This is a genomic window from Sphingobacterium spiritivorum ATCC 33861, from assembly GCF_000143765.1.
Classification (GTDB): domain Bacteria; phylum Bacteroidota; class Bacteroidia; order Sphingobacteriales; family Sphingobacteriaceae; genus Sphingobacterium; species Sphingobacterium spiritivorum.
The window spans coordinates 1,183,260-1,413,945 of the sequence record NZ_GL379770.1 but is presented as its reverse complement, the minus strand read 5'-3'; the positions used below and the strand labels follow the sequence as shown (position 1 = coordinate 1,413,945).

The window sequence follows — 230,686 nt, the reverse complement described above, 5'->3', positions numbered from 1 at the left end:
TGAGCATTACACCAAGGTCGAGCAACTTATACCTATGCGGGATGGTGTAAAACTGTTTACGGCCATCTATATTCCTAAAGATACAAATAACAAATATCCTTTTCTGATAAACCGTACCCCCTATACTGTTTCTCCATACGGAGCAGATCAGTACAAAAAAACGCTTGGCAATTTTCCCGCTATGATGCGTAAGGGTTACATATTTGTCTATCAGGATGTAAGAGGTAAATGGATGAGTGAAGGAACTTTTGAAGACGTCAGACCTCAGCAAAGTAAATATACGTCCAGGAAAGACATCGACGAGAGCACGGATACCTACGACACTATTGACTGGCTGATTAAAAACATCAAAAATAATAACGGAAAAGCAGGTGTATACGGCATTTCCTATCCGGGATTTTACTCTACAGCCTCACTTGTGAATGCACATCCTGCACTGAAAGCGGTTTCGCCGCAAGCGCCTGTGACAGACTGGTATATCGGAGATGACTTTCATCACGGGGGCGCTTTATTTCTGATGGATGCATTCCGTTTTATGTCCACTTTTGGCGTACCTCGTCCGCACCCGATCACACCGGATAAAGGGCCAAAAGGATTTGAGTTTCCAATCAAAGACCAGTACCGCTTCTATCTGAATGCCGGAACGGTCAAAAATCTGAAAGAGACTTATTTTGCGGACAGCATCAAATTCTGGAATGATCTGTTTGCACATCCCGATTACGATCAATTCTGGAAGAGCAGGCTGATTACGCCTCATCTGACCAATGTACAACCGGCAGTAATGGTGGTAGGTGGTTTTTTTGATGCAGAGGATGCTTACGGAGCATTCAAAACATACCAATCTATAGAACAGCAAAACAAGAAGAATAACAATATACTGGTCATGGGACCCTGGTTTCACGGCGGCTGGGTCAGAGGTGATGGCAGCTCCTTTGGAGATATTCAGTTTAATCAAAAGACCAGCATCCATTATCAGGAAGAACTGGAATTGCCATTTTTCGAATACTATTTAAAAGGTCAGGGTAATTTCAATGCAGCTGAAGCCAACATCTTCCTTTCGGGAAGCAATGAATGGAAAAAATTCAGTTCATGGCCTCCAAAAGAAACGCAGCAACGGAATCTCTATCTGCATCCGAATGGCAAATTATCCTTTGATAAAGTACAGCGCACAGATAGCTGGGACGAATATGTAAGTGATCCGAATAATCCGGTACCTTTTCAGGCTGGTGTATGGGATAGCCGTTCACGTGAATATATGGTAGATGATCAGCGATTTGCCTCTACGCGACCGGATGTCATGACCTATCAGACGGATGCTCTTTCTGAAGATATGACGTTGACCGGACCGGTAATCGCCAATCTGGTTGTATCCACTACCGGAACTGATGCCGATTATGTGGTAAAACTTATTGATGTATATCCGGAAAATAGTCCGAATAATAAAAATACAATGATGGCCGGATATCAGATGCTGGTCAGAGGTGAGATTCTGAGAGGTAAATACCGCAATGACTTCTCCAAGCCGGAAGCTTTCGTTCCAAATCAGATTACTAAAGTCAATTATACGTTGCCGGATGTAGGGCATACATTCAAAAAAGGACATCGCATCATGATACAGATCCAAAATTCATGGTTTCCTCTCGCGGACAGAAATCCGCAGAAATTCATGAATATCTATGAGGCCGAACCTCAGGATTTTCAGAAGGCAACCCAACGTATTTTTCATGATGTACACAACAGTTCTTATATCACATTACCGGTGCTGAATAATTGACGGCACCGGCATCAGCATATACAGGATTATAAATGGACATATTAGCTCTGTAAGCGTTATTAAATCAGTATTAGAATAAAAAGACATCCGCATAATATTCTTAACATAATTTTAATGTCAGAATTTTATTCATAATTATATACAATATTTTGAATATTATTCAATAATACTTACCTTTGCACCAGAATGGCAAAAGTAGAATATAATTTAGATCAGATTGACCTTCAGATCCTGCGTATTATGCAGGACAATGCACGTACAAACAATGCAGATATTGCGCGAGAACTGGGCATGGCTCCTTCCGCGATTCTGGAACGTGTCAAGAAGCTGGAACAAAAGAATATTATCTTACAATACAATGCTAAGATCAATCCGGCTGCTGTAGATCAAAAATTGTTGTCTTTTATCTTTATCAAGGCAAATGACATTATCGGTGAACAAGGTGTAGGCATATTACTTGCCGAGATTCCTGAAGTACAGGAAGTACATGATATCGCCGGAGATGACGGATACCTGATTAAGGTAAGAACAAATGATTCTTCTGGTCTTGTCGATTTAATGCGTAATACTTTTTCGAAGATCGACGGAATTATTTCTACCCGCACGACGATCGTTTTACAAACGGTCAAAGAAGAACAAAAAGTGGTGATTCCTGAATAACAGGAGTAAATAAAGGAGGTATTTATCATGCAGGCAAATGCAACATTAAAAAAATCGAACCATGGTGCCATGGTTATCGCAGCTTATGCAGTCGTATATATTGTATGGGGATCTACATTTTTCTTCATTGAAAAGGCACTTCAAAGCTTCCCTCCCTTTGTATTAGGTTCATTGCGTTTTATAACAGCCAGTGTTATTTTAATGAGCTATTGCAAAATCAAGGGATACAAACTCTTTCAAAAGAAAGCTGTTCGTGACGCATTGGTTGTCGGATTTTTACTATTATTTATTGATATGGCTGCTGTTATCTGGGCAGAACAGCATATATCCAGTGGAATAGTAGCAATTATGTCTGCTGCTGCAGCTATATGGTTTGTACTGTTAGACAGATCCAAATGGAAAGAGAATTTTACCAGTGTTCCTACTATTGTCGGTCTTTTTTTAGGCTTTCTGGGCGTGGTGATGTTATTTGGTGAACAATTGATGATATCCGATGGCTCTTCTCAGAAAACAGTCCGTGTACTGGCGATGATCGCTATGGTCGTCGGATCTATATCCTGGACTGCAGGATCATTGTATTCTAAATATAGTGCAAAAAAGGAAAGCAAACCAGCAGAGCAAGCTGCTGATCAGAAAGAAGACCTTCATGTCATGGTCAAGACTGCATGGCAAATGGTAATCGCCGGTGTTATGTTTACGATCGTAGGATTGAGCAATGGGGAATATGCCAACTTTGATTATACAACTGTAACTACCGCCAACTGGTGGGCATTAGCTTACCTGATTGTATTTGGATCTATTCTGGCATTCAGCTCTTATATCTGGTTGCTACAGGTCAGACCGGCTACTGAAGTGAGTACATATGCGTATGTCAATCCGATTGTGGCGGTCATACTCACCTACTTTTTCTCAGATCATGTTGTGACCAGCTTGCAGATTTCCGGATTGGTGGTCGTATTGATCAGTGTATTATTAATGAACTGGAATCTGTATAAAGATAATACGACGGTAGTGGCTATACGCAACAAAGGTTTTAGAAGAAAATCTGTTATCACCCCAAAAGAAAGTCTTCGCATACAGGATGTAGAATCCGACAAAAGAACTTCAGAAGCAATTCTTTAGATATAAAATAAGTGATGTTATTTTATAGTATAATAACAAAGCCATTGCAGATCTGCAATGGCTTTGTTGTCTATCATGCTTTCGGATCGCACTTCGGATCCTGTCGGTATTATTTTACAAAATAACGATGCTCGATTACAGTGACATCCTGTTCACCTGTAGCTTTCGCTATCGTATCTTTCACTACGCATTTACCTGTTACCCCTCTCCAAACCAGAGCACCGCCCAAAGTTAATGTAGAAAATCCGGTCAACGGACTTTTGAAAATATTACGAATACCGATGCCAAGAATAAACCCTCCTGCTACCACAGACAGTACACGCTCTGAATTGCCGACATTTCCATCAACACAACCTGTGTCTAATTTATCCTTGACTTTTTCTAAAGCTAAATTCAATATATTGCTCATAATTTGCTCCTTTATTATAACTTTATAACAAATAGTCCTATTTTATGTTTTGAGGAGAATCCTAAAATTTAGTTAAATTTTTCAAACCATATCGCTCAGGACTTTAATGATCCTGGCGATCAGTATACAACAGAACAATTTATGCAGGTAAAAAAACATTCGGGAGAGTTAGTTCCCTTCGAACCAAATAGTCTGAAACAGTCTCTTTCCAGATCAGGTGCAAGTGACCAGGATGTAGAAAAGGTATTTCAATCCATACAGCAAAATCTTTATGACGGCATATCAACTAAAGAATTGTATAAGCTTGCTTTTGATCTGCTCAAAAATCAAAGAGATTCTTATGCTGCACGATATAGTCTCAAAAAAGCATTGCGTGAATTAGGTCCTGAAGGTTTTTATTTTGAAAAATGGATCGCCCGTCTCTTTGCAGATGAAGGATACAAAAGTATTAACGGTCAGACCGTACAGGGACATGCGGTGTCACACGAAATAGATGTAGTAGCACTCAAGGGCGACAAAATGCTGGCTGTAGAATGCAAATTCAGAAATGATATCGAAGCCAAAATTTCGGTGACTACGCCTATGTATTTTATGTCAAGGGTCAAAGATATCAGTAATCTTCCTTTTAATTTCTTTGGCGGTGAATATACTTTTACTGAAGGATGGCTTGTCACAAATGCGTATTTTACATCAGATTCTACGGATTTCGGAGAATACTACAAGATGAATCTGCTTTCATGGAATTATCCTAAAAACAGCAGCATCAAAGTCCGTGTAGATGACAACGGACTCTATCCGGTGACCTGCCTAACCTGTCTGAGCGATACTGAAAAAGGGATGTTACTCAAAAATCAATGTATACTGGTAAAAGAATTACTTGATAATCCCAGTATTCTGCAAAGTATACATGTAAATCCTGACAAAGCTCAAAAAATCCTGAAAGAAGCAAACGAACTTGTGAACAGTCCAGTAGAAACTGAGCATTAATGCCGTATATGAAGAATATATTTTTAAAAGAAGAACAGAAGTTTATGGAAGGAGCCCGCAGCAGGTGGCGGGAACTTAAATATGTAGGCGGAGTTGTGTATCAGTTTATTAAAGGATTCCGTGCCCTTCATTTTATCGGGCCTTGCATTACTGTATTCGGATCTGCCCGGTTCAAGGAAGATCATCCCTATTATGCTTTAGCAAGAAAGGTATCTGCAGAGGTTTCCAGACTGGGTTTTACGATTATGACAGGTGGCGGGCCCGGAATAATGGAGGCCGCCAACCGGGGAGCAAGAGATGCGGGAGGACCTTCTGTAGGTTGCAATATTGTACTTCCGCACGAGCAACATCCCAATCCTTACCTGGATAAGTATATCAATATTGAATATTTTTTTGTCCGCAAAGAGCTTCTTCGCAAATATTCATTTGGTATTATCACACTACCGGGAGGATTTGGCACTCTGGATGAACTTTTTGAAACTATTACCCTGATCCAAACGGGTAAAATAAAAAAGTTCCCCATCGTAATTATGGGACTGGAATATCACCGGCATATTCAGGAACACATTGCTATAATGGCAGAAGCAGGCACAATCAGTCCGGATGATCAGGAATTAATCTTATTTACGGACGATATCGATGAGGCTATAGGTCATATCAGAAGACATGCAGAAGAAAGTCGTATCCTGAAATTACAGCCTCCTAAAAAAGCAAGCTGGGTGCTTGGCGAAAAGACATTGAAGAAACAGGCTTAATCAAAAGCATGTTATATGGTATGAGCGTAATGCCCGTACCTTGTATGAATATTCTATAATTCATTTTTCAACCTCTATCCTATTTTATCGGGAACTCTCCTTAAAAGGAGAGAAAAACGGCGTTCAATATCATACACTTTCTTAGTTGGCAAGAATATGCCATTGTATAAGTTGATAATACCAACTTCTATTGAATTTCGTAGTTTACAAATATTTTTACTCCTAAATAGGCATTATCAGCTATTCGTATTCCATTTAAAAGCTATAAAGAACTCTTTCATCGTATCACCCTCATTTTCAGGAAAAATTTCATAATTATAACCTGAGGTTATAAGATATTTGTCGATATTTTTTTTATTTCAATTTAATAAAGATACATTTGATGATAACTATTAAAAACCTGTTTAATTATGAAAACTAAATTAGTACTCATTTTTAGTTTCCTGGCCTGTCTGTATGGGTGTAGACAAGATCAGCAACTGGAATTAAATCCTCAAACAGAAAACTCACAATCTCTTAAACTGGATTTTGAACAAAAAACCGGATACAATGAAAAGGATATCTACTTTCTGAATCCAAACTTTAGAACTTCTATTAAATGGAGCAGGATTATATGGAAAAGTACGGATACGGCTTACATCAAGGTAAATGTATTGGATGAGCTTTCATATCCACTCGGGGACACCGTGATTTCACTACAGGATCAGGTATGGATCAAAGCATTCAAAAACAGTAGCAAAGAATGGAGATATTTGCTGCTGACTTTTATTCCTGTAGAAACAAAGAAAGCCTTTTCAGGAACGATTATCTCTTCATCTATTCTGTCAAACAGCACAAAAATAGCTACCTTTAGTAAGGGTGAAAATATTAGAAATTTGGATCAGAAGCATGTAACTGCTATTGAAAAGTATAATAGGAATATGGGCTCTTTAGTCAAAATGGCAGCAGGAAAGAAATGTGTATATGCTTATGTGAACGGACAGCTCAATCAGATCTCCTGTACAGATACGGATGAAATTGATGACGGAGACGGTGGAATTTATGATGATCCACCACCCAATCCGGGTGACTATTACCCGACAAATCCACCAATAGGCGGTGGTGTTGATACAGGCGAACAAAAGGAAGAAGATAAAGTCACAGACGACTTAGATGATTATCCATGTGCAAAAAATATATTAAAGCTTCTGCCAAATTTGAAAACCGATATTGCAGCAAGAATGAATCAACTATTTGACGGTGATAAATATAATGTCAATTTCAATGCATACGATTTTAAAAATCCTAACATAGATGGAAAAGCTTACATTGGAAACCGAAGAGCTACGCAACAGCAATATACTGTAAGTTTGGACTCTACATTATTAAGGAATGCAACACAGGAATATATTCTAGCCACTATGTACCACGAAATGATTCACGCTTTCTTTTTTGCAGAAGAAAAAGCTGATCCGCAAAATTTTGGTCTTCGTTATCCCACTATTCATCCTTATAATGTAGCGGGAGTTACAAAGTATAAAGCAGTTCAAAATCATTCTGATATGATTAATATTATGTATACAATTAAACAGGCAATTTTGAGCTTTAATCCGAGCTTCCCTCCAGAAAAAGCTGAAGCTTTGGCAAAACTAGGAATATAGGAATAGTGGAAATAAATAATACAGAATTACAAATTAATCAAAATGAGAAAAATGCAACACAAAACAGAAGTGGTCAAAAATGTCCTGATTAGTATCTTTATAAGTTTATTCTCCGTTACAGCACTGGCTCAACAGACCAACTTTTTAATAGACCTTGATTCAATAGCAGAAGAGTACTCCGTAAGCCGTTTTTCTTTATCTACTCGTGACATTTATGGCACTAATGATTCTGTCTATCTTTTTAATATAATGCCAAAATATATAGAAAATCCCAGAGAGAATCCTGAATTTGCAAAGGATAGAATAAAATATCTCTTCTTGTTTGCTGTCTTCCCAACATTAAATTCGGATGAACAATGGACAACATATGAAAAATTCCCTCATAATATTAATATTCTAAGTTTTAATCAGCTTTTAGCAGATGGACCATCAAATATTGAATTAAAAAATGAGCCAAAAATGCCTGATCGGTATGGAATACTTATAAAGAAAGGCCAGAAATATTACAAATCAAACATATCTTATATGCAGACATTTTATCTGAATAATTATCCAAGTGCTTTTAATGTTCCTGCAAACGTAATTAATATTAATCAACAACCAATATCGATAAAAGATATGGAGAAAATATATGAAACAAATTATAAAGGGAGAGATTTACCGATAATTCCAAATGTTTACCCAGAAGACTTTGATAATATGGGATTAGAGCGTTTTTATCTGTCAAGGAAATTTAGGATTAAGAATATGGATGCGTATCAGTTTTGGACCTTCAAGCCCAGATATGGAGTAAGTCACGGAGAAAGTTGGGAGCAGGGAATTGATCGGTTTATCTATATACCTGACAAGGGAATTGTAGGAGGTTCTTTTGACTTTTACTTCTACTATCATCGACAAAAACTGGGTATGACAACCTTAGATTTTAAAAACAATATTAAACAGGAAAAAGTAATGCTTGCTGAACAATATAAGTAATAGCGTTTCATCATATATCTTAACATCATTAATAGGCCGATCCTGTCAAGAAATAGACCTATTTTTTGGCTTAGCACTAATTGTAAGAAATAGCAATATTATAAAGAAAAAAAATGAAAAAAGCAATCATATTCTTACTTGCAATGACCCTTCTAATAGATTATGCAGTTTCTCAACAAAAGGACCCTAATCCTGGTTTTGCTGAGTTTAATCGCAGTTTTTCTAAAAATTTTAAATATCCTTTTCAATTAGAAGATAGATGTATTTCAACTGTAACTTTGATGATGGTTACATTTCGTAGTGATGGAAGTGTTGACTTAATTGAGTTTTCAGATAGTGTACTTGACCAATTTAAGAATGAGTTTTTTAAAGTAAAAGATAAAATAGACTTTAAAAGTGTATTTAATGATATTATTAATATAAATCAAGAGAATAAAGTAGTTGTTATTCCCATATTTATAGAATCTGAAAAAACCGGTCCTTTAGGATGTGAATCTAATATCATAGCTTCGGATCTTAAAAATCTCTATAATTTCTCAGGAAAGCCTATATCAGGAAATTATTACTTATACTCTAGTCTTTATATTATCAATGCAGTTGTATTAAACTAAGGAAAACAAAAGTATTTATTTCAACAACTCTATTCTTTATGAAAAATATAATCTTACTATTCTTTACACTTACTTTTTTAAACACTTTTGTTTCAGCTCAAAAAAATAATGATTACAAAGGTTACGAAGCATTTTACAAGAGCTTTAACACCTATTTTAAATATCCTCAACAGTTGTCCAAGAGGTGTATTCCAGTATATACCATAATGATGATCAAGTTTGGAAAAAAAGGAAATATAGATTCAATACAATTTTCAGATAGTGCATTTCCACAATTTGTAAGTGAAGTTATTAGAATAAAAAATAATTTGAACTTTAAAAGCATTTATAATGATCTGGTTGATAGAAACAGAAATAATGATGTTGTATTAATTCCTATACATATTGATATTGAACAGATAGGAGGATGCAAATCTACTATCATACCGCAGGACATAGTAGATTTATTTAAGTTTTCAGGAGAAAGATTAACGGGTAATTATTTTATGTATCCGGGAATTTATTTCAAAAATTTTGTTGGGATACCCAACTATTAATATAGTAACCGTTGAGTTTATGAAAGGAATTATTCTATCATTATTTGCTATTCTCCTATTTTTAGAAGGAAGCTATGCCCAACAACAGAATAAAGATTCAAATTTTGCAGAATTTAAACGGAGCTTTGTTCTAAATTTCAAATATCCGTCAGAACTGGATAACAAATGTATCCCCACATTGACACTTATGTTTATTCATTTTTCAACTGATGGCAATGTAACAGCCATAAAATTTTCGGATAGTGCTCTCCCTCCATTTGTGAACGAAATGCTCAGAATAAAAGATAAGCTAGATTTTAAAAGTATATATAAAGCCGTAAGTAATAACAATAAGGAAAACAGAAATATTTTGATACCTATACAGATTGATGCAGACCAGAAAGGTGATAACGGGTGTTTATCAATTGTGAATGAAGAATCACTAAAAAAGCTTTATCTTTTTCAAGGACAGCCAATTTCAGGCAATTATTATCTATACAAAACCTTATATCTGATTGATCCTGCAAATTCTTTCTAAACAGTTTAAATTACTTGCATGAAACACATTTTAATTTTTAACATAAAAAGTATCATTACAACAGTAATGATATTTATATATACTAATACATCTGCTCAAAATATTACGAAACATGAGGGATTCGACAGTTTTTATAACAGTCTTAACACAAATTTCAAATATCCCAACCAGTTAGCTAAACGTTGCATCCCTATTTTTACAATGATGTTTGTCCAGTTTAAAAATAATGGAGATATAGATCATATTAAATTTTCAGATAGTGCATTTCCACAATTTGTAAATGAAATATTTAGAATAAAAGACAAATTAGATTTTAAAAGTGTATATAAGGACATCGTTAAAATTGATACCAATAACGAATCTGTACTCATCCCTATACATATTGACATACAATATATTAACGGCTGCAAATCTGTTATTCTTCCAAACGACCGGTTAAATCTTTTACATTTTTCCGGAGAAGAATTAGAGGGAAATATTAATATATATCCGGAAGTTTATATTAAAAATTATGTGGGACGAGTTCACTACGATTAATCAGTAAATATGGTAAGAATACTCTAATTTTTCTTCCTATAAAATCTGAGTATTCTTACATAAAAGTATTTTTAAGGAGTAAAAAAATGCAACACAAAACAGTAGTAGTCAAAAATGTCCTGATTAGTATCTTTATAAGTTTATTCTCCGTTACGGCACTGGCTCAACAGACCAACTTTTTAATAGACCTTGATTCAGTAGCAGAAGAGTACTCCGTAAGCCGTTTTTCTTTATCTACTCATGATCTCTATGGAACTAATGATTCTGTCTATCTATTTAATGTAATACCGAAGTATATAGAAGACTCCAAAGAAAATCCTGAGCTTATAAGAAACAGAACTAACTACGTATTCTTATTTACCGTCTTTCCTACATTAAATTCAAGTGAACAATGGGTTTCATTTGACAAATTCCCAGACCACTTTAATTTACTAAGTTTTGACAAACTTTTAACAATTGGAGGGAGATTTCTTTATTATGAAAATCGACTAAAAACACCTGAAAACTATGGTATTATTCTAAAAAAAGGAGATAAGTATTTTAAATCTGCAATTGGAACTCTACAGATATTTTATATTACAGATTTTCCTAATGAGTTTAATATCCCCAAAAGTGTGATTGACATTAATCAGGCATTAATTACAGTAAAAGATATGCAAAATGTATACAAAAACTTTTATAATTATACTGACCTGCCAATTGGCCCACGTTCAAATCCTAAACATTTAATTAATAATAATATTGAACGTTTTTATCTATCAAAGAAATCACATATTAAAGGAAGAGATGCATACCAGTTTTGGACTTTTCAACCCTGGAATGAAATCAGTGATAATATAAATTGGGAACAGGGAATTGATCGGTTTATCTATATACCTGGCAAGGGAATTGTAGGAGGTTCTTTTGACTTTTACTTCTACTATCATCGACAAAAACTGGGTATGACAACCTTAGATTTTAAAAACAATATTAAACAGGAAAAAGTAATGCTTGCTGAACAATATAAGTAATAACACTCTGAAATTCAGAAAAATAAGACAATAAAAAAATCAATTCTTACAGGAGCTGCAGACTTTATTATTTACGTCTGCAGCTCCTGGACGATAAAACCCTTATCCTGATGAAGTTTATATAAATATCTTTGCAGCAGAAATTTTAATTTCAAGCGTTGATATTACAATATGGTCGGGTAATACACCTTTCCGAATTGCTGCAGATGATCTACATTAACCTTCTCTTTGAAAATTGCATATACCGCTGACCCTGAACCGGACATAGAGGCATAGATTGCTCCCGACTCATAACACGCTTCTTTCAGGGATTTTATTAACGGGTATCTTTCAAACAGACCGTCTTCAAAATCGTTTCCGATCAAAAATTTCCATTCCTGCACCGGAAGTCGTACCGCTTCTTTGAGATTGATATCGGATACCTGCGGAGAAACATTAGCATAAGCCTCAGCAGTGGAAATATGGATATCAGGCTTTATCATGACGATATAATACGAACTCAGATCCAGTTCTACCGGTTCAAAGGAAGTCCCGGTATCATAAGCGTAGACGGGCTTGTTTTCGATAAAAAACGGACAGTCTGCCCCTAACCTGGCTGCATACGCACACAACTGTTCCGTTGTTAACTTTAGTTGAAAGCTATCATTTACAGATTTGAGGAAAAAAGCAGCATCTGCAGATCCACCACCCAATCCGGCTCCGATCGGAATATGCTTATGTAAATAAATATCAAGCTCCGGAAGTTGAAAATTCTCCTTCAGAAGATCCAGTGCTTTCAGACAAAGATTTGTACCTCCTTCCGGGATATGAATTCCTGAAGCATGCAATGCTGTTTTCTCTTTTGCTTCCACAAACTCCAGAACATCATATACGGGCAAAGGGTAAAATACGGTTTCCAGATTATGATACCCATCAGCACGTTTTTCTACGATGTGCAAACCTATATTGATCTTCGCATTAGGAAATGTAATCATACAACGAAATTAGGAAATATTTTAAATGTTTTGAAGGCGGTTACTATATTAAAAAGGCAAACAATAAAAAATAAAATTTTACTGAATTAAAATCAAAATTTATTGTTTATCAATAATTATTTATTACATTTATCCTATTATTATAAACTTAAAGGTTATGTCAAAAGCAAACAACTTCGTATTTAAAGCCTTGTACATTGTTACATGGATAATTTTTATCGGCTTGTTCATTGAAATGATAGGCTTATTTGTAAATTTTCTTTTCAGCATTTTCAAGCCCGAATTTGTCCCCAAACTTTATCAAAAGCTGGACTTAACGATGATGTATAAAGAGAATAAATTCGGTTTCTATGGAATCTACGGCTTTATTTTAACTATTTGTTACTTAAAGACAAGTCTGTTTTATATACTCCTGGAACTCATGCATAAGATAGATTTAACAAAACCATTCAACAGTTTAGTTTCCCGCCAGATTCTATTGATTAGTTATTATACGCTTTCCACAGGACTAGTGATCTACATTGGCGGACAAATCACCAAAAGATTAGTGCAGCATGATAGTATTGCCGGCAACTTAAATCAATTCTGGACGGATGGCGAAGCCTTTATTCTGATGGGAGCTGTAGTCTATATTATCGGGACGATTTTTAAAAAAGGAGTTGATTTACAAACCGAAAACGATCTTACGATATAACTATGCCGATCATTGTAAACTTAGATGTTATGATGGCCAAGCGGAAAATGTCGCTCAACGAGCTTTCAGATAAAGTAGAATTAACGCTTTCTAACCTTTCCATTCTCAAAACAGGAAAAGCCAAAGCCATACGTTTCAGCACATTAGAGGCCATCTGCAAAGCACTCAATTGCCAGCCTGCAGACATTCTTGAATACATAGAAGATGCGGAGTGATCAAATTATAAATGGAATATCTGCGGATCAGACTTTCGGATATATCTGATTCTTATGCCCCCTGTTTCCTACAGCCGGCCCTGTAAACAAAAAAAAGAGCCCGTTAGTACTTACTAACGGACTCCTGTATTGTGTACGGTTTGTTCTATTAATTATAGCCTTGATTCTGAGGAAAGACAGCATCAGAGTTCGCATCAATTACTTCCTGAGGAATTGGCCATAGCTCATTTCCTTCTTTAATTGCTGCTTTTGACTGTGTATTTAATTCTTTCACTCTTCTCAAAAAGACTTCTCTTCCAAATCTGGAAAGTGTAATTCTTCTCATTTCTTCACCTAACAGTTCTCTTGCTCTTTCATCCAGAAGGTAGTCTATGTTAACCTGTGCAGCGGAGGCCGGTGTAGCTTTTGCTCTTGCTCTGACCACATTGATGGCATCAGCAGCTAATCCCGGATTACTCTTCTGCAGATACGCTTCAGCCAGTAAAAGGTATGTCTCTGCAAGGCGCACTTTTACACGGTCTTTCATATTACCTTCAAATGCCGGATTCTCTGCAGTCTTTCCATAGAAGAACTTGGTTGTTGTGGCAAAGACGTTACCTGATTCTTTGATTTCTTGTGTAATATTGAGTTTAGTACCAAACAACGGGCTTTTCGGATCGTTGTGATACCAGTCTCTTTTGATATTATACTTAGAATTACGAACATCCTGCGCTTCATAACCATTCAGCCACCAGTCAAACGGACGAATATGTCCCAGACCACGACCGCCTAATGAATCAGCTAATACAAAACCTGTCTGTTGCGAGTAAAACGGTACCCAGGCACGTTTGCTCCAGTCTGTATACAGATCTCCACCTCCCTGGCTATTGTATTCTAACTGCATAGCCCAGATGGTTTCCTGATTTCCTGATTTACGGTTTTGATTTTTTTCGATAAACATATCATGAAAATAATCTCCGGCATTATCTTTTTCTACTCCGAATCGTTGATCATTCAGTTTAAAGTAACCTGAGTTGATAACGGCATTGGCCGCAATAATAGCAGAGTCCGGTTTATTTGCCCATAAATATGCTTCAGCAAGGTAATGAAGAGCTGCCCATTTCGTCAGTTTACCGTCTGCGACTGTATTCGGATTGTCCGGAAGATTTTCAGATGCATAGCGCAGATCCGTAATCATGTGCTGCAGTACCTCCGCTTTCGGAGTTCTTGTAAAATCTGTTCTCGGTGTTTCTGATACTTTATCCACCCATGGCACGTCTCCGTACAGACTTACCAGATAACGGTATCCGTAAGCTCTGAAGAAATCTGCAGTAGCACGCACTCTCTTCGGATCATTGACCGGATCTGTCCATTTGATATCCGGGTTGTCCAGTGCAGACAGGATCAGATTAGAATTTCCGATCAGTCCGTAGCTGAATCTCCAGTAATTACGTACATAACTGGAAGCCGGATTGAGGGTATAGTTGGAAAACGGAGCCAGGGTAGCGTCTGTACCTGTCGTCTTAATAGCGACAATATCTGTACCTACCTGCAGGGATTCCTGAGGTGTAGCACCCTGGGTAAAGAAATCATTAGTCCAGGTCTGAAACTCCAGTCTGGCAAAAGCATATAAACCCGTCAGACCGGTTTCAAAACCATTTGTGGTGGTATATGTATTGTCAGGAGCCTGAAACCCGCTCGTATCTTCATCCAAAAAATCTTTACTACAACCTGAAAGTGTTGCTGTAGCTAATAGTAAATATGTTATATTCTTAATTGCTTTCATGATCTAAACCGTTAAAATTGTACATTGACACCCAGTGAGAAAGTTCTCGCAGATGGATATGGAGACAGGATATTGGTATTGGTCGGATTTCCTGTAACGGTGCTCACATTTAATGCTTCCGGATTGAATCCTTTCACATTGGTGAAGGTATACAGATTGCGTCCATTGATAAATGCTCTTATCGATCCGATATTAAGTCTCTCCAAACGCTCACCGCTAAAGGTATATCCTAAGGATACATCACGGATTCTCCAGTATGAAGCATTCAGATAGTAGCTGTGGTTATTCACCGGTGTGTATCCCGGAGAAGGAATATCATTACTCGGACGCTCAGGAGTCCAGTACGCCATATCTGCCAGGTAGTTAGCCCCGTTATTAGGCAGGAAACGCTCGATATTTTTGAAATTGTCTTCTTTCGTTACATCAAATGCACCGTTCATAAATACGGAAAGAGAGAATTTTTTATACGTAAATTCATTTCCAAAGCCCAGTGTGTATACCGGTACTTTATTACCCATTACCGTACGGTCAGCAGCTGTGATCTTACCATCGCCGTTGATATCCGCCAGTTTCGCATCTCCCGGTTTTGCAGCCGGCTGATGTGAATTCGCAATATCATCTTCTTTCTGCCATACCCCTATCACTTTATAATCGTAGAATACACGAATAGGCTGACCGATCAGCCACGCATTCGTCAGATCATCTTTACCATCGCCTCGTAACTCTACAATCTTATTTTTGTTATAGGCAAAATTAATACTGGATGACCATGTAAAATCATCTTTTACAATGTTTTTAGTATTCAGACCTACCTCTATACCCACATTTTCAGTCTGTCCGATATTACTCATAATGGTATTGTATCCATTCATGACGGGTACCTGACGACTCATCAGCAAATCTGAAGTCTTAGCCTTGTAGAAGTCTATATTACCACTGATACGATCATTCCAGACACCAAAATCCACACCTACATTTAAAGAGTTGGTCGTCTCCCATTTCAGGTTTGTACTTCCTCTTCCGTTGTAATTCATAATAAGTCCATTTGATACAGTAGCTCCATCACCAAACAGATAATCTATTTTGGATAAGCGATTGTATGTTTGGTAAGGACTTACAGCCTGATTACCGTTTTTACCGTAGGAAGCTCTCAGTTTTAAGGTATTGATCAGTTCTGAGGTAAAGAAATCTTCTTTGGAGATTACCCAGGCACCTGCTACAGACGGGAAAAACGCATATTTATCATTTTTAGAAAATGCAGAATAACCATCCGAACGGCCTGTCAATGTCAATAGATAACGCTCTTTATAGCCATAATTGATCCTTCCCATATACGATATAAGTGCTGTATTAGTCAGACCAGAAGTTATCTTCTGGTTTTTGGCAGCTGATCCCAGATTGTTATAACCTACATCTGCTACAAAATCTTCCCCATACAGACGGGACCATTTTTCCTGAGACTCTGATGCAGAATATAATCCTACGATATTCAGTTTATGATCTCCAAAAGACCGGTCATAAGTCAGGAGATTTTCCCAGGTCCAGTCATACTTATTGTTGTTATAGATTTCACCTTTACCTCTTACTCCCATGCCGTTCAGTGTATTAGAGCCATAGTAGTAGGATTGTTCCAGATTTTGATAATTGGTTCCGAAAGTAGTTTTGAAACTCAGACCTTTGACCGGCAGTCTGATATCCAGAAAGGTATTGGCATATACAGTTCTTTTGATGTCATCATTAATACCGTTTTCGTCTGCAAAAGGATGCGGATACAACGTTTGCGCATACATCGGATAGGTCACGATATTGCCATTCTCATCTCTGTTGATTCCGTAAGGACTCATTTTTACGGCATTATCGATAGAAGGCTGTACACCGTTACGTTTACCCTGTGAAGCCTGTACTGCAAGTCCCAGTTTCAACCATGATGTCAGGTGCTGATTCAGGTTAAGGTTAAGATTAAATCGCTCAAACGGTGTGTTCTTTACCAATCCGTCCTGATTCAGATAAGCAACTGACGCATAATAGTCTGACTTATCACTGCCTCCGGAGAAACTCAACTGATGTTCGTGAACCGCAGCATTATCATTAAAGATCACATTCTGCCAATCCACTTCTTCTCCTTTTCTGTATTGCTGCAATACATTGGCAAACAGATAGTTTTCAGGATTCAACTGATCCCCTGTTTTACCTTTCGAAATCTGATAATCACGCATAAACTGAATGTATTCAGCTCCGTTCATCAGATCAAGTCTGCGCTCTACATTTTGTACACCGAAATATCCGTTGTAGCTCATGCGCGGTTTACCGGCCATACCTTTTTTAGACGTAATCAGGATAACCCCGTTTGCGGCACGGGATCCGTATATGGCAGTAGAAGAAGCGTCTTTCAATACCGATATGTTTTCGATAGTATTGGAAGCAATATCTCCCAGTGAACCACTGAAAGGAATTCCGTCTAATATAATCAACGGATCATTTGATGCCGAAATCGAATTTTCACCACGGATAGAAAGCGATGCTGTCGTACCGGGACGTGCATTACCGGTATTGATATTCAATCCGGATACTTTACCCTGCAGTTTGTCCACGATATTAGGTGAATTGATATTTTCTAATGATTTGGAAGATACCGTGGCAATACTACCTGTTAGATCAGATTTCTTCTGCGCACCGTATCCCACGATTACGACTTCTTCCAATGCTTCATTAGCTGATTTCATGACTACAGAAGCTACTGCCGAAGCAGGTAGTTCTATAGTCTCGTATCCGATAAAGGTGAAGACCAGTATCGCACTACCGGATGTAACCTTTAACTCAAATTTACCCTCATTATTTGTCGAGGCAGAATTTTGCGTCCCCTTCTCTGTCACCGTCACACCTGATAAGGGATTACCACCTTCATCTTTTACTGTTCCGGAAAGAGTAGATTGAGATGCTACGGAATAAAAATTAGTTTCAGTCTTTACCTTCGACGCAAAGGACTGATTCGGGAGGGCGAAAATGAGTGTCGGGCTCAACATTAAAAGCTTCCAGTAAAGCCTGTGCTGGTACCGCTCTGATAGCAACCTACTTTTCATAAAAATTTGATAATTTGTTTATAATATATTCACAGTTTATTCAACGTAAATGTAGGCATAGCAACAGAGCTAACCAATGCACAACCGATTGCGCAGTTCACGAAAACGATTTAGTGCACAGCAATAGCACAATACCTGCAACATTCCCCCTATCCGCAAAAGGAAATACAGCAGGTGTTGAAAATCAGGTTGAGACATCAAAAAAGATTTATTAAAATTTCCGCCAAGAACTGCATACTGGGGAAATTCATTTTTGTCACATCCAAACCAAAGCATTAATGTTATATTTATACCAAATGAGTATTATGAACATACTTCCTTCTATTCTTGTCTTGTCGGTACTCCACATACTCTGTTCCTGTAGTCCCTCTTCAACGGGCAAAACGGAAACAACGCAGCAGCACAGCATGATCAGGGACAGCGCAGACAGTCCTACAGTAAAGCCTGCTGCAGAGCTCATCCCGGATACAGCAACCAGGATCCGGTTCAGCGAATTCTCCCTTACGGTCAACCGGCTGGTCGTCTACGAAGAAGATGCTACAACAGCTATCCGAAACACGGATTCTTTGCAAATCGGAGCTGAAATGGGTGAAACAATAGAGGGGCAGCTTATCAGCATATCGGATAATCAACTCAAAGGAATCAAAATTGAACAGCGGTATGAAACGAGTATCACGATTATGAATGAGGGGCCTCACTGTGACCTGACGGAATGGAAACATTTCTATTCCGAATGGAAGCCATTAAAGCAAAATGAAGAAGGACAGTTTATATGTGACAGCTATACGGAAGCAGATTATACAAAATTTCCGGATGTAGCTATAGAAGATCTGAAACGGGCTGCAAAAGAATATTGCGGCAAGGATTGGTATGCATTGATTGAAAATATAAAATCTCCGAATGAGTATCCGAGTGCTGTAGGGATCAGCCAATATCAATTGCGTATAAGCGGACAACGCAAAGATAACGGCAAACCTGTCACCAAGCTCATTTATATAAGTGTCCCGATGGGATGTTAAGCGTGCTAATGAATATGAAGAAAATAATTTTAGATCTGGCAGTTACATTGGACGGATTTATTGAAGGTCCCAACGGAGAAGTCGATTGGTGCATAATGGATGAAGACATGGACTTTGCCGGATTTATGTCTGGTATAGATACCATATTTTATGGTCGTGTCAGTTATGATGCATGGGGCAATTATCAACCGGAAACAAGTGCAGATCCTGTAGAAAAGCAGTTATGGAATGATATCCATAGCAAACAAAAGTTTGTGTTCAGCAGCCAGACCAGAGCGGATGAGCATGCTACTTTTATTCCTTCCGATGTTGCACAAAGGGTCTCTGAGATCAAAGCGCAGGGTGGAAAAGATATCTGGCTGTATGGCGGAGCCAGCCTGATACGGTCGTTTATACAACTGGGACTGATCGATATCTATAGGATTTCTGTACATCCGGTGGCACTGGGAAGCGGCAAGCCTTTGTTTGAAAATTTAAAAGATCGTGTACAACTGAATCTTATCCGGACCAATACATTCAAATCTGGTGTTGTACAACTGATTTATGAACAGAAATAAGATATTAATGACATATGCAGCATCATATGGATAAACTCCGCTATCCGATCGGGAAGTTTGTCCCGCCTTTAGATATAAACCGGCAAATTATAGATGGCTGGCTAAAAATATTGGAATCCTTTCCTCAAAAATTAAAGGAAGAAGTCGTTGATTTGTCGGAACAGGAACTGGAGCAAAGCTACCGGCCCGGGGGCTGGACAATAAGACAATTGGTGCATCATTGTGCAGATAGTCATATGAATAGTCTGATCAGATTTAAACTGGCACTAACAGAAGATACACCCACTATCAAGCCTTATGCGGAAGACCTGTGGGCCGAATTGCCGGATTCAGGCAAAGTGGATATTATGTGCTCCGTCAGGATTCTGGAAGGACTTCATGAAAGATGGACAGTCCTGATAAAGAATATGGCACCTGAAGAATTGGAAAAACAATTCAGACATCCGGAATCCAATGCGCTGATTTCATTAAAAACCAATATTGGCATATATGCCTGGCACGCTGAACATCATCTGGCACATATACGTCTTGCAAAAGGAACGTTTACAGAAACAAATACCCTCTGAAAAAACGGACAAAACAACACCCCATATTCACAGCGGATGACGTCTTAGTAAACAACTGTAAATAAGCAACATATAATCATCAGGAAAGCGCTACATCCAGCATCATCATAATCACAAATCCGATGACGAATCCCAGTATCGGAATATCCGAATGTTGCTCCTGCTGTGTCTCCGGTATCACTTCCTCGATCACGACAAAGATCATAGCTCCTGCTGCGAATGACAGTGCATAGGGCAGTACAGGCATAAAAAAACCTACAGCCATAGCGCCCAATACCGCAAATACAGGCTCAACAATGGCCGACAGCTGTCCGTATGTAAAACTTTTCCAACGGGACAGTCCCATTCTTCTCAGTGGCATAGAGACGGCTATTCCTTCCGGAAAATTCTGCAAACCAATCCCCATAGCCAATAACACAGCTCCGCCTATACTGGCTTCAGGTACGCCTGCAGCTACTCCTCCGAAAAGCACACCCACGGCTAATCCTTCCGGAATATTGTGCAATGCGATAGCGATTGTCAGCAAAGTGGTACGCTGAAGAGAGGACTTGGGTCCTTCAGATTGCTTAAAGTTAATGTGTAAATGAGGCATCAGCTTGTCCAGTCCGAATATAAATAATGCTCCCAATACAAAACCTATCGCTGCCGGAGCGACTTTAGAAAATCCGCTCCCTTCGCTCATCTCTATAGCCGGGCTGAGCAGGCTCCAGAAACTTGCGGCCACCATTACTCCGCCTGTAAATCCCAGCATACCATTGAGCAACTTCTTGTTGACATCTTTAAAAAGATATACCAGTGCGGCTCCTGCGGCTGTGACTCCCCAGGTGAACAATCCGGCGTACAAAGCCGCCAATACCGGATCTATACCGGATAAATAACTTACTAATTCGTCCATTGTATGACTTATATTTTTTTATTTCTTTTTTTATAGCTGATCCAACCGCTTCATCACCATATGATAATATCCCTGTGCCCGTCTTAACTCCAGTCCCGCGACGAGCTGATCAGTTGTTTCATTTTGCCTGATATAGAGCAGGTAATCCACTACACGCTTCAGCAATTCCTTACACTTCAGATACTCTCCCAGCTCTTCATATGTGTGCACCAGATTGTTAATGGAAATAATATAGATCTGAATATATGGAATTTCAGCAAAACTACATGATTTCTCTTCATTCGTCAATTGTACTGCTTTATCGAGTGCCAACTGATAACTCCTTAATGCCTCTTTAAACGCTCCGCTCTGGAAATTTGTATTGGCATATCCGGTCAAATGCTGCCATTCGGCCTCTATTTTCAAACAAATAGTCGTATTCATAGTGCCGTCAGTTTTTTGATTTATGCTTCAGCAACTTGATGGCAATCTCCAGATCTCTGATATTTTTCATTGCAAAAGTAGCTTTTTTCATATTTCTTCTCATCAGATCTTCTTCGTACAGTATTTTTCGAAGTTGTTTTCTTTCATTTTCCAACACGTGCAGTACATATTCCATTGTATTACGATTAGTTTATTTCTACAGATTTTTCTAATATTTTATTCAGTTCCGAAGGCGCTAATAAACCCTGATACCTGAAAATAATATCGTATTTATTATTCAATACAATCCAGCAGGGATAAGACAAACGTCCCTTCTCATCCCGACCTAAGTATTCTGCCAGTTCGTGCACATGTTCCTGAGCTTTATAGCGATAACGCTGTTTATTAAACAGTATATTCTCTTTTGTTCCGGCATCTAAAGTGGCATAATTAAACTTCGTCATTAACTGTAGGATGTCCGGACTGTTCTGCAATTGTTTTTGTTGCATATAGCAATATCCGCAGTCCGCAGTGCTGATCAACACGACAACTGGTTTTCCATTTATCTGCACACTATCCGTTATATCCTGAACAGGTACAGGCTTCAACTGCGCTTCCACGCTCAATGAAAGCATCACATAAGCACACACAACTACTTTATACAGAGAACCGTTATTCATTTATCTATATCTATTTAAATATATTATAACGTATTCCCAGAAAACCACGTATCCCCTGCATGGAAGCATAGTTATATTCTGTATCAAAGGTATACCCATATGGATTATTCACCGGATCATCTACTGTCTTATCAAACGGATCAAAAGGTCGCATCAGCGGATATTTCGGAACAAAATTGAACAGATTCTTTATTCCGCCATAGATTTCCACACCATTCTTCAGCAGCTTTGTTGCCTGAATATTAGCAATACAAAACCACGGCGAATACTCAGGCCGATAATCATCAGGCTGTATCGGTAAGCGCATAGGCCCGGTCCAGTTGGCTGTAAGATCTACAACGTAGCCTTTAGGTAGAGAATAAGTGCCTATAAAATTACCGGACCATTTCGGGGCATGCAATTGCTGTACGCGTTGCATTTGTCCGGCTTCATTTTTTTGTTGATAGACATCCATCAGCGTTACACCAGCCATGATTTTTAAAGGAAAATTGAATTTGAGGTCTGTATTGACAGAAATACCATTGGAAATTGCATGTCCGCGCAGATTCTGGTAAATAATCTTATTCGGATCCGTATCAAAATCACCTGTAATTTTGTTTGTAAAGTAAGAGTAGAATCCGGTAATATCCAGCCCCATAAAAAAGTTTTCATCCGCCACACGCAGGTTATAGTTCAGATTACTGTTATAAGACCGTTCCGGATTCAACTGTTCAGCGATTACCACATCGCGGGCGCCTGTAAGAGCGGCATGATCTTCTGTAAAAAGATTGACCACTCGGAATCCTGTTCCGAAACTGGCACGTATAGTCTGCTTGCTATCCGGTGATAGTTTGTAGGCTATCCGCGGAGAATGTACACTTCCGTGATGCTGATCATGATCAAAGCGGTATCCCAGCAAAACGGTATGCTTATCGTTGACTTTCCACTCATCCTGAATAAATAACCCCGGCAATGGTGTAGTCGCTGGCTGATTATGCTCTCCGTCTTTGGATGCGGTAGCTGGTGTATTATCATCATACCAGGTATAACGGTAAGAAGCACCTAACAGAAAGTTATGATCAGGTATAATCTCTTTATCCCAATAGGTCTGTACAAATCCGACCTTCTGTGTGGCCATATAGGGAGAATCACCGTACCAGGAATTCTGATCATGCCAGTTGTACGAAAATTGTGTAGTGATCTTCTCCGCCACAGGCAACTCATATACTCCGATTACTTCTGCCCGACGGGTATATATACTTTCTCCATAGACTTCACTGCTTCCTCTGTAGGATTTATTCCAGTTCATCTCCCCTCCCCACCGGTCTTCGTAGACATATCGGGCAGCTATGCTGGTCAGTTTATTATCCTTTCTGTCAAACTTCCATTTGTTGAAAACCGAGACTCTGTTTTGTAAGGTCATATCTGTGAAATTGTCCTTATTATGATCTGTTTTTTGCTGAAAATTGTAATAATTAACCCCTAGCATTGAAGTAGCTTTCCCTGCTCTGAAAGAAGTTCCTCCGTCAAAGCTTCCCTCTCCCCAGGTTGTACCGAAAAGATCCAGCGTAAAGCGGGGTGCATGCGAAGGATTTTTCGTAATGACATTGATAATACCGCCCATCGCTTCAGAACCATATAAAGAAGAAGCTGGTCCTTTCACTACTTCCAGACGTTCGACGAGACTATTCGGTATACCGCTAAGACCGTAGACAGTGGATAAGGCACTCACAATAGGCATCCCGTCGATCAGAATCATAGTATAGGGTCCTTCCATACCATTGATGTGGATATCACCGGTATTACATACATTACAGTTCAGCTGAGGTTTGACCCCGTTAATCATACCCACTGCATCAAAAAGACTGGGCGTTGGATTTTTTTTAAAATAAGCCGGAGTAAATACTTCTACCGGAACAGGGCTGTCCAATCGTCTTACAGTGCGCATGGTGCCGGTCACGACGACTTCTTCCAGTGTGGCATCTGTCTGGCCAAGTACAAATTGAATATCGGCGTCAGGATGATCCTTATTCAATGTCAGTTTTTCCAGTTGAGGTTTAAATCCGGTAGATGTAACCTGCAGTTGCCAGTTACCGAAGGGAATATTTTTGAGATGGAAATTTCCTGATGAATCTGTTAATGTTCCTCCCTCCTGTTTGAGAATACGCACACTTGCTGCATCCATTGGATTTCCCTGCTGATCCCTGACTGTACCCCTTACAGTTCCGCTCTGCCCGAATGAGAGCTGAACAACACTCCATAAGCCAAGCATAAGATTTATTTTAATTGTTTTCATTTGCACTTTCATAAATATTAGTTATTGCAAATATACAAAGTTAGTGTAAACTAACAAATATTTTATCAAAAACTAACAATGATGATATTCGGTATATTTATATTTTTTGTATTTTTGGATATGTATTCAGCTGCAGAAGAGAATTATCTCAAATCCATGTTATCCCTTGAAAATAGTCACGGAGAGGTCAGTATCAATGAACTGAGCAAGCGACTCAATCTGAAGATGCCTACTGTCAATGGTATGATCAAGAAATTTGCAGAAAAGGGTCTTGTACATTATGAAAGCTACAAACCGATTCGTCTGACAGATCCGGGTAAAAAAGAGGCTTCCATGATCCTGCGTAAACATAGGCTGACCGAGATGTTCCTTGCCAGAATGATGGGCTTCGGATGGGAAGAAGTACATGAGATTGCGGAACAGATCGAACATATACAATCGACCAAGTTTTTTGATAAAATGGATGAATTACTGGGATTTCCCAAATTTGATCCGCACGGCTCTCCCATACCGGACATCAATGGAAAAGTCGTAAGCCCCAAATATAAATCACTTACAGAGATTGCTTCCGGCTCTGTAGTCAGACTAATGGCAATCGGAGATTCCTCTCAGGAGTTTTTACAATACCTCAATTCTAAAAATATCCATCTCACAGCCGAAATAAATGTGCTGAGTAAAGAAGCATTTGATGGCAACATGACAGTGCGTATTCAGGAAGGCAAACCTGTTGTCTTAAGCAAGATTGCAACAGACAAACTATTGGTTTCCTGATAAGCGACTCATCAATTACATTTTCTTAAGATAATCTTTTTAAGCTCTATCCGATTATTTAAAAATGTTCATCTTTTCATCGAATACAGGACTTTGTATGTTTAAAAAACTTAGCACACTGTGAAATACATGATGCTGAGTCAACATATTATTAGGTTTAAGTTGTCTTGATCCGTCAGTCCAGACGATAAAGGGAATTTCATACTGTTCTTTTGGGGCCATGCTCATGGGTAATCCATGCATGTAAAGATTCTTTTCACCTAAGGATTCACCATGATCAGATACAAAGATCATAGCGCTCTTATACTCTTTCAATTGTTTCAAATCCTCAATGATTTTAGATAAAATGTAGTCGGTATAAACAATTGTATTATCATAAGCATTAATAAGTTCTGTCTGCGAACATTTCCCCAACTCAACGCTATTGCAGACCGGCTTAAAAACCTCAAACTGCACTGGATATTTTTTGCTGTACGATGGACCGTGACTTGTACTTGTATGCAGGATAATCAGATTTTTGTTCTTTTTGCTGGCTAGTATCTGTTCTTTTAGATCTGTTATAAGGATCTCATCATAATTACAACCTTCACCTTTACATGTTTTCGCTAAAAAGTTTCCATCCTGATAATTTTTAATATGTACGGGAGGTTCACCCCAGTTAGTTGTTCTCCAGATCACTTCGACATTATTCCGGTCCAGATAATTGGGTAAAATTTCATACAAATCACCAACATCTTTATACTCCAGAATACTTTTGACACCAGCCGTTGTGTATGTAGCACTGGAATTCGCATTGAAATGCATTACATCAGGTATTTTGGAAAGCAATGGATTTGTATCCTTTTTGTATCCGTAGAGAGAAAAATTTGCGCTTCTTGCTGATTCTCCGATCACCAGTATGACAACAGATTTAACATTATCCTTTATTGTAGCATCTGGCAGCCTGATTTCCTTTTTATTCTTTTGACTTTTATGAATATAAAAAAGAGAAATATTTACCGAGTAAGACCAGGGCATGGCAAGACCGCCTAATGTTTTTGAATTTTTGTCAATCCACAGCCAGTTACTTGCATTTAAAAATATCACAACAAGGATAAATGAAAGAGCAGCTAAAACGGTGATAGAAAATCTTTTTAAAGTCTCCTTTACAATTTTGGCTTTGATGATGTAAATACTTGGAAGGACTCCCAGCAAAAGAATATATAATACCAATTTAAACGAAAAGAAGCTACTGGATTCCGAATAGTTGGTATTGAGGATATTCCCTACCATACTTTCATCCATAATAACATTGTAGGTGTTAATAAAATAAACAGCGACAGCGTTAATAAGAAAGGTAATAACCAATAATAATTTTCCGAAAATATGCGATAAAAAGCAAAAAAGGTAAAAAACAAAAGCGTTGGCCACGAGCATCAGAATGACCAGACTTACAATCATTAAAATGCTGCTGAAGCTAGTATAATCAACATTATTAAAAACAAAAGTGAAAAACGGATAATGAAAGAACAGAAAATTGAGAAGGCTTATTAATAAAACAAAATGAGTAAGTTTTATATCATTTTTGAACATATATCCTAACGGTTTTATATAATGAAAATACTAAGCTAAAGAATGCAAAATAAAAAATTATCAAATTTTCATGAATTATTTTGTTGAATATGGAAATACAACATGCAATAAATAGTATGATAAAAACAGGATAATATTTTTTGCAATTGATCCAGTTACAGACTTTATATTTTCTTGTAATAAAAATTCCGGTAAGCCCTGCAATATATCCGATAATACCGCCAACAATTACATCAATCGGATAGTGTGCCCCCACTCCCACTCTGGTAAAAATTAACACTAATCCAACGGTTACTATAGAAAAAATCCACAGGATTTTATGCCAGAATTTCTGAGGAATAAAAGCAAACAATAAAACGGTGAGCGTAGAGAAAACAGTAACGGAGTGCCCGGAAGGCAGACTATTATGACCTGTCAATGTTTTTCCGATAATCACAAAGCTCGTAACATCAAAAACCGCTGCAGGTCTGGGAACTGCAAATATCTTTTTTAAAATTCCGGAATACAGGCATGATATAAGAGAAGTTACTATCAATGCCTCCCATAATTTTGGAGCAAGTACAACAAAAACAGTTAAGAATGATAAAAATATAAGAGCATCACCAAATTGAGTCAGATTATATTCAATGGCTGGAAATTGGGATAATTTAGAATTAATTAAAAAAAAACTATTTTTTTGAATAGCTATATACTTAGCAACAGACAAGGAATCCTGGCTGTAAAGGTAAAATACAATGCTCCAATTGTGAATGATAAGTGGATTCAATATAACAAAACAGCCAAAGCTTACAAAGGGGAAAAATTGGTACATCATCATCATAGTCAGGGAAGATTTGCATATGCCATACCTAATAAAGTCCATCTAAAATGGAACAGAGTGCTTCATGTGTTTCGTAATGGCGGTAAACTTTCCGGCCTCAAAAACAGAATGAATACTTTAGCTTCAGGTGTGATGGTTCTTCAGGGTTTAGTTGATATATTTACAGGTAATCCTGATTCGTGGATTACCTGGTTTCAGGGTGCTGATAAAACAGGCGTATTGTATTATCACCCGATTAATAAGTTTTATTTTGAAATGTACAGGATAGAAAAAATAAAGGATGCTTCCGGAAATGTAGTACGGGCGATTGTAGAATATGACGCCTATGCGGGATCGGTATGGGATGAAGATGAAAGGCGATATATGGGTGTGTTGAAAGTTGGAACATTTTGGGAAGAAATTGATGTTATCAATAAAAGAACAATAGGACATCAGGAATTAAAATTATTATAGTATGACAGCAAAGGAATTTGTAAAAAATATTAACGAAACCCAAATTTCACAAGACTATCTAAAAAAGAATTATAGTGAAGGTTTTGTAAGAGATGTAATCATTGAGAGTAATATACCGACACTCTCTAAACCATTTGTAGAACATGGAAACGAAATCTTAAATTTAGTTCTTAATTATGATCTAAGTAAGTTTAGGGTCGTTAATTTGAATTTTGATAAGGATCTTTTTAAAGATAATAATTCAATATTTTTTGGTTGGAATGTAGTTAACGATCGCTTAGGATTTTATACAGATAATGGTGAAGTATTTACTTATTATATTTATGGAGACTCTATTACTCATTATTGCGCTCCTAATGATAGTATATTTTTAGACCTTCTTTTTGAGTTGCATAAATTTCATAATAATAGGATTTATGATATAGATAACCAACAGGCAGAATCTTTAAAAAAAACTTTTATGATCTATATTAATGCCTACTTCGGAAACAACAAGAAGTATGTTGATTTTTATGCTTCAGTCATTGGATACGAAGAAGAAGATGAATTATAAATAATTTGAGTAGTTCTCATAACTTTTTTAAATGTCTATTCGATATGACAGCAAAGGAATTTGTAAAAAATATCAACGAAACCCAAATTTCGATTGATTATCTTAGAGAAAATTACAGTGAGGGGTATGTAAAAGATATGTTGAAAGAGACTATTATACCCGAACTTTCCAAGGAATATGTGGAGCATGGTAATGAAATCTTAAACTTAGTTCTAAACTATGATCTGGAATTATTTCGTGTAGTAGAAATTCATTTTGATAAGGATCTTTTTGAAGATGATAATTCAATATTTTTTGGTTGGGATGGAGTTGGAGATCGTTTAGGTTTTGATATGGATACCAAAGAGGTATTTACTTATTATGTATATGGAGATTCGATTACATTTTATTGCGCTCCTAATGATAAAATATTTTTGGATCTTCTTTTTGAAGTACATAAATTCCAAAATAATAGAATTCATGCTTTAGATAATCAACAAAAAAGATCTCTGGAGAAAACTTTCATGATCTATATTAATGCCTACTTCGGAAACAATAAGAAGTATGTTGATTTTTATGCTTCAACAATAGGCTATGATGATGATTTGTAAATAATTTGAGTAGTCCCTACAACTTTTTTTTAAATGTCTATTCGATATGACATCAATAGAATCTGTAGAAAAAAATAACAGTACGCAGTTATCATTGAACTCCAACATTTTATAAGTATCAAAAAATGTTGCGTAAGTTGGCGCCACGCCAGCTGTTTTCAATAGCCGGATACCAGATTTTGCAGATGCTGAATTGCTGATGCGGACTTCCGCAGACGTTTTGTGTTATTATGGTCGTAAATTGCACCTGCCCTATCCGCCGGTATCTATCTTACTTATGTCCTTACCCATAATATTTCTACAGGCCTATGGTAGCCTCTCACAGAAATATTCATTTTTCATACGAATATACGTCCAATTGCTGCAAATTTTAATCCGCTATATTTCCTGATTATTTGTTCACTATATTTGACATTATAAACAACTGAAAGCTAATACACTATGAAAACAAAATCTATTTTTCCGGCTTTATTTATTACCGCTGTAGGCGCTGTATGGTTATCTTCCTGCAATGGTTCTTCAGTAGACACCGTAAAATCACTGGAGTCTAATTACGAAAATCAAAATAAGAAAATAGAACTGACAGGTGAATTTGATGCACCTTCATTCACTTTTGCTTCCAGCAGATCCAAGACATTAGGAATGCACTTTGTCGTGAAACCACACGCTATAAGCTCTGAAAAATTTATTGTGACAGATGTTGTTTTACCTATCGGTACAGACAAAAATACTGTTGTGATGGATATTGCTGATGATCAGAAAAACTATACACTCAAAGATTTCTATATATACGACAAGGACGGTAATAAGTATAATCTGGATGAGCATACACAGTTTAAGATCAGCGGTACGGTATCGTATAATGAGCTTGAAAAAGAAGAAAGCGAACGCCGTACAGACAACTTTGCTTATAAACTGACAGATGTCACGATAGAGAAAGACTAAAAGAGCTAACCTTAAATTGTATATCATGCATATAGAACTTGGAAGCGGATTTAATTTTGGATGGGTTATCATTGCTATAGCGGTGATTATGGCCGGAGGTATTTACATAAGTTACAGAAAGAATTATCCGATTAAGATAAAGTATATTATAGCTGTTATTATAATGCTAATTGTTGGTGTGAAGTTTATTTTAGAAAAATGATTTTCTGAAATTATGTGTCGCAATTGTTCACAGTCGAAAGATTGTGGACTGTTGTATTACATAATCCGAAATGAACGATTCAGGATAAATCAGGACACTTTAAAGCACTAGTATTTCCGATACAGCCTCTCCTTTCATAAATCCGTAATTTCATTATATTTAGGTTTCCAAATGCACATAGTATGCAAATAGAAAGAATAAAGACTAAACTTCAGCAATTAAAGGAATCAGATACTGACCTGGAACTTTTCGGAGCGGAAAGTCACATGTATACTTTGCATGCTCCCCTCTCTATAGAGGAGATCAGAGTGTTTGAGTCAGAAAATGAGGTAAAGTTACCTGAGGATTATGTGTTGTTTCTGACACAGATGGGCAATGGCGGAGCAGGTCCGTTCTACGGTATATTCCCTTTGTCGGAAAGTCTTATAAATCTTTCGGATAATGCCGGTAATGTTACTTATTTTAATCTCTCAAAGCCCTTCCCACATACAGAAGCCTGGAATGTGGAAGAAGAATTAGCGGAGCTGTACGACCGCATAGAAGAGGCATATGAGGCCGGAGATGAAGAACTGGAAGAAAAACTGTTTGATGAAAAGTGGGATCTTATCGGTGCTGAAGAACACGATTACGGACGATTATATATTGCGGACTATGGCTGCGGAGTCTATATCAGCCTTATTGTAAACGGAGATGAAAAAGGCAATATCTGGACGGATGACCGGACTAATGATGCAGGCCTCTACCCTTCTGTAGAATTGGGCAATACAGAACGGATCCGGTTTCTGGACTGGTATGAGCGTTGGTTAGACAATTCACTGGAAGAACTAAACAGCTCTGCAAACAAAAACTGATTATGGTGTTCTCTCCGTTATACGGGAGAATGGAACAAAAATCAAAACAGGATCAACAATACTATTCAACATGGATAATTCAAGAGTATATAAAATGTCATTTGCAGGTGTATATCCGCACTATATTCAGAAAGCAGAAAAAAAAGGCCGTACCAAAGCTGAAGTGGATGAAATCATTTGCTGGCTTACAGGATATACTGCTGAAAGCCTGCAAAAGCAGATCGATAATAAAACCAATTTTGAAATTTTCTTTGCTGAAGCACCGCAGATCAATCCTAATGTTTCGAAAATATCAGGAGTAATATGTGGATATCGGGTCGAAGAGATAGAAGACAAGCTTATGCAGCAGGTCCGTTATCTGGATAAACTCATAGATGAACTGGCAAAGGGTAAAGCGATGGAAAAAATTCTACGCAAGTAAATGTATTGATCATGATGAAACAGCTCCTGCTTTTCTTTTTTGTGTGTACCAGTCTTTCCCTGACTGCCCAAACTACTCTGCCCCTATCTGTTGCAGACAGTCTCTATGAAGAAAAGGAATTCACAAAAGCGCTGCAGGCTTATGAAAAGCTTTTGCTGCAGGATGAAAACAACAGCTATATATTATGCAAAGCAGGTTTATGCCAGTATGAACTAAAGGACTTTCAGAAAGCTAAAGAAAAATTCCGCCTGGCGGCCTTGTACTGTGCTCCTGAAGACAAAGAAAATATAGCTTTATATTACACCAATCTATCTGCCTGCTTCTCTAATCTTCAGGATAATGAAAAAGCATACGAATATGCGATAAAAGCATATTCCATAATGGAAGATTCCGGCATCCAACTATGGAATGCTGCATCTATGGCTCAGAATCTGGGAAAATATGATGAATGTCTGAAAATAATGGATAACGCAAAGGTCGAAAAAAACAATGCTTTTCTAACCCTGTACGGAAGATGCTATATGGCCAAAAAGCTATATCAGCAATGTATAGAAAGCTACGAACAGTTTTTGGCTAATTATGATGCTAATGATGATTTCGTCACATTAGATGCCGAAGATGAAAAGGGACGACTTGTAATTGCTTATGCATTCAGACTTACTTCTCCGGATTTAAGTGAGCAAGAAATTGATGCATGTATTGCCAGATTAAAAGAATTGTGGATTAGTCAGTCAGCTGATGAAATGGCAAGGACTAATATGCTGAATTCTTTTTTTAAGGATGAAAATATCTGCAGTATCTATAGCTATTCTGCCATAATATGTCACAAATTGTTCAACGCATTGGTAACAGATGCAAGCCCTGTAGAAAAAATGCAGTTTGCGTATTATACCCAAAAAAATTACTCCGATGCGTTGGAGATAGCACGGGGTCTTATGAACAATACAGCTCATCTTAGTGGGGAGGAACTTCAGAAGGTTAAAGCAATCCGGTATTTTGCTTCTCTCCGGCTTTTTATAGCGGATTATCTCCGTAAGGGTAAACAAGTGGATCAGGAACAGCTCCGCGCATTGGCTGTCGGATTTAATGATCTTTTTGAAAAGGGAAAAATGTATAGTGATGAGGAATTTCAACAGGGTACAACAGAATTCGGGTATATGCAGGAAACATTCACCTGCTTTCAAAACTCGTTCAAAACAAAAGAAGAACAAAGAGAAGCTGCTCCTATATTGTTACAAATCATAAAAGATCTGCCAAATGTGAATGCACGAAAAGAATTAACGGAAATTCTCAGTAAGGGATATATTCAAAATTAGAAGGATAAAACAGAATAAGAATTAAATCAGACTAAAATATCCGGGACTTAATTTCCTTAAATGTGTTAAATACATCTTCTTTTTCCAGAAACCACATACCCAGTTTTGTTTTGTCGACGCCTTCTGTCAGTTGATACGTAAAGGAGATATTTGTACCATTCTGCATCGTTGTTTTTAAATATTTGAAAGTTACACGGTCATTATTCTTTAATTCCTGTTCCAGTTCTGTAATATGACTCGAAATTATGAAAATACTATCTTCCAGTTTACTGATGCTTTCAATCAGTTTTCTGGTTGCTTCATAAGAATCTTCATAATTGGTTCCCTTAAACAATTCATCAAACATAACGATCATTTTCCCTTCGTCTCTGATAGATTCTGCTATACGTTTCACACGATAGACCTCATTAAAAAAATGACTGTATCCGGAAGCCAGATTATCCCCTAAATTAATCGTAGTCATTAATCCCCTGAACAGTTGAATCTGCATGCTTTTTGCCGGAACCGGAAATCCCATATGAGCCAGATAGATGGAAGCGCCCATGCTCTTTAATAATGTTGATTTTCCTGTCATATTTGCACCTGTCAAAAACCAGATATTTCTACAGTTTTCTACAGTAATATTATTTTTTACAGGATTTTCAAGCGCCAGATTATACAGGTCTTTTATTTGGAGAAGTATGTTTTGTGACTGATCGGTTGAAAAATCAGGAAAAGACATATTTGTCTTGTCAAAAGATTTGGCCACACTTCTCAAGGCATCAATATTATAATATATAGTGAATATTTCCTTTACTTCAAGTCTCTTCAGATTCCGGAATAAATAATCATATTTAATAAGAAGGAGAATAGGATTCTTCCCTTTCGAAAGGACCTTTAATTCTTCCATGTCCAGATCAGCAGATAAATTCTTAAAATTATCGCTATAAGTCTTTAATACCCCGGCAGGATTTGCGGAGGTCACCGCTTTTTCCAGCCATGCTCCCACATTTAGGATAATCATTGCAATCTCTGCTACCGATTGTTTGATCAGAATCCGTTCTTTTTTAGAAGATTTCGACATGAAATTGGAAGAAAATTTCTCCAGATAAAACAGAAACGGATTGTCTGAATGTAATTCATTAGGAAGACCGAGGTATCGTTCCAGATCAATCATCATGTATTTATCAAATAAAGAATCTATATCCCAGTCTGCCAATTGAGTTATTGCCTCCTGTCTTTGTCTGATCTCCTCAACATTATCAAGCGGATGGAGAAAGTAACTGTACAACATATCACTCCCGCCTACAGTAAGGGTATGATTGAAAAATCTTAAAAGACTCCGTGAATTCCAATCCAGAGCATTTAAATCCGAAAGTGTCTGTTTATCAATTCTGAACATATCATTTAGCAATAACACTAATATAATTAAAGGATTGCACACTTTCTAATATCTGCTCTGTAAGATCTTTAGCAAACTACTTTATGAAGATGCTTAGTCTTGAAAGACTGCGCGGATAAACCATAAAATATTTATAAATTGCATACCATAATCCTATGTTATGAAAGCAATTTTAGCCCTTATATTGTGGTCTGTCCTTGTACCCGCCTTTGGTCAGTCCCTCCTGCCTGTTTTTTTAAAAGGTACGTGGAAAGTAAATAATGCGGAAATCTATGAACACTGGGATCAGTTGAATGATAAAACGCTGAAAGGATTTTCTTATCGGATCAAAAACGGTCAAATAAACGTAACAGAATACCTGAATCTGACACAGTCAAAAGATCGCATCGTCTACACTGCTACCGTGGTCAATCAGAATCTGGGGAAACCTGTTCCCTTTACGATGAAAGAAAAGGAAGGAGCATTCATCTTTGAAAATCTCAAACACGATTTTCCGAAACAGATTATCTACAAGAAAATATCTGATATGGAAATTGAAGTCCAAATCTCAGACCTGAAACAGAAAGAGCACAGATTTAATATGCGTAAACTGTCCTCCAATACTCAACAAGACACAGCTACATCCAATAGCAACTATGATGCTCTACTGGCAGAAAAACTGGGCGGAGATGCGTACGGAATGAAGAAGTATATACTTGTTATATTGAAAACAGGTACCAACAACACAACTGACAAGACTTTTATCAATGAAAGCTTTAGCGGACATCTCCAAAACATCAATCGGCTGGTCGAACAGGGTAAACTGATTGTAGCTGGCCCCTTAGGCAAAAACCAGAACAACTACAGAGGTATTTTTATCTTAAACAATATCAATACCCTGGAAGAAGCAAAAGAAATCCTGCAAACAGATCCTGCTGTAAAAGCCGGTCTGTTGGATATTGAACTATTCAACTGGTACGGATCAGCGGCCTTACCCGAATATCTGCCTGCCTCAGATAAAATCTGGAAACAAAAACCTTAGGTGGGTTGTAAACTTAATATGGTATAGACCTGGCGCAAGCATGAGCGTAGCGGTGCTTGTGTTTCTGTCATGCTGCAGGTGGGAACACCTGCAAACGCATGGTGTGCGTTAGTTGGCGTCCCTGCCAACTGTAGAACACAGCAGCGTGTTATATATGTTTCTTAATCTCTCTCCCGGTAAACGGGATCTCTCCTCGAAAAGGAGAGAAAAACGATCACATAAGTTCCAGATCTCAGTCATAACTATTACATTTATCTGTAATTTACCTTGCTATTTAATAATCTTATGAAAACAGATAATCAAACAACAAGTGGATCTGACAGACAAGAATTTTACCACGGCACAAAAGCTGATCTTAAAAAAGGAGATCTTATTGAAGTCGGTTTTCATTCTAATTACGGAACCGGAAAACAGGCCCGTTATGTCTATTTGACGGAGACTTTAGATGCTGCGATCTGGGGTGCTGAGTTGGCAGCAGGAGAACTTAAAGGAAGAATCTATACCGTAGAACCAACCGGTCCGATTGAAGATGACCCTAACTTAACAGACAAAAAGTTCCCCGGAAACCCCACAAAATCATATCGTACAAAAAGTCCGCTGCGCATAACCGGTGAAATAGAAAACTGGACGGGACATGCTCCTGAACAACTTCAGGCAATGAGGGATCATTTGGCCAAGCTCAAAGATCAGGGCATCGAAGCAATAGAAGATTAATCCTTTTGCCGGTTTCCTATAATCCTTTAATCTGCAGATTGTACGCATCCATCTTTTTGGTTTGTGCTACAATAAAATTCAACGGCTCCCTATCCGTTTGGTCGGTCTTTAGTTTAGCAACAAATACATTCAGGCTGTTGTAAGCACTCCAGCTCTTGCCGACATCTTTTGCTGCAATAGCTTGCTCCAGTTCTTTAATAAGTTGTTCATATTCTTGCTTTGCTTCGGCTCCAAATACAGCAGGAAAAACGACAGGTACATCTCCGGAGGCTACTACAGAATTATCAACAGATTGTGGTGATACAGGTGCATTTATTGCAGAAACAGCTTCATGCTTATTTCCGACAGTTATAATCAGTGTTACGATTGATAAGATTAATATGGATATAATAAAGATCCAGGATATCGTTTTGCCTAAGTTTTTCTTCCACAGAGAGTAGCTCCACAACAGCAGTATCAATCCCAGTATTGTCATACTGACGGCTAGTCCAACAGGACCCAGTAACTTATATACGGGTATTAATATACGTGGGATATCATAGCTAAGCTGCGGCGTAAAGTAGGTAAACCCTTTGACTGTCATTCCGGTTCCGACCAACGCTACAGCTATACTTTTGATTTTTTCAATGACAGTTAAGCTTGTATTTGTTTGTGTTGACATACTGCTGATATTTAATTTAAACAAATCTATTAGTGCGTAAGCATATTTCATTGTCGCTTTTCAGATTCGCCAGGAGCGGATTTAAATCTGTCGTCCGACAGCTTAAATCCGTAATTGAATCACTCCTTTATTTTGATTTTACTAAGCAATCCGGCTATAAAGAAGCCATTAAAAACAGATCCGCCGCAAAGGAAATTATTTGCGCATAACGTAACCTGTTTTCTAAGTTAATATTCTTTTATAAATTAAAAAACATCTGTTTAATGATGTAATTTAATTAGTTTAGCACGATACTTGTTAGCAAAATTGATATAATTTGAACTTTTTTCTGGCTTGATTGCCCTTTTTATGAAGACACTATTACAGATTACATTTTCGGCACTATTACTATCTGCCTCAGGCTGTGGCAATAGCCCCAAAACAAATGACAAGATCCTGCAGGACACAACAGTCAGAGACAGCCTGATACAGGAAAGTAATGAAGAAGGTATACCTATTGATTTTGATAAAACAAAAGTTCTCAAAACAACTACTGTGACTGACAGAAACGGTGCCGAGTTAAAACAGCAGCCGGATGAACAGTCCAAAAAACTGGGTAGATATACCTACGGAACAAGACTTGAAGTCATCGAAGAAACAGATAAATGGTATGGAATACGGGACAGAATTACAAGAAATTACACTGAAAACGGACAGGAAACTGAAACGACGAGATGGGAGAAGGTATATGTGCTGAAAAGCAAAACCGGATCTATGAAAGAAATAACATTGGTGCCTGCAGATCTGGATATTATTTCATTACTGGAGAAAAATGGAAAGGCGGAGTATTTTGAGAAAGGCAAACAATTAAAAGAATATCTTAAGATCGAATTGATTGACAAATCTCTTTTTGAGAGTAAAAAGCAATCTGCAGTCGATTTCTTTCTGGCTGATACTACGAAAATCGAAAAGAAAAACGGGGTGATTGAACTGAAAACCCCAGGCAAGACGGTGCGGTTCACAGATAAACCTGATGCAGAAGAAGATATGCAGATATTCAAATATGAGGGTCAGATCGAATTCTTAAATAGCTATCTGATTAGCGGATCGTATTATGAAAGTATGGATTACCGCCTGATTGATAAAACATCAGGAGAAGAAAAACAGGTATTCGGAGAATTCCCGTACCTATCCCCGGATAAAAAAAATATTATATGCATATATGCTAATCCATATGAATCAACAGGTGATTTTGAACTTTATACGATTACTGACAAACGTATAAAACGGACCATGAGTGTAAGTTTCAAAAACTGGATGCCGGCTGTAAATCCTGGAGAAATGTTCTGGAGTACAGACGGATATCTGTATCTTACAGCCAATCACATCAATTCCTTCTGGATGGAAGATGGTCAACTGAATACTTCATTTCAGTATTTACGTATTAAAGTGTTATAGAGGATATTACGCTCAATACCAAATGACTGATTGACCTTCATTAATGCTTTGATTCTTTAAATTTTCAAAGCATTAATGAAAAATCTATAACCTACAGTTTCTAATGAGGCTTTATAAATTTGTCTTTCTTATGAAGTTCTGATTTCACTTTTTTAGGATCAAAAAAAATCCATTCGGGATGGCAGCTCTTTTATCAAAACATTCACCTCTTTACGATTGTTTATATCTTTTTTCTATCCAAAATCGTTGATTAAATTTTGTCTTAATGATAGTTATACGGATTCTTACATTCTTATCTGTTTTTTCACTTTATAATCTTCGATTACTTTCTTACGACAACCTTAAAAGTTACATACCATTCTGCTCAATAATGGCACAGGTAGGTTAAAAAGGCCTTAATATGTTAAAATATCTTAAATCGGTAATTATTCTGTCAAAATAATTTATTTTATAGGTTCCAACACAACTAATAATTCTATTTTTACAATTTAAAACAAAGAATGTTGAGAGAGAGATTTGTAATTCCCCCATTATCCAGAAAAACCAATACGTTCCAAACGCTTGCTACTCCGGATACTACAGCAAAAACTGTAGTTTTCGGAAAAGGTTTTATGGCTTCTGATTTGCGTCTTCTCTATTCGTGGCCCACTGCTTCACCAACGAGGAGCAGCATTTTATTAGAGTATCCAATTATATGAATAACAGTTTACCAACAAGACTATTTGCTTCAATAACAGCTATCGGGGGCTATGTACCTCAAAATAGAAGAACGAATTATGACTTAGAGAAAGTATGCAATACTTCTGATGAATGGATTGTAAAACGCACAGGAATCAAAGAGCGTCGGATATTGGAAGAAAATCTGGCGACCTCGGATATGGCTGTCCGTGCAATACACGATCTTGTTGAAAAGTTTAATAAAAACATCTACGATGTAGATGCTATTCTGGTAGCAACTTCCACTCCGGATATGCCTATGCCTGCTACTGCAAATATCATTGCGGAGAAATTAGGTTTGGCAAATATCTGGGCATTTGATATCAATGCGGCATGTTCAGGTTTTCTTTATGCACTCGATATGGGTGCATCACTGATTGAAACCAATCGGTATAAAAATATTCTTGTCATAGGCGCTGACAACATCAGCACTTTTGTAAATGTAGAAGATCGATCTACTAATATCCTGTTTGGAGACGGAGCCGGAGTAGTCTGGCTGGAACCTTCTACAGTCGGCGGCATTATGGATGCTTATCTGAGAAGCAATGGTACAGGGCGTGAGTTTCTCAATATAGAGGCCGGAGGCTCTCTTTATCCTCATAAAAACGAACCTACTGAAAGCGAACGTAAATATCTGAAACAAGACGGCAAGACGGTATTCAAGCAAGCCGTACAATCCATGAGTGACGCCTGTAACAATGTGCTTCAAAAAAATAATCTCACCATAGATGATGTCAGATGGCTGGTACCTCATCAGGCTAATCAGCGTATTATAGATGCCGTAGGTCGCTCTATTAATATTGCAGAAGGAAAGACGTTGAGCAATATCGAGTACCTGGGCAACACAATTGCTGCCACTATACCACTGTGTATCTGGGAGAATCTCAAACAGATCAACAGAGGAGACCTGGTGATGCTCACTGCATTTGGTGCAGGATTCTCCTGGGGAGCCAGCTTGTTACGTTGGATGATTTAAAAATATATGCAAAAACACCTCAACCGAATAGATTGAGGTGTTTTTGTATAATCGACCAGCCTTTTAAAAGGCCGGCAATCATGGATTTTTTAATTACAGCTTCATACAAATCTCTTATATTCAGGATTTGGCAGCCTGCAGGAGTACCTTTGCCAGATTACCGACTTGCTTTAGTTTAAATTTGAGCTCCTCTGACCAGGGCAATCCGATACACAATCGCATGCAATTATCAAACTGATCCTGCAATGTAAACATTCTTCCGGGCGCTATACTGATCTGTTGTTTGATTGCCAGATCATAAAGCAGGGCTGTATCGATGCCTTTCGGAAATTCAATCCATAGAGCCAATCCGCCCTGAGGTCTGCTGGTCTTTGTTCCTTCCGGAAAATAAGCGGCTATAGCCTGAATATATTTCTGATAATTATCCTGCAAAGTACGGCGCAGATTGCGCAGGTGATTTTCATAACGGCCTGTTTTGAGAAAATTACCAACAGCCTCCTGTACTACAGAGGTGGACGAGATGGAATGTACAAGTTTCAGCTTCAGCAACTTTTCCTTGTATTTACCGGGAGCGATCCATCCCACTCTGTATCCGGGAGCCAGGGTCTTGGATATAGAGCTGCACCACAACACATTACCTTCCGTATCAAAGGATTTGCAGCATTTCGGACGTTGAGCTCCGAAGTACAGATCACCATATACATCATCTTCAATAAGCGGTATCTGATGTTTAGCCAGCAGTCTGACAACTTCTCTTTTATTTTCATCTGACATACAGCTGCCTAAAGGTGTATTGAAGTTAGGGATCAGCAGGCAGATATCAATTTTAGGAATAGCCTCTTTCAATGCTTCTATTTCTATACCTGTAATCGGATGAGTAGGTAGTTCTAAGACCTTATACCCCAGCTCTACGGCCAGTTGCAATATACCGGGATAACAGGGACTTTCTATAGCTATCGTATCGCCGGGTTTTCCAAGCGCCATCAGACAAAAAGAAAGCGAATTCATCCCTCCGTTTGTAGTGATAAGGTCGTTTTCATTTAAGTTTCCTCCCCATGTCAGACTGCGTACAGCAATCATCCTTCTGAGTTTTATATTTCCCTGCAGCACTTCATATTCTGTCCCTCCGCCCTGTAGTTCACGCGAAGCATGGATAATCTCTTTTTTGAGTTTGGCCAAAGGGAGTAATGCCCGGTCAGGAACAGCTATAGAAAGTAAAGTGAGCTCGTCATTACCCATACTGCTGTAAACTTTGCTGATGAGTTGATCCGGTTCGTTACTGTTGGCTATTGCTAAAGGCTGACTTACCTCCGGAATAGGAAGTCTCAAAAAAGGAATATGACTTACAAAATAACCTGACTGCGGTCTGGAATCTATAAGCGACTGCCCTTCCAGTTCCAGATATACCCTTTTGGCGGTATTCATACTGATATCATGCTCTGCACACAGTCTCCTCACAGAAGGCAAGCGGTCGCCGGATTTCAAAACACCGTTTTTGATCTGCTGCGCCAGTGCAGAGGCAATCTCGTTATATAAAAATTCTTTAGCCATTATACAAATATAACTGTGTCCATTAAAAAACTCAAAACTGATACTGTTATAATATTCGGAGCTAAACTATTTTTACAAAAAAGTAATGTTATGAACAGCCAACCTTTAACAGGAGATGTATTATCCAAAACCAATAACGGATGGGTCAACGGATTTATCGGAGTCCTGATCTTCAGCGGATCCATGCCGGCCACTAAAGCTGCAGTACTGGATTTTGACCCTATATTCCTTACTGTAACCCGTGCGGGAACAGCCGGCATACTTGCGCTCTGTGTGTTATTATTCTTTAAAGAAAAAAGACCACAAAAGAATCAGCTAGTCCCTTTATTTATAGTTTCTATCGGAGTAGTTATTGGTTTTCCATTACTATCTGCCATGGCTCTGCAATATATGACTTCAGCCTATTCCATTGTCTTTGTAGGCATGCTTCCCCTTTCAACAGCACTATTTGCGGTACTTCGGGGAGGTGAACGGCCACGTCCGGCATTCTGGATTTTTTCTGTAATGGGTAGTCTGCTGGTTGTAGGTTTTGCAGTTGTTCAGGAGCATACCTCCTCCTTCACGGGAGATCTGCTGATGATACTAGCCATCATATTATGCGGATGCGGATATGCAGAAGGGGCTAAACTTTCTAAAACATTAGGCGGCTGGCAGGTCATATCCTGGGCGCTGGTATTGTCTCTACCTGTCATGATTCCTTTGATGTGGTACTTCTTCCCTTCTGCTCTGAGTGCTATCCATACTCCGGCATGGATTGGACTTGCTTATGTATCTCTGTTCAGTATGTTTATTGGATTTATATTTTGGTACAAGGGACTGGTGCAGGGCGGGATCGCAGCAGTAGGTCAGTTACAATTATTACAGCCATTTTTTGGATTGGCACTTGCAGCATCTTTACTCCATGAGCAGGTAAGTATAGCTATGGTCGGAATCACTATAGGCGTGATTTATGTGTAGCCGGTTCAAAACGATTTGCGTGATAATCCTGTAAATAATGAGCATATGGATTCATCCGAAAACAATAATTAACTTTATCTTATAGCTAATAGCATAAAAGAGAGCGCCGGCAATATTGCAAACCAGACGCTCTCTAATGAACAATTATAACTACTTATTCGATTACTCAAAAGCATTTAATTCTCCAAATCCAGCTGCATAATCTCCATACCCTGTAATGGTAAAACGGAAGTAGCGTGCCTGTACAGGTGTATAAAAACTAACATTTCTTAGCTCCGGATTTGTTGCCGTACCTTTAGGCATACTACCAGCGTATGATCCCTGAGAAGTCCAGTTAATACCATCATTGCTGCTCGCCAATTGCATCTCTGTCACGGCTGAAATAAAATCTGAACCAAAATAATTCCAATACCTCGGTGTAAATGTAAATCCCCTGATGCTCTTCTGATTATGCATATCTATGGTAAAGAGTACAGCAGGTTGAGTTCCAAAGGTCAATTCAGAATGCCATCCGGTGGCGGCATCATTATCAAAAACCATCCCAGGATTGCCAGTAGTAAAGGTAGCATCCGTTGAACTGGCAATTGCTGTCCACACCGACCGATCCCCCCTGGTACCTGATGGAGTCGGATTATCGGGATTGATATTCTGTATCTGTACATCCACCTTAAAATAAGCTAGTCCCTGCGTGTCATGAGGTGGAACAGGTCCTTCATCCACAATTCCGGCTGGTAACAAATAACTCTTTCCCGGCTCAAAAGCAGTGGTATTGTTCAACACCAAACTTATTGGAGTTGTCGCCTTAAGACTAGCACTGTTAATAGAAACACTTGCGGGCTTAAATGTAAAAGAATTAGCAGGAAAAGCCAGATATTGTGTTTGATTAGTCTGGTTATACCCCGTAAGCAAATCTGGTCTGGCTTGTAATGCAACAGACAGATCTTGTGAAAAAGCAGTATTAACTCCCGCAGATATATTCAAATTACCATTGATAATATCTCCGTTAGGTGTACGGATAATGGTAATAGGTATCAACCGGTTGGCGGGCAAATCATTAAGCTGTGTCATAATCCGGCTGAAAGTAATCCGCATATACATAACCTGCCGGTTTGTACTGAGTGGTACATTAGCATTTGTACTTATCAGACGTACAGGCACAACATATTGTTTAGTAAAATCCAGATTTGCTGCCCCCTCTCCAAAACTTAATTGTACAGAGTCCGCAGAGCGTTCCTGTCCTGCCGGTATACGGATCTGACCATTGTTTTTAAGCAAAAAAGCTCCGGCGGGAATCACGGGCGATTTGGTCTTGTTTACACGATCATACTCCGCCAAAAGGGAAGTGTCAATTGTCGCTGTTACCTGCACATCCTGGCCAAAAGCCCTAGTCAGTAAAACAGGAAAGGCTATTCCTGTTCCTTCAAATATTTTACCACGTGCAATTGCATAGCTTACTGTACTACTATTGTAACTCAACGATCCGGAAGGAACATACAAGAACAATTCAGAAGGATTATCTAGCTCTTTTTTACATGCAGTCATTAATATGGTGCATGAAAAGCTCAAAGCAAAGAGCAGTATATTAATATTTATTTTCATGATTCGTATCTCTTTAGTTTAATAGACTGCCGGATTCATTATCTGAATGGCTCTACGTGTATATTTGTAGTCGGGATTATTAGGATATTCATATTCTGTATGATAACTCCCAACGCCACCTTTTCGTCCCTCCAATGGTTGCCAATAGGCAAATCCCAGCATAGAAGGCATAATACCTCTTTGTGGATCATTAAAATTTACACCTCCTGTTTTCCATAAATCTTCAAAATTTTCACAAGGCACAAACTTATGTGCAGGAAATTCGGGACCACCAAAATCCCGCATTCTTCGTTGCAATACCGATCCGGATGCCGATCCGTATGATTGCTGCATAAAATAATCAATATAGGGAATGATGCCCAAATCAGACTGTCCGTCTATAATCAGTAATTTCCCTGTCCCGGATTGAGGTCCTAAATATTTTGAAAGTGACTTGAATAAGCGCTGCGTATGTGGATCATCAGTTGCATATGCACCTCCGCTATCCCCAAAAATGCTACGGTCGCCATAGCCCGGCTCATAGTCGAGATCAAAACCATCAATCTGGTATTTATCAACAGTATCTGCGATAGCCTTTGCTACATTATCGATCGCAAGCATCACATCTTTGACAAATAAAGCAGCATCATTTCTTTTCATTAATCCTTCCACACCGCTTCCAAACATAGTCACTACGAATCGGGTTCCTTTTAATTCACGGTTTTTTTGCATCGACTTAAAAGCTGGAGATCCAATAGGAGGTACACCTCCCCAAAGGGCAACAATATCAACACTATCCGGAATCTGATCCATGAGCCCTGCAATACCCTCTGTACCCGGACTACCTGTACCGCCAAACCATCCGAAATAAATCTCATGATCCGATTTTTTATATGCACGCAGATTCGCATAGTATTTATCTGAACGCTGCAAAACAGTTTTAACCTCCTTTGCTATATATTCATTTTGTTTTTCGCAGGCGACCATACTTATACATATAATCGCCGCGATAATTATAATAATCCTGTTCATAATTGATAACATATTTTTATTACACATTATTTATTCGGGACAACGGATACCACTTACCCAACTATTATTAGTTGAAAGGCCTCCGGTATGTCCTTTTCCTGTTGCATCTTCAGCAATTTTGCCACTCCCTTCATTAAATTTCCAGTATCCATACAAACCCTCGGACTTAGGGTTGACTGAACACATTCCGGAGCGTATCTCGGTTTGTGATAAAGCCTTTGTCCAAAAGCGCACTTCCTGCGCTGTTGCAGACAACCCATTACCGCTACTGGCAAACCACATCGTATTAAGAGAAAATGTAGTACCTGCCGGTACAGGGATAGAAAAATCCTGTATACCATCGACATACATTGTGAAGCGATTTTTATTTCCATCGAATACAATAGCCACATGATACCAGGTATTGGGTGCAAAATGCGTATTAGAAAAAGGTTGTAAACCCGCAAATTTTACTTGCAGCTGGTTCGGGTCTGAGATTACATCTCCAAAGCGTACAAATATTTCATCAGGATATGCACCCATTACCGCATTATTCCCAAATTTGGGCATCTTGATCCTGAATTCCGCAGTCCATGTATTTATTTTCACCAATGGATCATGGATTTTAAAATTCACATAGGTTCCACCCGGAAAATGTAAAGCCGGATTGACAAATACCCGGGCAATGATTACATAAGCTACTTTGGAGGATTCTAATAAAGGAATTTCACCAGATGCAGATGCTATCTTCACGGGTATCATATACTGGTCGCCTTCCGTAAGTGTATTATCAAATGGTAATATCTTTAACTTAACAGAGGATGATAAACTACTACCTGTGTTGATTGTGCTATTAGCAGATGTTGAATTATTAGTATCATTATCAGATACTGATGATAAAGAATAAAATCGTTTTGGCAACGCTTTATATTTCGTCCCGTTCCTGAGATTATAATCTGTTATCTGATTACTATCTGTTTCAAATACGAGATTTATATCAGATTTTACCGGTTGGGACGAGCTGGCAGAGAGTGTTAAAGCACCTCCTGTATTATCTACAGGTACCATTCGCTCTGCAAGTCCTTTACGTTCCGGATCTGTAATGAAAATCCCAGAGTTTTCAACATTACTTTTTTTGCAGCTGTAAAACGAAAAAGTTACAAAAAACAAAAAACTATAATAATATATTTTACACATGATTATCTAATATTTGATTGTTAAACCATCTTGTTTTACTGCTTGTTTATTGCTTTGGGATATTTGCCTTTTTATCCCACCACAATCGTGTAGCACCATTATCAGGACCTCCTAATAATGTTATAGCCTTACTGGTTTGTTCTGCATTTTTGTTATACTGTGCTGCGGGATAAGGCAGACGACGTACCTGAAATGTACTGGAAACAACTCCTCCGCTTCTGTTTAAAGAAATTGGCAGTAAACGTGGATATCCTGTTCTCCTGTATTCTGCCCAGGCCTCCGGTCCGTTCAGATAAAGTGCAATCCATTTTTGCATGACAATACGGTGCAGTTTTGTTTCAAAGTTTGCTGCATCATCCCATTTTATCGTCCATTTATTTACAGTTGTTGTAGCTTGTGAAGTTGCATAGTCCATGCTGCTATTATTACTGCTCGTGACATAATCGATATAATTTTTGGGAACAGATACATCATCTGAAAGATAATCGGAAGGCAAGGTTGCTCCTTTTTCTGAAAAAGAAGTACTTATACCGATTTCATAAAGATCTTTTGCAGTCCCCCCCATACTCCATCCCCGAATGGCTCCTTCAGCACGCAAAAAATAAATCTCCGAGGCCAGCATCCAGGGCATAGGTGTAGTCGTAGTAATATTAAGGGATGAAAAAGGCTCATAGAGTACTCTTGTGATATTGATACCACTACGTATACCTACGTACTCAGATTTGCGACCTTCTAAATTGGATAATTTATAATATACGGAAATACGAGGATCTTTATAACCGGTCAAAACGCATTGCATTGAGGCATTAGCCCGTGCCTCCTGATAGCCGACAAGAGTGACCAGCGGATTATAGTAGTTGAACGTACCATTCCCAGGTTTTAAACTTTGTAAGGCATTATCAGCTGGATTTGTCAACAATCCGGCCGGATTACTTACCGCTTCTTCAGCAATTTGTTTGGCTTTCGCAGGGTCTGCGTAAACAATCCGCATGGCATAACGTAATAATAAGGAATTAGCCAATTTAGCCCATTTCAGGTAATCTCCGGCATATATCAAGTCATAAGGTCTTAGCGGACTACCTGCTGAAGCACCATTCTTGTACAATATATTTCTTGCTTTAACAAGATCCTGGAAAGCAGAAGTATAAATACTCTCCTGACTATCATACGCGGGAGCTGAACTCTCGGTAAGAATGCTACTGTAAGGTATCGGACCGTAGCTATCTGTAGTCTTTATAATACCAATAACTTTAATAATCTGAGCAACAGAAAACTGTAAGGAATCACCCGAGGCATCGGTGATATCTTTTATATTTTTCCAGCCAGCCATTAGTTTACCTGTAAGCGCAAACTGTTCATTTACCCATCCCAGATTAAATCCATAAGTAAGATTATTGGTATTTCCGTTCCAGTCCCCGGCCTGAGCCATAAAACCAGAATAGCAATCTGCAGCCAGATTAAATGCGACCTGATAACTGTTGGCATATTCATTACCACCACCTCCTGGCGGATCGCCGGCAGGCAATACAGCGTTAATCATTGCAGGGAAATTTTTACCACTGATGTATTTATCTGCATTTTGCTGTTCAAGTGTAGCAAGAGCAGGATTCGTATTATAATCCGCATAATTTTTAGTACATGAAAATGCGGCAACGATAACAAACAACAGCAAACAGCAAACTTTGTAATCTGATTTTATATTTTTCATAATTTATTCTTTAGTCAAAAAAATTATCTTCTTTAGCAATAATTTAGAATTGAGCTTTTAAACTAAAACCAAAACTTCTATAACTGGGCTGACGGAAATAGTCTATTCCCTGATAATATGTACCTGTGGACGAAGTAGATTCGGGATCAAAAGGAGATTTATTATAAAACATAAACAAGTTACGTCCGGTTAGAGTCAGTTGAATATTACGAATCCTTGCGCCCAACCACTTTATTGGTATTGTATAGCCTAATGAGGCTTCTCTCAGACGCACGTTGCTTGCGCTATATACATAGTATGCGGCCATACCAACTTCTCCACCTGAAGCCCCTCCTATAGTATTGTAGAATTGCTTTACATCTGAAAATTTACTGCCATATATTGACACACCACCATTGTCTCTATCCATTGCAGATTGCTGAGACACACCATAGGCATCCATAACGGCTTGCGTATAGGAGATGCCCACCCCACCTATTCTGGCATCTATCAAAAAGGAGAGTGCAAAATTTCTGTAATTCAAACTATTACTCCAACCTATAGTATAATCAGGGACTGTATGTCCAATATAACGGGCAGGAATTTTCATTTTATTAATCATCCCGTTATCCACCCATAGATTACCCTGATTATCTTCACGCAGAACTTGGGTCACATATAAATCTGACATGCCCCCTCCTACTGTAAGCATATTTATCAGATCATTACCCACAGTCCCGAAGCGTAAGCTATCCCGGCCAAATACCTCTCCTGTAACCGGATTTACATATCCTTCTGCCAGGCGTTTTACTTCATTTCTGTTTAACGTGAATACAGCATTCGTATTCCACCCAAATCCCTTAAAATCAAACTGATAACCTAAATTTGCTTCTATACCTTTATTTTGAATATCTCCAGCATTAAAATAGTCAGTGGTATATAATGAGCCTTCTGGATTAGGAACAGACAAGAGCTGATTGAATGTATTGGATTTATAAGCAGTAACATTTAACCGGAGTTTATTGTGGAGGAATTTGAGTTCTGCACCCGCTTCAAGCGACCGGGTCCGCTCAGGCATATAATTTGTAAAAGGACGTGGACGGAAAGCGTCAGGATTTGTCAGAGAATATGACGGATTGGCAATACCTGCACTCGGAGGAGCACCTACCTCCGCATAAGAAAAACGTAACTTGGCAAAGGATAATATGCTTTCAGGAATTTGCATTACATCAGTGAGTATTGCGGAAATACCTATTGAGGGATAAAAATAAGATGATTTGGCTGCAAATTTCTTTGGTAACTGAGAAGGCCATTCATAGCGGCCGGTTGCATTCAGATATAGCCATTTATTATAATCCAACTCTGTAGTCATAAAAACTGACTGCAGTTGTGAACGTCCCAATGATTGAACAGGAATATTTGCCGTATTTTCTCCAATAGAGTAAAAATTGGCTAATCTGACTAATGGCCCCCCGGCAGTCATTCCCTGAAAGCGACCATCTGCATAACTTCCTCCAATATTTCCACTAAAATTTAAATTATCATTAATGGCGAGTTTTGATGAAGCGATCAGGTCTAAGTATATATTTTTTGAAACCCCGTTATTTACTCTGTATAGTCCGAAGTTTAGTGCTGAAATGTACAACGGATCGGTACCAGCCGGATATTTAGATTCAGCAATACTGTTACTGTTGTCCATTCGTGCTCTTCCGGTCAGGTCCAGCCAGTCGGTAAATTTATATTTTGCCACAGCACTAAGCATATAACGGTCAGTTTTGTTGGTATTGGTTTGAGCATTGATAGTCCAGTAAGGGTTCTCCATACCAAGTCCCTGATTTTTATATGGCCAGAATTGCAATGGAATCTGCCTGTCCGGATCATATCTTTCGTAGACCTGATACTTACGAATATCATCCCCCGGAGGAAATAAATAAATTGGTAACAGAGGATTGTGATATTGTCCCTGAGCAAACATATTTTTGTCATCCAGTCTCACATACATTGCATTGAAGTCCATCGTTAGCCGGTCTGAAAGATTGGCCGTGTGACGCAAATAAAAATTATAACGATTAAATGTATTATTGGAAATAATACCTTCAGCATTGTTTGTACCTGCGGAGATCATTGTCTGACTTTTTTCGGTACCCCCCGAAATACTTACAGTATTAAATATATTACGACCAGTCTGGAAGAAGTCTCCGGGCTGATAAGTAGATGGGCTAGACAGTTTTGAACCCCAGCTTGCCATTTCCAGCGAATTTTCCTGTCCATACGTGTTCTGAAATTTAGGAAGTACAAAGGGATTAAAGAAGTCAGAACTATGGGAAAAACTAATACTCATTTTACCCGCTGTTCCCTTTTTGGTAGTAATCAACAATACTCCATTAGCTCCCTGGTTACCATACAATGCAGTAGCAGAAGGGCCGGTAAGTGCTGTGACAGTCTCAATATCTTCAGGATTAAAACTGGAAATACCTTCTCCACTTACAACGGCTGAAAAAGCACCTGTAGAACCGGCACCTCCACTCGCATTCGGTATTGGGATACCATCCACTACATATAATACATTATTATTTCCTGATATGGACTTTGTACCACGCATCACTACCCGGGTAGCTCCTCCGATACCTGAAGAGCTGGGGTTGATCGTCACACCAGCTATTTTACCGGTTAAAGCATTCACAAAGTTCGCATCCTTATTACGTGTCAGTTCTTCTCCCTTTAGTTCCTGTACATTGTAGGTTAATGACTTAGTTGATTTTTTAATACCCAAGGCGGTTACCACTACCTGATCCAGCTGACTTTCCATTTGTCTCATAATGACGCTGAGCTGAGTCTGATTACCTATGCGGATTTCCTGCCGGATATAGCCTATGGAAGAAAAAACCAGTATATCGCCTTCTTTCGCATCTATGGTGAATGTACCATCTGCATCCGTGGAAGTAGCTGAACCATTGGTTTTATTCGCTACAGATACCCCTTGTATGCGGATACCGATAGAATCAGTTACAGTACCGGTAATTTTGACAAGGTCATCTCTTTTTATTTCAGGAACAATTTTTCGAAGACGAAGCACTACCGAACGGTTTTCTATCTTGTATTCTACAGGAAGTCCTTTGAGTGTTACTTCCAGTGCCTCATCTACTGTAGAACCTGTCAATGCGACATCTACCTTATAATTTTTAGGGATAATCTTTCCGTCATAAAAAAAATCGTAGCCACTCTGTTTACGTATTTCTTTAAGTACGGATTCAAGAGACGCGTTTCGTTTGTACATCGAGATACGCTGTGCCAATGTCTCCGCATTTACCTGCATAAGGGAAACGATAAGCAGCAAAATGGTGAGTCTCATAAGAAGCAATAGTCTATGGTATCGCCGGATGGCCATACCTATTTTATTGGTATATTTTTTATACATTTGTTACGTTTGGTTAATAAGCGGCATGCCTTTACTTTCCACAGAGCGGGCAGCTGCCAGGTTTAACAATTTTTAAAAGATTGGGCCAAATGTCAGCCAGAGGTGTATCCAGCACTTCTGGTTCTGTTTCTTTTCTCAGATTTTTATGTAACGTCTATTTTCATATCATAATTTGTTTTAGGTTTATATTATTATTCAGGTCTTACAGATAAATAACAGTATCTGTAAATTTATTTTGAAACGTATACTTTACGGCCTTCAACTTTAAAATGAACGAGTCCCGATGACTCAATTAATTTTAGAATAGCAGACAAATTCTTTTTTCTGGAAATCCATCCACCAGTTTCTATATCTGCCGGGACATTCGGATCATATATCACCTCTACATCATACCACCTTGCAATTTTTCGCATAGCTGACTTAAAATCCACATGATTCAGGACAAAGTCTCCATCTTTCCAGTCTACAGCAATTTCCGTATCTACTGTTTGCACTGTCATAGCAGTACCTGTATTGACAGCTTGTTGCCCGGGTTTTAATATTCGTTTTCTTTCACCTTCTTCTACACGTACGGATCCTTCTATCAAAGTGGTGCTTATTGCTTCTTCATCCGCATAGCTGTTAATATTGAAATGCGTACCCAGTACCTCTACTGACTGGCTCCCTGATTTTACAATAAATGGATGTTTGGGATCTTTAGCTACTTCAAAATATGCTTCCCCCTGAAGTTGTACCTGTCGCTTGCCTTCGCTGTAAAGGGTTGTATTATAAGTAAGACTGGATGCTGCATTAAGCCATATCTTTGTCTGATCAGGCAAGGTCAGTACATAGGTTTGTCCATTGGCAGTGGATAAGGTATTGGTCTTATCAGATGTGGCTTCTGCTTCAAGAATCTCATACATGATCTGACCATCCGCTGTTTTAGTTACCCGCATTCCTGCTTCCTCTGCAATCTGACCTGCTCCAGCAGCGGAGAGTATAATCTTACGGCCATCTGCGAGTGTGAGTGTTGCACCTGTATGCCCCGGAGAGATATCAGACTCATGTGTCAGCGCATGAGTCTGATCGATTTGAAAAGCACTTTTATAATAAAAAATCCCTGCAGTGATTATCAAAAGAACAGAAACAGCAACCACAATACGCGGCCACAACGTTACTTGCTGTACTTTATATCCCGGAAGTTGCTGTCTGATTGTATCAAGCTGTTGCTGTTTTTCCAGATCGGTAAACCCTGAATTATCTGGCACTTCAAGATCAGCATACCATTTTTCAACGATAATCTGTTGTGGGGAGGTAGCTTTCCCTTCTATATACTTAAACAGCAGTTTTTCTGATTCTTTCATTGGTTAATTGAAGAAATATAATTAGACTTCTCTATCTATGACAAATAAACAGCGAGGAACAAGTATTGAAAAACTGAAAAAAATAAAAATAAATACAACTATCAGATAATCAGAAATATAATAAAATAAAATGGGCCTAGTTTTTTTCTAAGTACTTTGAGTACATTGGTCATCTGCTTGGCAATGGTATGTTCAGAAGTTCCCAGACGCAAAGCTATTTGCTTGTGAGAAAGTCCTTCTTCACGGCTCAGCCTGAATACCTCCTGCATTCGGGGAGGGAGATTATCTATTTCCTTTTCAATTAACTCTCTGAATTCCCTTTCCCGCACCTGCAGGTCAATCAGATAATTACCTTCCCGTATAAATTCTTCCAGAGAATCCAGATAAGGTGCTTCTTTACGTCTTTTATAAATCTGATTCAGGGAACGGTTTCGAACAGCTGTAAACAGATAGTTGGATAACCCTGTCGTTAATTGCAGAGCTTCTCTTTTGATCCACAATTCAGTAAACATATCCTGAATGACATCCTGTACATCCTGCGCATGTCCCAGTTTTTTCCAGGCATGCTGTTGCAAAGGCGTCTTATACCGGTCATAAATCTCCAGATAAGCATGATGATCTCCCGAAATCATTAAAGCCATCAGTTCTGATTCAGTATGTTTGGAATAAGGTCGCATAATTTAATACAGCAATAAATCTTCAAACAAATATTGCTCTTCTTATAATTAGTTAGTGTTTAATGGAATAAGATAGTTGAAATTTGTAGAAATCAAGATATAGCTTAAGTGTGATCGCTCTAAATCTTGTTATTCAAGACATACAATTGTCTTCTTAAACGAAAACAAATACATTCCGCTACTTATTGTCACAAATATATTATCTTTTATAGAGTATACAACAAAAAAATACAGACATATCCTGTAACAGACGATATCTGTATTTACCAGAAAAGATAACACATTGAAAAAATATTACTGTTATAAGCATTCGCATTTTTTTGTATTTTCACCGAAGATTTATAACATTTACCAGCTGTTGATAAATTGAATCCTGTAACCATATTTATTTGCCTGTATTGGATACAGTTTCAATATTATATAACGGAGAGTTCGTATTACTAATCCTAAATTTTGATCAATAAAATAAACGAATGAAGACATTTTTAAAAATCATCAAGTACACACTTATCACTATTCTCAGTATTTGTTTAATCTTATTTTTTTACTTTTTTATCAGTAATAAATTATTCCTGGGATCTAAAAATGAGGACAACATCAGTTATCTGACGAAAAACAAATCGCAGATTACAGATTCCATCAACAGCGAATTATTTGATCAGGACTTCTACAAATCGAACGTTTTTCTTTTAGGGGAGATTCATGGCTACGCAGATAACCAAAAATTAGATAAAGAATTGTTATTCTTTCTGAATAAAAGACTTGGAGTCAGGTATTACATAGCAGAAATGGATAGCCTGACCGCTAAAAAATTAACCGCTTTTCTGAAGGACAGTTCCAAAAATGAAAACAACCTCAAAGAAGTTGTCACTGCTATAAAAAAACGCATTCCTCAACAATCAAGTCAGGAGTTATTTGACAAATGGAGTGATATCTACGATTATAATCAAAAACTGGCTGATTCTTTAAAAATCACTGTAATCGGAATTGACAAGGGATTTGATGATGCATCAAAAGTATCGAGAGATTCGGTCATGTTTGTCAATTTCAAAAATGCGGTCAAAGAAATGAAACTGGAGAATGAAAAGTTTTATGGCCTTTTCGGATTCTTCCATGCGCTACAAAATAAAGTCCAGGGAGGCAATGAGACATTTGCATCCGAATTAAAGAAATCCGGCATAAAGGTCAGCAGCTTTGTCAGTTACACGCTGGACAGCGAGATGTATCTTCCGAAAAATGCTCAATTTCCAACACCAAAAGATGAAAAAATTGATTGGGTCAATGCAGATGGTCCTTTACAATTGGTTAAGGGAATAAATGATCTGAAAGATTTGAGCAGTCCTAATACCATTACACTGTTTAGAATCAATGCTCAGCACTCACCGTACTTTAAATCCCAGAATCTGATAACCGTAAAATCGAGGGTTTTCGGAGAAAATATCGTTCCTGAAAAAGACAGCTTTGCTACAGATTATTTTCAATACATCTTTTTGTTGAGAAACGCTAAAGCATTGACAAAATTAAAATAAAAGACTACTTACTGATTTTCATACAGTATTCAAAAGAAACAGGCGTACTCCAATGGAGTACGCCTGTCTGTTTAGTGGTTATTACACCATTTAGAACAATGTAATATCGCAGCCGTGTGTCAGTATAGGAGCTGAAGCAGCATTCCCTGTTCCTAAAGATGGGAAAGCTCCCAGATTAGATCCCGCAATACAGATACTTTTGTTATTCTCTTTACGGATCAGGGAGAAATTAAATCCTAACAGGACTTCTTTTGCTCCGCTTACTCCTGAGATCTTAGTAATTTCATTCACAGATTCTTCATCTGTCGAGCTTTTATTGATCTTACCTGTTCCCAGTTCGCCATAAGTATTTGTACCCCAGCCATACAGATCACCATTCTTTTTAACAGCCAATACACTTAAATTAAAGATAGATACATCTTCCCAATCGTTGTCTTTACCTACCTGTACCCAGTTTTCCTGTGCCGTAGAGTTCCCTTGTTGCAATAGATTTTTGTTATTACGACCTACTGCCCACATTGTACCGTCTTCTGCAATAGCAAGCGTATTACGGCTTCTTGCATAAGATACTGTTTTCCATTTCTTCCCCTTACCGACCTCTACAGGAGTCAATTGGTTGGCAGTAGTGCCGGTCCCTAACATATAATTCTGGCTGGTTCCCCATGCCCATAGTGTACCGTCTTTCTTAATGGCAAATCCGCATCCCCAATTGTTCCAGGCAAATATTTTCACCCAGTCATTGGCAGCGCCCACTTTTGTAGGTACTGTAGTTCTTCCGGATGTCTGTCCGTTTCCTAAACGTCCGCTCTGATGGTTACCCCAGGACCATAGTGTTCCATCTTTCTTCAAAGCAAGACTGTAATCGCCTCCTACTGCTATCGAAGACCAGTCTGTATCCGTACCTACTTTAGTTGGTATGGTCACAGCCTCGCCAAAATTCCCCAGTCCAAGCTGTCCTTCTGCATTTGCTCCCCATGCCCAGAGTGTACCGTCTGTTGCTATAGCCAGACTATGACTGTATCCCGTACGTGCCTGGCTCCATTTCTGAGTCCCCGTCAATATGACAGGCTTGGCTACAGCTTCCTTATTACCGGTTCCAAGCTGACCGTCCGTATTATCTCCCCAGACATAAATACCGCCGTCGGTACTTAACGCCAGACTATGAGATTGTCCGTTAGAAATTGATTTCCAGTAATTCTGAGGGATTTCTACTTCAGGCTCTTTTCCTCCGTCATCAATAACATCTTTTTTGCTGCATGACAGCATAGTCACCGCCAGGATAATTCCAAGCGTCCATTTCTTGTTTAGGTATTGCATATATAAATATTTAATCTGTGGTCATTCACATACATAAGACCACAGATTAAAAAAAAGGGTGAATAGCCTTCACCCTTTTTTTTATTTCGTGGTCTATAGAGAAATGGCTCTGATATAAAAGCCTTAAAGCATATGGAATTTGACAAAGAAAAAGCCTGGAATAATATTCAAGGAAGAATTCACAAGAAGCAACAGAAAGACAAGAAAACCAACAGGTTATTATCCACATTAATTGCAGTATTGATAATTTCAGGAAGCCTCTCCTACTTCTTGTTAAAACATTCCTCCGATGCTCCGCAACTGATTACGGTGACTACCTCAGCCCATGAAATCAAAACAATTGTACTGACCGACAGCAGCAGACTTATATTGAACGGCAACACCTCTGTCAGCTATCCTTCACAGTTTGAAACTTCAATTCGTGAGGTACATCTGTTATCCGGAGAAGCATCTTTTGCTATCAGTCATGATGCCAGCCGCCCTTTCCATGTATGGTATAAAGAAAGTAAAATAGAAGTACTCGGAACATACTTCAATATCAATACTTACAGTCCCACAGTGTATGTGACACTGAAAGAAGGACTCATCTCATTCCACCACGGTACGTTTCAGCAGATGCTGCATCCCGGACAACGCCTGCAATTCTCTCCCTCTGACCGCAAAGTACAGGTTCGTGAGGTCAATCCTGAACAGGAATTTTCATGGCAGTCCGGAAAATGGGTATTTCAGGAAATTCCGCTTGAAACGGCCTTATCCCGTATAGCTCTATACTACGGTAAAACGTTTAAACAAAGTAATCCTGCTGCTGCATATCCGGCGCTGACCCTGAGCCTCAGTAAAGATCAGCTTCAGTTGCCTGCACTCCTGGATGCTATAGCAAAGGTCAGTCACAGCCGCATCACTCTGGAAGCCAATCAACTTATTCTACACTAAATCCTCATGTCAACCAAATCCTTAACTATACTATTGATCTGTCTGATCATTAGCTTTCAGGGGTATGCGCAAAATCAACGTATATCGCTAAAAATTACAAGCCCTACTCCGCTTAACAGTGTCTTACTTCAGATCCAGCAGACATCCGGCATCAATATAATATATCTGCCGACAGATTTGCGCCAGCACCCTGCTGTCACTCTAAGTGCCAGCAACATCATGCTGGAGCAATACCTTGCACAGATTATAGATCCTGATCTATTAGCATACAATTGGTCTAAAGGAGTTCTGCTCCTTACACCGGCACCAAAACACCTGCCAGTCAAGACTCCGAAGAAAAGAATAGTAAACGGCAGTATACTTGATGAATCAGATCAACCACTTCCCTATGCTACATTACAGATACCTGCGCTACAGATACGAACAAATACAGATGAAAAAGGAAGATTTACACTGTCCCTGCCCCCTCATGAGAAGCTCACAATCCTGGCTTCCTACATTGGCAAGCAAAGCGTAGAAAGAGAACTTCCTCCTCAACGCGATACAGATACAATACAGATACGAATGGTCAATTCAGATCTGAAACTAGCTGTAGTAGATGTAGATGCTGTACGTGACCTCAAAAGATCATCCAACTCATCCATTATATTTGATCGGGAAGCAATAGAGAATACGCAGGCAATCAGTCTTGCAGATGTACTGAATATGCTTCCCGGCAAATCAGTGACAGAAACAAATATGGCAAAAACCAATATGTTGACCCTGCGGTCTGTATCCGGAGACAGCTGGGACACAGATATCTTCAGCCGCAACAATGCCTTTTCCGTCAGTTATTATATGGACGGTGTACAACTCAGCAACAACGCCAATATGCAATCCTTAAATCCTGCAGCCAATGGTTTTCTCAATCCTTACATTGCCGGTGAATACGGGCTCGGGCTCAACAACCGCAATACAACCAGTGGTGACAATGCTTATGGCGGTATAGATATGCGCAGTATCGGCGTTGACAATATCGAGAGTATTGAAGTGATTTCCGGTGTGGCTTCAGCTAAATACGGTGACTATGCAGACGGAGCTGTCATTATTAATACACAAGCGGGTAAATCACCTTATTATTTCCGTACTTCCTTTCGTAAAGGAACCTCTCAATACAGCGTAGGCAAAGGAATCATATTACCCGGAAAACTGGGAGCGCTAAATTTCAACGGAAACTATCTGCTGGCCAATAATGATCCGCGTGACAATCTCAAAGCCTACAAACGACTTACAGGATCGCTTACCCACACCATACAAATGGGGACAAGAAGACAGGTCAGAAACAATTTCTCCCTCAATATCAGCGGTAATCTGGATGGAGCAAAACTGGATCTGGATGACCGTGCACAACGCAAATCAACATTTGAATATTTCAATGTCAGTTTTACGGACCGGCTTTCCTATCAGTTTAAAGAAAAAAGCTGGTTTGATCAGGTGAATCTAAGTATGGGCGTCTCTGCCGGCCGTCAATATTCTTCTATGCAATATCTGATCAATGACGAGAGTTTCCCCTATGTAGACATCAAATCTCCGGGTATATACGAAGCACAATGGGCCAACGGCAGCTACCTCGGTATCACTTCTGTAGAAGGAAAACCGATAACAGCAAATGCAAATCTGAGCCTGACAGCCTCTAAAACTTTCTGGGGAGCGACCCATGCTCTCAGTATGGGAGGAAATGCATTTTTATCTGCCAATAAAGGACAGGGGCAGATTATCGATCTCGAACGTCCTCTGTTTTCCAGCTCCAAAGAGCAAAGCTACAATTATAAAAATGTACCAACTATGCTCAATACCGGCATCTATGTAGAAGATGCTTTCAGATACCGTATTTCTTCCATGCCGCTTCACTTTCGGATAGGTATACGTGCAGACAATCAAAGCGATGCATGGAGTTTCTCTCCCCGTGTCAATACACGATTAGAGCTGAATGCGCATTCTACCCTTGGTTTTGCATGGGGCTACGCCACCAAAGCCCCTTCTCTGGCGCATCGCTATCCGGGACCTGTATATTTCAAAATACCACTTATCAATTACCCAAGTGAAGATCCGGATCTGCGGCTCTATCTGGTATATGCAGATATGGCTTACGCCAATAATAATCAGTTGAAGCCCACACGTTCCAATACTCAGGAGCTATCGTATCACTATAATAAAAACAAAGTCAATCTATCGGTGACCGCTTATCGCAAGATCAGTAAAGACGGCTACTCTACAAAAAGTATATTCAAAGATTGGATTATACCACAGTATCAGTATAAACTGGATGCCAATGGCCGTCCTACCTATAGTCCGACCGGACTCAGTACCAAAAAGACTTCTTCTTATTCGCAAATCATCAATAGCCTGCAATCCGAAAACTACGGAATAGAGTTAATGGCCAATACACCTAAAATACATTGGCTGGCTACTTCATTTACCGTCAGCAGTGCCTATACCAATTCTTATTACTATGACAGTTCGCCCTATCTTAACTATACTTCACTGGATAAAATAGATTTCTCAGAAGAGGCTATTTTTGCTGTCTTTCCTCCTGAAAACAGGCGTAATGAACAAATAAGAGCTACTTTATCTTCCCAGACACATATTCCTTCACTTGCTTTGATGATCAATCTGATCACCGATTTTCCGATCACTACGCACTCTACTCAATATGGCCGTTCCGGAGAACCGATCGGATATTATGACAACAAGTTCAATTTTCATTCTATAGAGAACTACGATCCTGAAAATCCGATATACGGACATCTTGCTACATTATCGGCCTCCAACAGAAGGGAAAACGAGAGACATGCCATCAAATACGGAAATATACACCTGCGGGTAACCAAAGATATAAACAAGCGCCTTCGCTTCTCTTTCAATGTATTCAATATGCTCAACTGGCGTCCGAGTTATATAGTGCCTGGTACAGAAAACCGCGTTGTACTCAATGATCCGCCATCATTCGGAGGAGAAATCAGTTTCAAACTTTAATCCATCTCATCATGAAAAAATATATACAACATATTTACATCTACAGTCTTATCCTGACAGGAATATGCCTTACATTCGCAGGCTGTCAGAAAGATATCGTACCTGATCTGAAGGCCACTACCCTTGCGGTACGGGTACAATACGAATCCGCATACCAGCGTCCGCAGCTCTCTACAGAAGGTTATACCGTCTATCTCAAAAATCTGACTACAGGTGCAGAAGATTCAGCAAGAGTGGATGCTGACGGGATCGCACTTATTCCGGAGCTTAGCAGCGGAAAATACGATATACAGGTAGTCAAAAATTTTTCAATAACAGAATACGAACAGGTTTTTGGCGAGAAGAGCAAACGGGAAGTCACGTTTAATGCCGCTGAGAATGGCTACAAAATATTGCCGACACGCGACCGGAATGAAATCAGCCTTACCCTGCACAAGTCTGTACCCGGCGACTGGGTCATCAAGCAACTGTATTATGCAGGATCGGATCTCTATAAAGCCGCTTCTCTGCGGGACAACTTTTTTGAAATCTACAACAATTCTGATGAAGTACTCTATGCAGACAGCCTCTGCATGATGTTTGTTTACGGAAGGCTTTCCACAACATACCGTATGCCTGAAAAATTGCTTGAAAATGGCCAGTTTGACTGGAGACAAGCATTAGGAACTGAAGTAGCACCTGCCAATGCCAATACAGATTACCTGTACGCGCAAGCCATCTATATGTTTCCCGGCAATGGAAATACCTATCCTGTACAACCGGGTCAGGGTCTTGTCGTAGCCCGAAGTGCCATCAACCACAAAGCTCCTTTTACAAATAAAAATGGAAAAGTATATGAAGTGAGCCGCCCGGACCTCACGGTAGACTTAAGCAAGGCTGATTTTGAAGTCATTACAACGCCGTATCTCGAAGAAGGAGTCTCCGAATCCCTGATAGATATACCGACACCGGGCAAAACCAGCCTCATTGTCATCCAACGCTTTGGCGCAACGATGATGATGGACAATATCGGTCGTATAGGCTATGCCTTGTTCAAGACATCTGAAGATATCAGAAAGTGGCCTAAATATGCGGAAGTAAAAGAAACAACTATTGAAGGAAAAACCTTGTATACCCGGGTTCCTAAAAAATACATAATAGATGCGGTAGAGACGCAACCCAATACTGCCGACCGCCGTATTCCGAAAAAGTTAAGCCCTGAACTGGATGCCGGATTTGGTTTTGTTCCCCTGGGCTCGTATAGCTCACAGGCACTTATGCGAAAGGTAGCCAGGATCGTAGACGGCAGACGTGTACTGCAGGATACCAACAACTCTTCTAATGATTTTGAATGGATTATGCCCGCAATTCCGGGAGGATTCAAAGATTAATACATATGAGCCTTTTATCCATGAAAATATCCCGACTTACATTTACCCATTACCTGCAACTGTTCACAGTCTTTGGAATATGCTTCGCTGATCCGCAATCCGCTGCCGCCCAGAAACTCCCTGAGCACAGATATGCACAAACAGACTCTTCCCGCTACCTGTTGAGTAATCCAATGCAACAAGAGCGCTATGAGCATGCACAGCAAGGATATGCGGTGCAGTTAGAATCGCTTATGCCCAACAAACTAAGTATTACACAACTTCAGTTTACAGCAATTAATGGTGAACTCAAACCCTATCAGGAAGCTGAAAAGCAGACTGTAGGCAGTTTCAGAGCGGAAGGTGGTAAAAAACTTAAAAACATCTGGTTCTGGGGAAAATTTATATATGAAAAACAACAGTTAGACAGTATACGATGGGGACACCGAAAGGACGACGAACAATCTTCTCCTTACTTTTATGCCGCCCAGCGTGCAGTGCATTACACCCGCACAGATTATACGATCAATACACAGACAGGTCTTAAAGTATGGTCACCGGTCTTTATCGCTCTTGCTACGGACTATGCTATGGGTGACCATTACAGTACAAACGATCCCAGAGCAGTCCTCAAGCATTTCAAACTAAAACTGCAACCAAGTTTGAATTTGAAACTGAGCAAACTAAGCTTCGGTATACGAGGTACCTGGGGATATGGTCAGCAGGAGTCGCAGGTAGATTACAGGAATAAAGAGTATTATGAATCTACCCAATTCCCGGAGTACCTCAACTGGTTGTCCAACGGCTATGGGACCATACGAACTGCCCTTGCTTTCTCAGATCGGGTATATACCAATAATCAGGACTATCGTGGTATAGGAATGGAAGGACGTTACCAGTCAGAAGATCTCCTGCTGTTAGGAGATATCGGTTATGAAAAGATTCATGAAGAATACGATCGTGGCAATTCATCAGGAAGATATGACGGATATGATATGTACGGTGATTACGACCTGAAACAGCTCAAAGGACAATTCAGTATAAGCCATCACGGACAAGGTATCCTTATCCGCGCCTCACAGACCAAGGGCAGAGATCTGAATGTAGAATTTTCCGGAAATAACTATGTCTACCTGCAGCAACGGCTAGGAATAAAAGTTTTTAAAGATATCCGGCTTTGGAACAGAAATACCTCATTATGGGGCGCAGTAGAGAATAGTTATACCAGTCAGGCAGACGGCAATATGATGGTAAACCGCAAACGGGGTCGTCAGATCGCGATCATAGCGGGCAGACATGCACTTACGGATCAGCTAAATATAGAGCTGGGTATAGGCTATTCTACTCCACACAGTACGGAGTTTACATACAGTCCCAAAAGCACCAACCCTTTTATCGAAGAAGTGATCAAATCGGATGTAAACTATGACAAGACTCAGTACCTGCAGTGCGATTTGGGCGTGCAATATTTTTTCAGACTGGCAGATATGAAATGGTGTGTCAGGCCGCAGTTAAACTATGTACAACGAACAAATACAGTACCCGATATCACCGGCAAAAGCAGAACCCGTGCATCAGCTTCCTTATTCCTTTACTTCTAACATCGTAAAAAATTGATACGCAGTTTATTGATCATTATCCTGATTTTATTTTCAGCAGCTATTCTTCAGTCCTTCTGGACACAGGAACCTGACAAAGAACCGGATTTTGTACTTCTTCGTGAGCAGTACGAAAAACCGCTGGATCAATGGCCGGCACCGCATGTAGATAAAGATATCGCATATCAGGAATGGGCTCCGTTACCAGCCCCTCCGATATGGAATCAGAAAGACGCTGCTACGCAGGCCAAAATAGCTCTGGGCAAGCTGCTTTTCTTTGAGCCGAGACTCAGCGCCTCCATGCAGATATCATGTTCCTCCTGCCATGATCCGGATATGCACTGGACAGACGGACGAAAGAAAGCCATTGGCAGTAATCACCGCATCGGAAGGAGACACACCCCTTCTCTGCAGAATATATGGTCTCAACAACTCTTTTTCTGGGATGGTCGTCAAGATAAGCTCCAGCAGGTTGCCCGGTCTCCTATTGAGGATCCGAATGAAATGAATACCCCTATAGATACCGCACTGAGTCACATCCATACCATCAAAGGTTACCGGAAATGGATACATGCTGCTTTTGGAACAGACAAAATGAATGCGGATCAGCTCGGTGAAGCACTCTCCTGTTTCCAGCAGACGATTTCATCCAATATTACCCGGTTTGATAATTTTCTGAAAGGAAGAGGAAGAGCCTTATCTGACCAACAGATATGGGGTATGCACCTGTTCCGTACCAAAGCAAGATGTTTCAACTGCCACAATGGCCCCTTTTTTACGGATGGCAAATTTCATAATCTGGGTTTTAGCAACTACGGAACCAAAAATCAGGATCTGGGCAGATATGAAGTAACCCGGAATAAAGCCGATATAGGAACCTTCAAGACTCCGGGAATCAGAGATGCGGTGCGCACCTTTCCCTGGTTCCATGACGGACGTTTTAATGATATAAGCATGTTGCTTAACCAGTATAATGCCGGCATGCCCCAACCTAAAGCAAAATCAGGACAGGAAACAGACAGTCTGTATCCGCAACAATCTCCCCATTTGCAGCCCCTGGGGATCACGCTGAAAGAGCGGGAAGCAATTATTCGCTTTCTGGAAGCCCTTGCTGCTCAACCGATAGAGATCGAAAGACCGAAATTACCTGAATAAATATTTGCAGATTCTAAAATTAAACCGTAAAATTGCAATTATTTATAATTAATCTAAATAAAAATAGAGTAATGAAACTGCGCAAGAGATCAGACATACATTTGATTGAAGCATATTTTGAACAATACTATGAAATGTTATGCAAAGTAGCGTTCCAATATGTGAAGGATCATCAGGAAGCTGAGGATATTGTTCAGGACTTTTTCTACCTGCTGTGGCAAAAGAATAGAGCAGAGAAAATCGAAGGGAAGTTTGAGCATTATGCGGTAAGATCTATCCGCAACAATTGTCTCAATGTACTGAAGAAGAAACAACTCCCTATTCAGGATATCTCATCGGATTTTTACAATCTGGGCGAAGACCATGATGACATGGAACTTCGTATAGCCTACGAGCAGCGGCTGGAAGATGTGGCTGCAAGCATACAATTGCTGCCTGACAGACAAAGGGAGGCCATCGATATGAATATTTGGGGCGATCTCAAATATCAGGAGATTTCGGATAGACTACAGGTTTCGATCAACACAGTCAAAACCCATATAAAGCTTGCCTATAAAAATCTTCGCAGACTCAATTCCTGAGAACTGCAACGATAGAAAGCAATATCCGGATCCGGACAAGAAATTAAGGTTGGTATATGCCGGCTCTCAAGATAATAGTTTGTTTTTATGTTTATTAGGGGGCGATATCATACGTGATATTTCCCCTTTCTTATATCATAAAGTATTTTTTTGTCGCTATTTTATCACAGCTATGTCTTTATTTATAATTATTATGAATAACGGCCTTTAATTATTTAGAATAATTATAAATTAGCAGAATTATAACATCTGCATTTTACACATATTTAATACACAACATGGTTTTTAAGCGTATTCTTTCTTTATTTTTTAGTTATCTGATTTTTGTCCTTCCTGCCTTTAGTCAGTCCAAATATCAGGTGATCATTGAAGTAAAGAGTACACCGGCAACGCATCGTCACAGCCCCTTATATATTACCGGAAACTTTAATGGCTGGAATCCAAAGCTGCACATGCTTGATACACTGCCTTCCGGAACAACTCCTTTGCATAGTCGTATTCTACTGCCGGAAGTTAAAGCCGGACTGCTGGAATTCAAATTTACAAGAGGAGACTGGCAGACATTAGAATCTACGGCAATAGGTACACTTACTGCTCCACGAAACGTAATGATCCAGAAAGACACGGTTATCCGGATCGATATCGCAGGATGGCGCGATGATTTCCCGGCATCAACAGCAAGTCCGCAGGTGCATCTTCTGGACAGTGCATTCTATATTCCCCAGCTTGCTGTAAAACGTGCTGTATGGATATATCTTCCAAAGGACTACGCTACATCTGATAAAAAATATCCTGTGCTTTATATGCATGATGGTCAGGATTTGTTTGATGAGGCCACCTCTCAGGGACGTATAGGTCCGCTGGAATGGGGTGTCGATGAGGCCATAGACCGTCACCGTCAAAGTGCCATAGTCGTAGCGGTAGCTCATGCAGAAAGTAAAGAAGATCGTCAGAATGAATACTTTGTATCGCCCAACAGCAGATTCCCGAATCCTCAGGGAGCCGGATATCTCAAATTTATAGTCCATACACTTAAGCCTTACATAGACAGCCACTACCGTACTATGCCCGACAAGAAGCATACCGCGATGGCCGGAAGTTCAGTCGGCGGATTACTGACCCTATATGCGGGCCTGTCCTATCCGGATGTATTCGGATCTCTGGGGGTATTTTCGCCATCCATATGGTTAGACGAAGGACAGGTGCAGAAGACGATCACACGCATCGGCCATAAGGCAGCTATCAGTGACCAGCACTATTATTTTTATGGTGGAGGGAATGAAAACAGGATCAAACCTGATGGCAGCACAGTCACTATGAATACGGATGTATTGCAAATCACAGATATGCTTCGCGAAAAAAATCATCCGCAACTGGAAATCAGCATCAATCCGGAAGGAAGACACGGAGCATGGTACTGGCACAAAGCATTTCCGGCATTTTATGACTGGTGGCAGGCAAAATTAAATTAACATCATTTTTTCACATATCAAAACTGATTTATTTATGTACAACTTCACAAAACCACATATCTTCAAAAAGGAGATCCTGATAGCTTCATCATTTGCATTTGCCTTCCTGGCATGGGGACATTCCGCATCAGCGCAGACTGTAGTTAAATCTTCTGCAGCCGGCAAGGGTGTCTACGAAGCGGTTGTCAATGAACAAGATGGATTTATCTACGTTACTTCTGCAGGTAGCAGGACACAGCCGGGAGGAGCCATTTATAAAATTCATCCCGAAAGTCTGGCGATTACGGATAGTATCCTTATGAAAGAAAACCCTCCGTTTGGTCTGGGAATCAACCACAAAACCCAAACGCTGTATACCACCAATACCCGAACGCATTCTGTAAGTGCAGTGGATATAAAAACAGGTAAAGTAATTGCTACATTCAATAATGGAAAAGATAAAAGTCATACGCGTGAAGTTCTGGTAGATGAGGACAACAACCTGATTTATATTTCCGATGTGGGCGATCCGAGCAGCATATGGGTCATTGACGGCAAAACCAACACCTACCTGCACAGCATTGAAAATACCGGCAAAACAACCACAGGCATGGTACTGAATGACCGTAAAGACAAAATGTATATCACGAATATGGGTACTAATGAAGTGGCAGTGATCGATCTGAAAAGTCATAAAGTAGAAAAGAGCTTTCCTTCGGGAGGAGAATCTCCGGTAAATCTTGTAGCCGACGGCAACCACATCTTCGTTGCTAATCAGAAATCTGGCACAATAACAGTCCTTGATGCTGCTTCAGGACAAATTCTTAAGTCTATTCCGACAGGGGACGGAGCGATAGGTATCAGCTACGACAAGAAAAATAACCGTATCTATTCGGCCAACCGCCAGACAGGTACGACGACTGTGATAGATGCAGCGACCTATGCTGTACTGGCCGATCTGCCGACGGGATCACATCCTAATAATGTAAAAGTATCTCCGCAGACCGGAGCGGCTTATGTGATCAACAAAGCTAAAGGTGGCAGACCGGTGGAAGGACAACCGGCTCTTCCTGCAGATACCAATGGCGATACGATCACACTGATCCGCTAAACAAACACATTCTTAGGTTTTGATAAAGACTTTCATCTTTATCAAAACCTATTTATTTATAGTAAAAGCATACCGCAACAGATATTAATGCGCATTCTATTTCTTATAGTACTTATACTCCTGGCCATTGCTTCTCTTTTTACAGGAGTCAAAGAGATTTCCCTTTCTGAGATTTTCCATTTGTCGGAAGATCAGCTGCTGGTCTTTACGATCAGCAGAATCCCACGCACAGCAGCACTGATACTGGCAGGTGGAGGACTCAGTATTGTCGGATTTATTATGCAGCAGATTACACAAAACAAATTTGTGTCCCCAACTACAGCAGGTTCATTAGAAGCAGCCAAAATGGGTATTCTCTTTAGTTTACTGCTTATCCCGCAGGAATCGCTGGTCTATAAAATGCTCTTTGCACTCTGCTTTACCTTTGCAGCCAGTATGCTTTTCATGGCTATGGTAAGGCGTATCCGCTTCCGGAGTACTGTTTTTATTCCGCTGATCGGTATTTTGTTCGGTAATATTCTGGGTGCAATATCTACATTTTTCGCTTACAAGCACAATATTGTTCAGAATGTACAGGGATGGTCAATGGGTGATTTTTCAGCAGTTCTTCAGGGACAATATGAAACCATCTATATTATTTTGCCGGCAGTACTCATCAGTTATGTCTATGCAGACCGTTTCACCATAGCAGGAATGGGTGAGAGTTTTTCCAAAAACCTCGGACTCTCCTATCTGACAGTTGTCAATCTGGGCCTGTTCATAGTTTCTGTTACCGTCAGTGTAACCATTGTCACTGTAGGCGCTATACCCTTTTTAGGGCTCATCATTCCCAATATTGTCAGTATGATCTATGGGGACAATCTCCGCAAAAACCTGCCTTACACAGCATTGATAGGGGCCATATTTCTGTTGGTCTGCGATATACTGGGCAGGATACTTATTTATCCCTACGAAATCCCTATCGGACTGATGGTCGGAATTACAGGGGGCATTATCTTCTTTTTACTGATCCTAAAACGCAACAGATGAAACAACAGTCTCGTATATGGATCATGCTGGCCCTGTTCGCCACACTCATCGTCTTATTTCTTTTCTACGATATGGGCCGCAATATAGATTATGTACTGCCCAGGCGTGCTATCCGTCTGGCTACCATCATTGTAGTCGGGATCAGCGTGGCTTATTCATCCATGATCTTTCAGACGATTACCAACAATAAGATACTCACGCCCTCTATTATGGGTTATGAATCGATCTTTATCCTCTTTCAGACCATCATTGTGTTTGTATATGGAGACAAGACTTTTCAGGTGATCTCCCAAACGGATAATTTCTTTTATGCAATCCTGCTGATGTTATTCTTTTCGTGGGTGATGTATATGCTGATCTTCGGAAAAGGTAAACGCAACATATATCATCTGCTGCTGATCGGGCTGATACTGGGTACTCTGTTTCAGACCCTCAGCCAGTTTATGCAGATCGTCATAGATCCCAATGAATTCTCAGTGATAGAAGGATACATGTTTGTTTCGTTTAACAAGATGAACAGCAGCCTGCTGCTCATTGCTTCAGTAGTCCTGCTTGCTACACTGCTGTGGGCACAACGCTATGTTAAATATCTGGATGTCATCGCACTGGGAAGAGAACATGCTGTTAATCTGGGACTGGATTACAATAGACTGATCAAACGCTACATGCTGATTATCTCACTTCTCGTATCCGTTTCCACAGCACTTGTCGGACCGGTAACCTTTCTGGGCATTCTGGTTACCAACCTTACCTACGAACTGATTCCGTCTTCCAGGCACAAGGTGATGATCTGGATATGTGGGCTGATAGCCTGTATTGCGTTGATTGCAGGACAATTTATGGTTGAACATGTCTTTAATTTCTCAACGACAGTAAGTATTGTCATCAACTTCTCAGGTGGAGTCTATTTCATGTACTTAATCTTAAAATCAAGAAAACGCTTATGATCAAATTTCAGGATATATCTAAACAGTATGGAGATAAGGAAGTATTGAAAAACATTTCTTCTACTATATCCCGTGGCAGGATTACCTCTCTTATTGGTCCTAACGGTGCGGGTAAAAGCACCTTATTATCGATCATATGCCGTTTACTGAAGCAAGATAAGGGTATGGTGAGTTTGCTGGACAAGGACGTCACGCAGTACAAAAGCAATGACTTTGCCAGGCATCTTTCGATTCTGCGCCAATCGAATCGTCTGGATCTTAAGCTGACGGTACGCGATCTCGTATCCTTCGGACGCTTTCCATATTCACAGGGAAGGCTCAATGCCGAAGATAAACAGTATATCGATCAGGCACTTGCTTTTTCGGAACTGGAGCAACTGCAGGATGCATACATAGATGAGTTGAGTGGCGGACAGCGTCAGCGCGCTTTCCTGTCTATGATTATCGCACAGAATACAGAGTTTATTCTATTGGATGAGCCACTTAATAACCTCGATATGAAACATGCTGTACAGGTGATGAAAACCTTGCGCAGACTGGTGGATGAACTGGGTAAAACAGTGGTCATGGTCATTCATGAGATTAATTTTGCAGCACAGTACTCCGATCAGATCATTGCTATGAAAGACGGGGCTATATTCTACCACGAAGAGACTGAAAAAGTCATCGACGCAAAAAGATTAAAGGAAATTTTTGACATTGAATTCGATATTATCGACAATGGCTCCTCCAAAATCTGTAATTACTTCAATATCTGATATCTAAAATTAAAATTCATTTTTTAAACCCTCAACATTCAACTAAATATGAACAAATTGATCAAAAACATAAGTTGTATTATACTTCTGGCTGTAGCAGCCAGCTGTAACAGCAGTAAGAAAAATGACGGGACCGCTACAGACTCCATCACTGTAGAACATAAACTCGGTAAAGCTCAGGTCGTAGCATCGCCCTCACATATTGTCGTATTTGATATCGGGGCATTGGAAACTCTGGATCAGCTGGGTATTCCTGTAGCCGGTGTACCGAAAGATAATATACCGGATCATCTTATCAAGTACAAAAATGATGAAGCTGTTGCCAATGTCGGCTCCGTAAAAGAACCCAACTACGAAAAGATTAATGCACTGAATCCTGACCTAATCCTGATCTCCAGCCGTCAGGAAAAGTTTTATGATGAATTGAATAAGATTGCTCCTACTGTATTTGTCGGTGTAGATGATAAAGACTATATGTCATCATTTCGGAAAAACACCCTTCTGATCGGACAGCTGGTCGGAAAAGAAGCAGAAGCCAAATCAAAACTGGATGCTATTGATGAAAAACTAAAGACTGCTCAGGGTCAGCTAAAAGGTGATAATCACAAAGCGCTGATTATCCTGCACAACAACGGTCGTTTCAGTGCTTATGGCAAAGGTTCCCGCTTTGGTTTTATTCACGATGTATTGGGTGTAAAACCGGCGCAGGAACAGCTGGAAGTGGCTATACATGGTCAAAAGATTTCCAATGAATTTATAGCAGAGACCAATCCTGATTATCTCTTTATCATAGATCGTAATGCAGTCGTTGCCGGTAAAGCCGGTAATAAAAGTGAAATTGAAAATAAACTGATCCAACAAACAAACGCCTATAAAAACGGTAAACTGATCTATCTCAATCCGCAGATCTGGTATCTTTCAGGAGGAGGTATTACCTCTACGGATATGATGATAGACGAAATCATAAAAGCATTAAAATAATAGCCATATGGAACAGACAGCAATAGCAAGACATGTATTCCATGTCAGTAAAAAAGAATTTATAACTCCTCATTATATACGGGTAACTCTTCAGGGAGACGGTGCGAGAGACTTTGCAGCATGCACTATAGGGGCTAATAATAAGATTTTTATACCTCCGGCGGGGAGCAAGGAAGTTGCTTTCCCTGTATTCGATGCTGAAAAGGGAGCCTGGGTAAATCCGGCAGACAATGAAAAGCCTATTGTCAGAACCTATACACATCGTGGTATAGATGTAGCGAATAAAGAGATCCTGATTGATTTTGTCAACCACGGGGACAATGGTCCTGCTTCATCCTGGGCTCTTCATGCTAAGGAAGGAGATGCTTTGGGCGTGGCTATGAAACTTCGTAAAAATCCATTGTATCCTGCTGCAGACTGGTATTTTTTGATCGGAGATGCCACAGCTATCCCCGTGCTGGCCAGTATACTGGAAAGCCTGCCACCGGAAGCAAAAGGGCATTGTATTCTGGAAGTTTCCTCTCCTACAGATATACAACCTCAACTCGGACATGCCGGATTTACGATCCAATGGATCTTCAATGGACATCCCGAATCAGGAAGTAGTCTGGCTGAAGAAGTACTGAAAGTATCCATACCAAACGAAGGTACACACTTTGCATATATAGCCTGTGAATATAGTTCCGTCAGGACTTTACGCAGCTATTTCCGTGAAAAATTACAGTGGAGCAATCAGGAACTTTACGCATTTTCTTACTGGAAGGCCGGTGTAGCGGAAGATCAGTCTGCTCAGGACCGCAGACAGGAAAAAGAAAAGTAAATAAACACGTTCTCCTTAAATCTAGAAGAGAATAGCTTCAGCGGGATAAATGCACTTGCATGCGTCTGCCGGTGTCCGCACCGGCAGTATTAATTTCGATCTTAACATTTGGCGGGGACGCTTATTATCAGCTTGAATATTTTAAGTTGATTCGAGTTTCCTAGCTGGGACTATTATATTGTAAACATTAGAACCTCTCCCTAACCCTCTCCTTAGAAATGAGAGGGAATTAACTTTCAGAACCGTTGTGATAACTCTTCTCTCCTTCACAAGGAGAGATGCCCGAAGGGCAGAGAGATTAATTATATAACTTCAAAACCTCTCCCTAACCCTCTCCTTAGAAATGAGAGGGAATTATCGATTAGCTAATTCATATATACGTTTGCGGGTATCAGTCTGATACCTGATGCCCATCAATCCCAGCGAACATAAAAGCTTTATCGTACTGTATATGGTAGCTAATGCAATATCAAATTCATCTTTTAACCTGAGCCATATCTGTTCTACATCATCCACGATTTTGAGCTTACAGATCGTCTGTATAATTATCTCACGCTGTCTGGTCAACTTATGTCCCGCTGCATGAACCGTTTCCAGTATTCTTTTAAACGTTACATAGTAGTTTCTTTTGGCCAATAATTCCATAATTTAAATGCTGTCACTTTACGTTGAGATCTGCGATCTCTAAACCTTTGATTTCTATATACTGTCCGAAGAAAAAAGTCATCTCCAAAGAGATGACCTTTACTCAACCAACACACTTGCAGTGTTATAAACTTCTTACGATTTTCATAACTGTATTTCCGTTTTCAACAGGCTCGCCTTTACGGCCGACTTGTTTATTTGTTACATACACAGTTCCGTTACCGGCATTAATGCTGATGGTATTAGGCAAACCCTGTGTTTCAATACGTTCCAGGATTTTATACGTTTTCATATCCACAGCAACTACCTCCTTTTTATTACGGTTGGCTGCATACAGCACATCTTTATCCGCATCATATGCTATACCAATAGGAGAAGCATCATATCCCAGATAAACTTTATTAATGATTTTGCCTGTGCCGCTGTCTACGACGGTAATATTATTATCATTTGACTGACTCACAAAAATGCGGTTGCCGCTCTTATCCAGAGTAATATTCAACGGGCAGTATGACCAGGTCTGAAATTTAGATTCAAGGACTCCGTTATCCGCATTATAGACCAGGATATTTCCTTCCATGGTCTCCGAATCCGTAGCATATACTTTACCTTTTTCTGCATCAGTAGCCAATCCTAACAAAGAGCCACCCGGATATTCCATAAAGGACTGTATGCTTTTGGAATCCCCGTTGATCACCCATATAGACGGATTACCGTGATCAGATACATACACTTTATTGCGGGATTCATCTACCGTCAACTCTCTGATCTTAGACTTGCTGCGTTCATTCTTGATCAGCTTTACCTGTTTTGTTTTAAGATCTACAGCACTTACCACACTCTGGAGCGAATGACCGACATACAAAGTCTGTGTCTTATTGTTCAGCGCAATTCCGAAAGGCAGGTTTTTGCCTACATTGATGGAATCTACTACAACGAGATCTTTACCGTTAAGTACATAGATGTAATTATCCACTTCTTTATTGAAGCCTGATTTCGGACCGGCTACGTAAACCTGATCCAGACTCGGATTATAGACCAGCTGATAGACTTCACTGTCAATTTTTTGTTTTTTATCGATACGGAAAAGCGGAGTTTTCTCCTGGGCCTGAACGGCCACTGTGGCAAACAAAAGGCCACATACAACAAATATCTTCTTCATTTTATTAATAATTAGACTCAATATAAATAAGTAGCGTAAGTAAGCGTTTACCGAAGGTCAGGATACAAAAAAAGGCGTACCGAATCCGGTACGCCCTGTTTCATAGGTACTAATATGTTACTTGGTCTGTACTTTGACAAATCCGGATACTGCCCCACCTACATTTACAGAGAAGGAACTGGTAGCCGTATTATTAGCTGCATTATATTCATAGTATCCGTTTTCACCTGCTTTTGTAGCACCGCGAAGCAGAATTTTTCCATCTACTTCTACTGCAACCATAGCAGCTCCGGGATTTGTTCCGGTTGGCACTCCTGCTATGGCATTGAATTTACGGTCGCTTACATTCAGGGAATAGAATTTCCAGATATCTTCACTGTTAATATTACCGGTAGCTCCACCGGTTAGCTTCTCTGTATTGAGTGTGAAGATAAGACGTCCGTCTTTCGCAAATACATTGGTAAATTTACCATCATCTGCAGCTCTGAAATCACTGAATTTAAGTTCCCATGAACTATCAATATCTGTTTCAGCAGCTTTGATACGTACAATCTTGGATTTACCTCCTACAGCTGTACGGCCTTGAGTAACGATATACAAATCGCCATTGGTATCAAAGTCATACATATGGTTCTCATTGATATATGCGATACTTCCTGTTTCCTTTATGGTAATGGTTTTTTCATATGTACCAGTAGCTATATCGACTACAGCCAGATACACATCTGTATAGAAATCATCAAAAAATCCAACCTGACTTGCATCATTTTTAGCATAAGTAAGATTGACGTATAATTTACCAGCTTTTATGGCTAAGAATTTTTGTCCGGCAGCTCTGAATTTAATCAGCGCTTCGTCCTTCCCTCTTGCATTCACTGCTGCTGACAGGTCTATAGAACCTGTATTGACCATAGTTGCAGGATTGAATTTCTGTACTTTCAGAGGCTCTGCAGCATCCCAGTAATATCCTGCATTATCGTTCTGAATAACAAGATTGCCCGTTCCAAAGTATTTTGCAGCCTCTGTCGGTATCTTGGAAGAGATAAACTTGCCTGCTGTGACTTTTCCGTCTTTGCTGACCTCAATTTTTTCTATGCCACTTATATAGCCTGCTGTACTGAACATTTTGAAAATCATATTATTATGTACACGCCATCCGCCCATACCCTGCCCTTCCAGTGAATTGGCAGTGGCATTGGAGATAACTCCTGTGGGATAGGTCGCAAAAGAACTTATAAACCCGCCTTTATTGCCGCTGACGCGATCGGCCAATGTGATCAGTACATACCTGGAAGAGGCTTCTTCTACCGGCGGTGTCGGATTGTCATTTTTACTGCAGGCCGTTGCCCACAGACTCAGAACTCCCAATGCAATACATCCTATTAGATTCCGTTTTTTCATATACTTGTGTTTTATATTTTACGATTGTTTTAAATTCAATGTATAGGTCAGCTTAAGGTGGTAACTTCTACCTGCACGCTGGATTTTGTAATAATCAAAGAGCCTGGCATCTCCTATATTTTTCACTTCAGCCCCCACTGTGAGTCCGTTCCGGATAAAATGATAGGTAAATCCTCCCGACAACAGATTCTGATTAGGAACTATATTTGTAACCGGAACACCGGCAGTTCCGGACAATCCCAGAAAACCACCTGGCTCCAGATCACGCGGGATATTATTGAGGTAAAATTCGCGTATGAAATTCCAATTGAAATATGGTCTGAAAGTATCACCGCGACTTCCCCAGCCGTTGAACTGCCCATAAAGGCCTGCATTTGAAAAGAAATAAGGAGTATTACGCAGTCGCGTACCTTCTATCCATTTATATAATCCTTCTTCTACATCTGCCATACGATTGTCCTGCCAGGAGGCATTTGCAGAAATACGGAGCTGCTTAGTCAACCGGTATTCTGCATCGATATCAAAACCATAGCCTCTTACATTATCCAGATTCTGGTATTGTGCAAAAGGAGCCTGAACCGGCACCAGCAGAATGAGTCCTTCAGTCTTACGGTAAAAACCAGCTGCTTCTACAGACCAGCTTTCACCTCCATAGCGATAAGCCAGATTAATATTCAGACTTTTCTCCGGTTTCAGTTCAAAATTAGGAGCTCTTGTATCATTGTCACCGAAGATTTCAAAATCTCTCGGCAAACGATTGGTCCATTCCAAAGAAGAACGAACAAAGCTGTGGTCATTAATCTGGTATTTGACTGCTTCAGATGCTCCCCAGTTATGTCCGCTGTAGGAAGTGTAATCTTCCAGATTACTTCTGTTGCTTAGAAAACCATTAATGCCCTTTGTGCGGAAGTAAAAATGTTTGGCCGTCACCTGATTGGTAAGCCTGCCATCCATCCATTTGGATTCCCACATAAGGCCGGATATGATCTTATTGTAAACGGCTTCTTTGCTCAGGATGTCGATATCAGTTCCATTAAACCGCATCCCGTATTTGTCTTCTCCCGTCCGATTACTATAATTATATACAAAATTATATTCCAGCTTATTATGATTATTTATATCAAATATTACATTAGTTCTGTTCATGATATTCCGGAAGTTAATATCCGACAATGCCGGCCTCGGACTTTCCCCTATACTATTTCCCGGGGTGAAAGTACCGTACCAATCATAGGAACCTTTTACCGTATCCACCCGGGCTCTGTTTATAAAACTTACAGATGCAAACTGATCGATTTTCAACCGCTGATCCATAAGACTTTTTGTATAACGCAGACCTGGCACCCACCCCTGATTGTAGACCATGACTGCACCATAAGGAATTGTCATAAGTGCGGGATGCTGTGAAGCACGGTCTACATCGTACCGTACCAGAGAAAAGCGGAGTTCATCTGCCCAGCTTCGGTTTCGGACTCCGGCATATGCTTCTACAAAATACTGTTTATAGCTGTTGTGAAATAAAGGTACACGTACCGGGACAAGATTGGCATTTTGGTCCACTACAGATACATCTACCTTGTAATCATTTCTGGAATTATTATAAAAGGCCTCAAACCCACCAAAAGTACGATTCTCACTACCTGTCTTCATTGCTGATAAAGAAGCAATATGTGTCCCGAAAGAGGCGATCTCGTACGAGGCATCCACTTTTGTTCCGACAATTTTCTTACTGACCATATTGATTGCTCCTCCCAAAGCGTCGCCTCCCAGAGAGACCGGAACGACTCCCTTATATATCTCGACCCTATCCAACAGATTGACCGGAACATTGTTAAGTCCAAAACCTCCTCCAAGATATTCTAATGGGATTCCATCTCTGAAATACTGTACTGAATTACTCTGAAATCCATTGATGGAAAGGTCAACTTCATTACCCAGCCCGCCACTCTGTCTCACACGTATTCCGGGAGATCGGTTTATAAGTTCTGACAAAGTAGCCGGTTGCTCCTGAGCAGCTGTGGCATCCACCACTACAGCGCGTATGGCCTGCGTCTTACGCTGTTGTTTTTCTGTAATGACATCAACTTTTACTTCAGTTAAAATTCGGTTATCTTTGGAAACAAACACATTAAATTCAAAGACATTCTTGTCTGAACTAAGTGCTAACTGTAATGTAGTATCCCGATATCCGATTGCTGATATCCGTAATATTGCTTTTCCGGCTTTATTATTTTTAAAAACAAAGCTTCCCTTTTCATCTGTAGATACTGTACTTTGTCCTGTCAGAGACACAGTCGCTCCTACCTGTGGTTGCCGGTCTTCTTTATCCCTTACTGTCCCACTGACCGTAATATCCTGCTGTGCTATCCCGGTAAAAGGTAGCAGTGAGAGATAACATATCAGTATTTTTCCGAGCCACCCGAATCCTGTCCGAAATGTCATTGTATTTATTTAGATTAAATTAAAATAAATACAAACCTAAGACTATTATCTGCAAATAGCAAGTGTAAATCAAATTTATTATAGGCCAATAAACCTAAAAGCGACTGTATGTAAGCTCATTTAAAAGGATATACACGGCTAAAAATCCGATCATATACTTTATTTGTAGCTATAACGTTTTCGTATTCTGCGCAAACGATTGTGCTTCAGTTGGTCCTGTCATTTTGGTTAGATTTAGGCTAACTAACAAAATTATAAATCATTTACAAACCTGTAAACTCATGATTATGAAAAACGTAAAGACACTCAGTTTGTCGCTCTCCCTGTGCCTTCTGAGTCTAACCTCCTGCAGTAAAAATTTCGGTCCTGAATCCAAAAAGGCAGATCTGGCTCCGGGATTAACAAAAGTTGCGCTGGCCAGTTCGGCCACCTATTTCAGCAATATTAAATATGAAAGTACAAGCAAATTCACGATCCGGCAATCTACCGAGTACGTCACAGACGGCAACCGCCTTCGTACTGCCTTATCCTACAGCGACTTTGATCCCACCGGATTAAAACCTATAGCTGGCACTGCTCTGCAGGTGCAGGTAACTTTTCATGGCGGCAGCACAGTCAAACCTGTATTGATTGTCGGTACGCCTGAACTGGATACCGAACAGACTTATACACTGAATGCCGGTCTGAATACCATAAATCCTACTCTGATAAAAAACATGTATCTGCAATATGTCTCCGCAACTCCCAATACGAATGACAGTGTAACTGTCGAATTTATAAGCGGCTATACACAGGTCCCTTTGTTCAAACTGGGGCAGACTACAGCTGCTGAATGGGCAGATCAGCTCACAACCTTCAGCGATGCAGAATACGTCACGCTTACAGGACAAAAGAATTACATCCTTCTCACACGTAGTCGCTATAACAATTATACCAGTACAGATCCCAATACAGTGCTTGCTGCTGTAGACCTGATTATCAGTCGTGAAAATGAAATCAGCGGACTGGATAATAGCAGCACTTTACACAGAGAGCCTGACGGAAAAGTGTGTATAATTGAAAAAAACAGCGGCTATATGGATGCGACACATAAGGGTCTGGTAAGACTCACAGGTGCTGCTGCCTGGGATAAGGTATTCAAGGCTAAAAACATCGTGAGCGGATCCACGGTAGATCAATGGGGGCTCTGGCATGAAATAGGTCATTTACACCAGTTGTGGCCGATCACACCTTATACGGTACTGGGTGAAGCTGCACCTAATATTTACGCTTCCTACACCAAAAAGTATTACGAACCGACATACCGCTATGTATCCGGAACAAACTGGATGAATGCAAAAGTCTATCTTGCTCAACCTGATGCTGCTAAGAATCTGGCAGCAGCTGAGAATTACACCAAACTGATGATGTTTGAACAATTGATGCTGGCTTTCGGCGAAGACTTTATGAAGAACTTACATAAGATGGTCCGTGAAGAAATCGGCATAACCTATCCGTTGCCTAACAGAAATACGACTAATGTAGATGAAAGACTGGGAGCACTGGCTTTTTATGCTTCAAAGACATCGGGTAAAAATCTGACTAATTTCTTCCAAAAATGGGGATTTAATCTTTCTTCGAGCCGAATTGCCCTGATCTCTGCCTTAAATCTTCCTGAACCGGCAACCGATGTGAGTCTTATCAACTCAGATGATGCTTTAATAGAAGGAGCTTATTACTCCCTGAATTCCAAATTAAATCAAAACACGGTATTGACAGTCAAAAATGGTGCTACTGCTAACGGAACAGTAATAGAATTAATGGATAATGCCACTCTTAATAATTCTAAACTATGGTTGGTTCGCAAAGCGAATGCTACGGAATATAATTTCAAAAGCAGGCTGGACACCAGCAAAGTAATGGCTGTAGCTGCAGCCGGCACAGCCAACGGGACACAAGTCCGTATATGGACGTATGATAACGGGCCTGCACAGCGTTGGACAGCCAATAGCAGAGGTACATCGACCTTTTCATTTACTCCTGCCTGCGCACCTTCTTCCCGACTGGATGTCAATGGCGGCAGTACAGCCAATGGTACAAAAATACAGATATGGGCCACCAGCAGCACAGATAAACAGGACTTTGTTTCCGTTATTCAGTTTTAAGGAATTACAAAAATAACCGGGGCTCAGAAAAAGGACTGCACTTCTATTTACGAACCCACCTTTATGACTATAAACAAAAAAGGGTGTGGAAATCCACACCCTTTAGCCTACTATATAAACTAAACAATTACAATCTATATTTTTTAATAACCCGGATTCTGTACTAGCAGTCTGCTTTTTTGTATTTCGGTCAACGGAATCGGATAAAGATACATTGCTTTAGAAAACAGTCTGGTTTCGATCGGAACACGTTTATAGAAGCCACTTAATGTAGGGGCTTCCATATTCATTCCGAACACCTGCCCTCCCTGCTTGTATCCCTCAGTCTCAGCCAGCATCCAGCGACGCACATCAAAGTAACGCTGTCCTTCAGTAGCAAGCTCTACCCTGCGCTCTCTACGGATAGCTTCTCTAAGTTTCTCCTGTTGGCCAGAAATGCCGGGATTGATATCTTTTAGCAAAGGGATACCGGCACGGGAACGCACACGATCAATGTATTCTATGATATCCGGATGAGAAGGATCTACCTCATTCAGGATTTCAGCATACAATAAGTACAGGTCTGCCAGTCTGTAGATAATACCCGGTCTGTACTCGCTTTTCGGATTACTGCCCTGATCATATACTTTCTTGCTCAGTCTTTTGTAAAGAATTGTTCCGGCTTTAGGGTAGATCTTTGTCAGTGAATTATCGGAGTTACCGCCTTTCTGAAAAGTAATAACTTCATTGCCGACATGCCAGTTGCGGGTATTATAGAATACTGTCTGATAAAAACGTGGTTCTCTGTTGACATACATATTATATGTCCCTACTTTGGTACGGCCGGAAGGGTCATCTCCGGCTTTGGAAAATCCCTCTTCTACATATTTAGGTGATTCTTCAATACTTTTGCCGTCAATCATAAAGAAATCATCCACCAACTCCTGCAAAACAGAAAGATATCCTGTCGTGGTACCGCCTCCGCGGGCACCTCTTGGCACCGAAAAGCCATCCACTCCTGCGCGTGGTACAGATCCCCAGGATACATCCGAACGCACAAATATGGTCTCTTTGTTATACGTCATAAATAACTCGTACAGACTTCTGTCCGGATTGTATTTGCCGGCATCATATACTTTATAGAGTTCATACACACCTGAGTTGGCATAATCAATGAATTCTTTAGCTGCAGTGAGTGCTCTGTTCCATTTTTCTTTAGAATATGCCGGAAACAATTTCTTACCATCTTTATTACTGAGATTCAAGGCTTCCTGATACCCGCCATTGTAAAGCGGACTCGCAGCATAGGCCAGTACGACAGTCCGCAGTGCGCGTGCAGTTCCCTTTGTAGGGACAGCCAGATTTTGCTGGTCTGTCAGATTGGGATCTTTGAGATCTGCAATACATTCTATCAATTCTTTGTCGATAAAGTCTACGACTTCGTCTACCGAATTCCGGGCGTAGTCAATATCTTTCTGTGACGGATCTGCTATCGTATTCATAACCGGTACAGGTCCATAAAGTTCGAAAAGCAGAAAATGGTAATAAGCTCTCAGGAAACGGGCTTGTGCCTTTAGTTCGTTTACCTCTTGTTGCGCCAGAAAATCTGCATCCCCCTTATTCGGGATCTCCTTTACATTTTCCAGAAAAACGTTAGCCTGCCTGATCTGCTGATAGAGCGACCATCGTCCTAAGGTAGTGGAACCGGCATTGTACAGAAATGTATTGTCGTCTGTTCCGTCAGAAGTCTTGTCGATTTCGTCAGACATCTGCGGCCAGGGCAGATTCAGTCCTGTGAGTCCGCGGGCGTAGTCTGCAGTATTGGGTATACCTGTGTAGATATTTCTATGAAATTTGCGCACATTGGCAGGATTGGAAAATATCTTTTCCATATCCATCTCTTCGGCCAATTCGTCCGAAACATTAAGATACTTCTCGCAAGATGAGAAAACCATTGTCAGACTGATGCAGATAAATAGTTTAAGTAATGTTTTCATATCGTGAATAATGAATGTAGTAATTAATTAAAGTGTGATTTCCAATCCGAATGTCCATGTACGAGGCAGCGGATATTTGGTACCTGCCGCGCTGTTACCCAGTTCCGGATCATACATTTTCACTTTGTCCCATACGTAAAGGTTCTGTCCCATAATATAAAAGCGGGTATTTCTGAACTTCAGGCGTTCGATTAGAGATTTGGGCAATGTATAACCGATCTCTACATTTTTCAATCTCAAAAATGAAGCATCCCGTACCCACCAGGTTGTAGCAGTATTGGTATTTCCCAGGTTCTCAACACGGACACGGGGAAAGAAGACATTATCCGAAGGATTTTGTTCAGTCCAGCGGCTTTCCAGTATTTCCTGTCTGACATTACTTTCCGTCAATCCCCACTGAAAAGGAAGAAAAGCATTTCCCTGGTTATTAAGATTGGTCGAAACATTATTAGCGCCCTGGAAAAACACACTGGCATAGATGCCTTTGTATTGCAGATTAAGTCCGAATCCATAGATAATTTCCGGCACTATAGGATTGGCAACATCCTGCGAACGGTCAAATTCGTTTACAATCCCATCGCCATTCAGATCTTTGAACTTCAGGTCGCCCGGCAAGGGACTAGGCATCGTCGTAGCTGTAGGAATTCCATCTTTCAGCGTATATTGTTTTTTACCGTCAGTACCCAGCGTTACATTGAAATCATTTTCTCTGTAAAGACCATCGGAAATCCACATACCGTTCAGTGCATTGATACGTGTCCCTGTCGTATTCATCCACGGATGTAACTGCGGGATTTCATCCATTTCTATTATTTTGTTGCGGGCAAATGTAAAATTACTCAATGCTCCTATTTTGAACTCGCCGAAGGTATGGTTGATATTCATTCCTCCTTCTATCCCTTTATTGGTAACTACACCAAAATTCTGGAAGGGAGCCTGTCTGAATCCGGCTACACCGGATATCGTACGGCGCTGCATCAGAATATTGCTTCTTCTGTTGTCAAAATAATCTACCTGTAAGGTAATGGAGTTATTGAAAAAGCCCAGATCTATACCATAGTTTCTTTTAATCTCAATTTCCCATGAAAGCGAAGGTGAAGCAAAGCGTCCTTCCACTATACCATTTATTTTATTCAGTGTCCCGGTACTTCCTATACCCCAACTGTAGCCGTTGTCTGCAGCATCTGAAAATGTAGGGCGATACAGGAACCGTGCACCTCCGGTGTCATCGTTTCCGGTTTTTCCTATGGATGCTCTCACTTTCAGATTATTGATCACTTTCTTCAGCTCATTCCCGAAAAATGGTTCATTGGAAATATTATATGCAATACCTACAGCCGGGAAAAAACCGTAACGGTATCCTTCTGCAAATTTTTCTGATCCGGTGATACCGAAGTTGGCTTCTATAGCATAACGGTTATCAAAAGTATAGACTCCTCTACCTATATAAGCCTGTTTACGTACCGCTAAAGCATCCGAATTGGACTGTTGCTCTTTCTGGTATGTCAATAGCATCCCGTTTACCTGATGCTTATTCCCAAACAAACGGTCATAATTGATGGCGGCTTCCATATAGATTTTTTTCAGCCCTGAGCTGGTTTCCTGTGGCTCTCCAATGGTAGTTTCATTACTGATCTGTTTGAAAATCAGCTTTCCGGTATCATCTCTTCCTGTTGCATAGAATGTTTTTGGCGCTTTGTATCGCGACATATTGAAGAATCCTTCTGAATCGTAACTGATTGTACCTCTCACTTTCAGCCCTTCTGTCAGGAAGTCCAGCTTTTGGTTAAGGTCTACTCTGGACTGGATAAACGAACGCCACTCTTTGCGGTATCCGTATTCCATCAGCTGGTTGTAAGGATTGACTTTATTGGCATCCTGTGCAGGATGGCCGGCAAGTGTTCCGTCTGAATATTTTGCAGGAAAGAGATACGGAGGGATTCTGGAAAAACGTTCAAAAATATTTGTTGCCGAATTGTAAGGATAGTTCCCCTGTAGATACTGACCACTGAGATCCACTCTTAAAGAAGTAGTTTTCGTCACATCCAGATCTATATTTGAACGAAGATTGTATCTCTTGATACCAGCATTGTTATTATAATCATTGGATACTTTGTACAGCCCGCTTTCACCGAAATAAGCACCGGACACAAAGAATTTCATACGATCTCCTCCCCCTCTGAAGCTCAGCGTATGTCTCGTGTTGTTGGTGTTTTCTTTCATGAGTAAATCCCACCACTGGCTATTGGGATACAGATCAGGGTCTTCTCCGGATCTGTACTTAGCAATCAGTTCATCCGAAAACATAGCTGATTTACCTTCATTCATAAGCCCCTCATTGTAGATACTCAGATAGTCTGCTGAACTCGCAAACTTAGGGATACGTGTAGGTCTGAGAGTAGTGTATTCTCCGCGGTAAGCAATAGTTGTTTTCTGTGCAATACCTCTTTTGGAAGTAATTAACACGACACCATTTGCACCTTCGGCACCATAAACGGCTGTTGCTGCTGCATCTTTAAGTAAGGTGAACGTTTCGATTTCATCCGGTTCTATATCATTCATAGTACGCGGTATACCGTCCACCAGTATAAGCGGGCTCGTCCCTCCGGAGAAAGAGCTGGTACCCCGTATCCAGAACTCGGAGTTGTCATATCCCGGTTCGCCGGATCGCTGTACAGCAATCAGCCCCGGTAATTTTCCCGCCAGACTGTTGCTCAGACTCCGGTTGGATCCTTTCAGCTCTTCTCCTTTTACTGTTGCGACAGAACTGACCAGACTTTGTTTCTTTTGCGTTCCGAATCCGATAACCACGACTTCATCCAGTTGTGCATCATCTTTTTCAAGAAAAATATCAAATGCTGTCTGCTTATTTATTTGTATCTCCTGACGCTTGTATCCGATCATACTGATGGTCAGTACAGCATCGGGTGGCACCATCAGAATAAACCTGCCATTGACATCTGTGGACGTGGCTATAGTAGGCTTGTTTTTGACTTGTACAGATACTCCCTGAATGATACCTGTGGAATCCCGTACAATTCCGCTGATCGGAATCGTCTCCTGTCTTCTGGGTTTATCGCTCTTTTTGATAGCGATATTATTCTTCACGATTTTATAGGTAAATCCATTGTCCTTTGCCAGTGTGGATAGTAACTGATCCAGCGGCATTCCAATAGCATTTACATTAATTCTGCCTATTTCTTCTACTTCTTTACGGTCATAGAAGAATACATAATTTGAGCTTTTCTCGATTTTGTCAAAAACCACTTTTAACGGGACCTTACGTTCGTGTAAAGTAAATTTCTGGGCAAATACGGTGGCTTTACTCTGTCCTATTGCTATACATGCAAATAGTACGAATAGTTTGAGTTTCATGATTACTATACGATATTGATAGATGTAATGTCCTGTTCGCTCCATCGCGGGCACGAGATAAGAGCAGTCTTTTCCATGCCCTAATGCTTTGGGCAATTGATTAATTTTCATTAGTTTTGGTTAGGTTAAGTGAATACATAGCACACCCATTTAGATGTATTTGGTACATGGATCTATCGGGCATTGTTTTTACTTGAATAAGAGGGTTGTTAGTAGCAACCCTTTTTTTAGTTTTAAAATTTCTATCTCATACTTTAATTTATAATTAGGTTTTTGATTGTATTTCTGTTTTCTATCTCACATTTGATTCCGGTAAAATTGAGCTGTCCCACCAGTTCATTTAGCGTCATATTTCTTTTCATTTTTCCGGCCCAGCTTCTGTTTTCATTTGGATTCGTAAAAATCACTTTCACATTGTACCAGCGTTCTACCTGTTTCATCACTTCGACCAGACTATTGGATTCCGTGAAATCAAAATATCCGTTTTTCCAGGCGATATAAGGAGAAGGGTCAACTTTCATCTTTCTGAACTGCTCTCCGGCTACAGTTTGCTCCCCCGGTTTCATATACAGTTTTTGGTTAGTTTTGTGATTCGTTATTTCTACAGATCCTTCTACCAGTGTGGTTCTGCTGTTTTTGTCATTTGCAAAATCTGTCATATTGAATGAAGTACCCAGCACTTTTACTTCCTGCCGTCTGCTTTTAATAATAAATGGCCTGTCCTTATCTTTAGCTACCTCAAAATATGCTTCGCCATCCATTTCCACGAGTCTTCTGTCTTTCTCAAATCCTAACGGAAATTTTAATCTGGAAGCAGCATTCATCCAGACTCTGGTCCCATCTGATAGTGTAAGTTTATAGGTAGCTCCTGCAGGTACGACAAGTGTCTGATATAATCCAACAGCTTCTTTGTTTTTATTGGTATTTCCGAAGGATATCATGCCTTTGTCTATGTTGATATTAGCATCCAGTTGTTGCTTTACTTCTTTTTGAGCGTTCTCAGGTGTTTCGAGATCTATTGTCCCGCCATTTGCAAGCACCAGATAAGCTTTATCGGCCGCCGGATACACGACTGTATCTGCGGACACCTTCTTTGCGGTCAAAGGTTGTTTGTCTATTTTTGGAGAGCGAAGGAATAACAGTCCGGTGGCCGTTATTAAAACGACCGCAGCCGCTACGGCTGGCCAAAGCCAGCGTTTAGTACTTTTCTTTTGTTTTAGGGGTTCGTTACCGGCAAATTGCTGTTGTAATTTTGTCCATGACTCCTGTTTCATATCAGAAAGACGATCCTCAGAAACAGGCAGATCATGCTGACTTATCTGTTCCAGATATGAATTAAGCAACTGTTGTTCTTTATCAGTCGCTTCTCCATTGAGACATTTACGTATAAGCTCTTCGATTTGCGTTGGGTTCATCATTCTTTATTTGATATAAAGAGTGAGAAAGCTAAAGTAGGTAGTAGATAAAAAATATATTTTTTTTAAAGTTTTTTCTTCAAAACTTTTAACACATTGTTAATCTGCTTTTTAACAGTGTTTTCTGAGATAGCTAATTTCGCTGCAATCTCCTTTTGACTCAGCTCTTCTTCTCGGCTTAAGAGAAAAACCTCTTTCATCTTTGCAGGAAAGGTTTGAATCTGTCCCTGTATATGTTGGTTTGTTTCGGAAGCATATATATGTTCCAGGGCGCTATGCTGTATCCGATTTTGAAGGTGAATTGCAATATCTTCAGCAAGACGTCTGATCTCCTTTTGCTTTTTGAGTAAAGCCAGGGCATTATTTCTACAGACCATAAAGAGGTAATTATCCAGACTTTCGATAGTCTCCCAACGATCTCTTATCTTCCATATTGCCATAAAAGAATCCTGCACGATATCCTGCGCTTCTGCTTCCTCGCCGACTATATTGTAACAGAAATGTAACAACTTCTGCCACTGCCGGTCATGCAGCTTACGCATTACAAATGCCTCTTCTTTTTGACGAAAATCTATTAATTGACTATCTGCCATATCATTTCACAACTTAAAATTCTCTCTGGTCGATGGTCTTAAAATTGGTGTCTACTGTTCTTCCAACCAATTTAGATAATAAATTTCAATATCAATGGGCTTAGTTAATAATTTTCATGGCTTAATACCTGATTCATCTGTATATCAAAGTCTTTTACATTGACCAAAATAGCAACGGAGCCTTACCAGCCTGGCAAAGCTCCGTCAATTAGTGTGGATTAGCGTATTAAATAAGTTATTAGAATTTACAGCTCATGGTCAATCTGTAATTACGGGGAGCATCTGCCTGCCAGGAATATACCGGAGTAGTAAAGTAATTCGTATAATAAGCTCCTCCGGCCAGAAGATATTTGTCCAGCACATTATTAACATTGAGGCGGACTGAAAATGCTTTGTGTCTGTAGCCCAGTCCTCCGTCAAAACGCAGGTAATCCTCCAGATTATATTCCGGATTATCATTCGAATAAAAGCCTGTAGCTCGATCGCTGTTGCTGGACATACCTGCATTAAAACTCAATCCTTTTAATTTTCCACTTATCAATTCGTAATCCAGCCACACATTTGCAATATGCTTGTCTGCGCCGTCAAGCCGCTGTCCTACGAAGAACTGATTTCCGACTCCTTCATTAAGTTTCGTAATCTTTCCGTCTGTATAGGCATAATTGGCAATGACATTGAGTCCTTTGAGAATCTCTCCTTTAATATCCAGTTCGATTCCTTTAACTTTTTTCTGCCCGATTTCCATGCTCATCTCCGGACGCGGCCCGTAAGAAGTGATCTCATGGTTTTTCACGATCTGATAGACCGCCAGTGTAGTATTCCACTTTCCTCCAAACCAATCTCTTTTTATACCCAGTTCCATATTATTGCCGGTTATTGGTTTTACTTCAGATCCGTCAAACAGTATTCCGTTCTGCGGCAGAAAAGCCTGATCGTATAGTCCGTATAGAGAAGTTAGTTTATCAATGGAGTAGGATAATCCCAATCGGGGTGTTACTTTGGTGCTTTTCACAGGTTTACCACCCCAGTTGGCAACGGACATGGTCGTCAGGCGGCCTGCTAATGTAAGACGCAAGGCATCTTCAAAGAAACCAAGTTCGTCCTGTATATACACAGAAGAGTATTTTGTGGCCATAGCACCACCTCCTGTTGCCGAACGCTGACTCACAGGAAGACTTCTGTCGAAGGGTTTAAAACCAAAATCAGGTGTATAATCCGGATTTTGAGGATCAAACTCTCCTCCGTTCAGAGAATCCAGTACCTGAGACTGATTCCAGTCTGCATCATATTTTTTATCTCCCAGATCAAGACCTGCCAGTATGCGGTGCTGTACGCTACCCGTATAAACCTGACCGTTCAGAAAAATCTGTCCCATGGCCATTTCGCTCTGAGCATCCCAAATATCTGATTTACGGATCACTTTGCCATCCGCAGCGATATCCTTGGGCCAGCTGCTCGCTCCTATCTGATTGTAATTAAAATAGGCGCCCTGTCCTGTCAGTTTCCAGTCTTTGGATAGCTGATGCTCTATAGTGAGGAATGCGCTATGCTCGTCTACATTAAACGGCTCCAATCCGGGCATTGAAAAGGTAAAATCACGTGGCAGTGATTTATAACCAAATGGTGACATCACATAGGCCGATCCCACATCGGTCATTTTAGCTTTTTGGTAGGTATATTCAAATGTCAGCTTTGTATCGTCATTCAGCTCATAAGATAATACTGGTGCGATTACAAACCGCTTGTTATTTTCATTGGCTCTGAATGAAGATTTTCTATCCGCGGCCACATTCATTCTCATCAGCAATTTGCCATCTTTACTCAATCTGCCATTCAGATCGAGAGTGGAGCGTAAGGCTTCAAAACTTCCTGCGGAGAAAGTTGCTTCTCCCTTATTTTCGGCAGTCGGTTTCTTGGTAACCACATTATATATCCCTGCAGGGTCACCACTGGACATCATAAAGCCTGCGGGACCTTTCACAAATTCAATACGCTCTACTGTAGACATATCTTCTGATAACGGACTCCAGAATGAGCTTACTACATTCATTCCATTGCGGAATGCCTGTATCTGTGATCCACGCATATGGATATTGACATACATATCATTCCAGTGGCTCTGTCTGCTCACACCACTCACATTGCGTATCGCACCGTCTGCCAGATTAAAAATCTGTTGTTTGGAAAGTACAGAAGAACTGATCACCTGCACACTTTGTGGTAGTTCCAGCAATGGGGTCTGCACCCGAAGACTGGAAGAAGGCTGCTCTTCTACAAGTCCTTTCAGGCCTTCTACGAGTACTTCATCAAGTTGTCGCTTGGTATCAGCAAGTATAAAATCAACGACTTTGGTCTCTCCTGCCGATACTTCCGATTCGATGGTCCTGGAGGTCAGACCAATGTGTCTGGCTGTTATCTTGTAATTGCCAGGCTTCAGGTTATTGAATTCATAAATCCCAAGTTCCGAAACTTTGGATGCTTTTCCTCCGTTCAGCAGGACGACAACATTTTCGGCAATATGTCCGTCACTTGTTTGGACGGTACCAGTGATACGGGAAGTCTGTGCATAACCGAAGCTCATTAAAGAGCATAGTGCTAAAAAGATAGCAATTTTTGTTTTCATTAGTGATAGTAAGTTAAGTATGATGCAGATAATGATATTGAACTATCATTATTTAGACCAAATATAAATAAAGAATTACTATTCACAAATATTTTTACAAATACGGTAAAAACTAGCTATACTGGCTAAAAAAAGCATTTTTAAACTGATTTCCAATACTTCTGGGCACTCTAATAACCACTCTTTCTGTACACATTATTGCATATTCTTACTACTATTTGTGAATTATTTTGAAAAAAAATAAAAATAAATTTGCACTTAGTGTTATAAATACACTATATTTGTATCATCATAATTTAGGTTTATAATTGGTTATAAAGGTTTTCACTCTCCCCGTTTGAAAACCTTTTTTTATTTCCCTGATTTTGATTCTGAAGCTCTTTTATAACCCCCACCTGTAGAGATAAATAATTTGTATTTTCCATGTAATTCATTAGTTTTGAGAAAAGCATACATATGAACAGAAAGAGTAGTCTTCCTCCTCCTACCCCTTAATATTTAACGGACACGTAGATTATACAGATTGCGGATCAGCTGATTGGCATACCTGGTTATAATCTGATTTTAGTTATTTATTAATTTTTATACACCTGTTCTCTTGGGACAGGAAGACAATTCTTTTATGAAAAAATCATATCTGGTATTACATGTTGCTGTAATACTTGCAGGTTTTACCGGTATATTCGGAAAACTTATAACTGTCAATGAAGGCCTTCTGGTCTGGTACAGAGTCTTATTCTCTGCTATTATCCTATGGATGATCTTAAAACTATTCCATGTTTCCAGACAGATTACAACGAAAGAAAAATTTAATATTGCCAAAATCGGCATGTTCATTACGCTGCACTGGGTATTTTTCTATGCCAGTATCAAGTATTCCAATATCTCCGTGGGTGTAGTCTGCTATTGTTTAACCAGTTTTTTCACCGCTGTCTTTGACCCGCTCATCAACCGCCGTAAATTCAATGTGAATGAGCTACTCCTAAGTGTGCTGACATTAGCAGGTATCGCCTTAATTTTTCATTTTGATTCGTCCTATCAGTTAGGCATAGGCCTGGGAATTATTTCATCCGCCTTTGCAGCTCTTTATACGTTATTCAATGAGCGTATTGTGAAAAACTATGACAGCAGGCTTATCAATTACTACCAAATGATCGGTGGAACTATAGGATTAGGAATATTGATGCCGTTTTATCTGTATGCATTTCCCGTACAAACCGTCCTTCCGGACCTGAAAGATATCGGATATCTGGTCATACTGGCGTCCTTCTGCACTGTAGGGCTTTATATTCTATTTGCGGAATCTCTCAAAAAGATACCGGCATTTACGGTAAATCTGAGTTTTAATCTCGAACCTGTTTATGCGATTATACTGGCTTTTCTGTTTTTTAATGAGAGCAAGCAATTAAACCTGTTCTTTTACATAGGTTTACTACTGGTGATGACTTCAGTGGTCTTACAAACTATCGTATCTTTAAAAAGATCCAGCTAACATGATCACTGACGGATCGTACGCTCCTGAAATCAGGAAAATTACGATCCGTCAGTTTCAATCTTCGCTTCCAAAACTGATATTATTTTTGCTACAACCTATTTTTTACTACATTTCTCTATTCAGATCAGAACAGATAACTCATTCTGAATAAAGAAAGTCTCCCGTTGAGCGGATATCTCGAAATACTTTCCTGCACAGCACTGATTGCATAAGACTCATACATTTTGATATTGGTCAGGTTTCGCATCTCCAGCTCAAATTCCATTTTCCATTTCGGAACCTTATACCTGATATTCATATCCAGAAAAGTATTCTGAATACTTTTCAGATTAGTCTGTTCCAATTTCCGGTGCGCTACACTTCCTTTTACAAAGAAATTAAAGAAAGGCACGTACATCATACTCAGATTGTTGACCCATAATTGGTTTTTTGAGTCAAAAGCTGAGGTTGTAGCCAGTTTCTGGTCGACGGTATTTCCGGACATAGTCCATATACTTTTGTAACTTAAGGTTACTCCCTGAATACCTTTAAATTCGACAGTTGGCTCAACAATCAGCTCAGCATTCTTATAAGGCAGCAACTGCTCATTCAATAGCTGATTGTAATGCGTAATGTTATAAGCAGATTTCAGTGAAGCAGAGGTCTTGAGGTCTGAAAAGTACTTACTCACACCAAAGCTGGAATTCAGCGTATTCATCTTATTTTTAAGCGGAATAAAAACAGATTGTATTCCTGATGCTGTCAGATTCCGCGAAACTATATTGTTGGCATTCATCTGTGAATAAGAAAGTGAGGCATTCATATAAAGCAGCTCCAAAGGACGCTGAAAGCTGTAATCCAACACCATATTCTGCTGTTTGCGTACATCAAAACGTGCATCATTGGCAATCAGGTCTCTGAAATTGACCAAAATTTTCCCTTTGTATATGTTATCTATTGCACCTGTGACATTTCTGAGTGCATAGGACAGGTTGATGTAATCCTTGTTATATACATATTGTTTAAAAGAAGCTATGGGATTAAAGAAAACACGGTTCTCCACATCACGAAAATCAAAATTTCCGTCTGCCAGATTCCATCGTCCATACTGCGCCGGTAGTCGCACCTGTAATTCAGATTTTTTGAATTTTGCATCCCATGTACCTGAAAATTCAACAACATGTTCTTTCCATCTGAAAGCATTATCCACAAATCCATAGACAGGTCTGACCTGATCATCCAAATCTGCCAGTCGCAGATCCGATTCCAGTCGTATATCTCTATATTGATAATTTGCCTTATACTCCTGATTCACGATCCGTCCGGGCAAAGTGTAGCTTGCTCCCGCATTGAAGGACAGCTCAGGCGTTTTTACCTGCTGCCTTACCTCTTTATAGGGATTATCGGCATTCAGAATATCCTTCATTATTCCAGGTGAAATGCTAAGATTTTCCTTATGACCACCTGCGTTTATATTACTGTACACGGTCAGTATATTTTTATTCCGGAGCTTAGGCATATATTCCAGACTATTACTGAACCGGTAGGACTGATCACGATCCTGTTGCAAAAAATCATTGTTGTTATTCGTTATAAAGGAGTTATCCTTTAAACTTCCGGCTTTGAAGGCGAATTGGTTTTTGAAAAAATAATTATCTGTATTCGACTCCAGCCCCAGGCTTATATTTCCGTACATAGCTCTGGACTTCGTCTCTATACGATCATCGTAACTGATCAGCTGATCGTCAATCCTGTAATTCTGCAGAATACTGCTCTGCCTGTTTACCCGATCTCCCCACAGATTGACATTATTCTTCAGTTGCCAGGTTTTGTTCAGGTTATACAAGTTATTCAGATTGATAGCCAACGAGTGGTTTTTGTTATATCTGTTAAGCGGTATATCAGGACTACCTGCAGAAGTAGCGGAGGTCAGATCAAAGGAATGTGTTGCTGTGACTTCCTTTGACATATCATCTCCTACAGTATTTCCCTGCAGGTTATTCAATGTTTTAAATTTTTTATTGAATGTCATTGCATTATTATCGGTCTCTACTCCATAAGGTAATCCGGCTCCCACCCTCGCCTGGCCTGACCATTTGAGTTTGGCATCTTCTTTTACTTTCAGGTTGATAGCAACCTGATCGGATTTAGACAGTCCCTGTTTGACTTTCCGATGCTCATGTCCCTGTATGACTTCCAGATCTTCAATCATTTCAGGTTTTATGGTACGTGTCCCTATTCCATAACCCTCATTCAAAAGATCATCTCCGTCAATATACATATTGGATACTTTCGTGCCATTGTATTTGATCACTCCGGCATCATCCACCTCCATACCGGGCATTCTGCGGATAGCATCGCCTATATTCCGGTCTTCTGCAGAAGTAAAAGACCCCATTTTATAACTCGTGGTATCTCCGTTCTGCCGGATCCGCGGTTTGCTCTTCACCTGTACTTCGTCCAGTGAGATTGGCTTATCAGCCAGTTTGACTGCATATGCTACAGAACGTGATGACAATGCGATCTGCTGTGTAACGTAGGCAATATGTTCAAATTCCAGGAGCAAACTGTCACGGTTCAGTTCTTTTGCAATCTCTATTTTAAAATACCCTTTATTATCTGCCCGCATTGACTTGATGACTTTGTGATTAGCATCCAGCAGCGAGACAGTAACATAAGGAATCATGGCATCTGTACTGTTGCGTATATTTCCCTCCGCATATTGTTGAGAATGGACCTTCTGGTGCATTACCAGAAGGCTTAGGATCATCAGAATAATGCCTCTCATTATCTATTGATTTCAACAGGGTTATTGAGTTCGAAAGATTTTTCTTTAGCTTGTTTCTTTTTATGCTGCTGGATCAGCATTTCGGCTTCTTCTTTGGATATCTCCTTGCCATCCTCTCCCTTGAATGTCACATTGCTTCCTGCAGGTACTGATGCGAGGACAGATGCCAGCATATCTGCTTCCATTGCTTTTTTTGCTTTGGCAATCTTCTCAGGAGAAGTTTCATCCAATTCCAATAATTTAGCAAAGTCAAACTTCTCGGACATCTTGTTGAAGCCTGAATAGGCAAATATGATATCACTATTCAGATCTCTGGCTTCCAGAATAAGTCCCGGAAGACCATCCAGTTTCCATGGTCCGTAGGCATAGGGCAGTTCCGGAGTGTACCATGCTTCATAGGTGCGTCCGCCGAATGTACCAATAGCTTTGATGCATTGATAGCCACCTATCTCTTTTTCTTCATCTTTTATATCCCAGTCAATTGTTTTCTTATTCGCCTGAACTCTAAAAAGATTACCCACAAATTCCATTTTAAAATATTGCTGCAATGCTTTGTTATACAAATAGCTGTCTACAGCATCTGATGGAATATTGTCATACGAAAATGTCATCTGATTTGGAGCAAAAGCCTCCGGTTTCATTTTCGAATAGTAGGAATAATTAGGAGATACATAGACATACATATCTTGTTTGACAGGGCTGTCTTTTCGTGTGGAATCTGCAATATGTGTCACTGCATATCTGATATATGCGTCCATATATTCCTGTGCTGAGGCCTTCGTTGTGAATGCAATAAAAAAAAGAAAACTCAGGCAGATACTTTGGGTAATTAAATTCGTTTTCATATAAAATATATTTATTTTGTGCTCACAAAAATGGGTCTTCAACTGCTGATATACTGATTATTATTTGTTAATTAGCGTTAACGGATAGCCAGTTTGTTAACAAGTGTTAACGACTGTGAAGTAGTGTTAAAAAGGAAGGAAAAATTCTGATTTGACGTCAGTGGAAAACAAAAGTCGATGGAAAAAAGAAAATTTAAAGTCATTATTTATCTGCTCGCCATAAGTACCGTAGCTATGCTGATACTTCAGAGTTACTGGTTGTACAGTGACTTTAAATTGAACAGAGAAAAAAATCAGGCTAACATCCGACGTGTAGTACTGGAGAGTCTTGATCAGTACAGTTTAATCAGCATGAGTAAGCTGTATAAAATAGAGAAAAAAGACAGTATTGCCGCCCGGCAGCTTGCTAAAACAATCCAGAGTCTGACACAGATCTATTCGGACGATTCCATCCAAACCAAAAAAGGAAAAAAGACAGTAACTTTTAATATCAATACGACTATTGATACGTTAGAAAAATCCTCTTCAGATACGCTCCAGGCATCTTCCAAAGTTTCGGTACATAAACCCGAAATCATGCACAAAGAACGACTGGTCGTTACCGAAAAGGCAATCAGTGAGGTTATAAAAAAACATTTTCAGGCCAATCAGATAACAAATCCATATCAACTCTCTCTGAAATCTGTTCAGCAACCCCGGATCTGGTATACAAAAGACACCCTTCTGTTTCAGAAATACAACTTTATTGCTGTACAGGGTAAAGCCATCGACCTGAATGTGATCGCTACCGTACATGTAGAAGATGATATGTTAGGCCCGTTGAAAAGCATCTTCTGGACACTTTTAATCTCCCTGCTGATTGTCCTGTTTATTATGTATGGTCTTATCTATCTTATCAAGCAGTTGAGGGAGGAAAAAAGGATGTCGGAGATCAAGAATGATTTTATTTCTAATATGACGCATGAGTTCAAAACTCCAATCTCTACCGTATCGCTGGCGATTCAGTCTATACGCTATTTTGGAATAAAGGATGATCCGGAGAAACTGGATGAATATCTCGGGATCTGTCTTAACGAGCTGCACCGCACCTCATCGATGATAGAACGGGTACTGAAACTCTCTCACGAAAAGCCGTTTGTTATAAAATTAGAAGAGTTTTCTCTGAGCGAATTGCTGACAACATTCCATAATCAAAGCAAACCTGTGCTGACTGAGTTTAACGGGATTCTGGACATTCAGAATGACAGCACAGTCGATCTGATAACGGCGGATAAGGTACATTTTGGTAATCTACTCTTTAATTTGCTAGATAACAGTATTAAATACAGAAAAGCAGAAGAGAATCCACATATTTTGATACGGTTATACAATGACGATAAAAATCTTTATATGATCTTCCGGGACAACGGAATAGGAATATCGAAGGTATATCTCAACAAAATATTTGAAAACTTTTTCAGGGTTCCTACCGGTAATGTCCACAATGCGCAGGGCTTCGGTCTGGGACTAAGTTATGTCCAAAAAATAATCCATTTACACAACGGATCCATCAAAGTACACAGTGAAGTGTCAAAAGGCACAACTTTCACTATCGAGATCCCTCTAATACCTAACAATAAGTAACATGCAACACATCCATATCCTTTTAGCTGAAGATGAAGTCCTAATGGGAAAGATTATTAAGGAAGCGCTGGAAAGCAGGGGCTTTACAGTTACATGGGTAACTGACGGACTCAAAGCCTTTTCTTCTTTTCGTGCACAGCGTCCTGATATCTGTATTTTCGATGTCATGATGCCTGTACAGGATGGATTTACGTTAGCAAAGGAAATACGAAAAATAGATAATGATATACCGATTCTGTTTCTTACAGCCAAATCTTCTACAGCGGATATTGTAGAAGGGTTTGAGCTTGGAGCAAATGACTATCTCAAAAAGCCTTTCAGTATGGAAGAGCTTATCGTCCGTATCAAATCTCAGGTGAAAAGATCCGCTCCGGCAAAGGAGCTTTCTGCTAATACGGAAATGTCCGTCGGTAAGTATAATTTTAATTTTGAAGGTTTGTCTCTCCATTATGGTCCGATTAAGCAGGATCTCACCTTCAAAGAGGCTATGTTGCTGAAAATGCTGATTGAGAATAAAAACGGGGTGCTGGACAGAGGTGTGGCGCTAAAATATATATGGGGTGATGACAGCTATCTGCTGTCGCGAAGTATGGATGTATATATTACCAAATTAAGAAGAATGCTGAGCAAAGATCCGGATATAAAGATTGTCAATATCAGAGGAATAGGATTTAAACTGATTATCAATGAATAGCATCGCTTTCCTGAAATCAGGTAATTTTATACGTTAGAGAGTGCTTCTCCATACAAGCTGTTTTGTATATGGAGCCACATATATGGCCTTGATTTTAAAAATTATGTCTGAACGATACAAGATATTGTGATTTTAATTTCTCAAATTTACCGGTACAGTTAATCCATATTCACAAATCAACCGGTACAGTTATATGAAATCTTTTAAATATGAAATCTTCACCTCCTTTATAGAAAAGAATATCAGTGAGGGTATATATATGCCCGGACATAAACTTCCTTCGGTTCGTGAAGTAAAAGATAAATATCAGATCAGCATAAGTACGGTACAGAGCGGATATGAATATCTTATGATCCGTGGCCTGGTTATAAGCATTCCCAAATCCGGTTATTTTGTAGCTACAGCCACCGAAAAAAAACAAGAAAAAATTTCTTCCCGCCGAAAACCTGTAGTTAGAGATCCTCTGTTCAAAAATAATCTGCTCCTTACTACCTCTCTCCGCTCCGGCCGTCAACTTTCTGAGTTTAATGTCGCAGCACCGGGAGACTTATTAGTGCCTCAAAAACTATTACTCCGCACGATGCAACAGGTTATCCGGGAAGAAGGTGCCAGCTTATTACGGTATTATCCCGCTAACGGGTCTTCTGATCTCCGGAAAACAATATCAGGATATGCCGCAGGCTATCAGACTGTACTTCCTCCTGAAGAATTATTGATTACAGACGGAGCATTACAGTCTTTGTATATTGCATTATCTTCAGTATGCACTGCAGGAGATGTGATTGCGGTAGAAAGCCCTTGTGTCTTTTCGGTACTGGAAATTATTAGGGTACTCCACCTAAGAGTAATAGAAATACCGGCAGATACTCAAAGTGGATTCGATGTAGACTTTTTTCGAAAAGCATGCGAAAAAAATACCATAAAAGCAGTATTGCTCACACCAAATTTTCATAATCCAACCGGTATATTATTATCGGACGAAAAAAAGAAAGATCTGCTCCGTATTATACAACATGAAGGCATCGCTTTAATAGAGAATGACATTTACGGAGATCTGAGCTTCACTAATAAAAGGCCACTTCCTGTCAAAGCATTTGATGAAAGCGGACTTGTGATGACGTATTCCTCATATTCCAAAACTTTGGCTCCGGGTATCAGACTTGGCTGGCTATCTGCCGGACGATTTATGGAACGTGCTGAACAGATCAGATTTTCATTGGGGAGCAGTGTATCTCCGGTTTATCAGGAAACCGTAGACCGTTTATTGAAAACAAACAGTTATGACCGGCACCTGCGTCACTTCCGTAAGCAACTGGCAAAAAATGCTCATCTTACAGTCCGGCTTTTATCAGAGAATTTTCCGAAGGACACTACACTGCTTACACCTTCAGGAGGATACAATCTATGGGTCAGAATGCCTGACCAGATTAATATGGAGGGCTTTTACCGACAGTGTAATAAGATTGGAGTACGGTTCACCCCGGGGTATACTTTTTCATTTTCAGGGATATTTTCCAATTACTTCAGAATAGTTTTTTCAGATAACTATACCACTCAACGAATAGAAGCGCTCAGACTCGCTGGCCAGTTGGCCGGATAGTATCTGTACTGCTCATTCTTTACAGTTCTGTACCGCTCAGCTCCTAAGTTGAAACGTAATTTTGTGTTATTAACAAATTAAGAATTGTATGAAAATAATTACAAAATTCGTAATTGCTACAGAACAGGATATTGAAAAACTTTCAATGCTGGCGAAAGATATTTCCACTGAAAAATTTTCATTGGTTGTTGAAGAACAACAACTGAGAACTTATTTAGCAGCTAATTTTAATGAAAAGCATCTATTGAAAGAGGTCAATAGCTTGTCTAACCAATGGCTGATGGTCAGCGTAGATGATCGGCCGGCAGGATTTGCCCGCATTACCTCTAAAGGGATAAGGCCTGATATGGCCCCCCGTAAACGTATGATCAGAATAGCAGATTTTGGCATTTTGAAAGTTTATGCAAATACCACTGCGAAAGATTCGTTACTGCAAAAGTGTCTGGAACTTTGCCGGTCATACGACAGCATCTGGATTGCGGAATATGTAGAAGATTCTTTAAAAGAATATTTTGAAAGGAATGCCTTTATTACGTTGCACAACAGCGGTGAGCACGAAGGTCTGCTCCTACCCGCTGTATATATGTTAAGGGAACAACCTTAGGCCATACATATCGCAATATTGTTCTTTACTTTATCTGGCTATGGTATTAACAGTTGTTTTTAAAACACTGACTTTGTATATTGTGGTTTAATACAATACTCAGCCGGTTCTTAAGTTGTTACAGTTTGAAGATCATATCTATGAAAAGAATATTTTTTGCATTGCTTTACACCTTGGTTGCCTGTCAGGGGAATTCCAATTCTTCTGCTCGTCCAGAAAAACCACAACCCGAGATCTTATCCCGGCAAGCCATGTTTGATGTCAATCAGCTCACCTTTAATGAAAATGCAGTAAAGCTGATTGCTCCGGTACTGGACTCTGTGAATGAGAATACAGGAGCGACCAAACAGAAAGCGGACTATGAATGGAAGGTCAATATGACAGAGGGTAATCTGGTATATGAGAGTGTTCCCGGTAAAAGATATTATTATAAAAGTTTAAAAACGGATAGTCTGGCTCACTATGACGGACTTGTATTCGATCAGGTCGAGTTGGAAACAGATGAAAACGATAAATTGATCTCTTTTATAGGATACAGTGAGATCGAAACAAAAAAAGAACTGGATTCCCTGATCTTTCATCTGTACGATAAACTGGGATCATATGAAGAGTTGAATTATTATAAATATGATGCATCTCCTCCCGAAAAAGTCAATTACTTGTCCTACAATGAGGTAAAGAAATACAGCAAACATTATGTCGATACGATAAAGAAGATTCGCTCCGATATCTACGATTATGATACTCAAAATACGAGCTTCGATCTATGGAAGTTTGATGACAGAATTATTCAGCTGAAGATTGAGCCGTCTTCAGAAGCCGGCTTTGACACAGAAAAAGGAGCTTATCACAGGGATTATTTCAGTATTCAGTTTCTGGTGCTGAAACGTTCTGAATATGATCAGATCGAAGCACAGCAGCTGGCACGCTTAAAACAGGAAAAGAAATATGTGTGGGTTCTTAAGCCGTACATTATATCAACGATGTCTTACAGAGAAGGAGACGGTCGTTATTTAACTATCATGTCGGAATTACTGGAGAATATTCAAAAATAGTAAGCCTCTAAATCTGCTGCGTTGTATTTAGACGGACCGCTTCTTTTGAATATTAAAGAAAATCAAAATACCTATGGTCAGAAGAGCCGCCGCGGCAAGCAGAATAAATGTAAGCCGGGTGTCTCTTCCATTGTCTGCAAAGAAATAAACAGCCGTACCGCTCAGGATAAGAGGTACAACTAACAATAGCTTCAGCATATATAACTGATTTTGTGATTTGTATGCTTCTTCCATAGCAGGTTGCAGGACAAGGTGTTCGAAATGCTGTTCAATAAATGTCCTGATTTTAGTCAGGTCACCTTTATCCAGTTCACGGGGTAATATAAGCTCATCATTAATATTGATCCGTATATCATTATCTCCGAAGACAATACCTTTTATATGCTGTGTATTAAAAGATTTGTAAAATGAAAAAGGATTAAGCGAATACGCTTTATAGTCATTATCTTTTGTTGATAAACATTTGAATTGCTGCCTGTCTATATAAAAGATTTCTGCTGAAGATTGAGCATCCGGAAAGAAATAAGCAGATCCCGATAGCAGAACCACTGGTGCTACTAATGTTGTCAACAGATAAGCAGGAAAATCTATATGGAGAATATAGGATAGCAAAATCATTACCGCAAACAAAAGTATAACCGCGAGATAGATATTCATGCGTATATTCGTTTTACTTTTCAACAGCCATACGACAGCCACTGTTGCGAAACCTAAAAGCGCAGATTTAAGATTCAGAACAAGGGCTAAGAGCAGTAAAAGAGTCAGCAATCCTGCAAACAACAGTTTTACTCCCTTTGCTTTTTTGACCAGTTGCGGTTTTTCTATTCTTAATACTGCTTTTGATGACATAACTGTATAATACCTGAAATATACAGCTTAAAATTAAGGATAATATATCAACTGCTTACATAGGAATACAGATCCGGAGATAATGGGTAAATAAACGTCTAAAATCCTGCGACATTTGTATACCCATTATTAGCTTAATACGTACTTTTTATTGTTTTCAAATCATATTATTAGGATATTGTATCCGGAACAAACTTGTTTTCCAATCCACCACGTATTATGGGAAAGATTTTCGAACTTATAGCAGATTCTGCACTCGAAATATTAGACAGCTACTATGACGAATGCCATGTATGTAATAGAACAGATATAGATCTGTATGCGTATCAGGGTAAACTGCATCTGGAAAACGGTGAAGTGGACGACGATATCTATGCGGCCTGCGCATCCTGTATAGCAGAGGGTAATCTTACGCATTCCTGTGATTTCGCATATTTAGAAATTATTGACCGCTACCTTGGTCTAAAAAATCTGGACGAGGAAGCATATCTACAAAACAAGAAGATGCTTGCAGAGAAATACCAGAAGACACCCGATATTCCGATATTCATGCAGTATGAAGACAGACCACTATGCTGCAATGATATAGCGGAATTCACAGGTTATCCTAAAGATGCGGAAGAATGTTATGATCTGACGGAAAAAGCACTATACTGGGAAAAACAAGTCACGGTGAAAAGCGAATTCTATAATTTCAGGAAATACGGACCTCCGGAAAGTAAAAGAGATATTGCTTTCTTTTGTTGTACGCATTGTCAGACCCGCTATTTCACCTTTCAATTTACTTAGATTACAGATCGAATATTAATCCGCTGTCTTCAAATATGTATCGGGATATAGTCCTGTGCGAATATATACGTAAATTGGAGTATCGTTATAATACATATCGGATTTATATCATGCATATATGGCTAAGCAAGCAATTCTGTTATTCAGTATTTTTATCTGTTTAAGATCGGTCAGGGCTCAAGATCTCAGAGCTGAAACATTGGAAAACCAGCAATGGAGCTGGGTGAGTACACTATCGGCTGCAGGTATAGGCGCCGGGACCACCTGGACATTTCTGCCGGACAATCGCTTTGAAGCTAAAGACTGGTATTCCGGAGGTGCCTATTGGACAAATATATTTACCGGCAAGTATCATTATGATCCGGAGACGGCAACGGTATATCTGACTTATGAAAAAACGACTAAGCAAAAAATAAAGCTGCCCAAATCATGCATAAGACTTGTACCGGATTTGCAGGACACAGCGACTTTCTGGCCTGTGTTTTATGACAAATGGAAAAAAGTAAAAGGTGAATACAGACCTGCAGGAGAACCGCTCCATAGTAAAAGCACATCCTCTTCCGATAAATCAGCCTTCTACCCTGCTTTTCAATACCATTTTGAAATTAAAGTACTAAATGCGAAGTGAAAGGCGGGCTAAGGTCCCGGACTAACTATTGACTTTAATATCGCCCAGATGTTCTACATCTTTAAGATCATATGGAGTCTCCTGATACACAAAATAGTTAAGCCAGTTATTGAATAAGAGGTTTGCGTGACTTGTCCAGCGTACCAAAGGCGGGTTAGCCGGATTGTTATCCGTATAGTAGTTAAGAGGTACCTCTATCGGTAATCCCTTTTCCACATCTCTCACATATTCTTCGTGTAGTGTAAGCGGAGCATATTCAGAGTGGCCGGTCAGATAAAATTCACGTCCTCCTCTTGACGAAGCGATGGCAATGCCTGCACCTGTTGATTCTGATAAGATAGATACCTCTTCTTTACCTTCCAGATCAGCTTTCAGGATCGTGGTATGTCTGCTGTGCGGAATAAAGAATTCATCATCAAATCCTCTGAATAAAGGATGCGTCTTTTCGGTGGCTGTATGTTTGAAAACACCAAATAACTTTTCAGCCAGCGGTACTTTCTCTACGCCATAGAAATGATATAAAGCCGCCTGAGAAGCCCAACAGATGTACAAGGAGGAAGTGACATGCTTTCTCGCCCAATCAAAGATCATCGTGACTTCTTCCCAGTAATTGACATCTTCAAATTTCATCATTTCTACAGGAGCACCTGTAATGATCATACCATCATAAAAGTTTTCCTTTATCTCACCGAAACCTTTGTAAAACAATTCCAGATGTTCTTCCGGAGTATTTTTGGAAGTATGAGAATCCAGTCTGAGAAATTCGACTTCCACCTGCAATGGATTATTGGAAAGCAGCCTTACAAAATCTGTCTCTGTAGAGATCTTCAGCGGCATCAGATTCAGAATAAGTACACGCATAGGACGAATATCCTGCGTATTGGCCCGAAGGTCACTCATTACAAATATGTTTTCCTTTTTCAGAAGCTCTATAGCTGGCAAATTATTGGGTATTTTAACAGGCATATTCTCTTTCCTTATAATGCTTTATTCAACACAAAAATATAAAGAATATACCGTAACTTAAATATTCATACACTATTTAAAGCTGCGGATCACAGCAATATTGACCCGGGGAAGATTATTTATCCAATATCCGTCCGGAGATAGAGAATATCTTTGGAGACAGCGACATTATTTGAGTTTTGAAAGCTCCGATTTAAGGCTTTTTTCCTTTTCAATATTAGGCATAGAAACCAGGAGATAGGGCAATTTCATCTTATACAGATCGGGGTTATGCATATAAATTCTGATATGCTTGGACGAAAATTTACCGTTTGAAAAGTGGTATTCAAATTTTTTGATATCATTCAGATATATAAATCCAAAATCTGTGGACCATATTCCGTTGCTGCTTATTTTTATACTTTTTTGAGGCTTCAGAATCTGGTAAATAAAGCCTGACCCTATTAGCAGCAATACAGCCCCGATAATATATTTTTCGAGCAATATAAATACGCCATATGCGCCGACACATGTTCCGAATATCAGAAAAAAATAAAAGGAAGGACGCTCGTAATATTCATGGAGATAGTTGAATTTTTCATTGGTCAGTTTTTTCTCATGAATACGTGTATAATGTTGACGAAAATGTTTACCACTATTTACATCCAGTATATAAGAAACCCGTAAGACTATAAGGATGACTGTAATGGCAAAGCATTCCATCGTGACATTCCTGTCAAAATGAAACAGATAAGTAAGCAGAATAAGAAGGACAAATGATGCCACTCCGAACAGCAGCGGATCCATTACCAGCCGTATTGTATCTTTATTTGGCTTTGCCGTATTATCCATTATTTAGCTTGTAAAGGTTCCAGTTGTATACCTGCTTTATTCAAAAAAAGGATCTGAGATTCCATGCATTTATTTTGTAAATCTTCTACATCCTTCCCTACTTTATGAACCCGGTCCAGCAGCTGACTTCTGGCTGCTGTATCGGTATTACTGATATACTCGCCTGTGAGGGCATAATACAATTGTATCTTATCCAGATACAGCAATAGCTGTGTATGATAAGGTTTTGCAGTCTCACTGATCAGCAAACTATTGATATCTTTACCGGAAGCGACAGCCAACTCAGACTTCCCCTCCAGATTCTTTACATCTTTTAGAATTTTACTGTCTCCGGAATTATCAAAATATCCACTGGCAAGTTGCTCCTGTACTTCTTCGAAGCGCATTTTATTACTGTAAAATTCAGAAGAGACCTTTTCGTTATAAGCGATCTCCTGTTCATCGGTACACGACAATAAAAGTATGAAAAAAGTAAAACAGGCAATAATTGTATTTTTCATATGTATATAGTTTATTTTAAAAAAGGCGATGAACCCTTTCCTGCCAGGGCAGATGCTGATTTTCACCCTAATTCTGACTGGCAGATAAGCTCAGGAATTTAAGAGATTGTTTCTTGATTTTCCGTTACTTGTGAAAGATCGTGATGGTTCTATATCATCCTGATTCAGGATCAAATAAACAGATCATTTTTTCATTATAAAACAGATGATAGCTATTCGTAGCATATCAATCCAGATTCGCAATAAATGACTTCAGATTCGTACACACGCACCATATAAGGCTTTTGACTTCCCATCCCTGATAATTTTTTTTGCCAGGTAATTTCCGGATACTGCTATAAAACACCTAACTTCACAAGCATAATGATTCGTCTATACATTCTAAAACCGATGAAAAAAGTATTGTTCCTAGTTATCCCTATCTTATTCGCTTGTCAGAGCAACAGCCCTGCAAACTACCCTTACTCTGAAAAAGAAACAAAAGAATTTCTGGATCAGATCAGCAGCAATATCATGGTCCTCAATTCGGATCTGACACTCATACATAAAAAACCTGCTCATGAGTTTGATATTCTTACCTACTACCCTCTACCCAAAAGTAAAGTCGAGGAATACAATAAGAACGGACATATTGTCAACAAAATGGATGATATTGCAGACTTTGCAACTTATGAGATAAAAGACTATGAACTGATAAACGAGAAAAATGAAAAACTTCAGCTGCTCGAAGATATCAGTGCTCCTTCCCTTCAGGATTTTTCACTGTGGACTTACAAAGATGTATTATGCGGACAGTTGGGCATTTATGTAAAACTCCATAAAAATTTTGAAACGTTGAAAGGCCATATTACCGTTCTGCTTGCCATGCCCGGAGGCCATACCCGCACTGTAAAGGTACCGGTTAATATTTCCATCACAGACAAAGATCCCAGACCGGGAATTTAATTTGCTGTTACAGAATGAATCCCGGAACAACAGGCTGCATTATAGATGATTGGCTACAAAAATGCTATTGTTTTTTTTGTTAAAATCCATTTTTGCTACCTTCGCAGTTAATAAAAAAGAAAACTAAACAGATGTTAAAAAGATTATTTTGGTTGAGTGCCTGTGTAGCAGTACTGACCTGTTTTATTGTATCCTGTGCCAAAGATAGCAGCGACGATCCTATTATTGCGGAGTGGATCGGTGTATCCCAGCAAATCGATACGTATCAAGGTGATAAAATCTCCGGTACTGAAGAAGTAAAAATCAACAGACTTGCTATCGATTTCTATCCGGATGATACCTTTACCCTGAGCGGAAATATCGGACAGGATGCCACTGCAAATAATATTGAAGGAACTTTTGCGCTATATGGCTCTAAGATCACTTTTAAATATATGGACAAAAGTCAGAAATCACAATCTTTCAGTGTTGACTACAGAATGAACGGCGGTCTTTTGGAAATCAAAAGCACAATCGAATCTTCCGGCAGTACTAAAAAAGTAAAGACTACAACTTTCGGAAAAGCTTAATCTGCTTTCCTGACAATACATATCTTACCGGCTGTCAGAATCTATTCTGACAGCCGGTAAGATCAAACCAATTAAAATACCTGTTTTTGTGGCAATCTGTAAATATTAACCTTTCTCCTGCCTGTAATATCAAAAACCTTTAATTTTCTGACTTCTTTACATCTGTATCCGCACTTTTTGTTTTTATATCGAAAATGAAATATTATTATTGTTGTATATTTCGCTAAAACCTACAATACCGGTTATAATAATGTAGTATACTATGAAAAAAAGCAAAGAACCTGAATTATCCATAGCACAACGTGAACATCTTTTTGAAGTATTAAAAACACGTTTTGAAAATCATATGCACCGTCATCCTGACCTGCATTGGGATAAGGTGCTGACCCGTCTGGATGCTGCAGCGGATAAACTCCGTTCCCTCTATGAAATGGAAGAAACTGGGGGTGAGCCTGATGTGGTGAGTTATGATAAAAAATCAGGACTTTGTATTTTCTTCGACTGCTCTCCCGAAACGCCCAAAGGATGCAGAAGCCTGAGCTATGACCGCGAAGGACAAGATTCGAGAAAAGAACACAGACCCGAAAATAATGCTATAGATCTGGCGATGGAAATGGGGATAGAGCTGCTGTCAGAGGAACAATATCGCTATCTGCAGCAACTCGGAAGTTTTGATAACAAAACATCCAGCTGGCTGCGCACTCCGGAGCCAATCCGCAAATTGGGCGGAGCCATATTCGGAGACTATCGTTATGGTCAGGTTTTTATCTATCACAACGGAGCCGCCTCCTACTATGCTGTAAGAGGATTCCGCGGCTGGATAGCTGTGTAAAACGGATCATAAGAAAATAAGAATATATTGTCAATCAGCGTGTAAGCAATAGTATAACAGAAGCACCTGCGAAATGGAGGAGAAAAGTCTATTACATAAAGTGAAGAATGGTGACATTGACGCCTTCAATGCGCTGTATACGCTTTATGCTCCCTTGTTATACAACAAGTGCTTAAAGCTGCTTAAAGATTATGAAATATTAAATGACCTTGTACAGGATACATTCCTCAAAATATGGCATTTGCGAACCGAAATAGACCCTGAAAAAGGATTCCGGACCTTTATCTTCAGAATCGCAGAAAATATGGTGATGGATATCTTCCGCCGTATCAGCCGGGATAAAAAACTGCAGGAAGAACTCTGGTACAATCTCGTTGAAAATTCTTTCCACTTTAATGATCATGTCATTGATAAAGAAAAGAAAATGATATTAGAACAAGCCATAAGTCAACTTTCTCCCCGCAAAAAAGAAATATGGATACTCTGTAAAGTAAATGAAAAGAGTTACAAAGAAGTAGCACAACAGCTGGGTATATCTGTTTCCTCCGTAAGTAATCAATTGGTAACAGCGATGAAAGATATCAAAGATTATATACACAAAAACTATCACAACGACTACCTGATGGCACTCACTCTGCTCTATTTAATGAAAAAATAAAAATATTTTTTTTTCATCTAGTGTATTTGATCTTTCCAAGCGTATATGGGATAATATTCGATTAAAAGAGTACTAACCAAATACCTTACACATTGGAAAAAAGAAAGCGAATACAAGAACTTCTGTCGCTGTATGTGGCTGACAACATTGACAAGTCTTCTTTTCAGGAATTAATGACTTTACTGGATGACCTGGAAGATGACAGCTTCCGGCAGTTGATCAACAGCCATTTTCAGGAAGCAGATCAGCCGGAAGTTAACATTCTTGTTCAGGCTCATCTCCACAGAACACAGCATGCTCTCAATAATAGCATACATAAAGACATCCGAGAGTCCAGGGTAAAAAGCATGGTACGGTGGATATGGATTCCCGTCGCCGCGGCTGTTGCTCTGTTCTTTATGATTCGGACTCCGGAAGGATTGAAAAAATCAGAAAATACAGATCGTGAAATAGCAACAAATACACCCGATATCTCTCCGGCGCAACACAGAGCGATCATTGCATTTGATAATCAGACAATAGAATTGGACGACACAAAGCAGGGAATTGATATCTACAAGGATAGTATTTCGGCATCTAACGGAGAAAAATTAGCACTTCGGAATCAGAAAAGTAAACAGGTCAGTATCACAACACCACGCGGAGGTCAGTATCAGGTTGTCCTGCTGGATGGAACAAAAGTATGGATGAATGCTGCTTCGCAGATCTCCTACAATAGAGATTTTGCTGTTTCCAACCGGGATGTTCAGGTTAAGGGAGAAGTTTATTTTGAGGTAAAGAAAAATCAAAAATTGCCTTTTACTGTCTCCTATAGCAAGCAGAAACTGATGGTACTGGGTACAACATTCAATATAAATGCTTACGATGATGAACATAAAACCAAAACAACCTTGATTGAAGGTTCAATGAAAGTATTTACTACAAATCAACCTTCACATTTGCTAAAACCAAATCAACAACTGGAATATAAACTCCAAAGCAATGCATTGAAATTACAGGAAGTGGATCCTTCTTCAGAAATCTCCTGGAAAAACGGCATATTCGATTTCGACGGCCTGAGTCTGGCAGAAGCAATGCGTGTTATATCGCGCTGGTATGACATAGACATTCGTTATGCCGGTCCTATTCCTGAGGTAACACTGGGGGGTAAAATGAGCCGAGGAGTGAAATTAACCACCTTTTTACATTTCCTCGAAGATAATTTCAATGTACATACAAATCTTTCACAAGACCGGATACTCACGATAAGTAAATAAAAACCAATACCATTTTACGACTATAAACCAATCTGTTATGAAAAAAAGAAAGCAACCTTCCTGAAGATATACGGAAAGAACAAAGGGAGATGTCGTTACCATCCCCCTTCCGCAAGATTATGTTCTACACACTTATTCAATACTATAGAATTATTAACCTTAACATTCACAATATATGAAAAATACTTTAGGGTTGAAGGATCATGCTATCCTTCAATGCGACAGATATAAATTATTTAATCTCAAGAAATTACTTATGATTACTAAGATCTCTTGTGCCCTGCTGTTCATCAGCTGTTTTCAGTTGAAAGCAGAAACATTTTCTCAAACGATCTCGCTCAATGCCCGGTCTGTTAAATTAAAAAAGGCTTTTAAACATATTGAACAGGTCAGCAATTATGTGGTTTTGTACAACCAAAATGATTTGAAAAATACCAAACCGGTAAAGATCGCTGCCAGCAATGTACCCTTAACCACATTTCTGGATATGCTGCTAAAAGATCAACCTTTTGAATATAAAATTGAAGACAAAACAATTCTGATCAATAGCAGGAAAGAAAAAAAAAATCAATTTCAATGGGAACCTGCGAATAAATTTGACCTGTATGAACTAATCCAGATGAGCATACGGGGAAAAGTTCAGAATGAAAAAGGAGAAGGTCTGCCGGGAGTAACAGTGACTGTAAAAGGCTCCTCGTTCAAAACATCCACAGATCAGGCCGGAGCTTTCCAGTTAAATACGGTAAATAAAGGTGCTACGTTAATTTTTTCAGCCGTTGGTTATGAATCGACAGAGCGAATATTAAGCGATGCTTCATTTTTGAATGTGCAGATGAAAGAAACCATCAGTGATCTTGATGAAGTCGTTGTTGTCGGATTCGGCACACAAAAGAAAGAAAATCTTACCGGAGCTGTCAGTTCTGTTAAATTCGAAAATCAATTGGGAGACCGACCTGTGAATACTATAGGGACAGTATTACAAGGCGCCGCTCCGGGACTGCAAGTGACACAAACGACAGGAGAACCGGGTGGTGGGTTTTCAATGAACGTGCGCGGGACAACCAGTATCAATGGTGGCACTCCGCTTATATTAGTGGATAATGTCCCCTTTGAAGGCGGTCTTAATCTGTTAAATCCTGCAGATATAGAATCTGTATCTATATTGAAAGACGCTGCATCTGCATCCATATACGGGGCTCGCTCTGCATACGGTGTTATCTTAATTACAACAAAAAAGGCAAAAGAAATACACCTGTGACTATCAACTATCACAATAATCTGACCATCAATACAGCCCCGTTTTTACCCGAAAAGGCCTCTCCTCTGGAGACGGTTCAGGCCTATAAGGATGCAGGAGCGGCCACCTATTATTCCGGACAACAGATCAATACATGGCTGGATCTGCTGCAAAAATATAAGGAAAATCCCGATGCTTACCCGATGGGATATGCTACAAATAATGGCACCCGTTATCAATTAAAAGAAACGGATGAGATGGGCGATATGCTGGACAACAATGGAAGGCAAATGAATCACAATCTGTCTGTAAGGGGTGGAGGAGAAAATTCCAGTTATGGAATTTCATTGGGGACGACTAATGAAGATGGCATATTAGTGACCGACAAGGATAAGTTTAACCGGTATAACGTAAGAGGATTTGTCAATTCAGACATCAAGCCCTGGCTGAATGTATCCTTAGATATGCTGTACAATAATTCGGAACGGACCATGCCAAACGGAAGCATGTGGTTTCAGGCAGCCACCTCTCCTTCCTACAATCCGATAGACACTATTCATATAAACGGTGAAGTATTGCCGTCTGGTACCGGAGCCAATTTTATCCGTCTGGGTTCGGTCAACAGTACCAAACTGAGTAATATCCGTACAACAGGTAAAATCCTGATCACTCCCATCAAGCAAGTCAAATTAAATGCTGAATATACGTTTGACAGAATCAATGGCTTGTATGACAACTACAGTAAAAGGATCCGATATGCCAATTCTGCCAAATTTGGTGAAGAATACAACAGAAACTCTTCTGAATACACAAAATATAACGAAACAACCAATTACAAGGCGCTCAATATCTATGGAGATTATACCGAACGGTTTGGCGAGCATAGCGTAAAATTATTGGCAGGATTCAATCAGGAAGAGCGCTACTACGAGCAACAGTATTCATCTATAGCGCAGATGATCAATGACGACCTTCCTTCTTTATCTCAGGGAGTTGGTCAGCCGGTCACAAGGGATTCTTACGATGAGTATGCCGTTCGCGGTTTTTTCGGCCGTATTAACTACAGCTACCTGGACCGCTATCTACTGGAAGTCAACGGACGCTATGATGGTTCATCCAAGTTTCCGCCTAAACACAGATGGGGCTTCTTCCCTTCTGTATCAGTAGGGTGGAGAATGACCGAAGAAACATTTATGAGTTCCTTAAAACCTTATTTAAGTGAGTTAAAAATCAGAGGTTCTTACGGAACAGTAGGAAACCAGGCTATTGAAACGTACGCTTTCTTGCCCGGTATGTCTTCCTTTAAATCTACCTGGCTGGACAACAATACACAGCCTGTGACATTGAACCCTCCTCTATTGGTAAGTGATAATTTTACATGGGAGACTGTAACATCAAAAAATATAGGTTTTGACTTCGGATTTTTTAAAAACCAGTTGACAGGATCATTCGACCTGTATACCAGATCAACTAAAAACATGATCGCTCCCGGAGCCGAATTACCGGCTATTCTGGGAACAGCGGCTCCGGTCCAAAATGTAGCAGATCTCAAAACAAATGGTTTTGAACTGGCGCTGAACTGGAGTGGTGAGATCAACAACGAGTTTAAATACAGTATAGGAGCCAATTTATACAATTACAAGGCTAAAATCACCAAATTCAATAACAGTAACAATTTGTTAAGTCAGTACTATGTCGGACAGAGAATTGATGAAATCTGGGGCTATCAGGCAGATCGCTATTATACACCGGATGACTTTATAAATCTCAATGATAACTATGTCAACGGAACACTAAAAGAAGGTATCGTAAAACTGGAAGGCTACAATCCCAATCCGGGAGACCTCCTTTTTAAAGATCTCAACAATGACGGAGTTATTAATGCCGGAAATTCAACATTGGACAATCCTGGGGACAGATCAGTTATAGGAAACAGAAGTCTTCAGTATCAATACGGTATCAACGGAAATTTCCAATACAAAGGTTTTTCTTTATCTTTTAATATGCAAGGTATTCTGAAACGTGATTTGTATCTCAATAACGATTTGACAAATGCCTATAATTATGAATTTGGCACAATATACAAGCATCAGCTGAACTACTGGACACCTTCAAATCAAATGTCTGAATATCCAAGACTTTATATCTCCGGATTCAGACAGACTAATCATACATCAAACTACAGAACGTCTACTTTTACCTTACTGGATGGTTCATACTTAAGACTTCAGAATGTAACACTGGGATATACCATTAATAACCAATGGATAAAGAAGTTAGGTGTAAACAATTTCCGCATATTTGCCAGTTCCGAAAATCTGTATACCTGGTCCAAACTGCCGAAAGGAATTGATCCTGCCGCTGACTCCAAAAGTAATGGTCTCGGATATCCTTATATGCGATCGTATTCCTTTGGTTTAAATATTAATCTTTAAAACCCGAAAAACGGTATAAATAGCTTCAAAAAACAAAACTGACAAACCGGGCTCTTTTAGCTCACTTAGCAATTATAATCCAATGAAAAAGAAATTATATATATCCATACTTGCTCTAGGTTTCCTGGCCTCCTGCAATGACAGCTTTCTGGATCGCCTTCCTTTGGACAAACAGACAGAGGAAACGGCATTCAATACATACGACAATTTCAAGACGTATTCCTGGAATCTTTACGGCTATTTTGATGGCTTTCCAGGTGACGGGGGCTATTTACCAAAGAGTATAGAAGAGGAAAGTTATTCGGACAATATGGTGTACGCGTTTCCGGGTTACAAAAGCCCGTATGCCTTTCAGACATATATTGAGCCCTCATCTGGCGGAGGCTGGGATTTCTCTTACATCAGAAGAGTCAACCTGATGCTCAGCAATATTGATAAATCAAAGATGTCAGACACAGAAAAAGCACATTGGCGAAGCGTAGGATATTTTTTCAGGTCGCTACGCTATCTGGACATGATTGCCGACTTCGGTGATGTTCCCTGGATAGACCGGACATTGACGGAATCCGATACCTTGCTGTTTGCGGCACGCACCCCAAGAAATATCGTTGCCTCTAATGTATTGAATGATCTGAAGTATGCAGAACAAAACATAAAAGTTGCCGGAGACGGGGTAAATACGATCAATAAAGATGTAGTACTGGCTCTGATATCCCGATTTGGACTCTTTGAAGGAACATGGCGTAAATATCATGGCTTAGGAGATCAGCAGAAATACTTAGAAGCCTCTCTTGATGCCTCGGCCAAACTCATTGCCAGTAAACCTGCATTGATGAGCAGTTACGATGAAATCTATAATACAGAAAATCTGGCCGGAAAACCCGAAATCTTATTAGCCAAACAATATAATACGGATATGGTCACACACAGTATCGGACGTGTAGTACGCACATCTGCCTGGTATTCAGATCTTACTAGAGATGCTGTAGACAGCTATTTATGTACAGATGGCAAGCCCGTTTCATCCTCTTCATTATATCAGGGAAATACATCCATGTACAAAGAATTTAGAAACCGTGACCGCAGACTCTATTATACAGTAATGCCGCCTTACAAAGTAAAACTATTAGGAGCTACCGGTACTTCCTTAACCTGGGATTATACCACAAATGCAGCAGATCGCGAATACATAGATCTGATGAAGACACTATCCACACCTACAGCAAAACAATTGCCTGTATCTAATTTTTCAGCATATACAGTATCTGCTATTCCAAATTTCCGTTCAAAAAACAATGGTCAGGGATTTATTGTATCTGATCTGGGATTTTATTTCTGGAAGTTCTACAACAGACAGGTTGATAACATGGCGTTGCAGACTTCTACAACAGATTTTCCGCTATTCAGAATGGGTGAGATCATGATAAATCATGCAGAAGCGGCATTTGAACTGGGACGTTTTGACCAATCTGTAGCCGATATAACGATTAACAAATTGCGGGTACGTGCAGGAGTTGCACCGATGGTAGTTGCAGCGATTAACAGTTCGTTTGACAGCAATAAGGATCCGGAAGTACCTGCTGTACTTTGGGAGATCCGTAGAGAAAGACGCGTTGAACTTATGGGAGACGGGTTTCGGTTCAGAGATATAAAAAGATGGAAAAAAGGAAATTACATAAACAAAACACCTGTCGGGGTCTATATAAACCGGGCAGATTATGGCAATGTATTACCTGTTGCAGGTGGAGGAACGTCAGGATTTGTAATGCAGAATATAGGAGCACCTATCGGCTGGCTGGACAAGTACTATCTTAAGCCTATTCCGTTTAATCAGTTTATATTAAATCCTAATCTGGAACAAAATCCGGGATGGAGAAGTAAATAAATATAGAGGAATGAATAGTATCAGATATTTAATAACGCTTTTTATATGTTTGCTAGCTGTATTCAACAGCAGCGCTCAGACTCAGCCAAACTTTATTATCATCTATGTCGATGATATGGGATATGGCGATGTCGGAATTAATGGTAACCCGAACATAGAAACGCCAAATTTAGATCGCATGGCAATGGAAGGGATGCGCTTTTCGAATTATTATTCAGCATCCCCGGCATGTACTGCCAGTCGTTATGCTTTGCTTACCGGCAAATATCCATCCCGGGCAGGTTTTCGATGGGTACTCAATCCTACAGATCAGATCGGGATACATCAACAGGAAAGCACTATTGCAGAACGGTTAAAGGAAAAAGGGTATCGAACGGCAATTTACGGAAAGTGGCACCTCGGTTCAACCCGGAAAGAGTTTTTACCTTTAGCCAACGGCTTTGACGAGTATGTCGGTTTACCTTACAGCAATGATATGATTCCGCCAAAATACCCGGATATAGCACTGCTTTCCGGATACGATACATTAGAGCTGAATCCCGATCAAAGTAAGCTGACCAGACTCTATACGGAAAAGGCTATTGCATTTATAACAAAGAATGCAAAACAACCTTTCTTTATTTATCTCCCTTATGCTATGCCACACACACCATTGCATGCATCTGAGGATTTCCTCGGAAAATCCAAACGGGGTCTGTATGGAGATGTCGTGCAGGAACTGGATCATCATATTGGTCGTCTGTTAACCTTTTTAAAAGAAAACAAACTGGATCAACAAACTTACGTCGTCTTTACTTCTGACAATGGTCCTTGGCTGATCCAAAATCAAAACGGAGGTTCAGCAGGACTATTTCGCGATGGAAAAGGAAGTACCTGGGAAGGAGGAATGAGAGAACCTTTCTTTCTCTGGGGACATCATACTATACCTAAGGGATATGTAGAAAACGAGGTATTCACGGCTCTGGATATGCTTCCGACCATTACAGCTCTGGCTGGAATTTCTGCCGGCCCCAACAAAATTGACGGAACCAATCTCAAGCCATTATGGTCTGGAAAAAAAGACACTAAAGGCCGTGACGAATTTTTCTATTTTGGGCTGGACCATCAATTAATGGCTGTTCGGAAAGGTCCCTGGAAACTTCATGTAAAGACCTACAGCCAACTCGGGTTAGTATATTTTGACAAGCAACTACCATTGCTTTTTAACCTTGATCATGATCCTTCTGAAAAATACAATCTGGCATCTCAATATCCGGAAATGGTATCGGATCTAACCACATTGATCCTATCAAAGGAAAAAGAAATTGCTGAGGAAGGGTCTTTCTGGAAAAATACCCCATAGATCCTTATCTTTAACCGATCGTTTCCTTATCCATATGAAAAAGAAACGGTCGGTTAGATTTAATTTTTTCCAACAGACAAAAAACTACTAATAATGCCCACTATCCGCATAGAAACGTTGATCAAAGCTCCCATAGAACGCGTATTTGACCTTAGCAGAAGTATTGATCTTCATCAGTTATCTACGCATCAAACAAATGAGAAAGCTATTGCGGGCAGATTATCGGGGTTGATAGAACTGCACGAAACCGTGACCTGGAGAGCCAGACACTTTGGTATTTATCAAAAGTTAAGTGTAGCCATTACTGCATTTGACAGACCCTATAGATTTGAAGATAAGATGCTGAAAGGTGCATTTGAGAGCATGGAGCATACACACCTGTTTGAACAGCAGGCAGAGGGTACTAATATGATCGATATATTCACTTTCAAAGCTCCCCTGGGTATATTGGGGTGGGTGGCTGAAAAACTGTTCCTGACAGCCTATATGACTGATTTTTTGAAGAAAAGAAATGAGACTATAAGGTCAGTAGCTGAAAGTGAGCAATGGAAACAATTTGTCTGATAATCCCTTATCCGTAAAATAGTTTATAGAGGGGAATATTTGTATTTTTATAGGATCCAGTATTGATATATACATATTCTGAACATCTTGTATGGCCCGGACAAACAGTCTTAATCCCGTTAGTTTTGAAAAATTGATCATCAGTATGGTCTGGCTGATCAATGGTTTATTCTGTAAAGTACTTGATTTTGAGCCCCGCCATCAACAGATCGTTGCAACAATTCTGGATCAGGAGCACGCCCGGACTTTAACAGTACTGATTGGTCTGGCCGAAATCGTAATGGCTGTCTGGATTTTAACAGGATTCAGATCCAGACTCAACGCTATTACACAGATTGCCGTAATTATTACAATGAATATAATAGAATTTCAAGTAGTTCCTGATCTTCTCTTATGGGGGAGATTTAATATTGTATTTGCACTTCTTTTCTCTGCATTCATATACTATACCGAGTTTGTACGTTATAAAAAAGCAAGACCGCAAATCTGATTATGGAATTTTTAAAAAATCATCCCTTTGCCGTTGAAGCATTTTTTGACAGTTCGGTTGTTCTCACTTTTGCTTTACCAAGACAACAGCTTCAGAAATTCATTCCCGATTGTCTTGAATTAGATCTTTTTGAAGATAAATGGGCCTTTATAGCTGTAGCACTGGTGCGGACCTCTTCCCTTCGGCCCAAAGGATTTCCCTCATTTATGGGACACGATTTTTTTCTGATCGGTTACCGGATATTTGTCCGCTACAGCAATGCGAATGGAAAAAAATACAGGGGTCTCTATATTTTGAAATCTGAAACGGATAAAAAGAAAATGGAATACCTGGGCAATATTTTCACCCATTACAATTACTCTACTACGGATATTTCACAGGTAAATACTGATGATTTCAGCTCTGTAAGTTCGAAAAAATCCGGATTCGAAATTCAGATTATCCGCTCAAAAGAGGATGTACAGATCCCCAAAGGATCGGTATTTTCAGATTGGAAAGATGCACGTAAATTTGCAGGTCCTCTGCCCTTTACATTCACATACAATGTGACCAACAAAAAGGTGCTGATCATAGAAGGTGTCAGGCAAAACTGGAAACCCTCACCGATACAGATATGCACTTACCATTTTGATTTTTTTAAACATTTAAATTTAGATTCACCAATTTTATCCAGTGCTTTTGAAATAAAAAATGTGCCCTATTACTGGAAGAAAGGAAGAACAGAGACATGGCAATAAAGCGAAAATCTTTTACAGGAGTATGGAATATTATCCGGTTTAACTGGCATTTTTATGTCATTGCTGCTCTGATTTTAATTGTTTCGCTATTCCTTTATCCCTATCTTCCGCATGATTTTCAATTCATCCTTATTACAGTTACTATTATCGCAGGGATAAGTATTATCAGTTCTCTGATAGTATCCTGTTATATTTATGATCTATCAGACCTTTATAAGTTGAAATGGTTGGGGAATACAGATCATAAACAAGTCCTGAATATCAATGCCGGATTTGATGAAACAAGTATTATCCTAAAAAGTATTTCCCCGGACATTCATCTCACAATATGCGACTTCTATGATCCGCAAAAACATACAGAAATTTCGATAAAAAGAGCCCGAAAAATATATCCGGCAAAAGATGCTGTTTGCGTACAGACAACACGGCTGCCCTTTGAGGATAATACATTCGACCTGTGTCTGGCTATATTTTCAGTACATGAAATCAGACAAGAAGATGAGCGGATCTCATTTTTCCGGGAGTTGAACAGAATTACAAAATCAGGCGGACAAATCATGATAACAGAACATTTGCGGGATATACCTAATTTTTTGGCTTATACAATTGGCTTTCTGCATTTTTACGGCAAAAAAAATTGGATACATATCTTTCGGGAAGCCGGTTTTCGGCTAAAAGAGGAAATTAAAGTAACCCCGTTTGTCAGTACATTTATATTAGAAAAAAATGGAATTACAGCTTAAAATCATAGGTATACTACTGATCGTTCTGGCTGGAATCCATATCATATTCCCAAAATATTTCAATTGGAAGCAGGAGCTTAAATCATTAAATCTTATTAACAGACAGATGATGTCCATTCATACGCTGTTTATTGGAATTAGCGTTTTCCTTATGGGCTTACTTTGCTATACCTCCTCTTATGAACTAATCCATACTCCTTTGGGAAAAAAGATATGTCTGGGTCTCGGAATATTCTGGTTCATCAGGCTAATCGTTCAGTTTTTAGGATATTCAACAGAGTTGTGGAGAGGCAAGAAATTTGAAACAGCTATCCATATTCTATTCTGTCTGTTATGGATCTATTTCAGCATTGTCTTTTTAAGTGTATACTTTATATCTTAGTCAAACAGTAGCTAAAAGCATGACATAACTGGTATGCCTTTCACAGAATTTATGTAAATTAGAGGATTGTAATTGGCGTATGTATAGATATACCTACCTGTACGTTATATGTTATCTGCCAGAGAAGGAAAAACTATGAGTAAATTTATTTTGTGTATAATCGGTAGCTTCCTGTTTTCAACAGGCTGTCGCGATATCGGTAAAAACACAGTTAGCAACGAAACAAAAGTTGTAGAGGAGCCAACCAAGGTTACCAAAACGTACTTTCTGAATCATGATATCAGAAATATCAATTATGAAATATTTGTGAATGATTCTCTGCTGGCACAATCTCACAATGGTGATGGTATTCCTGCACCTTATGAACTTACAGCTTACCTGAAAGATTCCGGTAAACAGCAGATTCATGTAAAAGTCATTCCTGACGGACAAATAAATAAAGCTATCACTCCCGGAATAGTAAAAGAAATAAACAAAAATCTTGGGATATATCTTCTGGAAGGCAAGGATTATGGAAATGCAAAAGAGATCAAACACCTCTCTTTTCCTGAGATAAATTCAGATCTGCCTCACTACGAGTATACCTGGGAGTTTGAGGTCGGAGACGTTCCGAATATTCAACTTTAGACAACAGATCATGTTACAGCCCGAAAATTCTTTCTTCGATCTTTTTCCTGATTTCTATGTAACGTATGACCTAAACCGAAACCTTTCGGATAGTCCATACCTGTAAATTTTATTTCTCTTTTTTGTTCACTGCGTAAGTGCCGAAAAGCCTGTCCCAGATACTGGTGTAAAAACCAAAATTACAGTGGACATCCCGATGGTGTGCATGATGAAAGTGTGCTGTACCCAGATAATTCATTACACCTTTAGCAGGCACGTATGTATCACTATTGCTACCCAAATGTCCTATAATACCAAAAATGACATTAAGAATCAGATATATACAGATTGCCCAGATATTAAACGTTCCCGACAGAAGCAAGAGCAGCCACATACCTCCGAATGCCACTGTCTCTAATGGATGAAGCACAAAGAGATCTATAGGGGTGGGATCAACCGATTCATGATGCAATGTATGAATGTACTTATACATAAAGGAATAATGTATAGCCAGATGAAAAATATACATAAGGAGATCCATTGCAAAAAACAGAATCAGTAAATCTGTGATGGCATAATAAGACCATCCGAAGACTATGTCAATCCAGCCCCTTTCCCACAATATAAATCCCGCGAAAGTCACAACAGCATTGATCGCAACAGTACCGGCTGCAATAGCTTTATCCCGTCTTGAAATCTGCTTGGTATATGCAACACTATTTCGCAACAGATAATAACCAAAGAAAAGCCCGAACAAAAAAACAAGAATATTTTGTCCCAGAAAGATCAGAAACTGTACAACAGGATTTAATCGTGAAATGGAAATCAATAATTCCTCCATGCTCTAACTTAATAAATTATTTCACAACTCTTCGGGACAGCTTAAGGTTGCAATTCCAAAGAAATCTCCGGATGGCCGGCTATAATCTCAATCACAATATCAAAATAAGTCTGCCCTTTCCCTTCCATAAGCTCGGTCAGTTTGTGTTCAAAAAAACTGGTATTAAAGACCGGACCGGCATCTATCTTTTGCTGATAATATGCTTTGGTCGCATCGTATCCGAGAGCTTCCTTACTTTTTTCAATGGCCGTCCAGATCAGTACCGGCTGCTCTGTTTTATTCAGAATGCCAAATCCGCCATACAGCAGATCATTAAAAGCATCCAGACTGCAGCCTATTTTCCAATCTTCTTCAGCCATAAAAACACGATTGATCTCTTCATAAAAAGAACTGATATCGTGGATGTGATTGCCATTGATTATTACGTGATTTGTCATAAGCTGCTTAACTAATTTAATCCGCGTGTTGATCAGGAATACAGCTTCATTACCTGTTCCAGTCCGATTCTTCAAGGTTAAAAAGACTTTCGATCGAAATTTCAAAAACTGCCGCAATCTTCAGCGCCAGTAATGTTGAGGGAACATATTTACCGATCTCAATGGAATTTATAGTCTGACGTGATACTTCCACCAGTGTTGCTAACTCAGCCTGTGTCATATTCCGTCTTGCTCTTTCTACCTTTAGCGTGTTGGTCATTTATGTTCTTTATTTCCCGAAATACAGCCTGATATAATAAGTGATCAGGGCTATACCAAATGTTAAAATAATAAAGTGATCTACTTCCATAATTTGTATGCCCGCTATACCATGCGAAAACAAATTGGAACTTATCAGTTTGAGCGTATATGCAAGTATAAACGCAATGTAGAGAGAAGAAGTTTTCAGACTTGACGATCGCTCATCTTCTACCCTGCTTTTTGAAATATAAAGCGTGAATAATCCGATCATAAGCGGCGCACTTGCTTCCGGTCTCCTGTCAAATATAAAGATTAATGCACCAATAACAGTGACCACGATACCGATATACTTCTGAAAAGTAAAAAGTCCGGGAGATGAAATAGCTTTCATAATTCTAAAGTTTATAAAACAAAGGTAAGTAAACTTCTCATAATGTCAAACAAACTTTACATTTTCTATTTAAATTCATTTTTGAAAAGGTACAAGCAACATGCTTGCGCCAGATAAAGATTAGCTATTATTGAATACATTAACAGGCGCGTAAAGAGCGTTTGGCGGTGTCCTCACCGGCAACTTTTTTAAAGGCATAAGCAACACGCTTGCACCAGACAAATTCCAACGGTTAAATCAGATCAATTCTCTCCTTTTCAAGGAGAGATGCCCAAAGGGCAGAGAGGTTATACTGATATTCAAAATACGCTTTTTATTCAGATAGAGACACAAGCAACACTCTTGCGCCAGACAAATTCCAACAGTTAAATCAGATCAATTCTCTCCTTTTCAAGTAGAGATACCCGCAGGGCAGAGAGTTTGATACTGATATTTCAGGTACACTTTTTATTCTGATACAGGCACAAGCAACATGCTTGCGCCAGAAAAAAGTGTATAAGACTTAATGTGTTAGACAGTTGGTGAGGACACCAACTGACGCAATGGTTAAACCAGAATATTTTCTCTCCTTTTCAAGGAGAGATGCCCAAAGGGCAGAGAGGTTGATACTGATATTCCAGGTGTATTGTTTTAATCTCATAATTAACTGCTTATTAAAAAAAGAACTTGTTACCGTGCAGGTTCAATATTCGTAGCAGACTAATTGCCGGTCTGGTTAGCCAAAAAAGCTTTCAATGGTTTTATAAAACGGTCAAATACTTCAATATGTGGCAAATGACCTACATTATCCAGTTCAACCAATTGTGATCTTTTAATTTTCTGCTGTGTCTCTTTACCCAAAAACTGATAAAGCCCCATTTTTTCTCTTACTGCTGAATCCTTCACTTTATTTTTACCGATGGCAGTTCGGTCTCTTGTACCGATAATCAGTAAGGTTGGTGTCTTAATGTTACTGAATTCATAGACTACCGGCTGCGTAAATATCATATCCGACGTCTGTGCATTATTCATAGCGACTATAGGATAATCCGGAGATTTGGTCCATCCTGTCAGCAAATACACCCATTCGTCATATTCGGTTTTCCATTTATTATCATAATAAAAGCCTGACTGATAGTTTCGGGTTGTTTCATAGTCAGCTTTCAATTCATTCTGATAATTTTCATCAATCGTAGTATAGGGTGCTACTAATTTCCAGTCTTCCAGTCCGATCGGATTTTCAAGAATTAGTTTCCCGACCATATCCGGATACATCAAGGCAAACCTTGTAGCCAGCATGCCGCCCATAGAGTGTCCTAACAAATAAATCCGGTTCACTTTTAACTCTTCAAGCAATAGTTTTGTATTGCAGGCCAGTTGCTGAAACGTAAACTGATAACCTACCGGCTTAGAGGACTTTCCAAATCCGATCTGATCCGGCACAATAACACGGTATCCTTCCTTTACCAGTGATTCAACTGTAGTTTTCCAATACGCTCCGTTAAAGTTCTTACCATGCAGAAGCATGACCGTTTTACCATTTGATTGTGAAGGCTGAACATCCATATAGGCCATGCGGATCTCCTGCCCCTGACTCTGAAAATTCAGATAGTGTACCTCATAAGGATAAGCATAATTAGTCAGCATGATATCCAGTACAGGACGTTTGTTTTGTGCCTGAGCTGTTCCGCAAAACAGAAGTATGTAAATCAAAATATGCCCGTATCTCATCATGTCTATTATTGTATTTGGTGATCTTCTTTTCCTTTCAGGATCCGGATTATTTGTTAAGCCTGTAGAATTTTACTTTTTTCCTGTTCAAACTCTTCTTTGGAAATAATTCCAGCATCCAGCAAATCCTTCAGATCGAACAGCGCTTGTTTTTTCTGTGCCATATCCATTGGCGGTTTTTCCTCTATTGATACCTCTTTAACCGGAGAAACTGAACCTGATACAACTGGATCAGGTGTTGCACCATATTCAATCAGTAAGGCTGTAATTTCATTAAAACCCTGGATATTAGAATAATCTATGGCTTTTTGCTCCAATACGTTTGTAATATCAGGAGAACTGCCATTAGCAAGCAAAAACCGCACAGCATCTTTCTTACCATAGGATGCTGCATAGTGCAGCGCTGTATTACCGGAGGCATCCTGCTTATCTATCTGCGCACCACTGTCGATTAATACTTTCATCAAAGACAGGTAGCCTGACTTTGTAGCCGTCTGCAATAATGTTTCTCCTGCATAATGAGGTTCATATCCCAGAATAAATGTACGAGTCCCCGTACGTGCTATAAGCTTTTGAATATACTGTCCGTCTTTTCCGTCAAACGAGTCTACCGGCCTTGCATAGTCCGGAGATAGTCCTTTGGAAATAAAGAGCGATAAAAGTTCTTTCTGGTTACTGCCACATACATACCAGACAGGTGATACACCATCTGCGGATTCCGTAAAAATATCAGCTCCGGTCTCCACCAGCTTCTGCGCAATAATGCGGTTACCTAGTTTAGTCGCAATAAGCAAAGGACTTTCACTCTGATCATTCAGCAAATTAACTGTGGCTCCATTATCCAGAAGCATATTTACAATAGGAACAGAACTATTGCTTACAGCTGTATTGAGTGCTGTATTTCCATTTCTATCAGTCAGGTCTACATTTGCTCCGTTATGAAGCAATACCTGTACAACGGGCGGAAATTTACCTTGTACTGCCAGCAATAACGGTGTTTCTGCCTGATTATTGAGTGCGTTGACATCCAGACCTTCATGCAGAAGTTTTTCTGCAATCTCCTGCTGTCCGCTACTTGCGGCGACGTGAAGCAAGCTGTTACCTTGAAAATCGTTGATCTGCAGATTAGCTCCCTGTTCGATCAGATATAAGGCGGTCTGCTTTTGCTTTTGAAGGATAGCGAAGAAAAGGGGAGTTTCTCCATTATGTTCCTCATAGCTGATATCTGCCCCGGCACTGATCAATTGTTTTACCAGGTCAAGATACCCCCGATGGGCAGCATAATGCAGTGCCGTACGTCCCATTTCGTCCGTGTATCGGACATCCACCTGTTGTTTTTCCAATAATATCTCGGCGATCTTGCGTTTGCCGTCTTCACAGGCTTTTATAAATGATTGTGACATTGATTTATTTCTACTGATTTAATAAAAGTTCTACCGTTTTGGTTTTAAGATTGTCTTCCATCGCATAATCTACCGCTTTTTTATCTGCTGTATTCTCGATGTTCGGATCTGTACCTGCTTTCAGCAAGAGTTTGACCTTACGGTAAAGATCCTTAGCTGCCTTTTCCTCATAATTCACATTGAAGCTGCAAACTTTATGAAGGAGTGTATTTCCCTCATTATCCTGATAGTCTGTCCGGAAATAACCTTTTTCCAGCAAACGCTCCATTACTTCAAAGGGTTTTTCGGCAATCCAGTCCAGGCCGGATTTTTCTGCGCTATAGTACTGACTTGTCATCTCGGGATCTGCACCATTTTCAAAGAACAATTCAAGTATCTCCAAATCATCTTCATTCCCATTCAGCATAGCCCGAAGAAATGCATTCAGGAGATTTTCATTTTGTTTAGTCAACATATGCCAGTCAGGAGTCTGGTATTGCAACAGTAGCTTTACCATATCTTTATTATGCAGATGTACCGTAGCATGATAAAATGCATTTTCACCTTTCCAATCCTGTACAGAGGGGTCTGCACCATTTTCAAGCAACAAACTAAGAAGGGAAATATTTCCTGTAGAAACTGCCCGGCATAAAGGCGTTCTGTTTTCTACATTTGCAGCATCCACTTCTACTCCATTTTCAAGCAGCCAGCCCACGATCTCAGACGCATTTTTAACATTCACAGGCGATACATTGCAGGCATGATACAATAGAGACTGGTCGTATTTATCTTTCTGATGAATATCTGCTCCACATGCTACAAGTATTTGTAAGGATCCAAGAAGAGCTCCGATACCCAATGCATACTGAAGCAATGTTACTCCGCTGACTTCTTCATCTATATCATCTATTTTATTGAATAACTGTGGCAGCCAGTCCAGATAGGCAGATAAAGCCTGTTGATCCGTGATGCCGGGATGGATCAGCAATTCTATCACACTGCCACTGAAACGATCGTACTCATAAAGATCGGTTTCAATTAGTCCTTTATCAATCAGCGCATTCAGGATCTGATAATTTTCCTTTTGAATGAACTGTCTGACAGAGGATTTGAGTTTATAATCATCAAAATTTTTCTTTCCGTCCAGTAGAGTGAGCAGATCGCTGATCAACTTATCATCACCGTTATTAGACGCCTTTTCAAGGGCTGTCAGTTCTTCATTCGTCATGTCTGTTATTTTATTTATAAACGTCTGAAATCTGTTGTATATTTTCTTTTATTACGATCTCTTTTATCTAAAAATACAACTTATCATACGCAATATCATCTGATCAGGCTATTATCTGTTCAAAATCACTGGTTTCAGCTAGTAATCGCGTATCAGAACTATAGCTATCTTCATACATAACAGCATTCCTTAGTCACCATCAGCTTTCCCTTTAAAACTCTCCAATTCTTTATTCATTTCGTCTAGTAATTGCTGGGCCGTAGGTAAATAAAGGTTATACTGACTGGCTATGATCTGCTTTTGTCCTTCAGGTAAAGTAAATTTGACAACGGCGTCATTTTTATTGGCACATAAGAGTATACCTATTGTAGGGTTTTCGTGGTCAAGTTTTTCAATTCGATCATAGTAATTTACATACATCTGTAACTGGCCTATATCCTGATGAGTAAGTTTGGTTGTTTTAATCTCGACAATTACAAAACACTGCAAAAGCCTGTTGTAAAAGACAAGGTCAAGGAAAAATTCATCCCCTTCGATGTGTATACGCTTTTGCCTCGCCACAAACGAAAAACCATTTCCCAATTCGAGTAAAAATTCCTGCAAATGCGTCAGAATAGCTGTTTCAAGATCTCTTTCATAATAAGCATTCTCTCTTTTCAGCCCCAGAAACTCCAGAATCATAGGATCTTTTATAATCTGACTTGCATCAGAAGGGAGCTTTTCTTTTTTGGCAACAGCCAGTACGCTCTCTTTGTCATTGCTCATCAACAGCCGCTCATACAGATTACTGTATATCTGCCTCTCCAACTGCCGGACTGTCCAGTTATTTTTTATGGTTTCGGCAATATAAAACTCCCGCTGATCTGTATTATCCAATCGGATAACTAACTTGTACTGACTCCAGCTCAATTGCGAATACAGTGTATTCGCAATTGGAAATACCCTGTAAAACTGCCGGAACAACTCAATCTGTCTTTTCGAAAATCCACTCCCGAATTCAGGTTCAAGTTCCTGGGCTATGTATTCAGTAAGGTATTTTCCATAATCTGCACGATCTTTACCATCCTGTTCTTCTTCAAAAATACGTTGTCCGATATTCCAGTACATAAGTGTACGCTGATGGTCAACAGCACGTATTGCACTATCCTTTGCCCGGGAAATGATTGCTTTAATATCAGTTATTACGGAGTGATGTGTTGCCATAATTTAGTCGATTATTACCAACCACTAACCAAAATAAATGACAGATGGGTGGATAACAAAAATACTAAAAATATTAGCAAATTAAAAAGAAAAAAATAAGATTGTTGTAAAATATGACCAGCTACATAAAACTCAGGATAATTCCTTTGAATCCCGACAATATATCCCATATCTTTCTGTTACTATCCACTTCACTTTCACCACAATCTATGACATCTCCCCTCTTAATGACAAAGTCTGCAACATCTTCAATCAGTCTGAGCTGTACAAGATTTTTGATCGCACCTGCGATATGACTTGCAAATACATGTCCCCATATCTCAATAATCATAGAATCATCTGTAATAAGAAGTTCCTTATTTGTGAAATCAAAATAATCCTTCTTAATATGCCGGACCAGAACTGCTGATCTGTTATCTATATCCTCGGACAAGTATTTTTTTAGATCCGCAGGTCCTTTAATACTGATCAGTTGATTCGTAAAGACAACAGGTATTTGACAGCCCATCAATTCATAAACTTTTTCTGTCTGCATTCGCTCAGGGTTTAGTGTATAATATTATTTATCCGTTATTTCTGTAGTAAAATTTTCTTATCCTAAGGTAGAAGCTCTGTATATCAATTCGGCATCCATCACCACAGTCTGGCATTCACCTGTATTATTTTTTATCTTATCCAGCATCATATGAGCAGCAGTCTCCCCCATCTTAGTCAGCGGTTGTTCCACACTACTCAATTGCGGATGTACAATAGTAGCCAGTTCTGTTCCTGAAAAACTGGCAATAGAAACCTGTTGCGGAATATTGATTCCCTGCTCCAGGAGATAGTTCATAGCACCGATAGCCAGGGTATCCGTAAAAGCAAAAATACTGTCAAATTTAATGTTCTTGCTAAGCAGTTGCTGTGCCACATTCCTGCCATGTTCAAATGTTGCACCATCGGTTTTGATTAATAATTCAGGGTCAAAAATACCATGTTTGGTCAAGATCCGTTCATAGCCCAATGCTCTTTCGGTAGCATTGCGAATGGAAGAAGGTCCCTTGATATGTACAATTCTTCTGCGTCCTGTAGCAATGAGGTGCTCGACCATAAGAGAGGCTTTGATATGATCGTTGACCATTACCTTGGAAGCTTCCAATGATTTGGCAGGTATCCGGTCAAAAAATACGAGAGCTGTTCCTCTGCCCATGATCTGCTGATACAGATCCATATTATATGTTTCATGACATAGGTTGATAATGATACCATCCACATTAAACTCTTCCAGCATCAACAGGTTTTTGCGTTCGATCTCCGGATTTTCATCCGACTGCATAATGATTATTCTATATCCTAAGGGATACAAAATACTTTGGATGCCTTTCAACACTTTCGCAGAAAAAGGAGTCGTCATTTCCGGAACAACGAAACCAATGCTTTTGGATTGCCCGTACTTAAGATTCAATGCAGTAGGATTCGGTTTATAACCCATTTTTTCTGCCATCTCCAAGACCTTTTGTTTGGTTTCGGGATGGATATTTTTATCGTTTACCAATGCTCTGGATATCGTAGAGGTAGACAAAGACAAGTATTTAGACAGATCTTTAATGGTGACACGCTTCATAACATACTGTATTTTTCCAAAGTTAAGAAAAACATGCATTCATGGGATCGTTCCCACAACTTTGGGAACGATCCCAGAGATAATTTACTGACACACATGCTATTCCAAGAATCCAATTCCTATAAATTTGATTAACCAATTCGCATTTTATTTAAACCAAAAATAATGTAATATGAAGGTACATACATATAATTATGACCGTAATACGATACAGTCAGGAATTCTGCATATTGGAGTGGGCAACTTTCACAGGGCTCATCAGGCATTCTATACCGACCAATTACTCCATGACGAAGATCAAAAGCAATGGGGAATCTGCGGTGCCTGTCTGCTTCCGGGGGATGAGAAACTCGTACAAAACCTGCGTTCACAACAGTTAGATTACACCCTGACGGTTTGCGGAAGAGAAGGTGAGCATGATATCTACCGTATAGGCTCTCTTTCTGAATTGCTATGGGCAGTGGAAGATCAGCAGGAGCTGCTGCACAAGATTGCTGACAGCGCTATCCGTATCATCACCCTTACGATTACAGAAGGAGGTTATAATCTGGATAAAGTCACAAATGAATTTATGCTGGACAATGAGTGGATAAAAGATGACCTGATACATCCGGCAAATCCAACCACAGTTTTTGGTTATATAGCAGAAGGTCTGCGTCAGCGCAAGGCAAGTGGTAGCGGTGGTATAACCATTCTTTCCTGTGATAATCTGCAACACAACGGAAATACAGCGAAGCGTGCATTTTGCACGTTCATTGCGGCTCAGGATCCGGAACTGGCAGAATGGATGGAAACAAATGTGAGTTTTCCCAATAGTATGGTTGACCGGATTACCCCGGCTACAACAGCACAGGATATAACACGACTGAATAACCAAAGTGGTATCTATGATAAAGCTCCTGTATACTGCGAAGATTTTATCCAATGGGTAATCGAAGATAATTTTATTGCCGGCAGACCAGCCTGGGAACGTGTAGGAGTAGAATTTACAGATGATGTAACAGCCTATGAAAACATGAAACTGAGCTTACTGAATGCCTCTCATACCTTACTCTCCTACCCTTCTTTTCTGATCGGATATCGTAAAGTGGATGAAGCTATGCAGGACAAAGAGATGGTAAAATTTGTCTGTGATTTTATGGATACAGATATCACGCCTCATGTACCTCCTCCTACAGGTATTGATCTGAAAGAATACAAACAAACACTGATAGAACGATTTGCCAACCCTGCAGTTAGTGATCAGATCAGCAGACTATGTTTTGACGGGATTTCCAAATTTCCTGTATATATCATGCCTAATCTCCTCAAAATGATCAAAGATAATCAGGAATTGAGTCGCGTTGCTTTTTTAATAGCCTCTTACAGACATTATCTCAAATATCAGACTGATGACAAGCAGCAGCAGTTTGAAATAGCCGAACCCTGGTTAACTGCCGAAGATCGGGAAAGCACAAAAAGCAATAATCCTGTTGATTTTCTCCGGTTATCCGCATTCCGCAGTACAGATCTCACAGCGGTAGCATCTTTCGTCGGGCTGTATACAGGATTTGCGCACAGTATCCGGGAAAAAGGTTTGAAGAAAGTATTACAATGTATAAAATGTGCTAAGGGGGGATTACAATCTATTTTGGACTAATATTCTAACCAATATAAATCATTAAAAAAATTATGGAAACAAAACTTCGGAATGGCATACTGCCCTTTGCCATTGTAACCTTTATATATTTTATAGTAGGCTTTCTGACTACGGTAAATGAACAATTGCAGGCCCCACTAAAATTTACTTTTCTGGCAGAAGCGGGTAGTCTGAAAAATACCTTTACTACTTTAATTTCATTCTTCTTCTTTTTAGGATATCTGCTCAATGGTACTCTGGCGAGTAAATGGGTCAACGCCGCAGGTTACAAAAATACATTGCTGCGCGGACTGCTATTTATGATTTCGGGACTGCTGATGTACTTATGCTCTTCCTGGTTTGGCTATCAATATCCGCATCTTGCCTTGCATTTTGCAGATGCAGCGCTCCCTTATGGATTTATAATATTTATTATCGGCTCCTATCTGATGGGAACTTCTGCCGCAGTGATACAGGTAGTGGTCAATCCCTACGTAGCGTCTTATGAATTGCCGGGTACTCAGGCGGTGCAAAGACTCAATATTACTACAGCGATCAATTCCATCGGAACTACTTCTGCTCCGTTCTTTGTAACCGTAGTGATGTTTAGTGGAATCTCTATTGCCAATATCGAGATCAGACAATTGCTTATGCCACTGCTGGCGCTGATAGCCTGTGTGATAGTCGTCACCCTCATCACCCGTCAACTGCACCTTCCGGATATTGCCAATACACGTGCGGCATCCGGTGAAAAACTGGAAAGAAGTATCTGGTCATTCCGGCACTTTGCATTAGGCGTCATGGCGATCTTTTTTTATGTAGGTACAGAAGTTGCCATAGGTGCGAATATCAATTTACATGCCTTTGAACTTATGGAATCCGGACATCCGATGAGTTTTTTTGGTAAGACAGATATTATTATCGGAGGAGTTGATCTGGGAATACATGCCTTACTCTCTACCTTATACTGGGGAGGCTTTCTGGTCGGAAGAGCGATATCGAGTTTTTTCAGTAAAATATCAGCAAAGACACAGTTGACAGTCACCACAATATCAGCGACCATACTGGCCATTATTGCTATGATTACACAAAATCTCTGGTTTTTGGTTGCGATCGGACTGCTGCACTCTACGATGTGGAGCTGTATCTTTTCATTATCCATCAAAGGACTTAACAAGTACACTTCTAAAGCTTCCGGTGTATTTATCTCAGCCGTATTTGGCGGTGCCGTATTTACGTTGGTTCAGGGAGGACTGGCGGATATTCTCGGATCCTGGAGGTGGACATGGTCACTCACGGTTATCTGTGAACTGCTCATGCTTTCATATGCCTTATTCGGTTCACGAATCAGACCCAAAGATATTGTAAACTGATATTTATAAACCACAGCTGACGCTTTAACGCCATATATTCTTAACAACCCATTCAAAATGGTCAGATATAAATTATTGATATTGTTTTCAATGATCTTTGGAAACATGTGCCTGTACGGACAGGAAATACATTCTGCTTTACAATTGCGAAACAGTCACCTCTGGCGGGGAATAGAGGTGGCCACAGGTCTGGTATATACAGGAGATATTCATGTAGATTATAAGAATTTTTATGGAGGATTCTGGGCCGGAGGTGATGCTGACGGATCCTACAAAGAATTTAATAATTATATCGGCTATAAGAACAAGCACCTCACGGTAGAGTTATGGGACATTTATAACTTCTCTCCGGAAGCTACTTATAATAATGACGAATTCTTTAATTATACGGCTGATGAAACCGGACGGTTTTGGGATTTTCGATCCTATTATACAATCAGTGATCGTATTCCTTTGGTATTGAGCTGGAATACTGTCGTCTTTGGCCGTGATCGGAACAGCGGCAATACTGCCAATAAATATTCCAGTTTTGTTTCCGGAGAATATCCTGTCTTCAAAAAAGATGATCTGGAATTGCGTGCCAGACTTGGTTACAGCTTTGCTCTGCATACTTCCGGAGAAAAAAATAACTTCTTCTCCCGAAAAGCAGGCTTCAATGAATTGAGCCTTATGCTTTCCAAACCTTTTAAAATCGGAAACTATCAGTTTCCGCTGGGTTTGTGGGGAATGTGGAATCCGGTAGACAACCGTGCCTTACTACAATTTTCAGTGCAGGTCTATTCTTTCTGAGAATATGCAACACTTAATAAGGTGAGCGTATCGTAAATTATGTAAATTAGAAAAACAATAAACAGACATATAGAAACTGATGAGATATCATCGGCATAACAGACGCAACAATACAGACCGACTTTGCGCTGCATGTTATACTACATACTACAAATAACAATGATGGATAATAAAATAAGAATAGCTTGCTTTGGAGAGGTTTTATGGGATATCTTTCCGGGAGGCCAGCGAAGGATCGGAGGAGCACCTTTTAATGTGGCTTATCATCTTTTTAAAATGGGAGTTGACGCCAGCATGATTAGCAGTATCGGAGAAGATAATCTGGGTACGGAGATCATAGAGCAACTCAACAACTGGAATATGCGTACTGATGGTATTCAGGTCAGTCATATTCACCCTACCAGTACAGTGATTGCTTCATTAGATGAAAATAATGAAGCGCATTATGACATTGTACAGAACGTTGCCTGGGATTTTATCAGCACAAGAGCTTCAGACAAACACTTGCTTGCTCAGACAGATGCATTTGTATTCGGCACTCTGGCTGCCCGTCAGGAACAATCCAGAAACACCTTATTTGAATTGCTGGAAGCAAGCAATTACAATGTATTTGACATCAACCTGCGCCCCCCATATTATGATGTAAGACTCATTAAAGAGTTATTACATAAAACGCAGCTGGCCAAATTCAACAAGGCTGAACTACGTATGATGCTGGATTTTCTGGGAAAAACCTACGAAGATGAAAAAGATAGTATCAGTTATCTTCAGGATACATTCGGCATGAATGAGATTATTGTCTCTAAAGGAAGTAAAGGAGCATTATATGCCTGTAAAGGTGATTTTTATTTATATCCGACTGTGACTGTAGAAGTAAAAGACACGGTAGGAAGCGGGGATTCCTTTTTAGCAGGTTTTTTATCCAAAAGACTGGAACAGGGAACTTCTCCACACGAAATCATGCATCAGGCTGTATCTTTAGGCGCATTTATTACTTCACACGAAGGCGCTTGTCCTGAATACTCGTTAGAAAGATATCAGCAGTTTAGAGATAGCCATCAGGTAACAGCTATACCTTTGTAATCTCTTCTAAGCTATTAGTTGTCAAAGTATATTTAAAAAGCAGTCTTGATGGTTAAAATAGTAAAATTGAAAAAAAATTTGAATATATGTATTCAACTACGTAGTTTTGTATATAATAAATATTACGCTAATACACTGACATAAAAAAAAGATGCAATGAACATAATAGACAGCCTGGGAATATTAGCTTTATCAACGCGACTGCAGCGCCTGAGTGAACAGTTACGCAAAGAAGGAGCTCTGCTTTATAAAGAGTTTGATATTGATTTTGAGCCCAAATGGTTCCCTGTCATGTATACTTTGTTTCACAAAGGCACATTAAGTGTTGTAGAGATAGCCAGCGAAATAGGATACACCCACCCTTCGACTATTAATCTGCTGAAAGAGCTGGAAAACCAAAAGTTAATCCGCTCAAAAAAAGATAAAATCGACGAACGCAAACGTCTATTGCAACTCACGGCAAAAGGTACGGATCTGATTACAAAAATGGAGCCTGTATGGGATATTATGATTACTGTTCTGACCGAAATCACCAATAATCAAAACAATTTACTGCAGGCCATACAGGAAACCGAACAACGAATAGCAGAGCAAAGTTTTATGCAACGCGCAATGGTTCTTAAAAATAAAAAGAATATAAAATCATGAGAATAGACTTAAGAAGTGATACACTTACATTGCCCACATCCGGCATGAAAGAAGCCATGCAAAATGCGGCACTGGGGGATGATGTATATGGAGAGGATCCAGGTGTAAATCAACTGGAGAAGAAAGTTGCAGCAATGTTTGGAATGGAAGCCGCGCTGTTCTGTCCTACGGGCACGATGACCAATCAGCTGGCTATACGCGTGCACACACAGCCCGGAGATGAGGTAATCTGTGACAAGTTATCACACATTTATCTGTATGAAGGTGGAGGTATAGCCCTGAACGCATTTGCTTCTGTCCGGCCATTGGATGGCGACCGTGGCAGAATCACCGCACAAATGGTCGAAGATTCCATTAATAATCCAGACGATGTACATCAGCCGGTAACGAGTCTGGTATCCTTGGAAAATACCGTTAATAAGGGTGGTGGAAGCATATATGATTTTGAAGAAATAAAAAAGATAAAAGAAGTATGTGTGCGCAAGGGACTTATCCTACATCTGGACGGAGCCAGGTTGTTTAATGCGTTAGTTGAAACAGATCAGCAGCCTGAGGATTACGGACACGTATTTGACAGTATATCAATCTGTTTGTCCAAGGGTCTGGGCTGTCCTGTAGGCTCTCTGTTAATCGGAACTTCTACCGTAATTGCAAAGGCAAAACGCTTTCGGAAAGTGATGGGAGGTGGCTGGAGACAAGCCGGAGGATTAGCGGCAGCAGGTAATTATGCGCTTGACCATCACATCGCGTTACTCAAAGAGGATCACCGCAGAGCGAAAGAAATTGGCCGCATCCTCTCCCAGAATTCGTACGTTAAGAATGTGTATCCTGTCGAAACAAATATTGTGCTGGCTGAATTATCTGAAGTAATGGAATCGGTAGACTTTGTTGCAAAACTAAAAGAGCTTGATGTACACTGTGTTTCGTTCGGTAAATATCTGGTCAGATTTGTCACACATCTGGACTTCACAGATCAGCATTTGGAGGAATTAGCGCAAAGGCTGAAATTCTGATATACTGCAGCAGGGGGGACATATTAGCGTACGCCTTCCCTGCTGTTAATTCCCTTTCAAAATTAGTTCTCCGGATAAAAAACAAAACGCGGGCTATCAAAACTGATAGATGCAGGTGCAAAATAAAAAACACCCAGATACATTAACTCCATTCCTGTACCCTGAATCAGTGAATCTCCTTTTTGGAGCAAAATAAAGGGCCTGATCTTATGTTCTTTCCATCCGTACTGCTTATAACGATAGTCTCCCATTAAGGTATCATTAATAACCTTGCCTTTTACTTCGCCCGAATCGATTGCATTGCCCGGATACACGATCCGGTATTTGCCATAGAAGTTATGCTCACCAAGCCTTAAATTCATATAGGCTTTAATATTCTTATGAGTAGCCTTATATTTCCGGTATTCTTCCTTCGGAATATCAGATTGACAAGCGACTGTCAGTACGGCGAAAAGTATGCAAAAAGGTAAGGTAAAAGTGGTTATTTTCTTCATTTTATAACGGATTGAATCGGTAGGCCTGCACAGATCAGATCAGCATTCATCATGATTATTTTCGGAACAGATGTACATTAGTACTAATGGGATGCCGGAAAACAGATAATTCCATAGAAATACATATAAAACCTTCCCGTATAAGAGATTTGTTAACCTCCCTGGAGAGAGCTGGTCCACAAAACTGACTGTAGTATCCCGTAACAAATAGAATGGTTGTCATTGCTCCTTTTCTGATAACTGTTTAATCTTCGTATATTAGCGCTGTTAAAGGGGTGTCAGAAGAATGAAGGCTTACGAATCTATTTCAGATTCCGAATTATTACTATATCTCGCAGAAAAAGATCATACTGCCTTTACTGAATTATATACCAGGCACTGGAAGGTTGTCTATGCAATATGTATAAATCGTATCAAAGAGCCCGCCATAGCAGAAGATCTGGTACAGGATATTTTTTTATCCCTGTGGACGCATGCACAACCTCAGAATATTCGCAATCTTGAAGCCTATTTATTCCAGGCAACCAAATTTTCAATCATAAAGCATATTAACAAAAGTCAGAAGCATCTTTACACAAATGAGTATGGATTATTCGATCAGTTAGAAGATTATAATCTGGATGAAGTTTTGCACTACAAATGGGTAAAAGAATTAATTTTTCAGGAGGTAGAAAAATTACCTTTGAAAACACAGCTCATCTTCAGGTATAGCAGACAGGATCACCTGAACAGTAAAGAAATCGCAGACAAATTAGATATCTCTCCCCGTACTGTTGAAAATCAAATCAGCAAAGTGCTTAAAATATTACGAAAAGTTGTAAAAACAATTATATTTTTTGCATTTTTTTCAATTTAAATCGTGCGTAGTTTAGGAGTTCGTGTACTATATCACTGAACAACTTAAACATCTATGCACATTCCTAAAGAAGTACAAGACGCTATACAAAAAGTTAATTCGGGAATTTCTACACCTGAAGATCGTGCTGTTATCACAGACTGGTATAACAGTTTTGACGATTCAAGTGCTGTTGTTGATGCCGCAACTAACGAAGAAGAAATAAAATCCCGTATTCTGCAAGCGATAAACAGACGCAAGCCTGCAAAGCCATTACGCCGGGTGCTCTATTACAGAATTGCTGCTGCAGCAAGTGCTCTGCTAATTATGGGATACCTTGCATTTCGTCTCTATCCGGATCAGCCCGCAGATCTCAGTATCCAGGCCGGAGTACATCTCAATTACACAGACGGAGAACAACAACAGATCAATTCAACGATGGAAGCCTTTTTAGATTCCACAGCCTTCGATAATCTGAGTGCTTATCAGAAAAACCGCAGTGAGCAGCTGCTGACGCTATCGACAGCAAAAGGCCAACTCTATAAATTTGTACTGAATGATGGTACCAAAATATGGCTGAATGCAGGATCCAAACTGACTATTATGCCGGCATTCAACGAACAGACCCGAACAGTGAAACTGATCGGTGAAGCCTATTTTGAAGTTGCCAAAAACGAAAAAGTTCCTTTTGAAGTCATTTCAGACAATCAGACAATACGGGTACTAGGTACTAAATTTAATGTCAAAGCCTATCATGACGAAGCCAGTATAACCCATCTGTATGAAGGTAAAATTGCCTTAAATACACCTGTACAGTCTGAAATTGTCCTTCCCGGACAGGCTGTCATTAATGAACTGGGCAGACTGGAGGCGAAACAGGAAGATCAAAGCGTTAGCAAAGAATGGACTTCATCTATCTTTTCTTTTTCCAATCAGAATATGACAGACATACTTACCAATCTCTCCCGGTTTTACAATGTACAGCTTGATTACCAAAGTCCTGTGCCGGATAAATTATTTACCGGAAAAATACAACGGAATTCTTCTCTTTCCGATGTACTGGATATGTTAAGTGCAGTATCAGGTGGTATTTTCAAGATCAAAGACCGCACCGTTAGCATCGAATTTAAAAACTCAAAATAATCACTAAATCACTTCTATGAAATCTAAACCTCTACAAAAAAGTTTAGCTATCGTCAGGGCTTTGCTGCTGCCAGTGAATATGGCGACCTTCCTCACCTTGGGAATGGTTACTATGGCATCAGCCAATACCTTTGCACAGCGCATTACACTCAAAGCAGACAACCAGTCTTTACGCAATGTATTACAAACACTGGAGAAAGAATCGGGATACTTCTTTCTCTATGAAAACAATGTCGTAGACAATAAGAGATTAACAATTCAGCTGGAAGATGCCACCATCAGTCAGGCACTTGAAAAAATCGCCAAAGAAGAAAATCTGGCGTACAAAATTGTCAACAAGACGATAACCTTATTCCATGCATCTGCCACAGTAAAACAGGACAGTCATATCAACGGTAAGATCTTACTGAAAGACACGGACAATCCGATTCCTTACAGTCTGGGAGGTGTAACTGTACAGGTAAAAGGTACAGCCAATGCTGTCAAAACTAATAATGCAGGTGAGTTTAACATCAAAGCGGAAAAAAACAGCATTCTGATCATTTCCTACATTGGTTTTCAGAAAAAAGAAATCACGGTATCAAATCCCCGCGTTCCACTAAATATTGTTCTGGAACAGAGTAACGATTATCTGGATGAAGTAATTGTTACCGGATACGGGACGAAAGAGACTAAAGCCAATCAGGTAGGGAGTGCCTTTACGCTGACATCCAAAGATCTGGAAAGAAGACCGGCATTAAGAATAGATGCCTTACTGGAAGGTGTGGTACCGGGCGTTCAATTTCAGGCTCAGGATCAAAATAACAGTTCACCCCGCAGCCGGTTCAGCACACGCATCCGTGGTGAGTCTTCAGCTCCGAACGGAAATGCGTCCAATGAACCGTTATGGGTACTTGACGGCGTGCCGCTTTATACCGGAGGAACCACCAATATGACGCCCGGTCTGAATGTAAGTATAAGCCCCCTCACCTACCTCAATCCGGATGATATTGAATCCATCACCGTATTAAAAGATGCGACAGCCACATCCATCTATGGAGCAAACGGATCAAACGGAGTTATCTTAGTAACGACCAAAAAAGGAAAAGGACCTACACGTATCGGATACAATTTCCGCGGAGGATTACAAAAGATTAATGACACCAAATTCAAAGTGCTGAACGGAGATCAATACCGTCAGATTATAGCAGATATGGGTATGTCTAAGGATATTGCAATGTTCGATCCTACCGTGAATACAAACTGGTATGATGAGTATTTCAGAACGGGAGTGACCAAACTACACAACCTTTCCGTATCCGGTAGTAGTGAAAACAACAGTTATTACCTTTCAGCAGGGATATATGACCAGAAAGGTACAACCATTGCCAATGACACAAAAAGATACAGTCTGAAAAGTAATGTAGAAACCAAAATCGGCAATAGAATTACAGCCAGAGTTATAGTGGGTGGTGCGTATAATATCAATAATCTCTTTCTTGTAGGAGATGAGTATTATCTGGGTGTACCTATTGTAAATCCGTACCTTCCGAACGGGGATTTTGCATTAAGAGACGAAAGAGGTAACAGGCTGATGAACAGTCTTGCGGAAGCTGCTCAGAACGACTGGACACAGAAGACCCTGGATGCTTTTACATCCGGAGGAGTAGATATACAAATCTTCAAAGGATTAATGTTTCGCAACAACAGTGGTCTGAACTACACCAGTTCAAATGAAGATCAATATAAATCCATGTACAACCTGTCGGGTCAGTCTGAAAACGGAAGCGCACAACGTCAGCAAACTCAGGTAACCAACTGGGTAACAACCAACACAATGAACTATGACAGTCAGTTGTGGCAAGGTAGCCTGAGTGCTAAACTGGGAATGGAAGCAACACGGACCCAACGTCACAGCGTAAGTGCTTCCGGTAGTAACTTCCCTAATGACAATATACGTGAAGTATCTTTCGTAGCGGAGACCAACAGAAGAGGGACTACTTCCAGAGATGACAAGACCTCTCTATCCTACTTTGGTTATCTTAACTATGTCTGGAATGACAAGTATGCCTTCAGCGGAACGTTACGAAAAAACGGTGATTCCAACTTCGGTAAGAATGTTAAATGGGGAACTTTTGGTTCGTACGGTGCAGCATGGACCGTGAGTAAAGAAGAATTCTGGAAAAGCAAAGTTGTCGATTTCCTGAAACTGAAAGCTTCTTATGGAACCACAGGTAATTCCAGGTTCGGATCAGATCTGAGTAAAGGGATATATACCTATTCGGCAGATTACGGATATGGAGGAAATACAGGAGCTATCATGACTACCGGAATCAATGAGGATTTGAGATGGGAAAAAACCTACATGTTCAATACCGGTATAGATGCCCGTATATATAAGAAAATCAATGTAGCGGTAGAATATTATAACAACATCACCAAAGATCTGATCAACAATGCGCTTGTTTCTATGACCGTAGGTCAACGTGCTGTATATCGCAATGTAGGAAAACTGAAAAACGAGGGTGTGGAAGTTTCCATAAACTCGGTTAATATCGAAAAGGAAAATTTCAGCTGGAGTACGTCCTTCAATCTTTCCCATAACGTAAACAAAGTACTCGAGCTTTATGACGGGTTCGAACGTTCATCCGGCACGACTATAATGACGGAGGGTTATGACTCCCGTTCGCATTATCTGGTAAGATGGGCTGGCGTAGATCCCGCTACAGGTGATCCTATGTGGTATGATATCAACGGCAATGTCACCAAAACGTATAGTGCAAATGACCGGGTAATTATCGGTTCTCCGAACCCGGATTTTTACGGCGGTATTACCAATAGAATCAAATACAAAAAATTCGACCTCTCTTTTCTGGTTCTTTACCGCAAAGGCGGACTTTCCTTCAACAGACTGGCACGTAACAACGAATCAGACGGACTGAATATCCTGAGTGGCAATCAATCTGTCAATATCTTGGATCACTGGCAGTATCCGGGATATCTGGCCTTGACACCAAGGTTATCTAATCTGACAACAAGCTCTACATTGAATTCTACCCGCTATCTGATGGGCACCAGCAATATCAGACTTCAGAATGTGAGCCTGGCGTATGATCTGACCAGTAACTGGACAAAAGCCATTGGCTTGAAAACAACATCAGCTTATATCCAGGGAGATAATCTGTATATGTGGGTACCTAACGGAAACAGTAAGAGAAATACGTATAAGAATTCCTTTGAAGGAATGCCACAGGAAACTGTCATATCATTAGGCTTAAACGTTGCATTTTAAAGAATACTATTATGAAATTACTATTATATAGCAGCGTTGCTGCAACACTTATATTATCATCCTGCGGAAAATCATTTCTTGAGGTCGACCCTATCGGAAAACTGGGGAAAGAACAGGTATTTAGAGATATAGTCGGATTAAAAAACGCACTTGACGGATCTTATAATCTGATGGCCAGATATCATATGAATGAATACGGAGTCTATGGAGATTTAAGGGGGGATGATGTCGCTTTCCGTACAGGTATATCCAACCCGGTGATGCAAACAGAATTTAATTATGTAGCCAATGATCAGGATGAAGCCGGCGCTACACGATTGATGTGGGGAAACGGGTATGCTGCATTAAACAATATCAACAACATTATAAATGGTGCAGAACCTTTTTTGGAGTCGAGTATAGACAAGGCACAAGCCACATCTATATTGGGACAGGCATTGTTATTACGTGCTTTATGCAACTTTGACATGACAAATATATATGCGCAGCAGTACAACTATAGCCCGGATGCTTCACATCTGGGAATCCCGATCCTACTCAAAACGCCACCGGCAGGAACACATGTAGCCAGAGAATCGGTTAGTGCTGTCTATGCGCAGATACTGGCTGATATTGAACAATGTATTCAGTTACTTTCTCAAAATCCTAATGTTCCAACGAAAATATACGCATCTGTAGATGCTGCTAAAGCGTTGAGAGCACGTATTTACCTATATATGGGCCAGTATCAGAACGTAGTAAACCAAACATCAGAATTGATCACGCCGAATAAATACCCTTTGGTGAGTTCAGCAGATTATAAAAAAATGTTTACAGCAAGTGCTCAACGTACAGATTACACTTCCATTGCCTCTGAAGTGATATGGCAGTTCAATCTGGAGAAATATGCAAAAGGCACAGTTCAACATCTGTTTTCAGAACCTGTAGAGTATCAGTATTATGCTGCTCCGGGCTATGTTTCCTTATTTTCTGATCAGGACATCAGAAAAACAATGCTGCAGATAGATCCCGCAACTAATTATTACAGAAGTATCAAATATGGTAAAGAGGATGGTGTTATCAATGATAACTGGCCGTTGAATGTCAAAGTCGTGCGTTCGGCAGAACTTTATCTTAACAGAGCAGAGGCTAACTTTCGGCTAGGAAACTATGCAGAAGCCGTATCAGACATCAAGATTCTACAAGCCCGCGCACGTAATGTCTCTACAGATCTGATCACGATAGCATATAACACTCCGGAGGAATTATTCGCAATCATCAAACTGGAACGCAGAAAAGAACTGGGCTTTGAAAATCAACGTATCTATGATATCATGAGATATAAAGAATCTCTTAACAGAGGAACTGGTTGTACTTCAAACCTGTGTCAGCTGACGTATCCGAACGACAGGTTCATCATGCCAATACCAAGATCAGAACTGGATATAAACCCTCTGATGCAGCCAAACCCAACCGTTAATCAATAAAAAATGACTGTAATGAAAAAAATAATATATACTACCGCATTCTTACTTCTGTCTTTATTTTACATCTCCTGTGATGAAAATAAAATGGAACCGTTTGACCAGCCATTCTTCTATATCCATGTTAATAATCTGGATGCTGTAAATGTACAGTCCAGCCGTAATGAAACAGTGGAATATAAAGTCAATCTAAGTTCAAAAATGCAATATGATCCGATCACACTAACCTACCAGGTCCTGGTAGGTGATGGTCTGAAAGAAGGTGTTGATTTTGAGCTGCCCGATGCAAACAGACAATTAGTATTCAAACCCGGATTTTTTGAAATGACGATACGTGTCCGTTGGATTAACCATGCTATAGACACTTCAAAAGACAATACACTCAAAATTAAGCTGATAGAAAACGATAAAAATATACTGATTGGCTATCCCGGACCGGACAAAAGACAATCACAGTTAACGATTACCAAAACATTATAAAATGCAGTATCCCTTCAAAAATATCATCACCACAGTTCTGTGCATAGCGTGTTCATCACTGCTGTATGCACAAAAACTGCAGCAAGATCCCAAACTCGTAAAAGGAGAATTAAAAAACGGATTTAAATATTACCTGTATCCGGCTGATTCTAAAAGTCAGCAGACCGCTCTACAGCTGTTTGTAAATGCAGGATCGCTGCAGGAAAATGAAGATCAGAGAGGTCTGGCACATTTTGTCGAACATATGGCCTTTAACGGCAGTAAAAATTTTCCGAAGAATGAAGTCATCACATTTCTGGAATCTCTGGGTGTCAAATTTGGAGCAGATCTGAATGCGCACACTTCATATGATGAAACGATCTATAAGATCACGATTGATACCAAAGATGAGCAAAACCTCAACAAAGCCATTAGCATTGTAGCAGACTGGGCTTTTCATCTCAGTTTTGATTCCCTGGAAATTGAAAAAGAAAGAGGTATCGTGATCGAAGAATGGCGCACCAAACAAGGCGCTTCCTCACGTATGAGTGACCAGTACCTACCGTTGATCTTTAACAACTCCAGATACGCTGAAAGAAAACCTATAGGTACACTGGATGTATTGCATCATTTCAAACGTCCGACTATTGTCAACTTCTATACGACCTGGTACCGTCCTCAACTGATGGGAATCGGAATAGTGACCAATCAGGATCTGAAGAAGACGGAGAAACTGATCAAAGAAGTATTCGGAAAGGCAAAAAATCCGAAACATGCACCTAAACGGGAAGCCTATTATCTGCCGGCACATGCAGATACGCTTTATTCTATTCTGACAGATAAAGAAGCAACGACTATAGACTTTTCATATGTTACCAAAATTCCTGCAGACAAAGGTGTACGCACGATGGAAGAGTTTGAATCCTCATTGAAACGTTCTTTTGTCAATAATCTTGTCAAAAAGAGATTTGAACGTCTTTCTCAGCTGCAGAATGATTTTAAAGAAGGTTCCATGTCTCTGTCCGATCTGTTATTACACAGTGGTATATCTTCAGGAGGAACAACTCTTTACGAAGACAATATAAAGGACGGTATATACAAGTATCTGCTGGAGAATGAACGTATAAGACGCTACGGCTTTACAAATTCAGAAATTGAAGATTTCAGAACCCAATTTGTAGCACAAATAAAAAGAGGTCTGGAAAGCCGTGATGAAACGGTCAATGCAACGGGCTTACTGGCGGATATGAAAAACAATTTCTTTACCGATGCAACTCTGATGGACCGTAAATATCGTCAGGAGACGGCACTTAAGGTTCAGGCTGCGATTGATTCGGCAGATTTGGTTCAATATCTGAACCAATCCCTGATCACAGGTAATACAGTCATTATGTTATCCGGACCAGAACGCTTAAAAGATCAACTTCCGACAAAAGCACAATTGCAGGAGCTATTCAATACCATCCGATCGGCTCAGATACCAGTGTGGAAAGATCAGATATCTGTACCGGACCAATTGTTAAAAAACACACCTGTTGCCGGAAAAATAACCGATTCTATCTTCATTAAAGAAGTAGGCCTCCGCAAATGGATGCTTTCTAACGGAATCACCGTATACCTCAGACCTTCAAATGGCCGCAAAGATCATATACAGCTTACCGGATTCAGAAAAGGAGGAATCATCGCATTAGACACAACAGATTATGTAAATGCTGTCTATGCAAAAAATATAATAGGTGCAAGCGGAGCCGGAGATTTCACCCGGCAGGCACTGACCAAATATCTGCTGGGCAATTCCGCATCTGCGACATTTGTACTTTCCCAGAACCGTGAAGGTGTTGCTGCCAGTGCAAATATGAAAGACATTAAAACAATGTTTGAATTGCTCTATCTGAAGTGGACACAGCCAAGAGCAGACAAAGCGGTATTTGATAATATCAAAAAACGTTCTGTAGAAGCAACTCAAAACCGGAAATATACACCGACGGCAGAATACAATAAGCAGATAAGCCGTAAGATTGGTTCTGACGATACTGAAGCCAGTGAGATTGATGCAGATCGTCTGCAAAAAGAGCTGCAGTTTGACCGTATTCTGGATGTATATCATAAGCGTTTTGGTTCAGCACGCGATTTTGAATTTGTAATTATCGGAGATTTTAATCCGGATAGTATTAAGAACGATGTAGAAACCTATCTGGGCGGATTGCCCGGAACAGCGATAGATCATACACAGCGTATTCCTAACTACAGTCTTAAAGATGACAGCGATATCCTGATGTATGCAGGGGAAGCAGAGAAAGCTACTGTCAATCTGTTCTATCAGACTACAGACCTGAATTACAGCGTCAGAGAGATTATGGAAAATACATTGATGGAAGAAGTACTGAAGGTGAAACTAAGAAAAAACCTGAGAGAAGAACAATCCGGAGTATACGGTGTCGGTGTCAGCACCAGTGCAACATCCTTCCCCACTCCATTGATGCGTACACGTGTTACCTTTACATGTGAACCTGCCCGTACAGATTTTCTTATCGGACAAGTTGGTGTCGAACTGGATAAAATCGCAAAAGATCCATCTTACTTTAAAGAAGAATTAGCAAACATCAAGGTTCAGCTGAAACAGGATTATAAAAAGCAGTATGAGAAAGAAACCTTCTGGAGTGCAGAACTAAGAAACCACCTGTATTATAATTTCAGTAACTGGGATTATTTCACAAAATATGATGAGCTATTGGATAATATTACAGGATCAGATATCAGTAACAGAATAAAATCTAAAGTAATAGGAGCTTCACGGGTGAAAGCAATCCTATTGCCTGAAACCAATAAATAACCAAAGAAAATGAAAAAATACACTATAACAATATGCTTGCTGCTGATCCTGACCGGGATCTTCAGCAGCTGCAAAAAAGAGGACACAGTAGGAAATGTCCAGTTGTTATCTTATACATTTGAACCAGCTTCCAATCCCGGATTAAGCAACCGTGTAGAAGGAACTATTCAGGGCAATGATGTATTTATCCGTGTTCCGAACAGTATTGATATCAATCAGGCAATTCCGAGCTTTACAGTTAACAGCGAGAAATTTGTAGCATTTGTCGGTAATACAGTTCAGGAAAGCGGAATCAGCAGGATCAATCTGGCTGATACTACTACGTATCGCTTTTCTTCTCCGGGAGGAATGTCCTTTTACACTGTATATGCATTAAAAAATGCTTCCTTCTTATCTTTTGGATTTTACAGGGAAGATAATCCGGATTATCTGTTCAAAGATTACAAAGCAACGATCAAAGGATTACAGATCACTGTGGATCTGCCTGTAGATGCTGATATTTCCAAACTGAAAGCCCGCTATACCACTTCTCAGGGAGCTACAGTAACAGTCGGAGGACTTGCGCAGACTTCCGGAAAGAATGAGCAAAACTACGAACAGGACGTCGTGTTCGAACTGAAAGATGAACAATCCCAGGCTCCGGACCAGTTTACAGTAAAAGTAGGACGATTGACAGCACCGGTATGGAGTGAAATGAACCTTGGAGATGTCATCGGCGCTGCACGTGCTTCAGAAGTGAAGCTGATGGTAAGTCAGTTTAACAATCTTCCTTATCTTGTATACACGCTCACGGACAGCAATACACCTGAAAACAGAAAAGCCGTAGTAGCGACTTACGACAGTACGAAATGGGTCAATGTTGGTCCATCGACCGGTATATCTGACAATCGTATAGACGGGGCATCTATAGATATTGACCGCAACGGAGTTGTTTATGTAGCCTATAAAGATTATGACGGTACAAATGCACAATTGGGATCTGTCAAGAAGTATGAGAATGGACAATGGAGTTTTGTAGGCAATAAACAGTTTACCGGACATCGTGTTTCTTCTTATTTCTTTGTCGCACTGGATTCCGTAAATACACCGTTCCTGGGTTATACGCTGGGAGCTGCAGCTGCACCACTGGCAAACCGTGCAACCTATATCAGTAAATATGCAAATGGTGCATGGTCCGGTCAGACCCTTTCCCCTTCTGCAACCGGATTCTACGCCAAAATGGTAAGAGGAAAAGACAATCATCTTTACTATGTTACTATGGATCTCACAGGCGGTACGGCTACCCGTAAACCTACTGTTTATAAATTCAGAAACGGTAACTGGACTGTAGTAGGTACGCCTTATATAGGCCCGGCCGGAGCTAATTCGGGAGGTATAAATATTGATCTGGATATTGATAAAAACGGAGAGATCTATGTCGCTTATCAGGTGAATTCACCAAGCTATGCCTCTTATGTCATGCACTGGAACGGAACCAGCTGGAAACAGTTCGGAGATGGAATAGCACAGACAACCAGCAGTACTGCTACCAGAGATAATATCGCTGTAGCCGTCCACCCGAACGGTACTGTATTTTTTGCTTACTCAGACAATAACAATGGTCTGGTAGTGCGCACATTTAATGAAGATACCAATAACTGGAATGCTCCTACTCAGCTTACCTCTAAAAACGGAGATAAACTGGAAATGAAAATTTCAGCTGATGGAATTCCTTACCTCTCTACAATTATTGACGGAGGAGTCAAGGTGTACCGATATGATATACCTAAAAGTTAACCTATAATTTGAAGAGGGCCCTTTCAGGGCCCTTTTTCTTATCTTCAGCGTGCATATAAACGCTGTCTATCGATTTCTATTGTACCCCAAAAAGATCCACGATTCCGCATATTCCTGCTCCCGCGATATAAAACCATGAAATCCCGTCCGTAAATTCATTCCTCTTATGTTTCAGATACAACAGGTGAAACCCCATATGTACCATCAGAAAAACATTAAATCGCTTCATAAATGTTTCTGACGTCGGGACATCATGTAATTGTCTGTTAATAAACAGGAATATGGGAATATGAGCAAACATAAAGATCCTGAACCCCCAACGATCATCCAGAAAGGAAAGTCCCGGAAAAATTCGCCACTCTTTGCAGTGTATTGCATCCATTTCATGTATGGTAAACAGGGAAAGCCCTGTGTAAAAGAAAATATGTTCAGACATCAGAGTCGATGAAGATAACTATACATTATTAATTTTGTTCATTGTGCAGTTTGCGAAGAATATTATAATCTACATAAAAAGTTCCAAACGGGATGATGCAGGCAATAAGGACTTTCCAGGTGGTCTCCTTAAATTTCCAGTTTTCCTCTACTCCCACCCGTAATGTATTAAAGATAAAAAGTAAGAATAATACACCATGCACAGGCCCGATAAGTCTGACCCAATCCGGATCATGAAAAATATATTTTAAAGGGACTGCAATGAATACGAGTATGAGTAAGGAAAATCCTTCCAGAAGTGCCAACAGGCGTAACCGGCCTGTAGTCGTTGTAAAATACTTTTTCATGGTTAAAATGTTCTGAAATAAGGTCTGTTTGATAAGGGTGAAAATGGCCAGGGAATGGCGATAAAGATGATTATTAAGGCAATCGAAAAATAGATCAGCATAGTTCTGAATTTCTCTTTATCCGTATTTTTTCTTTTCGCCAGTGCAGATCCCAGAGTCAGTGTAATAATGGCCAGCAACATCAGTATAAAATGAATAATACTGTAAAAGGTCAGATCTGCTTGTTGTATGGCTTTCTTTACGTCAGACCAGAAATATTTCACAACCGGACTTTTGATATACAGTAACATGCCGATCATGAGCTGAATATGTGCAATCGTTGCTGTCCAGTGTCGCACAGCATTGTCCGTATTTGAGAATATCCTGTTTTTGATATAACCTGTATATGATCTGTAAACAGCATAAATTATAAAGGCCAATACAAGCCATCTTACCAGCGAATGGAGAATTAAGAGTGTGGAATACATATTATGTTGTGCTAGTTTTATGTTCAGTAAATCGTTTCCGGACAGAGGGTAATGTGCTAAGTATAGGGACTGGTATACCAGAAAGGGTAAACTCAGGAACGATGTATAGATGTGTTTCCATATTTTTTATTTTATATATATCAAAAATTTAACAAAACATACTAATCGGTATGTTTTAGGTCAAAAAAATTTATTTCAAGCTGTTCAGGTAATTTTCAAGCTCATTTAAATATGATATATATACTTTATTACTATTTTCCAGTTTTCCGAAATTTCGTATTCCCCAATAGCCTGACATGATGAACAGTGTTACCTGTTGCGCATTAACATCTTTACGTACAGATCCGTTTTGCTGTCCTTTTTCTATAACAGCAGTCATGATGTTAACCCATTGTTTGCTGATATCATTAAGCGCTTTACTGAAATCAGCATTCCAGGGGGTCATTTCCTGTGTAAAATTTGCTGCCGGACAGCCATATTCAACCTTTAGAAAATCATTCTCCATCAGTAGATGATACATCAGCTGGTATATAGCTTCCAGAGGATTTTCGGCATGCTGCAGGGGTTCAATAAAACTTTTTATAAGGACAGGTTTCATTAGCTCATTGATGATTGCAACACCCATTTCATCTTTATTTTTGAAATGATAATAGAATGCTCCTTTTGTCACCTGCGTAGTAGCGAGTATATCATCTACACTGCTCGTCTGATATCCCTTTGTATAGATGAGCTCAAATGCTTTTTGTAATATAGTAAGCCGGGTTGTTTCTGCCTTTTTCATATCTTATTCTATACCTATTTACCACATAAAACAAAAGTGATATCTGAATACCTGTATTTGATAAATCTGCAACAAAGATAAACAAAAACCTACTAATCAGTATGTTTTTTGTTCTTTATATATTGTCATTTCCTTATGCCAAAGCCGGTCGGCATCAGTTTCCCAAAAAGAAAGCAGAATACATTCTCGAAAGTGTTCATTTATACCGTTCTCTTTCCCTGTAAATTGATTATATTTATGTAATCAATTGATCACACTACGTATACAAAACTATTTCCCCAAATAGACTTTAATTCAGCTTACTATGTCCAGATTATCAATACAAGATGACGGCAGTTTGTCTAATTTTTCGGATGGTATATTAGATATAAGATTATTTCGTTTCTTAAATACCAGCTTTCATCACCATCAACTGGATCAGTTGATATCTCCTGAGAATGGTGTACTATATCTCCATACTGAAGGAGACACACTGTACATTCCGGATAAGTATTACGCCTGGATTCCTTCAGGTACGATATATAAATTAATTTCAAAATCGGAACAAATCAAACTGAGAACCTTGTTTTTAGAACCTGAGAAGAATGAATTTCATGCTGATTTTTTTAACAGTTTGGCCGTATACGCTCCTAATACCTTAATAGAAGAGTTACTCCAATTCGGTTTCAGTCATTGGAAAAAAGAAAGAGATCCGGAACTCAAAGAATACTGTATTGCTGCCATTAGACATATACTTCCGGTAGCTCTTTCTACTCCTTTAAAACTATTTGTGCCTGCCCCAGCCTCAGAGGTCTTACAGGAAAGCATTACTTACATTCAGAATCACATAAAAGGTCCGCTTGATATTCAGCATCTGGCACAAAAATTTCATCTTTCCGAAAGGACTTTATCAAGATGGTTTAAAAAAGAAACAGGCAGCACCTTATTTCAATTTGTCAAATCCGTCAGAGTGCAGAAAGCACTTGAACTTATAGAAAATAGCCGCATGGATATTATCGAAATCATGCATGCTGTAGGATACAATAGTCTTTCTGCCTTTAGCACTGTATTCAAAGAATTGATAGGAGAATCACCTCAGGAATATAAAAAACGATTCCAAAAGGAAAAAGTGATTCCTTAAATTAACAAAAAAACAGGTATAAAGCTCGACTTTATACCTGTTTAGAAAAAAGACAGATAGCGATTGTACCTGTCTGTATTATTCTTTATCCTTTATCGGATTTATCAAAATACTGCTGAACCCTATCCCAGTTGACTAATGACCACCAGCTATTTACATATTCTACACGTTTATTCTGATAATGCAGATAATAAGCATGCTCCCAGACATCCAGGCCAAGAAGAGGTACTCCCTTAAATGCAGAAATATCCATCAACGGATTATCCTGATTAGGAGTTCCACCGATTTTGAGTTTACCCTGATCAGCTACCAACCATGCCCAACCCGCTCCAAACTGTGATAAGGCTGTTTTAGTGAATTCTTCTTTAAACTTATCAAATGACCCGAATGCTGTATCAATAGCTTTTGCCAGACTTCCACCAGGCTTGTTATCTGTACGTACAGGTCTCAATACCGACCAGAACAATTCGTGATTATACGCTCCACCTGCATTATTACGAAGTTTGCCGGAATACTTTGAGATATTTCTCAAAAGATCCTGAGCCTGCTTTACATCCACTTTTTCTGCTTCTATAGCTTCATTGGCAGCTACCACATAATTGTTATAGTGTCTTTCGTAATGTATCTGCATAGTCTGTGCATCAATAGCCGGCTCCAGATCAGCATAGCCATAAGGCAACGCTGCCTTAGCAAAACGGAATTTATCTGCGCCTCCTAATATTGACGGAACTGCCGATCCGGTCAATACCTGTGTCATCAGTAGCCCTGTTGTCAGGCCAAGACTATTTTTAATAAAGGTTCTTCTGTTCTTGTTTTCCATATCATGTGTTTTTAACAGCTTATTTATTTTGCATCCTCTTTTCTCAGATATTCTAAAATAGATTTTGCTTCTTGTTCGTTCAGTCCCATAGCCGTCATCATACCATCGTATGACTGACTCAGCGCTATAGCATCCGGATCCTTTGCCAGCATCTGATCGGGTGTCAATATCATATTGAGTATCCATTCAGGTGTCCTTTTCTTCGTAACACCATAAAGTGCCGGTCCGATTTTATCTTCCTTTACTTCATGACAGATGGTACATTTGACTATAAAGAGCTTATTGCCCTGATCTGCCAACCGGGAATCAAACGGTTTTCTCTCAAACTGATTGATAGTCCCTACCCCTTTATTTCCTTCCATCAGATAATCATGGACTGGAGCCTGCTCCTTCGTTTTATCAGGTGTCTCTTCCTGATTTTTCTGTCTGTCTGATTTTGAATTTTCAGAAGTACAGGAGGTTATACAAAAGACCATTAAATAAAGTATCAAATATAACGTACTTGTTGCTTTCATGACTATGAATTGCTAAAATATTTGTTAAAAACTATAGGAAATATGAGTCATAAACCGATCTCCTGCTTTGGCACGTCCATCAGCCAACTGTTGCCCCATCGGAGTCTGATAATTCCCGCCCAGAGAGATTTTACCGATATTCACCTCTATTCCTGCTATTGCAGTGGTCGAATAACCACCGGATTGGGCCACATCATATTGACCATACACGACATCCTTAGGCTGAGTCTCATAAATAACACCCGCATTCGGAGCAATACGAACCTGATTCTTTATATTGAATTTGTAATACAAAAGACCATTTGCAGTAAACTTATTCGCATACCGGTAATCGTACTTATTTGCCGTATTTAGTTTATAAGTACTATTTACATTAAGTCCCGCATCCATGAGACGGATATCATAAGCCAGATTGATCATAAAGTCAGTACTGGCGGTTCCTAATTGAAAGTTATTAGGCGAATCCTGAGAAACACCGCTACGTTCGGCATTATCGTACTTTCCTGTAGGAGCTTTAACACCACCTCCTATCCAGAGTGAATGTGCCAGAAGCTGATCTGCGGATGTACTGGTACTCTTTTCAAATAATTTGTAATATCCCATTACCACGAGATCGCCTAATCCGTCTTTCTTACCTCTTTCTCCCGACCCCTTAATATATCTGGTATTAAAATTATACGGCAATATCGTCATGATACGCCATCTGCTTCCGATATTCCATGCACCCCACAACTCCATACTTTGATAAGTTTCGTCTGCTGTAATAGGTGTCCTGTTCCCGGTCGGCCCTAAATGTGTAAGCAGCGACTTGTGCTGATAGCGCAATCCTATAAAACGTTTGTTAAAGTCGGGTAATATTCCAAGATAATAACTACCGACTCCACAGCCACATATATCACATCCATGTGCATGTGGCAGAAGTGACAGGGAAAACAGGATTGCTAAACATATATATTTTATTTTTTTCATGATTGTAATTCCAATTATTTGACAAGAAAGCCTCCGGTTTCCGGTTCGGCCAGTAGTGGATTGGTAACAAAAGCCCGGTCATTAAGCGTATTCAGAAAAGCCAGCAGATCCTCCTTTTCTTGTTCAGTCATCGGGATTCCCAAGCGGCCATCCTGCTGTCTGAACACCGGATCTAATGTCGGCGAATCAACCATGCCGCTACGATAGTGTTCGATGACTCTGTTGAGTGTCAGGAACCGTCCGTCATGCATATATGGAGCAGTATAGGCCAGATTACGCAGGCTTGGCACTTTGAATTTATATTTATCAGCGGGATTCAAGGTTACAGAGTCTCTCCCGATGTCATTCGATCTGTTTGGCTCCAATCCGTTGTTACGGTAGCTACGATCCGTAAACAAGGGTTCACTGTGGCAGGTAGAGCAATTTTTCTGAAAAAAGAGATAGCCTCTTTGTTCAGACGCTGTAAATGAAGCACCTTCTTCGTTTCGTCTTACTTTATCATATTTGGACTGATCACTGACGGCCATCAGCATAAACTGAGACAATGCCTTAAAAAAACGTGCATCCGTAATTTCTTCCGAACCAAAAGCTCTTTTGAACAAAGCCGGATATTCCGGATGTGCACGCAATTTGCGTAATACATTAGGAATAGTTTCATCCATTTCTACCGGATTGGTAATCGCATTTACCGCAGCCAGATCCAGATCAAATACACCTCCATCCCAAAAGAACTCCTTCTGCCAGGCCACATTCATGATAGGCATCGGATTACGGGTACCCAGACGATCATCAATACCATGACTCACATCGTGTCCGTGGTGTGTAAATGCAGCTGATTGTATATGGCAACTGCCACAGGCGATGGTATTGTTGCGCGAAAGACGAGGCTCATAAAACAAGCGTTTCCCTAATTCAAAACCCTCTCTGCTAATCTCATTACGTGAAAAATCATAAACAGGATCAGGAAAATGAACGGATTTCATAAATCCGGGAAACAGATCGGGCAAGGTATCCTCTCCCTTTTTACATGCCCATATCAACAGTGTCAATACCAGCAATACACTAATCTTCTTCATACCTTATAACTCGTCTTCACTTTTCACAAAATTCTCCGTGTGATCATGAGAAAACATAGCCGGAAAATTGTTCGCAATATTGACACTGTATTCGCTGAACATCACATTAGGATGGGCAACTATACTAAACGCATTAGGTCCGTTAAAAATCTTCATGATATCCACAAAGAGATGCGCATTGCTACGCATACCTGCTCTGACCTGAGCAATGCCGGCAGATTTAAGATCTACGGTTATCGTCTTGATATTATTTAGTGTAGGGGCATTGTATCCGCCGAAACCGCCGATATGGTATTTGAATTGCTTATTTCCGGTCGGATCTCCCTGTTGATTGTCGGATATAAGATCACAGTATCCTTCCAGTTTCAGGAAAATATAGCCACTGTTCCAGCCCCAGTACATCCCTCCTCCTGCATGCCCGGATTCGGGATTGAAAGACAACACGCCTGTTCTCTTTTCCACCGGCATCGTACTACGCAGACTATCTATGCCTAATACAAACTGCACTTTTGAATAATCTCCTTCCGGCGCCTGTACTCTGGTAAACCGGGTAGTACGATCTGAAGCATTGACCAAAAAATAACTTTCTTCCTGCGGGACAGTATAAGAAGAACCATCATTCTTATACAGTTTGATATTGCTGATAAAATACTGCAATTGCTTAATTCTAAACTTCTCCCCCTTTGCATTTGTATAACTGCGGGGTTCAAATCCAAGCGTCTCTTCACCGACAATATTGTCGAATTCAATGGAAAATTGTCCCATCTTGTCTGCATCCGGTTCGGGAACATTGTTTTTACTACATGAGTTGGTCAGTATCACAGTCAGCAACAAAGCTGCTGCCGCTACATATTGTTTTATAATGGATGTATTCATTTTTTACTTTTTATTAGGGTTTAAAAAACGGGTATTATTTAAAAACTGTTTGTCAGTAAATATTGCTAAGAAAGCTTTCATAAGTTTTATACTGTTCGCTTATGGCTCAATGACTTATTTTACCAGTACGGGGAAAACGAGACTATCCTGAGACACAACATTCCCATCCTTTAGCAATTTTGCTTTGATAAGCCATTCGCCGGGCATAGAAAGCTGAACTGTTCCCCGGTAATGTCCCTCTCCTGTTCCTTCAGCATTCTTATTTCCGGAAGAGCCGTGTCCCATAGCAGGCATATAAGGCTCTAAAGCAATGCTGTAACCCTCCAGTTCAGGAGAATTATTTTTATCGGTATTATGAAGTACAAACCGGATCGGGTTGCTTCCAGTCTTTACCTCTGCAGGAAGCAGGCAGGAAACAGATACACGTCCGTCATCTTTGGTAACAGTAGCTAAAGTGCGGGCATATTTTGCTTCCCTTACATTGGAGAGATCGATAGTCTGATTTACAGTATCCGGTTTATTTTCACTTCTCAGATTATTGCTTTTTGTTGTATCACCACAGCTGTATGTAAGTGTAAGCAGCAGGCAGATCATTGCCAAAAGACCTGCTTTTCTATTATTTTTAATCATATTTTGAAAGTTGTTTGAATACCGAAGAATCATACAAAACAGCTTCTTTAAAAGCGGGTTTGCTTACTTCAGCCTAGGATATGCTGCCCGCCTGAACATCATCAGACAGACGTATCAGCATAGTATTAAATGTTATCAATCGGGAGATATAGCACACCTTATTTTTTCAGTCCGCAGGAAATATAGCATACAGTTACAACTATACTAACTGTATTACTATTCTTCATCGTAATAAAAAAGGGGGATATCAAAAGACTGTATCCTGATAAAGCGATCTCCGGAAAATCAGATGCTGGTGAGCGGTGGTCTGAAAATGGAAACCACAAACTCGAAACTGTAATTACAGATAAGTCCGGAGAGGTTTGTGTCAGTTATAAAATGTAAGCGAGGTTTATTGAATTCAATTTTTTCTACCTCATGGAAAAAGGCCAGATATTCCAGTTTCTGTGATACCTGTTTACTTTCCTTTTCCTCCTGTTTTTTTAGTTTTTTCATCAGAACACATTGTCCGTTACAATGTAATTCCGGCCGTGATTTGTTTTCACAATACTGCAGATACAACGATTTGTTTGTACTGTAATCCACAACAATAGCAACCCTGACAAACATCTGCATAACAAATGAGAGCAATAAGACATATATATAAAACTGTTTTGTCAAGGTTATCTCTTTCTGCAAAGATACGTAGCCCTGTTTTTCCGGCATTTCACTATACGTATCTGTTATTTAATTTTTTGAAACAAATCACTAATTCACGATGGTGCCGGTTACAAATCTAATTAACACTTCGTCTGTATGATTCGGGGGTATAGCCTATATTCTTTTTAAAAAAAGTAATGAAATAAGAAGGACTTTCAAATCCCAGCTCATACCCTATTTCTGCGATCGAAAGTGTGGTATGCTTTAATAATCTTTTGGATTCCGTAAGAATCCGCTCTTTGATTATTTGTCCGCTGGTCATACCCCTGCAGATCTTGCACAACTTATTCAGATAATGCAGGGTAATATTCAATTTATCTGCATAGTATGAGGGGCTTTTGTGTTGTATAAAATTACGTTCCAGCAGCTTTTGAAACTTCATCACTTTGTCGTGCGCGTGCCCGTCTGCCAAAGATGGAATATGCACATTGGTATGACCTTCTATTTCATGCAACAGGATATTGAGGTAAGACCGTAATACCTTTATATCTCCTTTACCACCTGAAAATTCCTGTAGCATCAGGCCAGACAAACTGTTCCATTTGGACTCATCCTGCTTCGAAAGCCCAAAGAAGCAATTGCCATTTTCCTTGAAAAAAGAAAACTGGTAAAGTATGTTACTATTGAATCGTAACGAGAAAAAATCCTCTGTAAATGCTATAATGAAACCCGTTGAATCCGGTTCCAGTTTTATACTGTTTACGCTATTAGGAGTACTGCATATGACTGTCTCATTATGATCTGATTGAATAATAGTGTCGTCTATCCGCACCACACCTGACGCTTTCGTCAGATATAGGAGCATACAAAACCGTTGCTTATGTGGCCTCCGCAACCAAAGGTTACGAACGGAACATCTTTCCAGCGTCTCCATCCAAAACAAAGTACAGTCTGCATTAAACATACTAATATCATAAACAGGAATGTTATCCATCTGCTTATCCATATAAGATGAGTTAATACTAAATAATTAAAAAATACGTATGATTAGGTATCAGGCAACGGATACCGGAGGATGGAAAATGGATGAGGGATTTCCTGTTGGCAAAAGGTCAGAAGTAAACGGTGGAAATTTGCGTTCACGGTCAGGATTTGCAATTTTCTTTTGCTGAAGTGAAGATTTGAGCTGAAAGAAAGCATATACATCGGAGATCTTTTGCTTTGCAGCCTGCTGTTCACTCTCCTTCTCTTTTTTCAACCGTTCTTTCAATACGCAGGTGCCTTTACAGGTGGCGGCCTTTTCAAACCGGTTGACACAGAGATTGGCTGCTATATACTCCTGATTAATATAGAATGAGCTCACGATCCAGACCCTGTTGAAGGATTGTATCAGCATAATAGCCATCAGTAATATGGGGAGAAATCTTTTCAAGCCGGACAAAACTACAAATAAATGTGCTATTATTATAAAGCATTACAGCAACAGATGAATATGAATTAGAATTTACAAACTTAAATCAGGATCAGATTGTTATCAGCAACAATGAGAACGGCATCGGAAATAAAAAACATGATCATAGCATTCGGGAAAACGGATTCGCGTATCCGCGCTATCCTTTTGAACGGATCAAGGGCAAACCCAGTTGTTAAACCGGACAAGTTCCAGGATTATGATATCGTCTTTATCGTGAACGAACCGGACAGCTTCAGGAAGGATCACACATGGATCGATATCTTCGGGAAGCGTATTATTATGCAGCTTCCTGATACGATGACTTACATTACAGATGAATCCGGGCAAGCTGCCGAATCCTTTGCTTATCTTATGCTGTTTGCAGATTTCAACCGTATTGATCTTACATTATTTCCCGTCTCGGGACTGGATGCTCATCAACAGGATAGCCTTACAGTCGTATGGTTAGATAAAGACGGGCTATTTGAAGGCATAGCTGACAGCAGCGAAAGTGACTATTTAATTCACAAACCTGCAGAACAGGAATTTGCTGAAACCTGTAACGAATTCTGGTGGGTCAGTACCTATGTCGTAAAGGGGCTTCACCGAAAGGAAATAACCTATGCCAAAGAAGCATTTGACATGCATATCAGACCCATGTTTATGAATGTCGTCGCATGGAAAATCGGAACGGAACATAATTTTGAAGTTACATTCGGCAAATCAGGAAAAAATATGCCAAAGTATCTTTCGGAAGAGAATTATGAACGAATACTACAGACGTATGCGAATTATAGCATAGCAGAAAACTGGAAAGCACTATTTCTGATAACAGAACTTTTTGCTGAATTTTCAATGGAGGTAGCGGAAAGATTAGCTTTCTCCATGGATATCAGCCAGCAACAAAATGTCATGCAATACATACGTACACAGTATGAATTATTCCGAAAAGAAGAATTGTAAAGCAAAATCCGGATTATAAAAACATATAAATAACATTCAAATAATGATCAAACTTGAAATAAAAGAAAGATTCTCACTTCCTGAAAAAAGTTACATACTGGACAGGCGAAGTATTATACTCGATAATGGCACCTTTGTTACTCTTGCAGAAGAGTTAGAAGGAGTTGCTCTCGTGACATTAGATAACGGGCATATGAGGAAAGTAATAGCAGATTCAAGTGATGCTTTCGAAAATCATCATAATATGATGCTGTTTGCCTTTAAATCTCAAATTGGTATGGTGGAAGATCTTTCAAATTTGAAACTATTTAATACAGACCTGAATATTTCTGCTGAAATAACTATTACAGGCAAAGAACTTTTCAGTGAGTATAGCATGTTTGGCCTTACCCCCAGAATAAGTGGTGTATCCGCTATCGGACAGATAAACAATACCTATGCTATTATTTTCTCTGAACCGATTACCTCACAAAACAACAGATATCTTGCATTTCTGCATATAGACTTCAGTAAGCAGACAGCTCATTGGCAGCAGATAATAAGCCTGAATGCAGATGATTACCCTATGGATAGATTTGGCGGATTTGAAGCTGAGGAAATACCGAAGGAGGCTCCGATTATAGGACATGTTATTTCAACGGATAATAAATTGCTGGCTTTTGCAGAGGGTTCGGACACGATGAGTCTCAACAGATATGGCATGGATTTCTACACCTATGGAGAAATAGATTCTTCAGGAAAGCTGATCAATCGTCTTCTCGAACAAAAAGGATTTAAAAGGGATACAAAAAAGCACGGTGTCAGAGGTGTATTCACTTCTTCGCTGCAATACCTTATCCTCACCCCGGTATTCAAAAGCGATGAATGGAAAGGAAAGCAGAAATTACTTTCTATACAAGATAACAAGCTGCTGGATATTGAACTTCCCCGAGGATTCAAAGATTTTAAAGTGATTGAACATTTTAAAGAACAATACTGGCTCACAGATAATAGAAATGAAATACTCTGTTGTACTGAAGTCGCGGTGTAATTTCATGATACGAAAGACATAGTCCCAAATAAAAAATGTGTCCCGGAAGAACAAAAATCCGGGACACATTTATCTATCGCTTTACAAAGAATTATTTATCCAAAGCCAGTGCCATCTGTATATTACATCGCTTGTACGGGGTAGCATGTCCGATAATTTTTTCAAATCCTAATTTGTAATACAGATTGATTGCCGGTTCAAGGATTGTATTACTTTCCAGATAAATACTGCCAGCACCCAGATTTCTCGCTTCTCTGATAATTTCCTGCCCCAGTAATAAACCTATATTTTTACCTTGCGCCGCAGGTGAAACTGCCATTTTTGCCATTTCGTAATCGTATTCAGCATCATTCATTCTGATCAATGCACATACACCCAGAGGCTTTCCATTATAAAGCGCTACAAATATAGCACCTCCCTTGTCCAGAATGTATTCCTGCGGATTATCCAGCGCTTTATAATCAGTTTCTTCCATTTCAAAATACCTGGAAATCCATTCCTCATTAAGAGACTTAAAAACAGACTGGTATTTCGGTTCATATCTTACAATCTGTACCGCTTTACTCTCGCGGATTTTACGCTGCTCCTGTACCCGCCTCAACAACGATTTCTGCGCTAACAACACTTCCCACTCTTCAATCGCGGCCCAGAGATCATGTCTGGCTTCCTTCATCACACTTTCGACGGCAGCTTCCACATCCTCACATTGCACGCTGATCTTCTTCGAAAGTTCTTTTCCCTTCTCTGTCAATCCTACCACATTAAGGCGCTTATCATCCGAATCCAGATTATCCGCAATCAGACCTGCAGCACCCATCTCGCGTATAATTTTGGTAACAGAGGGTTGAGAATGTCCGATTTCATTAGCAATCTCTGAAATCGTCTTTTCTCCTTCTTCCGCCAGCATAAAAAATACAGGAAACCATTTAGGTGAAAAATCCATATCATAAAGTTCATACACCTTAGCCGCATCTTCCGTTACTTTAGCGGTCAGCAATCGTAGCCTGCTTCCTAAGGCCATCTTTCCCGTTTTATTAAAAAATTCCATATAATAATCTTTGAGCATCAATTGAAATCATTAAAAATTGCCAAATTATACAGTTAATAAAGTAGCTAACTACATAACTGGTTATGTAAAATTAAAACTTTCTGATTTTTTTTCAAATAAATCTTAGAAATCAGGCCAAACTTTTTCTGAAATATGATTTTAAATGCGTTAACCTGTAACATTTTAAATACGTACGGACTGTGAAATACCCATTTATACTTTCAAAAATCTTACTGATCAATCGGTTGATTTAAGTAAATCACTGCTATTATTGCAATCATTCTCCCTCTTTCCTGCAAGACAGCTGTAAATTGTGAATCACCGTGAATACAGTATATTTGGAATACAGGTTCGACAACCTCCGTATACTATATCAGGTATACATCTTATGGAATAACTGTTTATAATTATTGTTGATCTTCATTATGTATCTGAAATTCAATCTTCTGATTCTAATATTCCTGTGTTATTCACTCCAATGTCGTGCGCAAAACTCCAATCTGGCTTTGCATATGGACGGCAAAGACAACAATGTGCGGACAGGAATAGGAATTATTTCCGGTGAATGGACAATAGAAGCCTGGATAAAGGGAAATGACAGCAACTGGAACCCCTATGAAGCCATCATAGGAGGTGGAGAATATAGCGAACTCAATATCTGTGACAATATGCCTTTAGTACTCAGGGATGGCTATCTCCATAATAAAGGTACTCAACTCACAGCCCCGGTAAAGATGGATAACAACTGGCATCACGTTGCTGCTTCATGTAATGGCCGCACCACAGTATTATATATGGATGGCAAAGAAGTAGGCCGAAAAGATACTGCTATAGCTATACTGCCCGGAGCAATAGGTCTCCATGAAAAGCAACACTGCTTCGGAGGATTAATTGATGAAGTGAGAATATGGTCAAAAGCTATTCCTGTATCCGCAATAAACGAATGGAAAAACAAACCTGTTGTCGCTTCACATCCTTATTTTTCATCTTTAACAGCATATTACAATTTTGATGACTTCAGGGATGTTATGTCTGTCAATTGGGTTGGTAAAGGCGCTCTGGCTTATCATCTCCGCAATGGCAGAAGTGACTATTATGGTCATCTTCCAATGGCTTTTGCTGTTGACAATACCAATACTTCATTTCAGAATTTTGAAGGTAAACAACAGCTTTTCAACGCAGTCGTTATCCAAAATGAATGGGATCTTGAACAAGGTACAAAAGAAGGGCAGGCACTGAAAATCAGAGTTATTGCTCAGGGAAATATGCAGGCACTGACACTGGATGAGATCAGGCTCCGGTTAAACAATCAGGCAACAGTAGCTGACATCCGCAATATCCGCATCTACTATACCGGACAGTATCCGCGATCTTCGGTCAGAGAGCCTATTTTTGAACAGCCGGTAAAAACGGCAGCGGAAATGGTATTCCGTGAAAAAAGAAATTCGAAAAAATTTCATTTGCGACCGGGAGTTAATTATTTCTTAGTCACCTTTGACATTGCTGAAGATGCACGTGTCGGTCATAAAATACGGGCAACAGTACCTGACTTTAAACTGTCAGGCAAGACATACATTCCGGAGGAAGAGGCAAGTGAAACAGAGCAGCACATTACACCTAAAATGAATAATAATCTGGTCCGGGTGTTGCAATGGAATATCTGGCATGGTGGCGTGCACCTGGGCAAGGAAGCCGGCAGAAGCAGAATAGCAGATCTTATTCGCAACACTAAAGCGGATATCATTACGATGCAGGAAGGATATTCGGCACAGGACAGTATCGCGCAGGCATTAGGATTTCACCTGCAAACAAAATCCTCTAAAGATAATCTGGCTTTACTAAGCAGATACCCTGTTGAAAGTATAAAATCCAGTGAACCTTTCAAATCGAATCCTGCCAAAATAGATTTACCAAACGGTAAACGTATACTTATCAATGATTGCTGGCTGAGATATGCCTACAGACCGGAATATACTTGTGCTTATCAAAATACAGGAATGGATCCCCGGATCTGGATAGCAGAAGATTCTGCACTCGCTCTTACGGACATCCGCAATCTGATAGAAAAAGATATTGATCCTTATATAGATTCTCCTGATATGCCCGTTATTATTGCAGGAGATTTTAATTCCTGCAGTCATATGGACTGGACAGAACGAACCAGATCCCTGCACTATGGCTATGGTCCGGTTGACTTTCCGGTATCAAAATTTATGTATGAACAAGGTTTTAGCGATTCATTCAGAGAACTAAATCCCGATGAACTGACGCATCAGGGAGGCACATTTGCTCCTATATACGGACAGTTGCAGAATGCCAGGATAGATTTTATTTACTACAAAGGAGGAATAAAAGCTATTTCTTCCAAAATTGTCCGGACCAGCCCTGATATTGATGATATATGGGCATCCGATCATGCAGCTGTGCTTACTATTTTTGCAGTCGAATGATAATAAGCTACAGATTGGCTATTATAACAAGAAATTTAGTACATTTAGAAAGACTTAGTAGCAAAGGATAATTAAGGCCTCATATTAAACAAATATGCGGATTACAGGTTATCCTAGTAATAAGCAATTTTCAACCGGCATACCGGAAACAAGGATCTTCATTAACACTTTAAATATTGATTTATAACTATGCTGATAATTAACAATTTCGAAGAATACAAATCACACGAAGGTAAAGAGCTTGGTCTTTCGGATTGGCACATTATTGATCAGGAACAAATCAACAGATTTGCAGATGCAACACTGGATCATCAATGGATACATATAGATTCCAAAAAAGCCGAAACTGACAGCCCTTTTAAAACAACTATTGCGCATGGCTATCTGACATTATCATTAATTCCCTATCTGTGGAAACAGATTGCAGATGTCCGCAACATTAAGATGGAAGTTAATTATGGTATAGAACAGCTTAAATTCGGACAGGCTGTTACAATCGACAGTGCTGTACAACTAAAGGCAAAATTGATATCTGCAGTCAATCTGCGAGGTGTAACCAAAGTAACGATTGAAGCAACCCTAAATATCAAAGATCAGACTAAACCTGCATATGTCGGTAATGTGATATTTTTATATCATTTTATATAAATAAACCTATGTCGTATAGTTTTCATATACTATACGACATTTACTTGTAAACTAACCAAAAACAACTTAACCCCATGTACAACTCCTCCAAAGGAATGTTGCGCGTTTTCGCTGCAATCACCTTGAGTATAGCCACGTTTATCAGTTTGGGCACAGTCTGTGCTCAACAGACTAATCCATTCTTCGGGCATATTGGTAAAGTCAAATACAAATCAGGGTTTTCGATGGATGATTACTGGGTATGGTGCGGGTCAGTTATCAAAGATGAAAAAGGTACATATCATATGTTTGCATCCCGCTGGCCAAAAAAATTTCCTTTTCATCCGACCTGGATGGTCGCGTCTGAAATTGTAAGAGCAGAATCTCCCACACCTGAAGGACCGTATACCTTCAAAGAGGTGGTACTCCCGGCAAGAGGTGCCCAGTACTGGGACGGACGTTCTACACACAATCCAAGCATCAGTAAATATGGAGACAAATATATTCTCTTTTACATGGGATCTACTCATCCGTTCGACGATCCGAAAGATGCTTCCCAGCTCTCCCTGAATTCGGTGTATGCGACAGTAGGACGTTCTAATAAACGTATCGGTGTAGCGATCGCAGATGCCCTGACAGGTCCATGGAAGCGATTGGATAAACCTGTCTTGGATAGCAAACCTAACACTTTTTATAGCTTTTTGACCTCTAATCCTGCTCCGCTGATCAGAAAAGACGGATCTGTACTCATGGTATTCAAAGGAAGAGCATATGGTCAGAAATATCCTTATCAGTCTTCACAAAAGATTGGAATAGCTTATGCAAAATCCATACAGGATACCTTTACAGTACTCAATAATAATCTGCCTCTGTTTGCAGATGCTGCCTACAGCGAATTTGAAGATCCTTTTCTTTGGGAGGATAAGGATGGTCTGCATCTCCTGATGAAAGATATGACCAGTAAGATGACAGGGGAACATCATGCCGGAGTACTGTTTCATTCCAAAGACGGAGTGAAATGGGTCATAGATAAACAACCCAAAGCCTACTCCCGCTTATTACAGTTTGAGGATGGGAAAGAAATTACAATGGGACAACTCGAACGACCATTTGTACTTTTTGAAAAAGGCAAGCCTGTCTGCATGTTCTTTGCTACAATGGACGGAAAAGGTGGTTTTGAGAATGGTACAAAATCCTGGAACATTGCCATTCCGGTAAATTAATCTTTTTGAACGGGTTGTTCTGATCTAAAGGACAACCCCTGCCCCGCCAATAATTTTTCTAAGGTCGGAATGGATGCTTTACCTATTCCGTGCAGATTCAGAATTTGTTTCCTGGTATACGCGCTTAGTGCCTCTAAGGTATCTATTCCATGGTACAAAAGCGAATTTTTTGCAGGATTGCTCAGATAGGTAAGAAAACCTGTAGCAGTCCCTTTCTTTTTATTACATTGAGGGCATGTAGGACACGTAGTGCTTTTGTAAAACGTATGCCCTTTTTCACATGTACGCAATGTTCTGTCTGTAGCCATAGCTTTTTATCCTGGTATTTCATATCCTGTTTTACTTCTTTTTAATCCGGATATGAATGATCATACAAATATACAGGGATTTATTTTCCTTGTAATACCAGTTTTTATGATTTTGACGCCGGCACCTGTCATTTTTACCGACAGAAGCCCCGGTTTTGCCGAGTTTTTACCCGTATTGATCTATTCTCTATTCCCCGGCAACACATTCTATCCTACTTTTGATTCAAACAATAACACATAACAACAAAAACTAAAGAAACTAAATAACATGAAAAACGCAATCAAATCCATCGCAACTGCCTTGATCCTGGTGACTTCATTAAGTGCATTCGCAGGTGAAAATACAAACCCGGTAAAAACTAATTCTGTAAGTACAGTCAAATCATTTCTGGAAGCAACTACATTAGGTAACCTGAACTTTAACAATCAGCTTTTCGCTAAAGACTTTGAATACTATACAGTGAGTAAACCCAATGAAAAATTCAACAAAAACCAATACACTGAATTCCTGAAAAACACCAAAGGATTGCAGTACGACTGTATCACTTCATACCAGGTACTGGATGAAAACAGTGATATCTGCGTAGCAAAAGCAACTATGGCTTTTAAGAATTTCACACGTGTAGACTACATAACCCTTACCCGCAGTCAGGATGTCTGGAAAGTGAGTAAAGTGGTAACCACATACCCCTAAAAACTTGGGTATTTTTGTTTCAACCTAAAGCCTGCGTGGAGACGCGGGCTTTTATTGTTTACTAACATTATGGCCGATAACTGCTTATTGAAAAGGAACAGGAAAATGTTTTAATTTATTTGGAATAAGACTATTTTTAAAAGTCCTTGTCATAGGTGCGGTTCCAATGTTTATTTCTGTCCATTGGGGTAGATTTCACTTTATATTCCAGTCGAAGTCCGTTAATACGTCTTTGTTTGAGGCGTTTGTTTACTTCGTTTATATAGGCTATTTCGACGATTTTGTACATTCCGTAACCTGTTCCTTCAAACCCCTCATTAGACATTTCATCGCCTACCAGTTCCAGCGTAAAGAAACAATTCAGATAATCTTTCCAAAAGAAAACTGGATTATCATGATTATCCAGATAACTGTCTTCCGAATAACACAGTTCATCATCAACTTCAAAATAATCCGCCAGCATCTGATTAGTTTGTGCAACAAAGTCTTTAGCTACAGCCTCATCCTCAAAAGGAATAAAGGATATAATATCACCTTCTTCCAGTATATCAAACATGGAATGGTTATTGAAGCAATGAATCATCTCAGGTAATAATTCGACCACATCATTGTACATTTTCTTCATAATGCAAACATACAAACAATATCAGGGATGCGAAACAGTGACCTCTAACTTTAGCGGTAAATTTAATTGGCCAGTTTCTCGATCGTATCGATCAGTTCCTGCAGTTCAAAAGGTTTTTCAAGAAAAGCATCAGCTCCGCTTTCTATCGCAGAAGCTTTAATATCCTTACTTGCAGAAATCATCAAAACCGGTATTTTGGATGTTACCGGATCATTTTTTATGATTCTGCAGATTTCCCGGCCATCTATTCCAGCCATCCATATATCCATTATAACCAGGTCCGGACTGGAGGTAGAAGTGACCACCTGTGGAACTATCGATCCGTCTAATGTGGAATCTACATTGTATCCCATCATTTCCAATAACATAGTTGTGGAATCTACAATTCCAGCATCGTCATCTGCTAATAAAATTCGTTTCACTTTTCTCATGATACTAAGGCAATTCAATAACTACGCCAAAAGTAAAATTAAGCTTATCATTTGATTAATAAACTATTATTCTGGTCTGGCTACCGGGATAGTAAAGTGAAAAACAGAACCTTTTCCCTCCTCACTCTCAGCCCAGATCCTGCCATTGTGACGTTTGATTATTTCGGCACACAGGTATAATCCTATTCCAAATCCGGAAATAGTTTTGGTTTGTTTATTCTCAATTCGGTAAAATCGGGTAAACAACCGCTCCAGTTCTTCCTGCTGAATGCCAAGGCCTCTGTCTTTTACGCTCACGAGCAGATTACCGGAATTCAATGCGCATTTCACAAAAATTTCTTTACTGTGAGGAGCATACTTGATTGCATTACTCAACAGATTATTGACTACCTGGCCCAATTTATCACGATCAGCATACAGTACAACCGACTGTGTAGGTTCAAACTCAATGCGATGTGCACTGTGTGTGAGGGAAACATCTGATATAATCTCACTGATCATATCGTTTATCTCGAAAGATTGTTTTTCAAGGTAAAGATTTCCATCCTCAAACCGCGACACATTTAAGAATCCGCTGATCATACTGTTCATCTTGGAGACCTGGCTTTTGGATCGGTCCAGAATACCGGTAAGACGCTCGTCTTCATGATCTTTTAATATCAACTGTAAAATCTGCACATACCCCATAAGCGAAGTGAGCGGGGTCTTGAGTTCGTGACTCACAATCGATATAAAGTCATTTTTTAGCTGTTCTTCACTTTTCTGCTTACTGATATCCATTACTACTCCTGTAAAGAATAATCCTTCACTACTCACATCGCCAATCATTCGGCCAACAGCCCTCAGCCAACGGATTTTCTGATCATGAAATCCTTTTACAGTATAGGAAAGATCATAGCCATTTCCTTCTGCTATAGCTGTCTCAATAGATTCTGTCACCCAATCCCGGTATTCTTCTGTAACCTGATCGAGACAATCATTCAAGGATACCTGCTGTTCAGGATAAAACCCAAACAATTCTTTCAGCCTTACTGAAGCCACTAGCTCTCTCGTTTCTACATTTACACTCCATGTACCGAAATTTGCTGCCTCTATAGCCAGACGCAGCATCATTTCTGAATGTTCAAACTGACGTTGAGATAGTAACAGTTCGCTATTAATTTCGATGAGTTTTTCATTTACATTTCTGGAATACTCATTTGACTGACTAAGTTCTATATTGATGGCACGATGTTCTCTGGATAAGGTCGTTAGCTCTTTGTTTGCTTGTTTAAGTTCCTTATTTGCCTGCTTAAATTCATTATTGACATTTTTAAGCTCTTTATTAATCTGTTGCTGTATTTTCTCATGACTTTGAACCAGTTTCCAGGCCGCTATACGTTCACTTACTTCTGTAGCTGTGTGCAGAATAGCATAGGTTCGGCCAGTCTCATCTAACAGGGCACGATAAATAAAATCAAAATAATAGGTTTGAAAATGTCCGTCTCTGAACAGTTTAGCCGGTACATCTTTAGCCTCGTAAGTATTTCCGCTGTTCCATACATTTTTCAGAAGATCTATAAAACCTTGCTCTTTCAGGCCGGCAACGACCTCTCCAAGTTCCATGCCTATTATACTTCTGTCCTTCCCCCAAAACGTCAGCATACTATCATTTGCAAATTCGATAATCAGATCTTCACTGCTATATATAGCCGTAGCATCCTTTGATAAGATCAGAATATCTAACAATTGCCTGTTTGTAAGTGAAAACGTATTGTCAATCATAGTGGTAATGAAGTAAGCGTCAGTGTTAAAACAAATGGATAAATTCGCCATTTACCTCCCTCTAATTTACATTAATTTTGCAAATGCAGAAAGAGGTACAGATTAATTTTGCGTTACCGACTCTACAGGCAAATATTAATCTATTATCTTAGAAACCGTCTGACCTGCAAAAGGTTTTTGAGGAAGATCAAATTCTATCCGGATTGGGGAGGATGCCTCGGGCAACTGCACACTGATATTGAGCCTCTTATGGTGTTGTGTCGGATCCGACACAGAAATCTGATAGTGGCCGTTATCCAGTTTTTTAAGCATTACTATAGCAGGAATATCTGACCATAATTTCAGCTGGTCATCTATAAAAGTTTCATTAGCTTTATACAATACAATCTGCCAGATATGCAACCCCTTATGCAAGACTGCCTGCATGGTATCGCTATTAGCCAGAATGGAAATATTATCCTGTAACAGATAATCTTCCATTTCTCTAGCTCCGTTGATTCCCGGCACCATTATATAAGCATAAGTTGCATTATCCGGACGCACACCATGCGCCAGCGTCAACTGAAATATATCCTTGTCTTCGATCTTTTTATTTGCCTTCTCTCCTGTATGCCTGATTTCACTCCAATGGCTCTTTCTGTTTTCAACCGACAGGTTTATATCACCTGCCCGTGGAAACGTGTACCCCACCCGATTATGCAGAATCCAGTTGATATGATTTACGGAATTGAAATGATTATCCATGCCAAACGGGCGTATCTTATGATCCGCACATATAAAAAAATCCTTTTCATTATATAAGGTCTGATTAAGAGTTGTATGGACAGCATAAGGTAATGTGGAACTGATGCCGGCTCCCAGGCACACGATCTCCTCATCAAACATAAACCAAGCTTTTTTTGCAGATGTATGTAAATCATTGTTTACGACATATGCAGTAGCTCCGTACAGCCCATCCGAAACTCCGCCCGAAAAAGCATCCGTACCTTTTCTGTCACCCTCACCCGGAGCCTTGTTTACAGGAATCGGCAAGGTATCCGGTAAGGTTGTTCCAGGTAATTTTGTCCACTGCCAGAGCGGGAATATATTGTAATATTCAGGTCCGTCCACCTGCAGATTTACTGTTCCTGAAGCTCCCCAGAATCCTTTTATATTCTCCTGATTCCCGATCTCCTGTGCATAGTTTCTGCCGGATACAGCGTGTATAGACAGAAAATAAGAAGGTCGGCTATGTATGGTATAATCTGTATTCCAGTAATGTTTATGACGGGGTATCAGGCCAAAAGAAACATCTTCTTCACCACTCATTTTTTTACGTATCATCTCATACTGTTCCTTTCCTTCGGGATCAATCTTTTCCAATCGCAGCAAATCAGACGAATAGTCCCTCTGTGTAGCTCCAATACGCGAGATACCTCTCCCCAGCACATTCCAGTCAATCCATTTGCCCCGGATCAATCCAAATATAGATTCCAGAATAAACTTGCGGAACAAAACTAACTTTTCTCCCTTCAATGCATATTCGGTATCAGCAGTGTAACCCGCTGACTTGATAACGCTATGCATAAATTCTGTACCGTAAGCCCCGTTATACAGATATCCGTAGTGCATATCATAGGAAAGATCATACTGCATCCCCTCACCTTCTGTATATTGTATAGGTGCATATGTCTCCCGCACACCTGTTTCCAATATCGCTTTATCACGCAACAATGCTCCCAGGTATATCCACCCCATAGCGATCTGTGCTTTATTCGCACCGAAATTAAACTTATGCATAGGATTATTACGACCATTGCTTGTGAGGGATGTATCCTTACATATAGCTGCAATCGTACTTTTTTCAACAGCTCTATCCAATGCTTTAGCTCCAAATTTCATATTAATAAGGCTCAATGACAGAGATTGTGGACGTGTAATACCTTGCTGATACCAGTTGTCACAATACGGCAAAGGGTTATGATTAGTAAAGTACGCTAAACTTTTATTGACAGCTTGCCACAGACGCTTATTTCTGTAATAGCTGCTGCCCGGATGTGAATATGCTAATGTCATACTTCGTATCCGCTCCAGTACCGGCATCCAGTTTACATTGATCCGTTTATGATCTGCATAGTCAAACTCTTCCCACTTGCCATTGTCATGATTGAGTGTCGCCAGATTATTCTTGACCTGCTTGTCCAGTGCGTTGATATCGTTTACAGTGCGGATCTGTTCATCATGAACCCGCTGCAGTATGGTCCGGAAAATATCTCCTGACTGTGCTCCGGCCTTGTAATAAAAGCAAACGGTAAAAAGTAATAAAAAAATAAGTTTAGGTTTCATAGCGTATTATCCGGTAACGGATTTATCAGTTGCTAATGTAATTTTTATATATTGGAATACAAACCGGATGGAAGAAAGATCTGATTTGGTAACAAACTTGGTGCAAAATCCAGCTTACCAAAACGACAAAAGGCAGAAAAGATCTGCCTTTTATAATTATTATCTGCACTTAAGGATATTTGAATGATCTGAAAGTGTTGCTTAAGTATTTATGATTTACTTGCTGCCCGCTTCTGTCAGCACCTGTTCCACAATATTTTCGAGGTCAGCAAGGTCAAATGGTTTTGCCAGATAGGCATCTGCACCTGCCGTCTCTGCTAGCACATGAATATCATTATTTGCAGAAACATAAATAACCGGGATATGATTAAAATCCGGATGTGCCTTTAGCAATTGTGTAGCCTTAATACCTCCGATATCCGGAATCCAGTTGTCCATCAAAATAACATCGGGGTTTACTTCAGCAGCTTTCTCTATGATATCATGTGAAGTCTGAGAAATCTCTACTTTGTAACCTGCTTCTGCCAGGATAATGGAACATACTTCCAATATATTGATATCATCATCAAAAAGCAGTACGGTCTTGTCGTTCATAAGTATGTATTGTAGTGAGGTATATGTTAATTTGTACAGTAGATGTATTGGATACTAAACGCTTAATTGGTTTATAAATACGGCTAATTCTTCCGGCCGGAGCAAATAATCAACCTGAACACGCGATACTGCCTGTCTGGGCATATAATCCACCTCTGCTGTTTGAGGATCCTGCACAAGTATTATGCCATTATTATGCTTTATACAGTCCAATCCTTCTACTCCGTCAGCATTTGCACCCGAAAGCAGTAAAGCTACCGTATTTTCTTCAAATACTTCAGCTGCAGACTGGAATGTAACATCTATAGAAGGCCGGGAATAATTCATTTTTTCAGAAGAATCCAGAGACACTAGAGTTTTATTTTCAAAAAGCAGATGATAGTCCGGAGGTACGACATAAATACATCCGTTTTCAAGAGTCATCTTATCTTCCACTTCATACACTTGTACGTCCGTATAACTGGATAGCAATGCATTAAGTATAGAATCAGGGTAAGGTTTACGATGGAGGATAATAACAATTGGAAATGAAAGACCTTTGCGGAGTCCGGGCAATACTTCCAGTATCACTTTCAGACTTCCGGCAGATCCGCCGATCAGAAATATATCTGTTTGTTTCAACATTCCTTTCTACTTACTTTTTCTCCATATTTTTTCTGCATCCAGCTGCTTATAGCGACTTTCCAGAGCAGAGAAACGTAATGTCTCCTTTGATCCAAGCGCCAGAAAACCAAGACTGTCCAGGCTGTCATCAAACAACCTGAATACTTTATTTTGCAATTCCTTATCAAAATAAATCAGAACATTCCTGCAGATGACCAACTGAAACTCATTGAAAGAACTATCCGAAACCAGATTGTGTGTAGAAAATATCATTTTTTCTTTCAGATCTTCATTGAATTTGACCACATCATAATTGGCCGTGTAATATGTTGAAAAATCTGATTTCCCGCCGGATAAGATATAATTTTCGGAATATTGTTTCATCTGGCTTATAGGAAAAATCCCTTTTCTGGCCTTTTCCAGTACTCCGGGATTGATATCTGTAGCATACAGCAATGATCGGTGATACAGATTTGCTTCTTTCAGCATAATAGCCATCGAATATACTTCTTCTCCGGTAGAACACCCTGCCAGCCAGATACGGATAAACGGATATGTTCCTAACTGTGGAAATACATTTTCACGCAGGGCTTTATAAAAAGAGGGATCCCGAAACATCTCCGTAACATTCACCGTTATCTCTTCGATAAACCGCTGTAGATATTCCGGGTGATTGAGCACTTTATACCGAAGCTCTGCAAAACTCGTAAACTTATCAATAAGACAGATGCGGTTTATTCTCCTTTTGAGAGATGCCCGGCTGTATTGCGTAAAATCATAACCATATAATGCAGATACATCTGCAAGCAGCATTTCGAGCTCATCATTCTTTATAATATTCGGCTCTAACATCTAGTTCACTTTTCCAATAACCGCCAGCAACTTATCTACATCTATAGGTTTGGAGATATAGTCCCAGGCTCCTGCTTCTATACACTTTTCCCGATCTCCGTCCATGGCCTGCGCTGTGACCGCAATAACAGGGATATCCTGACATTGCCCGGATTCACGGATGATCCTCATCGCTTCGTAACCATCCATTTCAGGCATCATCATATCCAGCAATACCACTCCTATATTTTTATTTTCTTTCAGTAATGAGATTCCTTCAGCTGCCGTCAGACTGGATACAGTACGGTATCCCTTTGACTTCAATGTCAGACTTAAGGCAAAGATATTTCTGCTATCATCATCAATGATCAATATTAATTTGTCCTTTTCCATAATCTTATCTTGACAATATTAATTTTCATATAACCATACCCTTAGCAAAGAGAGCAACTGATCTGTATCCACCGGTTTTGATATATAATCCGATGCACCTGCAATAATACATTTTTCGCGGTCACCGGTCATTGCTTTAGCAGTCACTGCCATAATAGGCAGTTTTGCATATTGTGGTGACTGTCTTATCAGCCTGATTGTTTCATATCCGTCCATTTCAGGCATCATCATATCCATGAGGACAATAGAAATATCAGGATTATTTTTTAACTGCTGAATGGCTTCCTTTCCATCTATTGCAGAAATTACTTTCATCTGGTACTTCTCTAAGGCTTTACTGAGCGAAAAGATATTACGGACATCATCATCTGCAATCAATACCTTTTTATTACTCAGCACTTCATTTAAAGACCCCAATTTATTAGTTTTCTTTTGTCCCTGATCTGCATTCTTTTCTTCCACCAGATGCAGAAATAATCCTACCTCATCCAGGATACGCTGATAAGAATGTGCAGTCTTGATCACTATAGAGTCTGCATATTGCTTGATCTTCGTCTCTTCAGCTTTGGAGAGATTTTTACCGGTGAAAATAATGATAGGTAAATTTTCCAATCCCTCGTTCTTCTTGATCGCTTCCAGTGTCTCATAACCCGTCTTATCCGGAATTCCCATATCCAGAATTACACAATTCACCGCATCAGAAGTCAATGCTTCCACACTGTCTTTCACATTGCTTTTGATCTCTGAAGCAATATTGAAGTTGCTAAGGAAATAAGACAAAGCAGTTGCATGCTTAGGGTTTTCTTCTACGATCAGCACTTTTTTAGGATAGCGTGTCAATGCCTCTTCGATTTTCTTAAACATTCCTCCGATCTGCTCCATTGCAATCGGTTTGTTAATAAAATCTATAGCCCCTTTAAGTAAACTCTCCTTTTTCATTTTCAGAGAGGACATCATATGCACAGGAATAGGCCGTGTTGCCGGATTATTTTTCAATTCGTCCATGACCTGCCATCCATCTTTTACAGGAAGCTGTATATCCAGCAGAATAGCCAGAGGCTTATACTTTTCGGCAAATTCGGCTGCAATATCTCCTCTTACGACGACTATGCCTTTATAGTTTTGTTGCCGTGTATATTTCAACAGGGCTTTAGCAAAGTTGGTATCATCCTCCACAATCAGGATTACTTTGTCATGCTCCGTAATATTATTCCGATCGTCTTCTACTTCCGCGGGTATATCCAGAACGACATATGAACTGGCTTCCTCTGCCACCAGCGCATTGACCTCCTCCACATCAGAAGATATAATAGCCATCAACTCGTCCGTAGAAGGGCTGATAGCAGTGGTCTGTTTTGATTTGGGAATAATCAGGCTGAATATACTGCCCTCATTTTCTTTACTCTGCAATCGGATCTCTCCCCCAAGAAGACGGGCTATTTCACGACTGATAGACAATCCGAGTCCGGTACCTCCGAATTTTCTTCGGGTGGAACCATCAGCCTGCTGAAAAGCTTCAAAGATGATTTTTTGTTTTTCCTCAGCGATACCTATTCCGGTATCCTTTACAGCAAATACAATATTATTCCTGTTGCTTTGTTCCTCCGTTATAGTCAGTGTTATACTTCCTTTGGACGTAAACTTTATCGCATTTGAAAGCAGATTCCGCAGTACCTGATCCAGTCGCAGTCTATCGGTTTCAATTGTAGAATCCAGGTCCGGTTGAACCACAATATTCAGATCAAGAGCTTTTTCCTTTACTATAGGAGCAAACAGGCTGTTAAGTTCTTGTGTTACATCCGATAGTTTGACATGCTGGTACTCCAGTTCCATTTTGCCAGCTTCGATCTTCGACAGATCCAATATCTCATCAATAAGGCTCAGTAAGCTCGTACCCGAACTTTGTATAACCTTTGCTGATTCGATCTGGTCCTCATTCAGATTGTCGTCTGTGTTTTCAGATAGCAATCTTGACAGCAGCAAAATCGAATTTAAAGGAGTTCTTAACTCATGAGACATATTGGCCAGAAACTCAGACTTGTATTTTGTACTCAATGCTAGTTCTTCTGCTTTTTCCTGAATTTCCAAATTACGCTCTGCAATAAGATGATTTTTTTCTTCCAATAGTTTGGAACGTTCTTCCAGCTCCTGATTGGATTGTAAAAGTTCTTCCTGTTGCACTCTCAGTTCCTCTTCCGAAGCCTGAAGTTTTTGTGTTTGCGCCTCCAGTTCGGTATTCAGATTTTCCAGTTCAGAATGTTGCGCCTGCAATTCTTCTGCCTGTGCCTGCGTTTCTTCCAGGAGTGTCTGTACTTGTTTTCTGCTTTTGGCTGCAGCAAGAGCTAGCGAAATAGTGGAAGATGCTTCCTTAAAAAAGCCAATCTTTAACGCATCAAATTTATGTGCAGATCCCAATTCGATAACACCTATGCACATACCGTTAAGAATAACCGGTAACAGCAAAATATGATTGACCTTCAATTTACCGTTTGAAAAACTAACAACATAATCTTCGGCCTGAATCCCTTCAATCAGTTTTTCCTTACCATCTTTCACCACCTGTCCTACCATCCCTTCACCGATTTCCAGTGTTTTTATCATTCTGTCTTCCAGTGCATAGGCACTTTGCAATCTGATAAGATCATTCTCCAGAAGATAAAATGCTCCGTTAACACAGTCTCCATAATTAGTCAGATGCGAAAGAGAATCTTCAGCCAATACTTCCTGCGTTTTGTTACCTACAAGTATTTCATTCAACCGCGCTAATCCTGTCTGACGCCAGTCGTTGTTATTCAGTTTATCAAAAGAAGACTTTAAAGCGTCTGTCATATCGTTCAGGGATCCTGCCAGACTTCCGAGATCATCCTCTTCCGTATCATCGATTCTTATAGTATAGTCTCCATGAGCAATATTATTCGCGATTTTTTGAATAACATTTAATCTACGGCTTATCTCTTCATCCTTTTTCTTTAAAGAAGACTGTAACTGTTCTCTTTTATAATAATCTTCTCTTATTTTCTTGTAGAATACTGAAGTGATAATCAGAGAAGCTACAGCTGCTATAATAATAAAAAATGAAGTGTATTGAGAAGATGCATCTAGAGCTAACGATCTTTTATTTAAGAGCATCTCCTCTTCATCGGTAAAACCGGCAATAATATTCCGGCAGCTATCCATGTAACGTTTACCATCCTCTAACTGTGCAATTGTAATATCTCCACCTTTTCTTTTGATATCCACCAGATTTTTGAGAATACTGATTCTGGAATTGACTAAGGATTCGAGGCTGTCCGAACGGCGGGTTTGAATCGGATTGTCCAATGTGAGTTCGCGGACAGTTTTTAAGGCCTCCGGTAAAGATTCGGTACTCTTGATATATGGTTCCAGAAAACTCTCTTTGCCTGTAAGCTGAAATCCGCGCTGTCCAGTTTCCGCATTTTGCAGATCGACAAGAATTTTATTTACTCCACTGATCACCTGGCGGGTGTGATCAACTTTTTTTCTGTTATTGAGTTGTTCCTTTATACTGAGATAGGAAGCGGTGGAACTCGCCAACAATATCACTAATGAAACTCCAAAGCCTATCTGAAGGCTGCGTATAAATTTGCCAGGCATGTGCTGTCTAGTTTAAAGGTATAGTAAAATAAAATGTTGATCCCTGTCCTGTTTGACTCTGTATACCAAACGTTCCGTTATGCTGCCGGATAATTTCCGAACAGATGTAAAGGCCTATTCCAAGCCCCTGAAACTTCAGCGAGGATTCTTCGACACGATAGAATTTATTGAAAATATTTTTTTGCTTGTGCTCCGGAATACCTATTCCGAAATCGGTAACATCGACTTTTATTTGTGTATTTTCCTGTTCTGTTCTGATAATGACTCTTTTGGAATCAGGTGAGTATTTAATAGCATTTGTCAGGTAATTAATCAATACCTGTTCGATTCTTATTTCATCTCCAAGTACAGGCTGATCAATCACATCACCTTCCCGTTCGATCCTGATATTGCTGTTTTCGTGTGTGTGATATATAGTATCCACGACATTGCTCAGCAGATTTTCAAAGTTGAACAGTTTCTTATTCATCTTGAGCTTACCATTATCTATTTTAGAAATATCGAGTAAATCTGCTATTAGACTATTTAATTTAGAGACCTGATTCTGTACAGTACTCAGGTATTTACTTGTAGCGCTATTCTGCTCGGCATTCAGGGTTCTTTCTAACAGCTGAATATAAGCCTTGATACTTGTCAGAGGTGTCTTCAGTTCATGACTGGCGATACTCAGAAATTCATCTTTCTTTTTCTCTATTTGTTTCTGATCATCTATATCTGTAAAAGTACCTACCCATTTTACAACGATCTCCTGCTCTCTGATTGGTATGATCCGTAACAAATGAAATCTGAAAATATCTGCATCAATCTCCTTAATTCTTACTTCAAGTTCCAACGAATTCCCGGTGGCCATAGCCAACAACCATTCATCCCGGATATTTTTGTCATCGGGATGTGTTTTTGGGAAAATTTCAGATGAAAGGGAATATTTAAACCACTTTTCATTAACAAATTCAATCTGACCTTCTGCATTAGCGGTAAAAGCGATCTGGGGCAGAGATTCTAATGTAAAATGCAAATGATCCACCCGCTCTTTCAATTTCATTTCGGCCTTCTTTCTGGTTTCGATTTCAGAAATAAGTGCCTGTTGCGTTTCATTGAGGGCAAGGGTCTGCTCATATAACCGATAAAATGTTTTGACCTTTAATAGCAGAATGTCGGGATCTACAGGTTTAGTTACATAGTCTATACCTCCTGATTCATAACCCTTTGTGATAAATTTTTTATCGGTATTGACTGCGGAAAGAAATATTATGGGGATCTCCTTTGTTTTGCTGAAACCTGAAAGTGTTTCTGCTACTTCAAAGCCATCTATTCCTGGCATCTGAACATCCAGAATTATAAGGGCGTAATTATTTTTTAATACTTTTTTTAGCGCTTCTTCTCCGGATAATGCTGTATCTACTAAAAAATCCTTGGATTCTAATAATCGTTTTAAAGAATAGATATTTTCTGATTTGTCATCAACAATTAGAATCATGTATGTGTTCATAGTTTAAAAGACCGATTTTTTTGATACGAAGTGACGATCTTGAATTTTAAAGGTTTAAAATAACCATTAATTATTTAATAATACAAGTTACACCATGAAAAAAGAAGTATAAAATCTATCTAAAAAACAATATATGCTAACCATAGTTACCAATGCAGAATTATTTTGAGACCAGCAGAAAAACCAAGATTTAATTAGAAATAAAAATGCACCTCAGTTGAGGCGCATTTTTATAGTTTAACAAACTATTCCGGTCAGGTTGCCCATGCCCGGTCACCTTCCTTGTATGGATAGTTTCCATCGTATTTTCCCGGAATTTTCACATACCGAAGTACTTCGGTAGCACCTAACTTTGAACTAAAAAAAGTAAGCAAAGTCAGTTGCTTAAACAGGGTAAAAAAATGAGGCGGGTCTTTCTCTGTTCTGTTGCCCTCATACTCTTTCGATTCCTTATCCAGCATATTGACAAATGAGGTCTGATCTTTATTATCCAGCTTCTGAAACTCATGCCCCAGCTCTTTTTTAGCTCTGGAATCAATCATAGCAAGACCTTCCAGGAAAATCTTTTGTTCATCAGTTGTATAACAATCTCTTACAATTACCGGGATCATCTCCCCTACGCCAGCTTCTTTAGCTCCTGGAGTTTTTGTTCTTGGCAGAATAGCTTCTGCCAGATCTCCGATAAAACCAACAGATTCATCTTCAAAAAGCCGTTTAATATCCGATGATGCCGGTCTCTTGCAACCTTCCAGAAAAAGGTTTGCCCCCACTATAGTACCTCCCATCAGTAAGGCTACCCGTTGTATTGCGTCTCTTCTATTCATTGTTTTTAAAATAAATATTTAAAGATTCCCTTTTTTTAATTCACTCACTGCAAAATCTACTGCCCGCGCTGTAAAAGCCATATAAGTAAGGGATGGATTGACACAGGAAGCAGAAGTCATAAAAGCCCCGTCTGTCACAAATACGTTTCTGGCGTCCCATACCTGATTATGCTTATTAAGTACAGATGTGCGCGGATCGTGCCCCATTCTTGCTGTCCCCATTTCATGTATCCCTTGCCCCATACTAAATCCCCTATCATAGGTCGACACATCCTTTACACCAATAGACTCCAGCATTTGCTTCATTTCTTCACCAGCATCCTGACGTATTTTTTTCTCATTTTCTTTGATTTCTGCATCCATAGCCAGTACCGGAAGCCCCCATTTATCTTTTATAGTTTTGTCCAGTAAGATTTTATTCTCATGATAAGGAAGGATTTCTCCAAATGCAGTAAATCCTATGTACCACGATCCGGGTTCTGCTATCGCATCTTTCCAGGCTCCGCCGACACTCATTCCATCCACCTCTCCATACCAACGATCCCGGGAGGCTCCTCCCTGATAGCCAAATCCGCGAATGTAATCCCGCTTTTTAGTATCTCCTTCTATATTTGCAAACCGGGGAACGTACAAGCCATTAGCCCGTCTGCCGAAGATATATTTATCTTCAAACCCTTCTACACGTCCTCCGGCACCGCTGTTTAGCATATGATCCATCAGATTATGCCCCAGCTCTCCGCTACTGCTACCTAATCCTCCCTCCCAAATGTCAGTAGCCGAATTCATCAATACCCAGGTGGAGTTAAGTGCTGAAGCACATACAAAAACAATCTTAGCAAAATACTCGTAGGTCTTATTTGTCTCGGCATCCAGTATCTCTACCCCTTTGGCTTTTTTTGTATCCTTATCATAAAGGATATTTTTCACAATAGAGAAAGGTCTCAGTGTCAGATTTCCGGTCTTCACCGCTGCAGGTAAAGTAGAAGACTGCGTGCTGAAATAAGCACCAAAATTGCATCCCTGCCAGCACTTGTTCTGATACTGACAATTCACCCGACCATGATGTGGAACTGTAATATTTGCAACTCTTCCTATTATAAAATGTCTTTTGCTGTTGTATTTTTGCTTTAACCGTTCAGCAAGATCCTTTTCGACAAAGTTCATCTCCATAGGAGGCATATATTCTCCATCCGGTAATACAGACAGGCCGTCCTTATTACCTGAAATACCAGCAAACTTTTCTACATAACTGTACCAGGGAGCTATATCTTTATAACGGACAGGCCAGTCTATACCATATCCGTCTTTAGCATTCGCTTCAAAATCCAGATCAGAAAGACGATAACTTTGTCGTCCCCAAATTAATGAACGCCCTCCTACCTGATATCCTCTGAACCAGTTGAAGGGCTTAATTTCTTTATAAGGACTTTCTGTTTCTTTAGTCCAGAAATCAACATTTGTCTCATTAATCCATTGATTTTTAACTCCAAAAGGCAGGTAATTTTTGGCGGCATCGAGAGGCAATTTACCTCTATGTGCAAAATCCCAGGGATCTTTATTCGGTGACGGATAATCCTTGACATGCTCGATATTACGGCCCCGCTCTAACATTATGGTTTTCAACCCTTTCTCTGTCAGTTCTTTTGCTGCCCAGCCACCTGTGATCCCTGATCCGATGACAATAGCATCATACACATTATTTGCCATTTCTCTCTTATTTGGTTTATTTGGTTATTAGTTGTGTGAAATCACTTAATAACAAACTTTTTTCAGCTTTCAGACCCTTGTCAATTTTAGCAAGTGCGGGTTATTTAGCTCCTGAATAACTTAATCTTTTAAACCAGCAATACACTTAACTTTATGTTATTGCTTCATAAGCTCCAGTCCAGGGAAAATATATTTCTAAAATTTTGTTATTGATACCATTTTGTATTTCTACAAGACAAGTGTAAGATTTTTTTTTCATTTTATTGCAACCGGTTGTTTTTTTTCGTAAAATTGTATAAGACAAGCACGTTATACAGAATAACCAAATTATAATATTATTCATAAGAATATGATCTGACTTATGTTCTGATCGGGAAATATAATTTTCTAACAACTTTAACATAAGTCATTTACAAAACGTAATAAACTATGATAACTATTAAAGGTCCTGCAATTTTTCTTGCACAATTTATTGGTGATGAAGCACCGTTTAATACATTAGAAGATATCTGCCAATGGGCTTCAGATCTGGGATATAAAGGAATACAACTGCCTACCTTAGATACCCGCTTTATTGATCTGGAACAAGCTGCAAATGATAAAAACTATGCCTCTCAGCTGAAAGCAAAAGTACAATCTTATGGTCTGGAAATCACAGAATTGTCTACGCATCTTCAGGGACAGTTGGTCGCCGTCAATCCTGCTTTCGATGATCTGTTTGATGCTTTTGCTCCAAAAGATCTGCACGGCAACCCAAAGGCTCGGCAACAGTGGGCTGTACAACAACTCAAATATGCTGTCAAAGCCTCTCATAATCTTGGCCTTAAAGCATTGGCAACATTCAGCGGAGCCTTGTTATGGCCATTTGTATATCCATGGCCACAACGTCCTGAAAACTTAATTGAGACTGGATTTGCTGAGCTTGCCAGACTATGGTTGCCCATCCTCGATGAAGGTGAGCGGTACGACGTGGATCTATGTTACGAACTGCATCCGGGAGAAGATCTCCATGACGGTGTCACGTTTGATATGTTCCTTCAAAAAGTAAACTATCACAATCGTGCAAATATTCTATATGACCCCTCTCATTTTGTTCTTCAGTGTCTGGATTATCTTCAATTCATTGATATCTACCACGATCGAATCAAAATGTTTCATGTAAAAGATGCTGAATTTACACCGTCAGGGCGTCAGGGTGTATACGGAGGATATCAAAACTGGCAATCCAGAGCTGGTAGATTCAGATCTGTTGGAGACGGACAAGTCGATTTTAAAGCTGTTTTTACGAAACTCACGCAATACAACTTTCAGGGTTGGGCAGTTCTGGAATGGGAATGTGCATTTAAACATCCTGAAGACGGAGCAAGAGAAGGAGCCGTTTTTATAAAAGACTATATTATCCGGGTCACCGACAAAGCATTTGATAATTTCGCTTCAGTAGACACCAACAACGACCTGAACAGAAAACTATTAGGATTATAAATCACACATATCCCTCCGAAAAAACTGAGCACTATGAATAGTACAAAAATAAGAATGGGCATGATTGGTGGCGGTAAAAATGCTTTTATCGGAGCTGTTCACCGTATGGCTGCAGGTATGGATGGTCATATCGAACTCTGTTGCGGAGCATTAAGCGCAGATCCGCATATGGCACGGGAATCCGGAGAACTATTATACCTGCCGCAAGACCGGATCTATACGGGCTATCAGGAAATGATAGCGCAGGAAAGCCAGTTACCGGCAGACAAACGAATACATTTCGTAAGTATTGTCACCCCGAATTTTGCCCACTTTGAACCGGCTATGATGGCGCTTGATCACGGATTTCATGTTGTTCTTGAAAAACCTATGACACTCACATTGGAGGAAGCCCGGCAGCTTCAGTTAAAAGTGGCAGAAACAGGACTTTTGTTATGCCTTACGCATACCTATTCCGCTTATCCTATGGTCAAACAGGCAAGACAACTTGTTAAAGAGAATAAACTGGGACAAATCCGAAAAATAATGGTGGAATATCCTCAGGGCTGGCTGAGTACAATGATCGAAACGGATGTCGCACTTGCAGCCTGGCGTACTGATCCCCAAAAAAGCGGAAAAAGCGGCTGTATGGGTGACATAGGGACGCACGCCGCACATTTGGCTGAATATATATCCGGTTTGAAAATACAAAAGATATGTGCTGACTTGCAGACCTTTGTCCAAGGAAGGAGGTTAGAAGATGATGGTAATATACTACTGCGTTTTGATAATGGAGCCAGCGGCGTACTTTCAGCTTCACAGGTTGCAGCAGGAGAAGAAAATGCACTGAAAATCAGGATTTATGGCGAAAAAGCCGGTCTGGAATGGAACCAGCAGGAACCTAATACGCTGCTGCTCAAATGGCTCGATGCTCCGGCGCAGATATTCCGCACCGGACAATCCTACCTGCATCCTGTCACAAAACACAACACCCGACTGCCGGCTGGTCATCCTGAAGGATATATAGAAGCATTCGCAAATATTTACAACAACTTTGCACATACAATTTTGGCATCTGTAAACGGAACAAAAGCTTCGGAAGATCAATTGGATTTTCCTACGGCAGAGGACGGCGTTCGTGGAATGAAATTTATAGAAACAGTAATAGCCTCAGCACAGTCTGATCTGAAATGGACTGATTTTTAATGCTAACCTCAACATAAAAAACCATAATATATGAATACCCGAAGACAATTTCTCAAAAAAACCTCCTTACTGGCAGGAAGTGGATTGCTGGCCTCTTCCTTACCGAATTCTGTATTTGCAATGTTCAACAATAGCGTCATGCCAAATGAACAGGTTAATATTGCAGTCATCGGCGCTAAAGGGATGGGCTGGTCCAATGTAAACGCTGCCATGAAAATACCGGGTGTCAACCTCATTGGAATTTGCGACGTGGATAAAAACGTAATTGATAATAGGTTAGCTGAACTGAATAAAAAGAATATAGATACAAATAAGATTAAAACATATGGTGACTATCGTGCCTTACTGGATAATAAAGACGTAGATGCCGTCATTATAGGCACTCCTGATCACTGGCACGCTTTACAGATGATCCATGCCTGTGAAGCAGGAAAAGATGTCTATGTAGAGAAACCGGTAGGAAATTCTATTGTCGAATGTAATCGCATGGTAGCAGCACAGACGCGATACAATAAAGTTGTACAGGCCGGACAATGGCAACGCAGCCAGAAGCATTTCAAAGATGCTGTAGACTTTATAAATACCGGACAATTGGGAAATATACGGACTGTAAAAGTATGGTGCTATCAGGGATGGATGAAACCGGGCCCCGTAGTGCCGAATAGCGCCGTACCGACAGGAGTTGATTATAAACAATGGTTAGGACCCGCTCCGCTTGTTCCTTTTAATTCCAGTAGATTTCATTTCAATTTTCGCTGGTTTTGGGATTATGCAGGCGGTCTGATGACAGACTGGGGCGTACATCTTCTTGATTATGCCTTACTGGGCATGAAAGCCGAATTACCTAAATCTATAGTCGGTTTGGGTGGACGTTTTGCTTATCCGGATCTATACGAAGAAACTCCGGATACCCTGACGACATTATACGAATTTGATAAATTCAATATGGTATGGGATTCGGCTATGGGTATTGATAATGGTTCGTATAACAGGGATCATGGTATAGCCTATATCGGCAACAATGGTACATTGATTCTCAACCGTGGCGGATGGGAAGTCATAGAAGAGAAAAAGAGCCAGAATAAAGTGGTGGTGCCATTCACAGCAGCATCCGATAACGGTCTTCAAAACCATATGCAAAATTTTATAGATGTTATTAAAAGCCGGAAAATGGAAGACTTAAAATGTTCTATACAGGCCGGCTCTCATGTAGCCACCGTTGCCCAGATGGGAAATATATCCTACCGCAGCGGAGAAAAACTCATGTGGAACAAGAATAACAATAGCTTCACAGACAGTAAGATCAATAAACTATATCTGGAAAAAGAATATCACAATGGATACAAACTTCCGCGCGTGTAAAAAAATGTGATAGCGTCGGATAATGTATACTGTTATGTATATTTTAATTAAAAAAATATCATCATATTGCGCAGCACTTTTATAGTAGCAGCAAGTAAAATTATGATCCTAAAACTAATCAACAGCATTATTAAGCAACTCAAAAGATGGATACCCGAAGACAATTTCTCAAAAAGACGTCTCTGCTTGCTGGAAGTGGATTATTAGCCTCTTCCCTGCCAAATTCGACGTATGCCATTTTCAATAGTGGCGTCATGGCAAATGAACAGGTTAATATTGCAGTTATAGGTGCCAAAGGTATGGGCTGGTCCAATGTAAACGCTGCCCTGAAAATACCCGGAGTCAACCTCATTGGTATCTGCGATGTAGATAAAAATGTTATTGACAGCCGCCTGGCAGACCTGAGTAAGCAGAATATAGATACAAATAAAGTAAAAACATATGGCGATTATCGTGCATTACTGGACAACAAAGATATAGATGCCGTCATTATAGGTACTCCTGACCACTGGCATGCTTTACAAATGATCCATGCCTGTGAAGCAGGAAAAGATGTCTATGTAGAAAAACCGGTAGGAAACTCTATTGTAGAATGTAATCGTATGGCCGCCGCTCAGACAAGATATAACAAAGTTGTACAGGTTGGACAATGGCAACGTAGTCAAAAGCATTTCAAAGATGCCGTTGAATTTATACATACAGGAAAACTGGGAAATATCCGAACCGTAAAGACCTGGTGCTATCAGGGAGGAAAGAAACCAGGCGCTGTAGTACCAAACAGTGCTGCACCTGCTGGTGTAGATTATAAGCAATGGTTGGGCCCTGCTCCTCTTGTTCCCTTTAATGCCAGCAGATTCCATTACAATTTTCGTTGGTTTTGGGATTATGCCGGAGGACTTATGACAGACTGGGGCGTACATCTGCTGGACTATGCCTTACTAGGCATGAGAGCAGAATTACCTAAATCTATAGTCGGTTTGGGTGGACGTTTTGCTTATCCGGATCTATACGAAGAAACTCCGGATACCCTGACGACACTATACGAATTTGATAAATTCAATCTTGTTTGGGATTCAGCGATGGGAGTAGAAAACGGTTCGTATAACAGGGATCATGGTATAGCCTATATCGGCAACAATGGTACATTGATTCTCAACCGTGGCGGATGGGAAGTCATAGAAGAGAAAAAGAGTCAGAATAAAGTTGTAGTCCCATTCACAGCGGCATCTGATAATGGTCTTCAAAACCATATGCAAAACTTTATAGATGTTATTAAAAGCCGGAAAATGGAAGACTTAAAATGTTCTATTCAGGCAGGATCTCATGTAGCCACCGTTGCCCAGATGGGAAATATATCCTACCGCAGCGGAGAAAAACTCATGTGGAACAAGAATACCAATAGCTTCACAGACAGTAAGATCAATAAACTATATCTGGAAAAAGAATATCACAACGGATACAAACTTCCGCGTGTGTAAGACGGATTCAGAATATCAGCCATCTTCTTTCGTATGAAGATGGCTGATATTAAATAAAAAACCGCTGCCATCACTTAAAAAGCAACAGACAGCGGCCAAAACAAACAATTGACTATAAATGCTTAGGGAAGTTGTCCACCCATTCATTGTATTTCCATCTTTCAGCCTCTTCATCCGTTAACAGACACTCTTCCAGTTGTGCTACACAGACTTCCTTATTGAGATCCTGTCCGATAAATACAAGTTCTGTTTTTCTGTCCTCCCATTCAGGATGCCATCTTTTTGTCATTTCGGCTTCATACTCCCTGAAATCAGGGTAGTGTCGACGTTCTGATTCAGGAATAGAACACCACCAGACGCCGGCTCCTTCCAACCGAAGGCTTCCTCCGGCCTGACTAAAACTTATAGCCTCATCCGGACGCGAAGCCATCCAGAACAGACCTTTAGCACGAATCAGATTATGCGGATAAGTAATATTCAGATAATCATACCAGCGTTGCGGATGAAAAGGTCGCTGGGTAGTAAATACAAAGGAAGAAATTCCATATTCCTCCGTTTCAGGTACATGCTCCTGAGCCAACTCATTCTTCCAGGCCTCAGAAGATTCCGCAACAGACTGATTGTAAAGCCCTGTACCAATAATATCCGATACCACAATCTGTCCGAAAGAACTTTGGATTATCCGTGCCACGGGATTTAATTTTCTGATCGCAGCCTTTAATACACCAATTGTTTCTTCTGCTACAAGATCTACCTTATTCAGAATAATTACATTAGCAAATTCGACCTGATCTGTTAACAGATTGACAATAGTGCGGTTATCATCATCATCCGTCAATCTTCGGTCTGTCAAGGTTTCTGCCGATCCGAAATCCTTAAAAAAGTTAAAACAGTCCACTACAGTGACCATCGTGTCTATATAACTCAGATCAGGAAGGTTGATCCCGTTTTGTTCATCAACAAAACTGAAAGTCTGCGCGACAGGCAGCGGCTCTGATATTCCCGTACTTTCGATAAGCAAATAATCAAATCTGTTCTCCCCCGCCAAGCGCTCCACTTCCACCATCAGATCCTCACGCAATGTGCAGCATATACAACCGTTACTCATCTCTACCAGCTTTTCTTCTGTCCGCGAAAGCGTATTTTCTTTTTTAACCAAAGAGGCATCGATATTGATCTCGCTCATATCATTGACAATCACAGCTACCTTCAGATTCTCCTTATTGTGGAGCACATGATTGAGTAATGTAGTTTTTCCGGCTCCCAAAAATCCACTCAATACGGTAACAGGTAATTTTTTATTCTTCATCTTATAATTGATTTACATATTCTTTTTCTATAGATACTGCCAGGATACCGACAACTTCAGCCATTCTATTATTCGTTGACGGTGCAGCTCCCCATACAATACTACAAACCGTTGTGTCTCCTCATGAGACAAATCAGTATAAATAGCCAGGCGCTTCCCTACAAAATCCCTTGTAAGTGCAATTCCGCATTTATTCTCAATACAATCTTTCCAGCTTTCGTAATCCTGAGGTATCATAGTCCTTTCCGTTAATGCTTCTGTGAAACAAAGATAATAATCAAAAATAACAAATGCAACACAGTTGCATTAAATAAAAATTACATGTACTTTTACTTTCGAAACTAAAAAATATGCACTCATGGTTCTTCACTTCATAATTCCGCTTTTAATTGTTTTCCTGTCCATTTCGATTATACAACCATCCGAAGCGCAACAAAACGTACAGCAACAACATCTCACAGATCACAAAGCGTTGATGAATAAAACCTGGGAAGTATTTGATCAGCTCATGTATAAGGTGGAGAAAAGAGCAGATAAGACTGTCTACATTCCACATTTTCCGCCGGCTTTACAACAGCTTAATAACAAAAGTGTCTCCTTGCAGGGGTATATAGTCCCTATCAATACAGGGCGAAAACATAATTGGTTTCTGTTGTCTGTCTTACCGGTAGCTCAATGTATGTTTTGCGGACAGAACGGAATACCCCCAATGGCAGAAATCATGATGAAAAACAAACATAAGATTACCTATAGCGAACTGCCGGTACATATTAGAGGGATTGTATATCTCAATGCTGATAAAGACGGACATACAGAGATCCAGATACGGGATGCTGAGTTGATCATTAACAATAACTAGTTAGCTCTTCCTTAAAAAATTAACGCAACACTCTAAAAATCAACATACAACACCCTGCTTTAAAAGGAAAATCTTATATTTACTGCTGATATCTATCTATGAATCTATCAGCAAAAAAATGAAAAGAGCCATCGTTATTTTGATCGGGATACTATTTTCGCAATATGTGCCTGTTCTATCATGCACTATTTTCATAGCCCATGACGAAAAACAGGTTTTGGTAGGAAATAATGAAGATTATTCCCCCTTGAAGAAGACCTATATATGGGTCAGACCTTCAGTACAACAGAAGAAAGGTTACATTTTCTGGGGATTCGAAGAAAAATTTCCCGAAGGAGGAATAAATGATCAGGGACTTTTCTATGATGCAGCAGCCCTGCCTCAGGAAGTAGCCATAATTAAAGATCTTTCAAAACCCGATTTTGAAGGCTATATTCTGGAAAAAATTCTTCAGGAATGTGGCTCAGTAGAAGAAGCATTAAAACTCTTTGCTCAGTACAATCTTACATGGCAGCAAAAGGCACAAATCATGATAGCAGACCGTACAGGAGATTATGCGATTGTCCATGCAAATTATATAATCCGCCCGGGCAGTAAAAATTATGTACTGACAAATTATAGTCTCCAGGATCCTCAATACTCAGATTTCAAGTGCTGGCGCAGGAAAACTGCCTATAATCTTCTTCAAACCAAAGCACTGTCTTTTGAAAATTTCACAAACATACTTGATGCAACAGCACAGCGTGAAACGGATAACAGTACTGTTTATTCACAGGTATGCGACCTCAAAAACAAAACCATTTATCTATATCAGCGTCATGACTACACGGTTGTCAGCAAGATAGATATCCTTCAACTTCTCAAAAAGGGATATCAGGATATTGAAATAAAAGATTTATTTCCCAAATCGCTGGCAGAAAGAATAGAACAAACGTATAACCGGCAAGGAATAGCAGCTGCTATTTCCATGTATAATAAACAAAGGAAATCAAACAAAATGCATTATCAGTTTTCTGAAAGAGATCTGGAAAAATTCGGATATCAGCTTATTGACAGCAACCGTATTACAGATGCTGAAAAGCTGTTTGAAACCAATCTCAAATATTATCCTCTTTCTGAAAATGCAATAGCAGCACTTGCAAATGCCTGTCTTCTGTCCGGAAAAAAAGAAAAAGCAAACAGATTATATGATCAGGTGAGAAAAATCAATCCTTCAAACTATTATCTGAATCTGTTCGGACCACAAAAAAACAGCATTACATTCAGGATCAAGGGTATGCAGGGAGCCGAAACCATTGCTTTGACAGGCACCTTTAATAATTATGATCCACACGCCAACCCATTTATCAAAAAGGATGGCGAATGGATCTGTACACTTCCTGTCGCTCCCGGAAAATATGCATACAAGATTTATGTAGATAACACATATTGGATGCAGGATCCCGGCAACATGATGCACACCAAACCCAATGAATGGTGGGATTCCTATCTTCAGGTTCAATAATCGTAAATTACACTCCGGGTACCTGCGCCTGTGTATAAATGAGTCCTTCATGTTTCAGTTCTTTCCAGAAATCATGCGAAATCGAAGATTGAATGGCTCTGCAGTTATCCAGTACCTGACCGGGTCTGCTCGCTCCGGGAATAATAGATACAAATTCGTCCGCAGCTAATACAAACTGGATTGCGGCAGCAATCAGATCCGTACCATATTGCTGAGCGATAGCGGCTATACGCGCCCGTTTCTCAGCCATTCCTTTAGGAATAACATCTTTATAATTATAGCGTTCTCTCCCTCCGATATATCCGGAGTTAAATCCGGCTCCTGACACCAATTTCACGCCATGTTCACGAACGACTGGCAATAAGCGGTCTACAGCATCCTCATGCTCAAGAATTGAATATTGTGTAGCCGAAAGACAGATATCCGGATCGGCAATTCTGATACAATCCAGAATAGGCTCAATCTTGTTTACCCCCATTCCCCATGCTTTGATAATGCCCTGATCCCGGTAATCGGAAAGCAATCTGAATGCTCCTTTCTCTGCCTGCTGCAGATAATAATCGTATCGGTCACCTACCTGATCTTCAGACAGATCATGGACAAAAACGATATCTATGTGATCTAATCCTGTCCGTGAAAGACTTTCCTCAATACTTCGTGCAGTCGCGTCTGCCGTGTAGTCATGTCTGAAATCATATGCTAAAGGAGCTTTCCACATTGTTGGCGGGACATCTGCTTCATCTACAGCATCAAACAATCGTCCGATCTTTGTAGAAAAAACAAATTCATCTCTTGATTTCTGACGAAGAAAATCTCCAAATCTGCGTTCACTCTTCGTCAGCCCATACCAGGGCGACGTATCGTAATAACGGATGCCCTGATTCCAGGCCGTTTCAAGTATATGATAAGATTCTTCATCTGATAACGGCTCAAAGCCTGTTCCTATAGCAACTCCTCCTAATCCCAAGGGATATTTTAATTCAAAATGTGTCTTCATCAGCAATATAAAATTAGTGTAACTGTTTTCAGCGATAGCTATACCATACAAATATCCGAGCTATTCGTATGTCCTTTTTTAATAACAATACGAGTCCCAAATGGTTTGGACGGACAGCATTCATCGGGAGAATAATCTAATTGCAAATTATTCGTTACTTGTTACATTTTTATCAATCTGATTATCAATGAAATTCCTTTTTCAGTAAATTTGGGTATACAGCATTATTGCAAAACCGCGATAGCTATTTTTTAATGGAGAGATCTCACTCAAATGATCCTGCTCCACATTGTTAAACTATAAAAATCTCCCTCTCGAGGTTTTTACTAAAATTAAAATGCTATGGAAAAACTAATGTTCGAAACAAATGTACACTGCTCCAGCCTATTCCACAACATACACGCAGTGATCAAACAGATCGACGGAATCAAAAAATGGAAACTCGATCTGGAATCTGTTTACAAGGTACTCATCATTGAAGGTCAATGTCTTGATCATCAAATCATCATTAAAGAACTTGGTATCGCTGGTATAGAAGCGCAGCGGCTTTATGAGGAATAAGGTGCCCATATTATCCGAAATACATCCACCACTGGAAATAATATATGCGAATCAGTCTTCACTGGTTAAAGATGATTCTTTCATCCATATGGAGACTGATCGCCTCATCAATATCCCGATGCTGTAGAAAATATGCTGTTGTTTACATCAATTCTTTATAAACAATGTATATTTATAATCATGAAAAACAGCCTTATCTTCTTTGTTTACAACCTCTTTTGTATCCTTTCCAGCCAATCACATACTGCTTCCGCACAACAGACCGGAGAAGTAAAGATCTCGTTCCGGAATGATTCTGTGACCGTTAGGGAAGAATTCAACAGGTACTTCGAAAACAAACATGCACAGGGAGATATTCTAATACTGGATTTACAAAATAATAAATGGTTTGCTTCCGATGCAAAGTCCGTTTACGTACCCGCATTACCGGCATCAACGTTTAAAATTATCAACCTCCTGATTGCACTGGAAACAAAAGTCATAGCCGATGAAAATCAGGTTGTCAAATGGATAGGTCAGACCGATACCGTTAAATATGGATACAGACCCGATATATACAGAGACATGACTGTTAAAGAAGCTTTTGAAAAATCAGCGGGATGGGTTTTTGTCGAATTATCCAAAAAAATTGGCAAGAAAAATTATCAGCATTACCTTTCCCTTGCCGGATACGGCAATGCCGATCTGAGCGAAGCGGATCCCGATTTTTGGAATTTTGGTAATTTCGGTATATCGCCCTATAATCAGGTTGATTTTTTAAGAAAGTTATATCTGGAGCAGCTCCCCTTTAAAAAAAGACATATGCAAACTGTCAAAAGGGTTATGCTCTCCAACGAATATCCTGATGCCGAGGTTCACGCCAAAACAGGCTGGACACGAATAGACGGGTTAAACATAGGATGGTGGGTAGGCTATATAGAAAAGCAAAAAAACACGTATTTATTTGCCACCAGACTATTTCAGGATTGCGATCGTAAAGATCCCGGATTCGGCCCCGGCAGAAAAGAGATTACCCGGGCGGTGTTAGAAGAACTGCGATTTCTGAACTTCAGCTCTCCTTCTGCAAAGACGTCTACTCTAATCATACAGAGCCACCTCCGAAGGTAACTCTGTAATAAAAAACTAAGCACCGTCCTGCTAACATCTAACAAGAACAGATATACGCTGTATGATTAAGGATTTGTAGACCATAAAGAGGCTGATTTCAATAACGCTCTTCTTGGTAATTTTAAATTAGCGATAATCAGCTCTGCAAAATCAGATGGCTGCAATACGCTGTCCGGATTACCATCAGTAAGCCCCAGGTCTACAGACATATCCGAAGCAATAGTACTCGGAGTGAGTGTACATACACGTATATTATGTTTACGAACTTCTTTCATCAGAGATTCGGACATTCCGATCACAGCAAACTTAGAAGCAGAATATGCCGAAGTATTAGCATTACCTGTCAATCCGGCTGTAGAGCTGACATTTACAATATCGCCCTGATTTTTTGCCACCAAATGCGGTAGTACCTCCCGTGTGACATGATAGATCCCCATGACATTAGTCATCAGGATTTCCTGCCAGCGATGAGCGTCCATATCCAAAAATGACCCAAACTCAGCAATACCTGCATTATTGATTAGTATATCCACTCCCCCTAATCTTTCGATCAGTCTGGAAACTTCAGATTTGACCTGATCTGCATTGGCTACATCAAACACCGCATAGACAGCTTGTACACCCAAAGCTTCCAGTTCCTTTACCGTTTGCTTTAGATTTTCTTCATTACGGCCGGTAATGCCGACAGATACTCCTTCAGCAGCCAAAGCAAGAGCTGTTGCTTTTCCTAATCCCCTGCCACCTCCTGTGATAATCGCTTTTTTGTTGTGTAGATTTTCCATATTGTTTTACTAATATTTATCAAAAACAGATTGTAATGCTGCGAATATAATTTATTTGATCAGATTTAATCCGGTACATGCACTATTCCTCATCTACCGACAGTTTTAACAATTCTATCAAAAACTCTCATTTTCAACAGAAAAAGACGTAAGCCGGGCGTATATTAAGTTTTATAAAATGACATTTTGATGAGCTACAGAATAGCCTTCAGCTCCATTTCAAAAATCAATGTACAGTTGCCTCCGCTGCTCTCTGTCAAAGACTCAAATCCATAAGCCAGATGAGATGGAATATATATTTTCCAATGACTTCCTACAGGCATCATTACCAACACTTCCTGCCAGCCCCTGATAAGTTCACGTACCAAAAATGCTTCCGGCTTCCTGCGCTTGTATGAACTGTCAAAAACGGTTCCGTCCAGTAATGTTCCTTTATAATGACACAGTACCTTTGCTTTTGCAGTCGGTATCTCTCCGCTTCCTTCCTTTAAAATCTCATACTGTACTCCGGATGAAGTTACGATTACAGTATCTCTCTTTGCATTTTCCGCTAAGAAGGCTATACCATCTTTCAGATTACGCTCAGCCAGATCCTTTATTTTTTTCAGATATTTTGTAGATGCCACGTATGCTGTTTTAATAATAAACAGAACAAAGATAAACGGATTGAAGCTAAGGCAAGCCTGTTATGTAAATTTTACTTCTCTATATCGTCCTGTTTTTCACTTCGGATCGTGCTGGCATTTCCGTCACGTATAGCCTGATAATGCGGAGACATCATTTCTATACCCGCCCCGTCAAAGGCTTCATGTATATTCTTATGCAGCTCAGAATAAATCGGTGCCATCCTTTCAGGACTATTGGTATACGCATTGATCTGATAAGAAACGTACCAGTCGTCAAGACTGGTCTGCAATACAAATGGCATTCTGTCTGATGATATTCCTTCCGTTTTTAGTGCTGCAGCAATCAACAATTCGTGAATCTTCTGCCAGCCGATATCATAACCTATCGATATAGTGGTATGTATGATTAATCCGTCATCCCGGCACAGACTGGTGTAATTGATCGTATTTCCGTTGAGGATGGCACTGTTCGGAATCGTAATAATTTCATTCTTTGTGGTCTGTAAACGTGTAACAAGCAAGGATTTTTCCAGAACTGTCCCCTGGATTTCACCGATCCTGACCACATCGCCGATTTTAAAAGGTCTCATATAGGTAATCACCATTCCTGCCACCCCATTGCTGATCGCAGAGGAAGATCCGAATGAAATAATCAAACCCAGAAATACCGATACTCCTTTGAAAATATCCGAATTAGATCCCGGAATAAAGGGCCAGATCACAACGATCATAAATGCATTTAGTACAAGCCGTACAATGTTATAGGTAGGTTTTGCCCAATCCGCATAAAAACCATTAATCTTCAGCTTGTCGGCCTCTATTTCATTGGCAAGAAAACGAATGACTTTCTTCACATAATGAAATACGATATAAATCACTATAATCGTAATCAGATTCGGAATAAAATCAACTACAGAACTAATAATATTTTTGAGCGGATTGACTATAAAATTAATCAGATTATCGCCCCAGGGTTTTGTCCAGGGAAATAACCTGAAAATCAACGGAAGGGTGAGATAAATCAGTAAGAAAAACAAGAAATACTTAAAGATCCCCAATGCTTTTTTGATCAGCATCACTTCTGTATCCTTATTAATCAGATTGTAATCCTTGATCCTGATCCTTCCTGCCCTCTTCTTAAATTTAAGCAGAATCCACGCTGTAAATCTGTTGAAATACCTGTTCATGTAGTAAATACACAAGACAAGAATCAGCAGAATTAATGTCCCCATTGCTCCTCTCTTCAGGAGCTCCGCAAGATCTGTTTCACTCTTGTACTTTTTAACATGTTGCAATATCAGTTGTTGATAGGTTGCAGCCAATACATCCGGAGTAACCTGCATAGAATCTGCATCTGCTTTGGAAATACTCAACAGTATATTTCCTTTGTAGGCAATATCAAATACCATAGAATCAGGTACCGTAAGCAAAGAATCTGCAATAAAAAACAAATCATTATCCAATGCTTTTATCTTGTCTGTGGTGCGTTGTGCACGCTCTGCTGCCGAAAGCGCCCCCAATTTGTTTTTCACATGGAAAAGCGTATCAGCATGTATAATAACGGGATACCCCTTATCTGTTTTGAGAAGATCCTGAGCAAGGGCAATTGAAATAAAGCCACAGAAAAAGAAAAGCAGAAATTGCAATCTAACAAATATATTCATCTTAAAGAAAATCTTTCTACCTGCAAGATACATAAAGAAAACGAAAATGTCCGGTGTTAATGAGCTGCAGGGATCAGATAATTCACACCAACCTGTACAGCTGTACCTCCAAATCTATTCTTAACATTGAAATTTTGCGTAATCCTTCCCATCAATCCGACTTTCATAGGTTTAATCCAATATGACCCGAACCCTCCGATACCTGCAATACGATCCGATACAAATCCTCCGTTAGTACCTTTATCATCACTGATCTGGCTGGTATAGTGTCCAAACAATCCGATTTCATCCCCTCTGCCATCCAATATATATGAGCCACCCATGTCTACTGTCAAGTGACTACCTTCTTTAAAATCTGTGTCCTTTTGCCATTGATTCATTTCCAGAGTTGTTGCCAGGCTAAGACTTACCCGCGGAATTGGTTTCATTCTTCCTGCCACACGTACATTATGCGACCAATAGCCATGACCTCCATTATCCAGATCATGAGGCTTGTACCTACCGGTAGGTGCCCATACCCCATAATTAAGGGCATAACTGTACTTTCCCTTTGTCCAGGAAAGCCAGACAGGCTGAAGATACATATCTCCGAAGCCAAGGCTTTTATTGGTAAATACATAATTACCGGAACCGGTTTGACTTGAATAATAGTCTAAGGCTATATTTGCTGTAGGACTGTTTAATGTAGGAATTACCATCATACCCCAGTTTGCTCCTAGAATTTTGCCTTTACCTCCGTAAATTGCCATCAGGATAAAAGAATTGGTCTTTACATTCTGCTTGATTTTCAAATCTGTAGGATTTTCCGGAGCCGGATTGATCAATTGATCTGATCTATTACCTGCGGCATTATAATAGTTCATATTTGCATATCCATACCATACCGGAATAATCCAGCCTGAATGGGGAGCAAAATAGTCTCCTGGATTAAAGGAAGATCCTGTATAATGACCCTGTCCCTGAGCAATACCTCCGAAGAGTACAATAAGTAGTAGTAATAATGACTTTTTCATAATTAATATTTTAGTCAGTAATGTTCCTCTCCAGACATTATTTTTTGTAGACTGTCTTGCCTTCTTTAATGGTCTCCATCACTAGTATGTCCCTGATGTTCAACGGATCAATAGTAAGCGGATTCTGATTCAGAATCACCAGATCAGCCAGTTTACCTGCTTTAAGAGACCCTTTATATTCCTCTTCGTGGTATTGATATGCAGCATTGATCGTTATCGCTTTCAGTGCCTCTATAGGCTTTATCCGTTCGTCTGGCCCCAGTATTCTCCCTGATCTTGTCTTTCTGTTCACTGCAGCATACACAGCAGTGATCAGATCAGGAGGTGTGACGGGAGCATCATGATGAATAGTAAACAAAATCCCTGCTTTCAGAGCGGAATGAGCCGGACTGATAAAGGCTGCCCGCTCCGGACCGAATACACTGGAATAATGCCAGTCTCCCCACAGATAGGCATGTGTTGAAAAATAAGAAGGAATCACTCCAATTTCCTTGATACTGGCAATATGATCCGGACGGCTGTTTTGTACATGTATTAGCGTAGCTCTCAACTCTGGCTTATAAATCCCTTCATCTTTAAGTCTTTTTATTACACGTATAGCCTGATCTATAGCCGCATCCCCATTGACATGCAACTGCGCTGTAATATTATTTTCAAAAAGAGTCTTCAGATCCTGATAAAGTACCGAATCCGTAAAAATCGGAAAGCCTTTATAATCTTCCCCCTGTCCCTCCGGAGGAATCAGATAAGGCTGTGTCAGCCATGCCGTTTTTCCCTGCGGCGATCCGTCATCCGAAAATTTAAAGCCCCCCAATTTAAGACGATTTGTATAGACCATATATTCCGGCTTGAAGGTATCCAGCTGCGCTTTAAAAAATTCATAATCCGGAAAGTAAATAACATCCGCCTTAAATAAGCCTTTAGAAGCTGCTTCCTTGAGTAGCCCCACACTCTCTCCCATTGTTCTGCCTTCACAGATCGTAGTCTGTCCATAGCTCAACCATTCTTCCTGCGCCTTCACCAGATTATCTAATTCCTGTTGAGTTTTGTCAACTCCTGATTTAGCATTTTTAGACAACAGCGTCGTCAATTTAATCAGGGCTGTAAAGCTGGCATTTTCTTCCAGTTTTCCATTCAGTTTCTTTGTTTTGGGATCTCTTCCATAATGTCCTCCTTCCGGATCTTTTGCATTTTCCTCTATACCAACCAGCTTTAACATAGCCGAATTGGCGACACTGGCGTGTCCTGAAGTATGAATCACTATAATAGGATTCGTAATACTTATAGCATCCAGTTCTTCACGGGTTGGATGTCTGTGCTCAGACATGATAGCATCGTCATATCCATTACCCATTATAGGCTGACTCGCTGTCAGGTTGTTTTTTTCTATATATTCTTTCAGTGTTTTCTGAAGATCAGGAATAGAATTCACCGTTCCGTAAGGAGTCGGAGACAAATCTATAGCCTGCATCATCCCTGCTCTGGAGGCCAGATGCCCATGAGCATCTATAAACCCGGGAAGTAACGTTTTGCCATTAAGGTCATATAAGGTTGTATTTTCTCCTGTGTATTGCTCAGCAGCAGCCTTTGTCCCGGTGAACAGGATCTTTCCGTCTTTTACAGCAATAGCCTCGACTTCCGGATTATCATCTTCCATAGTCAGAATGGGGCCGCCAAAATAAAGTATATCTGCAACCTCTTTTTTGGATGAAGTCCTGCAACCTGAAAATATAAGAAGAAGAAATACAGGGAAGAGAAGAATGGTTTTCATAGCATAAGTATTAATAATGAATAAAAAACACGTAATGAATACAAATGTTTCATAAAATTATTAAATTTTAACCAAAATGTACACGAAAAATACTTTTATTAAAAACATCACAAATCGCATTTTGTTGTTTTTTATAAAGCTTGTTTAATAAACAGGCCAGATACCCTTTTTTGTAATAGTGTGATTTACAGAAAAAGCACTAAAAAATGTACTTTAGTAAAATAAAAAAACATTATCTGCTTATGCCTGTGGCTACACATACGAACCTGATCATCCGTTTAATCGAAAGGCTGTATTTACCAGTATCTCAACTGCAACAGCTGCAATTTGATAAAGAAAGCAGCAGCTATCATGCCGCTTCTTTTATAGCAGAGGATCAAAATATTCTCTTTCGTAAAGCCAATATTACACCTAAAAAAATCGGGCAGTTTGTAACACTGTGGAAGAGAAACAGTTCTTCAGGAGAAACGCAGCCGTTTGACACGACAGATCAGGTAGATAGGGTTATTATACTTGTAACGGATAAGGATCGTTACGGAGTCTTTATATTCTCAGCAGAGATTCTGAGAAAAATGAAAATTTTTACGCATGAAAACATAACTGGCAAAAGGGGCTTCAGGGTATATGCCCCCTGGGATAATCCTGAAAATAAGCGGGCTATGAAAACAAAAGAATGGCAGATCAGCTATTTTGAATATCTTGAACCCGATCGTATTGAGAGCAAATCCATACTTTTAGCCTGATACTAAACTTATGCTGAATGGAAACATTCCTATGAATCCGATGCCAATGCCTGACACCTTCAATACTGAAGAAGGTTATTTCCGCAAAGAGGAATTTGTCAGGGATCAGCATTCCAGAATCGTAGGCTGTAAAGTATCCCCCACCGGAGCTAAGGAAGTGCTGTTTGAAAAAACAACGTCTGAATAGTTCAGCCGGGCAGCAAGGATACGGTGCCGGAGTTACAGCTCCGTTATCGCTTATTTGATAACTTCTACGGATGTAACCTGTAGCCCCTGTTTGGTAGATTGATATTTAAATTTGACCTTCTGGTCCATACCCAATACGAAACCCACAAGATTGGTATTAAAATATACGCTTTCACGTGTTTCATTATTACGGATAAATCCATACTGACCTTGCTCATTAAAGAAAGAAACTTTTCCGAATGAAAATTCTTCTTCTATGACAGGGCGTTCCAGATCTGAAGGCTTGAATTCATACTTTTGGGTAGGAGGAGTATTAGAGAGATTTCCAAATTCGTCAACATAGACAAACATCTCTTCCAGTGATTTACCCTTGGAGTTGTGAGTTTTTTTATACTCTTTTTTTTGTTCTTTTGATTTTTCTTTTACTAATTTTTCTTTGATTTTCTTTTTTTTGCTGTGTTTGTGCCATTAAAAATATGTTAATTAATAAAAGAGGTGTAAAGCGCGAAAAACTTGGTATTCCTGATCAAATGGCTTTTATCGGAAAAAGCGAAGGGAGAGGAGTAAGTGTAAGGCGTGTGTACAAATATAAACAAAATACAGGTGAAAAACAAACATCAGATCCGTCACGAGGCATATATCAGCGATCTTTAAAAAATCTCCTTTCATACCTGATATATAAGCAATAGCAAAAAAAGGGATCTTTATATACATAAAGATCCCTTGTGCAATTAGTGTAGCTGTAAGATTAAATAAAATCTATCCAGTTAGACTGTTCCTCATATTCAACGATTGGCTTTGCATCATTGTAATTCAGGAAATCAGACAATAATTTTTTGATATCCATCTCAATATGTTTGACACAGTTGTCATACAGATCTGTTCTGAAACCTTTATCTGTCATATCACCCACATACTGTAAACATACTAATCTGGCGATAATCTTACCAAGAACAACCATTTGTCTCTGTACCAGACTTTCAGTGATCTGGAAATCCAGCACAGGCTTAAACAGGACAGCGACGCGATCGCAACGTTCAAATCCCTGCAAATACTGACCAAAGTTGGTTTCCCTCGATTTCTTCATCTGTTTAATAACCATTTCTGCAATCTGTGTATAAAGCATTTCATTAGATCCTTCAAAGATCTGGAAAGGTCTGCTGTCTACGATACCGCGTCCGGCTACGTGATCAATTTTATAACCGCTTGAACCGGAAAGCTGCACACAGATTTGCGCTGCTTCCTGCATCAGATCGGTTACCAATGCTTTCATACTGTTTGCTTCCAGTCCTGCAGTTGCCAGATCCTGATCTATTCCACTCATAGAAGAACTACGTGCACACATTCCTGAACACAGACTGTACGAAGATTGAATGCGGGATATCTGATATTGTACAGAATCTAACGCCAGCAGCTGCTGCCCTCCTACCTTACGGTTGGTACAATGCGACAAAGCTTCATCCAGCATGCGTTTGATAAAGCCCATTCCCATACCCGGGAATTGCAGACGACTGCGGTGAAGAATATCCAGCATCATCTTGATACCTGTACTCTTTTGCAATAATTTCTGATTGGCCGGTACTTCCAGATCGATGGTATTCATACCATACGGAATCATATACAGCCCCAGATTATTAAAATAATGTTCTACCTGTATCTGTTGCTCCGGGCGGCTGTTATCCGTAACAAAAAATTCAACATCTCTTGCTAGATCTCCTTTTCCTGCATCTTTACGTGCAGCAATGATCCAAAAATCTGCCATGCCGGTCAGTCCCTGCCAGTGTTTTTGTCCTTTAAGCTTATAACCTGCTTCCGACTCTTCGTATTGTGTACGCATATTTAACGCATCACTCCCAAAATCCGGTTCTGTGATCATCAATCCGCCCATCGCTTTATGATGAAGGAAACGATCAAATATAGGCTGTTGTACATCTGAATGACCATATCTTGCTAACGGCTCCAGAAAAAGGGCAATATTGATTCCAAAGGTTAATGATAACGGTAAAGATTCATAAGAAGCAGCAGCAAGGATAGACAGACATTCACTGACTTTTGCTCCTCTCCCTCCAAAATTTTCCGGGATGGCGACAGAAAGAGGCTTTAGTTCCATTATTTTGTCCCAGACATCCTGAGGGAGTCCACGGTTTATACTTAGTTCGTTTATATCTGATTCGTGGTGGAACAGCTCATGTATTCTGTCCTCAAATTTCCTTAAAAATATTTCAAAGCCTTCTTTCATCTTTTTCAAAATCTGTTGAACCGTAAAGGTAAGAGAATATTCAGAGTCCGTGTTAATACAGTTAAAATAATTTATAGATTAAATAAAGAATTTTTAATAAACTTTACGCTCCTACACTCTTTTGCATCCCCAGAAATCACTATCTTTAATCTGAATTATTAACTCAAATATCTACCTCAAATCAAACAATGATACATCGGTTATATCAGGAACAACAACTCAATTGCGATCTGCAGACCGCATGGACATTTTTTTCAGCAGCAAATAATCTTTCCAAAATTACTCCTCCCGAAATGAAATTCACCGTATTGACATCTTTTGACAATGATGAAATTTATGAAGGAATGCTTATCCGCTATCGTGTTACACCTCTATTTGGAATCACAATGAACTGGGAAACCAGAATTACACAGGTAGACTTTCAGAAAAGTTTTACAGACTTTCAGGCCAAAGGACCATATAAGTTATGGAACCATCACCATGAATTTATTCCCAATGAAAAAGGCGTATTGATGAAAGATACAGTAGATTATGAATTGCCATTCGGAGTGCTTGGAGAGCTCGCCCACAACTGGATCGTCAAACCACGATTAGAGGAAATATTCCGTTACAGGCGTCAGGTTCTCGATCAAAAATTCGGTGATACGCCCCTTGTCTGACAATGCAAGCCTATTTATTGACAAAAGCAAAAACAACATAAAAAGCTCACTGACAAATAATTAAACTTCAAAATATTGATTCCTGAAAATAAATTCAATATTTGATGTAATATTTCCTTCCTCCCAATTGTCTTCTTCATATAAAGCAGCAAAAATATGACACAGGAAACTTTTAAATCGGTCGTTTTTATCCATAAGGATAAATTATTCCGGTTTGCTAATCGCTTCCTGATAGATCCGCAAGATGCTTTTGATATTGTACAGGAAGTACTGATCAAACTCTGGGAATCTCGTATGGAGCTCAGCAAGGTATCTAATGTAGAAGCTTATGCGATGCGCATGACAAAAAACCTGTCTTTAAATAAGATAAACAGAGAAGCTGTAAAATATAAGGCGGAAAGCTATGAAATGCCGGATATACAGAAAGAGAAATACCCTGCTCTGACCCGGGACCTGATTCTCAAACTGATTGACAGGTTACCTGAAAAGCAAAGATTAGTAATGTACCTGCGGGATATAGAAGAATATGAATTTGATACCATCTGTGAATTAACCGGAATAGATGAGAATGCGGCCAGAGTGAATCTGTCCCGTGCACGCAATACGGTAAAGAATGGATTAACAATGATTTTTGATTATGAAGAAAGAAGAATTAGAGCGATTAAAAGCTAAATACTGGGCGGGAGAATCTTCATTGGAAGAAGATCGGATAATCCGCGAAGCTGAACAGGCAGATCCTTACTTTTCTGTCCTTAAGGCTATTGAAGAAGAGGAAATGAATCTGCAATTTGATGATTTCATCCATACAGTAGCACAGGATCAGCAACAGAATGATAAACTTAATATCCGGAGCATATACCGCAAAGTATCGGTTGCTGCATCATTGCTTTTTGTCGCAGGAGGAATATGGTATTTCAGTAGTACACAAAAAGAGCATACAGAACTGGCTAAAACGGATGATAAAAAACCACATCTGACTGCACAGGTAGACAAAAAAGCACCTCAGCAACAGGAAGTAAATACGCCGCAGTCCCAAATAGAAACTCCGGTCAGAATAGCAGCCATCAGACAGCTTCAAAAAAAGAAGGTCATTAAGAAAGAAGTAACAAAGACAGTATCTGTCCCTGCTCCTGAAAGCGAACTTTATGTGGAGGTAAACGGAGTGAAGATATACAATGAAGAAGAAGCTTTAAAAATCACAGAAGAAGTGCTCAGTTTGGCATCCAATAATATACGGAAAGGATTAGAAGCAACCAGGAATATTAAATATTTAACTATAGAACTTTAAAAACCAAAAAAATGAAACATCTATTAATTATCGTGAGCCTGCTGTGCTTTAGCATATCTCAGGCGCAACTGTCAAAACTCGATCAGATTTTTGATCAGTACAAAGAAGGCAAGGGTGTCACCTCCATCAAAATCGGAAAACCAATGTTTTCGATGCTCAATAAGATGAAATTGTCAGATAATGATCTTGAAAGTATTCGTCCGCTTCTGACAAATATCAATTCTATCAAAATGCTTATTGTCGAAGGAGACACTCCCGGATTGCAATCTGATGTATCAAAAGCGATCAGTAAGTTAAACTATGAGGAACTGATGATGATCAATTCGGAAGAGAATAAAATTAAGTTTCTTGCAGAAAACACACAATCCGAAACTATCAACAACTTATTGCTCAGTATTATTACAGATGATTCAACTATTTTTATGATACTGGATGGAAAAGTTAAATACGATGATATCTCTAAACTCATTAACAGTGTAAATTAATCATGAAGACTTTATATACATCAACCCTCATTCTGATAAGTTGCTTTCTGCTGCAAAGTTGTCTGGTAAAGAGCCGTCCGAATATGGATTTTGTGCAGCACAACAGTATCTCAAAAGGAGCGGAAATTGTTTCGGTAAAAGTACCGGGATTATTGCTTAATCCATTCTTAAAAAGTTCGATAAAAGAACTGGAGGAAGAAGATCCGATGATCGCCATGTTGCTAAAAAAGCTCAAAAGCCTTAAAGTGATGACTATATCAAATGATAAAAAAGGTTTGCTTATGAAAGATTTCAACAAATATCTGGCAAAGAATAAGTTTGAAGAAATGGCCAGTATTCATAGTGAAGGCTCGGTAGTATCTATCAACGGCAAGATGAAGGGGGACCGCATCAAAAGATTAATGCTTGGAATTGCGGATGAGGACGAACTGGTATTTCTGGATATCAAATCCGATCTTGATTTAAATGAACTCGCCCAAATGATTTCTTATTATGAGCAAAAGCAGGAAAAACAAAAACAGGAAAAAATGTAAAAAGCATAGCTTTTAACAACGTAAAAGGTACAGCCTCGTCAGACCGTATGGTCAGGCGGGGCTGTACGCACAGCCGCTCTCCCCAGTGTGGGCGCTCTCCAATTATTTCATTTCTGCTTTTATCTTCTCCCGGTGATAAAGCCCCCACTCCACAAGATTTTCAGTCAGCGGCAGCACAGACTATTAAATCTTAAAAAGTATGGAGTTAAGAAGCCTTAACAGGGATTTGTATTTGAAAAAGACTTCCACTTCCCTCTTTACTGCTGACATTTATATTCCAGCCCAGACGGTGCGCAAAGTCATAACATAAAACCAGACCTATACCAGCACCTTTTTCTTTGAATGTACCTTCCGAACTGGATTTGATGGTTGCTGTTTGCAATGCTTCCACCTGTTCTTCACTCATTCCAATGCCATTATCCTGAACATAAAGTATATGATTATCCGCTGAAGACAGGAGACCGACTACAATTTCCTGTCCACTTGGACTGAATTTAACGGCATTGCTGATCAGGTTACGAATAATAAGGTCAACTATTTTTTTGTTACCCATCAGGACAAAATCCTTTGGAATCTTATTCATAAATATCAGTTGTTTAAAACTGATACGCTCATAAAACAAGTGATATGCTTCTTCTACACGTTCATAAGCTGATAATGGGGCAAGTATTATTTTTTCATTTGTCATTTGTTCAGCTGCCCAGATCAGTACTTCATCCAGCATTTTGGACGAATCATCCAGTTCTGAACCAATTTTAATAAGAGTTTTCCGAATTTCTTCAGGAGGAATCTCTACCACTCTGGAAAAGGATAAAAGCGTCTGAAAGGTACTTACAGGTACACGCAGATCATGTGAGACAACAGAGAATATCTTAGCTTTAAATTGTTCCGCCTCCACGAGGGCTCTGTTTTGCTCTTCAATCCTACCCACATGGCGATTGATCTCCGCATTGGCTTCGACCAGAGATTGCCGCTCTTTTGAGAGTTGTTTATTTTTTCGATAGAATAAGACAAATAAAACTGCAACAATCAGTTTGCTGACCACAATACCGACCACTAACAATCGGATAAGATTAGTTTCTTCCATAAGTATGTTTTTCACTTCAGATGCCCCTTGGAGGGGATATGACGTATGTCTTAATAATAATGAACATCGATCACAAAAAATTATTCCAAAATAAAATATTCCGATGAATTATAAAAAAATTAAATGAGAAATTATGAAACAAAAATTATAAAACACAAATATTTCACAAATTCTTAATTATCACATAAAATTCAAATGAATATATAGGGTATTAAATCCCATCTTTTTCTAAAATCTTAACTATATTCGGAAGTATTAGCAGCCAGAGGTATGGATACGTCTACAAAAACACCACAAAGACAACAGGAGTTAACAGCAATTTTTATGAATGAACTGGATAAACATCTGGATGATCTGCTACAAGGCAGGATATCTGATATGTATGAAATCAGGGATATTGCGGATCATATGCATATTCACCCGCGCCACCTCAGCAATACCATTAAACGTACTACGGGACGTTCTGCCTGTTCATTTTTTGAGGAAAAGATCATTCAACAAGCGAAAATCCTGCTTGCTCAACCCGGCAGAAGTATACAGGAAATAGCAATACTGCTGACCTATGACCCTTCTAACTTCACTAAATTTTTCAAGCGATTCACACAGATCACACCTAAACAATACAGAAATCAGATTCTGGAAGAAGAAACCATTAAAAGCAAGAACAGCTTCGCCTGACTCTGTATCTGTGCAAAATACTGAACTACTCACCATTTTTTCAAATCTGTCCGCTATACCTTTGTGTCTGTCAAATATGAATAAAATGAAACAACAGAATATTGCCCTAGTTACAGGCGGAAGCCGCGGACTGGGAAAAGAAATGGTACTTCGGCTGGCTCAGAAAGGTATAGATATTATACTGACCTATAACAGCAAACATGATGAAGCGCAGGAAGTAGTCGAACAGGTAAATCTGCTGGGACAGCGTGCCGTTGCGATACAGCTCAATGTAGCGGATACAGCAAGCTTTGAAGATTTTTTCGGTAAGGTAAAGCATGTTTTAAAAGATACTTTCGAAACAGATCGTTTCGATTACCTTATTAATAATGCGGGGATAGGTATACACAAGTCTTTTGTCGATACGACTGAAGAGGATTTCGACACTCTGCTTAATATTCAGTTCAAAGGAGTGTTTTTTCTGACACAAAAAGCGCTACCCCTCATGAATGACGGAGGTTCTGTAATCAATATCTCTACCGGTCTTGCACGCTTTTCATTTCCGGGATATGCTGCTTACGCTTCAATGAAAGGAGCTGTAGAAACGCTTACCAAATATCTGGCAAAAGAACTGGGAGAAAGAAGAATCCGGGTCAATGTTGTTGCTCCCGGTGCTATTGAAACGGACTTTGGAGGCGGAGCTGTACGCGACAACGAAAATATGAACAAGACTATTGCTTCAGTAACTGCACTTGGTCGTGCAGGTGTACCTGAAGACATCGGCGGTGTAGTCGCTTTCCTTTGTACTGAAGAAGCCCGCTGGATCAACGCACAACGCATAGAAGTATCCGGTGGAATGATGCTGTAATCTGCATTTGGTCAGAGAACAGATTTATACATCTGTTCTCTGCTCATTATACTGATGCCACCAATCTTCCAAGGATTGAACCACCGGAATCAGCGTCAAGCCTAATGGAGTCAGTTTGTATTCTACTCTGGGAGGCGTTTCTGCATAAATTTTACGGCTTATGATACCATCACGTTCAAGCTCCCGCAGCTGTGTGGTCAAAGTAGTCTGTGCCAGATCCTCCAATTCCCTTCTCAATTCACCAAATCGCTTGGGACACCCATGCAAAATAGATTTTATAAGCAGGATCTTCCACTTTCCTCCTATTATTTTAAAGACAGCTGACAAGTCACAACTATTTTGCTTTAATAACTTATTTTTTAATTCCGCAATACTCTCATTCTCAGTATTAGTATTATTTCCCATACCTACACCTCTTTTTACAACTACTTGATTATACTATAATTATACGCCAATTTTGAAGCGTAAATATATGAAAAAGCTATGAATAGATATGTGCAGCTGCTCCTGGTATCTACCGGAATTTTCCTTTTCGTAATCGATCTTTTTATAATCAATGTCTCCCTTCCTTCCATTCAGGCAGGTCTACATGCCCAAGACAGCCAGGCACAATGGATAGTCATTCTGTATGTTATCGGATACGCGAGTTTACTGGTTACAGGAAGTAAAGCCGGTACATATTGGGGTAAGAAGAAAGTATATAACCTCAGCATGCTGTTCTTCATTCTTTCATCAGCACTATGCGGTATAGCGGCAAATGCAGAAATACTATTGGCCGGCAGACTTATACAGGGAGTTAGCTCTGCTTTTATGGTCCCGCAGGGAATTGCGTTTATTCCGGATATCTTTGACACGGAAAAAGATCGTGTCAAAGCTTTAGGCATATATGGCAGTATCGCCGGAGCGGCTTCTGTACTGGGGCAGCTTCTGGGAGGTATTCTACCGGATGTACAATGGATTACAGACGGATGGAGGCTTATTTTTCTGATCAATATTCCTATTGGATTAGTTTCGCTCCTATTAGCAATGCGTTACCTTCCGGATCATCATCAGCCCGCTGCAGGCCGGTTTAATAGCAGCGGAGTTATTCTGCTTGCGCTCTCTATCATGACACTTATCTATCCTATTATACAGGCTGCAGAACATCCCTGGTCTGTATGGTATACAGTCCTGTTGCTCTGCTCTTTTATTTTTGGCCTTCGCTTTGTTTATTTGCAAAAGAAAGATCACCGCAAGGGATTAGAAACCCTTATAGACTTCAGCTTATTTCGCAATACATATTTCAGACTGGGACTATGGTCAGCTCTGTTCTACTATATGGTACAGGATTCTTATTTTATCCTGACCTCTCTTTATTTGCAAAGAGGACTGGACGTCAGTTCTACACAGACCGGATTCTATTTTGTTGCACAGGGAATAGGTTATGTATTGGCCTCGCTTGTTTCCATACGGTATAATGTACTACATGGCAAAAGGGTTTTACTCTCCGGGATATTCATTATGGTCATTGGCTTGTGTATACATCTTCTGATATTTAGTATGTCCAATGTTTCGCATACCGTTATCCTGCTGACTCTTTTCTGGTACGGATTGGGGTGTGGAACTGTTCTTCCTTCCATGATGACCATGGCACTCAAAACCATTCAGGAAAAAAAAGTCGGAATAGCATCAGGCATGTATCTCACCTTACAGCAACTGGCTGTAGGGATTGGAGTCGGTCTGCTCACAACTGTTTTCTTTCATTTCAGTAAAACCTCACTTTCATCAAACAGCATGCTGACAGCTTACTATTACAGTATAGGCGTCTGTATAATATTATTATTAACCGTGGCTTTTCTTTTCCTTAAACTGCCTGAAGCGGAGGCTGAAACCAATGATAAATAACTTATTGATTTATAGATTTCTTTTTATTTGGACAACGTCAAAATATTTATATCTTTGAGTACAAAACCTGTTTGATTGAATAACGCAAATAATACCTCTGAAGAACAACTTATCGCATCTTTGCAAAGCAAAGACGAGAAGGCGTTTAATTATCTTTATGATAATTATGCAGGAGCGTTATATGGGGTTATCATCCGGATTGTCAACAGCAAAGAATATGCGGATGAAGTGATTCAGGATATATTTGTGAAAATATGGAATAATATACATTCATTTGATGCCGGCAAAGGCAGATTGTATACCTGGATGATCAATATTGCAAGAAACACAGCTATTGATTACATCAAATCCAAAAGTGTTCAGAACGAACAAAAAAACCAATCTCTTCCAAATATCGTAGATGATAAAGAAATTAATAATTTTGCGGTGGCAGAGAATGTGGACCATATCGGTTTCAAAAATGTATTAAATGAACTGAAGGCCGATTGGCGGGAATTAATAGAAATGGCATATTTTGAAGGATATACGCAGAATGAAATAGCAGTAAAGCTCGATATCCCCTTAGGTACTGTCAAAACAAGGACCAGAGGAGCGCTCATCGAACTAAGGAGATTACTTAAAGATTATCAATAAATTGGACATTAAAGAGTACATATCGTCTGGCATTATCGAAGCTTACGTAATGGGGCTTGCTTCTGAAGAAGAAGTAAGTATTCTGGAGTGCGTACGCAAAAATAATGCGGAAGTGGAGCAAGCAATCCTGGAGGCGCAACAAACGCTGGAAGAGTTTGCTACGGTCCATGCTATGCCTCCTCCTGCCGGTCTGAAAACAGCAATCTGGGACAAAATATCCGCTCAGGAGAGTACAGATTCGGATAATGAAAAGATAGTCCCTTTTATTTCTCAGGCAGAAGAAAATCCACAACCTGTTGAACAGAAAAGCGAAGAAGATCCCAGGATTAAAAATCTGGATAGGGTACAGTCCTCACGTACTGTGAGCCGTATTGCAGTGGCAGCTTCACTGATTTCTGTTTGCAGCTTACTGGGCAACCTTTATCTGCACAATAAATCCAAAGAAAACGAATCGCAGCTTGCAAAAGTAGCAGCAGAAAATAATGTAAACCAACAGGCACTGGCTAGTCTGCAGGATAAATGGAAAATGGTCTATGATCCGCATATGAAGACAATTACGCTGGCCGGAGTAGAGAACCATCCGGACCTGAAAGCGCTTGTATTCTGGGATTCAAAAAGCAAAAACGTCTATCTGAGTATGGAAAATATGCCTGCTGCACCTGAAGGCATGCAATACCAGCTCTGGGCTATCGTAGATGGTAAACCTGTAGATGCAGGAGTCTTCCCGCAGGATAAGGCTGCAGATGTCAATATGATGAGTACGATCCCGAGTGCTCAGGCTTTTGCAATCACATTAGAGAAACAAGGCGGAAGCCCTACTCCTACTATGTCCCAGATGTATGTCATGGGCAATATCTAAGCTCATACTTGTGTAGCTTGGGACTGTTTAAATGTTTACGTGGACTTCCCCAATATTAATTTCCCTTTGGAGATAAACGCTACCATCAAACTAATATTCCGCACATCACTTATAAAAAGCATCTGCCGCTGATCTTTGATACTGAATTTCATAAATATAAAAACCCAGGAACCTATTTAAACAAAAAACAGCCGCAAACATATTTGTCTGCGACTGCTCATAGTTGTGCACGTATACATTTCTAACCTTCCATATATGCTAAGCAGAAGGTGTCAAAATATGGGTGGTACTCACTAATTATTTAACAATAAAAAGGCTTGCGATATTCAACACAGCTTCAGCCGTTAGCGGTTCATCAAAAGATTGAGTTGCTGCATTTGCAGATACTTTACCATTTACAGCATTCAGCGTCGTGATATCCACACCTCCTTGTACTTTATTATCTTCTCCTGCATATATCGGATCTACCACCGCACCTATACCACTATCGTTGGCTCCTGTGATCCACGGTTTCTGATCTGCTGCAGCTCCGCCCCTTGCTCTCCTCATCTGGCGGATATGTGAAGCATGTCTTGCTTCTACCGAATGAATCTGTAAAGCAGCGGTCAATACGACTCTGTTGCCTTTCAGAATACCGGCCTGTCCTTTATAAGCACGTACTCCGGTATCTTCGAAAGCCTGTGCTAGTGCTAAGAATGTATCATAATTTGTAAATACATTGCCAAAAGTGCCACCAGCTGTAAAATCAAATGTAGGCTTTGCAACTGCATTATTTCCGAGTACAGTTTTCAGAAAATTAACATGTGCCACTTCATGATCTCTGATAGTCGTGATCGCTCCCATAGGTTTACCGGCAGGTACAAGGTTGGCTGCAGCCGCTCCTCTTGTATAGAATTCAGCTTCCAGATATTCCAGTGTCAGCGCATAATTCAATACACCGTTTACATCTGTCGGAACCTGTCCGTATGCTTTTTTTAATAATTCACTCAGGACAAAAGGCATGGCAGCAAGCGTAACTTTTTTGCCGAAAGATGTCATATTTTTTATAGCCTCACGACGAGGACTCACGCGTTCGTTGAACTCCGGATCAACTTGCGTAATCGTTTCAAAAAGATTGAATAAATTCATAATACTGAGGATTAATAGGTGGGTAAATCTTGAACACTAATCTTGGACTTGATAAACGGAGCTGCAGTCTGCAACACTACGGTCGGACTTTTGGCTACATCCAGACCATTGCTGTCTATCACTTCCGAATTGGCAAAGCTGCCGTTGTCGATCAGATCACGGACAAGAGCTGCATGTCTGGCTTCGACAGATACAATCTTGCCCGCCAACAGCAGATAATTGACATCTTTAATCAACCAGCCAGCACCATTATAGGCCGACACACCCAGATCCTCAAAAGCTTTGGCCGTTGCAAGTACGCTGTCCCGGCTGGAAAAATTAACCGCTGAGAAGTTGAATTCCAGATTTGCAATTGCATTTTTACCTAAGGCAGCTTTAAAAAACTCTCTGTGCGCTACCTCATGGTCACGAATATCGGTAAACAAGGTTTTTTCCCAGTCGGAAATATTCGAATACGGAGATGCAGCTACCTGAATGTAAAATGCAGCCTCCAATTGTTCAAGTGCATAAGCATAGTTAAGAATAGCAATATCTCCGCTTCCGAAGTAATATTCTTTACCGCCCATATCTACCATATCATCATCGTCCTTACAACTACTCATCCCCAATATGGCCAAACCTGCGGCACTGGCTCCTGCAAATTTTAAGAAGTCTCTTCTTCTCAACCTTTCGTCAGTCAATATTTCTTCCTGTATTGATGACGTAGGATTTTTTGTGGTTAGATTTTTCATAGTTATCCTATTTAACGTTTATAATTATAATCAGTAGTTTCCTACATCTACGACAACGGATGAGATATGGATTTAAAATTTCTGATTATTTTTCTTTTACACGTATATATAAGATCACGAGTACAGCTAAATATCAAATTAAATAACTGACTAACAGGCGTTTAATTTTAAAAAAGAAACTTAAATATTTTTTTAATTTAAATATTTTAAGAATACTTATATAGCTAAAAAGCTCAGGTCTCTTGTCTTGTGAAGACAGAAACCTGAGCCAGTGAGTTTAGAAAATTTCTTCTGTTTATCTATCGGATCAACGATTGACCAGTTTCATAGATCCCTCATTGTAGCGTGCTCCGACATTCGGATACTGCGCCAGTATCTTTTCGATTTCCTGTAATTCTGCGTGTGAAAGAGAAACATCAACAGCAGCTGCATTTTCGACCAGGCGCTCTGTCCGGCGTGTTCCCGGTATCGGAATAATCTGCTCTCCCTGTGCAAGCACCCAGGCCAGTGCAAGCTGTGCTGGTGAAACGCCTTTATCTCTGGCAAAGGAAGCAAACGTCGCGGCCAGATTTGTATTGTTTTCCAGGTTTTCGCCCTGATACCGTGGCAAAAATTTTCTGAAGTCCTGATCTTCCAGCTGATTTACATCCAGCGTATTGGTGACTAATCCTCTCGCTAAGGGTGAATAAGGCACCAATACGATATCCATTTCCTTTAATAGCGGCAATATTTCTGGTTCGACATCCCTTGTAAGCAAGGAATATTCGCTCTGCAGAGCCATTATCGGATGTACTGCATTCGCTTTTTTGAGTGATTCGGGAGAAGCCTCACTAAGACCCAGATAGCGGACTTTGCCTTGTTTCACTAACTCAGACATCGCACCTACAGTCTCTTCGACAGGGATATTCGGATCTACACGATGAGCATAATAAAGATCGATAACATCTACTTTTAGTCGTTTCAAACTATTTTCTACGGCTACCCTGATCCATTCCGGAGAGCCGTCAAAATAAGTTTCATTCGCATTGCTTGCGCGTGCAATCCCATCCCGGAATCTAAATCCGAATTTAGTAGCTATAAAGACTTTATCCCGGTTTGGCACAAGTACTTTTGAGAGCAATTCCTCGTTGGTACCGTTGCCATACATATCGGCTGTATCCCAAAAATTAATCCCCAGATCCAACGCTTTATGCAGAGTCTCTATACTTTGCTGATCGTCAGATGTACCATAAGCAAAACTCATACCCATACAGCCTAAGCCTATGGCAGAAACGTCTTCGTTTGATTTTCCTAATTTTCTATACTTCATACCTCTTATATTTTGATATTCAAAGTTAGGTATACCCGCAGTAAAGCAATTACAAAGATCAAACCATCACTTACAGAAATCAAACCGAATCTAAAGCACTCTTAAATTCGTATTGATATATCTATGTAGCTTGCTGACTCATTACATTCCAGAAATTATAATCCATCATCGGAGCTTTTTTACCTTTCACATGATGTCCGATGGTGACGATCTGCCCCCGATGGTAGGTCGTATGAATAATCAGATGTTGTAAATATTCATATTTTGGAAAATTTGAAGAAAACCATTCTGATTCTATTAAATAGGTTTCACTCATCCCTTCCTCGTTTTCCTTTACATAAGTTGCCAGAAGTTTAGCTTCATTTACCAGATTTTCCATTTCTGTCTTAATGTCAACCTCAGTAGCCATATAATCAAAACTTGGAATTGCCGTTCCTCGTATCATTGCAGACCAATACAGCTGTGTATCACTGATATGTTTAAGTGTTTTTGCTATACTGCTGAAACTGGACAGACATTCTTTGTAGAGTAATTCTTCATCAAAACTTTGCAGCCAGGTTACTAATTGTTCTGTTACCCAAACGTTATAATCAACGCTGTTTGTTATTAATGTTTTTAAGCTCATAATATTGATAGTTTAATTGATTTATTTCTGATAAGTTTCCATTAAAAGCTCTCACATTACTCTAATTCATCCGAAAATCTCTAAGCATTTCATAGTTTATACTCTGCGAAAAAAAGACTTGAATCGAAATATTTTTCAAGTGTTTCCAACTCATGAAGTGATTATATGGTCAGCAATAGCTCCATAGTCTTTTTTTCTTTGTCTGCTATTGTTTTCAAAATTGCTGATGCCTGAAGTATATAGCTTAAGTCTGCTGTCTCGCTCACTTTATCAAACAATTGTGAAACCGAAGTCCATAGTTCTGCAATCTCTGAAAAGGATTCGTAGGCTGTATTTAGTTTTTCAATTTTTAGCAGACCATAACTTTCCTTTAAAAAATCTCTGTATAAGTTTCGGAACAAAGCCCCTCCTGTCCCTGCTTTCTCCATCATCATAGCAGATGTCTTAAATTCATTTTGAATGTCTTTACTGGTCTTGAACCATTTGACTATTTCGGTGCTTGTTTTTAAAATTCCTTTGTAACCGATATTTGTAATAGGCGGATTCAGATAATCTGCAGCATTATTCCGGATGGCTGCCGTAATTGCAGTTTTCAGATCAAATTTTTGATCTGTCTTCTGTAATGTATAGTACAAATTTCTTGAGGACATCGGTCCTTTCTCTGCTCTTGCTAATTCCAGACTTTTTAAACTCGTTTTTACCTGTCCGCCTTGCTGCTGCGTATCAACCAGATACGCATTTTCATCATCATAACCGTAAATAGCGGCATAGTGCCCTGCAAAGTGAAAGGGACGTGAAAAATACTGCAAATGAAAACAGTCCATTTTTAAACCAACAACCTTTCCGTTGTCTAGGTACTCTTTAACCTTATTCCAAGCTTTTTCAACGGATGCTGTCTCCCTGACCGTTAGTTCAAGATTCAGATTTTTTGCAATATGTTGAGTTAAAAGATCGGTTTTAATACGCCCTCCAATAAAGGGGAAAGTCATGGATTTCATATTCCAGAATATAAATCCCAACCCCTCACCTAAACCAAAAAGAAGAGGTTCAGACAGATCAATATCAAGCTGTCTCAACAAAGTTCCCGTGGCAGTTGTTTCACAGTGTTGTCCGTCAAACGGATCGATTTCCAGTTTCATTGCTACCGATGTCCTTTTGTTTTATATAATACACAAGTTCTGAGACGTTCATTATTTATAAGCAAAGCATGTTCAAATTCATATTGCTTTTCGAGTCCTATTTTTTTCATAATATGCTCAGATTTCAGATTTATTTTTGGTGCAACTGCATATACTTCCTGAAGCTTTAATACATTCAGGGCATAATCCAGACACTTCTTTGCTCCTTCTGTCGCATAACCTTTATTCCATTCGGTACTACTGATTCTCCAGCCGATGTCAATACAAGGTGTAAAGTCTGCTGCATATGTTTGTTCAGAAAGTCCTATAAAGCCGATAAATTCCCGGTTGTCAAGTCTGTCAACTGCGAAATAACAAAATGCTTTTTCCTCAAACTGTCGTTTCATTCTATGAACAAATTCTGTAGTCTGTTGTTTTGTAGAAACATCCGGAAAAAATTCCATTACTTTTCTATCTGTATTTATTTCATACAATTTGTCTATATCGGCCAGATCCCAGTTTCTAAATCCAAGCCGCTCAGATGTAAATATGTATTTTTTATTGTTTTTCATGTTGCTTGTTTTCCAATTTATTGCCAGTTCATATAGAGAAGAGCGGTAAACACTTATTTTAAAGTATTTTTATTCTTCGAAGGTTCGTGCATCATAGCTTTTAATTTTAAAATCAGAATTCCTGTATTTTGCCTTTCTTGTTATTTTTCGTCCGTCTTTTATCCGGTAAAAAGAGTAAAAAATAAGGTTGTTTTTCGGATCAAATTCAATTTTTACAGGCTCATAAGTTTTTAATCCGCCTTCGATCGTCTGAAGTCCTGTTTCTGCGTCAATTTTACCAGGAAAACTCTCATCCACATTTGTCCAGCTGCAAACCGACAATACTTTCTTTCCATACGCCTCATTAGCAGATACATCAGAATAGTCATACTTTATATTGCCATTATAAATAAAGGCCTCAGAACAGGAGAAAGACATGTCATCGCTTCTTTTTATAAGCAGATATTCCCCATTTGGCAGATTGTGAATGTCATAAAAATAATCAAAAGTCATTTCTGATTGATTTATGATTACCTTATTTTTAAGGATATAGCTCCAATGATCCAAACCATTTGCTAAAGTAAATAATTCATAATCCCCTTTTTCAGAATTCTTTATTGTCAACGTTGAATTTAAACTGTCTAAAACTCTTTCAAAATTTTTGAATGTCTTTATATCATGATTTTCAAGTGCAGACCGGAGTTGATGCGAAAATTTTTCCTTATCATCCGTATGCGTATCAACAAAAGATTCAATCAGAAGATCTTCCTGAGTTTTTTGCGCAAAAACCTGACTACTGAATAGCGACAACAGTAAAACTAATTCAAGGATTTTCATCTGGCTATTGATAAATTTTGAGAAAAGATAATAAATAACAATTTGAAGTCTCTTTCTCAGAGTTTCTACTTCTTATTCAGGATAATCTGGTCGATTGTATGCTTATAGTTATCATAAATAGTATTTCCTCTTTTACTTGGTAAGTTAAAATCGCTGATTTTTGTCGCTTTTATTAATTCAAAAACCGGATATAAGTCATCTATACTTTCCTGAGTCAATGGTTTTGAACGATCCGGCTGAACATTCTCAATTTCATTACACAGTACTTCAACAGCACCAATTCCATAACTGTCAGTTGCATTAATATCCGCACCTTGTGTGATAATCAATTGTAATAGTTCAATTGCTTTCCGGTAATTTACAGTGTGTTCTGGTTGTATCTTCCATTGATCCTTTTTAAATAAACCTAAAAACCCTGATTTATTCTGGCTGCTGTACTTAGGTATATAAATGGCAAATCTGGAATTGTGAACAACGGCCGAAATTGCAAAATGTAAGACCGGTTTTCGCCATTCCTGATTTTCACTTTCTGTTTCCCCAAATTTTATATTTGCTCCCCGTTTAATAAGTAATTCGGCAATTTCATAATTATCAGTCTTGATAGCAGTTTGTAATGGAATTTCGCCATCGTCTTTTTTTGATATGCCTTTTGCAACAACATTTATCAATGCCGGATTCTTATCTATAATTCCGGAGACTTCGCCAATGTTTCTATTTCTTATTGCCTTGAATAAATTTTTCATCTATTGATCTTTAATATATTCATCCTTATTATCCGGGAATAACGCTATTTATATCTCATAAAACTACGCAAAAATCTCTGATACAATTTCATCAGATCTAATTTCCTTTAAAACCCTTCTTCACAATGAAAACCGCCTTTTATCAGCAAGAATGCAACTTACATTAATCAAACAAAGTTTTTTCTGTATTCCAACGGGGATTGTTGCTGATATTTTTTAAAGAAATTGGTAAAATATGCCGGAGATTCAAAACCAAGGCTGTATGCAATTTCTGAAATCGACCAGTTGGAATGCTGCAACAATGCTTTTCCTTCTGCGAGAATACGAGTTGCAATAAGTTCACCGGTTGTCTTTCCCGTTTCTTTCTTGACAGATCGATTCAGGTGATTGACATGAACGGAAAGACAGGCAGCAAATTCCTTGGGTGTATGAAGTTGCAGTCTGAATTCAGGCGTATCTATAGGAAACTGCCTTTCCAATAGTTCCAGAAATAACTGAGTAATACGGGCAGACGCATCTTTATGTTTGACAAATGTATCAGGGGGTTGAATCTTTAATGCTTCGTGTACCAGTACATGCAGATAACTTCTCAAAACATCATATTTATGGAGATATCCGGAATTTATTTCTACCAGCATGCGTTTGAAAATCGCTGAAATCTCTTGTTGCTGAACTTCGTCCGGAAAAAAAACAGGGTGAATATGCGTCTGAAAAAGAGGCGTCTGCTGAAAGAATTTGAACTTTTCATCGTGATTTAGAAAGCTGTCTGTAAATAGACAAAACCAGCCTTTCTGATCCATTGATTCAGCTTCCCATGCATAAGGTACTTTAGGGTTGGAAAGAAGCAACGCAGGTTTATCTATATAAATCCACTGATCCGCAAAATAGAGACGTCCCTTTCCGATAATATAAGAGACCTTAAAGAAATCCCTGCGGCTGTAGGGTGCAAGAAATGAACAGGCATCACGTGTGAACACATTAAAGTGCCCGACACCGGCTGACTGTGCCTCCGGCAGCAGCTCCCTGCTGACTTGCGGAACACGGGCATAAAATTCGGAAATACTCTCACTTTTATTCATAGCCTAATTTACACAATTCAAACAATACATTTCTAAAATTCACACACAATACAGATTTCATTTTACAGGTGTTGTACATACCCGTCATATTTTCCGGTTACTTCTAAGAGAAGCTCTTAAAAGTTTACTTCTGTTTTAATAGCAGAATAAAAGGGGTTTATCTTGAAAATTCGTTACAAAATGCATAGATTTAAGGTCAGTTTGTTTTATTTCTCGTGAAACCATCATATTTTTAAATCCTTTTCATTCATTAGAAACATAAGTTTTTACTGTTAAACACGAAAACCCTAGGGCTGAGGTAAAAAAGATGACAGTTTCAGTTCTGTTTAAAGACAATTCACATACAGATGAAAAAAATCACTATCCAGGATATTGCTCTGGCGGTAAATAAATCTATTTCCACTGTTTCTAAAGCATTATCAGACAGTCATGAGGTCAATAAAGACACCAAACGAATGATCTGCGAATATGCCGAAAAAAACAACTTTCAATCCAATTCTTCAGCGCGAAGCCTGAGAACAGGGAGGAGTAATATCATTGGCGTCATAGTATCTACTATTGGAAATTCTTTTTTTTCTCAATTACTGGAAGGAATTGATGAAGTAATCGTAGAGACGGATTTTACGCTGGTCATTATGCAGAGTAAGGAAAATGTACAGCGGGAACGCAAATGTATAGACATCCTCAATTCAAGAGGAGTAGATGGAATTATCATCTCTCCTATCGCAAACACTCCCAATATCGACTATTTGCAAAGGTTGCATGACACTAGTTTTCCGATTGTAGTAGTAGACCGCATCAACAACAGACTTAAATCAAACAAAATCGGGGTTAAGAATTTTGAAGGCTCCTATGATGCTACCCAGCACCTGGTGGACCTGGGACATAAAAGGATCGTGCATGTCACCGGCCGAAATGCCGGGGTAATACGGGAACGGCTCAATGGCTTCAAAGACTGTCTGCGGAAAAACAAAATCCCTGTAAAGTCAGGTTATATTCTGGACTTTGACCTGCAGGACAAAAGCAAACTGGAAGAAGAGATCAAAACCAGATTATCAGCACTGTTTGCGACAAAGACAAAACCCAACGCCATATTTACAGCTACTGATCTTCTGACCAATAAGATGAGTGGTATCCTAAAAGATATGGGACTCAGAATACCTGAAGACGTAGCGCTGATCGGATTTTCCAACTCCACCTATTCCAGTTCATTTTACCCGTCTTTGTCCTGTATCTACCAGCCTGCGGCAGAAATGGGCCGGCTGGGAGCACGCAAAATCATCGAAATGCTGGATAAGAAAAGAAAGAACTATGCTATCCATATCGAGCGTATTGAATTAGACACTCAATTGATTATCCGGGAGTCCACGTCTGGCTAAACATACCTGCAAAAACGGCATTATTAGCCATTTTTCGCCCTGTTTTACATTTGAAAATTGTAGATTTGAAGTATGAAACTTATTAATCTGAATATTTTCAAGCAATTTTTGAAGTCCAGTACAGCCGGGGGAATTATACTTTTTGCCTGTGTTATTATCTCTTTGATTATAGCCAATTCGCCCTTGGCAGACAAGCTATCGGGTATTCTCAATTATCATATCGGTTATGAAAGTGAGGCTGTACAGCTAAAGTATTCCGTCCTCCTGTGGATCAATGACGGTTTGATGGCAATTTTCTTTTTACTGGTTGGTCTGGAAATCAAAAGGGAACTGGTAGAAGGCGAGTTATCATCTCCGAAAAAAGCGATACTGCCTATTCTTGCCGCCATCGGTGGCGCATTACTTCCGGCAGCTATATACACAGTGATCAATCTTGGTGAAGTTACCCAACACGGATGGGGTATCCCGATGGCGACAGATATTGCATTTGCATTAGCGGTTGTAACGATGCTGGGAAAAAAGGTCCCTGCGAGTTTAAAGATTTTTCTGGCCGCCCTGGCTATTGTAGATGACCTGCTGGCCATCCTTGTTATAGCCGTTTTTTATTCCGGAGATCTGCATTTCACATATCTCATGTATGCCTTAGGTATATTCATTGTATTATTAGCTTTCAACAGATTTGGTGTCAAAAGCATCTGGGCTTATCTTATACCGGGTATCTTTATATGGTATTTCATCCACCATTCCGGGATACACGCCACTATTGCCGGAGTTTTGGTGGCAATGACTTTGCCTACCACACCGGATGCGCAGGAATCTCCTCTTGAAAAACTGGAACATGCCCTGACAAATCCCGTCAACTTTATTATTATTCCGCTATTTGCGTTGGCCAATACTAATATTACCATCCATCAGGAAATGATTGCTGGTCTTACTTCTGCATTGGGAGTAGGTATTATTGCCGGATTGATTGTCGGTAAGACTGTCGGTATCCTGACGACGTGCTACATTTCAACCAAACTGAAAATAAGCAGTCTGCCGGAAAATGCAAACTGGATGCACATCACCGGAACAGGCCTCCTGGCAGGTATAGGATTTACCATGTCTATCTTTATTTCTATCCTGTCCTTTGATGATCAGCTCTTAATTGATGAAGCTAAATTTGCAGTTTTAATTGGTTCATTAGTATCCGGACTACTGGGATATCTCGTACTATCATCAGCAAGTAAGAAGACAGCAGTGAATTAATGATTGTTGCTTAAATATAACAAGCAAATGGCCTTCATTATCAGAAATGAAGGCCATTTGTTTTTATCGTCTTACGATCTCAATATGGGGATCGTTGATTCTGCTCCCCAGCCAGGTCTGCAATTTGGATTTATTTTCATCAGACAAAGGCGATTCGGCTTCGTATAGTAACACCGTATTGACTACTGTGCTATCCTGACGAATCACGTGAAGTTGCTTACCTACGGAATAGACTTTTATTTCCGGAAACAGAATATCAATTTCATTGATCAATTTCGGATCATCAAACTTATACATTGCCAGCTCATTGTTCAGGTTACGAATAGCAATATCTTTTTGTGACAGGTTTTCAGAGCGTTTGTTGATCTCCTCTAAAATATCTTTCTTGAGATCGGTACTATCCTGACGAATAATCAATTGCGTATTGAAGATACCATAGCCGGACAAACTCAGATTAAGTTTCTTTATTTCTTCAGGAGTAAATTTCCGGGACAGAAAAGCCAGTTCTATTTTTTTAGGATTGCTGTTGAACGATGTCTTTTCATAGACTACAGTATATCCTTTTTGCACTAATTCGGTATTGATAAAATGATCGACTAACTGGGTGTATTTCTTTTGCTGCAAAAGTACATAGGCCAGATAGAAACTCGGTATTATCATCACCATTATCAATAAAGTGATCGTTCGTGTAATTCTTTTCTCTCTGCCTTTATCCACAAATTTTACTTTCGGATACTTCAGATACTTAACAATAAAAAATGTCGAGATACAGATAAAAAAGCAATTTATGGAATACAGGTAGAGTGCTCCTGCAAAGTAAGACAGATTGCCTATTGCCAGACCATAACCTGCTGTACACAGCGGAGGCATCAAAGCTGTAGCGATTGCCACTCCGGGTATAGGATTTCCTTTTTCTACTCTTGTAATGGCAATCACTCCGACCAGTCCACCGAAGAAAGCAATGAGTACATCATAAATATTCGGGGACGTACGGGCCAGTAATTCGGATTGTGCATCTTTAAACGGGCTGAGCAAAAAATAAATAAAAGAGACAGAAAGACTGACCAGTGTTGCTATCAGCAAGTTTTTGAGCGATTTTTTCAGCAATGCAAAATCATAAGTTCCTAATGCAAATCCGGCTCCTACGATAGGTCCCATCAGAGGAGAAATCAACATCGCACCTATAATCACCGCTGTAGAATTCACATTCAACCCCACAGAAGCCACAACAATAGCGCAGGCCAATATCCAGAGATTAGAACCCCTGAAAGAAATATTGGAGGTTACATTTTCCAATACTTTTTCCTTAGCATCTTCTCCGTTATGCAGATCGATAAAACGCAATAATTTAATCATTTCTCATTCTTTTTACTATCGGTTTAAAAAAGCTTATCTCTGTTTTGAACATAGCTACACTTCCCTATTTACCCAATATAATGAGAATACGGTAAAAACAGTTTATATGAATTGAAATAGTATAAAAAAAACCGGACTCTGAAAAGAATACAGAGATCCGGGATAGTCTTTATACTTGATTGTGATTTTGTTAATGATATCTGATGTAAAAATAGAGTACAATTACCGTGATCAGCAACCACCAATAGAATGGATTTCGAATACCCTTGTTACGCAGTCTTTCGGATTCCGGCAGTTGAAGACTGTCTTTATTCCATATTAATCCTTTCAGCTCTTCTTCCGGCACAGGTTTAGTCAGCAAACTGACCAACACAGAAGCGATCATGCAGGTCCAGAAAACAATTCCAGTTCTGTTGAAAAACGGCATTTCGGGTAATAAAAACTCCAGTATCAGGGATAGCGGAATAGTGAGCAATCCTGCTGTCAGGGCTCCTGAAGAAGTTGTTCTTTTCCAGAAAATCCCCATTAAAAACATGGTAGCTATACCCGGTGTAAATAAACCATACAAATTCATAAGGTAAAGAAATACCGGCTTATCTGAATAGCTGATTAATAAGATTGAACTCAGAATACCTACCAGAATAATGGCTACTCCGGATCTACGCCCGAAAGTAACAGCCTGTTTATCTGTTGCATTTTTATTAAAATATTCCAGATAAATATCTACCGTCATAATGGTTGTACACGAGTTGATAGCTCCTGAAATATGAGACATAATAGCTGAAATAAGTCCTGCCATTACTAAACCTATCAACCCTGTCGGCAGTAGCTTTTCTACCAGAGTGGCAAACAATAAATCCGGTTTATCGAGATGAGGCAGAAAAACCGGTGCCACCAAAGCAGGAACAGTGATAATCAGGGGAACCAGAAATTTAAGGTAGTTGCCAAAAATCACGCCCATACGGCCATGCCATTCATTCTTGGCTGCCAGCACACGCTGTACGATAAACTGATTTGTAGCACAATAGAATACACTGATACATAAGAGTCCGCCCAGATACATGGTCCACGGAAAATCCGGATCATCAGCCGGATAGAACATTTTCCAGTCCCGGCTTGAATCCCATACCGCCTGCACACCTCCTGCTTCTTTAACTGTTGCGAAGGTTAATATAATACCTCCTGCCACTAATACAACTAACTGTACCATTTCAGTCCAGATCACGGCCCGCAACCCGCCCAGAATGGTATACACTCCGGTCAGTACAGCCAGTCCGAATACACTGTACAAAATAGGGACTCCGAATAGTGCATACAAGGAAAGAGCACCCAGAAAAAGAACGGCTCCTATCTCTACAAAAATATAGGTAAACAGAATAAGTATCGAATAGACGGCTCGTGTAGCTTTCCCGAATCGCTTCTGAAGATATTCCGGAATCGTATAGAATCCGTTTCTAAGATAAAAAGGAAGAAAAACCCACAATAATGCATTGAAACCAATCAGTATTGCCCCCCATTCCAACGTAATAGCTACAAATCCTCTGCTGTATGCTGCGCCCATAGCTCCTACCAGATGGTGGCTGCTGATATTGGCGGCTATAATACTTCCGCCGATCATCCACCAGGGTAGTTTATCACCTGCCAAAAAATAATCTCTTTTTGTCTGGGTATTGAATTTGGAAGCGTAAAGACCCAGAAATAGTATACCAAGAATGTAAACTACAAAAATCGTAATGTCTATTAACTCTAATTTCATCTACTTTAATTCTTGAATGGCTTGAATAGTTTTGTTAATTAATATTTCCAGACTTCCTTGTGCATATGGTGTTTGCCAGACGGCATAGATATCAAGCCCGTAGAGTTCGGCCGGAGGCAAATAGCCGACATAACCGTTAGCAATATTGATAAAAGCAACGGATTTGTCCGGAAATGCTGCGCGTATCTGCTCCTGTATAATGGAATATGCTTCGTTTGCCTGCCCGACGATGACACTATTGCCTAATTGCCATACCCACAATCGGATAACAGCCTGCTTCTGATCGCCTATACTTTTACGTGTATTCAGTTTGCGCCAAAGCCTGTCTTTCAGCACCCGGTCTGTACAAGCCTCATACTCGGCTGTAATTTCCGCTACAGTAGGAAGTTTTTTATAATCGACAACGACTTCTACTATTTTCTTTGTCAGAAGTTGATGAGGAGGCAGATCACAGGTTTTCCAGAGAGCCAGCGGTGCGCCCGAAACCAGTGCTTCCTTAAAATATAATCCCTGGTTATTAGCAGGCAGCGATTCAAGAGCAGACAAGACCGCAAAACCAAGTCTCCGGCCATGCCGGTCTACAATTGCCGGATCTGAAACATACTGTTCCATAGGTGCCAGATCTCCTGATGCTCCCTGTAAAAACATACAGATTCCACCTGTCTTTGAGGTTACTTCTTCACGCATGGCACCTACAAAATCAGGAGATAACAGCCTGTTTTCATGTGCAAATGTTGTGGGATGGCAGGCGTAGTTGACTAATGTTGCCAAAGTCTGATTTGCGTTATCTCTGATACAGCCCACCAATACGGTATCATCTGCCCGATCGGATGGATTGTATCCGATCAGATAGGAGTCATCAATTTTTAAGTCACGTTTTTTAGCAAGGTCACATTTTCCATAGGTCCAGGTGAGTGTTCCGGCTATCAGATTATGCTGAGCCTGCTGAATCAGTTCTACAGACTGTACAGCCAGAGATTCCAGATAAGGCCGGATATATTCTCCTCCCGGTTTATCGGCATCCGCAGTACATATAACAGGTCCCGAATGGGTATGTGAAAGGCAAAACAACAGCTGTTCCTCCTGAAGATCTGTTTGCTGCAGGATATAATGACGCAGGTTTCGTTCATCCGGTTCATTTTTCCACCAGCCCAGATCCGCAGTGATCATTACAAGAGAAATTTCATCCTCCGTCTGAAACAGTACACACTGCATCAGCAATGGCCGGTGTAATCCGGAAGCCTGATCAGATGGTGCAGCACCCCAGTTGCGTGCATAGATATCCAGTGGTGGGGTAATATCGCATTCAGCCACTCCAAAGTAGCCTGTAAAAGAATGGTGAGCGGCTATTAAGGTATCATTTAAGGTCATAATTCAGGTTTGATTGGCGGTTAACTTTTTCTGCTGAGGGACAGACCTCCATCCATCAGAATGGTGCTTCCTGTGAGATGTCTGTTTTTCGGATGGCATATCCAGACAACCTGATCGGCGACTTCTTCAGCCTCAATCAGCGCCCGTACGGGGACGGTTTCGCGTGCCTGATCTGCCAGTCCCGGATGCTGACTCCATACCTCCTTACTCAATCCGGCATTGACATACCCCGGAGCGACTTCATTGATTCGAATTCCGTGAGGAGCATATTCCAATGCCATAGATTGACATAACATACGTATGGCAGCTTTCGAAACAGAGTAAGCCGGCAGATTCTGATGCACAACATGTGCAGCCCAGCTTCCCAGAAACACGATATTACCAGCACTCCCCTGCTGTACGATCTTTCGGGCTACGGCATTTGCAAGGTAAAATGAACCGTTCAAGTTTACTTTTATCTCCTGATCCCACTCTGCAGGACTAATCTGTTGATAGTCTTTTAAAGTAACCGTTGCCGCATTTGCTATTGCTATATCTACTTTCCCCCAATGCTCTGCTATCGATTCTACCCACTGCTCTACTGCCTCTGCATCCTGTACATCTACCTGATCGTATCTGCAGGGGTATCCGACTTCCTGCAACCGGGCAAGTTGAAGTGCTGCCGCTTCAGGGCTTAGTCTGTCTCCTATAGCCACACGCGCTCCCTGCCTGGCAAAAGCTTTGACAGTTGCCAGGCCTATATCTCCCAGTCCGCCCGAAATAAGCACGACCTGATTATTAAAGTAACTTTCCTTGTTCATCTCTATATTCTTTACCAGTCACCTACACTACCATCTTTGTAGAAGGTCCGTTGTAATATCTCTTGTTGAAAAGGATGTTTTTTGACTTCCTCTTCATTGATCTCAATTCCCAATCCCGGTTTTTGATTCGGAAGGACAATACGTCCCTGCTTCTGAACAGTAAACCCTTCGGATACGACATCCGAACGCCATTCCACATCACTGTGTACACTTTCACAAATAATATAGGATGGGCTGGAAAAGCCCAGTTCCAAAGATGCCGCTGTACTGACAGGTCCCTGCGGATTATGCGGAGCCATAGATACCCGGTAAGCCTCGGCCAGTGCACCGATACGACGTGCCTCAGTCAATCCTCCGCAATGGGTAATATCCGGCTGAATAACACTTACTGCTCTTTTCTCCAATAATTCGCGGAATGCATGTACACCTACGAGCCGTTCACCCGATGCTATCGGAGTCGTTACCGCACGCTGAATCAACGCAATATCTTCCATCGTTTCCGGCCAGCAGGGTTCTTCAAAAAAGTACAGGCCATACGGTTCCAGTGCTTTTGCAAACATCATCCCCATGCGCGGACTCGGACGTGCATGGCAATCCACCATAATGTCGATCTGATCACCGACAGCTTCCCGCATCGCACGTACACAGGCTTCTGCATATTTGATGGGCTGCAAGCCTTCCAGCGACATAGTCTCCGGCACGGCCATTGATTTGAATGCCGTAAAACCTTCTTCTACCGCCTGCAATGCTAATTCACCAAATCGTTTTGCATCACCCGGGGCAGTTTCATAAAAATCTTCCATCTTGCCGCCTCCCAAATGGCAGTACAGACGAACATGATCCCTGACACGACCTCCCCAGAGTTCATGGCAAGGCACATTATGAATCTTGCCCAGAATATCCCATAGTGCAATATCAATCCCGCTTATAGCCGTTCCTCTGACAATGCCGTTGCCATGCCAGAAATGCTGACGGTACATCATCTGCCAAAGGTGTTCTATGCGTCTGGGATCTTCTCCGATAAGCAGTTGAGAAATATCTTCAATAGCGCCAACAACGCTTTTTGTATGCCATTCCAAAGTAGCTTCTCCCCAACCCCATAATCCGGGCTGATCCGTCACTACTTTTACAAAAATCCAGTTTCTCATCCGTGCATGGCACACATAAGTCTCTATAGCTGTAATTTTCATGTATGTATTCCTGTTATAATTGATCTACTACTTTTCTGGTTTTATCCAATGTCTCTTCAATATCTGCTGCTGAATGCGCAAAAGAAATACTTCCCTGTTTGATCGGAGCCGGGAAATTAAAAATTCCTTCTTCGATCAGTTTCTTACGGTATACCGTATCCAGCTGAAAATCATGATGATTGACGATGTCATGAAAATCTACGGGAGCATGATCCATAAAATAAGTACAGAAGGCCGACCCTTGTCTTGCAATATAATGCGTAATCCCTTTAGCGGTAAAAATATCTTTCAGTCCGTTTTCCAGCATTTCACCCAGACGCTCCACATGACCGTATACATTATGCTCTGCTGATGACAACTTTTGTAAGGTCGCAATAGCAGCAGCAGTCGTAAGCGGAAAAGCATTAAAGGTACCTGCAATAAGTACTCTTTCTTTCTTATCCGGGTGCACAAAGTAGTCCATGTATTCTTTTTTACCGGCAATCACTCCTAAAGGATAGCCATTGGCAACTGCTTTTCCAAAAGTAGACAGATCCGGCTTGATTCCACAGATAGACTGATATCCGCCCAGGGCATGTCTGAAGCCTGTTTTTACCTCATCAAAAATAAGGAGAAAACCATTTTCATCTGCCAATTTACGCAAACCTTCCAGATATCCTTCTTTAGGTTTTACAATTCCTACATTTTGTAGAATCGGCTCCAGAATAATACAGGCTATCTCATATCTTTTTAGCAGATAGGCTACAGAATCCAGATCATTGTAATTGACAATATGCACTAAAGAACTATGTGCTTTGGGTACTCCTGCAGATGAAGAATCAAATGGATATTCTCCAGGACTTACACGCGGACCAATATCTTCCAATGCACTGATCACATTACAGGAAACATCATTGTGCCAACCGTTATACCCCCCCTGCATCACAATAATATGATCACGATGTGTCACCGCTCTGGCTATGCGTATAGCGTGATAAGTAGCTTCAGATCCTGTAGTAGTAATCTGTATACTGTCTACGGTAGGCACCGACTGACAGAATAAAGAAGCAAACTCTCCCTCCAGCGTAGTAGGCCCGGCTCCCATTAATACAGCCTGATCGCTCAATGTATGCAGTACCGCACGATTTACATCCGGATCATTATGCCCCAGAAAGGAAGCCGCAAATCCAGCCTGATAATCAATGTACTCATTTCCGTCCAGATCACGTACTTTACTGCCGCTACCGCTTTTGAAACAAATATTAGGTTCAGATTTTCTATTTAGGGACACTACTCCCCCGGGAATCCATTTTTCATTTTCCAGCAATACACCGGACGATTTAGATCTTGTCATATTAGATTGTCAATTATTTTTTTACTCCATGTCACTACCGTGAAAAATAATCACATGCGGTTATATGCTGTATGCAGGAACGGATGTACTGTGGTTTTTTTAATATACACGTACAGGTATCGTAAGATCGTCCGGTTCTGTATATTCAGGCTTATAACTAACTGATTAATTTGTATACTAAATTACATTATATTTGTATACAATTAAAATATATTTTTACTTTTTTATATTTGACCTGTTATGAACGACAATACCACCACTATCCTGTTGCATAACCTCTCCTTTCCGGAAGGTCCTGCATTTACTCCAAATGGAGATCTTTGGTTTGTAGAGCAGCAGCGGAATTGCCTGAGCCGATACCGGAACGATTCATTAGAGCGTTATGAAGTCGGTGGCAGACCTAATGGCATCGCTACGGATAACAACGGCCTGATCTGGTTTTGTGATTCGGAACGCAATCAGATACGAACATTCAACAGTCTGACCGGAGATATGGAAATAATCGTAAGTGAGGTCGAAGGCAATGCTTTAAACCTACCCAACGATCTGGCATTCGACAAATACGGCAACCTGCTGTTCACCTGTTCCGGAGACAGCCTCACTAAAGGTGACGGATATATATGTGCGCTGTCGCCAAAACAAAAATTAAAGGTATTCCGATCGGTCTCTTTTTACCCCAACGGACTGGCTTTCAATGCCGACTACAGCAAACTTTATATAGCAGAGACCGGCACTCACAATATCTGGACAGGCAACTGGGACAGCCAGAATATGGAATGGACTAATCCTGTCTGCTTCACCAATACCGGAGGCCCTGTTGGTCCTGACGGGATGGCATTTGATGAGGAAGGCAACTTATATATTGCTGTGTACGGATCGGGAACGGTACATCATTATGATTCTAAGGGACAATTGTCTGCAAAAATACCTGTCCCGGGAAACAATCCGACAAACTGCGCTTTCGACCCCATCGGGAGCCTGGGACTGGTTATTACAGAAGCAGAAAAGGGACTGCTGGTCAGTTATAAAACCGCATACAAAGGTATTTTATAAG

215 protein-coding genes (1 of these 215 running past the window's edge) are annotated in these 230,686 nt (G+C 39.8%); 113 read left to right on the top strand and 102 right to left on the bottom strand.

The window, feature by feature from the left end; all coding sequences use genetic code 11:
• The 3 genes from HMPREF0766_RS06180 to HMPREF0766_RS06170 all read left to right on the top strand — a co-directional run.
• On the top strand, positions 1-1,774 hold the 3' portion of the coding sequence (locus tag HMPREF0766_RS06180; protein WP_002994667.1) for a CocE/NonD family hydrolase. Its footprint begins 92 nt before the window's first position; only the last 1,774 of its 1,866 coding nucleotides appear in the window; its start codon lies off the left edge, out of view; it ends in the stop codon at positions 1,772-1,774.
• Between the two features lie 186 nt (positions 1,775-1,960).
• Complete coding sequence (locus tag HMPREF0766_RS06175; protein ID WP_002994666.1) at positions 1,961-2,434, top strand: Lrp/AsnC family transcriptional regulator; 474 nt, start codon at positions 1,961-1,963, stop codon at positions 2,432-2,434.
• 27 nt (positions 2,435-2,461) lie between these two features.
• Positions 2,462-3,556 (top strand): EamA family transporter, encoded by a 1,095-nt coding sequence (locus HMPREF0766_RS06170; RefSeq protein WP_002994664.1) that lies wholly within the window; start codon positions 2,462-2,464, stop codon positions 3,554-3,556.
• Positions 3,557-3,665: 109 nt separating this feature from the next.
• Here HMPREF0766_RS06170 and HMPREF0766_RS06165 read toward each other — a convergent pair whose 3' ends face one another.
• Complete coding sequence (locus tag HMPREF0766_RS06165) at positions 3,666-3,965, bottom strand: YgaP family membrane protein (RefSeq protein ID WP_002994663.1); 300 nt, start codon at positions 3,963-3,965, stop codon at positions 3,666-3,668.
• 141 nt (positions 3,966-4,106) lie between these two features.
• On the opposite strand from HMPREF0766_RS06165, the gene HMPREF0766_RS06160 reads away from it, so the two are divergent.
• The 9 genes from HMPREF0766_RS06160 to HMPREF0766_RS06120 all read left to right on the top strand — a co-directional run bounded on the left by HMPREF0766_RS06160 (position 4,107) and on the right by HMPREF0766_RS06120 (position 11,533).
• Complete coding sequence (locus HMPREF0766_RS06160; RefSeq protein ID WP_002994662.1) at positions 4,107-4,952, top strand: ATP cone domain-containing protein; 846 nt, start codon at positions 4,107-4,109, stop codon at positions 4,950-4,952.
• Positions 4,953-4,960: 8 nt separating this feature from the next.
• Positions 4,961-5,707: an LOG family protein gene (locus tag HMPREF0766_RS06155; protein ID WP_037459966.1), complete on the top strand. Its 747-nt coding sequence runs from the start codon at positions 4,961-4,963 to the stop codon at positions 5,705-5,707.
• Positions 5,708-6,117: 410 nt separating this feature from the next.
• Positions 6,118-7,347: a hypothetical protein gene (locus HMPREF0766_RS06150; RefSeq protein WP_002994660.1), complete on the top strand. Its 1,230-nt coding sequence runs from the start codon at positions 6,118-6,120 to the stop codon at positions 7,345-7,347.
• 42 nt (positions 7,348-7,389) lie between these two features.
• The gene (locus HMPREF0766_RS06145; protein WP_002994659.1) at positions 7,390-8,322 is read left to right on the top strand and encodes a hypothetical protein; all 933 of its coding nucleotides are present in this window, start codon (positions 7,390-7,392) and stop codon (positions 8,320-8,322) included.
• Between the two features lie 113 nt (positions 8,323-8,435).
• A complete protein-coding gene (locus HMPREF0766_RS06140) occupies positions 8,436-8,933 on the top strand; it encodes a hypothetical protein (RefSeq protein WP_002994658.1) in 498 nt (165 codons plus the stop codon).
• A 38-nt stretch (positions 8,934-8,971) separates the two neighbouring features.
• Positions 8,972-9,469 carry a hypothetical protein gene (locus HMPREF0766_RS06135; RefSeq protein WP_002994656.1) on the top strand — a complete coding sequence of 166 codons (498 nt, stop codon included), beginning with the start codon at positions 8,972-8,974 and terminating at the stop codon, positions 9,467-9,469.
• Positions 9,470-9,488: 19 nt separating this feature from the next.
• Entirely contained in the window at positions 9,489-9,986 is a 498-nt protein-coding gene (locus tag HMPREF0766_RS06130) for a hypothetical protein (RefSeq protein ID WP_002994654.1), read from the top strand.
• Between the two features lie 18 nt (positions 9,987-10,004).
• Positions 10,005-10,523, top strand: a complete 519-nt coding sequence (locus tag HMPREF0766_RS06125; RefSeq protein WP_002994652.1) for a hypothetical protein — start codon at positions 10,005-10,007, stop codon at positions 10,521-10,523.
• Between the two features lie 86 nt (positions 10,524-10,609).
• Positions 10,610-11,533 (top strand): hypothetical protein, encoded by a 924-nt coding sequence (locus HMPREF0766_RS06120; protein ID WP_002994650.1) that lies wholly within the window; start codon positions 10,610-10,612, stop codon positions 11,531-11,533.
• 164 nt (positions 11,534-11,697) lie between these two features.
• Here HMPREF0766_RS06120 and ispE read toward each other — a convergent pair whose 3' ends face one another.
• Positions 11,698-12,507, bottom strand: coding sequence for a 4-(cytidine 5'-diphospho)-2-C-methyl-D-erythritol kinase (gene ispE / locus HMPREF0766_RS06115; RefSeq protein ID WP_002994647.1), 810 nt, complete (start codon positions 12,505-12,507; stop codon positions 11,698-11,700).
• Between the two features lie 157 nt (positions 12,508-12,664).
• On the opposite strand from ispE, the gene HMPREF0766_RS06110 reads away from it, so the two are divergent.
• A complete protein-coding gene (locus HMPREF0766_RS06110) occupies positions 12,665-13,201 on the top strand; it encodes a DUF2975 domain-containing protein (protein WP_002994646.1) in 537 nt (178 codons plus the stop codon).
• 2 nt (positions 13,202-13,203) lie between these two features.
• Entirely contained in the window at positions 13,204-13,416 is a 213-nt protein-coding gene (locus HMPREF0766_RS06105) for a helix-turn-helix domain-containing protein (RefSeq protein WP_002994645.1), read from the top strand.
• A gap of 148 nt (positions 13,417-13,564) precedes the next feature.
• Here HMPREF0766_RS06105 and HMPREF0766_RS06100 read toward each other — a convergent pair whose 3' ends face one another.
• Both HMPREF0766_RS06100 and HMPREF0766_RS06095 read right to left on the bottom strand, forming a co-directional pair.
• The gene (locus HMPREF0766_RS06100; RefSeq protein WP_002994644.1) at positions 13,565-15,181 is read right to left on the bottom strand and encodes a RagB/SusD family nutrient uptake outer membrane protein; all 1,617 of its coding nucleotides are present in this window, start codon (positions 15,179-15,181) and stop codon (positions 13,565-13,567) included.
• Positions 15,182-15,192: 11 nt separating this feature from the next.
• Positions 15,193-18,261 (bottom strand): SusC/RagA family TonB-linked outer membrane protein, encoded by a 3,069-nt coding sequence (locus tag HMPREF0766_RS06095; protein WP_002994643.1) that lies wholly within the window; start codon positions 18,259-18,261, stop codon positions 15,193-15,195.
• Between the two features lie 305 nt (positions 18,262-18,566).
• Here HMPREF0766_RS06095 and HMPREF0766_RS06090 point away from each other — a divergent pair, with 305 nt between their 5' ends.
• From HMPREF0766_RS06090 to HMPREF0766_RS06080, 3 genes are read left to right on the top strand one after another with little or no spacing between them, the layout of a single operon-like run.
• Positions 18,567-19,280: a hypothetical protein gene (locus tag HMPREF0766_RS06090; protein WP_248676711.1), complete on the top strand. Its 714-nt coding sequence runs from the start codon at positions 18,567-18,569 to the stop codon at positions 19,278-19,280.
• A 14-nt stretch (positions 19,281-19,294) separates the two neighbouring features.
• Entirely contained in the window at positions 19,295-19,837 is a 543-nt protein-coding gene (locus HMPREF0766_RS06085; RefSeq protein ID WP_172462537.1) for a dihydrofolate reductase family protein, read from the top strand.
• A gap of 14 nt (positions 19,838-19,851) precedes the next feature.
• Positions 19,852-20,403, top strand: coding sequence for a YfiT family bacillithiol transferase (locus HMPREF0766_RS06080; RefSeq protein ID WP_002994637.1), 552 nt, complete (start codon positions 19,852-19,854; stop codon positions 20,401-20,403).
• Between the two features lie 79 nt (positions 20,404-20,482).
• Here HMPREF0766_RS06080 and HMPREF0766_RS06075 read toward each other — a convergent pair whose 3' ends face one another.
• From HMPREF0766_RS06075 to HMPREF0766_RS06060, 5 genes are read right to left on the bottom strand one after another with little or no spacing between them, the layout of a single operon-like run.
• The gene (locus HMPREF0766_RS06075; RefSeq protein WP_002994636.1) at positions 20,483-21,298 is read right to left on the bottom strand and encodes a ZIP family metal transporter; all 816 of its coding nucleotides are present in this window, start codon (positions 21,296-21,298) and stop codon (positions 20,483-20,485) included.
• Positions 21,299-21,328: 30 nt separating this feature from the next.
• Positions 21,329-21,721, bottom strand: coding sequence for a hypothetical protein (locus HMPREF0766_RS06070; protein ID WP_002994635.1), 393 nt, complete (start codon positions 21,719-21,721; stop codon positions 21,329-21,331).
• Between the two features lie 7 nt (positions 21,722-21,728).
• Positions 21,729-21,896, bottom strand: coding sequence for a hypothetical protein (locus HMPREF0766_RS22360; protein ID WP_002994634.1), 168 nt, complete (start codon positions 21,894-21,896; stop codon positions 21,729-21,731).
• A gap of 10 nt (positions 21,897-21,906) precedes the next feature.
• Positions 21,907-22,380 (bottom strand): thioredoxin fold domain-containing protein, encoded by a 474-nt coding sequence (locus tag HMPREF0766_RS06065; protein WP_002994633.1) that lies wholly within the window; start codon positions 22,378-22,380, stop codon positions 21,907-21,909.
• A gap of 10 nt (positions 22,381-22,390) precedes the next feature.
• Positions 22,391-24,655 (bottom strand): TonB-dependent receptor, encoded by a 2,265-nt coding sequence (locus tag HMPREF0766_RS06060; protein ID WP_115388710.1) that lies wholly within the window; start codon positions 24,653-24,655, stop codon positions 22,391-22,393.
• Between the two features lie 120 nt (positions 24,656-24,775).
• Between HMPREF0766_RS06060 and HMPREF0766_RS06055 the strand changes: the two genes are divergently transcribed.
• The gene (locus HMPREF0766_RS06055; protein ID WP_236590524.1) at positions 24,776-25,426 is read left to right on the top strand and encodes a metal-dependent transcriptional regulator; all 651 of its coding nucleotides are present in this window, start codon (positions 24,776-24,778) and stop codon (positions 25,424-25,426) included.
• A gap of 54 nt (positions 25,427-25,480) precedes the next feature.
• On the opposite strand, the gene eptA is transcribed toward HMPREF0766_RS06055, so the two are convergent.
• Both eptA and HMPREF0766_RS06045 read right to left on the bottom strand, forming a co-directional pair.
• Positions 25,481-26,998, bottom strand: a complete 1,518-nt coding sequence (gene eptA, locus HMPREF0766_RS06050) for a phosphoethanolamine--lipid A transferase EptA (protein WP_002994630.1) — start codon at positions 26,996-26,998, stop codon at positions 25,481-25,483.
• Positions 26,985-27,704: a phosphatase PAP2 family protein gene (locus tag HMPREF0766_RS06045; protein ID WP_002994629.1), complete on the bottom strand. Its 720-nt coding sequence runs from the start codon at positions 27,702-27,704 to the stop codon at positions 26,985-26,987. The genes eptA and HMPREF0766_RS06045 overlap by 14 nt, the downstream gene beginning before the upstream one ends.
• On the opposite strand from HMPREF0766_RS06045, the gene HMPREF0766_RS06040 reads away from it, so the two are divergent.
• The 8 genes from HMPREF0766_RS06040 to HMPREF0766_RS06010 all read left to right on the top strand — a co-directional run bounded on the left by HMPREF0766_RS06040 (position 27,675) and on the right by HMPREF0766_RS06010 (position 33,149).
• Complete coding sequence (locus tag HMPREF0766_RS06040; protein ID WP_236590525.1) at positions 27,675-28,271, top strand: hypothetical protein; 597 nt, start codon at positions 27,675-27,677, stop codon at positions 28,269-28,271. The two genes, HMPREF0766_RS06045 and HMPREF0766_RS06040, sit on opposite strands and share 30 nt — an antisense overlap.
• A 1-nt stretch (position 28,272) precedes the next feature.
• Positions 28,273-28,824 (top strand): hypothetical protein, encoded by a 552-nt coding sequence (locus tag HMPREF0766_RS06035; protein ID WP_002994627.1) that lies wholly within the window; start codon positions 28,273-28,275, stop codon positions 28,822-28,824.
• Between the two features lie 44 nt (positions 28,825-28,868).
• Positions 28,869-29,414 (top strand): hypothetical protein, encoded by a 546-nt coding sequence (locus HMPREF0766_RS06030; RefSeq protein ID WP_002994625.1) that lies wholly within the window; start codon positions 28,869-28,871, stop codon positions 29,412-29,414.
• Positions 29,415-29,855: 441 nt separating this feature from the next.
• The gene (locus tag HMPREF0766_RS06025) at positions 29,856-30,359 is read left to right on the top strand and encodes a hypothetical protein (RefSeq protein ID WP_002994623.1); all 504 of its coding nucleotides are present in this window, start codon (positions 29,856-29,858) and stop codon (positions 30,357-30,359) included.
• A gap of 25 nt (positions 30,360-30,384) precedes the next feature.
• Positions 30,385-30,561, top strand: coding sequence for a hypothetical protein (locus HMPREF0766_RS22355; protein WP_002994622.1), 177 nt, complete (start codon positions 30,385-30,387; stop codon positions 30,559-30,561).
• Between the two features lie 182 nt (positions 30,562-30,743).
• Positions 30,744-31,412: an SMI1/KNR4 family protein gene (locus HMPREF0766_RS06020; RefSeq protein WP_002994621.1), complete on the top strand. Its 669-nt coding sequence runs from the start codon at positions 30,744-30,746 to the stop codon at positions 31,410-31,412.
• Positions 31,413-31,482: 70 nt separating this feature from the next.
• A complete protein-coding gene (locus tag HMPREF0766_RS06015; RefSeq protein ID WP_002994620.1) occupies positions 31,483-31,833 on the top strand; it encodes a DUF2200 domain-containing protein in 351 nt (116 codons plus the stop codon).
• An 11-nt stretch (positions 31,834-31,844) separates the two neighbouring features.
• Positions 31,845-33,149 (top strand): tetratricopeptide repeat protein, encoded by a 1,305-nt coding sequence (locus tag HMPREF0766_RS06010; RefSeq protein ID WP_002994619.1) that lies wholly within the window; start codon positions 31,845-31,847, stop codon positions 33,147-33,149.
• Between the two features lie 31 nt (positions 33,150-33,180).
• On the opposite strand, the gene HMPREF0766_RS06005 is transcribed toward HMPREF0766_RS06010, so the two are convergent.
• On the bottom strand, positions 33,181-34,530 hold the full coding sequence (locus HMPREF0766_RS06005) for a MutS-related protein (protein WP_002994618.1): 1,350 nt from the start codon (positions 34,528-34,530) through the stop codon (positions 33,181-33,183).
• Positions 34,531-34,690: 160 nt separating this feature from the next.
• On the opposite strand from HMPREF0766_RS06005, the gene HMPREF0766_RS06000 reads away from it, so the two are divergent.
• On the top strand, positions 34,691-35,551 hold the full coding sequence (locus HMPREF0766_RS06000) for a DUF6265 family protein (RefSeq protein ID WP_002994617.1): 861 nt from the start codon (positions 34,691-34,693) through the stop codon (positions 35,549-35,551).
• 285 nt (positions 35,552-35,836) lie between these two features.
• Positions 35,837-36,265 carry an NAD(+)--rifampin ADP-ribosyltransferase gene (gene arr / locus HMPREF0766_RS05995; protein WP_002994616.1) on the top strand — a complete coding sequence of 143 codons (429 nt, stop codon included), beginning with the start codon at positions 35,837-35,839 and terminating at the stop codon, positions 36,263-36,265.
• A gap of 16 nt (positions 36,266-36,281) precedes the next feature.
• Here the strand turns inward: arr and HMPREF0766_RS05990 are convergent, their stop codons facing one another.
• Positions 36,282-36,926, bottom strand: a complete 645-nt coding sequence (locus HMPREF0766_RS05990; protein ID WP_138944199.1) for a hypothetical protein — start codon at positions 36,924-36,926, stop codon at positions 36,282-36,284.
• Positions 36,927-37,274: 348 nt separating this feature from the next.
• On the opposite strand from HMPREF0766_RS05990, the gene HMPREF0766_RS05985 reads away from it, so the two are divergent.
• Together HMPREF0766_RS05985 and HMPREF0766_RS05980 are read left to right on the top strand one after the other, a co-directional pair.
• Positions 37,275-38,363 (top strand): SH3 domain-containing protein, encoded by a 1,089-nt coding sequence (locus HMPREF0766_RS05985; protein WP_002994613.1) that lies wholly within the window; start codon positions 37,275-37,277, stop codon positions 38,361-38,363.
• Positions 38,364-39,057: 694 nt separating this feature from the next.
• A complete protein-coding gene (locus HMPREF0766_RS05980; RefSeq protein WP_002994611.1) occupies positions 39,058-40,056 on the top strand; it encodes a beta-ketoacyl-ACP synthase III in 999 nt (332 codons plus the stop codon).
• A gap of 120 nt (positions 40,057-40,176) precedes the next feature.
• On the opposite strand, the gene HMPREF0766_RS05975 is transcribed toward HMPREF0766_RS05980, so the two are convergent.
• The gene (locus HMPREF0766_RS05975; protein ID WP_002994610.1) at positions 40,177-41,607 is read right to left on the bottom strand and encodes an aminotransferase-like domain-containing protein; all 1,431 of its coding nucleotides are present in this window, start codon (positions 41,605-41,607) and stop codon (positions 40,177-40,179) included.
• A gap of 90 nt (positions 41,608-41,697) precedes the next feature.
• On the opposite strand from HMPREF0766_RS05975, the gene HMPREF0766_RS05970 reads away from it, so the two are divergent.
• A complete protein-coding gene (locus HMPREF0766_RS05970; protein WP_236590526.1) occupies positions 41,698-42,564 on the top strand; it encodes a DMT family transporter in 867 nt (288 codons plus the stop codon).
• Between the two features lie 162 nt (positions 42,565-42,726).
• On the opposite strand, the gene HMPREF0766_RS05965 is transcribed toward HMPREF0766_RS05970, so the two are convergent.
• The 7 genes from HMPREF0766_RS05965 to HMPREF0766_RS05935 form a co-directional block, all read right to left on the bottom strand.
• Positions 42,727-44,163, bottom strand: a complete 1,437-nt coding sequence (locus HMPREF0766_RS05965; RefSeq protein WP_081454829.1) for a BT_3987 domain-containing protein — start codon at positions 44,161-44,163, stop codon at positions 42,727-42,729.
• Between the two features lie 18 nt (positions 44,164-44,181).
• Positions 44,182-45,174, bottom strand: a complete 993-nt coding sequence (locus HMPREF0766_RS05960) for a glycoside hydrolase family 18 (protein WP_169311202.1) — start codon at positions 45,172-45,174, stop codon at positions 44,182-44,184.
• Positions 45,175-45,204: 30 nt separating this feature from the next.
• Positions 45,205-46,221, bottom strand: coding sequence for a DUF1735 and LamG domain-containing protein (locus HMPREF0766_RS05955; RefSeq protein WP_169311201.1), 1,017 nt, complete (start codon positions 46,219-46,221; stop codon positions 45,205-45,207).
• Between the two features lie 175 nt (positions 46,222-46,396).
• Complete coding sequence (locus tag HMPREF0766_RS05950) at positions 46,397-48,058, bottom strand: SusD/RagB family nutrient-binding outer membrane lipoprotein (RefSeq protein ID WP_002994605.1); 1,662 nt, start codon at positions 48,056-48,058, stop codon at positions 46,397-46,399.
• Between the two features lie 43 nt (positions 48,059-48,101).
• The gene (locus HMPREF0766_RS05945; RefSeq protein WP_037459634.1) at positions 48,102-51,389 is read right to left on the bottom strand and encodes a SusC/RagA family TonB-linked outer membrane protein; all 3,288 of its coding nucleotides are present in this window, start codon (positions 51,387-51,389) and stop codon (positions 48,102-48,104) included.
• A 296-nt stretch (positions 51,390-51,685) separates the two neighbouring features.
• Positions 51,686-52,798, bottom strand: coding sequence for a FecR family protein (locus tag HMPREF0766_RS05940; protein ID WP_002994603.1), 1,113 nt, complete (start codon positions 52,796-52,798; stop codon positions 51,686-51,688).
• 101 nt (positions 52,799-52,899) lie between these two features.
• Entirely contained in the window at positions 52,900-53,475 is a 576-nt protein-coding gene (locus HMPREF0766_RS05935) for an RNA polymerase sigma factor (RefSeq protein ID WP_002994602.1), read from the bottom strand.
• Between the two features lie 473 nt (positions 53,476-53,948).
• Between HMPREF0766_RS05935 and HMPREF0766_RS05930 the strand changes: the two genes are divergently transcribed.
• Positions 53,949-55,004, top strand: a complete 1,056-nt coding sequence (locus HMPREF0766_RS05930) for a hypothetical protein (protein WP_002994600.1) — start codon at positions 53,949-53,951, stop codon at positions 55,002-55,004.
• Between the two features lie 90 nt (positions 55,005-55,094).
• On the opposite strand, the gene HMPREF0766_RS05925 is transcribed toward HMPREF0766_RS05930, so the two are convergent.
• Positions 55,095-56,321 carry an RCC1 domain-containing protein gene (locus HMPREF0766_RS05925; protein WP_002994599.1) on the bottom strand — a complete coding sequence of 409 codons (1,227 nt, stop codon included), beginning with the start codon at positions 56,319-56,321 and terminating at the stop codon, positions 55,095-55,097.
• A gap of 132 nt (positions 56,322-56,453) precedes the next feature.
• Here HMPREF0766_RS05925 and HMPREF0766_RS05920 point away from each other — a divergent pair, with 132 nt between their 5' ends.
• The 13 genes from HMPREF0766_RS05920 (at position 56,454) to HMPREF0766_RS05860 (ending at position 72,049) form a co-directional block, all read left to right on the top strand.
• The gene (locus HMPREF0766_RS05920) at positions 56,454-57,254 is read left to right on the top strand and encodes a FecR family protein (RefSeq protein ID WP_002994597.1); all 801 of its coding nucleotides are present in this window, start codon (positions 56,454-56,456) and stop codon (positions 57,252-57,254) included.
• 6 nt (positions 57,255-57,260) lie between these two features.
• The gene (locus HMPREF0766_RS05915) at positions 57,261-60,269 is read left to right on the top strand and encodes a TonB-dependent receptor (RefSeq protein ID WP_002994596.1); all 3,009 of its coding nucleotides are present in this window, start codon (positions 57,261-57,263) and stop codon (positions 60,267-60,269) included.
• Between the two features lie 11 nt (positions 60,270-60,280).
• On the top strand, positions 60,281-61,639 hold the full coding sequence (locus tag HMPREF0766_RS05910) for a DUF4876 domain-containing protein (protein ID WP_002994595.1): 1,359 nt from the start codon (positions 60,281-60,283) through the stop codon (positions 61,637-61,639).
• Between the two features lie 5 nt (positions 61,640-61,644).
• Positions 61,645-63,219, top strand: a complete 1,575-nt coding sequence (locus tag HMPREF0766_RS05905) for a DUF6850 family outer membrane beta-barrel protein (RefSeq protein ID WP_236590527.1) — start codon at positions 61,645-61,647, stop codon at positions 63,217-63,219.
• 12 nt (positions 63,220-63,231) lie between these two features.
• The gene (locus tag HMPREF0766_RS05900) at positions 63,232-64,371 is read left to right on the top strand and encodes a cytochrome-c peroxidase (RefSeq protein ID WP_002994593.1); all 1,140 of its coding nucleotides are present in this window, start codon (positions 63,232-63,234) and stop codon (positions 64,369-64,371) included.
• 71 nt (positions 64,372-64,442) lie between these two features.
• The gene (locus tag HMPREF0766_RS05895) at positions 64,443-64,952 is read left to right on the top strand and encodes an RNA polymerase sigma factor (protein WP_002994592.1); all 510 of its coding nucleotides are present in this window, start codon (positions 64,443-64,445) and stop codon (positions 64,950-64,952) included.
• A 278-nt stretch (positions 64,953-65,230) separates the two neighbouring features.
• Complete coding sequence (locus HMPREF0766_RS05890; RefSeq protein WP_002994591.1) at positions 65,231-66,424, top strand: alpha/beta hydrolase; 1,194 nt, start codon at positions 65,231-65,233, stop codon at positions 66,422-66,424.
• A 34-nt stretch (positions 66,425-66,458) separates the two neighbouring features.
• Positions 66,459-67,514, top strand: a complete 1,056-nt coding sequence (locus HMPREF0766_RS05885; protein ID WP_002994590.1) for a YncE family protein — start codon at positions 66,459-66,461, stop codon at positions 67,512-67,514.
• An 87-nt stretch (positions 67,515-67,601) separates the two neighbouring features.
• The gene (locus HMPREF0766_RS05880) at positions 67,602-68,543 is read left to right on the top strand and encodes an ABC transporter permease (protein ID WP_002994588.1); all 942 of its coding nucleotides are present in this window, start codon (positions 67,602-67,604) and stop codon (positions 68,541-68,543) included.
• Positions 68,540-69,490 (top strand): iron chelate uptake ABC transporter family permease subunit, encoded by a 951-nt coding sequence (locus HMPREF0766_RS05875; protein WP_002994586.1) that lies wholly within the window; start codon positions 68,540-68,542, stop codon positions 69,488-69,490. Before HMPREF0766_RS05880 ends, HMPREF0766_RS05875 begins: the two co-directional genes overlap by 4 nt.
• A complete protein-coding gene (locus HMPREF0766_RS05870) occupies positions 69,487-70,248 on the top strand; it encodes an iron ABC transporter ATP-binding protein (RefSeq protein ID WP_002994585.1) in 762 nt (253 codons plus the stop codon). Before HMPREF0766_RS05875 ends, HMPREF0766_RS05870 begins: the two co-directional genes overlap by 4 nt.
• Before the next feature lie 48 nt (positions 70,249-70,296).
• Positions 70,297-71,229 carry a siderophore ABC transporter substrate-binding protein gene (locus HMPREF0766_RS05865; protein ID WP_002994582.1) on the top strand — a complete coding sequence of 311 codons (933 nt, stop codon included), beginning with the start codon at positions 70,297-70,299 and terminating at the stop codon, positions 71,227-71,229.
• 7 nt (positions 71,230-71,236) lie between these two features.
• Positions 71,237-72,049, top strand: a complete 813-nt coding sequence (locus HMPREF0766_RS05860) for a siderophore-interacting protein (RefSeq protein WP_002994579.1) — start codon at positions 71,237-71,239, stop codon at positions 72,047-72,049.
• 354 nt (positions 72,050-72,403) lie between these two features.
• Here HMPREF0766_RS05860 and HMPREF0766_RS05855 read toward each other — a convergent pair whose 3' ends face one another.
• The 4 genes from HMPREF0766_RS05855 to HMPREF0766_RS05840 all read right to left on the bottom strand — a co-directional run bounded on the left by HMPREF0766_RS05855 (position 72,404) and on the right by HMPREF0766_RS05840 (position 77,699).
• The gene (locus HMPREF0766_RS05855; RefSeq protein WP_002994578.1) at positions 72,404-72,694 is read right to left on the bottom strand and encodes a transcriptional repressor; all 291 of its coding nucleotides are present in this window, start codon (positions 72,692-72,694) and stop codon (positions 72,404-72,406) included.
• A gap of 124 nt (positions 72,695-72,818) precedes the next feature.
• Positions 72,819-73,856 (bottom strand): YncE family protein, encoded by a 1,038-nt coding sequence (locus HMPREF0766_RS05850; RefSeq protein ID WP_002994576.1) that lies wholly within the window; start codon positions 73,854-73,856, stop codon positions 72,819-72,821.
• A gap of 117 nt (positions 73,857-73,973) precedes the next feature.
• Positions 73,974-75,257 (bottom strand): hypothetical protein, encoded by a 1,284-nt coding sequence (locus HMPREF0766_RS05845; protein ID WP_002994575.1) that lies wholly within the window; start codon positions 75,255-75,257, stop codon positions 73,974-73,976.
• 18 nt (positions 75,258-75,275) lie between these two features.
• Complete coding sequence (locus tag HMPREF0766_RS05840; protein WP_002994574.1) at positions 75,276-77,699, bottom strand: TonB-dependent receptor; 2,424 nt, start codon at positions 77,697-77,699, stop codon at positions 75,276-75,278.
• Positions 77,700-77,986: 287 nt separating this feature from the next.
• On the opposite strand from HMPREF0766_RS05840, the gene HMPREF0766_RS05835 reads away from it, so the two are divergent.
• Entirely contained in the window at positions 77,987-79,843 is a 1,857-nt protein-coding gene (locus tag HMPREF0766_RS05835; RefSeq protein ID WP_236590528.1) for a M60 family metallopeptidase, read from the top strand.
• Positions 79,844-79,986: 143 nt separating this feature from the next.
• On the opposite strand, the gene HMPREF0766_RS05830 is transcribed toward HMPREF0766_RS05835, so the two are convergent.
• From HMPREF0766_RS05830 to HMPREF0766_RS05810, 5 genes are all read right to left on the bottom strand, one after another.
• A complete protein-coding gene (locus HMPREF0766_RS05830; protein WP_037459630.1) occupies positions 79,987-81,819 on the bottom strand; it encodes a RagB/SusD family nutrient uptake outer membrane protein in 1,833 nt (610 codons plus the stop codon).
• 27 nt (positions 81,820-81,846) lie between these two features.
• Positions 81,847-85,305, bottom strand: coding sequence for a SusC/RagA family TonB-linked outer membrane protein (locus HMPREF0766_RS05825; RefSeq protein WP_002994571.1), 3,459 nt, complete (start codon positions 85,303-85,305; stop codon positions 81,847-81,849).
• Between the two features lie 143 nt (positions 85,306-85,448).
• Positions 85,449-86,612 (bottom strand): FecR family protein, encoded by a 1,164-nt coding sequence (locus HMPREF0766_RS05820; protein WP_002994570.1) that lies wholly within the window; start codon positions 86,610-86,612, stop codon positions 85,449-85,451.
• 62 nt (positions 86,613-86,674) lie between these two features.
• Positions 86,675-87,202, bottom strand: coding sequence for an RNA polymerase sigma-70 factor (locus tag HMPREF0766_RS05815; RefSeq protein WP_002994569.1), 528 nt, complete (start codon positions 87,200-87,202; stop codon positions 86,675-86,677).
• 238 nt (positions 87,203-87,440) lie between these two features.
• Positions 87,441-89,825, bottom strand: a complete 2,385-nt coding sequence (locus tag HMPREF0766_RS05810) for a TonB-dependent siderophore receptor (protein WP_002994567.1) — start codon at positions 89,823-89,825, stop codon at positions 87,441-87,443.
• A gap of 622 nt (positions 89,826-90,447) precedes the next feature.
• Here HMPREF0766_RS05810 and HMPREF0766_RS05805 point away from each other — a divergent pair.
• Positions 90,448-91,317, top strand: a complete 870-nt coding sequence (locus tag HMPREF0766_RS05805) for a DMT family transporter (protein ID WP_037459950.1) — start codon at positions 90,448-90,450, stop codon at positions 91,315-91,317.
• A gap of 127 nt (positions 91,318-91,444) precedes the next feature.
• Here HMPREF0766_RS05805 and HMPREF0766_RS05800 read toward each other — a convergent pair whose 3' ends face one another.
• Both HMPREF0766_RS05800 and HMPREF0766_RS05795 read right to left on the bottom strand, forming a co-directional pair.
• Positions 91,445-94,087, bottom strand: a complete 2,643-nt coding sequence (locus tag HMPREF0766_RS05800; RefSeq protein WP_002994561.1) for a TonB-dependent receptor — start codon at positions 94,085-94,087, stop codon at positions 91,445-91,447.
• Positions 94,087-94,932, bottom strand: a complete 846-nt coding sequence (locus HMPREF0766_RS05795) for a GLPGLI family protein (RefSeq protein ID WP_002994560.1) — start codon at positions 94,930-94,932, stop codon at positions 94,087-94,089. Before HMPREF0766_RS05795 ends, HMPREF0766_RS05800 begins: the two co-directional genes overlap by 1 nt.
• Positions 94,933-95,109: 177 nt before the next feature.
• On the opposite strand from HMPREF0766_RS05795, the gene HMPREF0766_RS05790 reads away from it, so the two are divergent.
• From HMPREF0766_RS05790 to HMPREF0766_RS05770, 5 genes are all read left to right on the top strand, one after another.
• Positions 95,110-96,555: a sensor histidine kinase gene (locus HMPREF0766_RS05790; RefSeq protein ID WP_002994558.1), complete on the top strand. Its 1,446-nt coding sequence runs from the start codon at positions 95,110-95,112 to the stop codon at positions 96,553-96,555.
• A gap of 1 nt (position 96,556) precedes the next feature.
• Positions 96,557-97,249 carry a response regulator transcription factor gene (locus tag HMPREF0766_RS05785; protein ID WP_002994556.1) on the top strand — a complete coding sequence of 231 codons (693 nt, stop codon included), beginning with the start codon at positions 96,557-96,559 and terminating at the stop codon, positions 97,247-97,249.
• A gap of 193 nt (positions 97,250-97,442) precedes the next feature.
• A complete protein-coding gene (locus HMPREF0766_RS05780) occupies positions 97,443-98,849 on the top strand; it encodes an aminotransferase-like domain-containing protein (protein WP_002994554.1) in 1,407 nt (468 codons plus the stop codon).
• A gap of 88 nt (positions 98,850-98,937) precedes the next feature.
• Positions 98,938-99,453, top strand: coding sequence for a hypothetical protein (locus HMPREF0766_RS05775; protein ID WP_002994552.1), 516 nt, complete (start codon positions 98,938-98,940; stop codon positions 99,451-99,453).
• Positions 99,454-99,593: 140 nt separating this feature from the next.
• Positions 99,594-100,508 (top strand): hypothetical protein, encoded by a 915-nt coding sequence (locus HMPREF0766_RS05770; protein WP_002994550.1) that lies wholly within the window; start codon positions 99,594-99,596, stop codon positions 100,506-100,508.
• Between the two features lie 27 nt (positions 100,509-100,535).
• Here the strand turns inward: HMPREF0766_RS05770 and HMPREF0766_RS05765 are convergent, their stop codons facing one another.
• A complete protein-coding gene (locus tag HMPREF0766_RS05765) occupies positions 100,536-101,357 on the bottom strand; it encodes a hypothetical protein (protein WP_002994549.1) in 822 nt (273 codons plus the stop codon).
• A gap of 219 nt (positions 101,358-101,576) precedes the next feature.
• Here HMPREF0766_RS05765 and HMPREF0766_RS05760 point away from each other — a divergent pair, with 219 nt between their 5' ends.
• Together HMPREF0766_RS05760 and HMPREF0766_RS05755 are read left to right on the top strand one after the other, a co-directional pair.
• On the top strand, positions 101,577-102,146 hold the full coding sequence (locus tag HMPREF0766_RS05760) for a CbrC family protein (protein ID WP_002994547.1): 570 nt from the start codon (positions 101,577-101,579) through the stop codon (positions 102,144-102,146).
• A 118-nt stretch (positions 102,147-102,264) separates the two neighbouring features.
• Positions 102,265-102,774: a hypothetical protein gene (locus HMPREF0766_RS05755; RefSeq protein ID WP_002994545.1), complete on the top strand. Its 510-nt coding sequence runs from the start codon at positions 102,265-102,267 to the stop codon at positions 102,772-102,774.
• A gap of 21 nt (positions 102,775-102,795) precedes the next feature.
• Here the strand turns inward: HMPREF0766_RS05755 and metA are convergent, their stop codons facing one another.
• From metA to HMPREF0766_RS05740, 3 genes are all read right to left on the bottom strand, one after another.
• Positions 102,796-103,740, bottom strand: a complete 945-nt coding sequence (gene metA, locus HMPREF0766_RS05750) for a homoserine O-acetyltransferase MetA (protein ID WP_002994544.1) — start codon at positions 103,738-103,740, stop codon at positions 102,796-102,798.
• A 168-nt stretch (positions 103,741-103,908) separates the two neighbouring features.
• Positions 103,909-104,571, bottom strand: a complete 663-nt coding sequence (locus tag HMPREF0766_RS05745) for a hypothetical protein (protein WP_002994542.1) — start codon at positions 104,569-104,571, stop codon at positions 103,909-103,911.
• Positions 104,571-105,071 carry a hypothetical protein gene (locus tag HMPREF0766_RS05740; RefSeq protein WP_115388626.1) on the bottom strand — a complete coding sequence of 167 codons (501 nt, stop codon included), beginning with the start codon at positions 105,069-105,071 and terminating at the stop codon, positions 104,571-104,573. The genes HMPREF0766_RS05745 and HMPREF0766_RS05740 overlap by 1 nt, the downstream gene beginning before the upstream one ends.
• 390 nt (positions 105,072-105,461) lie before the next feature.
• Between HMPREF0766_RS05740 and HMPREF0766_RS05735 the strand changes: the two genes are divergently transcribed.
• The 15 genes from HMPREF0766_RS05735 (at position 105,462) to HMPREF0766_RS05670 (ending at position 119,773) form a co-directional block, all read left to right on the top strand.
• Entirely contained in the window at positions 105,462-106,016 is a 555-nt protein-coding gene (locus HMPREF0766_RS05735) for a hypothetical protein (RefSeq protein WP_236590529.1), read from the top strand.
• A gap of 131 nt (positions 106,017-106,147) precedes the next feature.
• Positions 106,148-106,585 (top strand): lipocalin family protein, encoded by a 438-nt coding sequence (locus HMPREF0766_RS05730; protein ID WP_052646381.1) that lies wholly within the window; start codon positions 106,148-106,150, stop codon positions 106,583-106,585.
• 262 nt (positions 106,586-106,847) lie between these two features.
• Positions 106,848-107,417 carry a DUF4256 domain-containing protein gene (locus HMPREF0766_RS05725; protein WP_002994535.1) on the top strand — a complete coding sequence of 190 codons (570 nt, stop codon included), beginning with the start codon at positions 106,848-106,850 and terminating at the stop codon, positions 107,415-107,417.
• 73 nt (positions 107,418-107,490) lie between these two features.
• Positions 107,491-108,075 (top strand): RNA polymerase sigma factor, encoded by a 585-nt coding sequence (locus HMPREF0766_RS05720; RefSeq protein WP_002994534.1) that lies wholly within the window; start codon positions 107,491-107,493, stop codon positions 108,073-108,075.
• A 92-nt stretch (positions 108,076-108,167) separates the two neighbouring features.
• Positions 108,168-109,331, top strand: a complete 1,164-nt coding sequence (locus HMPREF0766_RS05715; protein ID WP_002994533.1) for a FecR family protein — start codon at positions 108,168-108,170, stop codon at positions 109,329-109,331.
• Positions 109,332-109,506: 175 nt separating this feature from the next.
• Positions 109,507-110,589, top strand: coding sequence for a SusC/RagA family TonB-linked outer membrane protein (locus HMPREF0766_RS21815; protein ID WP_002994531.1), 1,083 nt, complete (start codon positions 109,507-109,509; stop codon positions 110,587-110,589).
• The gene (locus HMPREF0766_RS05710) at positions 110,586-113,003 is read left to right on the top strand and encodes a SusC/RagA family TonB-linked outer membrane protein (protein ID WP_002994530.1); all 2,418 of its coding nucleotides are present in this window, start codon (positions 110,586-110,588) and stop codon (positions 113,001-113,003) included. Before HMPREF0766_RS21815 ends, HMPREF0766_RS05710 begins: the two co-directional genes overlap by 4 nt.
• An 82-nt stretch (positions 113,004-113,085) precedes the next feature.
• Positions 113,086-114,888: a RagB/SusD family nutrient uptake outer membrane protein gene (locus HMPREF0766_RS05705; RefSeq protein WP_002994529.1), complete on the top strand. Its 1,803-nt coding sequence runs from the start codon at positions 113,086-113,088 to the stop codon at positions 114,886-114,888.
• 10 nt (positions 114,889-114,898) lie between these two features.
• Positions 114,899-116,230 carry a sulfatase family protein gene (locus tag HMPREF0766_RS05700; protein WP_002994528.1) on the top strand — a complete coding sequence of 444 codons (1,332 nt, stop codon included), beginning with the start codon at positions 114,899-114,901 and terminating at the stop codon, positions 116,228-116,230.
• A gap of 93 nt (positions 116,231-116,323) precedes the next feature.
• Complete coding sequence (locus HMPREF0766_RS05695; protein WP_002994527.1) at positions 116,324-116,794, top strand: SRPBCC family protein; 471 nt, start codon at positions 116,324-116,326, stop codon at positions 116,792-116,794.
• A 91-nt stretch (positions 116,795-116,885) separates the two neighbouring features.
• The gene (locus tag HMPREF0766_RS05690; protein WP_002994526.1) at positions 116,886-117,284 is read left to right on the top strand and encodes a DoxX-like family protein; all 399 of its coding nucleotides are present in this window, start codon (positions 116,886-116,888) and stop codon (positions 117,282-117,284) included.
• Between the two features lie 2 nt (positions 117,285-117,286).
• On the top strand, positions 117,287-118,021 hold the full coding sequence (locus HMPREF0766_RS05685) for a DUF2071 domain-containing protein (RefSeq protein ID WP_002994524.1): 735 nt from the start codon (positions 117,287-117,289) through the stop codon (positions 118,019-118,021).
• Positions 118,012-118,764, top strand: a complete 753-nt coding sequence (locus tag HMPREF0766_RS05680; protein ID WP_002994522.1) for a class I SAM-dependent methyltransferase — start codon at positions 118,012-118,014, stop codon at positions 118,762-118,764. Before HMPREF0766_RS05685 ends, HMPREF0766_RS05680 begins: the two co-directional genes overlap by 10 nt.
• The gene (locus tag HMPREF0766_RS05675) at positions 118,748-119,146 is read left to right on the top strand and encodes a hypothetical protein (RefSeq protein ID WP_002994521.1); all 399 of its coding nucleotides are present in this window, start codon (positions 118,748-118,750) and stop codon (positions 119,144-119,146) included. Before HMPREF0766_RS05680 ends, HMPREF0766_RS05675 begins: the two co-directional genes overlap by 17 nt.
• Before the next feature lie 135 nt (positions 119,147-119,281).
• Positions 119,282-119,773: a hypothetical protein gene (locus tag HMPREF0766_RS05670; protein WP_236590530.1), complete on the top strand. Its 492-nt coding sequence runs from the start codon at positions 119,282-119,284 to the stop codon at positions 119,771-119,773.
• A 109-nt stretch (positions 119,774-119,882) separates the two neighbouring features.
• Here the strand turns inward: HMPREF0766_RS05670 and HMPREF0766_RS05665 are convergent, their stop codons facing one another.
• From HMPREF0766_RS05665 to HMPREF0766_RS05620, 10 genes are all read right to left on the bottom strand, one after another.
• On the bottom strand, positions 119,883-120,593 hold the full coding sequence (locus tag HMPREF0766_RS05665; RefSeq protein WP_002994519.1) for a sterol desaturase family protein: 711 nt from the start codon (positions 120,591-120,593) through the stop codon (positions 119,883-119,885).
• Between the two features lie 41 nt (positions 120,594-120,634).
• Positions 120,635-121,030, bottom strand: coding sequence for a barstar family protein (locus HMPREF0766_RS05660; RefSeq protein ID WP_002994518.1), 396 nt, complete (start codon positions 121,028-121,030; stop codon positions 120,635-120,637).
• 49 nt (positions 121,031-121,079) lie between these two features.
• A complete protein-coding gene (locus tag HMPREF0766_RS05655) occupies positions 121,080-121,289 on the bottom strand; it encodes a helix-turn-helix transcriptional regulator (protein WP_002994517.1) in 210 nt (69 codons plus the stop codon).
• A 9-nt stretch (positions 121,290-121,298) separates the two neighbouring features.
• Positions 121,299-121,661: a hypothetical protein gene (locus HMPREF0766_RS05650; RefSeq protein WP_002994516.1), complete on the bottom strand. Its 363-nt coding sequence runs from the start codon at positions 121,659-121,661 to the stop codon at positions 121,299-121,301.
• Positions 121,662-122,360: 699 nt separating this feature from the next.
• Positions 122,361-123,374 carry an alpha/beta fold hydrolase gene (locus HMPREF0766_RS05645; RefSeq protein WP_002994515.1) on the bottom strand — a complete coding sequence of 338 codons (1,014 nt, stop codon included), beginning with the start codon at positions 123,372-123,374 and terminating at the stop codon, positions 122,361-122,363.
• Between the two features lie 53 nt (positions 123,375-123,427).
• On the bottom strand, positions 123,428-124,774 hold the full coding sequence (locus tag HMPREF0766_RS05640) for an ankyrin repeat domain-containing protein (RefSeq protein WP_002994514.1): 1,347 nt from the start codon (positions 124,772-124,774) through the stop codon (positions 123,428-123,430).
• Between the two features lie 10 nt (positions 124,775-124,784).
• On the bottom strand, positions 124,785-125,981 hold the full coding sequence (locus HMPREF0766_RS05635) for an ankyrin repeat domain-containing protein (protein WP_002994512.1): 1,197 nt from the start codon (positions 125,979-125,981) through the stop codon (positions 124,785-124,787).
• 189 nt (positions 125,982-126,170) lie between these two features.
• Positions 126,171-127,184 (bottom strand): PDDEXK nuclease domain-containing protein, encoded by a 1,014-nt coding sequence (locus HMPREF0766_RS05630; RefSeq protein ID WP_002994511.1) that lies wholly within the window; start codon positions 127,182-127,184, stop codon positions 126,171-126,173.
• Between the two features lie 121 nt (positions 127,185-127,305).
• Positions 127,306-127,719, bottom strand: a complete 414-nt coding sequence (locus HMPREF0766_RS05625) for a hypothetical protein (protein ID WP_002994510.1) — start codon at positions 127,717-127,719, stop codon at positions 127,306-127,308.
• Between the two features lie 57 nt (positions 127,720-127,776).
• Entirely contained in the window at positions 127,777-128,787 is a 1,011-nt protein-coding gene (locus HMPREF0766_RS05620) for a LacI family DNA-binding transcriptional regulator (protein ID WP_172462538.1), read from the bottom strand.
• Between the two features lie 172 nt (positions 128,788-128,959).
• Between HMPREF0766_RS05620 and HMPREF0766_RS05615 the strand changes: the two genes are divergently transcribed.
• The 6 genes from HMPREF0766_RS05615 (at position 128,960) to HMPREF0766_RS05590 (ending at position 135,311) form a co-directional block, all read left to right on the top strand.
• Positions 128,960-130,426 (top strand): mannitol dehydrogenase family protein, encoded by a 1,467-nt coding sequence (locus HMPREF0766_RS05615; protein WP_002994508.1) that lies wholly within the window; start codon positions 128,960-128,962, stop codon positions 130,424-130,426.
• A 32-nt stretch (positions 130,427-130,458) separates the two neighbouring features.
• Positions 130,459-131,778 carry an MFS transporter gene (locus HMPREF0766_RS05610; RefSeq protein WP_002994507.1) on the top strand — a complete coding sequence of 440 codons (1,320 nt, stop codon included), beginning with the start codon at positions 130,459-130,461 and terminating at the stop codon, positions 131,776-131,778.
• A gap of 57 nt (positions 131,779-131,835) precedes the next feature.
• Positions 131,836-132,567 carry a hypothetical protein gene (locus HMPREF0766_RS05605; RefSeq protein ID WP_002994506.1) on the top strand — a complete coding sequence of 244 codons (732 nt, stop codon included), beginning with the start codon at positions 131,836-131,838 and terminating at the stop codon, positions 132,565-132,567.
• A gap of 162 nt (positions 132,568-132,729) precedes the next feature.
• Entirely contained in the window at positions 132,730-133,650 is a 921-nt protein-coding gene (locus HMPREF0766_RS05600; RefSeq protein ID WP_236590532.1) for a carbohydrate kinase family protein, read from the top strand.
• Positions 133,651-133,806: 156 nt separating this feature from the next.
• Entirely contained in the window at positions 133,807-134,298 is a 492-nt protein-coding gene (locus HMPREF0766_RS05595) for a MarR family winged helix-turn-helix transcriptional regulator (protein WP_002994503.1), read from the top strand.
• The gene (locus HMPREF0766_RS05590) at positions 134,295-135,311 is read left to right on the top strand and encodes a threonine aldolase family protein (protein WP_002994502.1); all 1,017 of its coding nucleotides are present in this window, start codon (positions 134,295-134,297) and stop codon (positions 135,309-135,311) included. Before HMPREF0766_RS05595 ends, HMPREF0766_RS05590 begins: the two co-directional genes overlap by 4 nt.
• A gap of 62 nt (positions 135,312-135,373) precedes the next feature.
• Here HMPREF0766_RS05590 and HMPREF0766_RS05585 read toward each other — a convergent pair whose 3' ends face one another.
• Positions 135,374-135,805 (bottom strand): hypothetical protein, encoded by a 432-nt coding sequence (locus HMPREF0766_RS05585; protein WP_002994501.1) that lies wholly within the window; start codon positions 135,803-135,805, stop codon positions 135,374-135,376.
• A 286-nt stretch (positions 135,806-136,091) separates the two neighbouring features.
• On the opposite strand from HMPREF0766_RS05585, the gene HMPREF0766_RS05580 reads away from it, so the two are divergent.
• The 7 genes from HMPREF0766_RS05580 to HMPREF0766_RS05550 are packed head-to-tail and all read left to right on the top strand — an operon-like array spanning position 136,092 to position 147,585.
• Positions 136,092-136,661 (top strand): RNA polymerase sigma factor, encoded by a 570-nt coding sequence (locus HMPREF0766_RS05580; RefSeq protein ID WP_002994500.1) that lies wholly within the window; start codon positions 136,092-136,094, stop codon positions 136,659-136,661.
• Between the two features lie 54 nt (positions 136,662-136,715).
• Positions 136,716-137,783, top strand: a complete 1,068-nt coding sequence (locus tag HMPREF0766_RS05575) for a FecR family protein (RefSeq protein WP_002994499.1) — start codon at positions 136,716-136,718, stop codon at positions 137,781-137,783.
• A gap of 16 nt (positions 137,784-137,799) precedes the next feature.
• Complete coding sequence (locus tag HMPREF0766_RS05570; protein WP_002994497.1) at positions 137,800-141,054, top strand: SusC/RagA family TonB-linked outer membrane protein; 3,255 nt, start codon at positions 137,800-137,802, stop codon at positions 141,052-141,054.
• Positions 141,055-141,065: 11 nt separating this feature from the next.
• Complete coding sequence (locus HMPREF0766_RS05565; protein WP_002994495.1) at positions 141,066-142,520, top strand: RagB/SusD family nutrient uptake outer membrane protein; 1,455 nt, start codon at positions 141,066-141,068, stop codon at positions 142,518-142,520.
• A 12-nt stretch (positions 142,521-142,532) separates the two neighbouring features.
• Positions 142,533-142,997, top strand: a complete 465-nt coding sequence (locus HMPREF0766_RS05560) for a hypothetical protein (RefSeq protein WP_232279698.1) — start codon at positions 142,533-142,535, stop codon at positions 142,995-142,997.
• A 1-nt stretch (position 142,998) separates the two neighbouring features.
• On the top strand, positions 142,999-145,809 hold the full coding sequence (locus HMPREF0766_RS05555; RefSeq protein ID WP_002994492.1) for a M16 family metallopeptidase: 2,811 nt from the start codon (positions 142,999-143,001) through the stop codon (positions 145,807-145,809).
• A gap of 9 nt (positions 145,810-145,818) precedes the next feature.
• Positions 145,819-147,585 carry an NHL repeat-containing protein gene (locus HMPREF0766_RS05550; protein ID WP_002994491.1) on the top strand — a complete coding sequence of 589 codons (1,767 nt, stop codon included), beginning with the start codon at positions 145,819-145,821 and terminating at the stop codon, positions 147,583-147,585.
• A 76-nt stretch (positions 147,586-147,661) separates the two neighbouring features.
• On the opposite strand, the gene HMPREF0766_RS05545 is transcribed toward HMPREF0766_RS05550, so the two are convergent.
• The 4 genes from HMPREF0766_RS05545 to HMPREF0766_RS05530 form a co-directional block, all read right to left on the bottom strand.
• Entirely contained in the window at positions 147,662-148,021 is a 360-nt protein-coding gene (locus tag HMPREF0766_RS05545; RefSeq protein ID WP_002994490.1) for a DUF6713 family protein, read from the bottom strand.
• 28 nt (positions 148,022-148,049) lie between these two features.
• Positions 148,050-148,367, bottom strand: coding sequence for a DUF3817 domain-containing protein (locus HMPREF0766_RS05540; RefSeq protein ID WP_002994489.1), 318 nt, complete (start codon positions 148,365-148,367; stop codon positions 148,050-148,052).
• 2 nt (positions 148,368-148,369) lie between these two features.
• The gene (locus HMPREF0766_RS05535) at positions 148,370-148,834 is read right to left on the bottom strand and encodes a hypothetical protein (RefSeq protein ID WP_002994488.1); all 465 of its coding nucleotides are present in this window, start codon (positions 148,832-148,834) and stop codon (positions 148,370-148,372) included.
• 190 nt (positions 148,835-149,024) lie between these two features.
• The gene (locus HMPREF0766_RS05530; RefSeq protein ID WP_002994487.1) at positions 149,025-149,615 is read right to left on the bottom strand and encodes a TetR/AcrR family transcriptional regulator; all 591 of its coding nucleotides are present in this window, start codon (positions 149,613-149,615) and stop codon (positions 149,025-149,027) included.
• Between the two features lie 304 nt (positions 149,616-149,919).
• Here HMPREF0766_RS05530 and HMPREF0766_RS05525 point away from each other — a divergent pair, with 304 nt between their 5' ends.
• Positions 149,920-150,735 (top strand): AraC family transcriptional regulator, encoded by an 816-nt coding sequence (locus HMPREF0766_RS05525; RefSeq protein WP_002994483.1) that lies wholly within the window; start codon positions 149,920-149,922, stop codon positions 150,733-150,735.
• A gap of 85 nt (positions 150,736-150,820) precedes the next feature.
• Here HMPREF0766_RS05525 and HMPREF0766_RS05520 read toward each other — a convergent pair whose 3' ends face one another.
• From HMPREF0766_RS05520 to HMPREF0766_RS05480, 9 genes are all read right to left on the bottom strand, one after another.
• Positions 150,821-151,555: a superoxide dismutase gene (locus HMPREF0766_RS05520; protein WP_002994481.1), complete on the bottom strand. Its 735-nt coding sequence runs from the start codon at positions 151,553-151,555 to the stop codon at positions 150,821-150,823.
• Between the two features lie 23 nt (positions 151,556-151,578).
• Complete coding sequence (locus tag HMPREF0766_RS05515; protein ID WP_236590533.1) at positions 151,579-152,070, bottom strand: c-type cytochrome; 492 nt, start codon at positions 152,068-152,070, stop codon at positions 151,579-151,581.
• A 24-nt stretch (positions 152,071-152,094) separates the two neighbouring features.
• Complete coding sequence (locus HMPREF0766_RS05510) at positions 152,095-153,039, bottom strand: transporter family protein (RefSeq protein ID WP_002994478.1); 945 nt, start codon at positions 153,037-153,039, stop codon at positions 152,095-152,097.
• 14 nt (positions 153,040-153,053) lie between these two features.
• Positions 153,054-154,115 carry a cytochrome-c peroxidase gene (locus tag HMPREF0766_RS05505; RefSeq protein WP_002994477.1) on the bottom strand — a complete coding sequence of 354 codons (1,062 nt, stop codon included), beginning with the start codon at positions 154,113-154,115 and terminating at the stop codon, positions 153,054-153,056.
• Positions 154,116-154,118: 3 nt separating this feature from the next.
• The gene (locus HMPREF0766_RS05500) at positions 154,119-154,991 is read right to left on the bottom strand and encodes an MbnP family protein (RefSeq protein ID WP_002994476.1); all 873 of its coding nucleotides are present in this window, start codon (positions 154,989-154,991) and stop codon (positions 154,119-154,121) included.
• Positions 154,992-155,105: 114 nt separating this feature from the next.
• Entirely contained in the window at positions 155,106-155,621 is a 516-nt protein-coding gene (locus tag HMPREF0766_RS05495) for a FixH family protein (RefSeq protein WP_115388628.1), read from the bottom strand.
• Positions 155,622-155,906: 285 nt separating this feature from the next.
• Entirely contained in the window at positions 155,907-156,116 is a 210-nt protein-coding gene (locus HMPREF0766_RS22500) for a hypothetical protein (RefSeq protein ID WP_236590534.1), read from the bottom strand.
• A gap of 280 nt (positions 156,117-156,396) precedes the next feature.
• A complete protein-coding gene (locus HMPREF0766_RS05485) occupies positions 156,397-157,266 on the bottom strand; it encodes an AraC family transcriptional regulator (protein WP_002994472.1) in 870 nt (289 codons plus the stop codon).
• Between the two features lie 48 nt (positions 157,267-157,314).
• A complete protein-coding gene (locus HMPREF0766_RS05480; RefSeq protein WP_236590535.1) occupies positions 157,315-157,692 on the bottom strand; it encodes a hypothetical protein in 378 nt (125 codons plus the stop codon).
• A gap of 111 nt (positions 157,693-157,803) precedes the next feature.
• Between HMPREF0766_RS05480 and HMPREF0766_RS05475 the strand changes: the two genes are divergently transcribed.
• The gene (locus HMPREF0766_RS05475; RefSeq protein WP_002994470.1) at positions 157,804-158,676 is read left to right on the top strand and encodes an aminoglycoside 6-adenylyltransferase; all 873 of its coding nucleotides are present in this window, start codon (positions 157,804-157,806) and stop codon (positions 158,674-158,676) included.
• A gap of 43 nt (positions 158,677-158,719) precedes the next feature.
• Entirely contained in the window at positions 158,720-159,706 is a 987-nt protein-coding gene (locus HMPREF0766_RS05470; RefSeq protein WP_002994468.1) for a hypothetical protein, read from the top strand.
• A 91-nt stretch (positions 159,707-159,797) separates the two neighbouring features.
• Here the strand turns inward: HMPREF0766_RS05470 and HMPREF0766_RS05465 are convergent, their stop codons facing one another.
• Entirely contained in the window at positions 159,798-160,754 is a 957-nt protein-coding gene (locus HMPREF0766_RS05465) for a bifunctional helix-turn-helix transcriptional regulator/GNAT family N-acetyltransferase (protein WP_037459946.1), read from the bottom strand.
• 425 nt (positions 160,755-161,179) lie between these two features.
• Here HMPREF0766_RS05465 and HMPREF0766_RS05460 point away from each other — a divergent pair, with 425 nt between their 5' ends.
• The 3 genes from HMPREF0766_RS05460 to HMPREF0766_RS05450 all read left to right on the top strand — a co-directional run bounded on the left by HMPREF0766_RS05460 (position 161,180) and on the right by HMPREF0766_RS05450 (position 165,054).
• Positions 161,180-163,204 (top strand): endonuclease/exonuclease/phosphatase family protein, encoded by a 2,025-nt coding sequence (locus tag HMPREF0766_RS05460; RefSeq protein WP_086010751.1) that lies wholly within the window; start codon positions 161,180-161,182, stop codon positions 163,202-163,204.
• Positions 163,205-163,393: 189 nt separating this feature from the next.
• Complete coding sequence (locus HMPREF0766_RS05455) at positions 163,394-163,852, top strand: MaoC family dehydratase (RefSeq protein ID WP_002994463.1); 459 nt, start codon at positions 163,394-163,396, stop codon at positions 163,850-163,852.
• Between the two features lie 74 nt (positions 163,853-163,926).
• Positions 163,927-165,054 carry a glycoside hydrolase family protein gene (locus tag HMPREF0766_RS05450; protein ID WP_037459624.1) on the top strand — a complete coding sequence of 376 codons (1,128 nt, stop codon included), beginning with the start codon at positions 163,927-163,929 and terminating at the stop codon, positions 165,052-165,054.
• On the opposite strand, the gene HMPREF0766_RS05445 is transcribed toward HMPREF0766_RS05450, so the two are convergent.
• Complete coding sequence (locus HMPREF0766_RS05445) at positions 165,051-165,362, bottom strand: RNA polymerase alpha subunit C-terminal domain-containing protein (RefSeq protein WP_002994461.1); 312 nt, start codon at positions 165,360-165,362, stop codon at positions 165,051-165,053. The genes HMPREF0766_RS05450 and HMPREF0766_RS05445 overlap by 4 nt on opposite strands.
• A gap of 268 nt (positions 165,363-165,630) precedes the next feature.
• Here HMPREF0766_RS05445 and HMPREF0766_RS05435 point away from each other — a divergent pair, with 268 nt between their 5' ends.
• Positions 165,631-166,056, top strand: a complete 426-nt coding sequence (locus HMPREF0766_RS05435) for a nuclear transport factor 2 family protein (protein ID WP_002994459.1) — start codon at positions 165,631-165,633, stop codon at positions 166,054-166,056.
• A gap of 136 nt (positions 166,057-166,192) precedes the next feature.
• Here HMPREF0766_RS05435 and HMPREF0766_RS05430 read toward each other — a convergent pair whose 3' ends face one another.
• From HMPREF0766_RS05430 to HMPREF0766_RS05375, 12 genes are all read right to left on the bottom strand, one after another.
• Positions 166,193-166,681, bottom strand: coding sequence for a hypothetical protein (locus HMPREF0766_RS05430; RefSeq protein ID WP_002994458.1), 489 nt, complete (start codon positions 166,679-166,681; stop codon positions 166,193-166,195).
• Between the two features lie 62 nt (positions 166,682-166,743).
• On the bottom strand, positions 166,744-167,112 hold the full coding sequence (locus HMPREF0766_RS05425; RefSeq protein ID WP_002994457.1) for a response regulator transcription factor: 369 nt from the start codon (positions 167,110-167,112) through the stop codon (positions 166,744-166,746).
• A gap of 66 nt (positions 167,113-167,178) precedes the next feature.
• Positions 167,179-168,927, bottom strand: a complete 1,749-nt coding sequence (locus HMPREF0766_RS05420) for a PAS domain-containing sensor histidine kinase (protein WP_002994456.1) — start codon at positions 168,925-168,927, stop codon at positions 167,179-167,181.
• Between the two features lie 84 nt (positions 168,928-169,011).
• Positions 169,012-171,201: a polysaccharide lyase family 8 super-sandwich domain-containing protein gene (locus tag HMPREF0766_RS05415; protein WP_002994454.1), complete on the bottom strand. Its 2,190-nt coding sequence runs from the start codon at positions 171,199-171,201 to the stop codon at positions 169,012-169,014.
• Between the two features lie 216 nt (positions 171,202-171,417).
• A complete protein-coding gene (locus tag HMPREF0766_RS05410) occupies positions 171,418-171,795 on the bottom strand; it encodes a response regulator (protein ID WP_002994453.1) in 378 nt (125 codons plus the stop codon).
• A 54-nt stretch (positions 171,796-171,849) separates the two neighbouring features.
• Positions 171,850-172,419 carry a chemotaxis protein CheB gene (locus HMPREF0766_RS05405; protein WP_002994452.1) on the bottom strand — a complete coding sequence of 190 codons (570 nt, stop codon included), beginning with the start codon at positions 172,417-172,419 and terminating at the stop codon, positions 171,850-171,852.
• Between the two features lie 6 nt (positions 172,420-172,425).
• Positions 172,426-173,250 carry a CheR family methyltransferase gene (locus HMPREF0766_RS05400; protein ID WP_002994451.1) on the bottom strand — a complete coding sequence of 275 codons (825 nt, stop codon included), beginning with the start codon at positions 173,248-173,250 and terminating at the stop codon, positions 172,426-172,428.
• Positions 173,251-173,622, bottom strand: coding sequence for a response regulator (locus HMPREF0766_RS05395; RefSeq protein WP_002994450.1), 372 nt, complete (start codon positions 173,620-173,622; stop codon positions 173,251-173,253).
• An 18-nt stretch (positions 173,623-173,640) separates the two neighbouring features.
• On the bottom strand, positions 173,641-177,237 hold the full coding sequence (locus HMPREF0766_RS05390; RefSeq protein ID WP_002994449.1) for a response regulator: 3,597 nt from the start codon (positions 177,235-177,237) through the stop codon (positions 173,641-173,643).
• Between the two features lie 7 nt (positions 177,238-177,244).
• Complete coding sequence (locus tag HMPREF0766_RS05385; RefSeq protein WP_236590537.1) at positions 177,245-178,726, bottom strand: hybrid sensor histidine kinase/response regulator; 1,482 nt, start codon at positions 178,724-178,726, stop codon at positions 177,245-177,247.
• 254 nt (positions 178,727-178,980) lie between these two features.
• The gene (locus HMPREF0766_RS05380; RefSeq protein WP_002994447.1) at positions 178,981-179,550 is read right to left on the bottom strand and encodes a gluconate 2-dehydrogenase subunit 3 family protein; all 570 of its coding nucleotides are present in this window, start codon (positions 179,548-179,550) and stop codon (positions 178,981-178,983) included.
• Between the two features lie 18 nt (positions 179,551-179,568).
• Positions 179,569-181,257: a GMC oxidoreductase gene (locus tag HMPREF0766_RS05375; RefSeq protein WP_002994446.1), complete on the bottom strand. Its 1,689-nt coding sequence runs from the start codon at positions 181,255-181,257 to the stop codon at positions 179,569-179,571.
• Positions 181,258-181,686: 429 nt separating this feature from the next.
• Here HMPREF0766_RS05375 and HMPREF0766_RS05370 point away from each other — a divergent pair, with 429 nt between their 5' ends.
• From HMPREF0766_RS05370 to HMPREF0766_RS05355, 4 genes are all read left to right on the top strand, one after another.
• Positions 181,687-182,739 carry a sugar phosphate isomerase/epimerase family protein gene (locus HMPREF0766_RS05370; protein WP_002994444.1) on the top strand — a complete coding sequence of 351 codons (1,053 nt, stop codon included), beginning with the start codon at positions 181,687-181,689 and terminating at the stop codon, positions 182,737-182,739.
• A 33-nt stretch (positions 182,740-182,772) separates the two neighbouring features.
• A complete protein-coding gene (locus tag HMPREF0766_RS05365; protein ID WP_002994443.1) occupies positions 182,773-183,924 on the top strand; it encodes a Gfo/Idh/MocA family protein in 1,152 nt (383 codons plus the stop codon).
• Between the two features lie 30 nt (positions 183,925-183,954).
• Entirely contained in the window at positions 183,955-185,286 is a 1,332-nt protein-coding gene (locus HMPREF0766_RS05360) for a Gfo/Idh/MocA family oxidoreductase (RefSeq protein WP_002994442.1), read from the top strand.
• A gap of 146 nt (positions 185,287-185,432) precedes the next feature.
• Entirely contained in the window at positions 185,433-186,764 is a 1,332-nt protein-coding gene (locus HMPREF0766_RS05355; RefSeq protein WP_002994441.1) for a Gfo/Idh/MocA family protein, read from the top strand.
• A gap of 112 nt (positions 186,765-186,876) precedes the next feature.
• On the opposite strand, the gene HMPREF0766_RS05350 is transcribed toward HMPREF0766_RS05355, so the two are convergent.
• Both HMPREF0766_RS05350 and HMPREF0766_RS05345 read right to left on the bottom strand, forming a co-directional pair.
• Positions 186,877-188,073 carry a GTP-binding protein gene (locus HMPREF0766_RS05350; RefSeq protein ID WP_002994440.1) on the bottom strand — a complete coding sequence of 399 codons (1,197 nt, stop codon included), beginning with the start codon at positions 188,071-188,073 and terminating at the stop codon, positions 186,877-186,879.
• A gap of 27 nt (positions 188,074-188,100) precedes the next feature.
• Positions 188,101-188,310 (bottom strand): hypothetical protein, encoded by a 210-nt coding sequence (locus tag HMPREF0766_RS05345; protein WP_002994438.1) that lies wholly within the window; start codon positions 188,308-188,310, stop codon positions 188,101-188,103.
• Between the two features lie 121 nt (positions 188,311-188,431).
• On the opposite strand from HMPREF0766_RS05345, the gene HMPREF0766_RS05340 reads away from it, so the two are divergent.
• Together HMPREF0766_RS05340 and HMPREF0766_RS05335 are read left to right on the top strand one after the other, a co-directional pair.
• The gene (locus tag HMPREF0766_RS05340) at positions 188,432-188,932 is read left to right on the top strand and encodes a hypothetical protein (protein WP_002994437.1); all 501 of its coding nucleotides are present in this window, start codon (positions 188,432-188,434) and stop codon (positions 188,930-188,932) included.
• Positions 188,933-189,050: 118 nt separating this feature from the next.
• Positions 189,051-190,436 carry an acyl-CoA--6-aminopenicillanic acid acyl-transferase gene (locus HMPREF0766_RS05335; RefSeq protein ID WP_002994436.1) on the top strand — a complete coding sequence of 462 codons (1,386 nt, stop codon included), beginning with the start codon at positions 189,051-189,053 and terminating at the stop codon, positions 190,434-190,436.
• Between the two features lie 7 nt (positions 190,437-190,443).
• Here HMPREF0766_RS05335 and HMPREF0766_RS05330 read toward each other — a convergent pair whose 3' ends face one another.
• On the bottom strand, positions 190,444-191,433 hold the full coding sequence (locus HMPREF0766_RS05330; protein WP_236590538.1) for an aldo/keto reductase: 990 nt from the start codon (positions 191,431-191,433) through the stop codon (positions 190,444-190,446).
• A gap of 342 nt (positions 191,434-191,775) precedes the next feature.
• Here HMPREF0766_RS05330 and HMPREF0766_RS05325 point away from each other — a divergent pair, with 342 nt between their 5' ends.
• Positions 191,776-191,994, top strand: coding sequence for a hypothetical protein (locus tag HMPREF0766_RS05325; protein ID WP_002994434.1), 219 nt, complete (start codon positions 191,776-191,778; stop codon positions 191,992-191,994).
• A gap of 180 nt (positions 191,995-192,174) precedes the next feature.
• The gene (locus tag HMPREF0766_RS05320; RefSeq protein WP_236590539.1) at positions 192,175-193,101 is read left to right on the top strand and encodes a penicillin-binding transpeptidase domain-containing protein; all 927 of its coding nucleotides are present in this window, start codon (positions 192,175-192,177) and stop codon (positions 193,099-193,101) included.
• 65 nt (positions 193,102-193,166) lie between these two features.
• On the opposite strand, the gene HMPREF0766_RS05315 is transcribed toward HMPREF0766_RS05320, so the two are convergent.
• The 5 genes from HMPREF0766_RS05315 to HMPREF0766_RS05295 all read right to left on the bottom strand — a co-directional run bounded on the left by HMPREF0766_RS05315 (position 193,167) and on the right by HMPREF0766_RS05295 (position 198,957).
• Positions 193,167-193,883, bottom strand: coding sequence for a 3-ketoacyl-ACP reductase (locus tag HMPREF0766_RS05315; protein ID WP_002994431.1), 717 nt, complete (start codon positions 193,881-193,883; stop codon positions 193,167-193,169).
• A 194-nt stretch (positions 193,884-194,077) separates the two neighbouring features.
• Positions 194,078-194,509: an FKBP-type peptidyl-prolyl cis-trans isomerase gene (locus HMPREF0766_RS05310; protein WP_002994429.1), complete on the bottom strand. Its 432-nt coding sequence runs from the start codon at positions 194,507-194,509 to the stop codon at positions 194,078-194,080.
• A 71-nt stretch (positions 194,510-194,580) separates the two neighbouring features.
• Entirely contained in the window at positions 194,581-196,173 is a 1,593-nt protein-coding gene (locus HMPREF0766_RS05305; protein WP_236590540.1) for a mechanosensitive ion channel family protein, read from the bottom strand.
• Between the two features lie 56 nt (positions 196,174-196,229).
• Positions 196,230-197,186, bottom strand: coding sequence for a SphA family protein (locus HMPREF0766_RS05300; protein ID WP_002994423.1), 957 nt, complete (start codon positions 197,184-197,186; stop codon positions 196,230-196,232).
• A gap of 37 nt (positions 197,187-197,223) precedes the next feature.
• On the bottom strand, positions 197,224-198,957 hold the full coding sequence (locus tag HMPREF0766_RS05295; RefSeq protein ID WP_002994421.1) for an amidohydrolase: 1,734 nt from the start codon (positions 198,955-198,957) through the stop codon (positions 197,224-197,226).
• Positions 198,958-199,163: 206 nt separating this feature from the next.
• Here HMPREF0766_RS05295 and HMPREF0766_RS05290 point away from each other — a divergent pair, with 206 nt between their 5' ends.
• A complete protein-coding gene (locus HMPREF0766_RS05290) occupies positions 199,164-199,700 on the top strand; it encodes a MepB family protein (RefSeq protein WP_002994419.1) in 537 nt (178 codons plus the stop codon).
• A 10-nt stretch (positions 199,701-199,710) separates the two neighbouring features.
• The gene (locus HMPREF0766_RS22345) at positions 199,711-199,887 is read left to right on the top strand and encodes a hypothetical protein (protein ID WP_002994418.1); all 177 of its coding nucleotides are present in this window, start codon (positions 199,711-199,713) and stop codon (positions 199,885-199,887) included.
• Positions 199,888-199,937: 50 nt separating this feature from the next.
• Here HMPREF0766_RS22345 and HMPREF0766_RS05285 read toward each other — a convergent pair whose 3' ends face one another.
• On the bottom strand, positions 199,938-200,237 hold the full coding sequence (locus HMPREF0766_RS05285) for a cold-shock protein (RefSeq protein ID WP_002994417.1): 300 nt from the start codon (positions 200,235-200,237) through the stop codon (positions 199,938-199,940).
• Between the two features lie 125 nt (positions 200,238-200,362).
• Here HMPREF0766_RS05285 and HMPREF0766_RS05280 point away from each other — a divergent pair, with 125 nt between their 5' ends.
• On the top strand, positions 200,363-200,575 hold the full coding sequence (locus HMPREF0766_RS05280; protein WP_002994416.1) for a hypothetical protein: 213 nt from the start codon (positions 200,363-200,365) through the stop codon (positions 200,573-200,575).
• Between the two features lie 59 nt (positions 200,576-200,634).
• On the opposite strand, the gene HMPREF0766_RS05275 is transcribed toward HMPREF0766_RS05280, so the two are convergent.
• The gene (locus HMPREF0766_RS05275) at positions 200,635-202,125 is read right to left on the bottom strand and encodes an acyl-CoA dehydrogenase family protein (RefSeq protein ID WP_002994415.1); all 1,491 of its coding nucleotides are present in this window, start codon (positions 202,123-202,125) and stop codon (positions 200,635-200,637) included.
• Between the two features lie 188 nt (positions 202,126-202,313).
• On the opposite strand from HMPREF0766_RS05275, the gene HMPREF0766_RS05270 reads away from it, so the two are divergent.
• The 5 genes from HMPREF0766_RS05270 (at position 202,314) to HMPREF0766_RS05250 (ending at position 205,090) form a co-directional block, all read left to right on the top strand.
• Complete coding sequence (locus HMPREF0766_RS05270) at positions 202,314-202,784, top strand: SRPBCC family protein (protein WP_002994414.1); 471 nt, start codon at positions 202,314-202,316, stop codon at positions 202,782-202,784.
• 156 nt (positions 202,785-202,940) lie between these two features.
• Positions 202,941-203,456 (top strand): RNA polymerase sigma factor, encoded by a 516-nt coding sequence (locus HMPREF0766_RS05265; protein ID WP_002994412.1) that lies wholly within the window; start codon positions 202,941-202,943, stop codon positions 203,454-203,456.
• Positions 203,422-204,072, top strand: a complete 651-nt coding sequence (locus HMPREF0766_RS05260) for a hypothetical protein (protein WP_002994411.1) — start codon at positions 203,422-203,424, stop codon at positions 204,070-204,072. The genes HMPREF0766_RS05265 and HMPREF0766_RS05260 overlap by 35 nt, the downstream gene beginning before the upstream one ends.
• Before the next feature lie 11 nt (positions 204,073-204,083).
• Positions 204,084-204,557, top strand: a complete 474-nt coding sequence (locus HMPREF0766_RS05255; protein WP_002994410.1) for a DUF4252 domain-containing protein — start codon at positions 204,084-204,086, stop codon at positions 204,555-204,557.
• Positions 204,558-204,559: 2 nt separating this feature from the next.
• Positions 204,560-205,090, top strand: coding sequence for a DUF4252 domain-containing protein (locus HMPREF0766_RS05250; protein ID WP_236590541.1), 531 nt, complete (start codon positions 204,560-204,562; stop codon positions 205,088-205,090).
• 205 nt (positions 205,091-205,295) lie between these two features.
• Here HMPREF0766_RS05250 and HMPREF0766_RS05245 read toward each other — a convergent pair whose 3' ends face one another.
• A complete protein-coding gene (locus HMPREF0766_RS05245; protein WP_002994408.1) occupies positions 205,296-206,177 on the bottom strand; it encodes a sensor histidine kinase in 882 nt (293 codons plus the stop codon).
• Between the two features lie 270 nt (positions 206,178-206,447).
• Between HMPREF0766_RS05245 and HMPREF0766_RS05240 the strand changes: the two genes are divergently transcribed.
• Together HMPREF0766_RS05240 and HMPREF0766_RS05235 are read left to right on the top strand one after the other, a co-directional pair.
• Positions 206,448-206,855 (top strand): helix-turn-helix domain-containing protein, encoded by a 408-nt coding sequence (locus HMPREF0766_RS05240; protein ID WP_002994407.1) that lies wholly within the window; start codon positions 206,448-206,450, stop codon positions 206,853-206,855.
• Between the two features lie 85 nt (positions 206,856-206,940).
• A complete protein-coding gene (locus HMPREF0766_RS05235; protein ID WP_037459943.1) occupies positions 206,941-207,702 on the top strand; it encodes an SDR family NAD(P)-dependent oxidoreductase in 762 nt (253 codons plus the stop codon).
• A gap of 24 nt (positions 207,703-207,726) precedes the next feature.
• Here HMPREF0766_RS05235 and HMPREF0766_RS05230 read toward each other — a convergent pair whose 3' ends face one another.
• A complete protein-coding gene (locus tag HMPREF0766_RS05230) occupies positions 207,727-208,107 on the bottom strand; it encodes a winged helix-turn-helix transcriptional regulator (RefSeq protein WP_002994403.1) in 381 nt (126 codons plus the stop codon).
• A gap of 78 nt (positions 208,108-208,185) precedes the next feature.
• Between HMPREF0766_RS05230 and HMPREF0766_RS05225 the strand changes: the two genes are divergently transcribed.
• From HMPREF0766_RS05225 to HMPREF0766_RS05215, 3 genes are all read left to right on the top strand, one after another.
• Positions 208,186-209,586: an MFS transporter gene (locus HMPREF0766_RS05225; RefSeq protein ID WP_002994401.1), complete on the top strand. Its 1,401-nt coding sequence runs from the start codon at positions 208,186-208,188 to the stop codon at positions 209,584-209,586.
• 75 nt (positions 209,587-209,661) lie between these two features.
• Positions 209,662-210,219, top strand: a complete 558-nt coding sequence (locus tag HMPREF0766_RS05220) for an RNA polymerase sigma factor (RefSeq protein WP_002994400.1) — start codon at positions 209,662-209,664, stop codon at positions 210,217-210,219.
• A gap of 1 nt (position 210,220) precedes the next feature.
• Entirely contained in the window at positions 210,221-211,078 is an 858-nt protein-coding gene (locus HMPREF0766_RS05215; RefSeq protein ID WP_037459608.1) for an anti-sigma factor, read from the top strand.
• 297 nt (positions 211,079-211,375) lie between these two features.
• On the opposite strand, the gene HMPREF0766_RS05210 is transcribed toward HMPREF0766_RS05215, so the two are convergent.
• From HMPREF0766_RS05210 to HMPREF0766_RS05170, 9 genes are all read right to left on the bottom strand, one after another.
• On the bottom strand, positions 211,376-212,206 hold the full coding sequence (locus HMPREF0766_RS05210) for a ferritin-like domain-containing protein (RefSeq protein WP_002994396.1): 831 nt from the start codon (positions 212,204-212,206) through the stop codon (positions 211,376-211,378).
• A gap of 11 nt (positions 212,207-212,217) precedes the next feature.
• A complete protein-coding gene (locus tag HMPREF0766_RS05205; RefSeq protein WP_002994395.1) occupies positions 212,218-212,937 on the bottom strand; it encodes a ferritin-like domain-containing protein in 720 nt (239 codons plus the stop codon).
• Positions 212,938-213,244: 307 nt separating this feature from the next.
• Complete coding sequence (locus HMPREF0766_RS05200; protein ID WP_002994394.1) at positions 213,245-214,246, bottom strand: aldo/keto reductase; 1,002 nt, start codon at positions 214,244-214,246, stop codon at positions 213,245-213,247.
• A 121-nt stretch (positions 214,247-214,367) separates the two neighbouring features.
• Positions 214,368-214,871, bottom strand: a complete 504-nt coding sequence (locus HMPREF0766_RS05195; RefSeq protein WP_002994393.1) for a DinB family protein — start codon at positions 214,869-214,871, stop codon at positions 214,368-214,370.
• Positions 214,872-215,032: 161 nt separating this feature from the next.
• Positions 215,033-216,010: a BtrH N-terminal domain-containing protein gene (locus tag HMPREF0766_RS05190; protein ID WP_002994392.1), complete on the bottom strand. Its 978-nt coding sequence runs from the start codon at positions 216,008-216,010 to the stop codon at positions 215,033-215,035.
• Between the two features lie 2 nt (positions 216,011-216,012).
• Positions 216,013-216,561: a GNAT family N-acetyltransferase gene (locus HMPREF0766_RS05185; RefSeq protein WP_002994391.1), complete on the bottom strand. Its 549-nt coding sequence runs from the start codon at positions 216,559-216,561 to the stop codon at positions 216,013-216,015.
• A gap of 69 nt (positions 216,562-216,630) precedes the next feature.
• Positions 216,631-217,377 carry a hypothetical protein gene (locus HMPREF0766_RS05180; RefSeq protein WP_002994390.1) on the bottom strand — a complete coding sequence of 249 codons (747 nt, stop codon included), beginning with the start codon at positions 217,375-217,377 and terminating at the stop codon, positions 216,631-216,633.
• 65 nt (positions 217,378-217,442) lie between these two features.
• Complete coding sequence (locus tag HMPREF0766_RS05175; RefSeq protein ID WP_002994389.1) at positions 217,443-218,120, bottom strand: ankyrin repeat domain-containing protein; 678 nt, start codon at positions 218,118-218,120, stop codon at positions 217,443-217,445.
• 167 nt (positions 218,121-218,287) lie between these two features.
• Positions 218,288-219,199 carry a helix-turn-helix domain-containing protein gene (locus tag HMPREF0766_RS05170; RefSeq protein ID WP_002994388.1) on the bottom strand — a complete coding sequence of 304 codons (912 nt, stop codon included), beginning with the start codon at positions 219,197-219,199 and terminating at the stop codon, positions 218,288-218,290.
• Between the two features lie 347 nt (positions 219,200-219,546).
• Between HMPREF0766_RS05170 and HMPREF0766_RS05165 the strand changes: the two genes are divergently transcribed.
• Both HMPREF0766_RS05165 and nhaA read left to right on the top strand, forming a co-directional pair.
• A complete protein-coding gene (locus HMPREF0766_RS05165) occupies positions 219,547-220,578 on the top strand; it encodes a LacI family DNA-binding transcriptional regulator (protein WP_002994387.1) in 1,032 nt (343 codons plus the stop codon).
• A 72-nt stretch (positions 220,579-220,650) separates the two neighbouring features.
• Positions 220,651-221,826 (top strand): Na+/H+ antiporter NhaA, encoded by a 1,176-nt coding sequence (gene nhaA, locus HMPREF0766_RS05160; RefSeq protein ID WP_002994386.1) that lies wholly within the window; start codon positions 220,651-220,653, stop codon positions 221,824-221,826.
• Positions 221,827-221,889: 63 nt separating this feature from the next.
• Here the strand turns inward: nhaA and HMPREF0766_RS05155 are convergent, their stop codons facing one another.
• The 6 genes from HMPREF0766_RS05155 to HMPREF0766_RS05130 all read right to left on the bottom strand — a co-directional run bounded on the left by HMPREF0766_RS05155 (position 221,890) and on the right by HMPREF0766_RS05130 (position 229,632).
• The gene (locus HMPREF0766_RS05155; RefSeq protein WP_002994385.1) at positions 221,890-223,182 is read right to left on the bottom strand and encodes a DUF389 domain-containing protein; all 1,293 of its coding nucleotides are present in this window, start codon (positions 223,180-223,182) and stop codon (positions 221,890-221,892) included.
• A 190-nt stretch (positions 223,183-223,372) separates the two neighbouring features.
• Positions 223,373-224,938, bottom strand: coding sequence for an SLC5 family protein (locus HMPREF0766_RS05150; RefSeq protein ID WP_002994384.1), 1,566 nt, complete (start codon positions 224,936-224,938; stop codon positions 223,373-223,375).
• Entirely contained in the window at positions 224,939-226,309 is a 1,371-nt protein-coding gene (locus HMPREF0766_RS05145; protein WP_002994383.1) for a hypothetical protein, read from the bottom strand.
• 20 nt (positions 226,310-226,329) lie between these two features.
• Positions 226,330-227,109, bottom strand: coding sequence for an SDR family NAD(P)-dependent oxidoreductase (locus HMPREF0766_RS05140; protein WP_002994382.1), 780 nt, complete (start codon positions 227,107-227,109; stop codon positions 226,330-226,332).
• A gap of 11 nt (positions 227,110-227,120) precedes the next feature.
• Positions 227,121-228,299: a galactonate dehydratase gene (gene dgoD / locus HMPREF0766_RS05135; RefSeq protein WP_002994381.1), complete on the bottom strand. Its 1,179-nt coding sequence runs from the start codon at positions 228,297-228,299 to the stop codon at positions 227,121-227,123.
• Between the two features lie 13 nt (positions 228,300-228,312).
• The gene (locus tag HMPREF0766_RS05130) at positions 228,313-229,632 is read right to left on the bottom strand and encodes an aspartate aminotransferase family protein (protein WP_002994380.1); all 1,320 of its coding nucleotides are present in this window, start codon (positions 229,630-229,632) and stop codon (positions 228,313-228,315) included.
• A gap of 240 nt (positions 229,633-229,872) precedes the next feature.
• On the opposite strand from HMPREF0766_RS05130, the gene HMPREF0766_RS05125 reads away from it, so the two are divergent.
• Positions 229,873-230,685 carry an SMP-30/gluconolactonase/LRE family protein gene (locus tag HMPREF0766_RS05125; RefSeq protein WP_002994379.1) on the top strand — a complete coding sequence of 271 codons (813 nt, stop codon included), beginning with the start codon at positions 229,873-229,875 and terminating at the stop codon, positions 230,683-230,685.
• The last annotated feature ends 1 nt before the right edge of the window (position 230,686 follow it).

Bases quoted from the DNA above. Each gene is read 5' to 3' on its own strand.
- HMPREF0766_RS05780 (WP_002994554.1), top strand. From the start codon at position 97,443: ATGAAATCTTTTAAATATGAAATCTTCACCTCCTTTATAGAAAAGAAT.
- HMPREF0766_RS05345 (WP_002994438.1), bottom strand. From the start codon at position 188,310: ATGATACCTCAGGATTACGAAAGCTGGAAAGATTGTATTGAGAATAAA.
- HMPREF0766_RS05785 (WP_002994556.1), top strand. From the start codon at position 96,557: ATGCAACACATCCATATCCTTTTAGCTGAAGATGAAGTCCTAATGGGA.
- HMPREF0766_RS05150 (WP_002994384.1), bottom strand. From the start codon at position 224,938: ATGAAATTAGAGTTAATAGACATTACGATTTTTGTAGTTTACATTCTT.
- HMPREF0766_RS05395 (WP_002994450.1), bottom strand. From the start codon at position 173,622: ATGGAAAAGGACAAATTAATATTGATCATTGATGATGATAGCAGAAAT.
- HMPREF0766_RS05330 (WP_236590538.1), bottom strand. From the start codon at position 191,433: ATGAAGACACATTTTGAATTAAAATATCCCTTGGGATTAGGAGGAGTT.
- HMPREF0766_RS05870 (WP_002994585.1), top strand. From the start codon at position 69,487: ATGATCAAATTTCAGGATATATCTAAACAGTATGGAGATAAGGAAGTA.
- HMPREF0766_RS05265 (WP_002994412.1), top strand. From the start codon at position 202,941: ATGACACAGGAAACTTTTAAATCGGTCGTTTTTATCCATAAGGATAAA.
- HMPREF0766_RS05555 (WP_002994492.1), top strand. From the start codon at position 142,999: ATGCAGTATCCCTTCAAAAATATCATCACCACAGTTCTGTGCATAGCG.
- HMPREF0766_RS05375 (WP_002994446.1), bottom strand. From the start codon at position 181,257: ATGGCAAATAATGTGTATGATGCTATTGTCATCGGATCAGGGATCACA.
- HMPREF0766_RS06100 (WP_002994644.1), bottom strand. From the start codon at position 15,181: ATGAAAGCAATTAAGAATATAACATATTTACTATTAGCTACAGCAACA.
- HMPREF0766_RS05880 (WP_002994588.1), top strand. From the start codon at position 67,602: ATGCGCATTCTATTTCTTATAGTACTTATACTCCTGGCCATTGCTTCT.
- HMPREF0766_RS05180 (WP_002994390.1), bottom strand. From the start codon at position 217,377: ATGAAAATCCTTGAATTAGTTTTACTGTTGTCGCTATTCAGTAGTCAG.
- HMPREF0766_RS05810 (WP_002994567.1), bottom strand. From the start codon at position 89,825: ATGAAAACAAAAATTGCTATCTTTTTAGCACTATGCTCTTTAATGAGC.
- HMPREF0766_RS05495 (WP_115388628.1), bottom strand. From the start codon at position 155,621: ATGATTAAAAATAATAGAAAAGCAGGTCTTTTGGCAATGATCTGCCTG.
- HMPREF0766_RS05570 (WP_002994497.1), top strand. From the start codon at position 137,800: ATGAAATCTAAACCTCTACAAAAAAGTTTAGCTATCGTCAGGGCTTTG.
- HMPREF0766_RS05530 (WP_002994487.1), bottom strand. From the start codon at position 149,615: ATGAAAAAGGCAGAAACAACCCGGCTTACTATATTACAAAAAGCATTT.
- HMPREF0766_RS05300 (WP_002994423.1), bottom strand. From the start codon at position 197,186: ATGAAAAAGTCATTATTACTACTACTTATTGTACTCTTCGGAGGTATT.
- HMPREF0766_RS05770 (WP_002994550.1), top strand. From the start codon at position 99,594: ATGAAAAGAATATTTTTTGCATTGCTTTACACCTTGGTTGCCTGTCAG.
- HMPREF0766_RS05325 (WP_002994434.1), top strand. From the start codon at position 191,776: ATGGAAAAACTAATGTTCGAAACAAATGTACACTGCTCCAGCCTATTC.
- HMPREF0766_RS05585 (WP_002994501.1), bottom strand. From the start codon at position 135,805: ATGAAGAAAATAACCACTTTTACCTTACCTTTTTGCATACTTTTCGCC.
- HMPREF0766_RS05195 (WP_002994393.1), bottom strand. From the start codon at position 214,871: ATGAGCTTAAAAACATTAATAACAAACAGCGTTGATTATAACGTTTGG.
- HMPREF0766_RS05455 (WP_002994463.1), top strand. From the start codon at position 163,394: ATGCTGATAATTAACAATTTCGAAGAATACAAATCACACGAAGGTAAA.
- HMPREF0766_RS05845 (WP_002994575.1), bottom strand. From the start codon at position 75,257: ATGAAAAAACGGAATCTAATAGGATGTATTGCATTGGGAGTTCTGAGT.
- HMPREF0766_RS05915 (WP_002994596.1), top strand. From the start codon at position 57,261: ATGTCAACCAAATCCTTAACTATACTATTGATCTGTCTGATCATTAGC.
- HMPREF0766_RS05840 (WP_002994574.1), bottom strand. From the start codon at position 77,699: ATGACATTTCGGACAGGATTCGGGTGGCTCGGAAAAATACTGATATGT.
- HMPREF0766_RS05925 (WP_002994599.1), bottom strand. From the start codon at position 56,321: ATGCAATACCTAAACAAGAAATGGACGCTTGGAATTATCCTGGCGGTG.
- HMPREF0766_RS06005 (WP_002994618.1), bottom strand. From the start codon at position 34,530: ATGTTCAGAATTGATAAACAGACACTTTCGGATTTAAATGCTCTGGAT.
- HMPREF0766_RS05795 (WP_002994560.1), bottom strand. From the start codon at position 94,932: ATGAAAACGAATTTAATTACCCAAAGTATCTGCCTGAGTTTTCTTTTT.
- HMPREF0766_RS05280 (WP_002994416.1), top strand. From the start codon at position 200,363: ATGTTAATTAATAAAAGAGGTGTAAAGCGCGAAAAACTTGGTATTCCT.
- HMPREF0766_RS05175 (WP_002994389.1), bottom strand. From the start codon at position 218,120: ATGAAAAATTTATTCAAGGCAATAAGAAATAGAAACATTGGCGAAGTC.
- HMPREF0766_RS06020 (WP_002994621.1), top strand. From the start codon at position 30,744: ATGCAAATAGAAAGAATAAAGACTAAACTTCAGCAATTAAAGGAATCA.
- HMPREF0766_RS05205 (WP_002994395.1), bottom strand. From the start codon at position 212,937: ATGAAAAATCTAACCACAAAAAATCCTACGTCATCAATACAGGAAGAA.
- HMPREF0766_RS05450 (WP_037459624.1), top strand. From the start codon at position 163,927: ATGTACAACTCCTCCAAAGGAATGTTGCGCGTTTTCGCTGCAATCACC.
- HMPREF0766_RS05885 (WP_002994590.1), top strand. From the start codon at position 66,459: ATGTACAACTTCACAAAACCACATATCTTCAAAAAGGAGATCCTGATA.
- HMPREF0766_RS05610 (WP_002994507.1), top strand. From the start codon at position 130,459: ATGGAAACAAAACTTCGGAATGGCATACTGCCCTTTGCCATTGTAACC.
- HMPREF0766_RS05905 (WP_236590527.1), top strand. From the start codon at position 61,645: ATGAGCCTTTTATCCATGAAAATATCCCGACTTACATTTACCCATTAC.
- HMPREF0766_RS05475 (WP_002994470.1), top strand. From the start codon at position 157,804: ATGAGAACGGCATCGGAAATAAAAAACATGATCATAGCATTCGGGAAA.
- HMPREF0766_RS05350 (WP_002994440.1), bottom strand. From the start codon at position 188,073: ATGAAGAATAAAAAATTACCTGTTACCGTATTGAGTGGATTTTTGGGA.
- HMPREF0766_RS05275 (WP_002994415.1), bottom strand. From the start codon at position 202,125: ATGAAAGAAGGCTTTGAAATATTTTTAAGGAAATTTGAGGACAGAATA.
- HMPREF0766_RS06065 (WP_002994633.1), bottom strand. From the start codon at position 22,380: ATGAATAACGGTTCTCTGTATAAAGTAGTTGTGTGTGCTTATGTGATG.
- HMPREF0766_RS05600 (WP_236590532.1), top strand. From the start codon at position 132,730: ATGGATAATAAAATAAGAATAGCTTGCTTTGGAGAGGTTTTATGGGAT.
- HMPREF0766_RS05865 (WP_002994582.1), top strand. From the start codon at position 70,297: ATGAACAAATTGATCAAAAACATAAGTTGTATTATACTTCTGGCTGTA.
- HMPREF0766_RS05990 (WP_138944199.1), bottom strand. From the start codon at position 36,926: ATGTCAACACAAACAAATACAAGCTTAACTGTCATTGAAAAAATCAAA.
- HMPREF0766_RS05895 (WP_002994592.1), top strand. From the start codon at position 64,443: ATGAAACTGCGCAAGAGATCAGACATACATTTGATTGAAGCATATTTT.
- HMPREF0766_RS05550 (WP_002994491.1), top strand. From the start codon at position 145,819: ATGAAAAAATACACTATAACAATATGCTTGCTGCTGATCCTGACCGGG.
- HMPREF0766_RS05970 (WP_236590526.1), top strand. From the start codon at position 41,698: ATGAACAGCCAACCTTTAACAGGAGATGTATTATCCAAAACCAATAAC.
- HMPREF0766_RS05680 (WP_002994522.1), top strand. From the start codon at position 118,012: ATGGCAATAAAGCGAAAATCTTTTACAGGAGTATGGAATATTATCCGG.
- HMPREF0766_RS05760 (WP_002994547.1), top strand. From the start codon at position 101,577: ATGGGAAAGATTTTCGAACTTATAGCAGATTCTGCACTCGAAATATTA.
- HMPREF0766_RS06010 (WP_002994619.1), top strand. From the start codon at position 31,845: ATGATGAAACAGCTCCTGCTTTTCTTTTTTGTGTGTACCAGTCTTTCC.
- HMPREF0766_RS05370 (WP_002994444.1), top strand. From the start codon at position 181,687: ATGATAACTATTAAAGGTCCTGCAATTTTTCTTGCACAATTTATTGGT.
- HMPREF0766_RS05410 (WP_002994453.1), bottom strand. From the start codon at position 171,795: ATGAACGACAAGACCGTACTGCTTTTTGATGATGATATCAATATATTG.
- HMPREF0766_RS05260 (WP_002994411.1), top strand. From the start codon at position 203,422: ATGAAGAAAGAAGAATTAGAGCGATTAAAAGCTAAATACTGGGCGGGA.
- HMPREF0766_RS05775 (WP_002994552.1), top strand. From the start codon at position 98,938: ATGAAAATAATTACAAAATTCGTAATTGCTACAGAACAGGATATTGAA.
- HMPREF0766_RS05415 (WP_002994454.1), bottom strand. From the start codon at position 171,201: ATGAAACCTAAACTTATTTTTTTATTACTTTTTACCGTTTGCTTTTAT.
- HMPREF0766_RS05850 (WP_002994576.1), bottom strand. From the start codon at position 73,856: ATGAAGAAGATATTTGTTGTATGTGGCCTTTTGTTTGCCACAGTGGCC.
- HMPREF0766_RS06120 (WP_002994650.1), top strand. From the start codon at position 10,610: ATGCAACACAAAACAGTAGTAGTCAAAAATGTCCTGATTAGTATCTTT.
- HMPREF0766_RS06090 (WP_248676711.1), top strand. From the start codon at position 18,567: ATGAACATACTTCCTTCTATTCTTGTCTTGTCGGTACTCCACATACTC.
- HMPREF0766_RS05965 (WP_081454829.1), bottom strand. From the start codon at position 44,163: ATGAAAATAAATATTAATATACTGCTCTTTGCTTTGAGCTTTTCATGC.
- HMPREF0766_RS05460 (WP_086010751.1), top strand. From the start codon at position 161,180: ATGTATCTGAAATTCAATCTTCTGATTCTAATATTCCTGTGTTATTCA.
- HMPREF0766_RS05675 (WP_002994521.1), top strand. From the start codon at position 118,748: ATGGAATTACAGCTTAAAATCATAGGTATACTACTGATCGTTCTGGCT.
- HMPREF0766_RS05930 (WP_002994600.1), top strand. From the start codon at position 53,949: ATGAAGACATTTTTAAAAATCATCAAGTACACACTTATCACTATTCTC.
- HMPREF0766_RS05200 (WP_002994394.1), bottom strand. From the start codon at position 214,246: ATGAAGTATAGAAAATTAGGAAAATCAAACGAAGACGTTTCTGCCATA.
- HMPREF0766_RS05595 (WP_002994503.1), top strand. From the start codon at position 133,807: ATGAACATAATAGACAGCCTGGGAATATTAGCTTTATCAACGCGACTG.
- HMPREF0766_RS05400 (WP_002994451.1), bottom strand. From the start codon at position 173,250: ATGTTAGAGCCGAATATTATAAAGAATGATGAGCTCGAAATGCTGCTT.
- HMPREF0766_RS05165 (WP_002994387.1), top strand. From the start codon at position 219,547: ATGAAAAAAATCACTATCCAGGATATTGCTCTGGCGGTAAATAAATCT.
- HMPREF0766_RS05145 (WP_002994383.1), bottom strand. From the start codon at position 226,309: ATGACCTTAAATGATACCTTAATAGCCGCTCACCATTCTTTTACAGGC.
- HMPREF0766_RS22345 (WP_002994418.1), top strand. From the start codon at position 199,711: ATGCTGAATGGAAACATTCCTATGAATCCGATGCCAATGCCTGACACC.
- HMPREF0766_RS05155 (WP_002994385.1), bottom strand. From the start codon at position 223,182: ATGATTAAATTATTGCGTTTTATCGATCTGCATAACGGAGAAGATGCT.
- HMPREF0766_RS05425 (WP_002994457.1), bottom strand. From the start codon at position 167,112: ATGAGAAAAGTGAAACGAATTTTATTAGCAGATGACGATGCTGGAATT.
- HMPREF0766_RS05690 (WP_002994526.1), top strand. From the start codon at position 116,886: ATGGCCCGGACAAACAGTCTTAATCCCGTTAGTTTTGAAAAATTGATC.
- HMPREF0766_RS06030 (WP_002994625.1), top strand. From the start codon at position 28,869: ATGACAGCAAAGGAATTTGTAAAAAATATCAACGAAACCCAAATTTCG.
- HMPREF0766_RS06000 (WP_002994617.1), top strand. From the start codon at position 34,691: ATGAAAGCAATTTTAGCCCTTATATTGTGGTCTGTCCTTGTACCCGCC.
- HMPREF0766_RS05170 (WP_002994388.1), bottom strand. From the start codon at position 219,199: ATGAATAAAAGTGAGAGTATTTCCGAATTTTATGCCCGTGTTCCGCAA.
- HMPREF0766_RS22360 (WP_002994634.1), bottom strand. From the start codon at position 21,896: ATGGAATATGTACTGCACGTGTTGGAAAATGAAAGAAAACAACTTCGA.
- HMPREF0766_RS05560 (WP_232279698.1), top strand. From the start codon at position 142,533: ATGAAAAAAATAATATATACTACCGCATTCTTACTTCTGTCTTTATTT.
- HMPREF0766_RS05470 (WP_002994468.1), top strand. From the start codon at position 158,720: ATGATCAAACTTGAAATAAAAGAAAGATTCTCACTTCCTGAAAAAAGT.
- HMPREF0766_RS05435 (WP_002994459.1), top strand. From the start codon at position 165,631: ATGAAAAACGCAATCAAATCCATCGCAACTGCCTTGATCCTGGTGACT.
- HMPREF0766_RS05650 (WP_002994516.1), bottom strand. From the start codon at position 121,661: ATGAAAGCTATTTCATCTCCCGGACTTTTTACTTTTCAGAAGTATATC.
- HMPREF0766_RS05660 (WP_002994518.1), bottom strand. From the start codon at position 121,030: ATGACAAATCACGTAATAATCAATGGCAATCACATCCACGATATCAGT.
- HMPREF0766_RS05725 (WP_002994535.1), top strand. From the start codon at position 106,848: ATGAAAAAAAGCAAAGAACCTGAATTATCCATAGCACAACGTGAACAT.
- HMPREF0766_RS05525 (WP_002994483.1), top strand. From the start codon at position 149,920: ATGTCCAGATTATCAATACAAGATGACGGCAGTTTGTCTAATTTTTCG.
- nhaA (WP_002994386.1), top strand. From the start codon at position 220,651: ATGAAACTTATTAATCTGAATATTTTCAAGCAATTTTTGAAGTCCAGT.
- HMPREF0766_RS05210 (WP_002994396.1), bottom strand. From the start codon at position 212,206: ATGAATTTATTCAATCTTTTTGAAACGATTACGCAAGTTGATCCGGAG.
- HMPREF0766_RS05960 (WP_169311202.1), bottom strand. From the start codon at position 45,174: ATGAACAGGATTATTATAATTATCGCGGCGATTATATGTATAAGTATG.
- HMPREF0766_RS05635 (WP_002994512.1), bottom strand. From the start codon at position 125,981: ATGACGAATGAAGAACTGACAGCCCTTGAAAAGGCGTCTAATAACGGT.
- HMPREF0766_RS06125 (WP_002994652.1), top strand. From the start codon at position 10,005: ATGAAACACATTTTAATTTTTAACATAAAAAGTATCATTACAACAGTA.
- HMPREF0766_RS05580 (WP_002994500.1), top strand. From the start codon at position 136,092: ATGAAGGCTTACGAATCTATTTCAGATTCCGAATTATTACTATATCTC.
- HMPREF0766_RS05320 (WP_236590539.1), top strand. From the start codon at position 192,175: ATGAAAAACAGCCTTATCTTCTTTGTTTACAACCTCTTTTGTATCCTT.
- HMPREF0766_RS05665 (WP_002994519.1), bottom strand. From the start codon at position 120,593: ATGGAGGAATTATTGATTTCCATTTCACGATTAAATCCTGTTGTACAG.
- HMPREF0766_RS05815 (WP_002994569.1), bottom strand. From the start codon at position 87,202: ATGGCAGATAGTCAATTAATAGATTTTCGTCAAAAAGAAGAGGCATTT.
- HMPREF0766_RS05935 (WP_002994602.1), bottom strand. From the start codon at position 53,475: ATGCGACCTTATTCCAAACATACTGAATCAGAACTGATGGCTTTAATG.
- HMPREF0766_RS05340 (WP_002994437.1), top strand. From the start codon at position 188,432: ATGGTTCTTCACTTCATAATTCCGCTTTTAATTGTTTTCCTGTCCATT.
- HMPREF0766_RS05360 (WP_002994442.1), top strand. From the start codon at position 183,955: ATGAATACCCGAAGACAATTTCTCAAAAAAACCTCCTTACTGGCAGGA.
- HMPREF0766_RS05230 (WP_002994403.1), bottom strand. From the start codon at position 208,107: ATGGGAAATAATACTAATACTGAGAATGAGAGTATTGCGGAATTAAAA.
- HMPREF0766_RS06025 (WP_002994623.1), top strand. From the start codon at position 29,856: ATGAAAACAAAATCTATTTTTCCGGCTTTATTTATTACCGCTGTAGGC.
- HMPREF0766_RS05755 (WP_002994545.1), top strand. From the start codon at position 102,265: ATGGCTAAGCAAGCAATTCTGTTATTCAGTATTTTTATCTGTTTAAGA.
- HMPREF0766_RS05695 (WP_002994527.1), top strand. From the start codon at position 116,324: ATGCCCACTATCCGCATAGAAACGTTGATCAAAGCTCCCATAGAACGC.
- HMPREF0766_RS05805 (WP_037459950.1), top strand. From the start codon at position 90,448: ATGAAAAAATCATATCTGGTATTACATGTTGCTGTAATACTTGCAGGT.
- HMPREF0766_RS05685 (WP_002994524.1), top strand. From the start codon at position 117,287: ATGGAATTTTTAAAAAATCATCCCTTTGCCGTTGAAGCATTTTTTGAC.
- HMPREF0766_RS05235 (WP_037459943.1), top strand. From the start codon at position 206,941: ATGAAACAACAGAATATTGCCCTAGTTACAGGCGGAAGCCGCGGACTG.
- HMPREF0766_RS05820 (WP_002994570.1), bottom strand. From the start codon at position 86,612: ATGATGAACCCAACGCAAATCGAAGAGCTTATACGTAAATGTCTCAAT.
- HMPREF0766_RS05940 (WP_002994603.1), bottom strand. From the start codon at position 52,798: ATGAAAGAATCAGAAAAACTGCTGTTTAAGTATATAGAAGGGAAAGCT.
- HMPREF0766_RS05975 (WP_002994610.1), bottom strand. From the start codon at position 41,607: ATGGCTAAAGAATTTTTATATAACGAGATTGCCTCTGCACTGGCGCAG.
- HMPREF0766_RS05730 (WP_052646381.1), top strand. From the start codon at position 106,148: ATGTTAAAAAGATTATTTTGGTTGAGTGCCTGTGTAGCAGTACTGACC.
- HMPREF0766_RS05240 (WP_002994407.1), top strand. From the start codon at position 206,448: ATGGATACGTCTACAAAAACACCACAAAGACAACAGGAGTTAACAGCA.
- HMPREF0766_RS05485 (WP_002994472.1), bottom strand. From the start codon at position 157,266: ATGGATAAGCAGATGGATAACATTCCTGTTTATGATATTAGTATGTTT.
- HMPREF0766_RS05520 (WP_002994481.1), bottom strand. From the start codon at position 151,555: ATGGAAAACAAGAACAGAAGAACCTTTATTAAAAATAGTCTTGGCCTG.
- HMPREF0766_RS05765 (WP_002994549.1), bottom strand. From the start codon at position 101,357: ATGTCATCAAAAGCAGTATTAAGAATAGAAAAACCGCAACTGGTCAAA.
- HMPREF0766_RS05225 (WP_002994401.1), top strand. From the start codon at position 208,186: ATGAATAGATATGTGCAGCTGCTCCTGGTATCTACCGGAATTTTCCTT.
- HMPREF0766_RS05575 (WP_002994499.1), top strand. From the start codon at position 136,716: ATGCACATTCCTAAAGAAGTACAAGACGCTATACAAAAAGTTAATTCG.
- HMPREF0766_RS05605 (WP_002994506.1), top strand. From the start codon at position 131,836: ATGGTCAGATATAAATTATTGATATTGTTTTCAATGATCTTTGGAAAC.
- HMPREF0766_RS05655 (WP_002994517.1), bottom strand. From the start codon at position 121,289: ATGACCAACACGCTAAAGGTAGAAAGAGCAAGACGGAATATGACACAG.
- HMPREF0766_RS05590 (WP_002994502.1), top strand. From the start codon at position 134,295: ATGAGAATAGACTTAAGAAGTGATACACTTACATTGCCCACATCCGGC.
- eptA (WP_002994630.1), bottom strand. From the start codon at position 26,998: ATGTTCAAAAATGATATAAAACTTACTCATTTTGTTTTATTAATAAGC.
- HMPREF0766_RS05825 (WP_002994571.1), bottom strand. From the start codon at position 85,305: ATGAAAATTAATCAATTGCCCAAAGCATTAGGGCATGGAAAAGACTGC.
- HMPREF0766_RS06095 (WP_002994643.1), bottom strand. From the start codon at position 18,261: ATGAAAAGTAGGTTGCTATCAGAGCGGTACCAGCACAGGCTTTACTGG.
- HMPREF0766_RS06015 (WP_002994620.1), top strand. From the start codon at position 31,483: ATGGATAATTCAAGAGTATATAAAATGTCATTTGCAGGTGTATATCCG.
- HMPREF0766_RS05645 (WP_002994515.1), bottom strand. From the start codon at position 123,374: ATGATGAGATACGGGCATATTTTGATTTACATACTTCTGTTTTGCGGA.
- HMPREF0766_RS05860 (WP_002994579.1), top strand. From the start codon at position 71,237: ATGGAACAGACAGCAATAGCAAGACATGTATTCCATGTCAGTAAAAAA.
- HMPREF0766_RS05405 (WP_002994452.1), bottom strand. From the start codon at position 172,419: ATGTTGAAACAAACAGATATATTTCTGATCGGCGGATCTGCCGGAAGT.
- HMPREF0766_RS05545 (WP_002994490.1), bottom strand. From the start codon at position 148,021: ATGTCTGAACATATTTTCTTTTACACAGGGCTTTCCCTGTTTACCATA.
- HMPREF0766_RS22355 (WP_002994622.1), top strand. From the start codon at position 30,385: ATGCATATAGAACTTGGAAGCGGATTTAATTTTGGATGGGTTATCATT.
- HMPREF0766_RS05365 (WP_002994443.1), top strand. From the start codon at position 182,773: ATGAATAGTACAAAAATAAGAATGGGCATGATTGGTGGCGGTAAAAAT.
- HMPREF0766_RS22500 (WP_236590534.1), bottom strand. From the start codon at position 156,116: ATGAAAAAACTAAAAAAACAGGAGGAAAAGGAAAGTAAACAGGTATCA.
- HMPREF0766_RS05640 (WP_002994514.1), bottom strand. From the start codon at position 124,774: ATGTCACAATCATTTATAAAAGCCTGTGAAGACGGCAAACGCAAGATC.
- arr (WP_002994616.1), top strand. From the start codon at position 35,837: ATGAAAACAGATAATCAAACAACAAGTGGATCTGACAGACAAGAATTT.
- HMPREF0766_RS06165 (WP_002994663.1), bottom strand. From the start codon at position 3,965: ATGAGCAATATATTGAATTTAGCTTTAGAAAAAGTCAAGGATAAATTA.
- HMPREF0766_RS05420 (WP_002994456.1), bottom strand. From the start codon at position 168,927: ATGGCGAATTTATCCATTTGTTTTAACACTGACGCTTACTTCATTACC.
- HMPREF0766_RS05720 (WP_002994534.1), top strand. From the start codon at position 107,491: ATGGAGGAGAAAAGTCTATTACATAAAGTGAAGAATGGTGACATTGAC.
- HMPREF0766_RS06170 (WP_002994664.1), top strand. From the start codon at position 2,462: ATGCAGGCAAATGCAACATTAAAAAAATCGAACCATGGTGCCATGGTT.
- HMPREF0766_RS05515 (WP_236590533.1), bottom strand. From the start codon at position 152,070: ATGAAAGCAACAAGTACGTTATATTTGATACTTTATTTAATGGTCTTT.
- HMPREF0766_RS05335 (WP_002994436.1), top strand. From the start codon at position 189,051: ATGAAAAGAGCCATCGTTATTTTGATCGGGATACTATTTTCGCAATAT.
- HMPREF0766_RS05390 (WP_002994449.1), bottom strand. From the start codon at position 177,237: ATGCCTGGCAAATTTATACGCAGCCTTCAGATAGGCTTTGGAGTTTCA.
- HMPREF0766_RS05190 (WP_002994392.1), bottom strand. From the start codon at position 216,010: ATGAAACTGGAAATCGATCCGTTTGACGGACAACACTGTGAAACAACT.
- HMPREF0766_RS06160 (WP_002994662.1), top strand. From the start codon at position 4,107: ATGCAGGTAAAAAAACATTCGGGAGAGTTAGTTCCCTTCGAACCAAAT.
- HMPREF0766_RS05735 (WP_236590529.1), top strand. From the start codon at position 105,462: ATGAAAAAAGTATTGTTCCTAGTTATCCCTATCTTATTCGCTTGTCAG.
- HMPREF0766_RS06070 (WP_002994635.1), bottom strand. From the start codon at position 21,721: ATGAATACGACTATTTGTTTGAAAATAGAGGCCGAATGGCAGCATTTG.
- HMPREF0766_RS06145 (WP_002994659.1), top strand. From the start codon at position 7,390: ATGAGAAAAATGCAACACAAAACAGAAGTGGTCAAAAATGTCCTGATT.
- HMPREF0766_RS21815 (WP_002994531.1), top strand. From the start codon at position 109,507: ATGAAAAATACTTTAGGGTTGAAGGATCATGCTATCCTTCAATGCGAC.
- HMPREF0766_RS05430 (WP_002994458.1), bottom strand. From the start codon at position 166,681: ATGAAGAAAATGTACAATGATGTGGTCGAATTATTACCTGAGATGATT.
- HMPREF0766_RS05535 (WP_002994488.1), bottom strand. From the start codon at position 148,834: ATGTATTCCACACTCTTAATTCTCCATTCGCTGGTAAGATGGCTTGTA.
- HMPREF0766_RS06055 (WP_236590524.1), top strand. From the start codon at position 24,776: ATGTATTCAGCTGCAGAAGAGAATTATCTCAAATCCATGTTATCCCTT.
- HMPREF0766_RS05255 (WP_002994410.1), top strand. From the start codon at position 204,084: ATGAAACATCTATTAATTATCGTGAGCCTGCTGTGCTTTAGCATATCT.
- HMPREF0766_RS05945 (WP_037459634.1), bottom strand. From the start codon at position 51,389: ATGAGACTCACCATTTTGCTGCTTATCGTTTCCCTTATGCAGGTAAAT.
- HMPREF0766_RS05705 (WP_002994529.1), top strand. From the start codon at position 113,086: ATGAAAAAGAAATTATATATATCCATACTTGCTCTAGGTTTCCTGGCC.
- HMPREF0766_RS06130 (WP_002994654.1), top strand. From the start codon at position 9,489: ATGAAAGGAATTATTCTATCATTATTTGCTATTCTCCTATTTTTAGAA.
- dgoD (WP_002994381.1), bottom strand. From the start codon at position 228,299: ATGAAAATTACAGCTATAGAGACTTATGTGTGCCATGCACGGATGAGA.
- ispE (WP_002994647.1), bottom strand. From the start codon at position 12,507: ATGATTACATTTCCTAATGCGAAGATCAATATAGGTTTGCACATCGTA.
- HMPREF0766_RS05185 (WP_002994391.1), bottom strand. From the start codon at position 216,561: ATGAAAAACAATAAAAAATACATATTTACATCTGAGCGGCTTGGATTT.
- HMPREF0766_RS05790 (WP_002994558.1), top strand. From the start codon at position 95,110: ATGGAAAAAAGAAAATTTAAAGTCATTATTTATCTGCTCGCCATAAGT.
- HMPREF0766_RS06075 (WP_002994636.1), bottom strand. From the start codon at position 21,298: ATGGACGAATTAGTAAGTTATTTATCCGGTATAGATCCGGTATTGGCG.
- HMPREF0766_RS05890 (WP_002994591.1), top strand. From the start codon at position 65,231: ATGGTTTTTAAGCGTATTCTTTCTTTATTTTTTAGTTATCTGATTTTT.
- HMPREF0766_RS05540 (WP_002994489.1), bottom strand. From the start codon at position 148,367: ATGAAAAAGTATTTTACAACGACTACAGGCCGGTTACGCCTGTTGGCA.
- HMPREF0766_RS05125 (WP_002994379.1), top strand. From the start codon at position 229,873: ATGAACGACAATACCACCACTATCCTGTTGCATAACCTCTCCTTTCCG.
- HMPREF0766_RS05615 (WP_002994508.1), top strand. From the start codon at position 128,960: ATGAAGGTACATACATATAATTATGACCGTAATACGATACAGTCAGGA.
- HMPREF0766_RS06085 (WP_172462537.1), top strand. From the start codon at position 19,295: ATGAAGAAAATAATTTTAGATCTGGCAGTTACATTGGACGGATTTATT.
- HMPREF0766_RS05745 (WP_002994542.1), bottom strand. From the start codon at position 104,571: ATGGATAATACGGCAAAGCCAAATAAAGATACAATACGGCTGGTAATG.
- HMPREF0766_RS05830 (WP_037459630.1), bottom strand. From the start codon at position 81,819: ATGAAAACATTACTTAAACTATTTATCTGCATCAGTCTGACAATGGTT.
- HMPREF0766_RS05855 (WP_002994578.1), bottom strand. From the start codon at position 72,694: ATGGAATTATTGGCCAAAAGAAACTACTATGTAACGTTTAAAAGAATA.
- HMPREF0766_RS05290 (WP_002994419.1), top strand. From the start codon at position 199,164: ATGTACTTTAGTAAAATAAAAAAACATTATCTGCTTATGCCTGTGGCT.
- HMPREF0766_RS06110 (WP_002994646.1), top strand. From the start codon at position 12,665: ATGTCAAAAGCAAACAACTTCGTATTTAAAGCCTTGTACATTGTTACA.
- HMPREF0766_RS05130 (WP_002994380.1), bottom strand. From the start codon at position 229,632: ATGACAAGATCTAAATCGTCCGGTGTATTGCTGGAAAATGAAAAATGG.
- HMPREF0766_RS06135 (WP_002994656.1), top strand. From the start codon at position 8,972: ATGAAAAATATAATCTTACTATTCTTTACACTTACTTTTTTAAACACT.
- HMPREF0766_RS05500 (WP_002994476.1), bottom strand. From the start codon at position 154,991: ATGAATACATCCATTATAAAACAATATGTAGCGGCAGCAGCTTTGTTG.
- HMPREF0766_RS05835 (WP_236590528.1), top strand. From the start codon at position 77,987: ATGAAAAACGTAAAGACACTCAGTTTGTCGCTCTCCCTGTGCCTTCTG.
- HMPREF0766_RS05465 (WP_037459946.1), bottom strand. From the start codon at position 160,754: ATGGAATTTTTTAATAAAACGGGAAAGATGGCCTTAGGAAGCAGGCTA.
- HMPREF0766_RS05980 (WP_002994611.1), top strand. From the start codon at position 39,058: ATGAATAACAGTTTACCAACAAGACTATTTGCTTCAATAACAGCTATC.
- HMPREF0766_RS06140 (WP_002994658.1), top strand. From the start codon at position 8,436: ATGAAAAAAGCAATCATATTCTTACTTGCAATGACCCTTCTAATAGAT.
- metA (WP_002994544.1), bottom strand. From the start codon at position 103,740: ATGCCTGTTAAAATACCCAATAATTTGCCAGCTATAGAGCTTCTGAAA.
- HMPREF0766_RS05625 (WP_002994510.1), bottom strand. From the start codon at position 127,719: ATGCAGACAGAAAAAGTTTATGAATTGATGGGCTGTCAAATACCTGTT.
- HMPREF0766_RS06175 (WP_002994666.1), top strand. From the start codon at position 1,961: ATGGCAAAAGTAGAATATAATTTAGATCAGATTGACCTTCAGATCCTG.
- HMPREF0766_RS05875 (WP_002994586.1), top strand. From the start codon at position 68,540: ATGAAACAACAGTCTCGTATATGGATCATGCTGGCCCTGTTCGCCACA.
- HMPREF0766_RS05800 (WP_002994561.1), bottom strand. From the start codon at position 94,087: ATGAGAGGCATTATTCTGATGATCCTAAGCCTTCTGGTAATGCACCAG.
- HMPREF0766_RS06060 (WP_115388710.1), bottom strand. From the start codon at position 24,655: ATGAAAACAATTAAAATAAATCTTATGCTTGGCTTATGGAGTGTTGTT.
- HMPREF0766_RS05630 (WP_002994511.1), bottom strand. From the start codon at position 127,184: ATGGCAACACATCACTCCGTAATAACTGATATTAAAGCAATCATTTCC.
- HMPREF0766_RS05505 (WP_002994477.1), bottom strand. From the start codon at position 154,115: ATGAAGAAGATTAGTGTATTGCTGGTATTGACACTGTTGATATGGGCA.
- HMPREF0766_RS05445 (WP_002994461.1), bottom strand. From the start codon at position 165,362: ATGGCTACAGACAGAACATTGCGTACATGTGAAAAAGGGCATACGTTT.
- HMPREF0766_RS06035 (WP_002994627.1), top strand. From the start codon at position 28,273: ATGACAGCAAAGGAATTTGTAAAAAATATTAACGAAACCCAAATTTCA.
- HMPREF0766_RS05315 (WP_002994431.1), bottom strand. From the start codon at position 193,883: ATGGAAAATCTACACAACAAAAAAGCGATTATCACAGGAGGTGGCAGG.
- HMPREF0766_RS05295 (WP_002994421.1), bottom strand. From the start codon at position 198,957: ATGAAAACCATTCTTCTCTTCCCTGTATTTCTTCTTCTTATATTTTCA.
- HMPREF0766_RS06080 (WP_002994637.1), top strand. From the start codon at position 19,852: ATGCAGCATCATATGGATAAACTCCGCTATCCGATCGGGAAGTTTGTC.
- HMPREF0766_RS05245 (WP_002994408.1), bottom strand. From the start codon at position 206,177: ATGGAAGAAACTAATCTTATCCGATTGTTAGTGGTCGGTATTGTGGTC.
- HMPREF0766_RS05700 (WP_002994528.1), top strand. From the start codon at position 114,899: ATGAATAGTATCAGATATTTAATAACGCTTTTTATATGTTTGCTAGCT.
- HMPREF0766_RS05985 (WP_002994613.1), top strand. From the start codon at position 37,275: ATGAAGACACTATTACAGATTACATTTTCGGCACTATTACTATCTGCC.
- HMPREF0766_RS05270 (WP_002994414.1), top strand. From the start codon at position 202,314: ATGATACATCGGTTATATCAGGAACAACAACTCAATTGCGATCTGCAG.
- HMPREF0766_RS06105 (WP_002994645.1), top strand. From the start codon at position 13,204: ATGCCGATCATTGTAAACTTAGATGTTATGATGGCCAAGCGGAAAATG.
- HMPREF0766_RS05355 (WP_002994441.1), top strand. From the start codon at position 185,433: ATGGATACCCGAAGACAATTTCTCAAAAAGACGTCTCTGCTTGCTGGA.
- HMPREF0766_RS05285 (WP_002994417.1), bottom strand. From the start codon at position 200,237: ATGTTTGTCTATGTTGACGAATTTGGAAATCTCTCTAATACTCCTCCT.
- HMPREF0766_RS06150 (WP_002994660.1), top strand. From the start codon at position 6,118: ATGAAAACTAAATTAGTACTCATTTTTAGTTTCCTGGCCTGTCTGTAT.
- HMPREF0766_RS05920 (WP_002994597.1), top strand. From the start codon at position 56,454: ATGGAATTTGACAAAGAAAAAGCCTGGAATAATATTCAAGGAAGAATT.
- HMPREF0766_RS05740 (WP_115388626.1), bottom strand. From the start codon at position 105,071: ATGAAAAATACAATTATTGCCTGTTTTACTTTTTTCATACTTTTATTG.
- HMPREF0766_RS05510 (WP_002994478.1), bottom strand. From the start codon at position 153,039: ATGAAAAAAATAAAATATATATGTTTAGCAATCCTGTTTTCCCTGTCA.
- HMPREF0766_RS05140 (WP_002994382.1), bottom strand. From the start codon at position 227,109: ATGAACAAGGAAAGTTACTTTAATAATCAGGTCGTGCTTATTTCGGGC.
- HMPREF0766_RS05305 (WP_236590540.1), bottom strand. From the start codon at position 196,173: ATGAATATATTTGTTAGATTGCAATTTCTGCTTTTCTTTTTCTGTGGC.
- HMPREF0766_RS06155 (WP_037459966.1), top strand. From the start codon at position 4,961: ATGAAGAATATATTTTTAAAAGAAGAACAGAAGTTTATGGAAGGAGCC.
- HMPREF0766_RS05670 (WP_236590530.1), top strand. From the start codon at position 119,282: ATGAGTAAATTTATTTTGTGTATAATCGGTAGCTTCCTGTTTTCAACA.
- HMPREF0766_RS05955 (WP_169311201.1), bottom strand. From the start codon at position 46,221: ATGGTACCTGTAGATAATACAGGAGGTGCTTTAACACTCTCTGCCAGC.
- HMPREF0766_RS05910 (WP_002994595.1), top strand. From the start codon at position 60,281: ATGAAAAAATATATACAACATATTTACATCTACAGTCTTATCCTGACA.
- HMPREF0766_RS05565 (WP_002994495.1), top strand. From the start codon at position 141,066: ATGAAATTACTATTATATAGCAGCGTTGCTGCAACACTTATATTATCA.
- HMPREF0766_RS05250 (WP_236590541.1), top strand. From the start codon at position 204,560: ATGAAGACTTTATATACATCAACCCTCATTCTGATAAGTTGCTTTCTG.
- HMPREF0766_RS05620 (WP_172462538.1), bottom strand. From the start codon at position 128,787: ATGAAGCGTGTCACCATTAAAGATCTGTCTAAATACTTGTCTTTGTCT.
- HMPREF0766_RS05950 (WP_002994605.1), bottom strand. From the start codon at position 48,058: ATGAAAAATATAAAATCAGATTACAAAGTTTGCTGTTTGCTGTTGTTT.
- HMPREF0766_RS05385 (WP_236590537.1), bottom strand. From the start codon at position 178,726: ATGAACACATACATGATTCTAATTGTTGATGACAAATCAGAAAATATC.
- HMPREF0766_RS05380 (WP_002994447.1), bottom strand. From the start codon at position 179,550: ATGAATAGAAGAGACGCAATACAACGGGTAGCCTTACTGATGGGAGGT.